The 230,686-nt window shown below is 37.6% G+C and carries 222 protein-coding genes and 4 tRNA genes (2 of these 226 running past the window's edge); 113 read left to right on the top strand and 113 right to left on the bottom strand.

What is annotated here, in order from left to right:
• The 3 genes in view from EHR07_RS09890 to ftsZ are tightly spaced (at most 10 nt apart) and all read left to right on the top strand, a layout consistent with a single transcriptional unit that may run on beyond the window.
• Positions 1-46, top strand: partial view of a cell division protein FtsQ/DivIB gene (locus EHR07_RS09890; RefSeq protein WP_135744939.1) — the 3' end only. The gene continues 686 nt to the left of window position 1, outside the view; 46 of the gene's 732 nt are visible here — the last part of the coding sequence; its start codon lies off the left edge, out of view; its stop codon occupies positions 44-46.
• A gap of 1 nt (position 47) precedes the next feature.
• A complete protein-coding gene (gene ftsA / locus EHR07_RS09885) occupies positions 48-1,286 on the top strand; it encodes a cell division protein FtsA (protein ID WP_135744938.1) in 1,239 nt (412 codons plus the stop codon).
• Positions 1,287-1,296: 10 nt separating this feature from the next.
• Positions 1,297-2,487, top strand: a complete 1,191-nt coding sequence (gene ftsZ / locus EHR07_RS09880; RefSeq protein WP_135744937.1) for a cell division protein FtsZ — start codon at positions 1,297-1,299, stop codon at positions 2,485-2,487.
• Positions 2,488-2,525: 38 nt separating this feature from the next.
• Here the strand turns inward: ftsZ and EHR07_RS09875 are convergent, their stop codons facing one another.
• From EHR07_RS09875 to EHR07_RS09865, 3 genes are read right to left on the bottom strand one after another with little or no spacing between them, the layout of a single operon-like run.
• Positions 2,526-3,932 (bottom strand): COG3014 family protein, encoded by a 1,407-nt coding sequence (locus tag EHR07_RS09875; protein ID WP_135744936.1) that lies wholly within the window; start codon positions 3,930-3,932, stop codon positions 2,526-2,528.
• A gap of 18 nt (positions 3,933-3,950) precedes the next feature.
• Positions 3,951-4,529, bottom strand: coding sequence for a penicillin-binding protein activator LpoB (locus EHR07_RS09870; protein WP_100741693.1), 579 nt, complete (start codon positions 4,527-4,529; stop codon positions 3,951-3,953).
• 35 nt (positions 4,530-4,564) lie between these two features.
• Positions 4,565-5,323 (bottom strand): hypothetical protein, encoded by a 759-nt coding sequence (locus EHR07_RS09865; protein ID WP_135744935.1) that lies wholly within the window; start codon positions 5,321-5,323, stop codon positions 4,565-4,567.
• Between EHR07_RS09865 and EHR07_RS09860 the strand changes: the two genes are divergently transcribed.
• From EHR07_RS09860 to ispF, 3 genes are read left to right on the top strand one after another with little or no spacing between them, the layout of a single operon-like run.
• Positions 5,298-5,798 carry a hypothetical protein gene (locus EHR07_RS09860; RefSeq protein WP_208739833.1) on the top strand — a complete coding sequence of 167 codons (501 nt, stop codon included), beginning with the start codon at positions 5,298-5,300 and terminating at the stop codon, positions 5,796-5,798. The genes EHR07_RS09865 and EHR07_RS09860 overlap by 26 nt on opposite strands.
• Before the next feature lie 19 nt (positions 5,799-5,817).
• Positions 5,818-6,804 carry a quinolinate synthase NadA gene (gene nadA, locus EHR07_RS09855; RefSeq protein WP_135744933.1) on the top strand — a complete coding sequence of 329 codons (987 nt, stop codon included), beginning with the start codon at positions 5,818-5,820 and terminating at the stop codon, positions 6,802-6,804.
• A 5-nt stretch (positions 6,805-6,809) separates the two neighbouring features.
• Positions 6,810-7,295 carry a 2-C-methyl-D-erythritol 2,4-cyclodiphosphate synthase gene (gene ispF, locus EHR07_RS09850; RefSeq protein WP_135744932.1) on the top strand — a complete coding sequence of 162 codons (486 nt, stop codon included), beginning with the start codon at positions 6,810-6,812 and terminating at the stop codon, positions 7,293-7,295.
• A gap of 5 nt (positions 7,296-7,300) precedes the next feature.
• Here ispF and EHR07_RS09845 read toward each other — a convergent pair whose 3' ends face one another.
• Complete coding sequence (locus EHR07_RS09845; protein WP_135744931.1) at positions 7,301-7,756, bottom strand: hypothetical protein; 456 nt, start codon at positions 7,754-7,756, stop codon at positions 7,301-7,303.
• 131 nt (positions 7,757-7,887) lie between these two features.
• Between EHR07_RS09845 and EHR07_RS09840 the strand changes: the two genes are divergently transcribed.
• From EHR07_RS09840 to EHR07_RS09810, 7 genes are read left to right on the top strand one after another with little or no spacing between them, the layout of a single operon-like run.
• A complete protein-coding gene (locus EHR07_RS09840; RefSeq protein ID WP_135746244.1) occupies positions 7,888-9,873 on the top strand; it encodes a SpoIIE family protein phosphatase in 1,986 nt (661 codons plus the stop codon).
• A complete protein-coding gene (locus EHR07_RS09835) occupies positions 9,866-10,912 on the top strand; it encodes a carotenoid 1,2-hydratase (protein ID WP_135744930.1) in 1,047 nt (348 codons plus the stop codon). Before EHR07_RS09840 ends, EHR07_RS09835 begins: the two co-directional genes overlap by 8 nt.
• A gap of 3 nt (positions 10,913-10,915) precedes the next feature.
• Positions 10,916-11,926 carry an ABC transporter permease subunit gene (locus EHR07_RS09830; protein WP_135744929.1) on the top strand — a complete coding sequence of 337 codons (1,011 nt, stop codon included), beginning with the start codon at positions 10,916-10,918 and terminating at the stop codon, positions 11,924-11,926.
• Positions 11,923-12,972, top strand: coding sequence for an ABC transporter permease subunit (locus EHR07_RS09825; protein ID WP_135744928.1), 1,050 nt, complete (start codon positions 11,923-11,925; stop codon positions 12,970-12,972). The genes EHR07_RS09830 and EHR07_RS09825 overlap by 4 nt, the downstream gene beginning before the upstream one ends.
• Positions 12,969-13,958, top strand: a complete 990-nt coding sequence (locus EHR07_RS09820; RefSeq protein WP_135744927.1) for an ABC transporter ATP-binding protein — start codon at positions 12,969-12,971, stop codon at positions 13,956-13,958. The genes EHR07_RS09825 and EHR07_RS09820 overlap by 4 nt, the downstream gene beginning before the upstream one ends.
• Positions 13,951-14,907, top strand: a complete 957-nt coding sequence (locus EHR07_RS09815) for an ABC transporter ATP-binding protein (protein ID WP_135744926.1) — start codon at positions 13,951-13,953, stop codon at positions 14,905-14,907. Before EHR07_RS09820 ends, EHR07_RS09815 begins: the two co-directional genes overlap by 8 nt.
• Before the next feature lie 7 nt (positions 14,908-14,914).
• Positions 14,915-16,996, top strand: a complete 2,082-nt coding sequence (locus tag EHR07_RS09810; RefSeq protein WP_135744925.1) for an AsmA family protein — start codon at positions 14,915-14,917, stop codon at positions 16,994-16,996.
• Positions 16,997-17,044: 48 nt separating this feature from the next.
• Here EHR07_RS09810 and EHR07_RS09805 read toward each other — a convergent pair whose 3' ends face one another.
• Both EHR07_RS09805 and EHR07_RS19180 read right to left on the bottom strand, forming a co-directional pair.
• On the bottom strand, positions 17,045-18,568 hold the full coding sequence (locus EHR07_RS09805; RefSeq protein ID WP_135746243.1) for a MutS-related protein: 1,524 nt from the start codon (positions 18,566-18,568) through the stop codon (positions 17,045-17,047).
• A 229-nt stretch (positions 18,569-18,797) separates the two neighbouring features.
• Positions 18,798-19,028 (bottom strand): hypothetical protein, encoded by a 231-nt coding sequence (locus tag EHR07_RS19180; protein WP_012476097.1) that lies wholly within the window; start codon positions 19,026-19,028, stop codon positions 18,798-18,800.
• A 166-nt stretch (positions 19,029-19,194) separates the two neighbouring features.
• On the opposite strand from EHR07_RS19180, the gene EHR07_RS09795 reads away from it, so the two are divergent.
• From EHR07_RS09795 to EHR07_RS09760, 8 genes are all read left to right on the top strand, one after another.
• Entirely contained in the window at positions 19,195-19,407 is a 213-nt protein-coding gene (locus EHR07_RS09795) for a hypothetical protein (RefSeq protein ID WP_238734641.1), read from the top strand.
• Positions 19,408-19,475: 68 nt separating this feature from the next.
• Positions 19,476-21,524: an AMP-dependent synthetase/ligase gene (locus EHR07_RS09790; RefSeq protein WP_135744924.1), complete on the top strand. Its 2,049-nt coding sequence runs from the start codon at positions 19,476-19,478 to the stop codon at positions 21,522-21,524.
• 1 nt (position 21,525) lies between these two features.
• Positions 21,526-22,302, top strand: coding sequence for an enoyl-CoA hydratase/isomerase family protein (locus EHR07_RS09785; RefSeq protein WP_135744923.1), 777 nt, complete (start codon positions 21,526-21,528; stop codon positions 22,300-22,302).
• Between the two features lie 129 nt (positions 22,303-22,431).
• Positions 22,432-22,770: an arsenosugar biosynthesis-associated peroxidase-like protein gene (locus EHR07_RS09780; protein WP_100725422.1), complete on the top strand. Its 339-nt coding sequence runs from the start codon at positions 22,432-22,434 to the stop codon at positions 22,768-22,770.
• Positions 22,771-22,773: 3 nt separating this feature from the next.
• Positions 22,774-23,748: an arsenosugar biosynthesis radical SAM (seleno)protein ArsS gene (arsS, locus tag EHR07_RS09775; protein ID WP_135744922.1), complete on the top strand. Its 975-nt coding sequence runs from the start codon at positions 22,774-22,776 to the stop codon at positions 23,746-23,748.
• The gene (map, locus tag EHR07_RS09770) at positions 23,749-24,504 is read left to right on the top strand and encodes a type I methionyl aminopeptidase (protein ID WP_135744921.1); all 756 of its coding nucleotides are present in this window, start codon (positions 23,749-23,751) and stop codon (positions 24,502-24,504) included.
• Positions 24,501-25,292, top strand: a complete 792-nt coding sequence (locus tag EHR07_RS09765) for an alpha/beta hydrolase family protein (RefSeq protein WP_135744920.1) — start codon at positions 24,501-24,503, stop codon at positions 25,290-25,292. The genes map and EHR07_RS09765 overlap by 4 nt, the downstream gene beginning before the upstream one ends.
• A 126-nt stretch (positions 25,293-25,418) precedes the next feature.
• Positions 25,419-25,823 (top strand): MAPEG family protein, encoded by a 405-nt coding sequence (locus tag EHR07_RS09760; protein WP_135744919.1) that lies wholly within the window; start codon positions 25,419-25,421, stop codon positions 25,821-25,823.
• On the opposite strand, the gene EHR07_RS09755 is transcribed toward EHR07_RS09760, so the two are convergent.
• A complete protein-coding gene (locus tag EHR07_RS09755; protein WP_135744918.1) occupies positions 25,820-26,821 on the bottom strand; it encodes an NAD(P)H-dependent glycerol-3-phosphate dehydrogenase in 1,002 nt (333 codons plus the stop codon). The genes EHR07_RS09760 and EHR07_RS09755 overlap by 4 nt on opposite strands.
• A 57-nt stretch (positions 26,822-26,878) precedes the next feature.
• On the opposite strand from EHR07_RS09755, the gene EHR07_RS09750 reads away from it, so the two are divergent.
• The 5 genes from EHR07_RS09750 to EHR07_RS09730 are packed head-to-tail and all read left to right on the top strand — an operon-like array spanning position 26,879 to position 31,844.
• Entirely contained in the window at positions 26,879-27,559 is a 681-nt protein-coding gene (locus EHR07_RS09750) for a hypothetical protein (protein WP_135744917.1), read from the top strand.
• Positions 27,560-28,564, top strand: coding sequence for a metallophosphoesterase family protein (locus EHR07_RS09745; RefSeq protein WP_135744916.1), 1,005 nt, complete (start codon positions 27,560-27,562; stop codon positions 28,562-28,564).
• Complete coding sequence (locus EHR07_RS09740; protein WP_135744915.1) at positions 28,565-28,963, top strand: hypothetical protein; 399 nt, start codon at positions 28,565-28,567, stop codon at positions 28,961-28,963.
• A complete protein-coding gene (gene recG, locus EHR07_RS09735; protein ID WP_135744914.1) occupies positions 28,960-31,029 on the top strand; it encodes an ATP-dependent DNA helicase RecG in 2,070 nt (689 codons plus the stop codon). Before EHR07_RS09740 ends, recG begins: the two co-directional genes overlap by 4 nt.
• Before the next feature lie 26 nt (positions 31,030-31,055).
• Positions 31,056-31,844 carry a M15 family metallopeptidase gene (locus EHR07_RS09730; RefSeq protein WP_135744913.1) on the top strand — a complete coding sequence of 263 codons (789 nt, stop codon included), beginning with the start codon at positions 31,056-31,058 and terminating at the stop codon, positions 31,842-31,844.
• On the opposite strand, the gene galE is transcribed toward EHR07_RS09730, so the two are convergent.
• Positions 31,839-32,807 (bottom strand): UDP-glucose 4-epimerase GalE, encoded by a 969-nt coding sequence (galE, locus tag EHR07_RS09725; RefSeq protein WP_135744912.1) that lies wholly within the window; start codon positions 32,805-32,807, stop codon positions 31,839-31,841. The genes EHR07_RS09730 and galE overlap by 6 nt on opposite strands.
• Positions 32,804-33,610 carry an acyl-ACP--UDP-N-acetylglucosamine O-acyltransferase gene (gene lpxA, locus EHR07_RS09720; protein WP_135744911.1) on the bottom strand — a complete coding sequence of 269 codons (807 nt, stop codon included), beginning with the start codon at positions 33,608-33,610 and terminating at the stop codon, positions 32,804-32,806. The genes galE and lpxA overlap by 4 nt, the downstream gene beginning before the upstream one ends.
• A 143-nt stretch (positions 33,611-33,753) precedes the next feature.
• Between lpxA and EHR07_RS09715 the strand changes: the two genes are divergently transcribed.
• A complete protein-coding gene (locus EHR07_RS09715; RefSeq protein WP_135744910.1) occupies positions 33,754-34,062 on the top strand; it encodes an Hpt domain-containing protein in 309 nt (102 codons plus the stop codon).
• Positions 34,063-34,085: 23 nt separating this feature from the next.
• Here EHR07_RS09715 and EHR07_RS09710 read toward each other — a convergent pair whose 3' ends face one another.
• The gene (locus tag EHR07_RS09710; RefSeq protein ID WP_135744909.1) at positions 34,086-35,483 is read right to left on the bottom strand and encodes a DUF6938 domain-containing protein; all 1,398 of its coding nucleotides are present in this window, start codon (positions 35,481-35,483) and stop codon (positions 34,086-34,088) included.
• An 89-nt stretch (positions 35,484-35,572) separates the two neighbouring features.
• On the opposite strand from EHR07_RS09710, the gene EHR07_RS09705 reads away from it, so the two are divergent.
• The 5 genes from EHR07_RS09705 to EHR07_RS09685 all read left to right on the top strand — a co-directional run bounded on the left by EHR07_RS09705 (position 35,573) and on the right by EHR07_RS09685 (position 45,568).
• Positions 35,573-36,754 (top strand): acetyl-CoA C-acetyltransferase, encoded by a 1,182-nt coding sequence (locus EHR07_RS09705; RefSeq protein ID WP_135744908.1) that lies wholly within the window; start codon positions 35,573-35,575, stop codon positions 36,752-36,754.
• 217 nt (positions 36,755-36,971) lie between these two features.
• Positions 36,972-40,037 (top strand): peptidase domain-containing ABC transporter, encoded by a 3,066-nt coding sequence (locus EHR07_RS09700; protein ID WP_135744907.1) that lies wholly within the window; start codon positions 36,972-36,974, stop codon positions 40,035-40,037.
• Between the two features lie 223 nt (positions 40,038-40,260).
• Positions 40,261-41,133, top strand: a complete 873-nt coding sequence (locus tag EHR07_RS09695; protein WP_244288930.1) for a beta-barrel domain-containing protein — start codon at positions 40,261-40,263, stop codon at positions 41,131-41,133.
• A 2-nt stretch (positions 41,134-41,135) separates the two neighbouring features.
• Positions 41,136-44,201, top strand: a complete 3,066-nt coding sequence (locus tag EHR07_RS09690; RefSeq protein WP_135744905.1) for an ATP-binding cassette domain-containing protein — start codon at positions 41,136-41,138, stop codon at positions 44,199-44,201.
• 8 nt (positions 44,202-44,209) lie between these two features.
• Positions 44,210-45,568, top strand: coding sequence for a TolC family protein (locus tag EHR07_RS09685; RefSeq protein ID WP_135744904.1), 1,359 nt, complete (start codon positions 44,210-44,212; stop codon positions 45,566-45,568).
• Here EHR07_RS09685 and EHR07_RS09680 read toward each other — a convergent pair.
• The 23 genes from EHR07_RS09680 to EHR07_RS09570 form a co-directional block, all read right to left on the bottom strand.
• Positions 45,565-45,927, bottom strand: a complete 363-nt coding sequence (locus tag EHR07_RS09680) for a hypothetical protein (protein ID WP_135744903.1) — start codon at positions 45,925-45,927, stop codon at positions 45,565-45,567. The genes EHR07_RS09685 and EHR07_RS09680 overlap by 4 nt on opposite strands.
• A complete protein-coding gene (locus EHR07_RS09675) occupies positions 45,897-46,472 on the bottom strand; it encodes an LBF_2127 family putative lipoprotein (RefSeq protein ID WP_135744902.1) in 576 nt (191 codons plus the stop codon). Before EHR07_RS09675 ends, EHR07_RS09680 begins: the two co-directional genes overlap by 31 nt.
• 37 nt (positions 46,473-46,509) lie before the next feature.
• A complete protein-coding gene (locus EHR07_RS09670; RefSeq protein WP_135744901.1) occupies positions 46,510-47,811 on the bottom strand; it encodes a DUF2079 domain-containing protein in 1,302 nt (433 codons plus the stop codon).
• A 1-nt stretch (position 47,812) separates the two neighbouring features.
• The gene (locus EHR07_RS09665) at positions 47,813-49,375 is read right to left on the bottom strand and encodes an NAD(P)/FAD-dependent oxidoreductase (RefSeq protein ID WP_135744900.1); all 1,563 of its coding nucleotides are present in this window, start codon (positions 49,373-49,375) and stop codon (positions 47,813-47,815) included.
• Positions 49,376-49,455: 80 nt separating this feature from the next.
• Positions 49,456-50,061, bottom strand: coding sequence for an FMN-binding negative transcriptional regulator (locus EHR07_RS09660; protein ID WP_135744899.1), 606 nt, complete (start codon positions 50,059-50,061; stop codon positions 49,456-49,458).
• A 17-nt stretch (positions 50,062-50,078) separates the two neighbouring features.
• Entirely contained in the window at positions 50,079-50,528 is a 450-nt protein-coding gene (locus EHR07_RS09655) for a GNAT family N-acetyltransferase (RefSeq protein ID WP_135744898.1), read from the bottom strand.
• Positions 50,509-50,925 (bottom strand): hypothetical protein, encoded by a 417-nt coding sequence (locus EHR07_RS09650; protein WP_135744897.1) that lies wholly within the window; start codon positions 50,923-50,925, stop codon positions 50,509-50,511. The genes EHR07_RS09655 and EHR07_RS09650 overlap by 20 nt, the downstream gene beginning before the upstream one ends.
• Position 50,926: 1 nt before the next feature.
• The gene (locus tag EHR07_RS09645; RefSeq protein ID WP_135744896.1) at positions 50,927-51,424 is read right to left on the bottom strand and encodes a DinB family protein; all 498 of its coding nucleotides are present in this window, start codon (positions 51,422-51,424) and stop codon (positions 50,927-50,929) included.
• A gap of 82 nt (positions 51,425-51,506) precedes the next feature.
• The gene (gene chrA, locus EHR07_RS09640; RefSeq protein ID WP_135744895.1) at positions 51,507-52,676 is read right to left on the bottom strand and encodes a chromate efflux transporter; all 1,170 of its coding nucleotides are present in this window, start codon (positions 52,674-52,676) and stop codon (positions 51,507-51,509) included.
• 49 nt (positions 52,677-52,725) lie between these two features.
• Positions 52,726-53,025 carry a PadR family transcriptional regulator gene (locus tag EHR07_RS09635; protein WP_135744894.1) on the bottom strand — a complete coding sequence of 100 codons (300 nt, stop codon included), beginning with the start codon at positions 53,023-53,025 and terminating at the stop codon, positions 52,726-52,728.
• Between the two features lie 301 nt (positions 53,026-53,326).
• A complete protein-coding gene (locus tag EHR07_RS09630) occupies positions 53,327-54,085 on the bottom strand; it encodes a phytanoyl-CoA dioxygenase family protein (protein ID WP_135744893.1) in 759 nt (252 codons plus the stop codon).
• An 11-nt stretch (positions 54,086-54,096) separates the two neighbouring features.
• On the bottom strand, positions 54,097-54,708 hold the full coding sequence (locus tag EHR07_RS09625; RefSeq protein WP_135744892.1) for a GNAT family N-acetyltransferase: 612 nt from the start codon (positions 54,706-54,708) through the stop codon (positions 54,097-54,099).
• A 186-nt stretch (positions 54,709-54,894) separates the two neighbouring features.
• A complete protein-coding gene (locus EHR07_RS09620) occupies positions 54,895-56,511 on the bottom strand; it encodes a copper chaperone PCu(A)C (protein ID WP_135744891.1) in 1,617 nt (538 codons plus the stop codon).
• Positions 56,512-56,588: 77 nt separating this feature from the next.
• A complete protein-coding gene (locus EHR07_RS09615; protein WP_135744890.1) occupies positions 56,589-57,374 on the bottom strand; it encodes a hypothetical protein in 786 nt (261 codons plus the stop codon).
• 105 nt (positions 57,375-57,479) lie between these two features.
• Positions 57,480-57,893 (bottom strand): LIC_11090 family protein, encoded by a 414-nt coding sequence (locus EHR07_RS09610; protein WP_135744889.1) that lies wholly within the window; start codon positions 57,891-57,893, stop codon positions 57,480-57,482.
• A 92-nt stretch (positions 57,894-57,985) separates the two neighbouring features.
• Entirely contained in the window at positions 57,986-58,771 is a 786-nt protein-coding gene (locus tag EHR07_RS09605) for an ABC transporter permease subunit (RefSeq protein WP_135744888.1), read from the bottom strand.
• Positions 58,768-59,475: an ABC transporter ATP-binding protein gene (locus tag EHR07_RS09600; protein WP_135744887.1), complete on the bottom strand. Its 708-nt coding sequence runs from the start codon at positions 59,473-59,475 to the stop codon at positions 58,768-58,770. Before EHR07_RS09600 ends, EHR07_RS09605 begins: the two co-directional genes overlap by 4 nt.
• On the bottom strand, positions 59,472-60,812 hold the full coding sequence (locus EHR07_RS09595) for a nitrous oxide reductase family maturation protein NosD (RefSeq protein ID WP_135744886.1): 1,341 nt from the start codon (positions 60,810-60,812) through the stop codon (positions 59,472-59,474). The genes EHR07_RS09600 and EHR07_RS09595 overlap by 4 nt, the downstream gene beginning before the upstream one ends.
• Positions 60,784-61,170, bottom strand: coding sequence for a nitrous oxide reductase accessory protein NosL (locus EHR07_RS09590; protein ID WP_135744885.1), 387 nt, complete (start codon positions 61,168-61,170; stop codon positions 60,784-60,786). The genes EHR07_RS09595 and EHR07_RS09590 overlap by 29 nt, the downstream gene beginning before the upstream one ends.
• Positions 61,160-61,771, bottom strand: a complete 612-nt coding sequence (locus EHR07_RS09585) for a hypothetical protein (protein WP_135744884.1) — start codon at positions 61,769-61,771, stop codon at positions 61,160-61,162. The genes EHR07_RS09590 and EHR07_RS09585 overlap by 11 nt, the downstream gene beginning before the upstream one ends.
• A 5-nt stretch (positions 61,772-61,776) precedes the next feature.
• Complete coding sequence (gene nosZ / locus EHR07_RS09580) at positions 61,777-63,696, bottom strand: Sec-dependent nitrous-oxide reductase (protein ID WP_135744883.1); 1,920 nt, start codon at positions 63,694-63,696, stop codon at positions 61,777-61,779.
• Positions 63,697-63,704: 8 nt separating this feature from the next.
• On the bottom strand, positions 63,705-64,166 hold the full coding sequence (locus EHR07_RS09575; protein WP_135744882.1) for a c-type cytochrome: 462 nt from the start codon (positions 64,164-64,166) through the stop codon (positions 63,705-63,707).
• Positions 64,167-64,196: 30 nt separating this feature from the next.
• On the bottom strand, positions 64,197-64,793 hold the full coding sequence (locus EHR07_RS09570; protein ID WP_135744881.1) for a fasciclin domain-containing protein: 597 nt from the start codon (positions 64,791-64,793) through the stop codon (positions 64,197-64,199).
• 289 nt (positions 64,794-65,082) lie between these two features.
• On the opposite strand from EHR07_RS09570, the gene EHR07_RS09565 reads away from it, so the two are divergent.
• On the top strand, positions 65,083-65,520 hold the full coding sequence (locus EHR07_RS09565) for a bacteriohemerythrin (RefSeq protein WP_135744880.1): 438 nt from the start codon (positions 65,083-65,085) through the stop codon (positions 65,518-65,520).
• A gap of 20 nt (positions 65,521-65,540) precedes the next feature.
• On the opposite strand, the gene EHR07_RS09560 is transcribed toward EHR07_RS09565, so the two are convergent.
• The 6 genes from EHR07_RS09560 to EHR07_RS09535 all read right to left on the bottom strand — a co-directional run bounded on the left by EHR07_RS09560 (position 65,541) and on the right by EHR07_RS09535 (position 69,330).
• Entirely contained in the window at positions 65,541-65,954 is a 414-nt protein-coding gene (locus EHR07_RS09560; RefSeq protein ID WP_135744879.1) for a hypothetical protein, read from the bottom strand.
• 86 nt (positions 65,955-66,040) lie between these two features.
• On the bottom strand, positions 66,041-66,451 hold the full coding sequence (locus EHR07_RS09555) for a hypothetical protein (RefSeq protein ID WP_135744878.1): 411 nt from the start codon (positions 66,449-66,451) through the stop codon (positions 66,041-66,043).
• On the bottom strand, positions 66,452-66,865 hold the full coding sequence (locus EHR07_RS09550) for a hypothetical protein (protein WP_135744877.1): 414 nt from the start codon (positions 66,863-66,865) through the stop codon (positions 66,452-66,454).
• Between the two features lie 24 nt (positions 66,866-66,889).
• Complete coding sequence (locus EHR07_RS09545; RefSeq protein ID WP_135744876.1) at positions 66,890-67,372, bottom strand: hypothetical protein; 483 nt, start codon at positions 67,370-67,372, stop codon at positions 66,890-66,892.
• A gap of 11 nt (positions 67,373-67,383) precedes the next feature.
• The gene (locus tag EHR07_RS09540) at positions 67,384-68,781 is read right to left on the bottom strand and encodes an OmpP1/FadL family transporter (protein WP_135744875.1); all 1,398 of its coding nucleotides are present in this window, start codon (positions 68,779-68,781) and stop codon (positions 67,384-67,386) included.
• Positions 68,782-68,829: 48 nt separating this feature from the next.
• Entirely contained in the window at positions 68,830-69,330 is a 501-nt protein-coding gene (locus EHR07_RS09535) for a hypothetical protein (protein ID WP_135744874.1), read from the bottom strand.
• 127 nt (positions 69,331-69,457) lie between these two features.
• Between EHR07_RS09535 and EHR07_RS09530 the strand changes: the two genes are divergently transcribed.
• Both EHR07_RS09530 and EHR07_RS09525 read left to right on the top strand, forming a co-directional pair.
• Complete coding sequence (locus EHR07_RS09530) at positions 69,458-70,711, top strand: U32 family peptidase C-terminal domain-containing protein (protein ID WP_135744873.1); 1,254 nt, start codon at positions 69,458-69,460, stop codon at positions 70,709-70,711.
• Between the two features lie 244 nt (positions 70,712-70,955).
• Positions 70,956-71,801: a DUF4349 domain-containing protein gene (locus tag EHR07_RS09525; protein WP_135746242.1), complete on the top strand. Its 846-nt coding sequence runs from the start codon at positions 70,956-70,958 to the stop codon at positions 71,799-71,801.
• A 71-nt stretch (positions 71,802-71,872) separates the two neighbouring features.
• Here the strand turns inward: EHR07_RS09525 and EHR07_RS09520 are convergent, their stop codons facing one another.
• On the bottom strand, positions 71,873-72,304 hold the full coding sequence (locus tag EHR07_RS09520) for a hypothetical protein (RefSeq protein WP_135744872.1): 432 nt from the start codon (positions 72,302-72,304) through the stop codon (positions 71,873-71,875).
• Between the two features lie 131 nt (positions 72,305-72,435).
• Entirely contained in the window at positions 72,436-72,888 is a 453-nt protein-coding gene (locus EHR07_RS09515; RefSeq protein ID WP_135744871.1) for a hypothetical protein, read from the bottom strand.
• 181 nt (positions 72,889-73,069) lie between these two features.
• Here EHR07_RS09515 and EHR07_RS09510 point away from each other — a divergent pair, with 181 nt between their 5' ends.
• From EHR07_RS09510 to creD, 5 genes are all read left to right on the top strand, one after another.
• On the top strand, positions 73,070-75,064 hold the full coding sequence (locus EHR07_RS09510) for a methyl-accepting chemotaxis protein (protein WP_135744870.1): 1,995 nt from the start codon (positions 73,070-73,072) through the stop codon (positions 75,062-75,064).
• 64 nt (positions 75,065-75,128) lie between these two features.
• Positions 75,129-76,985: a gamma-glutamyltransferase family protein gene (locus EHR07_RS09505; protein ID WP_135744869.1), complete on the top strand. Its 1,857-nt coding sequence runs from the start codon at positions 75,129-75,131 to the stop codon at positions 76,983-76,985.
• A gap of 10 nt (positions 76,986-76,995) precedes the next feature.
• Complete coding sequence (locus tag EHR07_RS09500) at positions 76,996-77,664, top strand: response regulator (protein WP_135744868.1); 669 nt, start codon at positions 76,996-76,998, stop codon at positions 77,662-77,664.
• A 61-nt stretch (positions 77,665-77,725) separates the two neighbouring features.
• Positions 77,726-79,108, top strand: a complete 1,383-nt coding sequence (creC, locus tag EHR07_RS09495) for a two-component system sensor histidine kinase CreC (RefSeq protein ID WP_420871227.1) — start codon at positions 77,726-77,728, stop codon at positions 79,106-79,108.
• A gap of 74 nt (positions 79,109-79,182) precedes the next feature.
• The gene (gene creD / locus EHR07_RS09490) at positions 79,183-80,511 is read left to right on the top strand and encodes a cell envelope integrity protein CreD (RefSeq protein ID WP_135744866.1); all 1,329 of its coding nucleotides are present in this window, start codon (positions 79,183-79,185) and stop codon (positions 80,509-80,511) included.
• Positions 80,512-80,647: 136 nt separating this feature from the next.
• On the opposite strand, the gene EHR07_RS09485 is transcribed toward creD, so the two are convergent.
• Genes EHR07_RS09485 through lsa14 form a run of 3 tightly spaced genes read right to left on the bottom strand, consistent with a single transcriptional unit; the run spans position 80,648 to position 81,702 of the window.
• Positions 80,648-80,980 (bottom strand): TRL domain-containing protein, encoded by a 333-nt coding sequence (locus EHR07_RS09485; RefSeq protein WP_135744865.1) that lies wholly within the window; start codon positions 80,978-80,980, stop codon positions 80,648-80,650.
• A 2-nt stretch (positions 80,981-80,982) separates the two neighbouring features.
• A complete protein-coding gene (locus tag EHR07_RS09480) occupies positions 80,983-81,300 on the bottom strand; it encodes a TRL-like family protein (protein WP_135744864.1) in 318 nt (105 codons plus the stop codon).
• A 12-nt stretch (positions 81,301-81,312) separates the two neighbouring features.
• Complete coding sequence (lsa14, locus tag EHR07_RS09475) at positions 81,313-81,702, bottom strand: adhesin Lsa14 (protein ID WP_135744863.1); 390 nt, start codon at positions 81,700-81,702, stop codon at positions 81,313-81,315.
• A gap of 524 nt (positions 81,703-82,226) precedes the next feature.
• On the opposite strand from lsa14, the gene EHR07_RS09470 reads away from it, so the two are divergent.
• Both EHR07_RS09470 and omp85 (EHR07_RS09465) read left to right on the top strand, forming a co-directional pair.
• Complete coding sequence (locus EHR07_RS09470) at positions 82,227-83,780, top strand: methyl-accepting chemotaxis protein (RefSeq protein WP_135744862.1); 1,554 nt, start codon at positions 82,227-82,229, stop codon at positions 83,778-83,780.
• 145 nt (positions 83,781-83,925) lie between these two features.
• Entirely contained in the window at positions 83,926-85,449 is a 1,524-nt protein-coding gene (omp85, locus tag EHR07_RS09465; protein ID WP_135744861.1) for an Omp85 family outer membrane protein, read from the top strand.
• Position 85,450: 1 nt separating this feature from the next.
• On the opposite strand, the gene EHR07_RS09460 is transcribed toward omp85 (EHR07_RS09465), so the two are convergent.
• On the bottom strand, positions 85,451-86,254 hold the full coding sequence (locus tag EHR07_RS09460; RefSeq protein ID WP_135744860.1) for a DUF6597 domain-containing transcriptional factor: 804 nt from the start codon (positions 86,252-86,254) through the stop codon (positions 85,451-85,453).
• 83 nt (positions 86,255-86,337) lie between these two features.
• Here EHR07_RS09460 and EHR07_RS09455 point away from each other — a divergent pair, with 83 nt between their 5' ends.
• Together EHR07_RS09455 and EHR07_RS09450 are read left to right on the top strand one after the other, a co-directional pair.
• Entirely contained in the window at positions 86,338-86,790 is a 453-nt protein-coding gene (locus EHR07_RS09455) for an SRPBCC family protein (protein WP_135744859.1), read from the top strand.
• 103 nt (positions 86,791-86,893) lie between these two features.
• Entirely contained in the window at positions 86,894-89,632 is a 2,739-nt protein-coding gene (locus EHR07_RS09450) for an MASE1 domain-containing protein (RefSeq protein ID WP_135744858.1), read from the top strand.
• Between the two features lie 53 nt (positions 89,633-89,685).
• Here EHR07_RS09450 and EHR07_RS09445 read toward each other — a convergent pair whose 3' ends face one another.
• Positions 89,686-90,771 carry a calcium:cation antiporter gene (locus tag EHR07_RS09445; RefSeq protein ID WP_135744857.1) on the bottom strand — a complete coding sequence of 362 codons (1,086 nt, stop codon included), beginning with the start codon at positions 90,769-90,771 and terminating at the stop codon, positions 89,686-89,688.
• A gap of 300 nt (positions 90,772-91,071) precedes the next feature.
• Between EHR07_RS09445 and EHR07_RS09440 the strand changes: the two genes are divergently transcribed.
• Positions 91,072-92,478, top strand: a complete 1,407-nt coding sequence (locus EHR07_RS09440) for a beta-propeller fold lactonase family protein (RefSeq protein ID WP_135744856.1) — start codon at positions 91,072-91,074, stop codon at positions 92,476-92,478.
• A 54-nt stretch (positions 92,479-92,532) separates the two neighbouring features.
• Here the strand turns inward: EHR07_RS09440 and EHR07_RS09435 are convergent, their stop codons facing one another.
• The 9 genes from EHR07_RS09435 to EHR07_RS09395 all read right to left on the bottom strand — a co-directional run bounded on the left by EHR07_RS09435 (position 92,533) and on the right by EHR07_RS09395 (position 101,531).
• Positions 92,533-93,288, bottom strand: coding sequence for an oxygen-binding di-iron domain-containing protein (locus EHR07_RS09435; RefSeq protein WP_135744855.1), 756 nt, complete (start codon positions 93,286-93,288; stop codon positions 92,533-92,535).
• 3 nt (positions 93,289-93,291) lie between these two features.
• Positions 93,292-93,897 carry a hypothetical protein gene (locus tag EHR07_RS09430; protein ID WP_135744854.1) on the bottom strand — a complete coding sequence of 202 codons (606 nt, stop codon included), beginning with the start codon at positions 93,895-93,897 and terminating at the stop codon, positions 93,292-93,294.
• A gap of 93 nt (positions 93,898-93,990) precedes the next feature.
• A complete protein-coding gene (locus EHR07_RS09425; protein WP_135744853.1) occupies positions 93,991-94,356 on the bottom strand; it encodes a DUF2200 domain-containing protein in 366 nt (121 codons plus the stop codon).
• A gap of 307 nt (positions 94,357-94,663) precedes the next feature.
• Entirely contained in the window at positions 94,664-95,101 is a 438-nt protein-coding gene (locus EHR07_RS09420) for a DUF3995 domain-containing protein (RefSeq protein WP_135744852.1), read from the bottom strand.
• Entirely contained in the window at positions 95,091-95,882 is a 792-nt protein-coding gene (locus tag EHR07_RS09415; RefSeq protein ID WP_238777217.1) for a helix-turn-helix domain-containing protein, read from the bottom strand. The genes EHR07_RS09420 and EHR07_RS09415 overlap by 11 nt, the downstream gene beginning before the upstream one ends.
• A gap of 295 nt (positions 95,883-96,177) precedes the next feature.
• A complete protein-coding gene (locus EHR07_RS09410; protein WP_135744851.1) occupies positions 96,178-96,831 on the bottom strand; it encodes a lysoplasmalogenase in 654 nt (217 codons plus the stop codon).
• A 219-nt stretch (positions 96,832-97,050) separates the two neighbouring features.
• On the bottom strand, positions 97,051-99,330 hold the full coding sequence (locus EHR07_RS09405; RefSeq protein WP_135744850.1) for a cyclic nucleotide-binding domain-containing protein: 2,280 nt from the start codon (positions 99,328-99,330) through the stop codon (positions 97,051-97,053).
• 390 nt (positions 99,331-99,720) lie between these two features.
• The gene (locus EHR07_RS09400; RefSeq protein WP_135744849.1) at positions 99,721-100,005 is read right to left on the bottom strand and encodes a GIY-YIG nuclease family protein; all 285 of its coding nucleotides are present in this window, start codon (positions 100,003-100,005) and stop codon (positions 99,721-99,723) included.
• A gap of 503 nt (positions 100,006-100,508) precedes the next feature.
• Positions 100,509-101,531 carry a rod shape-determining protein gene (locus EHR07_RS09395; protein WP_002972591.1) on the bottom strand — a complete coding sequence of 341 codons (1,023 nt, stop codon included), beginning with the start codon at positions 101,529-101,531 and terminating at the stop codon, positions 100,509-100,511.
• A 144-nt stretch (positions 101,532-101,675) separates the two neighbouring features.
• On the opposite strand from EHR07_RS09395, the gene EHR07_RS09390 reads away from it, so the two are divergent.
• The 3 genes from EHR07_RS09390 to EHR07_RS09380 all read left to right on the top strand — a co-directional run bounded on the left by EHR07_RS09390 (position 101,676) and on the right by EHR07_RS09380 (position 107,186).
• The gene (locus tag EHR07_RS09390; RefSeq protein WP_135744848.1) at positions 101,676-103,277 is read left to right on the top strand and encodes a Ppx/GppA phosphatase family protein; all 1,602 of its coding nucleotides are present in this window, start codon (positions 101,676-101,678) and stop codon (positions 103,275-103,277) included.
• On the top strand, positions 103,274-105,835 hold the full coding sequence (locus EHR07_RS09385) for a SpoIIE family protein phosphatase (protein WP_135744847.1): 2,562 nt from the start codon (positions 103,274-103,276) through the stop codon (positions 105,833-105,835). The genes EHR07_RS09390 and EHR07_RS09385 overlap by 4 nt, the downstream gene beginning before the upstream one ends.
• Before the next feature lie 133 nt (positions 105,836-105,968).
• A complete protein-coding gene (locus EHR07_RS09380; RefSeq protein WP_135744846.1) occupies positions 105,969-107,186 on the top strand; it encodes an MFS transporter in 1,218 nt (405 codons plus the stop codon).
• A gap of 97 nt (positions 107,187-107,283) precedes the next feature.
• Here the strand turns inward: EHR07_RS09380 and EHR07_RS09375 are convergent, their stop codons facing one another.
• Both EHR07_RS09375 and bcp read right to left on the bottom strand, forming a co-directional pair.
• On the bottom strand, positions 107,284-108,762 hold the full coding sequence (locus EHR07_RS09375) for a leucyl aminopeptidase (protein ID WP_135744845.1): 1,479 nt from the start codon (positions 108,760-108,762) through the stop codon (positions 107,284-107,286).
• Entirely contained in the window at positions 108,759-109,232 is a 474-nt protein-coding gene (gene bcp, locus EHR07_RS09370; protein WP_135746240.1) for a thioredoxin-dependent thiol peroxidase, read from the bottom strand. Before bcp ends, EHR07_RS09375 begins: the two co-directional genes overlap by 4 nt.
• 78 nt (positions 109,233-109,310) lie before the next feature.
• On the opposite strand from bcp, the gene EHR07_RS09365 reads away from it, so the two are divergent.
• A complete protein-coding gene (locus tag EHR07_RS09365) occupies positions 109,311-109,706 on the top strand; it encodes a hypothetical protein (protein ID WP_135744844.1) in 396 nt (131 codons plus the stop codon).
• Between the two features lie 27 nt (positions 109,707-109,733).
• Positions 109,734-111,206, top strand: a complete 1,473-nt coding sequence (locus EHR07_RS09360; protein ID WP_135744843.1) for a potassium/proton antiporter — start codon at positions 109,734-109,736, stop codon at positions 111,204-111,206.
• A 24-nt stretch (positions 111,207-111,230) separates the two neighbouring features.
• On the opposite strand, the gene EHR07_RS09355 is transcribed toward EHR07_RS09360, so the two are convergent.
• Positions 111,231-112,601 carry an APC family permease gene (locus EHR07_RS09355; protein WP_135744842.1) on the bottom strand — a complete coding sequence of 457 codons (1,371 nt, stop codon included), beginning with the start codon at positions 112,599-112,601 and terminating at the stop codon, positions 111,231-111,233.
• A complete protein-coding gene (locus EHR07_RS09350; protein WP_135635419.1) occupies positions 112,602-113,117 on the bottom strand; it encodes an LIC10415 family protein in 516 nt (171 codons plus the stop codon). It lies immediately after the preceding gene.
• A gap of 174 nt (positions 113,118-113,291) precedes the next feature.
• Between EHR07_RS09350 and sppA the strand changes: the two genes are divergently transcribed.
• The 7 genes from sppA (at position 113,292) to EHR07_RS09315 (ending at position 116,592) form a co-directional block, all read left to right on the top strand.
• Positions 113,292-114,257 (top strand): signal peptide peptidase SppA, encoded by a 966-nt coding sequence (gene sppA / locus EHR07_RS09345; protein WP_135744841.1) that lies wholly within the window; start codon positions 113,292-113,294, stop codon positions 114,255-114,257.
• Positions 114,254-114,862 carry a hypothetical protein gene (locus EHR07_RS09340; RefSeq protein WP_135744840.1) on the top strand — a complete coding sequence of 203 codons (609 nt, stop codon included), beginning with the start codon at positions 114,254-114,256 and terminating at the stop codon, positions 114,860-114,862. Before sppA ends, EHR07_RS09340 begins: the two co-directional genes overlap by 4 nt.
• Before the next feature lies 1 nt (position 114,863).
• Positions 114,864-115,604 carry a 5'/3'-nucleotidase SurE gene (surE, locus tag EHR07_RS09335; protein WP_135744839.1) on the top strand — a complete coding sequence of 247 codons (741 nt, stop codon included), beginning with the start codon at positions 114,864-114,866 and terminating at the stop codon, positions 115,602-115,604.
• A gap of 4 nt (positions 115,605-115,608) precedes the next feature.
• Entirely contained in the window at positions 115,609-116,280 is a 672-nt protein-coding gene (locus EHR07_RS09330; protein ID WP_135744838.1) for a tetratricopeptide repeat protein, read from the top strand.
• A 59-nt stretch (positions 116,281-116,339) separates the two neighbouring features.
• Positions 116,340-116,411, top strand: a tRNA-Pro gene (locus tag EHR07_RS09325).
• Positions 116,412-116,428: 17 nt separating this feature from the next.
• Positions 116,429-116,502, top strand: a tRNA-Arg gene (locus tag EHR07_RS09320).
• Positions 116,503-116,520: 18 nt separating this feature from the next.
• A tRNA-His gene (locus tag EHR07_RS09315) sits at positions 116,521-116,592 on the top strand.
• Between the two features lie 568 nt (positions 116,593-117,160).
• Here EHR07_RS09315 and EHR07_RS09310 read toward each other — a convergent pair.
• A complete protein-coding gene (locus tag EHR07_RS09310) occupies positions 117,161-117,628 on the bottom strand; it encodes a DUF2798 domain-containing protein (protein WP_135744837.1) in 468 nt (155 codons plus the stop codon).
• 203 nt (positions 117,629-117,831) lie between these two features.
• Positions 117,832-118,431 carry a DJ-1/PfpI family protein gene (locus EHR07_RS09305; RefSeq protein ID WP_135744836.1) on the bottom strand — a complete coding sequence of 200 codons (600 nt, stop codon included), beginning with the start codon at positions 118,429-118,431 and terminating at the stop codon, positions 117,832-117,834.
• 103 nt (positions 118,432-118,534) lie between these two features.
• Here EHR07_RS09305 and EHR07_RS09300 point away from each other — a divergent pair, with 103 nt between their 5' ends.
• The gene (locus tag EHR07_RS09300; protein ID WP_135744835.1) at positions 118,535-118,834 is read left to right on the top strand and encodes a DUF805 domain-containing protein; all 300 of its coding nucleotides are present in this window, start codon (positions 118,535-118,537) and stop codon (positions 118,832-118,834) included.
• Between the two features lie 155 nt (positions 118,835-118,989).
• Here the strand turns inward: EHR07_RS09300 and EHR07_RS09295 are convergent, their stop codons facing one another.
• The gene (locus tag EHR07_RS09295; protein ID WP_135744834.1) at positions 118,990-119,370 is read right to left on the bottom strand and encodes a DUF1801 domain-containing protein; all 381 of its coding nucleotides are present in this window, start codon (positions 119,368-119,370) and stop codon (positions 118,990-118,992) included.
• 147 nt (positions 119,371-119,517) lie between these two features.
• Positions 119,518-120,648, bottom strand: coding sequence for a tyrosine-type recombinase/integrase (locus tag EHR07_RS09290; RefSeq protein WP_135744833.1), 1,131 nt, complete (start codon positions 120,646-120,648; stop codon positions 119,518-119,520).
• A 300-nt stretch (positions 120,649-120,948) separates the two neighbouring features.
• Between EHR07_RS09290 and EHR07_RS09285 the strand changes: the two genes are divergently transcribed.
• Entirely contained in the window at positions 120,949-121,164 is a 216-nt protein-coding gene (locus EHR07_RS09285) for a hypothetical protein (protein WP_135744832.1), read from the top strand.
• A 188-nt stretch (positions 121,165-121,352) separates the two neighbouring features.
• On the opposite strand, the gene nadB is transcribed toward EHR07_RS09285, so the two are convergent.
• Both nadB and EHR07_RS09275 read right to left on the bottom strand, forming a co-directional pair.
• Positions 121,353-122,954, bottom strand: a complete 1,602-nt coding sequence (nadB, locus tag EHR07_RS09280) for an L-aspartate oxidase (RefSeq protein ID WP_135744831.1) — start codon at positions 122,952-122,954, stop codon at positions 121,353-121,355.
• A 51-nt stretch (positions 122,955-123,005) separates the two neighbouring features.
• Entirely contained in the window at positions 123,006-124,844 is a 1,839-nt protein-coding gene (locus EHR07_RS09275) for a S41 family peptidase (protein WP_135744830.1), read from the bottom strand.
• 112 nt (positions 124,845-124,956) lie between these two features.
• Between EHR07_RS09275 and EHR07_RS09270 the strand changes: the two genes are divergently transcribed.
• On the top strand, positions 124,957-125,964 hold the full coding sequence (locus tag EHR07_RS09270) for a tetratricopeptide repeat protein (RefSeq protein ID WP_135744829.1): 1,008 nt from the start codon (positions 124,957-124,959) through the stop codon (positions 125,962-125,964).
• Here the strand turns inward: EHR07_RS09270 and EHR07_RS09265 are convergent.
• Positions 125,933-126,712 carry a pyridoxine 5'-phosphate synthase gene (locus EHR07_RS09265; RefSeq protein WP_208739741.1) on the bottom strand — a complete coding sequence of 260 codons (780 nt, stop codon included), beginning with the start codon at positions 126,710-126,712 and terminating at the stop codon, positions 125,933-125,935. The two genes, EHR07_RS09270 and EHR07_RS09265, sit on opposite strands and share 32 nt — an antisense overlap.
• 104 nt (positions 126,713-126,816) lie before the next feature.
• Here EHR07_RS09265 and EHR07_RS09260 point away from each other — a divergent pair, with 104 nt between their 5' ends.
• The 10 genes from EHR07_RS09260 (at position 126,817) to EHR07_RS09220 (ending at position 133,875) form a co-directional block, all read left to right on the top strand.
• Positions 126,817-127,281, top strand: coding sequence for an FYDLN acid domain-containing protein (locus tag EHR07_RS09260; protein ID WP_135744827.1), 465 nt, complete (start codon positions 126,817-126,819; stop codon positions 127,279-127,281).
• Positions 127,278-128,168: a tRNA (adenosine(37)-N6)-dimethylallyltransferase MiaA gene (miaA, locus tag EHR07_RS09255; protein WP_135744826.1), complete on the top strand. Its 891-nt coding sequence runs from the start codon at positions 127,278-127,280 to the stop codon at positions 128,166-128,168. Before EHR07_RS09260 ends, miaA begins: the two co-directional genes overlap by 4 nt.
• A gap of 21 nt (positions 128,169-128,189) precedes the next feature.
• Positions 128,190-128,441: an RNA chaperone Hfq gene (gene hfq, locus EHR07_RS09250; RefSeq protein ID WP_135571899.1), complete on the top strand. Its 252-nt coding sequence runs from the start codon at positions 128,190-128,192 to the stop codon at positions 128,439-128,441.
• Positions 128,442-128,493: 52 nt separating this feature from the next.
• Complete coding sequence (locus EHR07_RS09245) at positions 128,494-129,564, top strand: mannose-1-phosphate guanylyltransferase (RefSeq protein WP_135744825.1); 1,071 nt, start codon at positions 128,494-128,496, stop codon at positions 129,562-129,564.
• 171 nt (positions 129,565-129,735) lie between these two features.
• A complete protein-coding gene (locus EHR07_RS09240) occupies positions 129,736-130,473 on the top strand; it encodes a hypothetical protein (RefSeq protein WP_135744824.1) in 738 nt (245 codons plus the stop codon).
• A gap of 29 nt (positions 130,474-130,502) precedes the next feature.
• Positions 130,503-130,982: a chemotaxis protein CheW gene (locus EHR07_RS09235; protein WP_135571893.1), complete on the top strand. Its 480-nt coding sequence runs from the start codon at positions 130,503-130,505 to the stop codon at positions 130,980-130,982.
• A gap of 31 nt (positions 130,983-131,013) precedes the next feature.
• Positions 131,014-131,730, top strand: coding sequence for a phosphate signaling complex PhoU family protein (locus EHR07_RS09230; RefSeq protein ID WP_208739831.1), 717 nt, complete (start codon positions 131,014-131,016; stop codon positions 131,728-131,730).
• A gap of 44 nt (positions 131,731-131,774) precedes the next feature.
• Entirely contained in the window at positions 131,775-132,815 is a 1,041-nt protein-coding gene (locus tag EHR07_RS19175; protein ID WP_244288928.1) for a methyl-accepting chemotaxis protein, read from the top strand.
• Positions 132,816-132,865: 50 nt separating this feature from the next.
• Entirely contained in the window at positions 132,866-133,549 is a 684-nt protein-coding gene (locus EHR07_RS19170) for a methyl-accepting chemotaxis protein (RefSeq protein WP_244288927.1), read from the top strand.
• Positions 133,546-133,875 carry a hypothetical protein gene (locus tag EHR07_RS09220; RefSeq protein ID WP_135744822.1) on the top strand — a complete coding sequence of 110 codons (330 nt, stop codon included), beginning with the start codon at positions 133,546-133,548 and terminating at the stop codon, positions 133,873-133,875. The genes EHR07_RS19170 and EHR07_RS09220 overlap by 4 nt, the downstream gene beginning before the upstream one ends.
• A 32-nt stretch (positions 133,876-133,907) precedes the next feature.
• On the opposite strand, the gene EHR07_RS09215 is transcribed toward EHR07_RS09220, so the two are convergent.
• Both EHR07_RS09215 and EHR07_RS09210 read right to left on the bottom strand, forming a co-directional pair.
• Complete coding sequence (locus EHR07_RS09215; protein WP_135744821.1) at positions 133,908-136,367, bottom strand: PAS domain-containing hybrid sensor histidine kinase/response regulator; 2,460 nt, start codon at positions 136,365-136,367, stop codon at positions 133,908-133,910.
• A 54-nt stretch (positions 136,368-136,421) separates the two neighbouring features.
• Positions 136,422-137,096, bottom strand: a complete 675-nt coding sequence (locus tag EHR07_RS09210) for a hypothetical protein (RefSeq protein WP_135744820.1) — start codon at positions 137,094-137,096, stop codon at positions 136,422-136,424.
• A gap of 125 nt (positions 137,097-137,221) precedes the next feature.
• Between EHR07_RS09210 and EHR07_RS09205 the strand changes: the two genes are divergently transcribed.
• Positions 137,222-139,369 carry a tetratricopeptide repeat protein gene (locus EHR07_RS09205; RefSeq protein WP_135744819.1) on the top strand — a complete coding sequence of 716 codons (2,148 nt, stop codon included), beginning with the start codon at positions 137,222-137,224 and terminating at the stop codon, positions 139,367-139,369.
• Here EHR07_RS09205 and EHR07_RS09200 read toward each other — a convergent pair.
• From EHR07_RS09200 to pgsB, 5 genes are read right to left on the bottom strand one after another with little or no spacing between them, the layout of a single operon-like run.
• Entirely contained in the window at positions 139,353-139,895 is a 543-nt protein-coding gene (locus EHR07_RS09200) for an LIC_12238 family plasminogen-binding lipoprotein (RefSeq protein WP_135744818.1), read from the bottom strand. The two genes, EHR07_RS09205 and EHR07_RS09200, sit on opposite strands and share 17 nt — an antisense overlap.
• A 53-nt stretch (positions 139,896-139,948) precedes the next feature.
• Positions 139,949-140,137, bottom strand: a complete 189-nt coding sequence (locus tag EHR07_RS09195) for a hypothetical protein (RefSeq protein ID WP_135744817.1) — start codon at positions 140,135-140,137, stop codon at positions 139,949-139,951.
• Positions 140,138-140,143: 6 nt separating this feature from the next.
• The gene (gene pgsW, locus EHR07_RS09190; protein WP_135746239.1) at positions 140,144-141,274 is read right to left on the bottom strand and encodes a poly-gamma-glutamate system protein; all 1,131 of its coding nucleotides are present in this window, start codon (positions 141,272-141,274) and stop codon (positions 140,144-140,146) included.
• Positions 141,274-141,738, bottom strand: a complete 465-nt coding sequence (gene pgsC / locus EHR07_RS09185; RefSeq protein ID WP_135744816.1) for a poly-gamma-glutamate biosynthesis protein PgsC — start codon at positions 141,736-141,738, stop codon at positions 141,274-141,276. The genes pgsW and pgsC overlap by 1 nt, the downstream gene beginning before the upstream one ends.
• Positions 141,731-142,927: a poly-gamma-glutamate synthase PgsB gene (gene pgsB, locus EHR07_RS09180; RefSeq protein ID WP_135744815.1), complete on the bottom strand. Its 1,197-nt coding sequence runs from the start codon at positions 142,925-142,927 to the stop codon at positions 141,731-141,733. The genes pgsC and pgsB overlap by 8 nt, the downstream gene beginning before the upstream one ends.
• Before the next feature lie 84 nt (positions 142,928-143,011).
• On the opposite strand from pgsB, the gene EHR07_RS09175 reads away from it, so the two are divergent.
• Positions 143,012-145,408 (top strand): SpoIIE family protein phosphatase, encoded by a 2,397-nt coding sequence (locus tag EHR07_RS09175; RefSeq protein WP_135744814.1) that lies wholly within the window; start codon positions 143,012-143,014, stop codon positions 145,406-145,408.
• 1 nt (position 145,409) lies between these two features.
• Here the strand turns inward: EHR07_RS09175 and EHR07_RS09170 are convergent, their stop codons facing one another.
• Genes EHR07_RS09170 through EHR07_RS09150 form a run of 5 tightly spaced genes read right to left on the bottom strand, consistent with a single transcriptional unit; the run spans position 145,410 to position 153,028 of the window.
• Positions 145,410-145,745 (bottom strand): STAS domain-containing protein, encoded by a 336-nt coding sequence (locus EHR07_RS09170; RefSeq protein WP_135571874.1) that lies wholly within the window; start codon positions 145,743-145,745, stop codon positions 145,410-145,412.
• 44 nt (positions 145,746-145,789) lie between these two features.
• Positions 145,790-147,838 carry a serine hydrolase domain-containing protein gene (locus tag EHR07_RS09165; protein WP_135744813.1) on the bottom strand — a complete coding sequence of 683 codons (2,049 nt, stop codon included), beginning with the start codon at positions 147,836-147,838 and terminating at the stop codon, positions 145,790-145,792.
• Positions 147,839-147,852: 14 nt separating this feature from the next.
• On the bottom strand, positions 147,853-149,505 hold the full coding sequence (gene gpmI / locus EHR07_RS09160) for a 2,3-bisphosphoglycerate-independent phosphoglycerate mutase (protein WP_135744812.1): 1,653 nt from the start codon (positions 149,503-149,505) through the stop codon (positions 147,853-147,855).
• 35 nt (positions 149,506-149,540) lie between these two features.
• Positions 149,541-150,959, bottom strand: a complete 1,419-nt coding sequence (locus tag EHR07_RS09155) for a hypothetical protein (RefSeq protein ID WP_238777228.1) — start codon at positions 150,957-150,959, stop codon at positions 149,541-149,543.
• Positions 150,959-153,028 (bottom strand): TonB-dependent receptor, encoded by a 2,070-nt coding sequence (locus tag EHR07_RS09150; RefSeq protein WP_135744811.1) that lies wholly within the window; start codon positions 153,026-153,028, stop codon positions 150,959-150,961. The genes EHR07_RS09155 and EHR07_RS09150 overlap by 1 nt, the downstream gene beginning before the upstream one ends.
• Positions 153,029-153,110: 82 nt before the next feature.
• Here EHR07_RS09150 and EHR07_RS09145 point away from each other — a divergent pair, with 82 nt between their 5' ends.
• Entirely contained in the window at positions 153,111-154,112 is a 1,002-nt protein-coding gene (locus tag EHR07_RS09145; protein WP_167483368.1) for an adenosine kinase, read from the top strand.
• A 2-nt stretch (positions 154,113-154,114) separates the two neighbouring features.
• On the opposite strand, the gene EHR07_RS09140 is transcribed toward EHR07_RS09145, so the two are convergent.
• Together EHR07_RS09140 and EHR07_RS09135 are read right to left on the bottom strand one after the other, a co-directional pair.
• The gene (locus EHR07_RS09140; RefSeq protein WP_135744810.1) at positions 154,115-154,513 is read right to left on the bottom strand and encodes a response regulator; all 399 of its coding nucleotides are present in this window, start codon (positions 154,511-154,513) and stop codon (positions 154,115-154,117) included.
• Positions 154,510-156,021 (bottom strand): PAS domain-containing sensor histidine kinase, encoded by a 1,512-nt coding sequence (locus tag EHR07_RS09135; protein WP_135744809.1) that lies wholly within the window; start codon positions 156,019-156,021, stop codon positions 154,510-154,512. The genes EHR07_RS09140 and EHR07_RS09135 overlap by 4 nt, the downstream gene beginning before the upstream one ends.
• Before the next feature lie 32 nt (positions 156,022-156,053).
• Here EHR07_RS09135 and EHR07_RS09130 point away from each other — a divergent pair, with 32 nt between their 5' ends.
• Genes EHR07_RS09130 through pheS form a run of 7 tightly spaced genes read left to right on the top strand, consistent with a single transcriptional unit; the run spans position 156,054 to position 163,685 of the window.
• Positions 156,054-156,983, top strand: a complete 930-nt coding sequence (locus EHR07_RS09130; RefSeq protein WP_135744808.1) for an ABC transporter ATP-binding protein — start codon at positions 156,054-156,056, stop codon at positions 156,981-156,983.
• The gene (locus EHR07_RS09125) at positions 156,980-157,711 is read left to right on the top strand and encodes an ABC transporter permease (protein ID WP_135744807.1); all 732 of its coding nucleotides are present in this window, start codon (positions 156,980-156,982) and stop codon (positions 157,709-157,711) included. Before EHR07_RS09130 ends, EHR07_RS09125 begins: the two co-directional genes overlap by 4 nt.
• A 3-nt stretch (positions 157,712-157,714) precedes the next feature.
• Entirely contained in the window at positions 157,715-159,586 is a 1,872-nt protein-coding gene (locus EHR07_RS09120) for a motility-associated ABC transporter substrate-binding family protein (RefSeq protein WP_135744806.1), read from the top strand.
• A complete protein-coding gene (locus EHR07_RS09115) occupies positions 159,583-160,656 on the top strand; it encodes a hypothetical protein (protein ID WP_135744805.1) in 1,074 nt (357 codons plus the stop codon). The genes EHR07_RS09120 and EHR07_RS09115 overlap by 4 nt, the downstream gene beginning before the upstream one ends.
• Position 160,657: 1 nt before the next feature.
• On the top strand, positions 160,658-161,272 hold the full coding sequence (locus tag EHR07_RS09110; RefSeq protein WP_135744804.1) for a hypothetical protein: 615 nt from the start codon (positions 160,658-160,660) through the stop codon (positions 161,270-161,272).
• Positions 161,269-162,663 (top strand): UDP-N-acetylmuramate--L-alanine ligase, encoded by a 1,395-nt coding sequence (locus EHR07_RS09105; protein WP_135744803.1) that lies wholly within the window; start codon positions 161,269-161,271, stop codon positions 162,661-162,663. Before EHR07_RS09110 ends, EHR07_RS09105 begins: the two co-directional genes overlap by 4 nt.
• Entirely contained in the window at positions 162,660-163,685 is a 1,026-nt protein-coding gene (gene pheS / locus EHR07_RS09100; protein WP_135744802.1) for a phenylalanine--tRNA ligase subunit alpha, read from the top strand. Before EHR07_RS09105 ends, pheS begins: the two co-directional genes overlap by 4 nt.
• 63 nt (positions 163,686-163,748) lie before the next feature.
• Here the strand turns inward: pheS and EHR07_RS09095 are convergent, their stop codons facing one another.
• The 4 genes from EHR07_RS09095 to EHR07_RS09080 are packed head-to-tail and all read right to left on the bottom strand — an operon-like array spanning position 163,749 to position 167,493.
• Positions 163,749-165,275 (bottom strand): thiolase family protein, encoded by a 1,527-nt coding sequence (locus EHR07_RS09095; protein ID WP_135744801.1) that lies wholly within the window; start codon positions 165,273-165,275, stop codon positions 163,749-163,751.
• A 15-nt stretch (positions 165,276-165,290) separates the two neighbouring features.
• Positions 165,291-166,085: a hypothetical protein gene (locus tag EHR07_RS09090; RefSeq protein WP_135744800.1), complete on the bottom strand. Its 795-nt coding sequence runs from the start codon at positions 166,083-166,085 to the stop codon at positions 165,291-165,293.
• Positions 166,082-167,212, bottom strand: a complete 1,131-nt coding sequence (locus tag EHR07_RS09085) for an LIC_10450 family protein (RefSeq protein ID WP_135744799.1) — start codon at positions 167,210-167,212, stop codon at positions 166,082-166,084. Before EHR07_RS09085 ends, EHR07_RS09090 begins: the two co-directional genes overlap by 4 nt.
• The gene (locus EHR07_RS09080; RefSeq protein WP_135744798.1) at positions 167,209-167,493 is read right to left on the bottom strand and encodes a hypothetical protein; all 285 of its coding nucleotides are present in this window, start codon (positions 167,491-167,493) and stop codon (positions 167,209-167,211) included. The genes EHR07_RS09085 and EHR07_RS09080 overlap by 4 nt, the downstream gene beginning before the upstream one ends.
• A 120-nt stretch (positions 167,494-167,613) precedes the next feature.
• Between EHR07_RS09080 and rpsT the strand changes: the two genes are divergently transcribed.
• The 8 genes from rpsT to EHR07_RS09040 all read left to right on the top strand — a co-directional run bounded on the left by rpsT (position 167,614) and on the right by EHR07_RS09040 (position 175,312).
• Complete coding sequence (gene rpsT / locus EHR07_RS09075; protein ID WP_100741859.1) at positions 167,614-167,889, top strand: 30S ribosomal protein S20; 276 nt, start codon at positions 167,614-167,616, stop codon at positions 167,887-167,889.
• Between the two features lie 103 nt (positions 167,890-167,992).
• Positions 167,993-168,065: transfer RNA gene (locus EHR07_RS09070), tRNA-Val, on the top strand.
• Between the two features lie 104 nt (positions 168,066-168,169).
• A complete protein-coding gene (glmM, locus tag EHR07_RS09065) occupies positions 168,170-169,546 on the top strand; it encodes a phosphoglucosamine mutase (protein WP_167483367.1) in 1,377 nt (458 codons plus the stop codon).
• Positions 169,531-171,366, top strand: coding sequence for a glutamine--fructose-6-phosphate transaminase (isomerizing) (gene glmS / locus EHR07_RS09060; protein WP_135744797.1), 1,836 nt, complete (start codon positions 169,531-169,533; stop codon positions 171,364-171,366). Before glmM ends, glmS begins: the two co-directional genes overlap by 16 nt.
• Before the next feature lie 3 nt (positions 171,367-171,369).
• Positions 171,370-172,401, top strand: coding sequence for a GlmU family protein (locus EHR07_RS09055; RefSeq protein WP_135744796.1), 1,032 nt, complete (start codon positions 171,370-171,372; stop codon positions 172,399-172,401).
• Positions 172,402-172,403: 2 nt separating this feature from the next.
• Positions 172,404-173,309 carry an alpha/beta fold hydrolase gene (locus EHR07_RS09050; protein ID WP_135744795.1) on the top strand — a complete coding sequence of 302 codons (906 nt, stop codon included), beginning with the start codon at positions 172,404-172,406 and terminating at the stop codon, positions 173,307-173,309.
• Between the two features lies 1 nt (position 173,310).
• Positions 173,311-174,912, top strand: coding sequence for a carboxyl transferase domain-containing protein (locus EHR07_RS09045; RefSeq protein ID WP_135744794.1), 1,602 nt, complete (start codon positions 173,311-173,313; stop codon positions 174,910-174,912).
• A gap of 43 nt (positions 174,913-174,955) precedes the next feature.
• Positions 174,956-175,312: an STAS domain-containing protein gene (locus EHR07_RS09040; RefSeq protein ID WP_135744793.1), complete on the top strand. Its 357-nt coding sequence runs from the start codon at positions 174,956-174,958 to the stop codon at positions 175,310-175,312.
• 51 nt (positions 175,313-175,363) lie between these two features.
• On the opposite strand, the gene EHR07_RS09035 is transcribed toward EHR07_RS09040, so the two are convergent.
• Positions 175,364-175,921, bottom strand: a complete 558-nt coding sequence (locus EHR07_RS09035) for a DJ-1 family glyoxalase III (protein ID WP_135744792.1) — start codon at positions 175,919-175,921, stop codon at positions 175,364-175,366.
• A 123-nt stretch (positions 175,922-176,044) separates the two neighbouring features.
• On the opposite strand from EHR07_RS09035, the gene EHR07_RS09030 reads away from it, so the two are divergent.
• From EHR07_RS09030 to EHR07_RS09020, 3 genes are read left to right on the top strand one after another with little or no spacing between them, the layout of a single operon-like run.
• Positions 176,045-177,214 (top strand): trypsin-like peptidase domain-containing protein, encoded by a 1,170-nt coding sequence (locus tag EHR07_RS09030; RefSeq protein WP_208739739.1) that lies wholly within the window; start codon positions 176,045-176,047, stop codon positions 177,212-177,214.
• A gap of 1 nt (position 177,215) precedes the next feature.
• The gene (gene ruvB, locus EHR07_RS09025; RefSeq protein ID WP_135744790.1) at positions 177,216-178,241 is read left to right on the top strand and encodes a Holliday junction branch migration DNA helicase RuvB; all 1,026 of its coding nucleotides are present in this window, start codon (positions 177,216-177,218) and stop codon (positions 178,239-178,241) included.
• Positions 178,222-179,139 carry an energy transducer TonB gene (locus EHR07_RS09020; protein WP_135744789.1) on the top strand — a complete coding sequence of 306 codons (918 nt, stop codon included), beginning with the start codon at positions 178,222-178,224 and terminating at the stop codon, positions 179,137-179,139. The genes ruvB and EHR07_RS09020 overlap by 20 nt, the downstream gene beginning before the upstream one ends.
• Before the next feature lie 8 nt (positions 179,140-179,147).
• On the opposite strand, the gene EHR07_RS09015 is transcribed toward EHR07_RS09020, so the two are convergent.
• From EHR07_RS09015 to EHR07_RS08995, 5 genes are all read right to left on the bottom strand, one after another.
• Positions 179,148-179,459, bottom strand: a complete 312-nt coding sequence (locus EHR07_RS09015; RefSeq protein ID WP_135744788.1) for a hypothetical protein — start codon at positions 179,457-179,459, stop codon at positions 179,148-179,150.
• Between the two features lie 4 nt (positions 179,460-179,463).
• Positions 179,464-180,645, bottom strand: a complete 1,182-nt coding sequence (locus EHR07_RS09010) for a serine hydrolase domain-containing protein (protein WP_135744787.1) — start codon at positions 180,643-180,645, stop codon at positions 179,464-179,466.
• Between the two features lie 73 nt (positions 180,646-180,718).
• Positions 180,719-181,132 carry a SufE family protein gene (locus EHR07_RS09005; protein ID WP_135571820.1) on the bottom strand — a complete coding sequence of 138 codons (414 nt, stop codon included), beginning with the start codon at positions 181,130-181,132 and terminating at the stop codon, positions 180,719-180,721.
• Entirely contained in the window at positions 181,125-181,541 is a 417-nt protein-coding gene (locus EHR07_RS09000; protein WP_135744786.1) for a hypothetical protein, read from the bottom strand. The genes EHR07_RS09005 and EHR07_RS09000 overlap by 8 nt, the downstream gene beginning before the upstream one ends.
• Entirely contained in the window at positions 181,538-182,467 is a 930-nt protein-coding gene (locus EHR07_RS08995; RefSeq protein WP_135744785.1) for a hypothetical protein, read from the bottom strand. Before EHR07_RS08995 ends, EHR07_RS09000 begins: the two co-directional genes overlap by 4 nt.
• Positions 182,468-182,624: 157 nt before the next feature.
• On the opposite strand from EHR07_RS08995, the gene EHR07_RS08990 reads away from it, so the two are divergent.
• The 7 genes from EHR07_RS08990 to EHR07_RS08960 are packed head-to-tail and all read left to right on the top strand — an operon-like array spanning position 182,625 to position 188,912.
• Positions 182,625-182,804, top strand: a complete 180-nt coding sequence (locus EHR07_RS08990; RefSeq protein ID WP_004787310.1) for a hypothetical protein — start codon at positions 182,625-182,627, stop codon at positions 182,802-182,804.
• A 1-nt stretch (position 182,805) separates the two neighbouring features.
• Positions 182,806-183,333 (top strand): hypothetical protein, encoded by a 528-nt coding sequence (locus tag EHR07_RS08985; protein WP_135744784.1) that lies wholly within the window; start codon positions 182,806-182,808, stop codon positions 183,331-183,333.
• The gene (locus EHR07_RS08980) at positions 183,334-183,948 is read left to right on the top strand and encodes an RsmD family RNA methyltransferase (protein ID WP_135744783.1); all 615 of its coding nucleotides are present in this window, start codon (positions 183,334-183,336) and stop codon (positions 183,946-183,948) included.
• The gene (gene pbpC / locus EHR07_RS08975) at positions 183,926-186,067 is read left to right on the top strand and encodes a penicillin-binding protein 1C (RefSeq protein WP_135744782.1); all 2,142 of its coding nucleotides are present in this window, start codon (positions 183,926-183,928) and stop codon (positions 186,065-186,067) included. The genes EHR07_RS08980 and pbpC overlap by 23 nt, the downstream gene beginning before the upstream one ends.
• Before the next feature lie 6 nt (positions 186,068-186,073).
• Positions 186,074-186,499: an acyl-CoA thioesterase gene (locus EHR07_RS08970; RefSeq protein ID WP_135744781.1), complete on the top strand. Its 426-nt coding sequence runs from the start codon at positions 186,074-186,076 to the stop codon at positions 186,497-186,499.
• Positions 186,496-187,779 (top strand): PP2C family protein-serine/threonine phosphatase, encoded by a 1,284-nt coding sequence (locus tag EHR07_RS08965; protein WP_135744780.1) that lies wholly within the window; start codon positions 186,496-186,498, stop codon positions 187,777-187,779. Before EHR07_RS08970 ends, EHR07_RS08965 begins: the two co-directional genes overlap by 4 nt.
• Positions 187,776-188,912, top strand: a complete 1,137-nt coding sequence (locus EHR07_RS08960; RefSeq protein WP_135744779.1) for an LptF/LptG family permease — start codon at positions 187,776-187,778, stop codon at positions 188,910-188,912. Before EHR07_RS08965 ends, EHR07_RS08960 begins: the two co-directional genes overlap by 4 nt.
• Before the next feature lie 121 nt (positions 188,913-189,033).
• Here EHR07_RS08960 and EHR07_RS08955 read toward each other — a convergent pair whose 3' ends face one another.
• On the bottom strand, positions 189,034-190,479 hold the full coding sequence (locus EHR07_RS08955; protein WP_135744778.1) for an FAD-binding oxidoreductase: 1,446 nt from the start codon (positions 190,477-190,479) through the stop codon (positions 189,034-189,036).
• A 1-nt stretch (position 190,480) separates the two neighbouring features.
• Entirely contained in the window at positions 190,481-191,233 is a 753-nt protein-coding gene (locus EHR07_RS08950) for an SDR family NAD(P)-dependent oxidoreductase (protein ID WP_135744777.1), read from the bottom strand.
• Between the two features lie 51 nt (positions 191,234-191,284).
• Between EHR07_RS08950 and EHR07_RS08945 the strand changes: the two genes are divergently transcribed.
• The 3 genes from EHR07_RS08945 to EHR07_RS08935 are packed head-to-tail and all read left to right on the top strand — an operon-like array spanning position 191,285 to position 194,371.
• Entirely contained in the window at positions 191,285-191,785 is a 501-nt protein-coding gene (locus EHR07_RS08945; protein ID WP_279633204.1) for an NYN domain-containing protein, read from the top strand.
• Between the two features lies 1 nt (position 191,786).
• Entirely contained in the window at positions 191,787-193,265 is a 1,479-nt protein-coding gene (locus tag EHR07_RS08940) for an MBOAT family O-acyltransferase (protein WP_135744775.1), read from the top strand.
• 8 nt (positions 193,266-193,273) lie between these two features.
• A complete protein-coding gene (locus tag EHR07_RS08935; protein ID WP_135744774.1) occupies positions 193,274-194,371 on the top strand; it encodes a DUF1574 domain-containing protein in 1,098 nt (365 codons plus the stop codon).
• Here EHR07_RS08935 and EHR07_RS08930 read toward each other — a convergent pair.
• The 8 genes from EHR07_RS08930 to EHR07_RS08895 form a co-directional block, all read right to left on the bottom strand.
• Positions 194,344-194,940, bottom strand: a complete 597-nt coding sequence (locus EHR07_RS08930; RefSeq protein WP_238734339.1) for a hypothetical protein — start codon at positions 194,938-194,940, stop codon at positions 194,344-194,346. The genes EHR07_RS08935 and EHR07_RS08930 overlap by 28 nt on opposite strands.
• Before the next feature lie 52 nt (positions 194,941-194,992).
• Positions 194,993-195,997 (bottom strand): hypothetical protein, encoded by a 1,005-nt coding sequence (locus EHR07_RS08925; protein WP_135744773.1) that lies wholly within the window; start codon positions 195,995-195,997, stop codon positions 194,993-194,995.
• Positions 195,994-197,895 carry a FecR domain-containing protein gene (locus tag EHR07_RS08920; RefSeq protein ID WP_135744772.1) on the bottom strand — a complete coding sequence of 634 codons (1,902 nt, stop codon included), beginning with the start codon at positions 197,893-197,895 and terminating at the stop codon, positions 195,994-195,996. Before EHR07_RS08920 ends, EHR07_RS08925 begins: the two co-directional genes overlap by 4 nt.
• On the bottom strand, positions 197,892-199,742 hold the full coding sequence (locus tag EHR07_RS08915) for an adenylate/guanylate cyclase domain-containing protein (protein WP_135744771.1): 1,851 nt from the start codon (positions 199,740-199,742) through the stop codon (positions 197,892-197,894). The genes EHR07_RS08920 and EHR07_RS08915 overlap by 4 nt, the downstream gene beginning before the upstream one ends.
• Positions 199,743-199,820: 78 nt before the next feature.
• The gene (locus EHR07_RS08910) at positions 199,821-201,128 is read right to left on the bottom strand and encodes an LIC11270 family surface protein (protein WP_135744770.1); all 1,308 of its coding nucleotides are present in this window, start codon (positions 201,126-201,128) and stop codon (positions 199,821-199,823) included.
• Position 201,129: 1 nt separating this feature from the next.
• Positions 201,130-201,768 carry a hypothetical protein gene (locus tag EHR07_RS08905; protein ID WP_135744769.1) on the bottom strand — a complete coding sequence of 213 codons (639 nt, stop codon included), beginning with the start codon at positions 201,766-201,768 and terminating at the stop codon, positions 201,130-201,132.
• Complete coding sequence (truA, locus tag EHR07_RS08900; RefSeq protein WP_135744768.1) at positions 201,740-202,534, bottom strand: tRNA pseudouridine(38-40) synthase TruA; 795 nt, start codon at positions 202,532-202,534, stop codon at positions 201,740-201,742. Before truA ends, EHR07_RS08905 begins: the two co-directional genes overlap by 29 nt.
• A gap of 4 nt (positions 202,535-202,538) precedes the next feature.
• Positions 202,539-203,417: a DUF2225 domain-containing protein gene (locus EHR07_RS08895; protein ID WP_135744767.1), complete on the bottom strand. Its 879-nt coding sequence runs from the start codon at positions 203,415-203,417 to the stop codon at positions 202,539-202,541.
• Between the two features lie 136 nt (positions 203,418-203,553).
• Here EHR07_RS08895 and EHR07_RS08890 point away from each other — a divergent pair, with 136 nt between their 5' ends.
• From EHR07_RS08890 to EHR07_RS08880, 3 genes are all read left to right on the top strand, one after another.
• Complete coding sequence (locus EHR07_RS08890) at positions 203,554-204,672, top strand: LIC11274 family protein (RefSeq protein ID WP_135744766.1); 1,119 nt, start codon at positions 203,554-203,556, stop codon at positions 204,670-204,672.
• A 176-nt stretch (positions 204,673-204,848) separates the two neighbouring features.
• On the top strand, positions 204,849-205,568 hold the full coding sequence (locus EHR07_RS08885; protein WP_238752935.1) for a lysophospholipid acyltransferase family protein: 720 nt from the start codon (positions 204,849-204,851) through the stop codon (positions 205,566-205,568).
• Between the two features lie 115 nt (positions 205,569-205,683).
• Positions 205,684-205,998 (top strand): 7(1) septoil knot domain-containing protein, encoded by a 315-nt coding sequence (locus EHR07_RS08880; RefSeq protein ID WP_135744764.1) that lies wholly within the window; start codon positions 205,684-205,686, stop codon positions 205,996-205,998.
• Here EHR07_RS08880 and EHR07_RS08875 read toward each other — a convergent pair.
• Positions 205,978-207,978, bottom strand: coding sequence for an LTA synthase family protein (locus EHR07_RS08875; protein ID WP_135744763.1), 2,001 nt, complete (start codon positions 207,976-207,978; stop codon positions 205,978-205,980). The two genes, EHR07_RS08880 and EHR07_RS08875, sit on opposite strands and share 21 nt — an antisense overlap.
• 94 nt (positions 207,979-208,072) lie before the next feature.
• Here EHR07_RS08875 and EHR07_RS08870 point away from each other — a divergent pair, with 94 nt between their 5' ends.
• The 5 genes from EHR07_RS08870 to EHR07_RS08850 all read left to right on the top strand — a co-directional run bounded on the left by EHR07_RS08870 (position 208,073) and on the right by EHR07_RS08850 (position 213,132).
• Positions 208,073-209,518 carry an acetyl-CoA carboxylase biotin carboxylase subunit gene (locus EHR07_RS08870; RefSeq protein WP_135744762.1) on the top strand — a complete coding sequence of 482 codons (1,446 nt, stop codon included), beginning with the start codon at positions 208,073-208,075 and terminating at the stop codon, positions 209,516-209,518.
• A gap of 1 nt (position 209,519) precedes the next feature.
• Positions 209,520-210,035: an acyl-CoA carboxylase biotin carboxyl carrier protein subunit gene (locus EHR07_RS08865; protein ID WP_135744761.1), complete on the top strand. Its 516-nt coding sequence runs from the start codon at positions 209,520-209,522 to the stop codon at positions 210,033-210,035.
• A gap of 72 nt (positions 210,036-210,107) precedes the next feature.
• Entirely contained in the window at positions 210,108-211,595 is a 1,488-nt protein-coding gene (gene omp85, locus EHR07_RS08860; RefSeq protein ID WP_135744760.1) for an Omp85 family outer membrane protein, read from the top strand.
• A 73-nt stretch (positions 211,596-211,668) separates the two neighbouring features.
• The gene (gene lsa25, locus EHR07_RS08855) at positions 211,669-212,289 is read left to right on the top strand and encodes a surface adhesin Lsa25 (RefSeq protein ID WP_238777247.1); all 621 of its coding nucleotides are present in this window, start codon (positions 211,669-211,671) and stop codon (positions 212,287-212,289) included.
• Between the two features lie 129 nt (positions 212,290-212,418).
• Positions 212,419-213,132 carry a hypothetical protein gene (locus EHR07_RS08850; RefSeq protein ID WP_135744758.1) on the top strand — a complete coding sequence of 238 codons (714 nt, stop codon included), beginning with the start codon at positions 212,419-212,421 and terminating at the stop codon, positions 213,130-213,132.
• Here EHR07_RS08850 and yihA read toward each other — a convergent pair.
• Genes yihA through EHR07_RS08830 form a run of 4 tightly spaced genes read right to left on the bottom strand, consistent with a single transcriptional unit; the run spans position 213,111 to position 216,974 of the window.
• The gene (gene yihA / locus EHR07_RS08845) at positions 213,111-213,743 is read right to left on the bottom strand and encodes a ribosome biogenesis GTP-binding protein YihA/YsxC (RefSeq protein WP_135744757.1); all 633 of its coding nucleotides are present in this window, start codon (positions 213,741-213,743) and stop codon (positions 213,111-213,113) included. The genes EHR07_RS08850 and yihA overlap by 22 nt on opposite strands.
• 5 nt (positions 213,744-213,748) lie before the next feature.
• Entirely contained in the window at positions 213,749-214,750 is a 1,002-nt protein-coding gene (locus tag EHR07_RS08840; protein ID WP_279633224.1) for a tRNA lysidine(34) synthetase, read from the bottom strand.
• Positions 214,726-215,049 carry a PP-loop family protein gene (locus tag EHR07_RS19255; protein ID WP_135744755.1) on the bottom strand — a complete coding sequence of 108 codons (324 nt, stop codon included), beginning with the start codon at positions 215,047-215,049 and terminating at the stop codon, positions 214,726-214,728. The genes EHR07_RS08840 and EHR07_RS19255 overlap by 25 nt, the downstream gene beginning before the upstream one ends.
• A complete protein-coding gene (locus tag EHR07_RS08830) occupies positions 215,046-216,974 on the bottom strand; it encodes a GAF domain-containing SpoIIE family protein phosphatase (protein WP_135744754.1) in 1,929 nt (642 codons plus the stop codon). Before EHR07_RS08830 ends, EHR07_RS19255 begins: the two co-directional genes overlap by 4 nt.
• Positions 216,975-217,220: 246 nt before the next feature.
• On the opposite strand from EHR07_RS08830, the gene EHR07_RS08825 reads away from it, so the two are divergent.
• Complete coding sequence (locus tag EHR07_RS08825; RefSeq protein WP_409035719.1) at positions 217,221-219,338, top strand: sigma-54-dependent Fis family transcriptional regulator; 2,118 nt, start codon at positions 217,221-217,223, stop codon at positions 219,336-219,338.
• A 6-nt stretch (positions 219,339-219,344) separates the two neighbouring features.
• Here EHR07_RS08825 and thiD read toward each other — a convergent pair whose 3' ends face one another.
• Entirely contained in the window at positions 219,345-220,145 is an 801-nt protein-coding gene (thiD, locus tag EHR07_RS08820) for a bifunctional hydroxymethylpyrimidine kinase/phosphomethylpyrimidine kinase (protein WP_135744753.1), read from the bottom strand.
• 1 nt (position 220,146) lies between these two features.
• A complete protein-coding gene (locus tag EHR07_RS08815; RefSeq protein ID WP_135744752.1) occupies positions 220,147-220,485 on the bottom strand; it encodes an MGMT family protein in 339 nt (112 codons plus the stop codon).
• Positions 220,486-220,560: 75 nt separating this feature from the next.
• Here EHR07_RS08815 and EHR07_RS08810 point away from each other — a divergent pair, with 75 nt between their 5' ends.
• From EHR07_RS08810 to EHR07_RS08800, 3 genes are read left to right on the top strand one after another with little or no spacing between them, the layout of a single operon-like run.
• Positions 220,561-221,424 carry a DUF455 family protein gene (locus tag EHR07_RS08810; protein ID WP_135744751.1) on the top strand — a complete coding sequence of 288 codons (864 nt, stop codon included), beginning with the start codon at positions 220,561-220,563 and terminating at the stop codon, positions 221,422-221,424.
• 35 nt (positions 221,425-221,459) lie between these two features.
• On the top strand, positions 221,460-221,861 hold the full coding sequence (locus EHR07_RS08805; RefSeq protein WP_135744750.1) for a hypothetical protein: 402 nt from the start codon (positions 221,460-221,462) through the stop codon (positions 221,859-221,861).
• A 39-nt stretch (positions 221,862-221,900) separates the two neighbouring features.
• Positions 221,901-223,109 carry a porin gene (locus tag EHR07_RS08800; RefSeq protein ID WP_135744749.1) on the top strand — a complete coding sequence of 403 codons (1,209 nt, stop codon included), beginning with the start codon at positions 221,901-221,903 and terminating at the stop codon, positions 223,107-223,109.
• Between the two features lie 86 nt (positions 223,110-223,195).
• On the opposite strand, the gene EHR07_RS08795 is transcribed toward EHR07_RS08800, so the two are convergent.
• The 6 genes from EHR07_RS08795 to EHR07_RS08770 form a co-directional block, all read right to left on the bottom strand.
• The gene (locus EHR07_RS08795) at positions 223,196-226,504 is read right to left on the bottom strand and encodes an efflux RND transporter permease subunit (RefSeq protein WP_135744748.1); all 3,309 of its coding nucleotides are present in this window, start codon (positions 226,502-226,504) and stop codon (positions 223,196-223,198) included.
• Entirely contained in the window at positions 226,497-227,246 is a 750-nt protein-coding gene (locus tag EHR07_RS08790) for a hypothetical protein (RefSeq protein ID WP_135744747.1), read from the bottom strand. The genes EHR07_RS08795 and EHR07_RS08790 overlap by 8 nt, the downstream gene beginning before the upstream one ends.
• 1 nt (position 227,247) lies before the next feature.
• Complete coding sequence (locus EHR07_RS08785; RefSeq protein ID WP_135744746.1) at positions 227,248-228,255, bottom strand: efflux RND transporter periplasmic adaptor subunit; 1,008 nt, start codon at positions 228,253-228,255, stop codon at positions 227,248-227,250.
• Position 228,256: 1 nt separating this feature from the next.
• Complete coding sequence (locus tag EHR07_RS08780; protein ID WP_135744745.1) at positions 228,257-229,675, bottom strand: TolC family protein; 1,419 nt, start codon at positions 229,673-229,675, stop codon at positions 228,257-228,259.
• A 100-nt stretch (positions 229,676-229,775) separates the two neighbouring features.
• Positions 229,776-230,153, bottom strand: a complete 378-nt coding sequence (locus EHR07_RS08775; RefSeq protein WP_135744744.1) for a hypothetical protein — start codon at positions 230,151-230,153, stop codon at positions 229,776-229,778.
• A 264-nt stretch (positions 230,154-230,417) separates the two neighbouring features.
• On the bottom strand, positions 230,418-230,686 hold the 3' portion of the coding sequence (locus EHR07_RS08770; RefSeq protein WP_135744743.1) for a hypothetical protein. 61 nt of this gene lie beyond the right edge of the window; the window shows 269 of its 330 coding nt (coding positions 62-330); its start codon lies off the right edge, out of view; it ends in the stop codon at positions 230,418-230,420.

The raw sequence follows: 230,686 nt of genomic DNA, 5'->3' as shown, positions 1-230,686 counted from the left end.
AGCTGTTTCTATAGATTTACGAGGTGAGGACGCCGTTTACCATTAATATGAGTTATGATGACGCACCAATTATAACAGCTTTGGATTTAGGATCCTCACTTGTAAAAGTTGTCATTGGGCGGCTTCTCGGGGAACATGAAATCGAAATTATTGGTACCGGAGTGTATCCATCTGCTGGTATCAAAAATGGTTCTATCGTCAATATAGAAACTACCACAAAGTCCATCATAGAAGCGTTTGGTGATGCCGAACTTATGGCCGGCCAAGAAGTAAATACGGTTGTAGTGAATGTTTCCGGAAAATCCGTACATGGATTTAATGAAAAAGGAATTATTGCTGTGACTAACCGTGAACGGATTGTATCGGAAACAGATATTATGCGAGTCGTGGAAGCAGCACAAGCAGTTCATGTACCAAACGACCAACAAGTTATCCATGTCTTAACAAAAGAATTCAAAGTAGATGACCAAGTAAACATCAAAGATCCTATTGGGATGACGGGAGTTCGTTTAGAAGCAGAAGTACATATTGTATCTTGCGGAAACACTGCACTCAATAATATTGATCGTTGTGTAGAACAAGCAGGTCTTTTGCAAATGGATCGCGTTTTATCTAGCCTTGCTTCATCAGAAGCCATACTCACATCAGGTGAAAAAGATTTAGGAACCGCTGTTGTTGATATTGGGGCAGGAATCTGCGATATCATCATTTATGTGGATGGAGGAATCGCTTTTTCTTCCGTAGTTCCTTTTGGTGGGTTCCATATCACAAGTGATATTTCTATTGGTTTAAAAACCACGGTGGAAACGGCCGAAGTTATCAAAAAACGTTATGGCCACACAAGAATTGATATGGTAGATCCTACCGAAAAATTCGAAATTCCATCCATTTCAGGAAGACCATCCCGATCTGTTTTTCGTCAGGAACTCGTAGAAATTTTAGAGCCTAGGGTTCGCGAAATTTTAGAAATGATTGATCATGAACTGGTGCGATCAGGATTTAAGTCTAGTTTGGCGGGAGGAGTCATCCTTACCGGTGGTACTTCGTTGTTACAAGGGATTGAAGCTACTGCTGAAGAAGTATTACGCCTGTCAGTGGGTCGTGCCAAACCTGCAGGGCTCAGTGGACTTGTCGATAAAATCTCTTCCCCTGAATATGCAACTGCTGTTGGTCTTATTAAATATAGTTCAAAAATACAAAACTTAGAACAAAGAAACATGCACTCCGGATCTGATTCAGACGGTTGGATGAAGAAGGTTCGTCGTTGGATGGAGAATAATCTCTGAGGATATGTCCATGTTATACCTAGAAGAAGAAAAAACAAGCCCTGCCATTATCAAAGTTGTGGGTGTAGGTGGAGGCGGAATGAATGCCGTCACCCGTATGGTTCATTCCAAAATGACAGGTGTTGACTTTATCGTCATGAACACCGACGAACAAGTATTATTAAAATCTCCTGTAGATGTAAAAATCCAATTAGGTAACAAAGTCACTCGTGGGATGGGTGCTGGTGGAGATCCAGAACTAGGAGAAAAGGCCGCTTTAGAAGACAAAGATCGGATTGTCTCTGCCTTAAAAGGTGCAGATATGGTTTTTGTTACTGCTGGTATGGGTGGGGGAACTGGAACAGGTGCTGCTCCCATTATTGCAGCCATTGCCAAAGAAATGAAATGTTTGGTAGTGGGTGTCGTTACTGTACCTTTTTCCTTTGAAGGGAAACGTAGAGCAGAACTTGCAAAACTTGGTATTGACCAACTCCGTGCAAATGTAGACACACTCATCACCATTCGCAACGACTCTATCTTTCAAGTTGTGGATAAAAATACTCCTGTGGATATGGCGTTTCGAGTAATCGACGATATTCTGTTAAACGGTGTTCGTGGAATTAGTGATATCATCAACCATCCTGGTATCATCAATGTGGATTTTGCTGATGTAAAAACCATTATGAAGGACACTGGGGATGCGATTTTGGGAGTAGGGGAAGGTCGCGGCGAAACCCGGGTGAGTGAAGCTGTGGAACAAGCCATCAACAATACCTTGTTAGAAGATTCCAGCATCCAAGGGGCAAAATCTCTTCTGATCAACGTCACTGGGGGAAATGATCTTACCATTCATGAATGGAATGAAGTTTCTCAAATCATTACGGCCCAAGCAGATCCTGATGCGAATATCATCATTGGACTGAACGAAGACCAGTCTCTATCTGACCAAATCCGAGTCACTGTGATTGCGACTGGATTTAATAAAAAAGGAAAACAATACCAAAGAGAACAAAAGGCTGTAGGTTCAGAAGAATCTGTTTCTCCTATGGTATACATCCGAAAGTCGGAAGAAAAAGATTCTGGATTTGGAAAAGAACAAGATTCGGTTAGAAGCATTCGCCAATCCAATCGCGGATTTTCATCTCAGAAACAATCTTCCCCGTTTCAAAACTACGGAGAAGACTACGACATCCCTGCTTTTTTAAGAAGAAAGAACGACTAAACCAAGTTTTTTAAATTCCTAAACTTGGTTTTTGTTCGTTAGTTTGTATAGGAGCGCACGGAAACAAACAATGGTTTGTCGGCTTCGACAAGTAGTTTTTTAGGTGCTGCCGTGACCACAGAACCAGGAGATTCGACCTTAAAGTCATATTCTCCTGGGGCCAAAAGGATTCGTTTGATTTGGAAGTTTGCGGGGATGGTTCTCCAACAACGTAGGTCCGGAGCAATGGTTTGTGAAACCGCAAGGCCTGCAGCGGCACCCGCAGCCACTCGAATGAGTCCTGAAACTAAATCGTTATTTTTGTTTTTCCCACCAGATTCAATGGCACGGGCCATCGCTTCCGAGGCAATCACTGCTGCCACAACTTTTAAAGCCAAAGAGGATAAGTTCTTGGTAATGAGAGTTTTATAACTTTCATTAAAGTTATTCATGGCTGTTTCAGAATAGTTATTCATGATATCCGAATAACCAACATCTACACCATTGATATAATATTTTTTAGGAAGAGAACCATTCGGATCTCTTTCTTTGTAAATAGGAATAGGATTTTCTGCAATGGAAAGTGCAGCAATAGCTCCCGCGAGAGAAGCACCTGCACCTTTTGCAGTTAAACCAATTTCAACGGCACCTCGTAAAGCAACAGCAAAGTATTCATCTTCCATGAGTTTTCCTCTGGACATTTTGATTGCTGACTTACCTGCTTCGTGGATGATGATTACCTCAGAGAGTTTTTCATTCTCTGGAGATGTTTTTTGCATAGAACGATTGTATGCTTGTAAACTAGATCTACCTGCTGCATACCTTGATTGATCACCGGAATCTCCTTCTCTAACAGCTAACAAATATCTGTCGGCAATTAGGTTTTGGCTTTTTCCAATGATTTGTTCCATATTTTTATATTGAACCCTTGCGTCATTGTAACGGCCCAATTTTTCGGAAACATAGGCATCAATTAGGCGAGCCGCATTGTTTTGTCTATACTCTGGTGCTAAAAAACGCATTTCTTTTAATTCAAAGTCTAATCTTCGAAAATAAATTTTAGCGTTATTCATGTCGCCTTGGAGAAGGTAATTGTTCGCAATATAGAACTTAATCATTACCCTTTCAAAGTCTTCTCCGGTATAATTAGATTCGTTATCAGACAAAATAAACGAAAGTCCAGACCGAGTCATACTGACTTTAATGTTGTCTGCAATGTCTTCTGCTTCTTTGAAAACTTTATTGGAAGTTACGTAATCCCCCTTGGTATGGAAAATCATACCGGCTTCCATTAAAAAAAGTAATTTATCTTTATTGGAAGAACCTTCATAAAGTTCTCTAATTTTGGGAATGGCAGAGTCATAATCTTGTCCATAATACGCGGACTCGGTTGCTTTGATGATTTTGTTATAATCACTGGCACAACCGAGAATGAAAAGAGAAAGAAAGAGAAATGTTTTTTTCATGAAATGACGGTTAGGGGGTTACCAACTAACCCCTTTATTTCCTCGAACAGCTAATTTACGATAGGATACTTTTTCAGACCAAACTGCGATTGTAGTTTCTACTTCTACAAGTTCGATGTTGATGGACTGCTCTACAATTTTTTCTCCGTTGGAAGTGAACATGTTTTCATTAATGTCACAACGAACAAAGAAGTTGGGAGACTTAAGTTTTCCAATGGAAAGTCTGTTGGAAGTGAGTCCGGACAAACTGAACTGAATTTCGTTGAGGGATTGTTCTCTTGTTTTGGTTCGAACTGTATAAATTTTACTTTTGATGAGTTTGGAAACAAAGGCATTGTCAAAAAGTTCTGTTTGGATTTGTTCCGAAGTATCGTTACGGGTAGGGAAGTGAGCAACAAAGACACCTTCTTCGTGTGGGTTCTCTTTGAAGTATTCCCCAATTTGACCTGCAAGTTTGTCTGCAGCTTTTACTAATTCCTGGCTAGTTAGCCCACCTGAGTCGGAAATATAATCATCAGCATTGTCGAGTCGTTTGGGACTGCTACTGCATTGGAATAAGAATCCTACTAAGAGAAAGGAGAAAAGAATTTGTTTCATAACCCCATTTATATGGGGGATACAATTAGGTCTTGTCAATTCCAAAAATCGGCTTTCAGTTCCTCTAATTTTGCATTGCGGTAAGAAGTTTTTTCCTCTTCGGACATTTCTAAAATTTCCCTGGAGTAAATTAGTTCTATTACTTGGCGAAGAAACGTAGGGCTTTCCCAAGATTGGATTTCCCATTTTTCACTTTGATAGAGTTCCTTCTTTTTTTTTAGAAAGATTCGTTTTCTTTCCCTGGAATAACTGTAGGGATTTTTCTGAACATAATCTTCCAGATAGGAGAGGAGGAAAACCGGAGGAGTGGTGGGATGTTTGGGAAAAATGAGATTGCGAATCATAAGAGGAAAAATTTGTTCGGACAAACGATTCACGGCTGTTAGTTTTTCGTAGGAAGTTAGATCCTCACTTTGTTCCAACTCCAAACTTTTTTCCTTCCAATTCATAAAAGCAACGTACAAAGCGTAAAGAACATGGGCTCTTTCGTCGGGATAGGTTTCGAGCAAATACTCGTAGGTTCTATCTCTGTCTCCCTTCCAAAGATAGGATTCTTTTCCCCGAAGTGTTTCTAAAAAATCACGTAAATCTTGTGGGTAACCGGGACCAATGAGAACCTCGGGACGATTTTGTAACCTCTGCCAGTAGACCTCAGATCGGGAGTCATAGGAGGATTGTTTGGGGTCCTCGTTGGTTTTTTTCAGAAAAAGGATATAGACAAGTCCACTCAAAAAGAGGGAAAGTAGAATCAGTATGAAAAGGAAAGTAATGGTTTTCTTTTTGTTAACAGGCATTGTCTTTGGGGCAAGCAGTTGTACAAAAAAATCGAAAAAAGATTCTAATGCGGAACTGTTAGCTTCGATCTTATCGCAAGGGACAGCTATTGATTCGGCTTGTCAAAGGTTTATTTCATCAGAAGCAAATTGTGTGGCAGCTCCAGATTCTAGTGCTGCCGTTTGTTCTGGACTTATTTCTAAAGTTAAGGGAGCGATCCTTCCGCAAGAATTAAATACAGACGCCGTAGCGATTTTATACTTCGATTGTTTTACAAAAATAAACTTAACTTATAATATAACAAAGGGCTGTAACAAGAATTCTTTTAATTCCAATTCGGATTATCGCAAAGTCCAAAGAACAGGGAGTTCTCAAGCTGAAATTACATTCAGAGAAAATGTCAACAAATGTGGGTCTTTAGAAAATGAAGTTCCCCCTGCCGATTCCGGACTCAGTGAAACCAATACCATACTTAGTTCTGACCCGTTTCAATAAATTCATTTAGGAGTGCAATATGTCACTAGTAACTAAAGACCAATTGGTCCAAAAATTAAACCCCATTTATCTTCCTCATGAAATTGAAGAACGTATTCTTCCGTTAGCCGAAGAAATCAATAAACTCAAAAAAGAAAAAAATGCTGTAATTTTAGGTCACAACTATATGACTCCCGATGTGTTTTGGGGAGTGTCCGATATCATTGGGGATTCTTTATATCTTTCGAAAATGGCGAAAGAAACAAAGGCGGCCATGATCCTTTTTAATGGAGTTCATTTTATGGCAGAAACTGCCAAAATTTTATCTCCAGAAAAGAAAGTCCTGATTGCAGATCCCAAAGCAGGTTGTTCGTTAGCAGAGTCCATCACTCGAGATGACGTTAAAGCCCTAAAAGCCAAATACCCAGGGGTTCCTGTTGTAACTTATGTTAACTGTTCTGCGGAAGTAAAAGCAGAAACAGATGTTTGTTGTACTTCTGCAAATGCTTTACAAATTGTAAATGCTGTGGAAGGAGATACCGTCATTTTTTTACCAGATGAATATTTGGCAGGAAATGTAAAAAACCAAACTTCCAAAACCATTATCTCACATCCTGGTCGTTGTATGGTGCATGAAATGTACACACCTGAAGATATCAAGTCCGCCAAGCGGTTGTTCAGTGATGGGCTTACTGTAATCACTCATCCAGAGTGTCATGAAGATGTGGTGAAAGAAGCCGATTTTTCAGGATCTACCTCGCAGATGGTTGATTTTATTAGACAAAGCAAAACAAATAAAATTATGCTTGTGACAGAGTGTTCGATGGGAGATAACCTTCGTGCTGAATTTCCTGAAAAGGAATTTGTATCTACATGTCAAACCTGCCCTCACATGAAAAAAATTACTTTGGAAAAAGTAAGAGATGCACTATTAAAGGAACAATTTGAAATCTTTTTAGATGAAGAAGTGATTCGTCTTGCACAAAAATCAGTCAATCGTATGTTAGAATTGAGTTATAAAAAGTAGGATCTATGTTTAGAATTGGAAACGGAATCGATTTTCATAAATTAATCCATGAACCATTTCGGCCTTTAGTTTTGGCTGGTGTTGAGGTAAAGTCGGAGTTTGCACTTCTTGGTCATAGTGATGCCGACGTAGTTTTACATGCTGTGGCTGATGCAATTCTTGGTGCTTTGGCTCTTGGCGACATCGGAGTTCATTTTCCTGATACAGATCCACAGTATCACAACATGAAATCCACACGGATCATCGATAAATGTTTAGAATTAATTGCCGAGAAAAAATTCAAGTTAGTGAACGTAGATTGTACTTATGTGGGAGATCATCCCAAAATCAATCCGATTCGGGCAGAGCTGAATGCGTCTTTGGCAAGTATCACAAAACTACCATTAGATTGTGTTTCCATTAAAGCAACTACCTCCGAAGGAATGGGTTCCTTGGGACGCAGTGAAGGTGTGATGGTGATGGCTTCGGTTTTACTCGAAAGTATGAAGTAAATTTCTTAAAATAGTTTTTGTTTTCCAGAAGCGATATGGTCTAGGTCAGCATCGCTAAAAAATAGAAAAAGAAGTTTGGAAACTAGATTGGGATTGGTTTCGATTTCCCATTTCCCATGGATGCGAACGCCGTTCTGAATCGTTTCCAACCGGTAGGATTCCTTTAGGATCCGGTAGTGTTTGAAACCTTCTGCCGCAATTTGAAACTCTGGTTGTCCTTGTGTATTGGAGGAGATTGTAGTGCATTTTACCATTTCTCCCATAATTTTGGATTCCCAACTTTCACCTACTACAGGCAATCGAGAAACCTTGGGTTGGAAAGAGTCATAAAGAACTTTTTGTACAAGTTCCTGTTTGTTTGTGACGTCCCATGTCCTTTCTACTTGAGTTCCACTTTGTCGCAAGATTGCCACGGCAAAAACTAAAACAAATACACCAAAAACACGAAGATACCAAATCATATCTCCATAGAAAAATCTATTGCCTAGGGATCGATTGAAATTTATTTTTCTCATACCGAAAGGAAACTTGAGGGAGGGTTTTGCCACTGCACGCAGGAAGAGAAATATCATCGAAACGTGTTTCAGGACTTGTGCAGGTATATCAACGTGAATATCATCTACCAAGACATACCAACCCGTTTCCAGAAATTTTAAATGATACCATCTACAATCGAATTCTAAAAGATCCTAACTATTGGATCTCACAAGAATTAGAAGATAAAATCATTCAAACTGTCTCCCAGTCCCTCGATATATCTGGGATTTTATACCATTTAGGCACAGAAAGTCTCATCACCAATGCTTATGAATTGCTTCCTTTAGATGATTCTAGGATTGATTTGGGGGAGATGATCGAAAGACTCCCTATTTTAATTGGTCGCCTAACGAGGGTAGTTTATTTGACTGTAAAACCAACTTCAAATCAAAAAGTAATATTTGTATTTAAGTACCTACCGGAATACCAAGAAAAATGGTATGACGCTGTCTTTTTTCAAGGTATGTTAAACGGCCTTGCCGTACTTTTTGAACTAAAAACTTTTACGATCCGAATGACCAAAACTAGACTTTTTGGAATCCATGTTTCACACAAAGAGTTAGGAGAAGATATTCTTTTCGGAGCTGAGTCCAATGAATATGAAATGGAATGGGAAGAGGATAGTTTGTTTTTATCTCGTTCTCGTTTGACCAAGGATGATGTGAATCATCGGCATAGAGTTATGGTCACCTCCCGTATGGATTCCCAGTTGGAAGAAATTTCGATTGTGGATGTCAAAGATGTTGTTGGAAAGTCCCGTGAGTTAGCGATTGAAAATCGTGATTTGGAAGCTGCTGTAGAAGTATTAAAATCTTTCAAACAAGAGTTGGAGAAAAAACAACTTTCAATGGCAAAGGACTTAAAACTTGCCAAAAACATCCAGAAAGGTCTTATCCCAGAAATCATTCCGGACTGGAATGGAATCCAATTTTGGACTGCCTTTACTCCTATGCAAGAGGTAAGTGGCGATTATTATGATTATTTTCCATATAATATGGATAAGTTGGGAGTTGCGGTTTGCGATGTTTCAGGGCATGGAGTCCCTGCTGCTTTTATCACCGCCTTATCTAAGTTATTATTTTCCAATTTTAAAAAACCAAAACCTTCAGAAACTTTCAAATTAATCAATCGGGAACTTTTGGATTTGGTGAAACAACAAGGGTATACAACTTGTGTTTATGTTTTGATTCACGATGACTATAAGGTTTTGTATTCTGTTGCAGGCCATCCAAGACCTATTCTTTACCGAGCGAAAACCAAACGAGCTGAGATCTGCGAAGGAGATGGAACATTTCTTGGAATGTTTCCCGATGCCGGTGATACGTTCCGAGACCTTCAGATCCAACTAGAACCTGGTGATAAATTATTTTTATACACGGATGGCCTCACGGAAGCAGAAAATGATAAGGGAAAAGCTTTTGGAGAAGAGAAACTCATTCATATCATTGAATCTTGTGCAGAGAAATCCATTCAGGAAACTGTGGAAACCATTCTAACCAATCACAAAGAATTTACAATGGGCACAGACCCAATGGATGATATCACTTTACTTGGACTTCAACTTTCACCTATGCTTCCCGAATTTAATTTGATTAAGGCCAAGGGTGATGAGGCTTACCATAAAAAACAATTCTCGGAAGCTGTCGATTTTTATGAACAAGCTCACCAGATTTTGCCACGAGAATTAGACACACAACTTTCTTACGGGAAAGCTCTTGCGTATAGTGGAAACTTTGAAAAAGCCATTAGTTTGTTGGAATCATACAATAAATTCAAAACCAATCATTTTAAATCACATTCCGTTCTTGGTTATTGTTACTACCAAGTCGAAATGTATGAAAAAGCAGAAATCGAATGGAAAAAAGCACATTCCATTAATGACTCTAACCTATCTAATTTATATAACCTGGCTCAGTTGTATCGAAAGTTAAATCAAAAGAAAAAAATGAAAGATGTAATTGAAAAAATGAAACGAATTGAAGAAACATATCTTCATATCCTACCACTTGAGAAGAAGTGGGAATCTTTACCTGATGAATAGAGTAAAAATTTTAATCCTTTCTTTTTGTTTTTTTCATTTTACCTTCCCAAAAGACCATAGTTTTCATTCTGAATTCGGATTGGAATGGTGTTACTTTGTTGGTTTTCTGGAGTCTGCTACCGGGAATCAATATGGATATGAATTGTCTTTTTTTCGTTTAAAACTTTCTGATGATTCGGATTGGGAAGCCGAAATTTTTCCTGTTCATTTTGCAATTTCTGATTTTTCAAATAAAAAACACAAAACATCGCAGACCATCAAACGAAGTATAGGTGATCTTTCTGGTTATTCAGATCAATTCATTTATAGTGGAGACTATCATTTAAATATTATTTCCAAAGATAAATTTCATTTAACAGCTGGGTCAAAATCAAAAAATTTGAGTATCGATTTGGACTTAAAAGGCAGCGGAAAGATTTTAGTTCATGGTAAAGATGGTATTTCCATTAAGTCGAACAGAAACCCCAATATCTTTTCGTATTATTATAGTTATCCGAGACTTATCACAACAGGACATTTAGTTCTGAACGGAAAACAGGAAACCATTGTTTCTGGAACTTCTTGGATGGACCACGAATGGAGCGAAAAAAAATCAAAGTCCTTACCTACACTTGCTACAGGCGAAACGGGTTGGGATTGGATTTGTCTTTCGGACAGTCTCGGTGGAGATTATGTTTTTTTTCGGTTTCGAGAATCTAACTCAGCTTTTCCTGAAATTTTTGGAACCTATCGAAATCCTGAAGGAAAAACCACTTACTGGAAAGAACCTGGGCAAATCCAAATGGAACCCATTGGACATTACTGGAAAAGTCCTGTTACAAAAATAGAATACCCACTCCACTGGAAAATCAAGTTTCCTGGTGGGGAATGGAAGGTTTCTCCCATTTTCAATGAACAAGAGTTTGATGGAAGTAAAACCACATCCACAATCTATTGGGAAGGTGGAGTGGAGGCCGAAGATCTAAGTCAAAAAAAATCAGCCAAAGGATATTTAGAATTGAAAGGTTACAAAAAGTCAAAAGACTGGTGGGAGTTTTAAGACATGTGGAAATATTTTCTAAAACGTTTTTTGCTTATCTTTCCTACTTTACTTGGAATCACTTTCCTTGTATTTTTGATCTCCCATTTTGCACCGGGTGGCCCACTCAATAGCGAAATTGCAAAACTAAAAGGTTCTGGGAATTTAGCTGGTGCTTCTACCAAACAAATTTCGCAGGAAGAAATTGAACTCATCAAACAAAGACTTCATTTAGACAAACCAGCACCAGTTGCCTATTTACTTTGGCTTAAACAAATTGTTCAATTTGATTTGGGTGAGTCAAGATTACACTCACGTAAAGTATCCGACCTCATAGTAGAAAAACTTCCCATTTCATTATTCTTTGGTTTATCAGGTTTCTTTCTGACTTATTTAATTTGTATTCCTCTTGGAATTCAAAAAGCATTAAAGGAAGGGAGTCGATTTGATTTTATTTCTAGTTTTATAATCTTTTTCACATATTCACTTCCTGTTTTTGCTTTTGCGATGTTACTTTTGTATTTATTTGCATCGGGAGAAGTTTTTTCCTTTTTCCCATTGGGCCACGAAGTTTCAGACTTTTACGAAGAATTGAGTTTTTGGGGAAAGGTAAAAGACCGCTTAATGCATATGTTTTTACCTGTGATTTGTTATGTGGTTGGAAGTTTTGCTGTTCTTACACTACTCATGAAAAACAGTCTACTCGATCAAATTGCTAAAGAATATGTTAGGACTGCGGTTTCGAAGGGACTAAGTTTTTCGGATTCCATTTTTCATCATGCTTTTCGTAATTCACTCATTCCTATCGCCACAGGTTTCGGAAGTAATTTAACTTTAATTTTCTCTGGATCGTTGTTCATTGAGTTGGTTTTTAATATCGATGGGATGGGTCTTTTAAGTTTTGAAGCTGTAAGAGAAAGGGATACAGATCTTATGATGGGTTTACTTTTAACTCAAAGTTTTCTCGGCCTAATTGGAAAGATAGTCTCTGACTTTTGTTATATACTCATTGATCCGAGGATTGACTTCGAATGAACTTTATTTCAAATCCGGCAAACGTTCGTAAGTGGGAGAAGTTTAAAAAAAATAAACGAGCTTATTACTCGATGTTAATACTTTTTTACACTTATATTTTGTCTTTGTTTTCTCCATTACTCATAAACAACAAACCACTTTTTGTGGTATTTGAAGGAAGTGTTTCTTTTCCTATTTTTAGTTTTTATCCAGAAACAAAATTTGGCGGAAATAATTTAACAGAGCCAAATTATAAAAAATTAAACAGACAAGAACAATTTACAAACTCTTCAAACTATATGATATTCCCTCCCATTCCTTTTGGAGTCAATGAAGACAATTTAGATAGTTTAGAAGAAGGAACCAATCCTCCATCAAAACCAAACTTACGCCATTGGATGGGTACAGATGATAGGGGTAGGGATGTTTTTACTCGAATCATCTATGGATATAGAATTGCGATGACATTTAGTTTAATTTTGATCATTGTTGAGATTCTTTTAGCTTCCATTATCGGAGGGATCCAAGGATATTTTATGGGCAGATTGGATTTATTTTTACAACGAATCATCGAAATACTTTCTGCGATTCCATTTTTATATCTGATTCTAATCATGGGTTCTTTTTTTGGAAGAGGGTTTATGGTCCTTATTGTTACCTATGGTTCGTTGAGTTGGATAGGGTTAAGTTATTATATGAGAGGTGAGTTTTTAAAACTTCGCAACCAGCAGTTTGTTGATGCAGCAAAAACTTTAGGTGCCTCTTCGTTTTCCATCATTATGCGACATTTGTTGCCAAATTCGATTACACCACTTGTCACCTTCTTACCTTTTATTCTAATCTCTGCCATTTCCGTTCTTTCTGCTTTGGACTTTTTGGGATATGGTATTCCCGCACCGAATCCTTCCTGGGGTGAGCTGATCGGGCAAGGAAGAGAGAGGTTAACGGCATGGTGGTTGATTACCTTTCCTTCTGTGGCATTATTTTTAACGATTTTGTTTTCAGCATTTGTTGGGGAAGGACTCCGTGATGCATTTGATCCCAAAGACAAGGTGGCTTACGAATGAAAGAAATTGATAAAGCCATCCAAGTAAATGACCTTACCATCCAAATCAAAACTGACGATGGAATTTTACCTATAGTTGATAATGTTAATTTTTATCTGGCAAAGGGCGAAACCTTAGCTCTTGTCGGCGAATCTGGTTGCGGAAAATCGATTACAAGTTTGGCACTCACAAAGTTGTTGCCATCTAATACCACATTGTATCCTACCGGATCAATTTTATTTGAAGAACATGATTTACTCAAAATGTCTTCCGAGCACCTAATGTCTGTCAGAGGAAAAAAGATTTCTTATGTATTTCAGGAACCTTTTTCTGCCTTAAATCCTCTTCATAAAATTGGGGCTCAACTCACTGAAGGTTTTTTATTACATGGTCTTGGTTCCAAAAAAGAGGCAGAAGAAAAGGCAATTTACTTATTGGAAAGAGTAGGGATTACCGATGCCAAACTTAGGTTAGGGCAGTATCCGAATCAATTTTCGGGTGGTATGTTACAAAGAGTTTGTATTGCAATGGCACTTATGTGTGATCCTAAAGTTTTAATCGCAGATGAACCAACAAGCGCCATTGATGTTACCATCCAATTACAATTGATAGAACTTCTAAAAGACTTACGAAAAGAAAATGGGATGTCAGTACTGTTTATTTCCCATGACATTGGACTTGTTAGTCATATAGCAGATCGGATTGCCGTGATGTATGCAGGACGGATCATTGAACAAGGAAGTGTAGGTCAAATCATTGATACCCCAAAACATCCTTATACACAAGCATTAATCGCTGCTTACCCAACACATGAAAACATTGGCAAAAAACTTGTGACCATTGAAGGAATTGTTCCTTCTCCAAAATCTTACCCAACTGGTTGTCGATTCCATACTCGCTGTAATGATAAACTACCTATTTGTAGTGAGTCGATTCCGAAGGTTATTTCTTTATCTGATAACCAGTCAGTAGAATGTTTTTTATATGGAGGAAAGGAAAGTGCTTAATGTAAAAGATTTGGTAGTTTCTTATAAACAATCCCAATCACTTTCTTTTTCTACTAAGCGTCTTGTTGCTGTGGAAGGAGTCAGTTTTACAATCCCAGAAGGAAAAATTCTAGGCCTCGTTGGTGAATCGGGTTGTGGTAAATCTACGATAGGAAGGGCCATTTTGTCCTTATTACCTTTTGATTCAGGATCCATCCAATTTGAGAATCAGGAAATTAAAAACATTCCCAAAGAAAAATTAAAAGCACTAAAAAGGAAAATCCAAGTTGTCTTTCAGGATCCATATTCTTCGCTAAACCCTCGTTTTACGATCGAAGAAATTATTACGGAAGGTCTCCAAATTCATTTTTCCAATCATTCTGCTGCGGATAAAAAAGAAAAAGCAATAAAGGCACTTGCGGAAGTCAATTTGCCTGCAGATATTTTACATCGTTATCCTCATGAGTTTAGTGGTGGGCAGAGACAAAGGATTGCCATTGCTCGCGCTTTAATTTTAGAACCAAGTCTGGTTGTTTGCGATGAAGCAGTTTCTGCTTTAGATATTTCTACCCAAGCACAAGTAATTAATAATATTTTGTTATTACGTGAGAAATTTGGTCTATCTTATTTGTTTATATCTCATGACTTGAACATAGTAAAACATGTATCGGATCGAATCGCTGTCATGTATTTAGGACAAATTGTAGAGGAATGTAGTCGTGACGAGATCTCACAAAAACCATTACATCCTTATACAAAGGCATTGTTCTCAGCTAGTTTTGATCTTAAAGATAGAACCAAAATTTCACATCCTTTAGTTGGTGAAATTCCTAGTTTGATGAACAAACCACGTGGTTGTAGATTCCATACAAGATGTCCTATGGTTCAAGATATTTGTAAAATGGAAGAACCTGTGGAAACATTTCCTACACCAACACGTAGAGTAAAATGCCATTTCCCCTTGTTATAGAATTCTAATGAAATTAAGCATTCGTGACAAAATCAAAGGCGTTGTCGGTAAAATTTTGCTGACTTCTATTTTTGTAGTTTCGATGACTATGTTTTTTATTCTGTATCCACTGATAGCAGATGCAGACTATTATAAAAATTTAATTCTAGAGACAACAAACCAACTAACAGGCCTTGAGGTGAACTACCAAACTTCAGAACCTGTTTTTTTTCCTTTTCCTGGTATTGAACTCTCAGGGGTTACGGTTTCCAAAAATAACGATGAGTTGATTCAAGTCCACAAACTTAGGATCGAAGTTTATTATGGTGTCTTTATTGGTAAACCTCTAGAAATAAAAAAGATTTATCTCAATACAGGGACAGTTGAAATTGTGCGCGAAAAGGACGAATCTTTTCCACTTTTTGAACGAATCCTTTCGCCATCGGAACCACCCAAAATAGAATCCCCAAATCCTACTGAAGAAGTAACAGAATCAGAAACAAAGTATTATTTCTCAAAAGTTTTTGCAAACTTTGTAAACCAAATCGAAATCAAAAACATCACAATCCTCTTTGAAGACAAACTATACTCTCGTAATATCAAATTGTATCTCTGGGAAACTAGTTTTCAATTAGATCGAAAGATTAGAAATTTGGATGTTTATATCTATGGCAAGTTAAATGACGAACCAATTTCATTCAGTACAAATATGACTTTTGTAACTGAAGAAATGAGTTATGAATCATCAAGACTAGAGGGTGAGTTCTCATTTCAAAATTTAAAAGGAATCGATCTTCATGATATATTGATTATATTTACGTATGGGGATTTAAGATTTCTAAAAACAACTGGGAATATTCCCTTTTATAAAAGGGACGATACAAAAATTTATGCAGTTGTCGATCGATTGCATATTCGTGATTTAGCATTGCGAGATGGTAAAACCTTTGCTGATGGTCAAGTTTCAACAATCATGAACTATGATATTCGCGAAGATAAGTTGTCATTTGCTAATATCGTTGTAGATTGGAAAGGAAAATCCAAGTTAAATGGTTCGGGATATGTAAACTTTTTAAAACCTCCATTATCTCCAACAATTTCATTTGAAGGAACTTCCGATTATTTGGATGTTCCAAGCATCATTAAAGTAATAAAAATTTGGATCGATCCAGATTTTGAAAAATCCATTTTAACAAGAGACATTCCTAGCACTGGTTATGTGAATCGAATGAATATGTATTTGAATTTAAATTTAAGAAATCTAAATGCTGGAGACTTTCATGCTGATTCTTTGAAATTAAATGTTCATTATGCAAAAAGAAAATTAAATATCACAAAATATGAATTAAGGGCTTATGAAGGAATGGCTCTTGGAACAGGGCATTATTTATGGGGAAATAACGCTGGCCTCGAAATCAAAGGGAATGTTAAAAATTTAGCGATAGCACCGATTTTATCCGATCTTTTTAAAATTTCTCCCATAACAGGAAAGTTAGATTCTGAATTTGTTTTGAATTCGCCTGCTGATACAGAAGAAACACTTGTTAATAACTTACAAATCACTGGTAATATCAATGCAAAGAATGGTGAATTGTTAAGTTATACAAATATTTTAAAACCAATCAGTTCGATTGGAAGTGTAATCAATTTAAAAAAAGTGGATTTTAGTCGAGCAACACCGTATAACGAACTCAAGTTTGATTTCCGTTACGCAAAAGAAACCATTGAAGTTACAAATTTTAATCTAAAAGCAGATGGAATTGCGGGTTCTGGCGGTGGCAAAATTGCTTTCAATAAGAACATCGATATGAAATTCACTGTAGGTTTTCCTGGAGTTGCCGGAAGAGCCTTAAAACTTCCTATTATTTATCGAGGAACATACGGAGTTTCAACGCCATTTATCGATCCTATTTGGCTTGGTTCTGTTTATGCAGGAACAATTTTTTTAGCAAGTCCTGCTGGTGCTGCAGTTGGTGGAATTGCAGGATCTGCCATGTCTGAATATGTAAACAAAGCCGTGGATAATGTTACAGGCGGAGTACAAAAAGGTTGGAGAGGAATTAAATCTCTGTTTGGTGGAAAAGATGAGGAAGGGAAAACGGACGAATAATCTAGTTTAGTAAAGTTTCTTTGGTTGATAGTTTTTAAACCAAAACCTTTACTCCTCTTCGTTTCGAATCGGAATCCCTTCTTTTTTTAGAATTTTTAGTGCGTTTGTGGAACCGGAGACCCCATTTCGAATTTTGTAATCAAAATCCATTTGGCCACCTACTTCTAATTCAGTGAAATGAAATCTTTTGGCCCAAGAAATTTCTGCCAGTTTCAAATCATGTGTAGTTAAAAATACAATGGTTTGTTTTTCCCTTAAGACAGAAAGTATCTCTCTCGTTGCAATATAACGTTCTTTAGAATTGGTTCCTTTTAGAATTTCATCTAAAAATAAAACGGGGACTTGGTCGGAATGTTCTGCTGTTTGGATGATCGAAGACAATCTTCTTACTTCGCTGTAAAAAAAAGAAACTCCGTCCTCCATTGAATCTTGAGAACGAATCAATGTATGAATTTTAAATTTTGGAAATTTAAAATTAGAGCCGAGCACTGGCGCTCCAGAACCTGCAAGTAACAAAGACATGGCTATAGATCTAAGGTAAGTAGTTTTACCACTCATATTAGACCCAGTAACAATCATTAGATCTCCCGGTTCCATTGGGGTGAGAGGATTAAACACTCGGCTTGACTTTGGAAGGAGAGGATGGACTAAACTATCGGCACTAATAGTTCCTTGTGGAGCGAGTTCTGCAAAACGAGCTTCTGGAAACAAAAAACCAAAATTCACAAAAGGAAGTAAGGAATCTGTTTTTAAAATTTGAATTTGAAGATCATTCCAAAGATTTGCAAATTTATTTTTCCATTTTTCTAGGGATTTTATTTTCCAAAGATCCCACAAACATAAAAGATTTAATATCAGATGGGGTAAGGGAGAAATGAGTAACTCGGAGGAATCACCGAGTGAGGAAATTTGACCTATCATTTGTTTGGTGGTTTTTCTTTCTTTTGCCAAATAAATAAAAGTTTTTTGAAACCGGGTAGCACCAGAAGATAGTGCCTTAATCTCTTTCCATTGTTTTAAGGAATCACGGCGATAACTCACAAACAAAATTCCATTCCCAAGTAGAAAGAGTGGGAGGAGGGGTAAGTCAAATAACAATCCGAGAACCAAATAAATCGGAGAAAATACTCCCCAAATAGGGAAAAAAACCTTTAAAAACCTTCTTTTTTTCCAAAAGGAATCTTCCTTCTGTACTGGCGGTAATGATACTTTTTCGTTAGGTTCTGTATCCGGTACTAAAAACTTACGCAGGAGATGGTAGGCATAAGTGGAATTTTTATTTAGAATGTCTCGAACTTCCTCGGCACGGGATTGGAGTTTTGGATCTTCGATGGGTTCTTGTAAAAAACGTTTGAGGTAGGTCTGAAATCCCACTTCCGTGATGGTAGTATCATAAATCCCCAAAAATCCTTGTTTGGTGCAAAGATCCAAATCAATCGAAAGGGGATGGTTTCTGACACTTTCAGGATACTCCCAAATTTCTCGTGTTTTGATTTTTTTAAACTCACCACGGAGTTTTGCCAGCTCTTCTAAAATCAATGAGTTTGTTTTTTTGGCATATTGGATTTGAATTTTGCGTTTAGAATATAACTGAACTAAATATAGAAAAGGCAAAAGAATGAAAAGTGAATATACATACTCTTTCCAAGTTTGGTGGCTCAGATAACAAAATAGAAGTGCTGCTACAAAAGAGAAAAAAGTGATAAACCTAAATACAGAAACTTTTTTAAGTTTTTGCGAAAGGAATTGGATTTTGTTTTGGTAACGTTTCTCCCTTTGGGTTAGGAACAGATAAGTTGGATTAGTGGAAAAGAGGTCGTTCGTAATTTTCTTCTTCCCTGCGAGAAATCTCAGTGTCAAGAACACGGATGAGACTTCCTAAGTCATTTAATCTCCATTTGTCGATGAGACGACCTTTTTCCCGACCGGAAAATTTGTTTAAATACAGAGTGCCAAATAGGTCTTCCCCGTACTCATAAGCCACGAAACGCCCGCTTCGTCTGCCAGTAGAATTTTCCAATCGAATCGTCATGAACGAATACCAAAAATCAGAGAAAAAAAAATAGTACAAGCAAAATTTTTTACTTCAGGATATTCATTTTCCGGCGATACATATATTGGGGAAAGGCTACTTACCACGGATGGTGAGAAACCTTAAAAGACAGATACCCCGGAAACCGGAAAGCACGGAGGCTTGTATGGATTTCTATCCCGATATGAATTTGGAGTTTAAAAGCTCCTTTACGAAGACCAACCAGTTTTTAGCCAACACACAAGACGAAACCCTGCTCCCACAAATGGGACTTGCAGCTCGCAACCTACTCAATCTCGAACAAATGACCAAACTCCGCGAAATTCGCAAACGCCATTTGAAAAAAGGACACCAACGCGAAGGATTCCACTGGGACTAATTGCCTAAATTTCTCTTGACCATCTGAAAGTAGGGCCTATCATAAAGACCGCTTTTAGATGGAGAGATATGGCAAATAACCTAGCAGAAGTTTATAAGGAATCCGCAGAAAAATTCGGTCCAAGACCCGCATTCTGGTACAAGAATGCCCAAAAGGATTACCAAGCCCTCACTTACAAGGAACTTTACGAAGACGGGCTCGCATTGGCAGAAGCCCTCATTGAATTAGGGGTTAAGGCTAGAGAACACATTGGAGTTCTTGCTGACAACCGTAAGGAATGGATCATCGCCGATTGTGCGGTGTTAACTGCAGGAGCTGCAAACGTTCCACGTGGATCTGATATTACTGATTCTGAAATCGTTTATATTTTGAATCATTCCGAAGCGAAAATTGTTTTCGTAGAAAATGATAAAGTTTATGAAAAATATAAAAATAACAAATCGCAACTCAAATCAGTAAAAACTGTTATCATTATGGATAAAGATACCAAACTCAAATCAGGTTCTGGTATCCTTCATTTTTATGATCTCCTAGAACAAGGGAGAGATTTGCGTGCCAAAGGGAAACGCGAAGCAGAAAAACGAATGGCCGGTATCAAGCCGGACGATTTGTACACCCTCATTTACACTTCAGGAACAACAGGAATGCCGAAAGGGGTTATGCTCATGCATTCCAATATGATCCACCAAATGCATTATGTGGTTCCGCGTGTTGCTAAAGTATCACCTGATGATCGTTTGTTGTCCATCCTTCCTGTTTGGCATATTTTTGAACGAGTTGTGGAATACTTTGCCATCATCAACGGTGGTTCTACTTACTACACAAAAGTAACCGAACTGCGTAACGATATTCAAAAAGCAAGACCAACTTTTATGGCATCCGCACCACGTGTTTGGGAGAGTATTTATAACGGAATTTACACCCGAATCAATGACCCAAAACAAACTCCTCCTGTAAGAAGAGTTTTGTTTAAAGTTGCCTACTTCTTTTCTAAACATTACCATGCGGCAATTCGTTTCTTAAAAGGATGGGAAGTGGATTATGTAGGAAGAAACATCATTCAGTCCCTGGCTTTGTCTGTGGTTTCTATCATAAAGCTTTTGTTAACTGGTCCATTTACGGTAACGATCCTTACCATCCTTGCGGCACAGTTTGGTTTGCCTGAGGAAAGTCCTCTGAAAACTCCATTGTATGTGATTGCAGGGTTAGGGGTTTTATTTAATTCCTTTACTTTGGATCGCATTGTCCTAGCAAAAATTCGCCAAGCAACAGGCGGACATTTGCGTGCGACACTTTCCGGTGGTGGAGCACTTCAAAAACATGTGGATGCTTTCTTTATGGATATCGGAATCACTGTTCTTGAAGGTTACGGTATGACAGAAACTGGTCCTGTGATTTCCGCAAGAACCTTTGACCGTCCGATTATGGGTTCTGTGGGTGATATTGTACCCCTTAGCCAAGTCCAAATTCGCGACGATGCGGGAAATGTCCTTTGCCATATTGATGACAAAAAGAATATCATCTTTGGTAAGTTAGGTGTGAAAGGTGTGGTTCATATCAAAGGACCTCAAGTAATGAAAGGATATTACAAAAATCCTGAAACTACTAAAAAAACCATAGTGGACAATTGGATGAACACCGGTGATATCGGGATGATTAACTTCAAAAAAACACTGACTCTTACTGGTCGTGCGAAGGATACAATCGTTCTACTCGGTGGAGAAAACGTAGAACCGGTTCCAATTGAAAACAAAATTGATGAATCACCTTACATCAAACAGTCGATGATTGTGGGCCAAGACCAAAAAGTTCTCGGAGCTATCATTGTTCCTGACTTTGATGCACTCATTCCTTGGGCGGAAGAAAACGGAATTTCAGAAAAAAATCCTGAGAAACTAATTACTAATCCAAAGGTTGTAGATTTCTACAAAAAGGAAGTTCGTAATTTTAACAGTGTTAAAACTGGATTCAAAAACTTCGAACAAGTGCAGTATGTAACACTCATTACAAAACCATTTGAGGTTGGAGATGAACTTACTAACTTAATGAAGATGAAACGACACGTAATTACGGAAAAATACAAAGACAGAATTTTGGAACTCTACAAAAACAGTTAATATGACTCCTTTTGCAGAGATCTTTCATGGAGACCGCATCTTGGAAATCAAGATGCAGTCGAATGAAAAGAACACTTTCGATTTCGAAGCCTTTGTATTATTCGAACAAATCTTAAACAAACACGCAAAAAATCCCAATTTGCGTGTTTTGCTTTTTACATCCGCACAAACACAGTTTTTTTCCAATGGGATTGAACCCACTCTCATGTATGGAAAAACAGAATCCGATGTTCGTAAATCCGTTGAACAGTTGTTAAGAACCGCGCAAACTTATTTTCACTTTCCTGTTCCTACGATTGCTGTAGTCAACGGACATTGTATGGCGGCGGGAGCAGTGTTTGCATTGTTCTCTGATTACCGGTTCATGGTGGACAAAGGGGCAAGGATTGGTTTTTCCGAAGCTATTGTGGGACTCAACTTTCCATCAATACCTACCATTGTTTTACAAGACTTGGTGGGTGTAAAAGTTACACGTGATCTTTTATTCACAGGCAAACAAATCAAAGGTCCTGAAGCCAAAGAAATTGGTCTAGTGGATGAATTGTTTAGCGCCGAAACATTGTTTGGTGAATCGTTGAAATTTGCCGAATCTCTTTCCAAACTCACAAACAATTCCAGCCGTGGGATGAAAACTGCCTTACGCGAACCGTATAGAAAAACAATGGAATCTTTATTCCAAATTGATGCTGACCTATTTACAAAAGTCATTTTGTCTCCTGATGGACAGGAAGGATTTTTATCACTGATCGAAAAACGCCGGCCTAAGTTCAGTACTTGAATTTAGGTTCGTACTTTGTTTGATTGTTTCGACATTTTGAGTAAAATTCTGTGTTGGACGTAAGTTTCCTAAAACTAGCCCGTTGACTCTATCATCACATTCAAAAGTCTAACGATAAGGAGTTTATTTATGTCAGAAAATCATTATTACAACGCAAAAGATCTAGGAAAGTTTGGAGAAATTGGAAGAACCAATCCTGCTCTTGCGGATAAATTTTTCGGATATTACAATGCAGTGATGGCGGAAGGTGCACTGACCGAAAGAGAAAAAGCCCTGATTGCTCTGGCTGTGGCTCATGCGCTCAAATGCCCGTACTGTATTGATGCCTATACCACCACTTCACTCCAAAAAGGTGCCGATGAAGCACAGATGAATGAAGCCGTTCATGTCGCAGCAGCAATGGCTGCTGGAATCAATTTGGTTCATAGTGTCCAAATGCAAAACAAAATTGATGAACTTTCTTTTTAGTTTATGAATGTAACGGAACAACAGACCACCTTACGTTCGTATAGTGGGAAACCATTTCATGAAACTGTTGGGAAATCCATCCCTGCAAGATCTCTAAAGGTTTTCCAAATCAATGTGGGACGTTGGTGTAACCAGGCCTGTCGACATTGCCATGTGGATGCATCACCTATCCGCACCGAGGTGATGGACCGGGCCACAGTAGATCTATGTTTGGAATTAATTTCAAAAATCCCAGAAATAGAAACCGTTGATATAACAGGTGGTGCACCCGAAGGAAATCCGAATTTTAAATACCTTGTCGAAGAGGTACGTAAATTAGGAAAACGGGTGATGGATCGTTGTAATTTAACGATTTTAGAAGAGCCAGGTTACGAGTGGTTGTATGATTTTTTAGTGACTCATAAGGTTGAACTTGTATCTTCTCTTCCTTCTGTTTTGGAAAATACCACAGACAACCAAAGAGGAAAAGGTGTATTTCAAAAGTCTATCACCGCCTTAAAGAAGTTAAATGCACTCGGTTATGGGACCACACTTCCAATCAACTTAGTGTATAATCCCAATGGACTTTTTTTAAGTTCGGGACAAGTGCAGTTGGAAAAAGAATATAAGGATACTTTATTTAAAAAGTATGGAATTGTTTTTAACAAATTGTTTTGTATCAATAATCTTCCCATCAATCGGTTCCTTGGATCTTTGGTAAGAGCCGGAAAATTTGAAATGTATATGGAAACTTTAGTCAATGCATACAATCCCGCCACTGTGGCAGGGCTTATGTGTTTGGACCAAATTTCCGTAGGATATGATGGTTCTGTGTATGATTGTGACTTCAATCAAATGTTAGATTTGAAATCGAGAGAAGTAAAACATATCAAGGATTTCGATTTGCCAACTTACCTGAGCCGAGAAATCGTAGTAGCAAATCATTGTTACGGATGTACTGCTGGTGCAGGATCTAGTTGTGGTGGGGAGATTGTTTAGATGTCGATTCAAAATGAAAAAGACCTTCAGGGAATTTTAAAAGCAGGTAAGTTTGTCGCAAAGGTTCGCGAACTTTTAAAACTACTCGCTAAACCAGGAGTCTCCACTTTGGAACTAGACAACATTGCCAAACTGGAATTTGAAAAAGCCGGTGCCTTTTCTGCTCCTAAGTATGATTACAAATTTCCCGGATTTACCTGTATCAGTACCAATTTTGAAATTGCCCATGGAATTCCTAAACAAGATACCATCTTAAAAAATGGAGATTTAATCAATATTGACGTTTCTGCCAAACTGGATGGTTATTATGCAGACACAGGAATTTCTTTTGTTGTGGGAAATGCAAACGAAACACTTCATAAGTTGTGTGAAACAGCGATTGAAGGAACGATGCGAGCCACAAAACAGGCGTTTACCGGAAATTATTTGCGAAACATTGGAAGAGAAATTCATTCCGCTGCCGTGGAAAATGGATTTACTGTGATTAAAAATTTAGCAGGTCACGGTACGGGAAAAAAACTCCATGAAGAACCACAAGTTTTGGTTTATGAAGAAAAACGTGACCAAAGAAAATTGGGGAACGGCCTTGTCCTTGCCATCGAATCTTTTATATCTACAGGAAGCCAAACCGCTTACGAAGAAGAAGATGGTTGGACACTCGTGGCAAGTAACCGTCGCGGGGAACTCAGTTATGTGGCACAATGTGAACATACTGTCATTGTCCAAAATGGAAAACCCATCATCGCCACACTTTGACTTTAGAAATCATCGAATCAGGTGCTTCTGAGGAAAATGTTAGAGGTGTCCTTGTCCTTTGGCCGAGTACTGGTGGCAATGCTAGATCTTTTCGGATTCGCGATGGTGAACTGGAGACATTGGGCCTTCGGCTGATCAAGTTCAATCCTCCTTCCCATGGAAATTCCCAAGGGAATTATGACCCCAAAACAGCCATACAATTGTTAGATGCCTATTTAACAAAATCTGGATACAAAAACAAAGAATTGTATGGAATTGGGCATAGTGGGGGCGGGGCAGCCCTGATGATGTATGCCAAAGAAGTTCCTTTTCAAAAATTATTTTTACTATCTCCCATTTTGGATAGTGTTCTTAGCCTTCGATATTTGTACGAATCAGGTTCTATCGAAGAGTTTAGTCGTCTCCTTCTTTTACCGGAACTGTCCGATGATTTGTCTCCCAACAAACAAATATTAGAGACTCTATCAAAATCTGATTGGTTAGATACGGGAGAGGTCGACCATCTGAATGTTCCCGTTCAAAACTCTCGGATCCGATTAGATGATTTATCTCTATTTTTAAAGAATCTTTTTTTACCTGGATTTGTGGTAGATCCAACTCTACTTCAAAAACGAACTAACTACAATATCTTCTTACCGAGAGAGGACAAGTGGTTCCCCAAAGAATTCACAACTTGTTTTGCAAAAGAGAACGGATTAAACTGTTTCGAAATCCCAGAAGCTCCCGACCATTTTTTTTCTACTTCCTGGCTTACCGTCTGGAAACAAATCCAAAAGATTGGATTTTAAAAGAAAGCATTCAGATCCATCCAAGAATTTCATTTAATTCGTTTACAAATGAACTAGAGTCATTTAGAATTTCCACCTGTATCTTTAGAGCTAAGATGATTTGGTTCTGATACAAAAGGAGGATTTGTGGAAACTATTTACTATACACTCATTGGATTTGCGTTATGGACTTTGGGACTTGGTGTCTTTTTGACTACGTATCGAAGTATTTTGGTATTACTTGGAAAAAAGAAATCAAATGAATTTCCAGCTGGGATCCAACATGGTTCCGATTTTAATTGGAGATTGAACCGCGCCCATCTCAACAGTTTGGAAAATCTTCCACTTTTTTTAACGGTTGTATTTTTAACGGCAAGTTTCGGAAAAATTGATAGTTTTGCCAACCAAGCCGGCCTTGTGATTTTAGGAGCAAGGATATTACAATCCCTCACTCATCTAACATCAACTAGCGTATTGGCTGTTAATACCAGATTTACATTTTATATGATTCAAATTGTAACCTATATCGTTCTTCTGGTTCGCCTTGTTTAGACACCTTCCCGTTTGAGGTCGCGACTCATAAGCGCTTTGACTACTTCTTTCGGATCTTTATCTTCGTATAACATTCGATAGACTTCTTGGGTGATGGCCATTTCCACACCCAGTTTGTCAGAAAGATTTTTTGCAGAAAGTGTGGTTTTGACACCTTCTGCAACTTCGTTCATAGAAGCTAAAATATCTTTTAGTTTTTCACCTTTACCCAAACGAAAGCCAACTGTCCGATTTCTGGATCCTTCCCCACAACAGGTGAGAACCAAATCTCCCATTCCCGATGGCCCAAGGAAAGTCATGGGATCAGCTCCCATTTTGATTCCCATCCTTGTGATCTCGTTTAACCCGCGTGTGATGAGAGCAGCTCTTGTATTTTGGCCAAACCCAAGTCCGTCGGCAACACCTGCAGCAATCGCGATGACGTTTTTTAAAGCACCACCCACTTCAACTCCAACCACATCGGGGGTCCAATAAGTTCGGAAGTAAGTAAAACTAAAGATCTCTTGCACTCGTTTGGCGGTGGCTTCGTTTTTGGACGCAATGGAAACAATGGTGGGAACTCGTTTCACCATTTCTTTGGCAAAGCTGGGTCCAGAGAGATAAGAAAGCTGCGAGTGGAATTGTCCAGGAAGTTCGGATTCAAAAATTTCGGAAACAAGCCGTAGGCTTTCGTTTTCGATCCCCTTGGAGGCAGACACAATCGGCACTTTGGGTGGAATATGGTCTTTAATTTCTTTCAGAATCCCCGAGAGTGCATGGCTTGGGGGAGCCGAAACAATCATATCTTTGTCTTTGACAACATGGACAAGATTGGTATCCGCTTTTAATTTCTCTGGGAGTACCAAATCGGGCATATGTTTGGTATTCATATGATTTTCAGTTATGGATCTTGCTTGATCCTTACTTCGAGTCCAAAGGGTCACGTCATAACCCTTGTCCGCTAAAATACTACCTAGTGCAGTGCCAAAACTTCCGGCGCCTATGATACCAATCTTCATGAGGTCTGTATTTTAAATCTGCTTTCCAAAAAGGCAATAGAAAATAAAAATTAAAATATGCTTTTAACGGATCTTCTCCGTTTCAATCCACTGAATCTCTTTTTGCCACCCAAAGTGGTCCCAAAGAGTAATTATAAGGTTACCTTACTTTTAGGTAGCTTACGAAAGGTCATAGCCACCGAGATCATTGCTGAGGATCCAGACTTAGAGAGTTTGGATGTCTCTTCTGCCAAGGGTGAAGTCATACTGACCGGAGTTTACCGAATGGGATGGTTATGGATTGCTCGTTTTTTGAAAGTAGAATCCATTCACTACCGGGTACGTTTGAAACCAGTATCGGTCAAAGACAACAAAGCTCGGTTAAAGATTGTTGGATATCGAGTTTGGGATACAAAACCGAGACGTTTTGACTTTGTTAGGTGGTTTGGAAAAGTAGATCCTTTTCACAAAAAAAAGGTATTTGAATCCATCTTAAATGCTGCCCCTCATATTTTATCAATTACAGGCCTACAATGGGAAATTCTTTTTGATTTGAATTATTTTTTGAATTTGGTTCCTTCCATTGCTGGTAAAATTGATATCCAATACATCATTGGTGACAACAACGAATTGTATATATTTGTAAGATCATCCACCATTCTAAAACCTCTTGTTGATTTTTTTGGACCTGAATATTTAAAGATCGATTATATCGAAGAGGATCGAGATATTCAGATGTTACTATGGGAAAATGAATAAATGAAAATCATTTATCTAACGGATATCCATGATGGACTTCATGGTCTAAAACGAATTCTGCAAACCACTGCGGCAGATTTGTATATGTTTTCCGGAGATATTATTTATAAGGCTTTTTTTTCTTTTGATCGTATCATCGATTTTTGTGGAGTCCAAGAAGAGTTATATTATTTGTTAACGGAACGAAAAGACGATTCCACTCCTTTTGATTTTACAACACATGCCATTCGTTTTCCAGAAAAGTATTCGACGGCCATTGTAGAAAAATCGCAAAAGTATCGTGACTTGTATAAACTCGCTGCCAAAACGATGAAAGAAAAATATGAGATCATCGAAAAACTAATCATTAAATACGCAAAGTCGCCTGTTTACTGTTTGCCGGGAAATTATGATTTAGATTTACAATATACCGAATTATACCAACGCGAAGTTCATAGAAAAAGTTTTGAATTTGCAAATTTAAAAGTGTCAGGTTATGGGGGAGCTCCCATTTGGACTTCTGGAATCCCTGAGAAACTAACTGTTGTTTTTCATGAGTACACAAAGAACGGAAAAAACTATAGTGAACCAGAAGATTTTTTTCGAGAAGAACTCCCCGACATTTGTTGGATTCATAATCCTGCTTATGGTTATTTCGATAACATTCCTGGAGTTGGGAAATGTGGAAGCCAAGGGATTCGTCGTTATTTGGATGATGAGTCTCCTTCTCTTGTGGTTTCCGGTCATGTACACGAAGACCAAGGAATCAAAAAAACAAGAAATACTGTTTTTATCAACCCATCTAACTTTGGTGCTGTGGACTCTTTACATGGATTTCAAGAAGGTGGATATTTTGCCGAAATTCTTATGGAAGGGAAAAAAGTAGTTCAATCTAATCTTTGTCAATTGCGAGGAGAAAATTGGCATACTCTGATTGAAGTGGATTGTTCTGAAAAAGAATTGAAGTTAATTTCACAAAACCCGATTTCCACAGTGAGTTCCGAAGATTATATCCGAGGTAATTAGATGGTCACCTTTCTAACGATCTGTGGTGTCCTATTTACGGTTGCATTTTTTTTGTATGCTCTCTCTGCGGTTGACAACCAAAGTTTAGATAAAAAAGAAAAGGAACGTCTCGCAAGAGAAGGTAACTTACGAGTTGGGGATCCAAGAAAAGTATACGGAAAAGAAAAAGATCCGAATTTACCCAGGCTTCGCCTATGTCCTGTTTGTGGAACAGTACTCAACAAAAACGAATTTTTATACGCTGCTATTTCTGCTTATACAAATAGTGAGGGGAAAAAACAGGCACAAATTTACGGATGTAAATACTGTTATTTGATTTTGGATTCTGAAAAAAATAAAACAGATTCTTCTTCTAGTGACAATGGATTTGGGCCACCGACCCCCACGGATGAATTATGAAACCGGGACTTGATTTATCACAAAGTTTATCTTCTCTTAAAGGAATTGGACCTAAACGAAGAACCATTCTTTTGGAACATGGAATCTCAACTTTTTTTGAACTCCTTACTTATTTTCCACGTCGTTATTTGGATCGTAACTTTACAAAAGATATTATTTTAAAACAAGGGGATGTGGTCACTCTCCTTGGAACCATCGCTGATAGTTATATTGTTCATGGAAAAAAAAGTAGGTTACACGTTGGATTTAGAACCTTAAACAATGAACGTATCAATTTAGTATTTTTTCGTGGTGTGAATTTTTTTCATAAGATCTTTGCCGTTGATAGAAAGGTTGTGATCTCAGGAAAACTAGAATACTTCAAAGGTTACCAAATCGTTCATCCTGAGTATGAATTTTTATCTGATAAAGATGATCCAGAAGATTCCATCCATGCAGGTCGTATCATTCCCCTTTATCCGTCCACAGAAGCACTGAAAGAAGAGGGCCTTGATTCCAAGGGATTACGTAAATTGATACATCAGGTTTTGGAAGGTGGAAGTATCACGGAAAACCTACCACAGAAACTTGTCAAAAAACGAGAGTTACTTGGTCGAGATAAAGCCTTCCATGAAATTCATTTCCCTGAGACAATGGAAGCCGTACAAATTGCACGGAAACGATTTGCTTACGAAGAGTTTTTTTATTTTCAAAGACTCCTTCTTTACAAACAAAGAGAAAGGCAAAAAATTAAACGTATGCTTTGGCCACTTCCAAAATCTCCTTCCAGGGAAAATTTGGAAAAAAATCTTCCCTTCGAATTGACGGAAGATCAAAAAATTGCCGTAAATACCATTTTATCTCAAACTAGTTCGGATTCTCCCTCCGCTTTTTTATTACAAGGGGATGTGGGCTCTGGAAAAACCATAACAGCCTTACTCATTGGTCTTCATTATATCGATAACCATATCCAAGTGGTTTTTTTAGCACCAACGGAAATTTTGGCCCGCCAACATTACCAAACCATTTATAAATTTATGGGGAATATGCCTTTTCTTGGCATTGAACTACTGCTTGGTGGTGAGAATAAAAAAATTCGATTGGAAAAATTGGCAAGAATCAAAGCTGGTGAATCCAATATCATCATTGGAACTCATTCTTTATTACAAGAAGATGTAGTTTTTTCTGATCTTGGACTTGTTGTGATTGATGAACAACATAAGTTCGGTGTCGACCAAAGAGAAACCATTCGATCCAAAGGGAAAAATCCTGATATTTTGGCGATGACGGCCACACCAATTCCTCGAACACTTTGTCTTACTTTGTATGGAGATTTAACTTTAGTTAATATCAAAACTAAACCCAAAGGGCGTAAACCCATTGACACTCGTTGGTACAAGGAAGATCGAAGGACTGGCGTTTACAATTCGATTCGTAAATATGTAAGTTCAGGTAGACAATGTTATATTGTTTATCCGTTAGTGGAAGAATCGGAAAAGGTAGATTTAGAATCTTGTACAGTTGCTTATGAAAACTTAAGAACGAATGTATTTCCTGATTTGAAAATTGGTTTGTTACATGGGAAAATGAAAAGTGCCGAAAAAGAATTGGTGATGGAAAAATTCAAATCGGGAGAAATCCAAATCCTTGTCACAACCACTGTGGTGGAAGTGGGAGTGGATGTTCCCAATGCTACCATTTTAGTAGTCGAACATGCGGATCGGTTTGGAATTTCCCAATTACACCAGTTACGTGGTCGCGTAGGAAGAAGTGATATTGAAAGTTTTTGTATATTGATGACGGGTGATTTTATCAGTGACGAAGGAAGGGATCGTTTGGAAGCACTTGTCACTTCCAATGATGGCTATTATTTAGCCGAAAAGGATTTGGCGATTCGGGGACCAGGGGAACTTCTTGGAGTTAAACAAAGTGGTTTACCTGAGTTTAAAATTGCCGATTTAGTGACCGATCGTAGTTTACTTGATGAAGCCAAAGAAGATGCTTCTTCCTTTCCTTTGGATGATCCGAGTGAAATCGCAGAATTGAGTACAAGATTCAGTGAAGGCAAATTTTTATTTGCGAATTAGTCCTTAATTTTTTAATGAACCTAATTATGTTACGAACTAAATACATAACCTTGTTATTTGTTTCTTTATTTTTAGTTTGCGGTGAAAAACCAGTTAAAACAACCGAACCTGATTTGTATTTGGGTATAGAAAAAAAATCCTACTTAACAGGGAAATTCAATTCTCCAGGGCCACTAGCGCCAGTTATACTGGAAGAAAATGGAAAAGATCATTTCCTTCGACCAGATGTGAAAAAAGCACTTCACCAAATGATTAACGATTTTGAAGATTCAAAACCATCTTCATACAAACAACATATTTTTTTAGTATCTTCTTTTCGTAATTTTAATCATCAAAAAGGAATTTGGGAATCTAAATTCACGGGTAAAAAAGTAATGCGTTCGCCGATTAAAGGAAAAACGCCAGAAGAAATTACCAATTTGATTTTAGAATTTTCTAGTGCACCAGGAACTTCTCGCCACCACTGGGGAACTGATTTTGATATCAATGCTTTGGATAATGCCTATTTTGAAGAAAATGGAAAAGGTAAAATTCTTTATGATTGGCTAAAACAAAATGCTGCAAAATATGGATTCTGTCAACCTTACAGTAGTTTATCGACAAGAAATAATAAAGGTTACCAAGAAGAAAAATGGCACTGGTCTTATGCTCCGGTTTCCAATAAACTCACTAAAGAATGGATCAAAGGATTTACAACCGGAGAAATTCAATTAACTGGAAGTTTTTTAGGGGCTGAGGTTCTCGGAGACCGGGCTTTGGATTATGTAAGTTCCATAAACCCGGATTGCGAAAAAATTAAAATCCCTTCTTTATAAGTTTTTATACAGATTCCACATGCTCGAAAGTAGAGTTTCTGCATCACTATAAACAGGTTTCCAATGGAGAAGTTCTCTAGCTTTTGCGGAAGATGCTAAAAGTTTTGCAGGATCTCCTGCTCGCCTAGGGCCCGTTTTGTGAGGAATGGTTTTTCCAACTACTTTTTCTGAAAGGTCAGCCATTTCTTTCACTGAATATCCAGATTCCGAACCTAAATTTACCGTCAAACTTTCATTTTTCGACATGATGTAGTTTAGTGCCAAAACATGGGCTTTTGCTAAATCAGAAACATGGATGTAATCACGAACACAAGTTCCATCTTCTGTATCATAATCTGTCCCAAAAATTTCGTAACCATTACGAATCCCTGAAGCAACTTCCATGATGATCGGTAACAAATTGGCAGGCGTTTTTTCAATTCCATTGATTCTACCTTTGGGATCATAACCTGCTGCATTGAAATAACGCAATCGAGCTGATTTTAAACCTTTTAGTTTATCAAACCATTCCAAGTTTTCTTCAATACATAACTTTGTATATCCGTAGTAGTTTTCAGGATTTAGTGGATGTTTTTCATCGATAGGAAGGTATTTTGGTGCTCCATAAACGGCCGCAGAAGAGGAAAATACAAAATACTGACATCCGTATTTTACCATTGCATCTAACAAAGTAAAGGTTCCATTTAAGTTATTCATTGTATACTTAAGTGGGTCTGTCATGGATTCACCTGCAGCTTTCCAAGCGGCAAAGTGAAAAACAGCATCTACTTTTTTTGCAAATGCTTGTTTTAAAATATCTGGATTTTGGATTTCCCCTTTGATGAATTCATTTCCAGGAAACAAATTGGCTTCGTTTCCTTTTTGCATGTCATCTACAATAAGAATCTCATGGCCAAGTTCCATGAGCTCTAATACAATATGGCTTCCAATATAACCGGCTCCCCCGGTGACGAGAATTCTCATTCTTCGTCAGATCCACCTGAAACAAATCGGTGATCGACTACTCCACGTTTGCTAGTTTCAAAGAATTCGATAATTTTTTGAACTTCCGGTGCTGGGTTTGGATCTTTTTTAAGTTCGGTAAGCGCTTGTTTGGTGTTGAGCCCACTATGGTAAATGGTTTTATATACCCGTTTAATGGCCAAACGAACGTCCGCTGAAATTCCTGCACGTTTCATTCCCACTACGTTTAAACTCACTACGGCACCTGGGTGTCCATCTACTGTAGCATAAGGAGGGACATCTTTCACAACTTTGGTAAGACCAGCTAACATTGCATAATCAGAAACTCGTACAAATTGGTGAACCCCAACGGATCCGGAAATAAAAACTTTATGACCGATGACCACGTGGCCTGCAAGCATTGTGTTTTGGACCATAATGTTGTGGTCACCTACAATCACATCATGGGCAATATGAACGTTACCCATAAGATAGTTATGGTTACCAATGACTGTAGCTTTTCCTTCTACAGTTCCTCGGTGGAAAATGACGTTTTCACGCATGTGGTTGTGGTCACCAATCTCTAAGTAGGTTTTGGTTTCCGGTTTGAAGGCTAAATCTTGTGGTAATCCGCCGTAACTTCCCCCAGAAGATAGTTTATTGAACTTACCAATGCGAGTTCCAGATAGGATCTTAACGTGGGATTCAATGACGGTTCCTTCGCCGATTTTGACATCTTTTTCAATGATACAAAAAGGTCCAACTTCTACGGACTCATGGAGTTCCGCCTTCGGATCGATGATGGCAGTGGGGTGAATTTTCATAGTGTTTTACAAAAAAAACCGATTCCGAAGACCTGCAAATGATTTTTTAAAATGTAATTTACACGCTTTTCTTAGTCTGTTTACTTTTGATTGGGTGGTGTAACTTGCTTATAGATTGGTCACGTATAGAATCTTTAGTGGATATGAACGATCCGGAGGATCAGGCCTGGTTAAAAGAGATGATCGTATCTCTTTTGGAAAATATGGCAACTCGGGTTGAAAATTTAGGTAGGCTTTTGGTATCAAAAGAACCTAAGGATTTGCAGGCGGAGTTACACCAAATCAAAGGAGTGGCTGCCAATTTTGGTTTGGCCGCACTTTCAGAAGTGGTGATCAAAGCGGAAGGTTTTGCAAAAACCGGCGAAATTGATTCTTCTGTAGAAGAAGGAAAAAAGATCGCTGCCATTTGGGAATCCACCAGACAAGAATTAGAAAAAAAGTTTTCTACTTAAAAACTCTACTTCAGTTCCTTCGTTTAGTTTGCGGCTGACATTTCAACTGCCGCCTTACTTCCATTATAGACTCCTTCGATTGTATTTCGAATCACAGACTCGTTCATTCTGAGTAATAAATCATCTGATTCTGTAAAAATATGGATGAGTTCTTTAGCGTGAGTAACTTCCCTGCATTCCACTGTACCTTCCCCAAGTTCTAAGGAGCGTACCACAGAGGCTGCTTCATGGTCACCCACTCGGCGAATAAAAAGTTTGGGGACTGGATAAAAAGCAAGTTCTGATGGTTTAGTCACAAGGACATCTGTAATACGAATGAGTTTATCGGTAGCAGAAAAAGCTTCTGTATGAGATGGAAAATGAAACAAAACTACAGGTGGATTGTTTTCATGATCTTCAGAACGTAATGGATGACGTTCGATAAAATGAATTAGATCATCCCAATTATCGATCGATAAATAAGGAATTTTTTGAACGATAAGAAATGATTCTATAGATTTTAATACTTTGGGGTGATCACCAGTGTTGATCCAAAACACTGCTTTTTTATTCTGTAGAAGTTTTTTGGAAAGTCGAATTAAATCTAAGATGTAACCTTTCTGAGCACCAGCTCCGCCGATCGGTATCAGATACCTCCTGCATTTTTTCGAATCAATCCTTCGCACACGATTTTCACAATCAGTTACAGCATTGGAAACAACATCTTCCGATACCCAATGACCTGCAACGGCAAGATTTTCTTTAGGAACACCCATCTGGATAAACTTTGTATAGGCGGAAGGCGATTGCACTAAGTTAAGTGCACCTGGTACAAGTAAATAATATTGCGGATAGTTATCACAAATGAGATGGATTGTTTTTTGAAATCCGGAAGCCACTGCTATTTGACCATTTAACGGGTATGTGGTGATGATCGGAGAGTCTTTCGGAATTCCATTCATAAGCCCTTTGTATAATTCTGCTAACTGGCAAGAGAGTTCTAAAGAAGTTAGGTTTCCTTGGGACATAAGTGCACCCCAAAGCCATTCCACAGGCCCACCAATTTCGGCACTCAGTCTAGAAAAATAGCTATAACCAGAATCAATGTCTGCGATTGCTTTTGCTTCTGGAGAGTCTATCGCAAGTAGGTCATGTAAGTACGTAGGAATTTGTTTTTTTAAGGAATGTGAATATACAGCGAGGGCCATGCGGTGGTGGCCGTAACCCATACGAATACTTCCCACAACCAATCGTTTTTGGATGGGATTTGGTCCCTTGTCAGAGATAAGTTCCAAACCTGGATACAGAGGCGATGGGGAGGAAAACAAAGAAACTGAAGTGTTACCGATAGAATACCGTTTTTGAAGGATTCCTCGAATGAGACCTGCGGTTTGTTTCGATAAAAAGCCGGTTTCCAGGCCGAACATGGGTTCTCGATTCATGTGGGAAGTCTATCGATCTTGGAATCTCTTTCAAGTGAAATTTCAATTCTTAGCTGACAGGTGACTAAATTTGCCTATTTCTGGTATCTATGGAACAAGTTTATATATTGGGCGGACTTAGATCTGCATTCGGTAGTTTTGGCGGAACTCTCAAAGATATGAGTGCCGTGGATCTTGGAGTAGAAGTCTCCAAAGCAGCACTTCAAAAAACTGGAGTGGACCCATCTCTCATAGAAGAAAGTATTTTTGGCAATGTCATTCCCACAGGCAAAGATGGAATTTATTTAGCACGACATATTGGTTTAAAATCTGGAGTTCCGATTGCAAGCCCCGCACTCACACTGAATCGACTTTGCGGTTCTGGAATGGAAGCCGTCATCCAAGCTGCCAAAAAAATTATGTTGGGAGAAGCACATACCGTTCTTGCTGGTGGTGTTGAATCCATGAGTAACGCGCCTTATGTGGTTCGTAATGCAAGATTTGGTGTTCGTTATGGAAATTCCGAATTTGAAGATTCATTGGCCACTGGTTTAACAGATATTTATGTAGAACTTCCAATGGGTATGACTGCTGAGAACTTAAGTGACCAATACAAAATCTCAAGAGAAGAACAAGATCTTTGGGCGGCAACTTCTCAAGAAAGAGCAGAAGAAGCAACGAACAAAGGTATCTTAAAAGAAGAGATTCATGCCATTACAATCAATGGGAAAAATCCAATTGTATTTGATAAAGATGAGTTCATCAAAGGAAAAGCTGGTGCTACAAAATTAGCAACATTGAAACCTGCGTTCAAAAAAGATGGAACTGTCACTGCAGGAAACGCATCCGGTATCAATGATGGTGCTTCTGCAATGATCATAGCTTCTGCTTCTCAAGCAAAAAAATTAGGAAAAGAACCTTTGGCGATTGTGAAGTCTTGGGGACATGCAGGTTGTGATCCTGCTAAGATGGGAATTGGTCCTGCCGTTGCGATCCCAGCTGCTTTACAAAAAGCTGGAATTAGTTTGAAAGACGTTGGTCTTGTGGAAGTAAACGAAGCGTTTGCCGCACAGTATTTAGCCGTTCAAAAAGAACTAGGACTAGATCCAAAAATTACCAATGTCAATGGGGGAGCCGTTGCGATCGGACATCCACTCGGAGCTTCTGGAAACCGTGTGACCTTAACACTTGCATTAGAGATGCAAAGACGAGGAGTAAAATACGGAGTAGCTTCCCTTTGTATTGGCGGTGGCCAAGGGATTGCTATTGTTCTAGAAAACCCAAAAGCTTAAATCCACAAGTTTAGAAATCTTTCGAGTTGTCAGTGTCTCACCTTCCCTAATGCGGATTTGCCTTGGGGAGGTTTGAGGACTTCTCGAAAGTAAAAAACCAATATCCGCTTAGGACTCAGTCGATTTACGTCGATGTTAATAGTAGCGCATGGATCCAAATATCTTTTGGATATGGACCTTCCCTGTGCTTCGAATCCTAATGATAGCGGATAAATAAATGCATTCTGAAGTTAGGCGAAATCTTGAAAAAATCCGCACCGTATTTCGCAGTAATTACTTACTTGCGGAATTAGACGAAGCAGAACGGGAAAGCCTACTCCCATTTATCGAAGTACGTTTTGTTCGATTGGGACAACATTTAATCAAAGCCAATGAATTACCTGAATACATACATTTTGTATTAACTGGTCGATTTGGAATGAAACAAAACAAACAAGACCTAAGTTTAGGGAGGTATGCATTTGTTGAAGTTGGCGAATCGATAGGAGAAAGAATTACACTCACCAAAACCCCTTCTAAACATGATTATTATGCACTAGAGCCTTCTATCGTTTTATTACTCCCGGCCTCTCGTTTTTTAAAGTTAGTTGAATCTCATCCAGAAATTGCGGAAAAAGCAAAACATAGAGAAGAAGAACAAGAAAAGTTTCATTATGTTCGTAAACTTAGTTTTTTTGAGGAACTTTCTCCTGAAGAGATTAAACTTATACTTAAGTCCATTCAGTTAGTAAAAGTAACTCAAGGGGATTTTATTTTTGCAGAAGGTGAAGAGGGAGATGCCGCTTATATTGTTCGATCTGGAAAAATTCAGATCAGAACAGAAAATCCAAGGAAAATAATCTCCATTATGCGGTCGGGAGATATTCTAGGTGAAATTGCTATATTCAAACAACAGAAACGATTGGCGAGTGCTGTTGCTTCAGAAGATTCCGATTTATATAAAATTCCTGGTTCTATTTTCCGTAAGGTAATTGGAGTTGAAAAAGGGAACAAGTTAGAAGAAATTGTTCAATCACGTTTACTGCGTTATTCGACATACAAGGCAAAAGAAAAAGAAGAGAACACAATCCGACCCTTTGTTTCGAAGCGATTCGAAATTAGAAAGGGAACTAAAAAAAAATATATTGAACAGGTTACAACTGACCAACTCACCTTAGTGGGACTTGTATGTAGCGAACTTTCCCTTCGAACCTATGATAAATCTCTTCCTAACAATTGGAAAATAAGAATTAAAAATGAATTAAATCGAAATATTGTTCCCGGAATTTTTGAATTAGCAATTGAATTAGAGAAGTTAGGATTCTTAACCAAACAACAACATTTGTCACAAGAACAATTGATCGAATTAGAAAATCCTGTTTTTATTACCGATGACGAAAGTGTTCCTTGTTTGTTGTATTTGTATGACTCGGAATTAGATGCAGTCCTTATCTCGCATCCTATCAAGGGCGTTTACGAACTTCCCATTTCAGAGTTTCTGCAAATATGGGATGGAGTTGTATTACAATTTTCTCCGGCACCGGCAACAATGTCTGCTGATGTCAGTTTGATTAGTTTTTTTAAAGAACTCCGAACTTTGTTTAGCCCGAAACGTACTGAAATTCGTTGGATTTTGGTGGCAACGATACTTTCTGCCATCTTAACTTTATCATTGCCGTATCTGATTCGTCAGGTGGTGGACCAAGTATTGGTTTTTTCAGACAGAAATTTTTTGTTCACCTTAGTGACTGGAGTCGGTATTTCTATCTTTTTTCAAACATTATTCTCTTTATTTAAAAACCTGATTTCAATCGGACTTATGCAAAGTCTGGAGTATAACTATTTTGTTAGATTTTTCCAACATATACTCAATCTTACCTTACCCGAATTTAGAAAATTTGAAACTGGTGATTTTACGCAAAGGTTAAAAGAAAACCAGAAGATCTTAGAAATTACGCAAAGGTCTGGTTTGTTTTTGATTTTAGATTTGGTGACTTTGCCAATTTATCTTTTTATTTTATTTCGTTTAGATAGTAGCTTATCTTTTATAGGCATACTGTTTGTAATCGTTTATTCGTTGTTCGTTGTAAGGTCTGGGGCAAAAATCAAAAAATTACAAAAACATAGTTTTGAATCTAAAAAGAAAACAACTACCTTTTTCTTGTCATTGTTTGCTGGAATGCCACTCATAAAATCGTCAGCAATGGAAAGTCGATATCTTTCTAAAGGACTCAATGAAATTGCAAGAACCATCCTTACCAATCTGCGAGTGGGAAAACGGGTTCATGTTTTGCAATTGATGAGTAAGTTTTTTGAACAAATTGGACTTATCGCCGTGATTACCTTTGGTGTTAGCGATGTTCTGGATGAATCACTTTCACTTGGAAGTTTTTTAGCTTTTTTAGTATTATACTCTCTTCTTATGGAGCCGATTGTTCGGTTTTGTCATTTGTATGAAGATCTAAGTGAACTAAGAGAGTCACGGATGCGGTTAACAGAAATATATTCATTACCAGGGGAAATTGTCAGCCAACGTCCGTTTGGTGAACTACCAAGGTTATCTGGAAAAATTACTTTAGATCATATTAGTTTTAAATATTCAGAAACGAGTCCTGAAATTCTATCAGATATCCATTTAGAAATCGAAGCTGGTGAAAAGATAGCGATTGTAGGGCGAAGTGGTTGCGGTAAATCCACTTTAATGAGAATTATGATGGGAACGTTAACTCCGACCAAAGGAAAAGTATTTTTTGATTCTTTTGATTTATCCACATTGGATCCTGAAGAAGTTAGAATCCAATTTGGTGCGGTAGAACAACACCCAATCCTTTTTTCTGGGAGTATTTCAGAAAATTTATCTAAAAAAAATCCATCCTTGAATAAAGAATCTTTGTTAGCTGGTGCAAAGTTAGCATCGGTTGACCATTTTGTTGAAAGGTTTCCAATGAAATATGAAACAAAAATTGGAGAATCAGGAATAGGACTTTCTGGAGGTCAGAAGCAGCGTTTGGCAATTGCAAGAGCTCTTGTAACAAATCCGAGCATTTTATTTTTGGATGAACCAACTTCTGCTTTAGATTCTGAAACAGAATCACATATCCAATCACAATGGGAAACAGTATTTCAAGATAGAACTGTGATTCAAATCTCACATAGACTACATAGTACAGTCAGTGCTGACAAAATAATAGTGTTGGATGAAGGGCGGATTGTCGAGATGGGAACTCATGCTGAATTAATTACAACAAAAGGATTTTATTATCACTTATTCCCAACTTTAAGTGAAGGGGAAAAAGATGTTTAAAAAATTTAAAAATATAAAAGAGACTGATTCTAATTGGGAATCAAGACATTCTGCATCTTATTATGATGAATTATTAAAACATCCTGCACCAAACTGGGAGAGGAAGGGGATCTATTTAATTTCTGCTTTTTTTGTTTGTTTTGTATTGTTCTTAGTTTTTGGAAAGGTTGATGTTGTTGTACAAGCTACAGGATCAATTCGACCGAAAGGAAACTATCATGTGGTGGAAGCTTTAGAAACTGGAACACTCACAAATTTATATGTAAAATCAGGGGATTTTCTTAAAAAAGGAGATCCCATTATGGAGTTAGAATTTTCAGAACAACAAATTGAGTTATCGAAAGATACGAATAACTTGGATTATGAGGAAAAAAAATTACAACGTTTAGTTAGAAATAAAAAAGAAGCAGAAAAAATTTTAAAAAACTTAGCTTATAATTTAGAAAATAATTCTGGTTCTGCGTTGTCAGGTGGAGTCCTAAACAAATTTGTTAGTTTAAAAAAAGCATATATGGACTTTCAAAATGGAGTTGGAGCCAAGTTTATATATGACCAAAGTTTATTAGAGTTTAATGAAGAGTTTGGAAATTTAAAAGACGAAATTCAAAGAGAAGAAAACACAATCTCTAGTCTTAGAGGTGATACAAAATTAAAAAGAGAAAGAGTAGCAAATGCAATTATTCGAATGCCTTTTTCCGGTATCATTGGTGAACTTTCTGTAAATAACGTAGGGCAAAATATTATTCGTGGACAGACAGTGGCATCTTTAATGGAAGAAGGCCAACCATTAGAAGCGATTGTGGAAGTTAGTAGTAAAGATATTGGTGCGGTTCGAGTAGGTTTATCATCAGTAATTAAAGTAAAAGCATTCCATCAAAACGATTTTGGCGTAGTGGAAGGAACTGTTTCACAAATTATTCCTAATACAAAGGAAAAGGATTCTTTTTCTGTAATTTTAATATTAGGAACACAAGATTTGAATCAAGATGGAAAAGAATTCAAATTGTTTCCTGGTTTGAAGGTCGTTGCAGATATCGTAATAGATAGAAAAAGTATATATCAAATATTATTTCGTTTTGCTGATCCTAGGAATTAGAATTGAAAAATAAGATACAAGAAATACCTAAATCATTTACTGAGGATGAGTTTTTATCCAAACTCAGTTCGAATGATTTAAAAAAAATTCTAAGTTTATTTGAATTTAGATCTCTTGTTGCAAATGATAGAATAGGTGGTAATGAATTCGAACCTACTCCACTCTTAATTGTAGAAACGGGAAGAGTTCAGGTAAAATTAAAGATAAATCAAAAAGAACTTTTAATAAAGACCTTAACGGAAGGGGCATTTTATGGAATCAGTGAGTTCTCTTCGGATTCGTTAAAAAAACAAATTTTTCAAGTAGAAGAAAGTTCTAGAGTTCGGGTATTACCTCAACTTCAATTCTTAAAATTCATTGAGTCGGATTCCATCAGAAAAAAAATATGGAATGAATACAAGGAAAACGTCCAACTTCGTGATGAATTAAGAATTCATCCCTATTTCAGAAAACTTTCTCATTCCGAAATTCAAGAATTATGTAAAATACTTATAAAGCGGAAGATTCCATCGGGTCAAATTTTGATAAAGGAAGGAACTAAAAGTTCTTCATTATTTTTTATTCGTTCTGGAAGATTCAAAGTCACCAAATCTACTTGGCAAAAAGATTATTTTTCATTTGTTGAAGCAGGCTCCGTATTAGGTGAAATGGGGGTATTGGAAAAAAAAGCAAGAAATGCAACTGTTACAGCAGTTGAGGATAGTTTTGTATATGAACTTTCCTCAAAAGATGCAGTGGAATTCTTTGAAAAATCAGAAAGTTTATTGATTACCATTCGTTCGATTATGAGCGAAAGAAAACTAAACTTAGGTGATGGTTCTGAAGAAGATACTATTGAAACTTTATTAATTTATGAAGCAGACAAGTTTCATTTTTTACCGAAACAAAAATTTCAACCACCAATTAGAAATCAGATTCGATTTCCATTTTTGTTTCAAGACGGTAAAGCTCAGTCTGGTGATGCCTGTCGCAAAATGATTCTTCGATATTGGGGATATTCGTTTGCCGATTATGATGCAGATCCTACTTTTCCTGACTTTGATCCGGATATTAGACCAAACCATTGGAAAAGTAGTTTTGGAGAAAATAAAGGAGAATGTTATTTTGTTAACTGGAGAGATCATGAATCTGAACTAAATAATATTCCAACGATTGGGTTTATTGAAAATTCAAGATACGTAATATTAAAATCCTTTGAGAAAAAAAGAGTCCTTATTTTTGATCCAGAATATGGAGAGGTAAATCTTTCCCGTGAGGAATGGGAGCAGAAATCTTCCGATATCGTTATTTATTTTATTCCCAAAATTAAACCTGAATCTAAATGGGAACTTAAAAATCGGTTCTTTTCTGGACTCGCAGAGTATTTTCTACCAGCTAGCAAATATTTAAAAGCAGGTATCGTTGCAAGTTTTGTGATTAAAGGATTAGAAATTTTTATTCCTTTAGTAAATTTATATCTGATCGATGCAGTTTTGTTGCAAGAGAACAAAGAATTTTTTATTCCAGTAATTTTTGCTGTAGTTTTACTTAGTTTTTCTCAATCCTTTCTTGCTTATTTCAGATCGAATGTAATTTTTTTTACAAGCAATCGAGTCAATCAAACCATTGCTATTCGGTTTTTAGTAAAATTAATATCTTTACCTATTTCTTTCTTTGAGAGGAACAGGAAAGGGGAAATTTTAAATCGTTGGGAGGAAATTGAATCTGTTATTTCTTTTTTTTCTGACCAAGGAGCAATGAAATTCTTTGATTTACTTTTTAGCTCTATTGTCTTTGTAATTTTTCTTTTTCTATCTCCATTATTACTTGTGATTATAGTTTTGTTAATTCTTCCAGAGATTTTGGTTTTACGTGCATTAACGCCTAAGATAGTCGAAGAAACAAAGAAAGAATCGTTGAAGAAATCGGAAACGCTAAGTTATTTTATCGAAACTATAAATGGATTTGAGACTATCAAAAATTTGGGTGCAACTTATTCACATCGTTGGGATTTTGAAAAACGACTTACCTCTCAATTGAATTCGGAAGGGAAAAAATTATTTTATTCCAATTTACTTTTTACGAATACAGAATTTTTCAAACAGATAACGGTTGTGATCGTTATGTTAGTTGGTAGTATTTTAATTCTTAAAGATCAAATGACACTTGGCACTTTATATGCGATCGTAGGTTTAGTTGCATATATTCGTAATCCAATTGTTTCTTTGTATGATGACTTTTTGAAATTTCAAAAGGCAAATATATCTTGGAATCGGCTTAGAAGCTTTGAATCTCTGGATAGTGAAATCACCGATAAGGATAATCTATTTAAGGTGGATCTTCCAGAAGTTAAAGGTAACATCGAATTTAAGAATTTGAGTTTTTCTTATGATACTCTTAAACCTGAATCTGGTATCCGTAATTTATCATTAACAATAAAGGCTGGTAAAAAAGTTGCTTTTGTTGGTCGAAGTGGAAGTGGTAAATCCACTATTTTAAAATTAATATTAGGATTGTATCAACCGAAAGATGGTGAGGTTATTATTGATGAAGTCTCATTGAATGAGATTTGGCTTCCCAGTTTGCGAACTAAAATTGGAGTTATCTTTCAAGAGAATCCTTTAATTTCAGGAACGGTTCGTGAAAATATTTCGATCACCAAACCAGATGCAACTCTTAGTGAAGTAGTGGAAGCCGCAAAACTTGCCTGTATACATGATGATATCGTTAAACTCCCGCTTGGTTATGATACCGAAATATCCGAAAAAGGATTCGTATTTTCTGGAGGTCAAAAACAAAGGTTATCGTTGGCTCGGTTATTTTTGCAAAAACCAAGTCTTTTGTTGTTGGACGAACCTACAGCTTCTTTGGATAAGGAAACGGAAGCAAGAATTCTGTCTCATATAAATACTGTTTTTGCTGGTGCGACTATCATCACTGTCGCACATAGATTAGATACAATCCGCAATTACGATCAAATTTTTGTATTGGAACGTGGTAAATTGGAAAGTAAAGGAACTCATCGCGACTTACTTTCTAAGAGAGGAATTTACCAATTACTTCATTCTAAACAGGAAGCGATCCGATAATTGACATAGTGGTTCGTTTTTATCTATATATAATTTTTAATTTTTTATTATGTTCTTTAGTTTCCGGTTTGTATTCGGAAACTGTAGATTTTTACGACTTGCCTAAGTTAGTTGGTGAGAAGTCGTACGAATTAAAATTGAAAGAAATGGAAATTGAACGTAAAAAAGTGGATATTGATTCCAAAAATTTACGTTATTTACCATCTGTTAATTTAGAACATTCTCCTTTTTTTGAAGCTTTGCGTGGAGATGGATATAATAGAAAAGGCTGGAATACTAGTTTAAATTTAAATTGGAACTTTCAAGACCAAGGAAACACAGTCCTTACCAATATGATATTAGAATTGGAGTATGAGCGATTGTTGTTAGAATACCGCGCTTTATACCAAAAAGAAATATTTGATCAAGCATTTCAATATGCTGAAACTTTGAAACTATTGGCATTTTATGATTATGATTTTTCTAATGAATCAGATGCGGACAAACAATTCCAGACGGTGCAAAAACTATATAAACAAGGAATTGAATCTTACTTAGTAACACAAAACTCAAAAGTAGATTATTTTTTCTATAAATACAATGCTATTAAATCAAAATTAGACCAACAAAAGAGCCAATCTATATTCAGAAGAAAGTTTCTATTAAAAGATGTTGCCTTAAAACAAATTCCTGAACGAGACTATAAAATTCTCCCTTTGGAAACAACTCTTGCTGAATACGAGAAAAATCTAACCGATCTAAACTTTGATATTATTTTAACCATAAACCAAGTGAAGATTTTAGAAATCCAAAAGATGGTTCGGTTTAATGAGTTATGGGTACCTGATTTTTTTGTGAATGTATACAATCAAACTAGCCGTGAATCTTTTTCTGGTTTGAGTGGAACTTGGGCAAACTCAATGGAAGTTTACGATTATAGTAGGAATGATTTTAGTCGCTATGCTAGGTCCTCGGATGCGGATTATAATGTGGGTGGAAATTTCGGATTTCGTTTTCCATTATTCAATCGATGGTTGTCAAAAAATGAATTTGATAAATCAAAAATAGAAATCAAGTTAGCCAAATCCCAATCGCAGTTTTTAAGAGAAAACACTGGATTGTATCTTTTTGAATTAATCCAACAACATAACAATTTAGTGGAACTTTATGATATTTCGAGAGAAAGCAAACGTATTGCCGAAGAAAACTATCAAATTATGGAAAAAGCATACAAAACTGGTTCTGCTTCTATTATCGAGCTGCAAACGGTCGATAGGCGACTACGTGATGTAATGCGAAACGAAATCCAAAACCGCTATGACCTAATTCAGCTAAGACTTCAAATAGGTCTGCTTTTGGGAGATACAATGAAATTTTTGAACAACTAAAGATCGGTTGGACGGACTTTAGTTTCTTGGTTTTTCAACTCACCAACCCCACATCTTTCTTTTTTCCATTGGTCTAAAATTTCATCTGCTTTCACTTTATTTTTATAATGTATATAAGGTGTTGTGAGTATCGGTAAAAGAAAAACAGGTGACAATGCGGAATGAATGAGGGAAAGAGTGAGTACTAATCCAAGTGTTAAAACATTTTCATCAAATACTTCGGTTACTTGCCTTTTGGTTTGATAATAATAAGCCAAACAATCTTCTGTATGGTTTGTTGGATTAAAGGGAATACTCACACATCCAACGAAGCTGGTTAAATTTAAAATTATAATGATTCTGATAAATTTTGGATACATGTTCGAACAGCTTCTAAATTTGTTTCTTCAATCATACGGTGGAAATTTCTGACTTTGTAAAGCCCATACAGGAATTCTTCTGTATTCCCTTTTTTGGTAATGGTCTCTTCTTTTATAAGGGATTTATTCTTATACAATTGATACTTAAAATCGACAGTATATTCTCCTTCTCTAAATTGGATGGGCCATATTCCTGTGAGTGGCCACAATGCAGGCCAAGTATACCACCAATTGTATTTGTCTTGGAAATCTGTTTTCATTTCTACATCAATTGTATAATAATCGGTTGTAGTTTTAGGATCAAGTTCGGTGGTTACAGTTTGAAAAATTCCAGAAGATGTTAGGTGACCTTTAAAAGCCATTCTCCATGCATCTGTATAAACTCCTCTATCGGCGGAAAGAATTTCAAACTTACCAATCACTAAAGGCAAGTTCGTTTGTGATCTGCTCATATTTCCATTGGGGGAAGGCGGTGGAACTTGGCGTAAATCTACGGAACAATGAATCAACAATAGAAACGGTATAGTGTAGGTAAGAATTCGCATTTTCAGTTGCTCAGTGTAATGGATTCATAAAAACGAATCAATCAATTTTCTTTTGTTTGTAGATTTGAATATGTTTTTCTATTTCCATATCCCACTCGTAGCCTGCAGGAACGAAAACTGGGGAAGGTTGGTTTTTGAATTTGTAAAATACAAAATATTCTGCCGAATATGTTTTGTTAGATAAAAATAACTGAACTTGGTGTCGGTTAGAGAGGTATTGAGGAATATTCGATACGATGGATTTACCTTTCAATAAGTTACGAAGTGTAATCACATCTTCTGTTGTTAAAACCGGGTTCATAAATTCCCTTTTATAAGAATATGTTTTGGAAAGGGGGCCAAACCAAAGAAATAAAAAAAATGAAACTAATAGAGAAGTGATAAAAACTAAATATTTTGTTTTTATTTTTAAAGTTTCTACAGTTTCAATAAAGCTGATGACTAGGATGGGAACGGCAATAAAGCTGTGATGAGTGAATGGTGTTTTATTTACCTCATAAGAAGAAAGGATAGAATAAAAAAGATAGGGTAACAAACAAAGGATTAGTTTGTTTTTAAATTGTAAAAATAAAAAAGGTAAATTCAAAAACAAAAATAGATATGGAAACAAATGTAAATCTTTTAAGGCAGCAATTGGATTTTTGTAACGTTCCCAATGTGTTGGCATTGCAAAATTTGAAATAGAATCTTGCATTTTACTTAAAAGAAAGATAGAAAACAAAAAATAAAGTAAAGATACAGTTCCAATGAATAAACTTTCTTTTTGGTTTGTTCGAAGTAATACTAAAGAAAACATAATCCAAACCAAAGCACATTCTTCTTTTACTAAAAGACTCAAAATAAAATAGAGAACCCAATATCTTGATTTTTTTATCCAGTAGTAAAAAAATAAGAAAAATAGTGGGATCCATAAAACTTCAGGATGGAAATCAAAAATTTGGATCCAATAGATAGGAAGAAATAGTGAATACAGCAAAGGATAAATCCATTGGTAAGTTTTTTCTTTTTTGTAAAATGGAATAATTAGGATAGGGAGACTCAATACAAAAGCTTGGAATATCAGTAAACTTTCAATAATCGGAAACAAATAGTATAACAGGGATAAGGGGTATATTAACCAATTGATATGATCTGCAAAATAATGGTGAGTGTTACCATCCACACCTAGGGCAGTCACCGCACTTCCCAAATGCACTAAATTATAGAATAAATTTTCAAAAAGACCAATATCCACTCCCGCTCCCATATGTAGGTAACGAAAGATAGATCTTTCCGATAAAAAATAAAATACCACCAACCATATAAAAAAGGAAGGTAAGTGGTACCGAATTGATTTCATTTTATTTGGTAAAACTACCGGTGAGTGCCGCTTCTGCACATTTCATTCCATCGATAGCAGCTGAAACAATTCCTCCAGCGTAACCTGCTCCTTCTCCACAAGGAAACAATCCTTTGATTTGAATGTGTTCCAATGTTTCTGGATTTCTCGGCACTTGAATGGGAGAAGAGGTTCTTGTTTCTGGAGCATGGATGATGGCTTCATTTGTGAAGTATCCTTTCATTGATGATTCAAATTCTTGGAATCCCTTTTTTAAAGAATCGGCAATGAGTGGAGGAAGTAACTCTGATAACGATACAGAAACAAGTCCTGGTGTGTAAGAAGTTTTAGGAAGGTCATCTGAAATTTTATTTTTTGTAAAATCTACCATTCGTTGTGCAGGTGCTTTTTGTGTCCCACCATTCATGACAAAAGCTTTTTGTTCAATTGAAGATTGGTATTGAAGAGCAGAAAAAACACCGTAAGAATCAAATGATTTAAAATCATCGATTCTAAGTTCTACTACGATTCCAGAATTAGCGGTAGGACGAGAACGTTCGGCACTTGACCAACCATTGGTGACAACTTCGCCCGGTTTGGTGGCGCATGGTGCAATCACTCCACCTGGGCACATACAAAAACTATAAACACCTCTGCCGTTGATTTGTTTAACAAGAGAATATTCAGATGCCGGTAAAAGGGGATTTTTGACATCACAGTGGTATTGGATAGAATCAATTAAACTTTGTGGATGTTCTACTCGCACACCGATGGCAAGAGGTTTTGTTTGGATTTGAATTCCTTTTTCATATAGAAGTTGAAACATTTCTCTTCCTGAATGGCCTGTGGCTATGATTACATTTTTTGCCATCCACTTATCACCAGATGCAGATTTTACACCAGTAATGGAATTTCCAGAGAGAATCAAATCTGTGATCCGAGTTTTAAAGTGTATCTCACCTCCTGCGGCAAGAATACACTCTCTGATATTTTGTATAATACGCGGAAGTTTGTTTGTTCCAATGTGAGGATGAGCATCAACTAATATTTGTTTTGTGGCACCAAATGTAACCAAGTATTCTAAAACTTTTCGAACGTTCCCTCGTTTTTTGGATCTAGTATAGAGTTTTCCATCCGAATAAGTTCCAGCTCCTCCTTCTCCAAAACAATAATTGGAATCTTCATTGACGATATGGTGTACGTTGATTCCTCGCAAATCTTCCACTCTTTCTTTGACATTTTTCCCACGTTCGAGGATGATAGGTTTTTTTCCTAACTCTAAGACTCGTAAGGCGGCAAAGAGTCCAGCAGGACCAGCTCCAATGATAATCACTGGTTCTTCTAAACTTACATTGGGAAACTGTGGAATCGGATATTCAAGAGGAATGAATTCTTCTTTTATATAAACATCCAATCGTAATTGGAAAAATACATTTTTTTGTCTGGCATCAATCGACCGAGAAGTACATTCAATATGATTGATATCAGATTTAGGAATTTTGTTCTGTTTAGATACAAATTGCAACAAATGATCTGGATTGGATGCAATCTCTGGTGTGACTCTGACGTTTAGTTCTAGTTTCAAGGTTAAATTCGTAATCTAAATTTCTAAATTATCTAATCATAGAAAAAAACGAGATAAATTACAATCTTTGGATTGTGAGATTATTGATTTAGACTTTTTCTCATTAAAGATGCAATCGCTTTTTCATTTTCGCCTGGCATCAATTCTAAATTTGAGATCACGAGATTTCGCCTTTCTATCGAATGATTTTGGCTTAATTTCTGTTTGCCTTCGATATGTGTGATTTTGATTTCAAAAGGAACAATCCCTTTTTTTAATCCTTCTATATAATTGGTATCTACAGAATTAATTTGATACTTAGAGTCTTTGGATTCGAAACGATTGACTAAGGTAATCAAACTCCTTTGGATTTTTTCGGGATCATCTACGATATTTAAGATTCCCCTTACATGCACTGCGGTAAAATTCCAAGTTGGAACGGATCGGTCTGTTTCATACCAAGTCGGAGAAATATAACAATGTGGACCAGAAAAAATACAAAGAACCTCTTTACCCACACTTTCCTTTTGTGGGTTAGGTTTTGCAAAATGACCCACTAAACTTTGTTTGTCGTCTGAAAGTAGGAGAGGTAAATGTGTTGCTTCCATCACATTTTTTGATTCCGATACCAGGATTGAAAAGGGATTCTCTTCGATGGATTGGTAAATGAATTCTGTTTCCATTAAAAAATGTTCTGGGATGTACACTATGTCCTTCTCCTAAATTAAACAGACTTCCAAAAGTAAGTCAAAAATTCGGTTTCCTGTTCAAATCCTTCCTTGGTATACAAATCACGAGCTTCTTTGTTGTGGGTGGAAGTAGAAAGTTCTAATCCTTTAGCAGAATTTGTTTTGGTAAAGGATTTAGCTTCGGCAATCAGTTGTTTGGCGATACCTTGTTTGCGGAATTTACTTTTCACAAAAAGGTCATTCAGAATATAAGATCTTTGCATGGAAATGGAAGAAAATACAGGATAAAGTTGTGTAAATCCTGCAATTTCTCCAGTGTTCGGATCTTCTGCTAAAAATATAATGGACTGCGCATGTTCCATTCTGTCCTGCAGAAAGCGATTTGCACCTGTTATGTTGGTTGGTTGCCCATAGAATTGTCTATATTCATCGAAAACAGGGGTAATTTTGGATACGTCTTTATAGTTAGCTTGTCTTATTTTCATATTTTGATACTAGTGAGAAACAAATTATTGATATAATGGCTGTGACCGGTGTTGCCAGTAAAGTTTCTAAATCCGTGACGGCAACTAGATTCCCTATTGTGTTTAGTAAAAAAATTGTACCAACAAATCCAAAAACAATTCTAGTCCAAAATGGCACCAAACCTTGGTTTAAGTAACGGGAATATAAAATACTTGAACCTAAAAAGAAAGCAGTCACAAAAAGAGAAACCGATTCCATTAAATACATTTCCTTAACACTACCGAGTCTTCCACCCCAAAGGTATTGGAAAGGGACCACTTGTAAAAGTGCAAAGATATGAAAGATCGTTGTCATGGAAAATAAAATGATTAAGATTTTACATGCGATAGTTCTGAGTTTTTTGGAAGGATTCCACATACTATTTCCCTTTGGTTTGTAAGTAATAAACATAATCAATTTCTGGAGATTCTCCACCTAATTGTGATATGGCGGCAGTAATTTGTCCTCTATGATGGGTCCTGTGGTTAAAATTATGTTGTATCACGTCGCAAAAAATAAGTTCTGCTTCAAACCCTCTCATGGTTTTATAACGAAATTTAGATTCCCAGATGGAATTGTCAAGGCCAGTGAGCCAAGAATTCCATAATTCTAAACTTTGGATCATTCGACCTTTTAGTGTTTGGCGATCTGTTTCAATTTCTTCGGCTAAAGAAGATGGGATGTATATTTCTCCCACCAGACGTGAATACCAAACTTTTTCCACAAGTAACAAATGGTTGAGTGTTCCATGAATGGATTTAAAAAATAGGCCTACATCTTTTTTGTAATCTTCATCCAAAAGAGAATCGATGGAAGCGTACATAAGATTTGTGGCCCAAATATGATAAGCATTGTTTCTTAAGAAAAAATCTTTCATAGTGAATGATTTTTCCATGTTATCTTAGAAATCAATGACTAATTTAAAACCATTGTTGATCCTGTTTGTTCTGATTCTTTTATTAATAAATAAAGAAACTTATCAAAACTGTAGCAAGTACCACCACCCAGGAAGGAGTTTTCCAATATTCTAAAAACAAAAAACAAAAGATTACCAAAGCAAAATCTTTAGGAGAAAAAATAGCATTTGTCCAAACTGGTTGGTAAAGAGCAGCAAGTAATATTCCCACAACAGCCGCATTGATCCCTAACATGGATTTACGAATCTTGGGATTACTTCGGAGTGTTTCCCAAAATGGTAATACACCTACAATCAAAAGAAAAGAAGGTAAAAATGCAGCCACCAAACAAATGATAGCTCCCATCCAGCCATTTGGTTCTACACTTGAAACTGCACCTAAATAACTACTGAATGCAAACAATGGGCCGGGGATTGCATTGGAGATTCCATACCCTGCTAAAAACAGATCGTTATTTACCCATCCGGAAGGAACAACTTCTGCTTGTAATAAAGGAAGAACAACATGTCCACCACCAAATACTAACGCTCCGGCACGGTAAAAACTATCAACTAGCTTGATTGTTTGGTTTGGAAGTAATTCTCTTAAGAAAGGAAGAGATAATAGTAATACAAAAAATAAAACCAAAAATCCTAATCCTATTGATTTATTTCCTTTGTGTAAGGGTTCATGCGGAAGGTCTGAAGAGGATTTAAAAAAGAATATTCCGAAGATACCAAAAAAAATCAGAATAGCAACTTGTAAGAAGGCTGAAGAAAAGAAAAGTAGGATAACGCTTGTTAAAATGGCGATTGTAATTCGTTCTTTATCGGGACAAAGTTTTTTCCCCATTCCTAAGATGGCCTGCGCAACTACCGCCACCGCTACCACTTTTAATCCATGAAGCCAATGATTTTGTTTAGTAACATCTAAGGTTGATATTCCAAGTCCAAAAAGAATTAAGATGATTGTGGAAGGCAAAGTAAATCCAATCCAAGAAAGAATCGAGCCAAGTAGTCCTGCTCTTGAAAGTCCAATGGCCATCCCTACTTGGCTACTAGCAGGTCCAGGTAAAAATTGACAAAGGGCTACCAAATCAGCGTAAGCATGTGCACTAATCCATTTTTTTTTGGTTACATATTCATCATGAAAATAACTTAAGTGTGCAATTGGACCACCAAACGAAGTACAGCCGAGTTTGAGTGCAGTAAAAAATACTTCAAAATATTTCATTTTTTCGATTTCCTTTTAGTATTATATAAAAATTGATTACGGTGCATAATTAATTTAGTATCTCTCCGATTAATTCCTTTAGTTTGGTTTTTGCCGCAGCCAATTCTTTTTTTCCTTTCGGTGTGATTCGATAGAACTTACGTTTTACTTTTCCTAATTGTTCTATGCGATACCTTATGAGTCCTTTTTCTTCTAAGTTTTTTAAAAGAGGGTATAAAGAACCAGGGCTAATTTTGTATCCATGTTCCTTTAGTTCTTCCATCATCCAAACTCCATAAATCTCTTCCTTTTCACAGTGATGTAAAATATGGATTTTGATAAAACTTGAAAAAAACTCATTAATTCGCATTCAAAATCAAATTACGATATCGTAATTTGATAGTCAATTATATAAATTAAATTGTAATTCTAAATTTAATTCCAAATTTATAAATCAATTTGATTTTAGATAAAAATGTCTGCGTGTAAACTTTTGTTCTAGTTTTTTGGGGCGCCTCGAATCTATCTCAGGCAAAAATATCATTTTGCAACCGACCGCGCTCTTCGCTCCAATCTTTCCCAATTGTTTTTTCAATAGAAAATCGATTCAGTAAAGAAAGGATTTCCGCTGCCATCGCTGGCGCAGGATTATTATGTTACCGGAAAAATGTTTAAACCAAATGAAAGAGAGAATGATTTTCTAGGTATTTGCATTCGTCGTTCTTTGGAAAATGATCCCAGTGATCGGCGGTTTCTTTTTTTTCTGGAAAGTTTGTGTATAAGATATCAAAAGAAAATCGGTTCGTATCGTAATTGCCTTTGTGGATGAGATGAGCCGAAAACACAAGTAAATCTCCTGGATTATGAGGGATTAGGATTTGGTTGGTTATTTCTTCATGATTCTTCTTTCCTTCTAATTCCAAACGAATGTTTCGTTCCTCTTTGGTGTCCCAACGTTTGTGAGATCCCGGAACCAACCAAATCCCAGGATCTTTTTCTAAAGGAATTCGAAAGTGCCAAACAAAATCTTTTTGGATTCGTTCCGATTGTTCCCTCTCTGGAATCCCCATGTATTGGATGTCCCGATGCCAATAAGGAAGTTTGTTTGGATCTTCCGGATTAAAAAAGATTTGTGTGTTGAGAAAATACATTGGGCCATCAAAAACTATCTTACCAATTTCTAGTAAGGCGTCAGATCCAATGAATTGAAAAAGTGTCTCTCTATCTTTTTTGTCTTTTGTGAATTTTGTAGAAGTTAGATAAGCGCTATTCACATTTTTTGAATGATAAAATTCTTTGGACCATTCGGCATTGGAACGAAGGAGAATCTCTTTGAGTATTTTAAGTTTGTCCAGTGCTAGGAAATTCGGAAACAAATAAAAACCCAATGTTTCCAATTGGGTTTTTACTTTTGCATCAATGTTTTGCATGCGAAAAAAAATTAAATTTGTTTTTCCATATAATGATGGGAGGGAATGATTCCTTCCCAACCTAAAGGATGTCTTGTATCTTTGATTTCAAAACCTAGTTTTTGATAGAGGGAAATTGCTGGTTTGTTTTCTGCAGAAACATCCAAAGAAATGGTTTTGTATTTTTGATTGTTCGTGATCATAAATTCGATCATTTGTTTTGCGATTCCTTTGTTTCTTTCCGTTTCCAAAACAGCGATATGACCTAAGTACAAACATCCTGATTTCGGAGGTTGGATGATGGTTTCTGTTTTGAGACCTCGTGCCATGACTTTCGGTGCATTCCATTTGTAAACGGACAGGATACGAAGTGCTGTGCCAGCTGTTAAAACTAAAAAACTAGGTTGCGTATAAGAAAGTATAGACCCAACCACTTTGCCACTTAGCTCTGCCACATAATGGTTGGTATACGATACTGTGTTGCCACGTTTGATAAAAGATGAGTTTAAAAAATCAAAGGGAGTTTTATTTCCTTCTCTAAATACATAAGTCCATGCTTTGGGTCCAGAAGCATAGATAAGTGGAACGATGGTTTCTACATCATTGGGAATTGCCTTACGAATGGTTAGGTTTGTATTTGTCATAAGAAAAAAACTAATTGAGTCCCTAAATAAAAATAAGAGTTTAACCAAATTTTTTTAAGATATGTTAGGTTCGTCAATAGAGAATTCAAATCCCGCGCCCCGGATCAAAGCGGAAATCCTTTCCTGAAAGGAAAGATTGCAGCGGCGAGCCGGAGATGTGCGTCCAAAAAAAATAGAAACTATTTTTTAGAAAGTAAACGATGCAAATACATTGATGAGCTCTCTTGTTGCAAGTTGAGGTCCATTTAAGTTTTGATGAAATGGTTTTCCATATTCAAAACCAAATCGGGCACCTTGGAATATTCCATTTGTTATGAGGAAGTTAACGCCGATGAGTAGGTCACTTCGCATTCCCCCTTGGCGAAAGGGATCGTTTTGTGGATCCATCTTTGGATCGAGAGTTGCATCCATTCCTTGGAGGTTCAACCACCTTTGTTTCGCTACACGAACGGAAATAGATGTACTTTCATGAACAAGGAATGATAACCATCCAGAAATTTCGTATCGATTTCCAAATCTGTAGTTATTATCATTTTTACCGATACGTAAACTTGCTTGAGATTGTGCACCCCAAGAAATTCTCTTGTAATTTCCGTTATACGATAGTTGTGGTAATAAACTATAGGTTCCAACACCTGGTTGCATGTTGTAAGGAACTTTTTGTTTTCCCATCATAGGCATATTGTCTCTTTCATCAATAGAACCTGTCGGAAGTGAAATTCCCATCCCTGTAAAAAAGTTCTGATGTTCCGTTTTTATCAATCGATAGGCTGTGCTAAAACTAACATCACCAATCCCCGCAGAACTCATAGGTGCACGATCAAAATTACTAGATAACATTGTCATTTTGTTTTTCACTGCAGGAACCATAAACATGATCATCCATTTGTCTGATATAGAAGTCATAGCACTTACCATGTTCATTTCCATAACCATATCAGTGGGAACAGACATATAGTTATACTTGTTAGCTGATAAAATGGGTAAAGTGGTTCCGATGGGAGAGTTGGTAATCAAACTCCCTGTGGGCATAGCAACCGTAGGATCTGTAAATGGAAAATATAATGTTCCAAGATCACTGAGTCCAGTGCTTCCTGATTGTAGTCCCCACATTTTCATTCCCATATAACGATAATCAATCATCCACTTTCCTTTTTCATGGATGTGTGGATTCATGATTCCTGCCGGTGCTAACATATCGGCACGGTTGTGGTGTTCATGTCCTTCGTGTCCAGAATGATCATGTTCCGAATGGTCATCGTTTGTTTGTGCATTGGGATCAAAATTGGACATCTCAGTTTCATCTGCATTCTGTGTTCCATTATTTACCAAAACAGATTCTTCTTTTTTTAAGGATGAAGTTACCTGTTTATTATTTGTATCTTTGTTTGATAAAGAAGTTGCTACAGAGATATTTGTGAGAATTTCTGTTCCGTCAGAAAAAACAAATCGAAAAGGAAAGGATTCTTTTTGCTTCAGAGGAGATTTGATTCCAAAGAGCATGATATGATATCCTCTGGGAGTGAGTTGTGTTGTACCATTTTTAGGAATGACAATTTCTGAAACAGGAACCATTTTCATTCCCGAATCAGAGGGTAACATTGCGTATAACTCGACTCGATTTGCAATGTCTGATTTGGTTTGGATGAGTTTTTTATCGCTGTTTGTTCCATTGTTTAGGGTGAGATAAACAACGGAAGTTGATGAGGATGTATATTTAATATAAGCATTCTCAACTTTAACCTCTTTAGCAAGAAGAGGAGTGGTGATAAGAAAAAAAATAAGTATATTTTTTAGTTTCATTTGGGTGCTCTGACCTTTTCCAAAAAATCATACTGGCTACTCAATTCACCAGTATGACAAGTGTTTGGAGAGAAAAATTACATTTCTGTATTTGATACAATGGATCCGATTGTGAAAGAAGTAACAGTCACTCCATTCAACACAAAACCCAATCGGTTTCCGCCAGTATAAACAGGAACATTCATCATTTGCATGATCGGATAATAAGCCATAGATCCTCTTTCTGCATCAGAGACTTCCGAACATGGTTTATTGAAACCATTTAAGAATCTAGATCCTCCCATTGTGTATTGAAAGTCTAAACAATATGTATAATTGGTTCCAACAGCAGGAATGGGTGCAGAAACTGACCCACCTTTCCCTGTGTTCCCAAATACATTGGATGCATTTTTATATTGTGTTTGAGCACCAGCAATCAATCGATAAGTGGGACCACTTAAAGGACTGCCTGTACCATAACCAATAACATCTAATGTACTTGAGGCTGAGTTCATAGTGAAAGAAACTTCGATTGAGGTTCCTCCTTTGTTTGTGGCGAGCATCACATCATTGTTTGTGTACAAAACAGATGTGCCACTAGTTCCTGTAGCACCTTTTGTCACTTCGCTTTGCGATAATCCCAAACTGTTAAACCCCGCTTCATCACAAGCAGAAATAGTATATTTTGTACGAGGTTTACTTTCTACTTGAGTCAGATTACTTTTAATCGCCTCTGTGTTGGAGATGGAACAACCTGGATTGGTGTTTGCTGCAACAAGTAGTGCTAAAAGATTCGAAACATTATTTTCATCCGTTTTTTTAGCCATACTACAATTGAAGAAAATAAAACATACGAGAGAGGTGGATAATAAATTTTTAAACATATAATTACCTTTGCATAAAATTCCAAGGACTAAACTTTTTTAATTCGTTTGCCTAGTTGATTTAAATTGTCCCTGATAAAAGGAACAAAACTCGTTCCATTATAATTAGGAATGAATTTGTTTTGGTGGTTTGTAAGGTAATTTTGCGAATCCATTGAGTAAGTGGGGGTCTGAATGGAATGCGATCATTATAGCTTCATAAGTAATGATTGGATTGTATTTGTTCACAGTAGTGAAATTGGGATTCATTGATTGTGATTGAAGAACTTTGGTAGCAGATTTTTTCTTCGCACAGGAACATACATGTGGACCACCATCTCTTTTTAGATGACAAACAATTCGTTGAGAAGGAGGTGAATCCTCTTCTTTATGAATTTCGTTTTTGGAGCCGTGGTTACAATGACAAATCATGGAAAGTTGGTACATGGATTGGGCAAGTAATCCAGTTTCCAGAAATAGGATTTTACCTATAAAAGGAAGTAAGATCAATACCGAGGCAATTTGTAACCAACGTTTCATGATAATTGAATATCATTCTACAAGCCACCTCTTCGTTTTTCAATGATCTAAATCAAGAGTTGTCGAATCACTTGATTGATAAAAGTCATGGTTCAAAAATTTCGTTTTTGGAATCGTTTGAATGATATATATATAGGGATGCTTACCCATAAACTGAGAAACAAAACCGTCACTCCGAACACTCCGTACAAACCTAATTGTTTCAATAATAAGGCACCGGAAAATCCGAGTAAGGCTGAGGAACTCGTTTGCAAAATTAGAAGAATTCTAATTAAGTCAATGGGGTTTAATAAAATGACAATCAGAGAGGGAATCTCGATTGGATAATCACCCAAATACAAACTAAAGATAAAAACAAGGGCATCAAAGAAGATAAAGAAATATAACCAAACTAGTAGGGAAATGGTTAAAACAATCTCACCTCTTCTGATAAAAGAAGAAACTAAAAAGGCAATCGCAACAAAAATTCCTGTTAAAAAGATTCCAAAAATCAGTAATTCAAAAAATAAAAAAAGAAATTTTGGGTCATCCGCAAAAAGGAATAAACCTGGAACTCCAAGACCGAATAACAAACCTAAGGAGAGAGAAATCGTAATTCCCAAATACTTTCCTAAAAAAAGTGAACTTCTACTTACGGATTTAGATAGTAAAACCTCTGCAAATGGCATTGATTCTAAAAATGACATACCAGAGAATGTAATAGAGAATAGAGGAATGACAATGAGTGTTAAATTCATCGTGCTTACAAGCAAACGAATTCCATTTTGATCTCCAAAAAAACTTAAGATCATCATCACAAGGATAAGAATTCCTGAGTAAATAAATACCCAGCGACTTCGTATGTTTTCTTTGATTTCGAAAAATAAAATTTCTTTCATTGTTTTGTTTTGTATTCCTCATTCCAGAAATTCATGAGTGCCTGGTCCAAATCGGTTTTGTTGTTTTTTCTAAGGAAATTTTCGGGAGAATCATCAATAAGAATCGATCCCTCAGATAAAAGCAGGAATCTGTCGGCTAACTCTTGTAATTCTTTTAATATGTGGGTTGAAAATATGACGAGAGATCCTTCTTTTTTCTTTTCTGCCAAAAGAGATTTTAATAAATGCGAAATGTATGGATCTAAACTTGCTGTCGGTTCGTCGATTACATACAGATTTTTTTTGGAGGAAAAACATTGAAGAATGCTGATTTTTTGTTTGGTTCCTCCAGATAAGGAACCAATTTTTTTGTCCATATGATTGTGTAATTCTAGAATAGACAAAAGGTTTTGAAATCTTTCTTCTTCAACGGGTTCTAGTTTTTTAAAAAAGGAAATTAGTTCTGCGACTTTGATATTTGTTGGGAAACGAGGAGTTTGTGGCATATAACCAATGGTATACGGTTCTCCATTTTTGTTTTGGAATAAAATTTGTCCTGCCACGGGTTGTACAAGTCCAAGAATCCCTTTGATCAGAGAACTTTTTCCAGAACCATTGGGACCAATGATGGATATAATTTTACCTGATTCTGTTTGAAAATTTACATCTTTAACAGCAACAGAGTTTCCCCCATAACTGATGGTAAGATTTTTTACTTCTATCATATTCTTTCCTTCATCCTTGGATGTTGGTCTTCAAATTCGATTGGCGTTACTATGGGAAATGCTTTTTCGATTCCATGTAAAAATAGAACTACTGGTGATTCATATAGCACCATAAGGAATGGATACACAGCAATCCAATATCCAAAAAAGTGAATGGTTTTGTGTGGAATATCTCCAATTTGATCTTTGTCTAAATCATAACCTTCATAATGATCCCAATAATTCTTGGAAAAAAGATTGGTTGTTGATTTTGTATTGGTGCTAATATCAAAAACATTTTTTATAAAATTGTTATCTGTGATTTTGTTATAATCTGTATTTCCAAGAATTTTAATTCCCCATCCATTATCGATAAAATCGTTGTTTCGGAAGTTAATATTGGTAATTCCATCGGCAAAGACAGCAATGGTATTTCCTTCAAATCGATTTTTGGATAGTGTACTGTCTGCAATATCTTTGAGTAGAATTCCGTTGGAACTTTCTCCCCAATTGTCTAAAAATTCATTTTCTTCCATAATGATTTCTTTGCTATACATCACCGCAACACCTGCTGAGTTATTTTTGAAAATGTTTTTGTTAAATTGGTTATGATTGGAAAACATAAAATGCATTCCGTAACGAATGTTCTCTTCCGATTCGTTTCTTTCAATTTCCAAATGTTCAGAGAACTCTAAATATATCCCATCACGGTGTTTTTTTAATTTGTTCCCAATGATTTTGTTATGGCTTGCAGACCAAAGGTGGATTCCATTCCCACCTAATACTTCGTTTTCTGCATTTCCTATGGAAGTGTTGTTTTTGAGTGTGCAGTTTGTGGTTTCTGCTAAATAAAATCCATAAACATTGTCTTCTAAAGTTAAATTTTCAAAATAACAATCTTTTACCTTTTCCGTATGAACCCCGGCAAATTCACTTAAATCGGAGATACCACTTCCTATGACTTTTAAATTCTGAATGTGCACACCATTGGCATAAACTCCCAATACATGTTTTTCTTTGAGTCCATCAATCACAACACCTGTCTCTCCGATGATGGAAATGGATTTAGTAATGGGTAAAAATCCTTCCTTGTAAACTCCTGATTGGATTTTAATGGTGTCACCATTTTGTGATAGGGCAATGGCACTCTTTATGGTTTTTATTGTACAATTTGTACATACGGAAATCGTTTTTGAAGATAAAGGACTTATAGGAAAACTCGAGATGAGTATAAAAAAGAAAATTGCGAAAGAGTAGCTCTTGCCAAGTAGGATAACTCGATTTATTAAATTCAGTTTAAAATTCCCATTGGTATTTTGATAAATACATTTACTTTTGGAAAGGGATTGTGTCTTCATGAGTTTTAAAAGCGGCAAGTCCCGCTCCCATTGGAGAACGAATTTTATCAGAGTGGATGATGATGGCTTCGTCTTTAGGGATAAATTCTTTTGTATCTAAATAGTTGGTAACCCAAATATTTTTTATTTTTATATCTTTTTGTTTCTGAAATTGATCCATACATTCAATGGCATCGAAATGGTATCTTTTTCCTTTGTATGTAATGAGTTGGGTATGAAATCGCATATCTACAATCGACATAGAGCAGTGACTACATTTGGTTTCACCAACGGTCAATGGTTCTGGACGAACTTCCCCACAGCCTACGAGTGCGACTGTGAGGAAAATGCAAATTAGTGTTAAACTCTTAAACTGCATTTGTTTTTTTCCTTCGATTTTCATCCCAAAGAATATACACCAAGACAGCGAGACTTAGTCCAAGAATGATACCACCATAAGAAGGATAACTACAAGCAGTAATATTTAACATTACTTTGCAGCCAAGAAGTGGCGGTTGGTAAGCCATTCCTTCCACAATGATTGGTGCTTCTGGATTTAAGTTGTGTCCATAGTTGTATTCCCATCTCCAAAAATCAGAAAGTCCAACAAGACCTACGATGATCAAATTGATAATCCCAAGAATGGCCATCCCTACTTTGGGATAGAGTTCTGTGATAAAGGCACCAAAGATCAGATAACCAAGAACATATGGCATAAAGAGTAGTTCCGGAATGGATTCCGAAACAATTTCCTGCATACCAATGTAATGGTTTAGAAGATTGATGTTTTTGAGATCGTAAGGTGTGGCACCAGTGATTTTGTTAATCCAAATTTGCATTCCGAGTCCTTCTGGATACTGAGGTGCTGCAATCGAAATAGACCAAATAGGGATTAAATAAACCGAGATGAGAACCAAACCGACCCCTAAAATTAGGAGTCGGTTTCTTTTACTTAACGTTTGGAAAAGTAAAGTTTTCATATGGGTTATGGATTCACTCGGATGTACTGTTGCATCTCTTGGTGAAGAGCAGAACAGAAATCAGTGCAATAGAAAGGATACACACCAGGTTTTGGTGCTACCCATTTGAAAGTTCTAGTTTCACCTGGCATGATGAGTAGGTTAGTCATGTTAGGTGCTCCACCGATGGCAAATCCGTGAGGAATATCATAGTCTTGTTCCAAGTTGGTTACATGGAAGTATAAAGTTTCCCCAGTTCTTGCTTCAATGATATCCGGTTTGAAATGGGAACGAATCGCAGTCATGTAGATATGGATTGTACTTCCAAGTCTAACGATTTTTGCATCGTTTTCATTTTTAGTCGCGTATGGATGTTTGTTTTCCTCTAATGGGAAGAGTTTCGCAGTTTTATCCATAATTAACTTTGCTGGAATCATTTGTGAATAGTGTGGTTCCCCTACAGTTGGGAAGTCAGACAACAACTCAGCTTTGCCAGAAGAGATATCATAGAGCTGCGCACTTTGTGGTAACTCCATACCCACTGGAAGATATCTATCTTTAGTGATTTTGTTCATTGCGATTAGATATTTACCATAAGGTTCAGTGGAACTACCACCAACGATGGACAAGTGACCTACACTATAATAAGCAGGTAAATGTTGTACCACTTCCCAAGTTCCTAGTTTCCATTTTACAACCTCTGAACTTACGAAACAAGAAGTATAAGCATACCCTTGACCGTCGAACTCAGTATGTAATGGACCAAGACATGGTTTTTGAACTTCACCAGCAAGTGTGGATTCGTATTTAAGAACTGGAATTCCTTCGATTTCTGTCGAGTGGTGTTCCTTTTTGTCTTTTACTTCCATCATTTTGCTAAAGGAGTGAACTGGAATGACGGATGCTAACTTTCCACCACCAACAATGTATTCTCCTGTGGAGTCTACGTCAGTTCCATGTGGACTTTTAGGTGTTGGCATGTAATACATCATACCTGGACAATCTTTTGGATTTAACATCTTTACACCGCTTAACTTTGTTGAGACGGCAGGTTTGTTTTCATCGTGAAAGTTGTTTACGTATTCACCACCAAAGTTGTAAGCTTTTCCTTGGTCTTTACATTCTTTTGCACGGACCCAGTTAAATGCTAAGATAAAGTCTTTATCTTTTTTAGAAGCACCAACTTCTAACATTTTATGAGCTTGTTCTGAGTTGTAACTACTAAAGAAACACCAGTCATGGGATTTCTTTTTACCACAATGTGATAGGTCATAGTCAAAACCAGGAACAAGAACTTGTAATTCAATAGAAAGTCTTCCTGTGTTTTTATCAACTTTTACCATTGTGACGGTTCCTTTGAACCCACCTTTGGAAAAACTGTCGATCGCCACACTTGCTTGTGGAACAGGAACCGAGAAACGTGTTGCTGCCATCAAATACTCTGTGTTTTCAGTCGCAAATGGGGAAGCATGGTTTCCTGCAGTGTTTGGGATTTCTAAAATCTCTTTTGTTTCAAAAGTTTTTAGGTCTATCCTTGCAAGCCTTGGTGTGTTGTTTGCATTTAGGAACATCCAACGGCCATCTTGTTTACCATCTGTCATAGACGCTTCTACGTGATGGCTATCATCCCACGGCACATAACCATGAGTAGTTTTCAACATGTCTTTGGTTTCTTCGTCAAACCCATATCCGTTTTCAGGAAAAACAGAGAATACGGGAATGATTTTGAATAGTCTCGCAGATGGGATTCCGTAAACGGACATCTGACCACTAAATCCACCAGACAAAAAGGCATACACTTCGTCCTTTTCTCCCGGAGCCACATACACTCTAGAAGCAGCATCAGACGCAAGTGTTGCCGTTGCTGCACCCTTTTTGCAATTCGGAACGAATGCAAAAAGAGCGATTCCGAGTGTAACTAGTATTAAATTTGATTTTTTTAACATATCGTTACCTATTTTAAATCCATCTTACGGAAGTACTCGAGGATCTCTCTCGCTTCTTCTTCCTTTACATTTTGAAATGTCATCTGAGTTAAGTGTTCACCGAGTAACTCTTGTCCAATGGGATCTTTTTGAGTCATCTCAATTGGATTTAGAATCATATTCATAATCCATTCTGGAGTTCTGCGGAGAGTTACATCCTGAAGGGCAGGCCCTACAACCTTTTCTTCAAATTTGTGACAAGCGGAACACTTGGCTTCAAATTGTTTTTTACCACGGTCTGCCATAGCCTGGTCTAATTCACCGATGGTAACAGATTTTACTGGTCCTATTCCCTTTGAACCAGCGTTAGATGTTGGTGTATCCTCAGTTTTTTCTCCTCCACAGGATATGATTGTCAATGATACGAAGAGTCCGATTAGGATACCGAACTTCATTCGGAAAGACACTCCGTTTATTTTTGAAAGGTTCATTTTAAATACTCCTTGGTATTTGATTATTTATCATTTCTTTGCAGGTGGTAATAACACTGAGTCTACCACATGAATGATCCCATTAGCTGCAGGAATGGATGCTACAATGGTGGCTCCATTGATCATAACCTTTCCATTTTTTACGGAAACTTTTGTGTGACCTCCATTTGCCATACCGAGTTCATCATCTTTTCCGGTGTACTCAGATTTCAAAATGGATTCAGATAAATTACCCACTACGACATGATATTCTAATATGTTCTTCAAAGCATCTTTTTGGCTTGGTTTTAGAAGATCATCCACGGTTCCTGCTGGTAACTTTGCAAATGCATCGTTTGTTGGTGCGAACACAGTGAACGGTCCTTGGTTAGCAAGGGAATCCACAAGGCCGGCAGCTTGAACAGCAGCGACTAGGGTTGTATGGTCTTTGGAACCTACAGCAATTTTTAGAACATCTTGTTGTGATTTGTCATCGGCAACCGCTGAAATCCCTTTGCCCGCATCGGAATCATCAGATTTTCCGCAAGAAGCACCGACTAGCGAGAGACAGGTGACAATCGTGATCATTGTGAATTGAAAAAATTTTTTGTTCATTGGATACCGCCCACTTATTGGTTCAACTTCCATTGAATGCTAAAAAGAGAGATTATGAATTGATCTAAATCAATTTGGTTCGAACCAATTGAGTTGATAATTGTCAATTAGGAGAACGAGAAAGAGAAATACTTTTCCTATATTAATGCGAAAAAGCAGCGTATTGGACAGTTATACGGCATTTTAGCCGATCTTTTGTATCAAATTAGAATGATTCTTATTCTAATTTTTGATTTAGTGAAATCGATAGTTTCCAAGTGGTTAGGATTATTCACTTGTCCTTTCGGTGTGCTACAAAAACCTGAAAGAACGAGGTTTTCTCATGGTAACGCAGTGGGATTCGAAATACGAAACGAATATTTCCGAGATTGATTCTCAACATAAAAAACTCTTTCGATTGATCAATAATATTGAAACAGTTTATGATGAAAATAAAGAACATCTGTCTGGAAAATCCAAGATCCTTGTGGATGCGGTTTCCGAGTTAGAGGATTATACACTCAGTCATTTTTTAATTGAAGAACGAGTGATGGAATTAAACCAATATCCTGAACTGGAAGCTCATAAAAAACAACACGACCGTTTTACAGATAAAATTTTAGAACTAAAAAATCGTCTGACTTCAGGGAATCTTCTTTCCAATGACGAGGAACTAAATCAGTTCTTTGGAGACCTTCTTAAGTTTTTACGTGCTTGGCTTACAAACCACATCCTGCAAGAGGATATGGATTATAAACCTTACATAAAATTTAATATTTAGATTTTATCGTTATACTTTGTTCATTCAAAGTATAACGGGTATTTTGATATTTTTTCGATAAGGTTTGATTTTGCTTTTTTAGCTAAATCAATATCATCACCTTTCATTGTATGCACATCTTCCAATAATAAATTAATATATTTGTGTAACTCTTCGTGTCCTTGCCCAGTCATTGTACAAGAAGATAGAATTTCATTGATTATGGAGGTGATTTGATCCGCTTGTTTATGGTATTCTTCTATTGATTCATCAGAATTTGCATGGTGAAATAGTTTGTCCATCTTCTGAAACCCCATCCTTGTAGAATCATCGGCTATCCAAGGTTTACCATTGTTTAGTTCCGGAAGTTTTGAACCAGTGTGTTCATGACATGAGTATGTAACACTAAATAAGAATAAAATAAAACTATAGAGGATCAATTGGGAAAACTTCATAATACAAACTACCATTCTTTTTTCAGGAAGGAATTGATCTAAATCAATTTTATATTATTTTTTAAAATTTCTTGGAAAGAAAAAATCTATTTGTTGTAGGTAATCACACGTGCCCAGGCTAATTTTATAAAAGTGACTAAACCTAAAAAAATGAGAAATTTACCAAAGAGGGCCAAAGGAACAAAGGGAAATATAAACTTTGTGATTAAATATAAAATGAAACCAAAGTTATAACTATAAAATAAAAACCAAATCTGCCAAGTGGACCCTCTCGGATGTTCCGAAAGAAACTTGGGAAACATCCAATAAGCGGTTCCCATAATAAGCTGCAAAAAAAATCCCCAAATTAAAATCGAATAATGAAGTGGAAGGTATTTCCAAATTTCCGGAACCAAGGTAAATGCTTTATTTAACATTAACATGGCACCTAACGAAGATCCAATTACTAAATAAATTAAGGAAACTCGAATGAACCAAACAGAAGGAAGGGGAAACATTTACTTTTTCCCCTGGGGTTCTAACCTTGGCCATATTTCCAAGACAAAACATAAAATTCCTAGTAGTTGGAAAATGATGGAACTAACAAAGGGATAAATAAAAAGGTCTTTGTATAAATATAAAAATGGTTCAGAAACGATTCGAAGGATTAAACCAAAATTTAAAGATAAATAGGTTATCCAACCTATGGTGGATCCATTTTTGGAAGCCGGGTTTTTCCCTTTGGGATACATCCAAAGAGATACACCCATAATGATTTGGGTAATCCAACCGAGAGCGATCATATGCCAATAAACAGGCATTAGATGGATTTCCCATTGCAATCCTGGAAATTCAGAGAGAAAGTAAACAATCACTCCAAAAAACAAATATAACATTCCAGACTTTATAAAGTATCTTGAAAGTTTTGGCATAAGAAATTCGGGGATGTTTTAAGATTATTTTTCTTTTATGTCGACTTCAATTTTGTAACTCGCATGGCAAGCGACACAATTGCGAGTGAGTTCATCCATCTCTTTTAGAAGCGAATGTATTTCTTGTTTTTTACGGATTTTCGCAGCAATTTCATCAAATTTTTCGTGAGTTCCAAATCCCAATTTTTTAAATTCCACGGGAAGTTTGAGAAGGATCGTTTTTTCTTGGTGTTCCAAACTGGCAACAAGTCCCATACCGACGGCATCAGCGGCTTTGGCAGCACCTTCATAATCTTTCTCTGCTAATCCAGAAAGCATTCCATTGACTGCTGTGAGGAGAGCTCTCATTTCGGTAAGAACTAATTGTCTTTCTTCTGGTGTTAGGTGAATCGCAGTTCGATTATCTAAAGAACGACTTGTGCTACCGAAATAAAAAAAATAACCAAGTGTAATTATGGTTAAGACCCAAAGTCCGATTGCTAATTTTCCAATAAATTTTGAATTCATAGAGTTTCCTTTTATAGATTTTGTTCCATTCCTAAATAAATACTAAATACACTCATTTGTTTGTTATAAGAGAATTGAAATGGATGAACTTCTTTATTAGAAAAAACAGCATGAGATAAAGTCCAGTCCGAAGTTTTTCCACCATAGGTTTTTTTAGGAAATCCATATTCACAGGCAAAATGAAACGAAGTATCATTCCAGGAAATACTTCCTCCCATTGCAAGATGGTGTTCAATACTGGCTCCTAACATTGGACTCACGCCACTTGCAGGTATCACATTGTTTCCATAACTGTAACCCATTCGGCTCATAAATCGTTCGTTCCATTTGTATTCCAATCCTACTGCTAAAATGGTTTGGTTTTTCCAATTTAAGTTAAATTGGAATGCATTGGTTTCGACTCCAATCGGTGTTCGCATCCAAACATCTTGCAATTGAAATTTACTGGAATTAAAACTTTCTGACCAAGGAATGTATTTAATGTCAAAATCGATGATAAACTTATCTGTGCGGTAAGAGATACCCGCTACATGTTTGTCGGGCCAAATCATATATCGCGAAACTCTTGTTCCAAAGGACCTTTCTGGTGCATAACCATCTACTTTCATGGTTCCATCCATTGGTAAAAAGTTCCTAGTTGTATAAGAGTAGGCGACTCGTATGTTTTCTGTTAGATCATAAGAGACACCTATTTTTCCACCCATTGTATATGCGGAATCACTTTGGTAACGAATTCCTCCAGGAATGGTAAGGCTTCTTGTTTCGTCTTGGTAGGTTCTTTTTAGTTCCATAAACCCATAAACTAAATCAATTCCTGCTCCCACTGCGAGGTTTCCTTTTTTGTATCCAGCACCAAACGTAGATTTCATGGTCATAAATCTAAAATTTAAATCTTCAATTGCTTTCGTACTTTCTCCAATGATAGGAATATTAATTCCAAAAGTTTCATTCAGAGTTCTTCCATCGGGAGTATGCCGTTTGATATTTTTAAAATGTCCACCACCACCTCCTTGCGCATAGAGTGCAAATCCAATGCTGAGATTATCGGTAACTGGCCTTATGACACCGATGTAGGGAAGGACGGCCCTCGGATGTTCTACGGTAGAATTTTTATAGGAACGATGGGGATTTGGATCTATATATTCATCATTGTATTCGATGGTGGGGAGATGGATGGCAGAACCTAACTCCCATTTGGTTCTTTTTACCCTTGCTAAATGAGAGGGATTGGATTCCAAATCCATAACGGATCCTCCGACCGCTTGGAAGGCTCCTCCCATCCCCGCTTGCCTGGCTCCAAAGGCAGGTTGCATGATTCCATGAAAGGCTTGGAGTTCCGTCTGTGGAAGACCCGGCTCTAAGATTAGAATTAGAATGAAAATAGATATGAAAATGCGACTCGGAATCATTTATTTCAGAGAAAAGGGTGCCACATCGGTGTCAAGGGGAATAAAGAATTAGAAAATCGAAAACCCTCGGGAAACAAAAATCCCAAAGATGGCAATGGTCAGAGAAACTAACAAGTTAAACCTTCCAAAAAAGGATGAGGTTTTTCTATACCGTTCAAACCGTACGGGATCTGTTGTCAGGTAAGTAAAAGTTTTAGGGCCAGTGACAAAATCATGGTACAAAGAAGATAAAAATAATACGGTAAATAAACCAATTTTTGCAATAAACATGAAACCAATGTTAGATGCCCACAGTTTCCAATTGATTCCATTTTGGAAAAATCCCTTTACATACAAAATTCCCGTTCCTGAAAGAATAAATACAGAAAAGATATAATAAGATATGTTTCTAAATTGAATCGCTGTTAGTTGCAATAATCTTAATTTTTGATCTTTTAGTTCTGGGTTACGAATGACAGGAATAAAAACGATCACATAAAATATCATTCCTCCCACCCAAATCATAGCGGAAAGAACATGAAGGATTAAAAGTAGAAAGTAAAGAAACATGATATCTTAAAATTAAAAATATGGATCTCTTTGTCGTTTCCTTTTTTGAATTTAGAAACGATCTAAAAATCTTTTCCTAGATTTTTCCTTTTGGGAAATCGGGATTCTTTTGGGATGGATTTAGGGTGTGTGCCAGATGAGAAAAATTCCAGAATTATTACTTCCTGCCGGAAATTTAGAAAAATTAGAAATTGCTTATCTATATGGTGCGGATGCCGCTTACTGCGGAGTTCCTAGGTTTTCTTTAAGAGCTCGTGAAAATGATTTTACCATGGAAGCTTTAGAAAAGGGAGTCACCCTTGCCAGACAACTTGGTAAAAAAATTTATTTTACAGTAAACAACATTCCAAGAAATTCCAAACTTCCTTCTTATCCAAAGTATTTGGATCAAATGGCTGCATTAAAACCTGATGCTTTGATTATGGCTGATCCTGGATTGATTCTGATCACAAAAGAATCACATCCCGAACTTGACATTCATATTTCTGTCCAAACGAATACGATGAATTATGCGGCTGTTAAATTCTGGAAAAAGTTTGGTGCCACTCGTGTGATCCTTTCTCGTGAAGTATCTATTTCGGAAATTGCTGAAATAAAAAATGAAGTTCCTGATATGGAAATTGAAGTGTTTGTACATGGATCAATTTGTATTGCTCATAGTGGTCGTTGTTTTATGAGTAATTATTTTAAAAAACGAGATGCAAACCAAGGTTCTTGTAACAATGCATGTCGTGATTTGTACAAAGTGTATGTCACAAATCCGAAACAAAATGATGAACCAATGGAACTCATTACCGATGAGGAGGGAACTTTTTTAATGAATTCCAAAGACCTTCGTGCGATCGAGTTTTTACAAGAGTTATGTGATGCTGGTGTTGATTCTTTGAAAGTAGAAGGTCGAACCAAAAATGATTATTATGTAGGAATGGTGGCTCGTAGTTATCGTCATACTTTAGATAACATTGCTCGTGGAGAAGGTTTTGATCGGAAGTGGTTAGAAGAATTGGATAAAGTTTCTTCTAGAAAGTATTTTTCAGGTTTTTTAAGCCGTGGGATGGAAGACAAAATTCCTGAAGAAGAAAGGAACTTTCAAAACAATGAATTTGGAACTAGTTTGCAAATGAGCCAAAAGTATGCAGGTTTTGTAAAAGAATATAAACCGGATACAAAACGGATTGTCATTGAAGTAAAAAATAAAATTCAAAAAGGGGATTTGATGGAAGTCATTACAGCGACAGAACCCAACCCTTCCACTTTCACGGTGGATCAAATTTTTTATAAACAAAATCCGGTAGAAGTGATTAGCGGTGGGATGGGAACTGTGGAGTTGGAAGTTCCTTTTGCCATTCCCTCTCGGTCGTTTTTAAGTAAAAAATTGTAGTATAATGAATTCAAATCCAACGCGAAAGGGATTGTAGCGTAAATCCTGCAATGCAATAGAAGTTAGGTGGAATAAATTGAAATGGAAAAAAAATCCTTCTGTTGCTTTGCAGATTGCAGCGGAAAGCCAGGTCCAACACCTTTAGGTGTTGGATTCGCACGAAAACTTGAGAAACTTTACGCTGAGAACTGTTAAGTCTAAATAGAAACAAGTAGGGTCTTTTGTGAAAAAAAAATATATATTGATGATCTTCATTCTATTTGCCTTCCTTTTGCAGTGTGGCAAAGAATCTAACAACGAATCTACACCGACGGTCGAAGCGGAAATGCGTTCTATGGACATGCCTATGGAAAAAAAAGTGGCGACCTCTACCTCGCGCACGGATGACGCCATCGAACCGCCGTCAGTTGAAAGCCAACTTGGACAAGTATTTGTTCCTATCCAAACAACATCAGAAAGATTACTTGAATACCAAGTCCAATTGAGTTACCAAACGCAAGACCTAATTAAAACGAGAAAAGATATCCTCGGTTTTATTACAAAGTATGGTTACATTGAAAGTAGTTCTGCTGTGAATACGGACTCACCTTACATGAGTTTACGAATTCATATTCGATCTGAAAAATTATATGAAGCTTTGATAGAATTGGATACGTATGGTGTATTACTTAATGAAGATATATCGACTGTAGATCATACAGAAGGTATGGTTTGGCAAAAGATAAAATCAAACCGAGAAAAAATTCGTTTAGTGAGACGATCAATTGCAAACAACCAAACTTCGGCAAATTCCAAAAATTGGCAGGCAATCGAGGAAGCAGTCACTGATAGCGAAAATAATTTAGATAGTTCGGAACATGAAATTTGGAAAATAAAAGATAGAGTTAAATGGGCAACATTAAACATAAATTTTTCCACTCCAATCCCTGCTGATAAAGTTCAAATTCCAACTTATAAAAATGCCTTTGTTGGAATTTTGAATTTATTTTTAGAGTTAACCTACTATTTGATTTGGATGATTCCATTTTTACTATTAGCAGGTATCTTGTATTTTCCTTTGAAAAAAATATATTTTTACTTTAAAAAATAAAGTAAAGAAAGGATGGAACAGAAGGGACTTATTCTTTTAAAGAGGAATGTCCTTTCTATATTTTGATTTAACTATTCACAACTTCCAGAAGAAAGATTAAATTCTTTTTTTTCTTCTGGGTCTGAGATGGTTTTTCCATAATCACTTTGGAGTTTAAAACATCCCATTCTGCTTTGTTTATTTGATTTTTGAAAACAATCACAAACGGCAGAAATTTTTTCTTTTGTATTTAGATTGGAATTTATTTCGGGAGTTCCGGCTAATGATTGTTCGCATTTTTGAACGGACAAAAGATAGGATTCGTATGATTTAGATCCTTTTTTTAAATCCGAAACATGTTTTTCCCTTAATGATAAACATGATTTTTTATCTGCCGCGTTCTCGGTTGTTTTGCCTTTTTTTAAACATTCACAAAGTTCGTTTGCTTTGGTTTCTGGGTTTGCAAAGATTCCAAAGTGGATCAATAAAGACAGGGTCAGAGTCAAAAATATTTTTGGTTTCATTCCGGCGATTGTAGCTTTTAAAATGGAATGTCAATTCGGATTCTTATTGTTTATTTAAAGAACAGGATTCTTTTTGAAAAAAGAAAAATTGCTTACCATGAAATTTCATAGTAAGCAAACGATTCTTATTGTTAAATGGTTTGGTAATTTCTGATCCAAGATTCTGATTTTTCTGGATCATCATAAAAATGTTCCGTTTCCTTTCCAAATCTTCTTTCATATTCATTAATTTTGTAACTATCATGATGGCAATGAACGGCTGCGATACATTCGGTTCCGTTTTCAGAGGTTAGTTTTAAATCTTTAGCTTCTTCAAATAAATCTAAATACCCAATGCGCCAATTGTATTTACTAAGAAGCAACGGAATTGTATCTCTGTATGATTTGTGCGCCGAAACTGTCGCTGGATTTAGTCCGTAAAAATTCACAAAGATTTTAAATTTTGTTCCCTTAGGAATTTCTTCAAAAGTTTTTTCTAAACCTTGTTTCCATTTGGTAACTTCTGTCTCTGTGACGGCACCTGAAATGCGTGTAGTGATTAACGCTGTTTCCTTTTCCCATTTTGTATAGATTTCATGATTCATACTATTTTGACTTAAGTAGAAACCCCAGTATCAAAAAAAACATTTTTGTTAGAATGATTCTAGCTATCTTGCCAAAAAAACAGGTTTTAAAACTCTTACCTTATTGGCTAAATCGTGGGCTTCTTAAGAATATTTTGATATTCGTAAGCCATAATTTAAGTAATAACTTCGGGAAATTTTTATGCAGCGTAATTCCATTAAATTCATTTTGTTGTTGAGTGGTGCATCCATTCTTTTTGTTATCAGTTGTTTGGTGGGAACTGTTGCTTATTATTTTGGACAACAAAAGATAAAAGAGGCTTATATAGGACAAATGCATGGAATTGTAGGTGTTGTCGGCCAAGAGATTGATGATTTTTTTCTAAATCATGTCAATGTGATTAAAACAGTAGCCAATGACCAAAGAACTATTGCTTCTCTAAAAACTGGAAAACCAATTGCACAATCATACTATAAAGAAATGAGCGATCGTTATGGAGTGTACGAAAATATTTATACTCATACTTACGACAATGATCCTAGAGTTGTGGCCGATGCGACTGGAATTGCAATTGGATGGAAAATGAAACCAGAAGATATGGATCCAGAAGAATTAAAAGCAGGAAAAGAAAAACGATATTTTATTGGAAAACCGATTCTAAATCCTCTCACTAACTATCCAGTCGTTACGATTACTTATCCAGTTTACGATAATGGAAAACTAATTGGAAATGCAGGGATTGCACTTTCATTAATGGGTTTAACTGATAAGATAATCACTAAAATTAAAATTGGACGTGATGGGTATGTTCTTATTGCAGAAAAATCAGGATCTCTCATTGCAATAAAAGATAAAAGTCAAATTCTTAAATATGATTTTTCAAAAGATGAATCAGGTCTACGTATGTTGAACTTGAAAACGAATGAGGTTTTAGAGTTTGATTATTTAGAAAAGGATCATCTGGCAGTGAGTTACCGCTTAGATAATTGGAATCTTGTTATCCTTGCCATCCAACCAAAAGATGAAATCAAAGAAGCACTTTTTGAATTACTAATAATCATCGCTATTTCTTCCTTAGTCATTGCATTCGTATCAATTTGGTTGTTATATATTTTATTAAGTAAAAGATTAAACCCTTTAGAAGATGTAAGTCATATTTTTAAAGAAATGTCTGAAGGGAATTTAACATCTTCCATCAAGGTTGTATATGATGATGAGATTGGAAGAATGGGAAAAGGCCTTAATACTTTTATATCTAGTTTAAGAAAATCATTTGAAGAAATTCAAAGAATTACAATGGAACTTGCCTCGGCATCAGAGCAGCTTACTTCCTCTTCCAATAACTTTGCAACTGGAGCGCAGTCAACGGCAGCTTCTTCCGAGGAGATGTCGGCCACTGTTGAGGAAATGTCTGCTGGTATGGATTATATCGCTGCTTCCACCGAAAGACAGTTTGGAAATTTTACAAACTTTCATTCCAAAATTCGCGAATTATCGGAAAGTATCCGTAAAATTGGATCAGAGATAGAAAGCACTTTGAAATTAGCTGAATCGATTTCCAACCAAGCCAAAAAAGGGGAAGAGTCAATTCAAGGTATGAGTCAAATGATCGAGAATATTCTTCATTCCTCAGGTGAGATGACCGCTATCATTCAAATCATCAATGAAATTTCTGACCAAACTCAACTACTTGCTTTGAACGCTGCAATTGAAGCAGCAAGAGCAGGGGAAGCAGGAAGGGGGTTTGCTGTGGTCGCAGATGAAATCTCCAAACTTTCCGAAAAAACAGCATCATCCATAAAATCCATTGGAACGATGATTACTAGGAACAATCGAGAATTGGATTCTGGTGCAAATGCCATCCGATCTTCTGCTGAAACATTACGTAATATCATTCAGAATGTGGAAACAGTTAACTCAGCTATGAATAAATTGTATTCAATTACTTCTGCCCAAGAGTCCATCAAACGAGAAGTTGATGAAGGTGCAGAACAAATGGGATTAGATGCGGAGACAATCCAACTTTCCACAAATGAACAGAAAAAAGCAGTCAGAGAAATCTCAGAAGTTATTATACAAATCAACGAACATACGTTAAGTACTGCTTCTGGATCAGAAGAGATGTCATCTTCGGCGCAAAATTTAGCGTCCACTGCAGAAATCTTAAAAGGGATTACCGACCGATTTAAGTTATAAAAATGGTTCGACATAGAATCAAAATTTGCCATAGTTTTTACCAAATCATTGTTTTGAGGGTTCTATGGCCAATTTCCTTAGAGGTTTATGTTTTTTCCTTACGTTACTTTTTTTGTTTCAATGTTTAGGAAGTCGTAGACCACTCGTTCCATCTTACGTCGACCCGCAAGGTAGTTTACGTGATTCAGCCATTGGAAAAAAATATATGGTGGCTACTGGGAATCCACTGGCTACAAAAGTCGCTATCAAAGTTTTGGAAAGTGGTGGCAATGCAGTTGATGCAGCAGTTGCCGCATTGCTTGTGTTAAACGTTACTAATGGTGAAGCTGCCAGTTTCCCATCGGTAGCACCTACCTTAGTTTATGATCAAAAAACAGGCCAAGTAAAAAGTTATATAGGTGCTGGGACTGCACCAAAAAAGGCAAACATCGAATGGTTTAAAGAAAACGGATACGATGTGATGCCTAAAAATTCGATTTTAAGTCAATTATTGCCAGCTTCCCCAGATGTTATCGTACGTTTGTTACAAGATCATGGAACCAAATCTTTTTCTGAATTAGTGCAACCGGCAATCGAAGTAGCGGAAGAGGGATTTCCTGCCAATCGTATCCTTGTTAAAAACTTAGATTTACCTTTATACAAACGTTTAGGTTTTACAATCATCATGCCTTATAATTCTGAAGTGTATTTGGAAAAAAAATGGTGGTATGGAATTCGGGAAGGGGAACTAACCAAACGATCAGATCTTGCTAAAACTTGGCGATCTATGGCAAATGAAGAAGTTGTATCTCTTAAAAAAGGAAAAACTAGAAAGCAAGCCTTAGAGTCTGTAAGAGATTATTTTTACAAAGGACCTGTGGCAGATGCTATCGTAAAATTACATACAGATAAAAATGGACTTTTTACTAAAGATGATTTAGCAAATTATTCAGGCGGTTGGGAAAAACCAGTTTCTGGGGAATTTGGAGAATATAAAATTTTATCTAACCAAACATGGACACAAGGGCCTGTAGTTCCAATGGTTTTGCAACTGTTAGATGGTATTAACTTAAAAGCTATGGGTCACAACTCACCAGAATACATTCACACAGTATCACAGGCAATTGAACTTGTTGTCGCAGATAGAGAAAAATACTTTGGAGATCCAAAATTTTTAGATGTTCCTTTAGAAGGTTTACTCTCAAAAAAGTATGCTAGTTTAAGACGCCAATTAATTCAAAAGGAAGCCTTTGGTAAAACTCCTCCTTTTGGGAATCCTTGGATCTTTGATTCCAAAAAAACTACCTCTTCGAATCTACAATTTAATGAAACCAAAGACCAAACTGTGAGTGAAATCAAATATGGAAAAGATACAACTTATTTAAGTATCATTGATGCAGCGGGTAATGCAGTTTCTCTGACTCCAAGTGATTTTCCTCAATCACCAATGGTTCCAGATACTGGATTAACATTGGGTATACGAATGACTCAGTTCCGATTGGATCCAAACCATCCCTCTTCTCTGGCACCAGGAAAACGACCACGAATCACTCCAAACCCTGGTATGGTTTTAAAAAAGGGAAAGTTATGGATGAGTTTTGGAACTCCTGGGGGAGATGTACAGAGCCAAGCGATGATCCAATTTTTTTTGAATGTCATTGTTTTCGGAATGGACCCACAAAAAGCAGTGGAAGCACCTAGATTTCGTTCGGTGAACTGGCCTGATAGTTTTTCACCACATACTTACCGTCCAGGTGGAATTGAATTAGAAGAGTCTCTTTATGTTTCAGTATCTGATTCCCTAAAAGAAAAAGGCTACAAGGTTTATAAAAAAGGTCATTTAGATAATGATTTTGGTGCCGTATGTGCTGTGTTAAATGAAGGAAAAAAATTAATAGGTGTAGCTGACCCTAGAGAAGAATCTTGGGCAGAAGGAAAATAGATTTTATATAATGACAAAAATACTTCTGATTGAAGATGAACCGGGAATTCAGGAAACCATTCAAATTACATTAGAGTCAGAAGGATTTTTTGTTTTTCTCGCTTCCACAGGGAAAGATGGAATCCAATTAGTCTCAAAGGATATATCTTTAATAATACTCGATATTGGATTACCTGACCAAAATGGATTTGAGGTATTAAAAGAAATTCGTAAATCCTTTCAAACACCTGTTATATTTCTAACTGCTAGAAATACTGAGATTGATAAAGTATTAGGCTTGGAAATTGGGGCAGATGATTATATAGTTAAACCTTTTAGTCCTAGAGAACTTTTGGCAAGGATACGTGCTATATTACGAAGGACAATACCAACTCAATTTGTTGAAGAATCAAAATTTAGAATTTCATTGGATAAGAAGTTAGTATATTTCAATGGAAAAACATTAAATCTTTCTCCATACGAATACAAAACGATGGAGTTGTTCTTTAGGTGGCCAGGTAGAATTTTCACTAGAGAAGAAATTATGGACAGTGTTTGGACAGAACCAGAAGATAGTTTCGACCGCGCAGTGGATACTGTGATCAAAAACATCCGTGCCAGGTTTAAAGAATTGGACCCAGATTTTGATCCCATTGAAACAAGAAGGGGACAAGGATATGGATTAAAGGAAAAGATATGAACCTTTGGATTCGAATCATCATTAGTTTTTTTTTATCCTAAGTATTGGTTTTTATTATTTAATCGATAAAACAGAAGATTCAATACGACCTCGCTATATGGAAACTGTCGAGGAATCTTTAAACGATACAGCTCATATTTTGTCCGCAGTGGTAGAGGAACAATTAAAACAAAATCCTCGTGCTTTTGCAAAGTTTCAAAACACCCTACATTCCCTTTTTTCTCCTGTTTTCGAAAATACCAACAAACGATCTTTTAATGCAAAAATATATTCTCTTTTAAAAACCAATACTGATATTCAAGTTTATATTACAGATGAAAAAGGAATTGTCATATTTGATTCGGAGGTATACCGAAAAGGTCTCGACTATTCAAAGTTTAATGATGTATATTTGACTCTGCAAGGTAAGTATGGAGCAAGATCTAGCAAACTTTTGGATAAGGAAGGAGAGGGAGCTTTATTTGTAGCTTCACCCATTCGATTCAAAAACCGAATTGTTGGAGTGCTTACTGTGATTAAACCCAAAACAGGTGTAATTCCTTTCATAGAGGAAGCAAAACGAAAGTTTTGGCGTATTTCACTTCTTGTAGCATCTGCGATTGCTATTTTATTTAGTTTGTTAGCGTATTTATTTTTTCGACCCATTCTAAGTCTGTCTCAATATGTAACTTCCCTTCGAAAGAAAGAAAAGGCGGTTTTTCCCAAAATTGGAATTCGTGAGTTGAATGAATTGGGGAAAGAAGTGGATTTACTTGTAGAGGAAATTGAAGGAAAAAAATATATAGAATCGTATGTACAAACCTTAACACATGAAATTAAAAGTCCACTTTCTTCCATATTAGCGTCTGTCGAACTTTTACAATCTCATCCAAACGAATCTATCCGGCTTACCAAAAATATTCACGAGGAAGCAAAACGAATTCAAAATCTCATTGAACAAATGTTAGAGCTTTCTTCTTTAGAAGGTAAAAAATCTATTTCTTTAGATGATAGTATTCTTTTGTATGATTTGGTTCAGGAAGTATTAGTAAATTTCCAATCAGAAATGGAATGGAAGTCGGTTCAAATTTTTGTTCATTGCGAAAATAGAAAGTGGGAGCTAAAAGGAAATCGTAATTATTTATATTTGGCTATCGAAAACTTAATTAGAAACTCAATCGATTTTGCAAATAAAAACGATGTCATCAATATCGAAATCAAGGAAGGATCGGAAGGTTTCCTAAGATTTTCTGTTTTAGACGAAGGCCAAAAGATCCCTGACTATGCGTTAGAGCGGGTAACTGAAAAATTTTATTCTTTGCCAAGACCAACAAATAACCGTAAAAGTTCTGGTTTAGGTCTTAGTATTGTAAGCCAAATTGTGGATTTGCATGGAGGTACATTAGAGATCCAAAATCGGGAACCTCGTGGAGTCTCCGTATCGATAGGGTTTCCAAAAAACTAGATCCTCACAGAATCCTCACATTTAGAACATAAAAGACTCACGAAAAGATTCTATCCTAAGGATAGGAGATTTTTATGAGTAAATTACAAACATCTGTCAACCTTCGGCTAGCCATACTTGGTGGTATGGTTTTATTATTTATCATTCCATTGGCAATGATAGGTTCCTTGATCGAAGAAAGAAATTCCGCTAGAAACGAGGCTGTAATCGAAGTTGGCGAAAAATGGGGAACAAACCAAACGATTCTTGGCCCTATTTTGATGATTCCATATAACGTGAGGATTCCCAAATCAGGTTCCACAAAAGAAAAAGATAAATGGGATTATATGACAGAGTATGCTTATTTTTTACCCGACGAATTGGATTCTGTTGTAGATATGAAAACGGAACTTCGTAAAAGAAGTATCTATGAAATTCCATTATACACAAGTAAGGTGAAGATAACTGGAAAATTTTCATCAATTTCATCTTCTGATTTTCCAAATGACACAACATATATCTATTGGGATGATTCACGATTGATTCTTTCTGTTTCCGATTTGAAAGGACTTGGCGGAGAAATGAAACTATCTTGGTCAGGAAAAGAGAAAAAGTTTTTGCCAGGAACTAGGTCCTCTCATTTACCATCGGGACTGAATGTTCCTATCATTTTGACAGATTCCGGAAATTCGCATCCATTTGAAATCCAGTTAGAAGTAAAAGGATCTGATTCGTTTTCTATGATTCCCATTGGAAAAAAATCTAAATTATTTATGAGTTCTGATTGGAAAGATCCATCCTTTAATGGAAATCTTTTGCCAAAAGATAGAAGCATTCAAGAGGATGGATTCTCTGCTGTATGGGAGTCATCATACTTTGCCAGATCCTATCCGCAAGTGATCCATTCTATGGATGATTCCATTTTGAATACAATTTTGAATTCAGGTTATGGAGTGAGTCTTGTGATTCCTGTAGATCATTATCTAAAGATGGAAAGGTCTGTAAAATACGGACTTCTTTTGATTGTTACAAGTTTTGCATTATTTTTCCTAATGGAGGTGTTTGGTGGAGTTTTGTTACACCCTATCCAATACATTTTAATTGGTTCGGCAATGGTTTTGTTTTACATTCTGAATTTATCTTTTTCCGAACACTTTGGTTTTTTACCTGCATACATTGTGTCAAGCGCTGCAGTGACTGGACTCATTGGGTATTATGCAATCCATGTTCTACGAAACAAAAAAAAGGGACTGATCACTGCCTCTTATTATTTAGTTCTGTATTCGTTTTTATATGTGATTTTAGCTTCCGAAGAACAAGCGTTAATTTTGGGATCTTTGGCACTGTTTTCGATTCTAGCTTTTGTGATGCATTTTACTCGTAAGGTGGACTGGTATCAGTTTGGTTTGAAAAAGGAAGTCTAAGGAAAATAAATAAGAAAACGATTATCTAAATTAGATATAATGTTTAAATAAAAAAACCTAACAGAGAAATACATCTCTGTTAGGTTTTAACAATTTCTACTCGAAATTATTATATGTTTTTGTTAAAAGAAGAGAATTACTCTCCCCAAACAACCACACACTCACGGTAGAAAAGGCCAGTAAGGATTGATAAAGATTCTCTATCAACCACAGCAATTTTTTTGATACCACCATCTTTCGCAGCTTGATCAATAGAATGACCTGCTCCGTAAAATAAATAGTTGGCAAGAACAAATGAAAAACTGCAGGACTTACCTGATTTTTCTACTTTCGCAGATGTTAAAGTATTTCCAGTTGCATCTGCCAAAACATGTTGGCTTGTAACATTGATTAAAGCTCCAGGGATAGGGGTAGTTAGACAGTTCGCAAAAAAAGCCAAACTAAAAATGGCAAGTAAAATGTATTTCATAATTATTCTCCTGATACAATTGTGCAGTAGTTACGGAATAAACTGGTTAGAATGGAAAGGGATGAATGGTCAATCGTTGCAATTTTATTAATTCCGTTTTTGTTTGCAATAGATCCAGCACCTGCATCACCCACGCTAAAAATATAAAGAACTGTGAATTGGCATCCTTTTGCTTCTTTAGTTGCCTTTACATTGTTTTCTGGGTTGAAAGTTCCAGCAAATTTTGTAGAAGAAAAAATATGCCCGTGAGTTGGGCCAATCGCACAATTTGCGAATAAAAACACAGAAAGTAAAGAAATAAATACTAGTTTCATTTTCATTGGTAACTCCGATTAAGACCCTTTAACAATTGTACATACTCTATGGTATAAAAAACCACCTAAAACTCCAAGTTGTTCGAAATCTACGAAAGCAACTTTTGTGATGTTTGCTGATTTTTTAGCAGATTCAATGGAGGAATCGCCAAAAGAAAACAAATAAAGGATGGCATGGTTGCAACCACGGCCTTCTAGAGATGGTTCTGCATTGATTCCAATTGGGCCAGGTACATTTGACTTATGGAATACTGCTCCACCCTTAAACTGTACGCCTTGGGTCGCATATTCTCTAGTTGGGTTAGTATTTGTATTAGGTGAATACTGCGTCATCATCGAAGCACCTGTACAATTTTGGGTTAGTAGTATGATTGTGAGTGAGATTGCAAAAAAAATGCTCTTTTTCACATGATCCTCCTGATTAATTTTTTAGCTACACTAGCAATTGTCATGTTAAGTGTCAATCGTCTTGAAAATTTTATTAAAAATATAACAGGACGTTTGTGGTCTTGTAGCGGAAAAGCTGGTTTTTAAATTATAATATACTATGTTAGGTTTGTGGAACCTAATAGATGTATTGTGGATTGTGAATTATTGCATCAATTTCCTATTTTTTTTAAAAAAAACGAAAATTCTCTCCCATCAGAATCATTGCACTTCCATATCGAATTTGTTTGGATCTGATTTCCGCAGGTTCGTGCAAATGGGTGGGAAAGATGCGGTCCGAGAGTTCTAGATTTTTGGAAAAGTTCTAACGAATTCTTTTGATTTCCAATAAAAAAAGCTTTTTCCTTCCCTTTTCCTTTCGTCTCATTCAAATAGTGAACTGGGTTCAGTAGCCATCTTTGGGCAGAGAGGGACGTTTCTTGCCAAACTACCCATTTTTTGCAAGATGGCATTAAAATGAAACTAGGTGACTAAGAAGGTACTGTTTGTTCGCTAAAATTTTTTCCCCCAATAAGGTAATGACCATTTCCGACGACCTTTTCACGGAAGTGATGTTAAGAAACAACAAACGTATGTTCATGTCGTTTCTTTCGATCCTCGCTCTTGCGAACGTAGCGACATTATCCATTAAAATAGCAGGGAAAGGGTCGGATTACTTAACCTATCAGAGCATCTTGGTGGAATTCGTTTTAGCCACCACCATATTGGTTGTCGGATATTTACTTTCTAGTCGATTAAAAACACATTGGTCTTCGAGTTATATCTCTATCACTGGTGTGACTTTATGTTTGCTCGTGTTTCAGTATGTGATTTATGGCGCAACCGAACTTGCAGCTACTTTCTATATTTCTTTTGTTCTCAGTGTTTTATATTTTAATCGAAATGCCTCCATTTATAATTTTATCTTAATTATCGTTTCTGAGATCCTATTGTTTACCTTAAGACCAGAACTAATTCCAGGTGGACCGAAAAGTAATATCATTGTTAGGTTTCTTATTTTTGTTTGGGTAGGAATTGGAGCGACTGTTGGAGCCACTGCCACTAGAAATCTTCTGAACTTAGCTGTGGAAAAACAAAAAGAAGCTAAGAAGGCTTTAGACAATTTAATGAATATGGCGAAAACCATTCGCCAAACCATTGATCTTATGAAAGAACAGATTAAAAATCAGGACACCATATCGGATGAACTGAAACATATATCTGAACACCAAGCTTCCTCGCTTTCTGAAATTTCTACATCTTTATTGGAACTATCATCAAAAGCAGATTCGAACAATAAAATTGCCAAATCTCTCTATAACGAATCAGAAGTTTCGATTCAATCCGTAAATGATTTAAAAGCAATCAATGAAACTGTTCAAACTGGAACAGGGAGAATTTATAAAAATTTAGATGTAGTTATGAGTTATTCGAATGATACATCGGAACATATCCATCTCTCCATCAATAAGTTCAATATTTTACAAGAGAAAAGTACAGAAATTTCAGAGTTTGTTTCCGTGATTAATGATATTGCTGACAAAGTAAATTTATTATCTTTGAATGCGGCCATTGAAGCAGCAAGAGCTGGTGAACATGGTCGGGGATTTGCAGTCGTCGCGGAAGAGATTTCAAAGTTAGCTGAGGCGACAACTCGTAATTCCAAAGAAATTTCAAATATCATCCAAGAAAATCTTTCTCTCATTGGTGAAAGTAGCGAACTCATCAATCGATCCTCTGATCTTATGGGAAAATTGGATTCTGCCATTGGAATCATCAAAAATGAAATCACAGGTGTTGGATCCAAAATTGTAGAAATTGATAAGGCGATTGAAACCATCGATAACCTAAACACGAGGATTTACGAAACTAGTAAAACGATCGAAAATTCTACAAATTTCCAGAAGATTGCAACAGAAGAGTCTACGAAAATAACAGCAGATATATCCGAATACGCTGCCAACATAGTCGAAATTTCCAAACAAATTTCAGATAGTAGCAAATCGACCGGAGGAATCATTGTTCAGCTTGATTCTTTGGCCAAAGAAATGACAAATTAACAATGGATTTGCGGAAAAATGAGCTCCTCTACCAATAAGGCCGGCTAAGGTTGGACTCAGATAAAAAGTGAGTAGAAACTCATTTCCTAGTTGACCGATTTTTTTTAGTACGTAATGTCCATGAGTTGTGTACTTTCCCAGGTCTATGAATCGATATTGTTGCCTTGTTCTTTTTTCCTTTTTGGTATTGCTTTCTGTGGTGACGCCGAGTTATCTTTTGGCTCAGGAATATGCTCCCAGCGCGGGCTGTGAAAAAGATCCCCCACCTAAAAACCTTCCCTTTCCCATGGATGTAAGCAAACAACTCTGTAAAAAAGACATCGAGGACAAAAGAGAAAGTTGGTATCTCACCGGGTTGCCATTGATTAATTCTGATCCGAACGAAGGGATTGGTTACGGGGCACGAGCCTATGTCTATGAAAATGGAAAAAAATCTGACCCACTTTTTTATTACACACCATATCGCATGCGTGTGTTTGCCCAATATTTTAATACCAATAAAAATGCACAGTATCACCAAGTCAGTTTGGATATGCCATTTATCGCTGATACACAGTGGAGGCTTCGAGCTGACCTCTTTTTGACGATTACACCAACCACACTATATTTTGGTATTGGTGAAGACACAATGAAACCTTTATCTTATTTGGATCGAAACCAACAAGATGGAAGGCATATCATCAATGCAAGTTATATCGATCAGGAAAATAACCTAACTTACTATCGACCAGGGACTAGGTCCGATCCAATTAGTTTTGGAGGTAAAACCTACTCTGGGTTTCCACCAGCTCCTGGATATGTAGTCACAGATAAAATGTACAATCGTTATACGATAGAAACACCGATGGCTACTACGAGTACGGAACGTTCGTTTGTGGGTGGAACGGTTAGACTTGTTGCTGGTTTAAAATTTTCTAACAATATAGTTAGAACCTATGACGGTAGGTTGGCACGAGGTGTAGATCCTATCCTTGGTGGTGAACATACAGCTGACGTTCCTAATGGAAAAACACGTCTTACAGAAGATTATGAGGCCAAAAAAATAATTGGATATAACGGTGGTTATGTAAACGCTCTACGTGTTGGTCTTGTTTATGACACAAGAGATTTTGAACCAGATCCTAACTCTGGAATTTTTGCAGAAGCAACCTATGAGAAACATACGAAGGCCATTGGATCTGATTATAGTTATCAAAAATACTTTGCTCAAACAAAATTGTTTTGGAGTCCATTCCCAAAGGTATTTGATAAATTAGTCATTGCTAATCGATTTGGTTTGGGTGTCACCGATGGAGAGGCTCCCTTTTATGAATATAGAAATATGTGGGGAACAGAAGGACTTGTGGGGGGACTTGGAGGTTTAAGAACCATTCGAGGTTTCAAACAGGATCGATTTGTGGGCCGGGCAATGGGTTGGGGGAATACGGAAGTTCGTTGGAAATTTGCAGAAGCCAAATTTGGAGATGAATTTTTTGCCTTTAACTTAGTGCCTTTTTTTGATTATGGTCGTGTTTGGGACGACGAACATAAATTAGGTTGGAAAGGGTATGCCTATTCACGAGGGATCGGCTTACGTATCGCCTGGAACCAAGCCACCATCATCATGATTGATTACGCAAAATCCAGGGAAGATGAGCAGTTGTTTGTCAACTTTAGCCATGTATTTTAAGTTAAATTATGGTTTTCAAATATTCTTCAGGGCTTAATCCAATGGTATTTTTAAAATCTTTTATGAAATGTGCCTGATCATAATATCCAAGGTCTAAAGCCATTTCTGCATAGTGGATGGTTTTGTCCTTTTCCATTCGTTCCGCCACTTCTTGGATTCGAAATCGTTGGATGACCCATTTGGGACTGACACCTACATACTCTCGAAAAAGTCTTTGTAAACCACGAAGACTGATTGAAAAGAGTTTTGTGATTTGATTTACGGATTGGATAGTCCTATCTTCTTTGATTTTATCTATTATGTTATTGATTAATAATATTTTTGGATCCTGTTCTGGTAGTATATTTTCTAACCAAGTTTCTATGATTTTAATTCTATTTTCCTCTGCTTCCGTTTCAAAGATTTTTGTTTCGAGAGAATCAATATTTTCTAAGGTAAGATCTGAAACGGGAATGGTTTTATCTGTGAGAGTGGATATGTTTTTTTGGAAGAAAGGATAAAAACCTCCCGGCCTAAATTTGATTCCGAATACGGATCCTTTTCCTTGTAATAAAGTAGAAAATCTACCTTTGGTGACTCCAAATAATTTTGAATTCCCTTTTTCGAATACAATGTGTACGCTTGGGTAGGGAAGAGTTTCTGCAAGATAAGGTTCTTCGTTTCCCAAATCCCAGCTAACAGTCCAATAGTGTTCAATGAAAAAATCTAATCTTCCATTGGCAAAAAAACGATTGTGTTTAGTGATTCGGTTGGCTTTGGTTTGACGTAGTACTCCCCGAGTAGGTTTTCCTTTTTCCTTCACCATAGTACTTATTTATCGTTTTGTCGCATTTTTACAATCCAAATCCTAGTTTATTTGTTATCTTTCTCTTAGGAGTAAAGAAAACAATGCAGACCACAAATCAAATGAATCATAATCTAACATTGAGTCTTACAAAAACCATTCCATCGAGTTTAGAACGTATTTGGGAGATACTTACAACCCCTAAGTACATTAAAGAGTTTTTATATGATACGGATGCGATTTCCGATTGGAAAGAGGGAAGTTCACTTATTTTTAAAGGTGTTTGGGAAGGAACTCCTTATGAGGAAAAAGGAAAAATTCTAACTTTCCAACCTCCTCATACATTTAGGTATTCCTATTTCAGTGATTTTTTTGGATTACCAGATCTACAAGAAAACTACTCTATTATAGAAAATAAGTTAACATACGCAGACGGATTGGTTACGATTCACTTAACTCAAACAGGGTTTACCTCAGTAGAAAGAAGAGACCATTCCATAGAAAGTTGGAAACAGTGTTTAGACATAATCGAAAAAATGGTAAAAACCTTGCATTGAGAACCACAGTCCTGGTTTTGTTTTCCTTGGGAAAAAAATATTTTCTCAAATTGTGGTTACCAATTTTCCTTTATTTTAGGGATTTTTTCGTCTTTATTTATGTATGTTTTCTGCGAATGCATCCATTAGAAATTACATTCGAGAATTTTCGCTCCAGGTTACTGTATTTCTACTTTATTTCATCGCAGGAAAACTAAGTCTAAATCTTTCTTCCATAGATGGATACAGCACACCCGTATGGCCTCCAGCGGGTTTTGGACTTGGCTTTGTATTATTATTCGGCAATCGCGTTTGGTTTGCACTATTTCTTGGTGCCTACTTCACCAACACAACACATCTCCCCACTTTAGAAACTTTGATAGAGTTTTTAACTTCTGACCCACAAAATATAACAATTTCATTGGGAAACGCAACTTCAGCTGTAATCGGATCCTATCTATTAAAAAAATATTCGAATTCAAATTTGAATATTTTTCAAGCAAATGAGATTTCACATTTTTTTGTTTTTGCGGGGCCAGTTACTGCATTGGTTTCTTCCGTGATTGGAAGTTTATCTCTATTATATTATAAAATTATCTACTTTGAATTCCTTTTTCAAACATGGTTCACTTGGTGGATGGGGGATACGATTGGAATTATCATTTTTACTCCGCTGATGATTCTAATTTATAAATGGTACAAGGGTGAAGAAAAACTTTTAAGATTAATTATTTTTGCCTCTGCAACAATGAGTACTTTTATTTTTACCTTATCGATATTCTTTTTAACTCGTAATTGGGAAAAAGAATTCATAAAATATCGAATCAAATCCGATGGACAAATCACTTCTGCGGGTATTGAGAATCGATTATTAGATAATATAAAAGTTGTGAAAGGACTTGGTTCGTTTATTTCATTAACAGATAATTTAAATCGTAAAAATTTTGATGCGTTTTCTAAAGGTGTTCTTGAAGAAACTGACAGTGTTACCACATTGTCTTGGAATCCTTGGCTTAAACATTCTGAACGTAATAAAGCAGAAGCAAAATTAAAAATCGATTATCCTGATACGATTGGAATTTCGATACAAAAAACTCAAACTCTAATTTCTTCTCCGAAATATGATGATTATGTATATATTAAATATATTTTCCCATATTTAGAAAACAAAGATGCAATAGGATACAATTTGCTTTCTGACTTAAGGAGGAAGGAGGCTCTTTTTCGCGCAAAAGAAAAACAAGGTTTTGATATGACTGGTAAAATCAGTTTTGTACAAAGTAAGGATAAAGACTCTGGTTTTTTAGTTTTTTATCCAGTTTTGCGATCTAATGGTGAGTATGGATTTGCCACTGCAGTGATCCGTATTTCATCAATCGTAGAAAAAGCACTCATCGGAAATGACCAGAATCATCTCTGTGTCAAAATGGAAGAGGTAAACAGTCCTTATCACCAAGAAATAATTTCAAAAAATTGTTCTGACATGGAAGAGAAAATATTTTCTGATTATTACCATGAACATCAGTTAACCATTGGTTCCCATATTCTAAATATCAAAATAGTGGCAACAAAGGAATATTTTGAGAGGAATCTTTCCAATGCATCTCAATTTTTGTTAATCATCTCCTCTTTATTAACAGGTTTACTTGGAATATTACTTCTTATCATTATGGGTAAGGAGAAAAGTATTCAGGAGATAGTTGAAAAAAGAACATTCGAACTTGAAAAAGCAAATCGGGTTAAGTCTGAATTTTTAGCAAATATGAGCCATGAAATCCGCACTCCAATGAATGGTGTGTTGGGTATGTTGACTCTTCTCGAACAAACAAACATTGATGCAGAACAAAAGGACTACTTAGATAACGCTGAAAAATCAGTATTATCTCTTTTAACTATCATCAATGATATATTAGATGTATCAAAATTAGAAAACAAAAAATTAGAAATTATTCCAAGACCTACTAATATAAATAAGTTATGTAAAGATGTAACAAACATATTTTTAGCTGATGCAAAGAAAAAGAATTTAAATTTAACTATGAATGTAAGTGGTTTGGAACCAAATTTATTCATTCTTGTGGATGGGAATCGACTTCGACAAGTATTAATTAATCTAATTGCTAATGCTTTAAAATTTACAATTACTGGGTCTGTCAGTTTGTATGTTCACTTAAGTGACGATAAAAAGTATATAATTTTTTATGTCAAAGATACTGGGATTGGAATTTCAGAAGAAAATATCGAAAGGTTATTTAATCGATTTGTTCAATTGGAAGATTCTAGAACCAAAAAATTTGAAGGTTCTGGACTAGGACTTTATATTTCAAAACAACTTATCAATTTGATGGGTGGGGAAATTAAGGTATTTAGTGTTTTAAATGAAGGATCCACATTCCAATTTTCTATCCCTTTCCAAGAAACTGACCAAAAGGAAGAAACTTTGGGTAACATCGACCCCATGTTGGTTAGTTCTGGAAAAAATTTTCATATTTTGATCGCAGACGATAATTTATTGAATCAAAAGTTTATGGTGAAAATTTTTCAAAAAGAAAATATTAAAGTGAGTGTTGCATCCAATGGACTTGAAGTTATCCATCTTTTGGATGATTCACTGGCTCATTTGAATGACCGGTTTGATATGATACTTATGGACATTCAAATGCCAGTACTTGATGGATTGGAGGCAACCAAACTCATTCGAAAAAGAAATGATTCCTATCGTGATATTCCGATAATTGCGATCACTGCGAATAGTATGGAATCTCAATTGAATGAATATTTGGAAAACGGTATGAATGATTGTGTTAAAAAACCAATTATACTTTCAGAACTTCTCTCCGCTGTTTACAAAAATAGGGTTTAATCATTCTTAGGTGGTATGGTTTCCAAAGAACTAAAAAAACTAATGCCAAAATATTACGGCATTAGTGAAATTGCCAAAAAGGATGCCATGATCACTAAGTGGATGAGTCCATGAAGTGATGTGGTTCTTCCTGATCCAAAGGTAAAACTTCCGGCCAAAAATGTGACCATCAGAAACACAATTCCTTTTGTATCCAATCCTAAGGTGAGCGGTTTATCAAATAACAACGAATAAAGGCTCACTGCAGGAATTGTTAACGCAATACTTGCCGCTCCAGATCCTAATGCTAAATTCAAACTGGTTTGTAGTTCATTGATTTTTGCAGCATTCATGGCAGCCAATGTTTCCGGTGCAAGGACTAGTATCGCAATTACAATTCCAACAACTGCTTTCGGAGCACCTAATGCGGAAATTGTGCTTTCGATGGTAGGACTTAAAATTTTTGATAAACCGACAACAGCAACTAGTGAAAAGATAAGTGATATAAAACTAGTCACTGCTCTTTTTTTTGTAGGTCTGTTCGTAATTTCTTCCACAGAAGTTTCATTCTCTCCTGCCGAAAAAAAATTCTTATGCGATTTAGTTTGTGACCAAACAAGTGATCCATATAAAACAAGAGAGGCTAAAGAAACAAAAATCAATTGTCCTGCGCTATATGTTCCTTTGTTTGTAGTTGTAGTATAGATTGGTAAAATTAATGTGAGAGTGGAAAGTACGGCCAAAACTCCAAGCAAAGCAGTTGTTCCCACCGATTGAAATCCCAATTCTTTATGTTTTAACCCACCTAACAGAATACAGATTCCAATAATTCCATTGGTTACAATCATCAAAGCTGCAAAGACGGTATCTCTAGCGATTTGCGGTGAATCGGCAGTATCATTGCTCATTAAGCTAACAATCAATGCCACTTCAATGACAGTCACTGAAATTGCCAAAATCAAAGTTCCGAGTGAAGGGCCTACTCGTTCTGCAATGACTTCAGCGTTATGAACGGCGCTAGAAATTCCAACGGCTAAAAATACCACTGCGAATGCAATGAGAAGACCTTCGCCTATGGGTACTAACATGGTAAAAATCAAAACGATAAAGGAAGAAATGGAAAGCCAATCATTCGATGTGAATGTTTTTGAATTTAACATAAAGTTTTTTAGTTTATTAAAATCCTTTCCTAGGCTCAAGACTTTTGCAAATACTTTAATGTGCAATCAAATCCACTCTTTTGCCATCTTTTAAGGAACTTAGGGCGCCTCGAATTTTTTGTAATATCCCGATTCTTACAAGACACGACCGGGCTTTTCGTTCCAATCTCCGCTTCGCTTCGATTTCCACTGCAATCCCTGGCGCGGGGATTGTTTTGAAATTCCTTCACTTTGCCATCTCTTCTTAATTTTAGGAATGACAATTTCTAGTATCCGCTTTACTTATGTTTGTTGCTTTCTATGAAAACAAATGGTTCAAATCGAAAAAAATTTCCAACGTTCAAAGACCTTCGGAAAGCTTTTTCCCTCTTGGTTTGTCTTTTTTCATTTAATGCCTGTCTTCTCAATCCTATCGTTCATAATCTTCTTTTTCCAGAAAAAGATTCCTCTTCGAAATCATTACTGGCCCTTTGGGCTTTACTAGCAAATGCGGAATCCACTGTAGAGTTAAATCACACTTGGGCCGGAATTCGCAAAGGGGATAGTTTACAGTTAGAAGCAAAATATTATATGTTCGGATCAAAAGTCGATACATCATTTCAATGGTCTAGTAACAACAACTCTGTAGCGACAGTAGATGCCAATGGATTTGTACAAGGTATCGGCAATGGAAAGGTAATCATCACTGCTACCACCGCTGATGGCAGGGCAAAAGCTGATTGTGATATTACAGTTTTTACAGGTTACGTTTATACAAGTTTAGATCTAAACGACTCAGTTGCTTTTCTCACTATGAATCATAACACAGGTATGTTGTCCCATTATGGTTCTTTTTCAACTGGAAATGGACCGACTGGGATTGGAGTGGAGCCATCAGGTAAATTTTTGTATACTGGTGATTTTTACGGCAACACGATCTCGCAACATTTAATTAACCAAACGACAGGGGCTTTGACTCAGAATTCTCCAACCACAGCAGCAGCTGGAAATAGTCCTCGCAACCTTGTGATCACGCCAGATGGAAGGTATTTGTATTTGGCTTCTGAAGGCACTCAATCCATCCACGCCTTTGCAATTAACGGAGATGGTACTCTTAGCTTTCTTAATTTTTATAACACTTCCATTGTACATTCACAAATTCAAATTTCAAGAAATGGAAATTTTATTTTTTTTATGAATCCTTCTGTAACAGAGGTTACTTCATATCGAATCGACTATGCTAATGGAAGTCTATCACAAGTTAGCATAAGTCAATCTTTTCCCAATGATGGATCCGGTCATATATCAACTCACCCCAATGGCAAATATATATATGTTGGATCCTTTCCTGCAGTTACAGTCCTAAGTTTTGATAAAAATACGGGCAACATGAGTATCGTGGATTCTGTTTTTCATGGTAAAAGTATCAACAGTACTGCAATTCATCCCAGTGGAAGTTTTCTTTATTTAGTTCATATCAATGAAGATACAATTTCTTGTTATACAGTAGATTCCAAAAGTGGTAAAATTTCCTATTCTTCTAATGTATCTACTTATGCTTATAGTAGCATTCGATTTATGATCATTGATCCAACGGGACGATTTGCATATGTCGCTGCAAACGGCGGAAATTTAATTCAATATAGTATCAACCAAACTACTGGGGAACTGATTCTTTTGGGAACAGTCGATATAGGTGCGGTTCAGTGGAATTTAACTTTTCTATAGATGTTCCAATCTGAAAAAAGGAAAGGGCAAGGGGTCAATTACCATATTCCCAATTTATGGTTTCGGAAGCTCCAAAGCATCCATACCAATTTTTAGTTCCGAAAACCAGTTGATAAACCGTTCCACATCGGGACCTTGAAACACAGATCCATGTTGTGGACAAAGCATATCTGGTTTGAGATGGGAAATTCGTTCACACCATGCTACTTTTGCTTGTTCAGAAGCCATCCAACGTTTATGAAATTTTTCCATATATCGAATGTGTTTATCAAAATCTTTTACAACCAAATCTGTTTCGTCTTCAGGAAGTAAGGCGGCCCCCACATCCCCGCTGAAAAGAATTTTTGCTTTTGGGTCCCAAAGATTTAAATTTCCGGCACTATGTAAAAAATGCGCAGGAATGGATCTCAGTTTGATGTTTTGGTGTATGATTTCCATACCTTCGTCGGGCATAGGAATGAATGTATCTGCATTTCCACCAAAGTGAGGTAAAAATCCTGTCCATAGCCAGCTCACATAACAACGAATTGATGGGTTGACTTCAAGCCATAGGGAAATAGACGAAACAATATCCGGATCTTGGTGAGATGCAAAAATATTCTGAATCTGGGATGCAGGAAATACTTCTACAAGAGCAGAAAATACTTCAGGAAAAATCTCACTACCACCCGGGTCTGTGAGTAGACCCATACCATCTGACTCAATTAAATATTCGTTGGTATCAATGAGCCAATTGGGTTTGGATGGATCTCTTGCAATCACTGACCATTTGTGATCTTTGTCTGTAAAGATGGTTTGAATTTTTTTCATGATTTACCAGAGTTTTGCAAGATAACGATAGGAAGCTTCGATGATATTGAGTGCTCCATCAAAACTTTCTGCTACTGCTAAAAAAAGTTTTTGGTTTTCTACTATGGTTGCTGACTCAATACGAGTTTGTAAAGAAACGGTTCTTCCTTCCAAACATAACTTAGTTGAACTTTTCACTAAGTTGTGTATGGCATTAAATTCTTTTTTCAACTGCGAATCTAACATTTCTTTTTCTTCGGATCGAAAACGTAAACTCGATTCAATATTCTTATAATGGCTGGGGTTTACTTTTCTTGTTTGGCAAGTTTCCACTGCTTCATGCAAAAGATGATAAACTTTGTTAACTTTTTGCATTTCGCTTGCCATCTTTATAACGATGGTTATGGCCTTTGTAAGTCTTTCATTTACTTCTTGGATTTTGTGATTAAAATGAATGATTTCTGCAGAAACAACACCATAACTGGCGGCAAAAGATCCCGAGTTTGCCGAAAGAATTTGGGCATTTAAGGCACGAATTTTTAAACTATAAAGTAAGATTCTAAGTTTTAAAATCTCTTCATTGGTAAAAATGATCTTTCGAAAAAAATCTTTTGTCTCTTCGCCAGCCATAGGGAACCTAACAGGAATTTAAATACTAGAACTTAATCAAGAGATCATCCTTATTTCGAATTGTCAAGAAGAGATATAATTAAAGGAGTTAATTTACGCATTTCGCAATATTTTTTCGATCGCCTTTCCTTTTGCTAATTCATCTACTAGTTTGTCCAGGTATCTTACTTTCTGGGTTAAAGGGTTTTGTATTTCTTCCACTCGGTATCCACAAATCATACCTGTAATAAGATGTGCATTTTTATTTAATTTAGCTTTCTCAAAGAAAGTTTGGAAGGTCACTTTCTTTTCTATTAGTTCTTTTATTTTGTTTGCATCAAAGGAAGTTAACCATTCAATCACTAAATCTAATTCCTTTTTGGTCCTTCCTTTTTTTTCAATCTTACTTAGATACAGTGGATAAACTGTGGCAAAAGTCATTTGAGCCATTTTTTCATTATGTTTTTCTGTTGGTTCCATAGTTTAAGAAATAAAAATCAATCTAGAACCAATTTTATAAGATAGCAAGAATAATTTGACCATAAAAATTTATACTTTTTCATTTTGATTAATCCAAATTCTAATTTATAAATTCTAAAAATTGCCTTTTTGGGAAGTGTTTTTAAAGAAGATAGCACTTGTTTAGTTTATATCTAAATATCGGAACCATGAATTTATTGTAGGGAATTCCATTATCGGCACCATCTAACACTGTGCTGATTATCGATCCAAAATCTAAGGGCACATTTTGCCCTTAGATTTTAGAATCGTCCTATTCAAATAAATTTTAATTCAAAATTTGCAATAGTAGAAAAAGTCCAATGATTAAACATAGGGGATTGTAAATTCGTTTTGTGTAATAAATAAATATTGGTTTCCACTGTTTGGTGATAAAAGAAAAATAACCAAAAATTCCTCTTAAGAAAAAAATCATAGATACCATTGTTAAAAGAATTCTTAATGCAAAAATCTTTTTGTCATCTAAGCTAAGTTCTTCCTTCAATATCCAGACAATGGGTAATATAGAGAAAAAAAATAGAAAGACTGCAACTAACAAACAAATGAAAGGTGATGGAAACTTGTTTCCTTTTCCGAAAACTAAATCAATTAACTCTTGTTTTGTTTTGCCAGGCCAAAGTCCCCCAAAACCCCAATAGACATGGATGGCGGCGATGGATAACAGTAAGAACGAAGAAGTGAAGGCCAGATGATGGTTATTGAGCATTTAGGATTTTTTCGATTTCTTCATGTTGAATGTACCAACGAATTGATTCTCCTTTTTGAAACACTACGGAAGGAGGTATACCAAAAATATCTCGAAATTCATTGGTGAATTCTGTTTGGTCGTAAAAACCAGCATTAAGTGCTGCGTCAGTGAAACTCCTTCCTTCTTTGATTGCGATCACTGCATTTTTGATTTGAAACCACTTGTGAAAAGTGCTAAGGGGGAAACCAAGTGCATTTTTAAACTCGTGTTGGAGCCAAGATGCTGGCATTCCAATTTCTAAAGCAAGTTCTTCTATCTTGAGGGATTCTTTTGGATTTTTGATAAGTTTTCGTAAAACATAGATTATGTGTTCATTGTCTTCTATTTTTTGGGCAGGTTCTAATCGGTTAAACGGAAACGAACGATTAAGAATTTCAGAATATTTTTCCGGATTGGCTGTTTGAATTTCATAACAAGTTGCAATCAATTCCGGAGTCCAAATAGGATTGGGGGAGAGCCCAGTAGGTCCTGCTTCCTTTTTGAGAATTTCTCCAATTTCACTTTCTGGATCTGCAAACAAAATTCCGACAGATCCGTTAAGGAATGTCTCGTGGTTCAAAGTTCCATCAAAAACAAAACAACGAGAGCTCATCCATTCTTTGTTTCCTTTGACCCGTTTTTTGATTTCGGTATCGAGACCCACCACCGCAGCAGAGGTTACGGTAGAATGAAACGCAAAATACGGCAATTTCCCGATGAACAATACAGCACCCCGTAGAGCACAGATTACATTCTGCATCTGCTCACGTTAAACGATAGGATAACAATGACAATCTAAAACTTAAATAAATCCCATTTCAAAGGAAAAAAAGGAGATGTATTTTATACGGATGGATGGATTAAAATCACCACCTAATATGCGTATCCTGTGGTATAAATTTGACGGATTTGAGTCGCATTCAATGCCTTATTAAAAGTTTGTACATCATCAAAGGCAACTCAGACAAACAAGAATCACCATTGGTAATTTCCAAATTGGAATTTTCTGCCTTTCCAATTGGAACTAGATATTTCATGTTTAATTTAATAAGATATCAAAGATATCCTGTTGAAAATGCGATCATAAATTGTGCTGTGTAATACAGAGGTAGTCCAATGGCACGATTCAGAAATTCTTTTTGAACAAAACGGTGGCGTGCTACAAATATATCGGACGCATAAAATAAAATTCCGCCAACTAACACTAGACTACGACCTGTAATGTCGAGTGCTGAATGATTCCAAAGGGAACCGGCACCGACAACCATTGCTGTAATAAAAATGATATAGGCTAAAATTGGTCCTTTCATATTACCAAGATGGGAATTTAGTCGCATAAAAATGATGATACTGATGAGGATAAAGATAACTCCCACAGTGATCATCAGCTCTCCCACCTCACCCAAGCCAGAAAATGCCATTGTATACATGACATGACCAGCAAGAAAGGCGACAAGACCAGCTGTAAAAACTTTTTTATGGAAGAAAAAAATCAGGCAAATATCTCCTACTAAACTTAAAATCAAACCAGTTAGTATAAGATGATTGTAAGTAGAATTTTCCTGTATTTGCAAAAACGCTAATACAACAAAAAGGGATGATAAAAGTGGTTTTACACTTAATAGGCCTTTTACGGATTCTTTTTTTTCAAAGTAGAGTAAACCTATAAGAAGTGGGAGTGCTAAAGATAAAATGATAGATTGAAACATTTAGATAGCTCCTTTAGAAATTGATGGGTGTAAGCTACTCATCATTGTAACATTCCCTACCAAATTGACAGATTGTCTATGTTAAGTAGGATGTGTCCTCGTAGGCGAGTGTAATTTTAAATTCTTTGATTCAAAATTTATAATATTCACTGCTGTGATCCAGGAACCACTCAAGGTTAAGGAAAAAAATCTTTCGCAAGTAGACTTATTATTAACTCGTCATTCTCGAAGTTTGAGTTGTTTTTTCCAAGTTTTCGCATGTGTTTTGCCATAACGATATCCTATTTCAACCAGTTCGTAGAACTTTTTCCAATCAAACAGTCCATATTGTTCGACTGGCAACTCGGCAAATATATCAGATTCAGCTTTTGCTTGTGCCATTGCTGCATCCGAAGCAACGAAGGTCGCACGCATGAGAAGGCTTAGAAGGTTCGGTGCTTCTTTTAGATTCTGGGCTTTACTGAATATCCGTTTGAAAAACAAACGAAGAGCGGATGGTAATGCTCCCGAATTATTTTTGGGATAAATACTGCCAAATCGTTCATCAGCTGCGGAATCCCCGTCTGAGGCAAGTGCCACGGATATCACAAAATCGGCTCCTTTTTCTCGCATCACAGCACCTGGAATATTATCCAACATGGCACCGTCGACTAACAGTTCACCCTTCTCAAAGAAAGGAGGTAGGATTCCTGGTATCGAGGCGGAGGCACGGAGTGCTTTCCATACAGGACCTCGATCTATAATCACTTTTTGTGCTTTTGTAAGGCTTGTAGCGACGGCAAAATAAGGAAGCCAGAGGTCTTCGATCATTGTTTCACCGACAAAACTTTTAATCACAGTATTGAATTTTTTACCACGAATGAGTGATACAACGGGAACGGTATAATCGTTTAACGTCTTTTTGTCGCTCATGAGTGCCTTGGCGATACGTTCCAAATTAGGTGCATCGTTTCCCATAGCATAGATGCTAGCCATAAGGGCACCGGCACTTGTTCCACCGATCATGTCGATGGGAATGTTTTCTTCTTGCATGGCTTTGATAAGCCCAATATGGGCAAAACCTTTCGCGCCTCCTCCTCCAAGAGCAAGTCCGATGGACCGACCAGTGATGAAACGGGTTAGACTTTCAAATCCATGTTGACTATAAGTACGGATATGTCTGACGACATCTATTTTCCTAACTCGAGTTAGGTTAGAAGTATTTTGTGGTTTTGCGTTTGCATCAGAGTAGAGTAGAACGAGCTCTCGTATGGGGCCAAAGGTTTCTTCCGCATCTCCAAGAAAACGGATTTCTTCTGGAGAAAGCACATCTGCTTTTTTAGCATCGCTTAACAGTAAAATACGGTTTGTATGATGGAGAATTGTTTCTGTCCAGAGTTTGTCTTCAAAATCGGGGCATAGGATCAGGAAGTCGTGGGAGTCCTGCAAATGATATAGTGATTCGAGGATGTCTGATACTGCGTGTTCGCGGTCTCCCTTATTTTTTTTTAAGTCTTTGCTCTCAACTATGGTCGTCCGTCCGATTTTTTTTAGAGCGCCGGCAAGGTTATGGGCAAATTCGCGAACCGAAAGATCTTTCTGGAGTGGAAAAAGAGTAATGATGCTTCTTGTTTTTTTGATCGTTCTTTTTCCCATTCGATCCTTGGTAAAACGATCTGCAATGAGTTTGGTGATCGCAAGCATACTTGGCGGATGTTTGGAAAACACGGTTTCGAATGCGACAGTGCTGATTTTTACAATCTCACAGGAAAGAGTTGCCACTACAGTGGCGGTCCTCGGTTCCCCTGTTAAAAGTGCCATCTCACCAATGATATCACCTTTAGAAAAAGTTCCTGTTGATACCACTAGGCCTTGGTCATTTCTCACTTCATACACCAAACTGCCGTTAACGACCACATACATTCCGTCGGCTTTGTCACCTTGCCGCATCAGAGTTTCGCCACCTGGCAGAAAGATCCATTCCATCTGGTGTTCCAACTCAGAGATGAGTTTTGCTCCCACACCTTGGAACATTGGTACTGAAGAAATGAGTTCTTTGATACGCCGAGGTTCTGGACGAAACACACTTCTATGAAGGGCACGCGACCTTCGGCTAATAAGCCTGACAAATGCTTTCAGCTCCTCCGAACGATCCTTAAAGGCTTTATTGAATTCATTTCGATCAATCCGGTAAACGATGCCAGATTGGTCGCAGACAACTGTAGCATTTCGCGGTTCGTCCGTCACAAGGGCTCCTTCTCCGAAACAACTGCCTGGTTTCACCTCACCTAATTTCTGCTTTTTTCCGTCATTTGTCGCGTAAACACTGAAACTACCTGTCGCCACAAGATAGAGTGCATGTCCAGGTTCCCCTTGTTTGATTACAACTTTGTTCTTAACAAATTTTACTTTATGGAACGATCGCTCCAAGTGTTCTTTTGTTTCCGTGGAGAGGTTTAAGAATAAATCAGTACTGGAGATGATTTGTTTTAGAGTTGGTGTAGTAGTTTTTGACCGCATAGCAGATGAATAAAAGCCTTATTGCGACTTCGTTCCCCATACAAAAAGGTGGGTGTACAGAAAATCGCGACACAATGTCGATCATGGGAATTGAATGAGTCTGAAAGCGACTCTATTTTTTTAGGCGAAGGAAAAATTATGGCATCGATCCAACTTGGGAACCAAACATAAACAAGTCGGAGATTTGATTTCCCGTTCCTTTTTGAAAAGGGGAGTGAGGTTTCTGGAGTGAGTCCTTGTCGACTTCCTAATCGATTTAGCGGCACCTCGCAATCGTTAGTATGATCTGGAATTTTTGTTTTAGGCGACCGGGCTTTCCGTTCCAATCTTTTCACTGACGTGAAAAGGATTTCCACTGCAATCCCTGGTGCGGGGAAAACTTAATGTCCTTTAAATTGTTGATTTCTTTTTATCCAAAATCTTAAGTCCATCGAAGTCCTGACGCATCAAAGCCTCTTTTTTTTTCCTAGACCAACCTTGTATTTGTTTCTCTCGGTAAAAAGCATGATCGATTCTTTTGTATTCTTCGTAATAGAGTAACTTAACTGGTAATCGTTTCTTTGTGAAATTGGCTCCTTTGCCACTTTGATGTTGTTTGAGTCTCTTCTCTAGATATTTCGTACTACCAGTGTAATACGACCCATCAGCACAAATTAAAATATACATATAACTCATATGATTTTCATTCCTAGGGTTTGGTCGTCTCGTCGTTTCGATACGCTTCGCTACTCAACGACCTCGACGACGACAACCGACCTTCACCCAATGCCGAACACCGAATAACAGATAACAGATGAAAAAAAAGGTGGAGCCTTGAGTAGGCCGAAGGCCGTATCGAAAGGCGGAATCCCAATACCTAACAAGGTAAAAAGTAATGATTCTGGTTCTATATTATTGAATCTAAACCAATCCCCCTGCGCCCCGGATCGAAGCGGAAATCCTTTGCGCACGCAAAGATTGGAGCGGAGAGCCGGAAATGTGCGCCCAAAAAAAAAGGAACCATCGCTTGGTTCCCTTTGGGTTTTATATAAAATGATTTTAATACTTGTCGTTTCGATACGCTTCGCTACTCAACGACCTCGGCATCATCGATTGACTACTCAACGACCGAAACGATGACGACCCTAAAAGCGGAGCATTGAGTAGGCCGAAGGCCGTATCGAAATGCGAACTACTCCTTATCTTATCCCTGGTTTGATATATTTCAATTCATCCAAGTAACGACCCGTTCCAAGCACCACACAAGTCAGTGGGTTTTCGGCACGGAAGACAGGAACTCCAGTTTCTTTGGTGAGGTAGTGTTCGAGACCACGAAGGAGGCAACCACCACCTGTGAGAACGATTCCTCGTTCTACGATGTCGGCGGCAAGTTCTGGAGGAGTTCTTTCCAATACGGATTTGATTCCGTCTAGGATTTCGTCTGTTGGTTCTTTGAGGGCTTTACGGATTTCGTTAGAATCAAGTTCGAGGGTACGTGGGAGACCAGAGATGGCATCACGACCTTTGACTTCCATAGTGTCCACACGTTTGTCAGCGAAGGCGTTTCCGATTGTGAGTTTGATATCCTCTGCCGTTCTTTCCCCGACGACTAGGTTGTATTGGTTACGGAGGTATTTCACAATGGCTTCATCAAATTCGTCCCCACCTGTTCGGATGGATTCGGCAATTACCATACCACCCAGAGAGATCACAGCGATTTCTGTGGTTCCCCCGCCGATATCTACAATCATGTTCCCTGCTGGTTCATGGATCGGGATGTTGGCACCGATGGCAGCAGCAAGTGCTTCTTCGATGAGGAAGATTTCGCGAGCTCCGGCTTGTTCAGCGGACTCACGTACGGCACGTCTTTCTACTTCGGTAATTCCAGAAGGAACTCCGATGACGATGCGCGGTTTTACAAATGTAGTGCGGTTGTGAACTTTAGCGATGAAGTAACGAATCATCTTTTCCACAGTTTCGAAGTCGGCGATCACCCCGTCTTTCATGGGGCGGATGGCAACGATGTCACCAGGAGTTCTTCCTAGCATTCGTTTTGCTTCTTGTCCCACTGCAAGGACTCGACCAGTAGAGGCCTGGACTGCCACGACCGACGGTTCTGATAAGACAATCCCTTGTCCTTTCACATGCACGAGGGTGTTCGCGGTTCCCAAATCGATTCCCATATCGTTCGAGAAAAGTCCATAAAGGTTATCAAATATCATATCAGATCCTGGTGAAAGAAGTACGAAAGGGGGAATTTACGGTGGGTTCACACCAAAACAATAGAATTCTACCCGTTCCCCATAATTTTCGGCTGGTTTTTGCTTTCAACCGTAAAAATTTTCGATAGGCTAGTAAGATACAAAATGCTTCCTTTCTCACAAATCTTAAGAAAACCAAACCAGGCATTTCGCACGGAAAAGATCCTTGCTGCCATTGATTTGGGCACCAATTCCTTCCATATCGTTGTCGTGAAACTAAGACCGGATGGTACACTCGAATACCTAACCAAAGAAAAAGAATCGGTGAGACTTGGGAGCGGTAGCAGTGATTATGCGGTCATAACAGACGAGGCGATGGACCGAGGACTTGCTTGCCTCAAACGATTTCGTAGCCTTGCCGATAGTTACAAAGCGGAAATCCGAGCTGTTGCCACCAGTGCTCTCCGCGAAGCAGAGAATCGCCAGGTATTTCTTGACCGAGCCGAAAAGGAAACGGGAATCCAAATCCAAGTGGTCTCAGGAAATGAAGAGGCGCGCCTTATTTATTTAGGGATTTTGCAAGGCCTACCGGTTTATGACAAAAGAATCCTACTCATCGACATTGGAGGAGGGAGTACAGAACTTCTTGTGGGAGAAAAGGGAGAGATCCTTTTTTCCACTAGTTTGAAACTGGGAGCCATCCGGTTAACAGAAAAGTATTTAAAAAAAGATCCACTAAGTGCCACCGACGTTCAAAAATGTAGGATTCATATTGAATCGGTGTTATCTGCTTTTTTACCTCAGATCGAAACTTGGAAACCCTTTATGGTTGTGGGAAGTTCAGGGACGATCACTTCTGTGACCTCCATCGTTTTGGAAAAAAAGATGGAAAAAAGGGACAGATTGAACGGAACAGAAATTTCAATCGATCAGTTTAAGGATGTACGAAAACAGATTTTAGATGCGGATAGTTTGAAAAAACGTCTTAAAATTCCAGGCCTTGATGCCAAAAGAGGGGATATCATTGTTGGTGGAGTTTTGGTTTTGGATGAAGTATTACAAAGGATCAAAGCCCCTTCATTTACTGTGAGTGAGTTTGCCCTTAGAGAAGGAATTGTTTATGATACAATCGAATCTTGGTTTCGACAGAAAGATTCTTCTTTACCGCCTCTAGATAATATTCGTGAAAAAGCCATCAAAACCGTTGCCAATCTTTATCCTGCTGGAAAAAAACATGCGGCGTCCGTAGTTAAGACCACCTTGCAGATGTTTGATGATTTGAAGGATTTACATGGACTTGGCAATTTAGAAAGAGATTATTTAGAAACAGCTTGTTATTTGCACCAAGTGGGACTATGTATTTCTCATCATAATTACCATAAACATAGTTATTATATCATCAAAAACTCAGAGGCGATGGTGGGTTTTTCCAATGCCGAAATAGAAATCATCGCTCTTATCGCTCGTTATCATAGAAAGGGTGGGCCTAAAGGAAAACATGAAGAGTTCAAAGCTCTAAGGCCTGATGACCAACTCCTAGTGAAAAAATTAGCAGCCTTCCTTCGCATTGGGGACGGGCTTGACCGGTCGGAAAAATCCATCATTGAAAGATTGGATGCTATCTATGAAAAAGGAAAAGTTCTTTGTCGGTTGTATCACCAAAAGGGAACCGATCCCAATTTAGAAATTTGGTCTGTGGCCGAAAAAAAAGATCTTTTTGAAGAAACCTATGGTGTATCCTTAGAGTTTCAAACCTTTACTATATGAAATTTCCTTTAAGATTATACTGTTTTCTTTTTCTAATATTTCCTATTTCAATTTTGGCTTTGCCAGTAGATTTGACAAAGAACTGGAATGTCAAAAAAGGTTGGTCGGAGTCGGAACTTCCGTTGGGTCCCGGTTGGATCCCTTTGGAAACGTTACCACTCGTTTCTATCAAATCTCAATTAGTATTCCCTGATGGGAAGTTACAACAGGTGACAATGGTAAAACCATTTTTGTTGTCTGAAATTGATTTTAAAGAAACAGAAGCAGATATTTTTTCCTTTCATATACCTTGTATTTCGAATGTGTACAAAGTGTATGTAAATGGAGAGTTGGTCGACAAGGGAGGTGCATTAGAAAATGGACATATTGTCCGGAATGGATTCAAAAGAAATATTCTTATCAGACTTTCTCGAAATTTGTTACAGATTGGTAAAAATGAAATCCGAGTTCTTTTAGCCTCGGAATCAGGAGAAGAATTAAACTATTGTAATGTTTTTAATGATTTTAATTCATCTATTGATCGTTATACGGTATTAAAAAAAGTTGAAGAAGAATATGCAACTTTCATGTTGCTTTTTTTATACTTTTTTGTTGGGATTTATCATGGTTTGTTTTATTGGAAACGCCGTAATGAAACATACAATCTTTACTTTGCTTTGTTTGCCGTATTTTTGTCGGCTTATCTCTATTTTAGATCCCAAGCCATCTATCGATGGGATGTGGATTCATTTATCACTACAAAATTAGAATATTTTATCGTTTTTTTGACTCCCACATGGCTTTTGTTATTTGTTGATACTTTTTTTCGCAAACGTATCAGTATTATCACAAAAGGTTATTTTGTTTTCAGCTTAACACTTGCTATTCTTCAGTTTTTTGTCAATCGTGCCAGTTCTATTGTTTTTTTGCGAGTTTGGCAAGGTTCGGTTTTAGCATTCAGTGTGGTTTTGTTTTACATCACTGCGAGAGCCGTGATGAAAAACAATAAAGACGCCAAAAGATTGTTAGTTGGTATTCTGTTTTTGATGTTCACGGCGATTTGGGATATTTTGGGTGCTTCGGGTTTGATCCCCATCCAAAACTTGAATTTATCTCGGTTTGGATTTTTGTTTTTTGTTTTAGGAATTGCTGTTGTATTGGCTAATCGGTTTTTGCGAGTTCATAAACAAGTAGAAGAGCTAAACGCCAACCTAGAACGAAAGGTTGTGGAAAGAACAAACGAATTACAAGAAACTCTCACTCGTGTTCAGGAATTAAAAGTCCAACAAGATGGAGATTATTTTTTAACCTCTCTGCTTTTGGATCCACTGAATGATTCCAAAAAATCTCACTCAGAAATGATTGGAATTCAATCCTATACTAAACAAAAAAAAGAATTTGAATTTAAAGGAAAAACCAAAGAGATCGGTGGAGACCTGATTATTTGTGATGATATAATTCTTAACGGTAAAAAATACTTCGTTTTTATAAATGGAGACGCGATGGGTAAGTCCATCCAAGGTGCTGGCGGCGCACTTGTGTTAGGTGTAGTATTTTTATCTTTTATAAAACGTACACAACTTTTGTTGGAAAGCCAGTCTAAATCTCCGGAACGATGGATCAAAGAATGTTTTTACGAACTCCAAACTATATTTGAATCTTTTGATGGGTCTATGCTTGTTTCCGTTGTTCTTGGGCTTGTGGAAGAAGAAACTGGGGTTTTGTATTATCTCAATGCAGAACATCCTTGGACTGTATTGTATAGAGATGGGATTGCCTCTTTTATTGAAGACGAGTTGGAACTTCGAAAAATTGGAACCAAAGGAATGGCCGGACATGTGCGTGTTCGAGTTTTTGTATTAGAACAAGGAGATGTGCTTTTTATAGGTTCGGATGGACGCGACGATTTAATTTTAGAAACGGGATCTGACGGTTCCCGTGTGATGAACGAAGACGAAACCAAGTTTTTGCAAGTGGTGAATGATTCGAATGGGGAATTGGAACAGATTGTCTATAATCTCCAATCCATTGGAAGTTTTTCTGATGATCTAACTCTTCTTAGGTTGGAATGGATGGGTTCTGCTAAACGAATGAATTCAAATTCGCTAAACTCTTTAGGTTCAGATCATTTTTTATATTCCGAACTCCAGTCGGTATTAGAGTCGGGAAACGCAGAAGAAGCCTATCAAACCATTGAACGAATGTTAGCGAATGATAACATTGAGGATGATATTCGAATCAATTTGCTAAGGGAAAAGTCAAGAATTTCCCTTTTATTAAAACGATTTGATTCGGCAGTTGCTTCTTTGGAATCTATCTTTCCCTATTTTGTCACTGACAATGAAATATTATTACAATTGAGTTATGCGTACAGAAAGTCAAAAAATCTAAGTAAGGCGATCGAAATTGGGGAAAGACTCCGGGCAAGGGAGCCCAAACACATCCGAAATCTTATTAATTTGATTGAATGTTATCGATTACAGAAAAATGAAGATCGGGCCAAAAAGATTCTTTCCAGACTTGGATCCATTGCTCCTGAGAATCCGCAATACTTGAAACTAAAGGAAAGTTTCAGCTAAAGAAAGTTTGCTGCCATTACACTTTTTACTTTTTTCGGAAAACTAATATTTTTCTTCCTTGGCATCCTTAAAATGTCCGCGTGGAGTAGTAGAATCAGCGGTATATTTGTTATATTACAGAAAAGGAATTCGAATGGATTTTAAGTTCACTCCGTATCATATTTTTGTCGTAGGTTTACTTGCTTTTTTGCAATTTACCGTAGTTCTCGATTTTATGATTCTTTCTCCCTTGGGAGTTCTGGTCATGGAAAAATTACAAATTTCTACCCAACAGTTTGGATTTGTAGTTTCTGCTTATGCATTTAGTGCCGGGATTTCTGGTATTTTGGCGGCCGGGTTTGCCGATCGATTTGATCGCAAAAAATTATTGTTATTCTTTTATGTTGGGTTTGTGCTCGCCACTTTTCTCTGCGGTATAGCTACAAATTATTTCTTTTTATTTGGTGCTCGTATCTTAACCGGACTCTTTGCAGGTGTTTTATCATCGATATCTTTTGCCATTGTTGCGGATTTGTTCCCGTTACAAGTGAGAGGAAGGGTGATGGGGTTTATTATGACTGCTTTTGCTGCAAGCCAAGTGTTTGGACTTCCCATCGGTATATATATTTCTAATTTATGGGGATGGCAATCTCCGTTTTTGATGATCGCTAGTATCAGTGGAGCTGTTGGATTTGTGATTTTCTTCTTTTTGAAACCAGTGATTACCCATCTTGATAACAAAACAGATATACATGCATTCCATCACTTAGCAAAAACCATTTCTCATCCGAAGTATTTACCTGCTTTTGTTGCGACCACCTTACTTGCTACAGGTGGATTTATGTTGATGCCTTTTGGCTCTGCTTTTTCTGTCCACAACCTAGGTGTAAAATTGGAAGATTTACCATTGGTTTATATGGTAACAGGTGTCGTTTCTATGTTAGGTGGCCCATTGATGGGTAGACTGAGTGATGCGATTGGAAAATACAATATGTTTGTGATTGCCTCCATCCTTGCGGCAGGAATCATCATTTATTACACAAAAATGGAAATCACCCCATTGCCGATTGTGATTTTTGTAAATTCAATTCTTTTTGTTTTTGTAGCAGCACGGATGATTTCTGCCAATGCTTTAACCTCTGCCGTTCCCGACTTACACGATAGAGGTGCCTTTATGGCCATCAGTTCTTCGATCCAACAAATTTCTGGTGGAATTGCGGCTTCTGTTGCGGGACTGATTGTCATCCAGACTACCAGTGGTTATATGGAAAGGTATGAAATTTTAGGTTATGTAGTTGCTTGTGCCATCCTACTTACCGTAATACTCATGTACAGTGTGAATCAAATTGTTTTGAAAAAACACACAAAATGAGAACACAATAGTTTTGTATTAAAAAGGAAATTTTAGATTTGGTTTGCAAGGCGGGAAACTATCTCCCGCCTTTTTAATCTACTCAATTGGGAATTGGTTATTTTTTAGATAGTTCGTTTGCAAGATCGACTAACAAACGTACTCCATAACCAGTTGGTCCGTGGAATTGGGTTCCTGATTTTTTCTTCCTCCAAGCGGCACCGGCAATATCGATGTGAGCCCAATTGATGGACTCATCCACAAACTTAGAAAGAAAAATTCCAGCAGAAATGGTTCCTGCCCCTTTTCCTCCACCAGTGATGTTTTTTAAATCTGCAATGTCTGATTTTAAATCTTCTCCATATTCTTCCCAAAGCGGAAGTTCCCAAACACGGTCATCTGAAGTTTCAGAAGCAGTGAAGAGGGCTTCTCGGAGTGGACCCGAATTGGTAAGGATGGCGGCCGCTTCATGGCCCAGAGCAATGATCACAGCGCCTGTGAGTGTTGCTAAATCCACCATATAGTCTGGTTTGTAATTTTTGGAAACATAGGACAATACATCACCGAGCACAAGTCTTCCTTCTGCATCCGTGTTTTGTACTTCCACCGTAGTACCATTGTATGCGGTATACACATCGCCTGGTTTGATGGCTTTTCCATCTGGCATGTTTTCTGCCACACCAATGGCTGCGACTATATGAATGGGAATTTCTAGTGCGGCAATGGCACCAATCGCGTGTATGGTGGCTGCTGCCCCACACATATCATATTTCATTTCATGCATTTCGCCTGGTGGTTTGAGTGAAATTCCACCGGTATCAAAGGTTAATCCCTTTCCTACAATGGCGAATTTTTTTTTGGCTTTGGCCGGTTTGTATTCTAAAATTACCATCTTACCGTTGAGCTCTGATCCACGAGCCACTGCCAATATCCCACCAAGACCTTCTTTTTTCAATTGTGGTTCATCCCAAACTTTAACAGAGAGTTTGTATTCCTTTGCAATTTCTTTGGAACGAGAAACAAAATCATCAGGTGTAAAATAGTTTGCAGGAAGATGAGCAATATGACGAGCACCATTCACGTGTTTGGCGACTATTTTACTTTTAGATAATCCCGATTCCGCAAGACTAGTCACAGATTTGTCTTCGAACTTTAAGTAAACTGCTCCCACTTTCTTTTTTTCTTTTTTCGTTGTTTGTAAAACAGAAACAGGATAACTTCCGATAAAAAGTGTATTGGCAATTTGATATGCGATACGATCGGCAGAAAACTTTTTAGAAAGGGATTTAGAGATGATAATCTCAAGACCCATTCCGTCATAGTTTAGAATTTTTTCTCCATACTTAAAAAAATGGGAAATAAACTTTCTAAAGTTGAGTTTTTCCTTTTCACCTAATCCAAGATAGATGGTTTGTTCTGCTTCATCACGAAATTCTTTTCCGAGTTCTCCAGAAAAAACTTTGGTTTCGATTTGCACTGGGAATTTTTTTCCCAGTTCTTCTTTGACATCCTCTTGGAAGATGGGGATGAGTTTGTAAAATGTTCCAGATTTAGGGGAACCGATTTGGATTTGGAGTGGAGAGGTTTCTATTTTCATTTCCCTTGGATTTCCTGAATGTCTTTGATGATTTCTTCAACGTGTCCTTTGACCTTCACGCTGTCATAGATTTTTTTGATTTTGAGAGAGTTATCTAAAAGAAAGGTAGATCTAACAATTCCCATACCTTTACGGCCCATAAAAACTTTTTCTCTCCAAACACCATAAGCTTCACAAATTTCGCCTGATTCATCAGAGATGAGATCAAAATTGAGGTTTTGTTTTTCAATGAACTTGGTATGGGACTTGGGATTGTCTTTGGAGATTCCCACCACATTGTATCCGAATTTTTTCAGACGTGCAAAATTGTCACGGAAGTCACAAGCTTCAGTTGTACATCCCGGAGTCATATCCCGCGGATAAAAATAAACTACGACTCCATTTTTTCCTGTTAGGTCAGCGAGTTTTACTTTTTCGCCGTTTTGGTTGACACTTGTAAAATTGGGGGCTTTTTTCCCTACTTCCAACATAATTTTCTCTCCTGGTATTTGCATACTTTTAGACATTTTTCAGTTGTCAATTTCGGAATTTGGTTCGATACTCTTTGTATGGACTCCAAGGAAAGAGCAGCGCTAATTCGTGAAGCCAATACCGCTTTTAACGCAGGCGATATTCGTAAGGCACGTGAACTCTTTCTCAAAACTGATTACAAAGATGGTCTCATTCGTTTAGGTGATCATTTTATGTACGACCGGAAACTTCCTATGTTGGCCTTTGGTTATTATAAAAAAGCAGGTAGGCAGGACAAAGTGGACGAAATTTTCCAACGTATGATTTATGGCCTCTCTGTTTGGCTCGGTCGTGATAAATGGAAACTCCCCACATCTGCCAATCAGGCGGAATCCACTGAAACCAAAACTTCTACACCACTGAATCCAGATGATTTTGTAGTACATCCCATTCTAAAGGCAAAGGCTTTAGAGATACTTTCTTCAAATCGATAATCCATTCGGATCGTCTAAGGAATAAACATGATAGACAGTTTTACCTTACAAGCTCTAGTTATTTCTACACTTATTTTATTTTCAATTTTATCGAGTAAACTATTCTTCCGATTTGGGTTTCCCATTTTACTTATTTTTTTAACCTTCGGTATGTTAGCTGGTGCAGATGGCCCAGGAAGAATCGATTTTAGTGATTATGGATTAGCTCAATCGATTGGTATATTTGCTCTTATTTATATTTTATTTTTGGGTGGTCTCGAAAGTGAATGGGATAGTTTAAAAAACTTCTTATCTGTCGGGATTCGGTTGTCGATTGTGGGAACCATTTTGACTGCACTGATTTTAGGAGTGCTGATCCACTATTTATTCCCAGTTCTTGGGTTTATGGAATCGTTTTTACTCGGTTCCATTGTGAGCGCCACAGATGCGGCCTCCGTATTTAATATTTTTAAAACTGGGTCATCCGATTTACCAATCCATTTAAAGAAGATCATTGAATTTGAATCTGGTTCTAACGATGCAGTGGGTGTATTATTAACAACCATCTTTATGAACCTCATCACGGCAGATTCTAGTTTTAGTGGGTTCCAATTCTTTCGGTTTTTTGTGATGCAAGTTCTTGTTGGAACCATGATGGGATATAGTTTGGGGATCCTCATTCTGTATTTAATGAACTCCGTCAAACTGGGGTATGATGGTCTTTATTTAGTTTTTATTACTGCTTCTGTTCCTTTTATTTATGCAGTCACCACTGTGTTTCAAGGGAATGGATTTTTGGCAGTCTACATTGCAGGGATCATTGTTGGCCGAAACAAATTCATACATAAAAAATCCATCTTTCGTTTTTTAAACGGATATGTTTGGATTTTGCAAATTGGTATGTTCCTTTGTTTTGGACTTCTTGTCTATCCTTCACGGATGGCCAATATTTGGGTTCCCGGACTTCTCATTGGGGTATTACTCATACTTTTTGCAAGACCAGTAGCGGTGTTTATTTCACTTCTACGTGTGAAGTTACCAGTCAAAGAAAAGTTATTTATTTCTTGGGTGGGCTTACGCGGTGCTTCCCCTATCATCCTGGCTACGTTTCCCATTGCCCAAGGATTGGTCTGGGGAGATTTACTTTTTCATATCGTATTTTTTGTGGTTCTTGTATCCCTTCTCGTGCAAGGTTCTCTTATCCCTCGGGTGGCACAGTGGTTAGGAATTTTGAAAAAGGATCCTGATCGTAAAATTTATCATCCAACTGACTTTGATAACATTGAGTTTCCAGGGATGACATTACAAGAGTTGATTGTTCCATATAACTCAAGTGTGGTGGACAAAGCTTTGTTTGAAATCAAACTCCCAGAGCAGTCTCATATCCTACTCATTGCCCGTGGAGAACAATTTTTGATTCCCTCTGGAAATACACAGGTAAGAGGTGGGGATGTGATTTGGGTGTTAGCAAAAGACGAAGTGATGCCAATCATTGGTAAAACGTTTATGGCTGTTGCATAAATGACAGCTTAGTAGTTTAAGTGATTACTTTTTAGCTTCGGCCATTTTTTTATCCAATCGAAATCCGTAATAAACAGGAAGGGCAATGAGAGTAATCATCAGTCCCCAAGTAGCAGTTACGGGTTTTTCGATGAATAGAATCATCATCACCGCAATATTGGCAAAAATATAAAGAAAAATGGGCAAAGGATAAAAAGGAATTTTATAATCCGATTTCATTCCCATCTTTTCAAACCGAAAGGGTGTGGCTGCCGTAAGACATGACAAAATCAAAATTGAACAAGTGATCATGTAAAGTAGGGCTTCGATTTCTTTGACAAACAAAAAGAGAATGGCTACGAAACCTTGGAAAAAAATAGAAACATAAGGACTATGCCATTTGGGATGAATCTTGGAAAAAGAAGGAAGGAACACTCCATCTCTTGCCATCGCAAAATACACTCGACTTCCCCCAATCAGAATAGCCGACATGGAACCCAAAATCACCCAAGCAATAAAACTAGTAGTAAGGATAGAGTAATTTACACCAAATAACTTTTGAAAGGCGATGGCACCAATCCCATCTTGGCCAGCTAACTCATCAATGGGAGCCGAAATCACAAAAAGTAAATTGATCGCAAAATAGAGTCCGGCCACAAGAAAACACGCAGTGATGGCAGAACGTACAATGGTTTTCTCCGGGTTTTTTACCTCTTCCGCAATATAGGTAATCATATTCCATCCCAGGTAAGAGAATGATACGGGAACAATCCCAATCAAAACCTTGGAGTAAAAAGAAAGTTCCATTAGATTGGGAAAGGGAGAGTTGAATAAATAAGACCAATTGGTGTTTCCCATCGAAAACCCAAGTGCCAAAAAGAGAAGGAGTCCGGTAATCTTTAGAACAGCAAAAACATTTTGAACACGCACTGCCGACTTAATTCCAAAGTAGTTGAGAATACTAAAAAAAAGAATGGGTAAAACACCAATAAAGGTGATGGAGCTAACTTGTAAATCCAAACCTAACAAAGTGTATGTGGGAGATTCCCAAACCGGAAGTTCTGGAAATAAAATCTGAACATACTTTCCAAAGGCGAGTGCGAGTACCGAAACACAAGCAGAGAAATTAGTCAGTAGGGAAGACCAACCACTCATAAAAGCAATGGCTGGTGAATAAGCAACTTTTAGATAAACATAATCTCCTCCAGCAAATGGGAGGAGGCGGGCTGCATAAGCATAGGTGATGGAACCAGAGAGAGCTAAAATTCCGCCGACAATCCAACAAAATAGGACAATCCAAAGATTTCCGGTTTCTTTGATCAAATACCCAGAGGTGAAAAAAATTCCCGACCCCACCATAGAGGAGAAGAGAACGGAGATGGAATCAAAAGTATTGAGGCTACGTTTTAATTCCAATTAATTGCCGAGAAGTCGTTTCACCATGGTTTCAGAAATTGGTTTCATAGAAGAAGCAGACAAAGTTCCGATTTTACCTTTGAACTCTTCTGGGTTTAACATCATTCCAAGAGAAAAGATATTTTCGCTCTCAACTTCCTTCTTCTTTAGTTCCGCAAGAAGGCTTGAGATATTCCCTTTGCTATTTTCTAAAATTTCTGGTTTGGTTACTTTTCCTTCACCTAACTCTGGGAATAGTGGTTCTCCTTCAAAAAGAAGTTCTTTGAGTTTGTCTTCTTCTTGTGAGTTATCTTCCAAAAGACCAATCCGAGATTGTTCCTTGGAAAGTTGTTTTTGCAATTCCGTGAGCCTTGATTGGATATTGTGGTACTGAACAGGAAGGCTGACAACAAAGTCGGATTTTTCTTCTGACTTTTGTACAGGAACTCCTGATTTTCCAGAGACATCTTTACTGTCCTTTTTGTCCTGGATTAGTTTTTCGGCTGAATTGAGGAGACGATTGAGACGAACATCCATGTCCTACCTTCCTTGGTAAAGGCCTTATGTCTCGGCGGTGCCTGGACATAAATCCTGTGACTACCTGTCTAATTTTCGGTTAGCCCGTACAAGGAAAATAAACTTTTTCTAAAAAAAAGTAAAGAATTATTAAAGTTGACTCGAGTTTTTGCAAGGTTTTGCTTGTGGGAGTTTATGGAAAGAAACCAATTTCTTCTCTTTCTCTCCTTTTTGTTCTCCACCATTGCCACAATTCTCGGAATTGCCATCTTGGTATCTGGATCAAGCCTTGCCCGTTTCTCTAGTGGGACCGGCGGTGGTCTTTTCCAAGCCAGTGAAATTGGAGCTGTCGTCATACCGATCGTAGGTGAGATTCACTCAGGGGTTTCCACATTTGATTCCACGGGTGCTGAGACCGTGTTACGCCAATTACGTGATTTGGAAGAAGATGCAAATATCAAAGGAATCCTAGTCGAAATCAATTCCCCTGGTGGAACAGTTGCTGCTTCCCAAGAAATTTTCAATGAACTCCTGCATCTGCGTAAAACTAAAAAGATTGTGGTGAGTATGAAAGATGTGGCAGCCTCCGGTGGGTATTACATCGCCGCAGCTTCCGATTATATTTTTGCACAAAACGGAACCATTACAGGCTCCATTGGAGTCATCTCCTTTGCACCTAATGTGAAAGGACTTTTGGATCGTTATGGGGTAGGAGTTCGCACCTACAAAGCAGGGAAATACAAAGATATGTATTCTCCATTTCGTGACTCAACAAACGAAGAAGATGATATGATTGGAAAACAGTTGCAAGACACCTATCGTAAGTTTGTGGAAGATGTTGCCAAAGGAAGAAACAAAACGGTTAAATCCATTGAAGAGTTAGCAGAAGGAAAAATCTATTCCGGAGAAGATGCATTCCGTAACAAACTTGTGGATGATATTGGTGGGCGAAGAGAAGCTCATAAAAAACTTTCTGAACTTTGCCAATATGATGGCCTCATTCCACTTTTTGAACAAGAGGTCTCACCCTTTGATCGATTTTTGCAATCCATTGGTGTGCGCTTTTTGGGAGACAATTCTCATATATCCAAAATTAGGTCTCTCCTCCAATCTCAAGTTTTGGTCATCTTACCAACAGCACTTGGAAAATTAATGTTATGAGAGATTTTTTCTTTGATTTAGTGGATGTATTGGAATTGGTATTTTTGGATCCTCTTCGTTATTCTGAGGAGGTCCAAGAAATCCCATTTGCGGCAAGTCCTGTGTCCAGTTGGATGTTTTCCATACTATCCGCCTTATCTTTGTCAGTGGGAATGAGTATCCTTTCTGCTCCATACACCATTTCTACTTTGTCGTTTTTGTTTTTTGGTTTTATCGCCAATTTGTTTTTGTTTCGATTTTTTCCTTTTTTTTATACTTTGGTGGCAGATTATTATGTGCAAAAAAAAGGAAGGACACCGAAACTTTTGTTTTTGATTCTATTTGCGAGACATTCAGTCGTATTGTTTCTGTTATTTGCGCCTGTTTGTCTTGTGTTTCATTCTGTAGGAATTTCTGGAATTGGAACGGGATTTTTTCTACTCCTCAGTTTTATTTTACTCTACAGTTTGGTTCTTTCTCGTGGGCTCAAATCCATTTATGAGTTAAGAAATCGTGATTCCCTAAAGTTTTCTTTTTATGCACTTGGGCTTACCATTTTATTTCCTTTCCTTATGAATTTATATACGGCAACCAGTATTCTCCAATCGATTTCGGGTGGTTTTTAAATTGAATTTACTCATTACTAATGACGATGGAATTTCATCCGCTGGAATTAAAGCCTTAGAACGTGTTCTTGGTAAATCCTATAACACTTATCTCATCGCACCATTGAAAGAACGTTCTGTGACATCCATGGCACTCACCATCTTCCAAGGGATGCGAGTCGAAAGAATCAATGACAACCATTTTATTGCCGACGGTTTTCCAGCTGATTGTGTGAACATTGGATTGTATGCTGAGATTTTTCCGAAAATTGACTTTGTCATCTCAGGAATCAACCGTGGTGTGAATATGGGATATGATGTCCATTATTCGGGAACTGTTGGCGCAGCCAAACATGGAGCCCTCCATGGGATTCCCTCTCTTGCCGTGAGTTCAGGTAGGATCGATCCTGACGATGGTTATGAGAAAGAAGCCGAACTAGTTTTATCTTTTTTGGAGAAATACAAATCGCAGATTCAGTCCGGCGAAGTATGGAATTTAAATTTCCCTCCCGAAATTTCTGGTTCAGGCACATTAAACGAAGTTGTGTTTACTCGTCTTGGTCGTCGTCGTTACTCCGAAAAGTATGAAAAAAAACAAATCATAGAAGGTGTCAGCGAATTTCAGTTAAACGGAAGTTTGCTTGGACATGATGAAGAAACAGGAACTGACTTTGAAGCCTATTACCAAGGAAAACTTCCTGTCACACCGATTCAATTGGATCTAACGGAAAAGATTCGATTAAAGGAACTACAATCTAAGTAAACCAATGGCTGAAGAAACAGACTACCTCGGTTACATGAATAAAGGCAATTATGCTATGGCACTAAACCTTTTGGACCAGGCCTTACTCCAAAATCCAGAAGACCCAATCCTTTTGTATAATTTTGCATTATGTTGTTTTCAGACTAAAAACTTTAAAAAATCAATTCAGGTTTTGGACCGGATCCTCAGCGAATACCCTGGATTCATTGAACTGGACAATGTGTACCGCCTAAAAGTATTTGCCCTTGTGGAATTAAAGGATTGGGAAACAGCCGAATCCATTATCAAAGAAAGATTGCAAGTCGCAGTGGATGATGCCAAACTCCTTTCTTTTTTAGCCCATGTTTATGAATACACACATCGTTTGGAAGAAGCCATCGATATCCATAGAAGGATTTTAAGGCATACTCCCGATTACAAAAACAGTTTAAATTCCCTTGGTTACCTCCTTGCTTTGAAAAAAAAGCTAAATACGGAAGAACGTTCGGAAGCCATCCGGTCTTTAAAAAAAGCTCTGGAACTCGATCCCAACAACCCAGCCTATTTGGATTCCTTTGGTTATTTTTTGCAAACCATTGGAAAACCAGAGGAAGCTTGGAAAGCCTATCGCAAAGCCCTACAAAAGAACCCAAACCATCCCATCCTCTTAGAAAGATTGAAGAACCTAAAGAAATAAATCTCCGTTTTGTTGACACAGTCCTCAAGCCAAAAACACTGGTGTTTCAAGGACTTTCTCGGGATGTAGCGCAGTGGTAGCGCATCTGTTTTGGGTACAGAGGGTCGCAGGTTCAAATCCTGTCATCCCGAATCAGTTGGTTCTATCTGACCCGGTAGCTCAGCTGGATAGAGCAACTGCCTTCTAAGCAGTTGGTCGGGGGTTCGAATCCCTCTCGGGTCGATGATTGTTCTAGAAACGGTGGATGTAGTTCAGCGGTAGAGCCCCGGTTTGTGGTACCGGTCGTCGCGGGTTCGAATCCCGTCATCCACCCATTGTAATTCCCCCTTCAACGATAAAATTTTTCCTCAAAAGTCCACGGCCGCCTCGCGTTCGCCTGGCCCTCCGTGGCCATAGCTCACGCACGCATACATCCGTGTATGCTGTTCGGCGCCCGTGGACTTTTGAGGAAAAAGCTTCGATTTCATTGGGAAATTGCGTACAAGTATAGATTTTACTTAAGACTAAAGTTTATTGGGATTCGAACGATTTTGCGATAGAGTTCGAGTAGGTAATTTGGTTAGACACCTTGCCTAATTGGCGTTAAGCGAGAACGACCGAGCACATGGATGTGCGAGGGCTCGCAAAAGACGGCCTGGAACGAGTTCGACCTGGATGGGAGAACCGTGGAAGGCGAATCCCGTCATCCACCCAATTTGTAATTTCCCCTTTAGCGAATATACTTTCTTAAAAAATGGCATGGGCGCCTCGCGTTCGCCTGGCCCTCCATGGCCAGAGCTCCCGCTCGCATACATCCGTGTATGCTGTTCGGCTCCCATGCCATTTTTTAAGAAAGGCTTCGAATTCATTAGGGAAATTTGGTATAAGTAGAGAGAGTTACTTAAGAAACAAGTTTTGGTTTGCTAAATAGTTTTACTTGGATAGAGCGGACGATGGGGCCGACGACGATTAGCTGCGCAAGAAGTGCTACTGGATAATTTTTAATGACTGAACTGATGTAATGTTTGAGAAAATGATTTTCTGTTCCTATATTGATCAGGGTTGTGATGAGGGTCATGAGTAAACACATTGATGTAACCATAAGTAAAACCATGATTAATATATGTTTAAACTTGGGATCACTTGGAGAGACAAAAATTTTATGTAATTTCTTTACATTATGACTTACCACTAATTGTTCTACCGCAAAGGCAATTAAAAAAATGGGAATAAACTGTTTTAAAATCATTAGTAAGGTATTGGAATGAAATCCAAAAATTAAAATCATGTTATATGATAACATAACCGTTACCATACCAATTGGCATCATTGTAGAAAAAACTAATTCTTCTTTAAGAATTCGATTCAAGAAATCTTCTTTTCATTTTTTAGGAAAATGAAATCAGGAGCACTTTTATTTTTATGGTTCATTCTGGCAATAGATTTCATCGGAAAAGATACTAAGTATCCTTGTGTAAACATTTGCCATAAAAGAAACATAAGTGAATTTTTTTTAAAGATGAATTGGTGAAAATACATCGGATTACACCGTAACTCATCGAACGAATATTCTTACAACCTATCTTGGTCCGAACTCCAATCATATTCCATCCGTTTTGCGGTTCGAGTGGCTACCTCTAATCCAAATAGTTTTTGAAGAAGATAAAAACTCAAATGGATACCGGAGGAGATTCCTCCCGATGTAAGGATTTTTCCATTATCTGTATATCTTAATTTCTCTTTCACGTTTAACAGAGGGTAATTGTTTTTGAGAGTATTTATATCCATCCAATGAGTGGTCACATCTAATCCCTTTAAAAGTCCTAATTCTGCTAATAAAAAAGCTCCTGTACAAATGGAAGCTAAATGTTTAACTGCTAAGTATTTTGTTTTGATCCAACTAAGGGTTGTTTGATTTTTAATCTCTATCTCTTCGGCACCGTATCCTCCAGGGACTATCAAAATGTCCATTGGCGGGCAATTTTTGTATTCAAAGTTAGGCAAAACTATAAGTCCGTTTCTTGCTTTAACGGGAGAAAGGTTTTCTGAGACTAAAAATACATTACATAATTTTTTCTGATCGTTGTTTTCTGCGATAGAAAATACTTCAAAGGGACCGGCAAAGTCCAATACTTCCACTTCAGGGAATATGAGAATTCCTATATGTAACATATATACATCCCTCTTTTTTTACTTTACATGATTAAAAATTAATTTCTAATATGGCTCGTTTGTAATGAAACAAAATAAGTGATTCAGTGGAAGGTAAAACAATATGTCATTCCAAGATGCGATAAAGGTATGTTTTCAAAAATATGCTGATTTTAGTGGCACAGCAAAAAGGCCAGAGTTCTGGTGGTGGGTTGTCTTTTGTATCATCATTAGTGCGATACTTAACATGGTTCTTCCTATCATTGGTGCCGTTTTTTCTTTAGCCGTTTTGTTGCCAAGTTTGAGTGTAGGTTCTCGTCGTCTTCATGATGTGGGAATGAGTGGGTGGTGGCAATTGATTGGTCTAACAGGAATTGGAGTGCTTGTTTTAATTTATTTCTGGGCACAAAAGGGAAAAGGCTAATTTTTTTTTAAGTTTAGTTTCCGCTCGCGTTAGGGGGACGTAGGGCTTGGTCACCTGCCATCGTTAGATGGTTGGTGACGGGAGCGTTAGCGCACCCCGAAGTGACCCGGCCCTTTTTGATAAGGATTGGAGGTTACATAACCATTGGGAACGCACTACTTTTTCTTTTTAAAAATACTTTGGTCCACTTCTAAAGCATTTTTTATAAAATTATTAAGTTCATATTCGTTGATTTCAGTGACTGAATGAAATGTGAGACAATAAACTTGTTTGCGGTTTTCTTTTTCAAGTTTTTGATTTGGATCGTATAACAGATAACCGTTACAAAATCCAAACTGGACTCCCGATTTTGGTCCAGGTTTGATCGAAGCTGGCCAAATAAAACAAACACGACTATTTTGAAAGTAGTAGAGGACAGAATAAGAAATCCTTTCTTCGAGAGTTTCAAATGGTTTCAAAATTTCTTTAAGTCGCATAACAATTGAAATTTCAGTTTCTGTTAAAGAAGAATAAAATTGTTCGAATTTGTCTCTCATTGTTTTGTGTTGGTTTCGTCCATTCTATTTGGAAAAGAATGAATAGAAGAGTGTGGGCGATTTGGTTTTCGTCAACTAAATGTTAAAGTAAGAGTAAATGGTTTGTGGATAAAAAATAATTTGGATGGGTCACCGAAAAAATGATGATTAGTCTTTTTGTTTGTTTTCTGGCAAAAGGATCGTTTTTTCTTTTTGGTTTGGAATTCGGTCCAAAGGACTGACGATATTTTCTAACCGGCTTCTTGCCACTTTTGTATAAATTTGTGTGGTTCGGACACTTGCGTGTCCGAGTAAAGTTTGGATCATTCGTAGATCTGTTCCCAATTCTAAAAGATGTGTGGCAAATGCATGCCGCAAACTATGAAAACTAACCTTCTTTTGGATTTTTGCTTTTTGCGCCGCATTTGTGAAAATACTTTCCGCAGTACGAATATTAAGTGGTCTATTTTTCATTCCTGGAAATAACCAAGGGTTGGCTCGCATTTCGTTATAACTTTGTCGTAATAATAAATTGTATTCCCTGACTTTTAAATATTCTTTAAGTTCTTCCACAAGGGAACTCGCAAGTATGGTATACCTATCTTTTTTACCTTTCCCTTGGGTGACACGAACCATATTTCGTTTAAAATCTATATCCGTTATTTTTAAATGAATCACTTCACTTACACGTAATCCGGAAGAGTAACTGATGAGTAGTAACAATTTATGTTTTTGATTTGGCAAAGCGTTAAAAATGGCTCTTGTTTCTTCCGCTGACAAAACTTCTGGTAGTTTAGATTCTACTTTCATTTTAGGAAATTTTAGATCAGTGAACTGCTTTCTTACTTCACGAAAATAGAAGATAAACGCCTGTCTTGCTGAACGAACACTTGAAGCTTTTGCGCCGCGCTCTATTACAAAATGGTCTAAATAATTTTCAATATCCATCATTTTTATGTTAGATGGAAGTTTTTCTGTAAACATCAGTAATCGAAACAAATGAGAAAAGTAAGTTTTTGTTGTGCAGAAAGTGAAATTTCTATCCCTTGTTGCTTTTAGAAAATCATCTAAAAGTCCGCATTTTTTGGGAATTTCTTTTGGAGAGATTCGAATGTCATAAGGTTCAAATTCATTTAATACTTGTTTTATGGTTTTTGGATCATTGGGATAAGACCATGACTTGGTAGGGTAATGGTAAAGTGCGTTGGGAATCGATTTTGCCATAGAGAAATAAGTAGTCGAATATCCAAATCGTAAATGGAACCGATTGTCATCGAGGGAATAACGAAGTTTTATCATTTTGTACCTAACCTTATATTGTTATTTTAGTTAGGTGGGATCTTATTGTTTTGGTTCTTGAATTTGTATGTTTTCGCAGTATTATTTGATATTCGTGTATTTCTTTGTGGGGTTGGGGGCAAGAAAGAATGTGCGAATATAGTATCCCCGCCCTGAGTTTGGGAGGGGTTCTAGACCCGCCACCCAATGTTTCCCCTTTATCACGGCCTTTCCCATTCCGATAGCGAAAACCAATTTCATCACTTTTTTTTCTTGGAAAGTTCGCATTCTCACATAAGTTAGAGAATATCAAGGAGACTTATGAACCTATTCACTGTCGGACTCGGCGTATTTTTTATTCTTTATGGAACCACCACCTATATCCTCCGCATTTACAAACCGAGTTTTTTTTGGAAATTAGAACCGATGAAACAAAAATGGGGCGAAAAACGTGGATACTTCATCCATGTGTTTAGTTATTCCATCCTACCCATCATTTTAGGAATTGTTTATACCATTCTTGGATTCAGAGGTTAATATTTATTTGGTGGAATTTTTTGGATTCGTAATTTCTTAATTGTTTTAGTTAATGTTAGGTGGGCGCCTCCAATTTTTTCTCTAAATAGTAATTCAAAACGAAAAAGGACCGGGCCCTCCGCTCCAATCTTTCTCTTACGAGAAAGGATTTCCGCTAGGGTCCCTGGCGCTTAACCTTTGTTTGTCTTTTATAGTTTGTGAGAAAGGATGGTATCTTGTCTGGAAGGGGTTCTATCTTCTGGATAGTCCGTACTAAAATGAAGACCGCGACTTTCTTTTCGTAAAAGTGCAGAGCGAACTATGAGTTCAGCGACTTTTACTAAATTTCGAAGTTCTAGTAAACCCAGAGAGACAGTGGTCCTATTGTAATAGTCTTTTACTTCTTCCGAGATCAGTTTTATCCTGCGAAGGGCTCTTTCGAGTCGCATATCTGAACGCACAATCCCAACGTAATTACTCATAATGGTTTTGATTTCGATCAAATCATGGGAGATAAGAACCCATTCTTCTGTATTGGTAGTTCCTTCTTTGTTCCAATCAGGGATAAGATCTGTTTCAGCGGAATAACTTAGTTTTCCTTGGGACTGGATATCTCCAGCAATTCTATGGGAGAAAACAAGGCATTCGAGTAAACTATTGGATGCCAATCGGTTTCCACCGTGGACTCCTGTGCAAGTGGTTTCCCCACAAGCATATAAGTCAGCAATATTAGTTCGTCCGAGAAGATCGGTTGCCACACCACCACACATATAATGTGCTGCTGGCACCACAGGAATAGGATCGGTTGTGATATCGATTCCTAGTTTTTTACAACGTTCATAAATCGATGGAAAGTGATTGATGATGTCGTTGGCAGGTCTGTGAGTGATATCGAGAAGGACATGAGGTTCTCCTCTTTTTTTCATCGTATCATCGATGGCACGAGCCACAATATCACGAGGTGCAAGTTCCCCTAACGTATGATAGTCTTTCATGAAAGGTCTACCACCTATCTCTCGTAAGATGCCACCATGGCCTCGCACTGCTTCTGAAATTAAAAAACTATTTCCTTGTTCGTGAAAAAGAGAAGTGGGATGGAACTGATAAAATTCCATATTTTTGACGATGGCCCCTGCACGGTAGGCACTGGCCACACCATCACCAGTGGCAATGTTCGGATTGGTTGTGTGTAAATACACCTGACCGGCACCACCCGTGGCTAAAATTGTTTTTTTAGCGAGAACTGGAAATACCTCACCTGTTTCTGTATCGACTATATAAGCACCATAACACCTTAAAGGAAGATTTCCTTTATCCTTTAAATGGTGTTTGGTGATGAGATCCACACAGGCATGGTTTTCCAAAATTTGGATATTTTTATTGGCATGAACATGGTCAAGTAACGACTGTTCTACGGCACTTCCGGTTCTATCGAGTGAATGGATGATCCTATTTTTGCTATGACCACCTTCGCGGGCAAGGTCCAATTCCCCCGTTTGGTTTCTGGTAAAAGGAACACCAAGGTCTAGAAGTTCCCTGACCCTTGTGGGTCCTTCTTCCACTAACACTCGCACAGCATCTAAATCACAAAGTCCCGCTCCTGATTCTAAGGTATCTTGGATGTGTTCCTCGAACTTATCCTTATCATCGAAAACAGAGGCAATTCCCCCTTGTGCATAATTGGTATTGGATTCGTAGTCTGCTTTTTTAGTGACAACGACTACGGATCCAAGCGGAGCCAACTTCAATGCGGTAAAGAGGCCACTCACTCCGCTTCCGATGATTAAAAAATCTGTTTTAATTCGAGTCACATGGTTTCCAATTTATATTAATCTAATATCCTTATCTTTTGGACTTCTGTATTATTTTGAATTTAACATTCCTTCAATGTAATCCAAACTTCTGATTAACATGTAGTCTGGTTTGATGGCATCGTTTGCATGTGATTTTAAGAAAGCATCTGCTTTCCCATTTTTCTTTGCATATTCTTTGATGGCATTGACATTGAATTTGGATTTTACGACTCCTTCGTGTGGGATAAGAGGGAGATGGTTCCACATATCCTCTTCACGATAACGGAAAGGGAAACTGCCGTCTGGTTCTTCTGAAACTTCAATGTCAGGAGATACTCCCACAACTTGGATGGTTTTTCCAGATGGAGAATAGTATCTTGCATTTGTAATTTTCAGTAAGTAATCCGGATTGTTTTCTAAGTTATTTAAACTTTGAACAGTGGCTTTACCAAAAGTTCTTTCCCCAAGTAAAATCCCACGGCCGTGGTGTTGGATCGCACTTGCTACAATTTCCGAAGCTGAAGCGGATTTGGAATTGATTAAAACAACTAGCGGAAGTTTGGTGATATCCTTGTTTTTAGCATATTTTTCTTCATCGCTACGAAATGGAGTTCTTGTGAATACAATCATTCCTTTTTCGATAAACATATCAGCAATATCAATCGCAAGATCTAAATACCCACCAGAGTTACCACGTAAGTCAAGGATAAGTGCTTTTAAAGGTTTTCCACTTTCTTTGGCTTCTTGTTCCATCTCTACCACTGCATTGGCAATTTGTGTATCAATCGGAGCTTCGCCAGGACCTGGTTTTACAAATCCTGTGAGTTTGATATAACCAACTTGTGGATTTTCTTTTACGATATGATGGGTTACGTTTTTAATCGTAATTTTATCACGAATCACTTCGATATCGGTTTTTCCGGTATTTCCTTTTCTAGTGATAGTCAGAACCACTTTTGTTGCTTTTGGTCCTTTGATTTTTTTTACCACTTTATCGAGTGTTAGGTTCTTGATAACTTTACCGTCTACGGCAACGATTGTGTCTCCACTTCGGATTCCTGCTTTCACAGCAGGGCTTCCTTCTAGTGGGTTTTCCACCACAACTTCTCGGCTTCCACCGCCAGATAAAATCGCTCCAATTCCTTCAAAGGAACCATCGCTGATTTTTGCCATTGATTCTTCCCACATCTCTTTCAAAAAAACATTAGAATGTGGATCTAAAGAATTTAGGTAACCGTTGGCAGCAGCAAGAAACACTTGTTCCATGCTAAATTCTTTTTTATCTTCCTCTTCTTCCGGAAGTTCCCCATCAAGTTCTACAAGTCCCTTGAGGACAGGGGTTTTGTAGGTTTCTAAATTGTCTTGGATGTAAGTAATGACTCGGTCAAATTCTTTGCGTGAGAAATTAATTTCTTCCCATTTGGCTGCGATGACAGATTTTTTTAATTTTTCTTTTTCGATGAGTTTTTTGACTTCTGCATCGGAAAGTTTTCTATTTTCGTTTTTCTTTAGTTTCTCTTTTTGAATTTTTTCTACAAGAGTGTAGTCCGGATCAAATAACACGAATTTGTCGGATGGTGAAATTTTAAAAGTTTTTCCAGGCCAAAGATCTTCTTTGTCGTCATATTTTTCCCTTTCATTGAAATAACTTTCTGGGTAAATATAAAGTGGATGGGGCATACTGAGAACAGCAAAAGAAGCCGCATCGGTGAATGCCCTGTTTTTATTGATATTTTTATCAATGTAGAACTTATCTACAGATTTGACCACGGTTTCGAAGTCTTGGTAGGTAAAATTGGTTACACGGTTAGGAGCTTTTTTGGCTTCCGGTTCGCAGGAAATAAAGCCTACAGGAAGGGCAAAACTAAGTAGGGTGAAAAAGGAAAGTAGGTAAACAATTCGTTTCAAGGGATCGCTCGTAAAGTGGATAGATTATCCTAAGAATTTCCGATTTTCCAGTCCATGCAACTCAAAAAAATTCGGGACAAATCTAGGACACAACTATATCATAGACGGTGCCATGCGTCCATTCGTTGTCCTGATTTTCACTCTTTCCCTTGGGTTTTGTACTTCAGAGCCTCAGAAAAACCCTACCCGGGACCCGTACAGTTTGGAAACTCTCATTTTTTTGGAAGAGGTGCTTTTGGATGTTTGGGAGTCCGCCGAAACGAGGGAAGAGGCAATGTCTCGACTAAGATATGTTTGCCGAACTCGGGATACAGATGATGGATATTTGTGTTATACTTGGGGACTCCTGGAATATCATCGGGGCAATTATTCGGAAAGTTATACGGCATTCCGAAAGGCTCTAGAAAAAAATCCCAATGACAGCCTTTATAAAAATATGTTAAGGATTTCTGCCGAAAAATCGGGAAACTTAGCCGACCTCAAAGCCCATTCTAAAGATGGCGAGGTGTTAGCGGTATTTACAGAAACACAAAAACATTGTAAGGAAAACAAAACACCAGAAGTAACATCCTTTTTATTTTTATCACAACGTGGGATCCTTACCAAAGAATCTTTACGACGGGGAGTTCTTGCGGATTGTTTCCAACGTTTGAGTGAAAATGACAAATCCAATATTCAAAAAGAAATTCGTCTTTCCGCATTATCTTATAAAGAACGTCTTTATGCTGATCAAATGAAATCAGATCCTTTTTCCAAGATTTGGGACACAGCAGGTTATCACCGAGGGGAATCGGGAAAAGAAGCGATTGGTGCCAGTGCGGGAGTGGTTTCCGTGAGTTCCTCCCTTGGTACAGAAGCGGGTGTACCCATGCAAGGGACAACATGGAAACCAGGGACTGCCATCACTGACGCTTGGAAAAAAGTGAAACAGGCATCTGCCTCTGGAAATGAATCACAAGCGAGAGACGCCCTTCGTAGTTTTATTTCCGAAATCCAAATTACAAAAAGAAAAGGAAAACTCGAAGGACAATTGGCACTTGCACTGGAAAGAGCAGCCAAATTACTATTAGAACAAGACCCTCAGTATTCTAAGTTACGTTTCCTTGCGAAAGAACTTTAAGATATTCTTTGATTGTTTTCTCCATTCCGTCCACTAGGCTTTGGCTCACTAACCTATGGCCGATGGATACTTCTTTCAAATAGGGAAGTTTTGCAAATAGTTTAAGATTATTTGTATCCAAATCATGTCCTGCATTTACACCTAACCCTAGTTTGTTTGCTTCTGTTGCCGCTATTTCATATTCTTTAAAACTCGATAAACCTTCCTCTTTGGAACTTTCATAAGCCGAAGCAAAAGGTCCTGTATAGAGTTCGATTCGATCCGCTTCTAATTCCTTCACTAGCGAATACTGTTCAAAATCGGTTTCCATAAACAAAGAAACACGAATTCCTGCTTCGTGGAAACGTCCTATCATCGATTTTAAAGTTTGGAACACTGTTTTGTCATTTAAGTCGAATCCGTGATCAGAGGTGATTTCTCCAGGTTTTACCGGTACTAAGGTGGCCTGGTCCGGTTTGGCTGCAAGGACTAGGTCTAAAAAACGTGCACTTGGTTCGCCTTCGATATTAAATTCTTTTTTGGGAATTCCCTTTTTTAACAATTTTTCGTTGTAAGTTACTAGAAACTCTCTTATTTCGAATACATCCTGTTTGGTGATATGCCTTTCATCCTCTCTGGGATGGATGGTTAAGCCGTAGGCACCTGCATTCAGGATAATTTCTGAAATTTGAATGACGTTAGGAATGGATCCACCACGAGAATTACGCAGAGTGGCGATCTTGTTGACATTGACACTTAATTGGGTCATAGGAAAAAAAAAACTTTTCATTAATTTTCATCCAGGAGAAAACCGTCCAATTTCAAAAAGGTTGTCCCCGAGAGGGGATTTCCAAAACTGTCAAAAGTACGTTTATGGTCGCAAAAAAAGCAGTCAAGAAGCAGGCCCCGCCCAAGAAAAAAGCGGTAGCCAAAGAAAAACCAACCAAGGACGCAAAGTCCGCTTCCCCGAAGGAAGATAAAAAAAAGCCCGTGGCCGGTGCTAAAGTTCCCGCTACGAAGGCCAAGGCTTTGCCAGCTCCAAAAGCAACACCCGCTGTAAAAATCGATCCCAATAACCCTTTGGGAAAAAAGTTCAGCTGTTACTCTTGCGGAACAAAGTTTTATGATTTGAACAAACCTGAAAAAAAATGCCCCAAATGTGGTGCAGACCAATTGGCCAAACCTGCCATCAAATCTCGGATGGCTGCCATTCGCAGTTCCGAATACGAAGTGGAAGAAGAGGAAGAGCCAGTTTTGGAAGATGATGAACTTTTAGAAGAAACGGAAGAATTGGAAGAGACCGAAGAAGAGGAGGTCGTAGCCGAGGAAGAGGTTTGATCCTTCCTGTCCTTGGTGGACCAACAGGTTCTGGAAAAACCGCACTTTCCCAAACCCTTGACCCTAAACGTTTCGAAATTGTTTCTTTTGACTCACGCCAAGTCTACCGGGACTTACCGGTAGGCACAACGGCCCCTACTCACGAAGAGTCCACTTACATCCGCCATTGGCTTGTTGGATTTTTAAATGCCAACGAGTCAGTCAATGCCAGCCAATTTTCTATTTGGGCCGGGGAGGCTATCCAAGATATTACCGCGCGAGGAAAAATTCCATTCCTGATTGGTGGAACCGGATTCTACCTCAGAGCATTTCTATTGGGAATGTACCCCGTACCAAATGTACCCAAGGAAACTAAAGATTATGTTTTAGAACTTTCTTTAGAGGAAGCAAGGACACAACTTTTTTCCAAAGATCCCAAAGCCCTAACTTCCTTGTCCCCACAAGATGGATATAGAATCAAAAGGGCATTGGAAGTTGTGCTTACTGGAGTTTTATGGTCCGATGTTTCGAGAGATACTGTTGGAGGATACTTAAGAGAACATCCTGACGTACAAATCATTGGACATTGGTTGGATTGGCCCCGTGATATCCTTTACCAAAGGATTAATACAAGGGTAAAACAGATCGCCACAGGAATGTTAGCGGAGACGAAAGAAGTAATTTCTAGATACGGGGCGGATTGTCCGGGTCTACGAACCTTAGGTTACAATTTTGCGCTTGCTTTCTTAAATGGAACCATAGACATTAATACATTCATTGAGCAGTTGGCACAAAGTCATAGAAATTATGCGAAACGACAGATCACTTGGTTCAAAAAAGATCCATTACTTTCGCCCATTTCTTTCGAAGCAGCTGTCCAATTGTTTACAAATATAGATAAAATATAGAGAAAACACTCGGGATTTCCAATGTCGGCAAAAAATAATATCCAAGACCAACTTCTAAATACAGCAAGAAAGGAGAAAATTGATCTCACCATCTACTTGTTAAACGGAGTTCCGCTGAAAGGAAAGGTTGTCAGTTTTGACAACTTCACAATCATCCTAGAAAACGATAATAAACAGAATTTGGTGTATAAACACGCCATTTCTACCATCATTCCTGCAAAACCAATCAAACTCCATAGTGAAGAAACACCGAAAGAAGCGGGAGGAGCCTAACTCTTTTCTGGTTTTCCTCTTTCTGCTTTCTTAGATTCTGGTTCCAAACCCTATGGCAAAATTACCTAAAGAATCCCCGGTTGTCCTCATTATGGCTGGCGGAAAGGGAGAGAGGTTTTGGCCTCGCTCCCGCACCAATTCCCCGAAACAACTCCAGAAAGTTTATTCCAATAAAACCTTACTTCGCGAGACCATCGACCGCGCTCTTACCATTACTACACTTGATCGAATTTATATTGGAACCAACGCGAACCTAAAAGCGGAGATTCTTAAAAAAGATCCCAAGTTTCCCTCCACCAATTTCATTTTGGAACCAGAGGGCAAAAACACAGCACCCATCATTGCACTTTCGGCACTTTACTTTCAGAAAAAATTTGGAAACCCAAACTTAATTGTTTTATCAGCCGATGCCTTTATCGATCCCATCAAAGAATTTACAAAGACTATCGAACAAGCATTATACGAGACAGCCAATGGAATGGTACTTTTGGGTGTGAAACCAAACCGTCCGGAAGTGGGTTACGGATACATTAGTACAGGAAAACCAACTGATGTAGGGTATACGGTAAAAGCATTTTTTGAGAAACCTGATTTTAAAACGGCTCTAAAATATATCAAAAAAAAGAATTTTTATTGGAACCCAGGGATTTTTCTTTTCCGCACAGAAACCATTCTTTCGGAACTAGAACGCCATGCTCCTCATATTTTAAATCCCTTAAAAAATGGATTCCCTTTTAAGAGTTTTGGAGATTTAAAAACGGCCTTCCAAATGCTTCCTTCTGAGGCCATCGATACTGCCATTATGGAAAAATCCAATCGAATTCGGATGGTAGAGGCTACTTTCAATTGGGACGACGTTGGATCTTGGATGTCTTTAGAAAGGATTTTGCCTGGTGACAAGGATAAAAACCACCACCAAGGAAAAGAAGTGCTCTATCATAAGGCTTCAGGAAATATTTCTTCGGTGCAAAAAGAACTCATAACCTTCCTTGGTGTGAAGGACCTCATTGTTGTAGAAGAACCAGATGTCCTTCTTGTCACTTCTCGCGAGGGAGTGGGTGATATCAAAGCGATGTTATCCACAATGAGGAAAAATAAAGTTTTACAAAAGTACCTCGACTAGAAATTTGACAGAACAGGCTTGATATAAGGAGGAAGGAATGCCTTCCGGAAAAAAGAGAAAGCGTAGAAAAATCGCAACCCACAAACGTAAGAAAAAACGCAGAGCCAACAGACACAAAAAGAAGAAATAATCTTTCTTCAGTGACTTAATGTTTCCTCCGATAGATTTGTTATGAAACAAGTCTGGAGGAAACAGAAACCCCGCACACCCGGTTTCATCCGAGCATTTATCCTGGAAACACCTCTCGGGGATGTCCTGGAGGCTGAGTTTAATTTTCACGAACGACTCGTTCGGTTAGCTGTAGAAATCAAAGAAGAGAAAGGTCGCATGTATGGTGCCACTGTGAAGAACGGTACTGTACAAGGTGAGAAGGACATCACTTCTGGCCGTGCTTACCCAGTCTTTCGAAAGATTTGGCCCTTTCGCGAATACTTTAGCACCCTTCCTGATAAAGACATGTTAGCATGTATTGGAGGGGCGTACGAAATTTATCCCCCCTTTGTACCAGATACTCCTGAAAAAGGTCGATCTCAAAGATTCCCTTTGGAGTCTGCTTTATTTCCATCCACTCGTTATGATTCCATTTTCGGGATTGTTAGGGAAACTCGTTTCCAACGTTGGAGGAGAGAACGTCGTGAGGCCAGAGAGGCACGAGGATCGCTCTGGGTGCGTTTTAAGAGACGGGTCTGGGGAGATTTGCAAGATATCTGTATGGGCGTCGGATTCGGCTGTTTGGTCTATTATCTCTACTATGATTATGTCGTATTAGGACTGACTTTAGGCATTTTAGGAATGGCCGCAGGACTTTTGGATTTTCTTGTCAGAAAACGTTCTGTCCTAATGACAAAAGTGTTGTCATTTCTTAGTTTCGGTTCATATTTTTTCTATAACGGCTACGTCTACTTTTAGACGTAGGCTGGAAAATTGTAGAAAGTTATATGGCAAAAGAAACATCATCGGCAAACCAATTCATTCATGAGCAGTACATTATATTCAATTTGGGCGATGAAGAATATGCAATTCCCATCACCATAGTCGAAGAGATTGTCAAAATCACTAACCTAATCCGTGTTCCACAGTCCAAAAGTTTCTTCGCAGGAATTATGGACATACGAGGAAAAGTCGTTCGAATGATCGACCTTGCCAAACGTCTCAATATTAAAAATATTACGGATGGTTCGGCCGACCGTGCCATTGTCATCAACGTCTCTGGTAAATCCATTGGTGTGATTGTGGACAAAGTGTCACATGTGGTTCATTTTCCTGCCAACCAAGTGGACCCACCTCCACCTTCGGTCAAAGGAATTTCATCCAGATACATCACAGGTGTAGGTAAAAAAGATAATAGGTTCATCATTTTAATTGATATTGAAAAAATTCTCACAGTCGACGAAATCACCGAGTTGGCAACCGTCTAATAATAGGTAGGTTCTGCTAAAAATGCCTGATATGATTATTTCCAAGTTTTACTACTTAAGAAAGAATTTGTATTCTATGGCTGAATTAGTTTTAGAGCAAGTGATCCTCCTTAGTGAAGCTTTGGAATCGGATGATTATGCCCAAGCAGAACGCATTGTGGAACGGGATGATCTCATTGATGATTTAGAAAAGGAAAACGATAACCTTTCCCAAAATGCCATTTTAGAAGCAGTGAGTAATCGTAACATTCTAGGTATGGGTGATGTGGACAATGATATTGTCTTAAAAAAAGATCCCCTTAGGTTTGCCCTTTCTGCCATCCGGATTACAAGGAATATGGAAAGGATGGGAGACCAGGTGGTGAATTGTGCCGATGTATTTCGCCATAAAACCATTCGCAAAGGTCTTTTTAAAAACGAAGAACCTATGACCTTGATTTTGTCTCGTGTCACAACACTTGCGGGAATGGCCATCGAATCCCTTGTCGAGGAAAAAGAAAGGTTTATGGGAAGTGTGAATTCCTTAGAAGATGAATTGAATGCACTTTGTGACCAAGCATTCCATAAGTATCGTTGTATTCCCGATATGGAAAAACAAGAATTTGCAGATGTATATCGCATAATTCTCGCCTTGGAAAGGTTAGGTGATTATGCTGTGAACGTAGCAGAAGAACTTGTCCGACTTAATACAGGAAAAGACATCCGCCATTTAGAAAACGTCAAAACGAAAGCCTCGCATTTTCCCTAAAATAAATTGACAAACGCAATAGAAAGGAATTAATTTCCTTCTCTATGACTCCAAGCGAACCTCACCAAAACCAGAAAAGATCAGGATTTATGGTTCCTTATCTTCTTATCACAAATTTAGATCCATTTCTTTATTTTGCCGGTATGTTCTTTTTGTTTGGGTTAGAAAATTTTGAGTCAATTCTGAAAATTCTAATTTATTTAGCTCCGCCAATCATCGGTATACATGCTATTTTATTTTTTCTTAAAAACCGGGAATTTCGAAAACAAATGCGAAGACCCGAAGGAATTATATACACACAAAAGGAATTAAACTTCATTCGGGGTTTTTCCAAGGCAGGGGCATTGAACATTTTGTCCACAAACGTAGGTGGGCCAATTTTAACAATGTTACTTGCTTACCAATATAGTTTAGTGAAAACTTATGGGGAAGTTGTATTTTTTATCATCCTCGGGATCATACTCGCTATGGCGATTTCTTCCATTTTTTATGTGACTGTTGAAAAAAAACTGTATGAAGTCTATAACCAGTTACATTTACCTCCCTTAAGTTTATTTGCAAATTTGCTTTTTCCTATATTTTCAACATTTGTCATCGGATACTTTATTTTTTCATTTTATATTTATTATCAATTTCGTTCACAAGTAGACGTACATCATTTAGAAAATATTTGTTACGGATTGAGCTTTTTTATTCTTTCCATGATTGCTCTTTTGTTTTTTGTCATTTGGAATTTAACAGGAAATACTTCTGCAACCATTCGTGATGTTTCTGCTATGTTAAAATCCTTTTCAGACGGAGATTTGCGTTCTGAATTAAAATTAAACCAAACAAGGAATGAAATTGGTCTCATCTCTGTTTACTTGAACGATGCAAAATTAAAGTTAAATCGATTGATCTCATCTATTATCAATCACTCGGTAAAAATAGAGGAAGAAGCAAAAAATTTGGAAATTTTGTCCGCTGATTCCGCTGAACATTCGCAAATCCAAGCGGCATCATTGGAAGAAGTTGCTGCTGCTCTAGAAGAAAATGGTTCTTCTATCAATGGGATTTATTCAGACGCATTAGAACAAAAAAATTAACAGCTTCTACCAATGAATCGATCATCCATTTATTTACTTTATCCTCAAGTTTGAAAGAGGTTTCATTATATGCCAAAGAAAAAGCAGATTCAGTCGAAAATGAAGTAAACAAAAGCGCAAAATCAATTATTACAACAATTGAATCGATCAAAGAGGTAGATAAAAACGCTATCGAAATTGGTAAAATTCTTGAAATCATTAAAGAAATCTCCGAACAGGTCAACTTACTCGCGTTAAATGCATCCATTGAGGCAGCAAGGGCTGGTGATATGGGAAGGGGATTTGCAGTGGTTGCCTCCGAAGTGGGGAAATTAGCAGAAAGAACAGCTTCATCTACAAAAACCATTTCGGAATTGATTAAACGTGTTTCTGTTTCGACCACTCAGTCTGTTGAATCTGTAAAATCTGCCAATGAAACGTTTAAATATCTTTCTGAGAGTGTCCTCGAAATTATCAATAGTATTGATAAAGTGAATGAAGCAAATTTAGAACAGATAGCAGAAGTGGAAGAAATTCGCAAACAATCAGAAAATATCGTGAACCGTTCCACATCGGTATCTTTTGCCACGGAAGAACAAAAAAAAGTGAATGAAGAAATGGGAACATCCGTCCATCATTTAGCAAATGACACAGCGAAGTTATCGTTGATGTCGGAAAAAACTGCTAAATCCTCTGCGGATCTAAATTCTCTAATTGTCGATTTAAACAAAGAATTATCTTTGTTTAAATTGTGATTTCAGCAACATTCATTTTTAAACAAAAAAAAGCAGATGAAGAATTTCAATCCTTGGACCGTTCCATTGAATCCTTTGTCGAAAACCATCCCGAATATTTAGGTAAAGACCAATGGTGGGACCAGGAAAAAGGGACGATGGCCGTGGTGTACTATTTTCAATCGCAGAAAGGTTTGGATGCGCTAAAAACATTTTCAGATCATAAAACAGCAAAGTCTCAATATTCAAAATGGTATGAAGGTTACCAAGTGATCATTGCCGAAATAACAAATAGTTATGGAGATGGAAATTTGGATCACGTAACAAATCGAGAAAAGAAAAATTAATTTTTTCGGATGTACTGGAAAATAAAACTGAATTATGATTTTTGATGTTTTAGAATTTCACTATAGGTGTTTAATAAATTTTCAATGTAAAATGGTTTTCCAATAAATCCATCCATTCCAACGGCATAACATTTTTCTTTGTGTTCGTTTAATACATGAGCGGTAACGGCGATGATGATCGTTTTTTCAGATTTTGTTTTTTCTAATTCTCTTATTTTTAATGTGGCTTCAAAACCATCCATCACGGGCATTTCACAATCCATTAAAATCAAATCATATTTGTTTTGTTGGAAAAGGTTTACCGCAACTTCGCCATTTTCTGCTACATCATATTGTATATTGTATTTTTTTAAGAGTCCTCCAATGACTTTTTGGTTTAGTATATTATCTTCAACAATCAAAAACTTTTGGTTCGTAAATGTTGATTCAATTACCTTGGGTAAAGCAGAATCTGAATCCGATTCCTTTCTTACGTTGGAAGAATTTTCCTTTTCATAAGGTAAGTTACACCAGAATATACTTCCTTTGTTTAATTGACTCTCCACTCCAATGGTTCCACCAAGTAAAGATACTAATCTTTCTGAAATGGCTAGACCTAAACCAGTTCCTCCATACTTGCGAGAAGTGGAAGCATCGACTTGTGAAAATTTATGAAAGATAAACTGCTTTTTTTCATTTGCGATTCCGATTCCAGAATCTTCGACTTCAATACGTATCCATTCTTTTTCTTTTTTAAGACGTAGGATCACATAACCTTTTTCAGTGAATTTAATAGCATTTCCTAATAAATTGAATATAATTTGTCGGATTCTTCCTGGATCGGAATAAATAAATTGTGGAACGTTTGGATCGATTTCTAGTTTTAACTCAATCGATTTTGATTTGGATCCAATGGATAATAAATCAAAAATTTCGGTAACAGTATGGTGGATATCAAACTTAATTTTTTCGATTGTTAACTTTCCTGCCTCCATTTTCGAAAAGTCAAGGATATCATTGAGTATGGTGAGTAGTGAATTTCCTGCTGAGGCTATTGATTTAACTAAGGATTCTTGTTCTAAATCTAAGTTGGTTTTTAAAAGGATTTGCGTTAATCCAATGACTCCATTCAAAGGAGTTCGGATTTCATGACTCATCGAAGCTGAGAATTCTGATTTGGCGCGATTTGCTATTTCTGCGGTGTCTTTCGCGCGTTCTAATTCTTTTTGAATTTCTTTGGTTAAACCGATATCAGTTGAGATACCACAAAGAGCATAAATTTCACCAGATTGGTTTTTTAATGGAATTTTCACAGTGAGAAAGGAATAAGTTTTACCGTCGACGCGACTTGTTATTTCTTCTTCGGCATGTAATGTTTTTCCTTCTAGTAGGACAGATTTATCATTTTTTAGAATTTGTTTTGCTGTTTCTTTATCTAAGAACTTATCGTCTGTTTGATTGAGAATCTCTTCCAGTGGATACCCGAATAAATCGCATACTTCTTTATTTGCAAAAAGATACCTGGCGTTGATATCTTTTAAATAAATACAAGCAGAAACATTATCTAAAATGCTTCTGAGTTTTGATTCACTTTCTATAACACTTTTTTTGCTAGATTCACTTTCTTCGTATAATTGTTGTAATCTTTTTTGCGTAATATTCAAACTATGTAAAATGGAATTTTTAAACATAGCGGGTTTGATATCACCGGAAAAGTTTCCTTCCCCCAAGGAAGATATTTTATGAAATGCTTCATCAACACTTCCACCAATGATAGTTGTTAGTGACCTATGTGTCAGAAATAGACTCATGGCAAAGAATACCGCAGCTGTGACGAGGATGGTCTTAAAAACAAACACTTTTTTTTTCGCATCTTCTATGGCTTTTGTGGTACGATCATTTAACTGATAGTATAAGTCATTAATCGGTTTCAAAATCTCCGCTTTGGCTTGGAGGTAGTGATCATCAAATAATGAATTGATCACATGAGGATCTGTTTTGAATCCATTTTTCATATCCCTTTCTACAAGAGACATTGTTTGAAACTCAATTTTAGTTAACTCGTCTGATTTGATTTTTGATTGTGAAAGTAATAAAAAATCGGATTCGAGAAAATTTGCATTTTTCATTAATTCATATATGCTGATTTTTTCTCCTTCATCCGAAGGGGGTGGAAGTTTGCCGGCAATGACAAAATCCCAATACGCATAACCGTAATTTTTGGGTCTTGGAAAATCCCCATTGCGGATATCCAAAATCATTTGGAAATACTCTTTGTATTTTGTATCCCTTTGGATGACATACAATCGGACTAAGTTTGTAAGTTGGTCCGAAGATTGTCTAAGTTCGTTGGCTATTCGTAAGGAACGGTAACGATTTTCTTCTGCCTCATCGATGTTTCGTTCACTGGCGGTATAAAATAAAAAAGCAATGGTGACAAAAATAAAAAGAATAATGTTCGAAAGTAAGTAGGGATACAACTTACCTCTTTTCGTCCAAATTCCCTTCGGCATGGCAAAAGAATAGGGATTCTGGCGGAATGGTAAACAATAATATTTACGTTGTACTTAAGTTGAAGTTTTTCCTTCCATGTAGGCTTGTAATTCCTGTTGTAAACCCTCAGGAAGACTCAAACCCCTTGCACGAATCCTCTCGTTATACTTATTGAATGACATTCTGTGTTGGTTGGTGTTTAGGTAACCTTCTAGGGCATCGGCCGCCCAGGGAATAATTTCTTTCACGAAGTCATGGTTTTCTTCTAGTTGGTCACAAAAGGGAATGAACAGTGGGCGATTGACAGGCCTACCGATATTTCTATAAAATAATAAACAGTATAATGTCTCATCACCTAAAACAGTTTCGGTTCTGATTTTTTCTTCAACGTATTTTAAATTGATAGAATCCAAATAATCAATGTTAAATGTTTCCGGAGCCAATCTCTTTAAAACAAATTTGGAAATTTCCGTTTTTACAAATGACAAATTGGTGCAGTGAGCAGGACAACAACTTTGGTCTTTATGTAAATCGCATTCTAAAAGCAAAATACAATCGACATCAGAGGTTGGATCTACAATACCAAAGTTAATGGATCCAAGCAGTTCCAAAGCAACTTCATATCCTTTGCGCGACAATTCTTGGGTAGCAAGCCGAAATGCTTGCATTCGTTTTAAGGCGTATTTGGTATCATAATTTCGGTATTTGTTTTTGAGTACGAGATACCGTTCGACGATGTTTTTTGACATAAGAGATCCAGTTCTGCTGGTCGATTGGCTACAATGAACGCCAGTCATTCTAAATATACAACCCCTTTTGGTTGTTAAAATTTGATTTTTCGCCGATAGTAAGACTAGGAAAAATTACGCCATTGATGCAGCAGGATTGGGCTCCAGGTGATCTGGGTAGGGACGAAAAAACTAGGGAAAATGGATTTCTTGGGAAACTGGGGGAAATTTGCCATTCGGTGAAAAAGGAAACTCAGATACCTTTTGCCATTAGTTATACTTTCACCTCTCTCTCCTTTGTGACAGGGTTTCTTTTTTTAGTTCTTTTGGCCTTTTTGGCACCAAGGAATCTTTGGGCAGGAGAAGAGGACAGAAGAAATCCTTTGTCTGGACTTTATTTATCTCCCTTACAAGTCATCTCCACAGAAGAAATCCAAACCTTAGATTCAGAAAAAAGAATTCCTATCGACGAAGATTCTGGAATTGCTCTTAGGGAAGAACCAAAAGCTTTAGATCCCAATGCACAGGATGTTCCTGTGATACCGGGAGCGGACACTCCAGTGGATGCGGGCGTAGAGTCTGGACCTAAAAATATAGAAACTAAGATCCGTGAGGCGGAAGGGCTTCTCAAACGTTATTATAGTCAGTTCATAGAAGAAAAACGAATTTGGGAAGACCGAGAAAAGGGGAATGTATATAATTCCCGAACGGAGATGAATGATATTCGTCTTTTGTTGTGGCAAAGTACTCATAAAAATACAGAAACTTATATTGTTCGGGACTCACCCTTATTATACCAATTGCACATAAGGCTTGCTCGGTTGTATGTTGAGTCCGAAAAGTATGCACCAGCGTTAAGGCATTATCTTGCAGCGTTTCGATACCATCCATTGGAAATGACAGAGGAAGGATTTCGAAACGGTGAATGGCAAAAAGAAGATGTATTAGGATATGATGCAAGTTCTGCAAAGGAACATGACCGTTTTTATAACGAATGGAAACAAGCAGAACAAAAATTAAAAAAAACAAAAGATGATATCCACATCAAAGAAAGTAATTGGATCCGAGAAGGGAAAAGTTTAGCGGATTTGACTCCGCAATCAAAAGTTTGGAAAGAGGATGTCCGCCTCGCAGAAGAAAATCGAAAACAAACGAAACAAAGATATGATGAATCCGTAAACCAACGTTATTTGGCCTATCTTAACAAACGCAAACAAATTGAATCCAACGACTTATACGCATTTGCCAATGTGGTTCGCAAATTAGAGGATGATAACAAAGAACGTCTTAAGATTGTAAATAAACTTGGTACCGCGGGAAAAGGGATTTATGTTTTATTCGATTATAAAAGAAACACAGACTTTTTTGCTTATGAGTTAATTCTCGAACGTGCTTATCGGCTTTGGAATGAAAATCCTTTGGTGTTAACTGATATTGCCGAACAATACAGACAAGATGGTAAAAAAGAAAGGGCCGCTGACTTTTATGAGAAAGGTTTGGTAGAACTTTTAAAAGTAAAGAATCCTACTGCCGAAGAACAAGAAAGAATCATAAAATCAAATTTACGTTTAGCCACTCTCAATGCGGATTTAAAAAGGAATATTCTTGCGGGTCAATACTACGAAAAGTATTTTAATTTATCCCCTGATTCTGTTGATAAAACTAGAGTTTCTTATGAAATTGGAGTGTTTTTCAATTCACAGATTGGGGACCCAGACCGGGCTGCACCATTTTTAGAGTATTGGTTGGAAAGAAATAGTAAGGATTGGAATCCTTCGTTAGATGCAGATACAGGGCTTACCGAACTTGAATCGATCGCTTATTATTATCTGAGTAAAAAAGATAAAAAACACAAACGAAACGAATTAGAACGAAACAAACTAAATCTTTCCTTTTCACAATGGAAACGTTTAGATGAAAAGATGTTAAATGCTGAAAAAGAACTCAAAGATTTAATCGAGAAAAAACATAATTTAAAAAAAGATCTGATGGTCACAACTCTCGATGATATTCTTTCGCAGTATCGATTGATGGATTTAAAAATTGAAGACCAGGAAGCAATCATCCGTGTATTAGAAACCAAAAGAAATAAAATTCCTTTGGTAAAAATATTATTTCGATTAGGAGTGCTCGCTGAAGAATCTAGAGATTTTGTAAAAGCAAAAGAGTATTATGAACTTATCGTTAACAAAGGTGGCGAAACAGATATCCGTGTTGCTTTGAAAGAACTGGAACGAGTCAAAAGAATTTTAGAAACAGGAAATATACAACCGCCGATTAACGAGAGTATTTGATGATTTCATCTGTTTGGTCACCAGCTAACTCTTGTTCAAGATTTTCTTGTGTATAACCTTCGTCTGGTAAAACACGAAACTTTACTTCGTCTACCGTATCACCTTCATGAACAATTTTGATTAAATACTCCCCTGTCCTCAGCAGAGAAAATTCATCTCTTATGGCAAGGGAATCCGGTTCTACACGTTTTTTCTTGATATCAATTTCAACAAAATCTAGTTCATAACGATTGAGTGAAATATAGAAGTCTGTTTCTAAACCAGGACTTCTCGAAAATTGATAAACATAATGAATGGTGTCTGTGGGAGAAAAGATAAGATCATCTCGCATCATTTTATAGTCGGTGATGGTTTGGATGTGTTTTTCTAAAATATCCATCTCTTCCATTTTGGTGGTCGTCCAACCAAACTCACCTTTGGGGACACCACATTGGATGAGGGTGATGGTAAAAAGAATGGGAAGTAGGGGGAAAATATTTTTGGAAAAAATCCGAATGAGGGGACTTGGAACCGAATTCTGTCTCATCTTAGTTTGATTTTCGACAGAATTCCTAATTCTCCTGTTAGGAAATCGGAACTTTAATCGATTATTTTTCCCCGGTCTGAGATATCTTTCTCTTTGGGTTTGGTCCAGTCAGAAGGTTTGGGGTTTCCTTCCTTTGGTCTATTTCCCAATTCTTCTGCAATTTTTGCAGGTAAAATCAGAATCCGACTGACCCAACGTAAAACCAAAAACAGAAGAATGGAAAGGACTATGATTTTTGCCATATCACCTCACTTAGCTCGTAAGGATTTGGGAAGATGGCGATCTTCTTCATTTTCGCCCCAACCGAGCCTCGTTACACCATACAATCCAACCAGGAGAAAAAGGAAAACGGAAAGATAGAGGAGAGGACTGTATTCTTCGGAATAAAACACTCTCCCTTCCCCTGGTTTCGGAACTTTTTTGGGGGTTTGGGGAAGGCCAAATTTCCTTGCGAGTGATTCAATTTGAATGAAATTGATGACGGGAACTTCGCGTTCCAAAAAGGATTTAATGACAGAATTGGGAACATGCACTTCTTCCGGTAAGTTCGTGATGAGTCCATTTTTGAAAACTTGTTTGCCAAGATTGGTTCCAAGAATGGTTGTTCCTCCACCCACATTCACAAACAATTTGATTGGTTTCCCACCTGATAATTCTTCATAGAGTTTCATTCGTTTCTCAATGGAATCATCAAAATGAAGAGGATCTAAGAGTTTTACTTGGTTTCTTTGTAATGCGCGTCCAAGAAGATCTTTCCCCTCTTTGGATATACCCATGGCTTTGTCCTGGATTCCGCCAAGAGACGCATAACTCGACTTAAATGAAAAGATTCCAGATTCGGCCAGTTCTCTTTCCATATCTAACCAAAGCATTTGCGGGTGGTTGGCGCCGAATTGTGATGCAGAGGCACTGGAAATAATGATAGGTTTGAGTTTTAATGTTTCAAGTGCTGCATATAAACAAACATTCAGGGCAGGAAAAGATCCTGATACGGCAACGGCCACCGTGTCACCTTCTTCTAGTTTTGCTTTTTTTAGAAATTGGATCATCACTGCAGCAAAGTTTGGATTGATGGATGTTTGTTTGGCTGACAACGAACCACTATTACTTGTAACTGGTGTTAAAAAGTCTCCGATAAATCCTGAATTGGTTGGATCTAGTTCTTTATAATCAGGTTTTTTATGTTTGAGAAGTTCTGGTTTTAAAATTTGAAATCCACGTTCTGCAAGTTTTGCTGCATGGAGTTTCTTTTTGAAATAGGATTGTTCTTTTTTTACCTTACAAGTCTCAATTAAAAGAAGACCTAGAATTCCTAAAATAGCTAAAAGAAAAAGCGCGATCCGGCTATGTTTCCAAGGCGACCAATAAATTTTAGTCATCATAAAGTTTCTAACTCTGTTCCCAAGATAAAAATGAGGAGAATTTTCACGAAAATAGCAGCCAAAATTAGAACAGATGTCGTTTCTAAAACACCTTGCCTTTCATACCAAACAGCAATGAGACCAGGGATAATAAATCCGATTCCTCTTACTTCTGCAAGATATCCAATATCTATATCAGGAAGGATTTGGTAATTCAGCAAATACCCGAAAAAATAACCAAATAACAAGATAAAGACGATTTTTCTTTTTCCAAAGATTAATAAAAAATTGGATAATACTTCTACACAAATATAAGAAAGTAATGCGATTAAAAAAGTGAGTGCTATGTTTTTGGGATGATTTAAGGATAAAGCCAAATATCCCGGTACGACAAGTCCCGTACCTAGAATTCCGAACAATTCTGAAAATACTAAACTGACAACAAGGCTAAGCCCAATAGAAAGAGGAAGAATTTCATTCATTGATTTGTTCCGACCTGTTTTTCAGATATAAAGATAATTCCATTCCCAGTCCTACTATATTTCCAATTCCAAAAACCAAAGATTGTTTTGGTAGAATCGAAAGTAAAGATTCAAAAATTCCATCTAAACTTAAATGTTCCCAAACAAAGATAGGAATATCTTTTTTGGAATATGTTTTTAAATATTTAAAAGCAAGTGAAGTGGAAGATCCGATTAAAATCACGGCATCATATCCTTCCCAATTTGCAAATTCTTTGGTTAGTTGACGGCTTCGTTCCGGCCTGTCATCTCTTGTATGAAACAAAATAAATCGTTTATTGTATTGCGGATATCTTTCTATTACGGATGACCAAATTAGTTTTGTGCTATTTGGATCGTTGGCAGCCATTGCATTTACATAGATAAATTCTTTTCCAAAAAAATGAATGGGAGAAACCGAAAGTGCTCCTGGGTCTGGATTTACTTTCCACATGGCTTCTAATGCTTTGTTTCGTTCCACTCCCAAGATTTCGCAGACCTTAAGAGCCAAATTCACATTTTCTTTATGTTCCCAATATGAGAACTTTCTCATCTCTTCATCGGAGACGGTCTGCACTGATTCTTCTTGGATGAAAATAGCTTTGGATTTTCGGTCTTCACATACTTCGAGGATTAGAGGTCCAAAATCTGTTGGACCTGCTACAAGAGTTCCTTTTACGGGACAACCAGATAATAATGATTTGGCGACGTCTTCTAATTCAGGTCCCATTACTTCTAGATGGTCCTCTCTGATATTTGTAATGACTCCAATGTCTGATTTTAAAATTTGTCCTTCACTTGCCCACTGGTAACGTGGTTCTAAGGCCATACATTCTAAAACGACAATTTCGGCTCCCATTCGACTTGCTTTTTTTAGAATTTTAATTTGTTCTAAAATAGATGGTTTTCCAAATCGGGAGATAGATTCCTCTGATCCATCAGGAAAAATCATCCTTGCCATTGTGCCCGTAGTTTTTGCGAAAACAGACATCCCGGTAGCGGAAAGACCTGCTCGTATAAGTCTTGTTACGCTTGATTTTCCTCTTGTTCCATTTACGTGAATTCGGTGTTTGAATTTTTTTAAAGTTCTGTTGTGCAAAAAATATTCAATTGTATAATAAAGTAACAATGTGAGGATGATAAGGAAAAAAAGAAAAGCGTTTGGTTTCATCTGAAATTTTTAGGATGATACATTTCCTTCAAGGGAATGTCATTTGATTGTAACTCAAATCTGAGAAGATTCACGTAATTTTCTATGAGCATCCGTTACAAATTCTTATTAATATTGAGTGTGAGTCAAATTCTTCTTGTAATCGCTCTCACCACCAGTTTCGCCTATCTTTTGCAATCGGTAAAAAATATACCACAAACACAGCGGGCTGAAGATCTTTCTCGAAATTTTCAAAGAGAGTTAGAATTTAAAGAAGAAAAACTTAGGTTATTATTAGAGGAAATCACTTTCAACTCGCAAACCAGAAGCATTTTGGAAAGAGGTCTCGCTGACCGATCAGTACTTTCGAAGGAACTCCCTTATTTACAGCAAATTCTAAAAAGATATGGTCTTTCCATTTTTGAAATTGGTGACAAACAAGGTAAGGTTTTGTTTCGTGTGCATCGACCTAAAGACTTTGGGGATGATAAAAAAAACCAACCGATCATTAAAAACGCATTGAATGGAGAGTCCACTGCAGCTCTGGAAGATGGACATAGTGGACTCGGATTTCGTTTGGCGGCTCCACTGTTTGGTCGTGGAACCATTCTTATTGGCCAAGTTGTGGATGATAATTTCACAAAAACAATATCGAAAGACAATCGAATCCATTTAGCAATTTTTCAAGAAGGAAAAGTGAAAACTATTGGTTCGGATACCATTCGTTTGGTGATGAATGAAAAGCCAAATTTGTTAATGGAGGAACAAAGGTTTCATTTTCAAAATAAACCTTATTATCTAGTAAAAATTCCATATGTTGGGAATTCACAATCAGTGAAACAGTTGGTCTTTCATGTGATGATTGATGAAAATGAAGTCGAATCAAAAACATGGAGAATTTGGTCCTTTTTTGTAGTCGCCTCTTTAGTGTTATGTGGTGTTATTTTCCTTATATCATTTTTGTTTTCTAGAGATATGGTGGAAGCGATTAAACTTCTAACCAGTGCAATGGTTGATTTAGACCAATGGAAACCAGAAACTTTGCCAACTCATAGAAGTGACGAAATCGGACAAATGGGAAGAGTTTTTGTGGAGATGAAAGAGGAGTTGTCGGAACACCAAAATCATTTAGAGGAAATGGTAAATCTAAGGACTAGAGAACTAAATGAAACTCTATCTGAGATGCAAAAACTGCAAGACAAACAAGATGGAGATTATTTTTTAACTTCACTTTTAATCAAACCTTTGCGCGGTTCTTTTTCCAAATCAGAAACTGTTTCTGTTAAAATTTTTGAACGTCAAATGAAACAATTCAAATTCAGAAACAAACAATCGGAAATTGGAGGAGACCTTTCCGTTTCAGATTCTATTTATTTGATGGGTAAAAAATATACGGTCTTTTTAAACGCCGATGCCATGGGTAAGTCCATCCAAGGTGCTGGCGGGGCTCTAGTCATGGGAACAGTTTTTAAATCCATTATCACTAGAACTCAAAAATTACGTTATATGCAAGATAGACACCCTGAACGTTGGTTGAAGGAATGTTTTCAGGAAGTTCATAACGTTTTTATTAGTTTTGACGGTCATATGCTACTATCCGCCATACTTGGGTTAGTTGATGAAGAAACAGGAACTTTATATTACATCAATGCGGAACATCCTTGGATTGTTCTTTATCGAGATGGAAATGCTAGTTTTCTTGAAAATGAACATTCTTTAAGAAAAATCGGTTTCACCGAAATGAGTGGGGACGAAGTTGTCATTCAAATTTATCCCTTACGACCCGGCGATGTTTTGATTTTAGGATCGGATGGGCGAGATGATTTATTTGTTGGTCAATCTGGTGGAAACAGAGTGATTAATGATGATGAAACAATCTTCCTAAGACATGTTGCTGAAGGTGCTGGCGACTTGGATCAAATTTGCAAAGTGATGTTACAATTTGGAGATCTCACTGATGACTTAAGTTTGATGCGTATTGCCTTTTTAGAAGAAGTGGCGTATGCAGCAAAAGAATCCACAAAGCCGAAAGTTTATTACCAAATGTTGGGTGAGGGAATTCAATCCTATCGGGACGGGGAATGGAATAATGCAATCTTTGCATTAGAGTTAGCATTAGACTCCGAACCAGATGATCTCTATTGTTTAAGAGAATTATCCAAATTGTATATGAAATCCAAGGATTATGAAAAGGCAATTGAACTTGCCAATCGGTATTTACAATTAAATCCAGGGGATACAGACTTTTTGTTTTATATTGCCTATGCACATAAACAAAGAAGAGATTTTGTTTTGGCTACAGATTTTGCAGAAAGACTTCGATTTAGAGATCCTAAAAACTTCAATAACCTCCTCTTACTTGCAGAAATATTGATGCACAGGCGAGACATTGAACGTTCCAAAGAAGTGCTATTAAATTTACAAGAAATTGCTCCTGAAAATCCCAAAGTTCAAAAGTTAAAAAACTTTTGGAAAAAAATGGTTACTACTTCAGTTAGTTAGTTTATTTGAAGGAATCAATTGCCTCTTCCGTACTTTCAAAGATTTGGATGACGGAAGAAATTTTTGAAATTCGAAAAATTTGCCTGATGGTTTTGGATACGTTAACAATTCGTAATCCCCCACCTAACTCAGATAGTTTGTCATTCAGGGACATGATGAGGCCAAAACCAGAAGAATCTATGAAGCTGACACCTTCCAAATCGAAGATAAAGCGGTGTTCCTTCTGGGAAGCAGATTCTTTGATACGTTCTTTTAGAATACCGGCATTTAACATATCTAAGTTGCCAAATAATTTCAGAACAACAATGCCGTTGAATTTAGATTCTGTATATTCCATTGAACCGATTTGAGAATAGCTAATTTTGAAAATTGGTCAATAGATTAATTCACAAACTTGTCCCATTTTTCTTCGACGGAGATGGACCTAAGAATCCGCCAAATCAGTTTGGAACCATTTTCCGAATTGGTCATGATGACCACCCCATACCCTTTTTCTGTGTTAAACAGAGCAAGTGACTTATGTCCCTTTGTATGCCCTCCGTGGAAAAAATATTCTGTTTTTCCAGTGCGGTTTAGGAAAAATCCGTGGGCCACCAGGGCGTGAACCGTAAGATTGGCGGCACTCATTTTAGGTGAAAGTAAATATTCTGCCGATTCTTTCGTAAGGAAGGTCGATTTACCATGTTTTGCTTTTGCCACTTCTGTAAATAGGAGACCAACTTCCTCAGGGGTTGTCCAAAGTCCTCCAGAGGAAAGTTCTGGTGTAACAAATGTTTTTTGTGGTAATAGATTTCCTTGTTCGTCATACCCATCACAACGGTCATCATCAGTTGTTAGATTTTGTCGAAAAGTGCTGCGGTTCATGTGTAGAGGTTGGAACACAACTTCAGACATAAGGTTTTGAAAAGATTTTCCAGTTCTTTCGGTAAGGATTTCTTGCACAATGCTATATCCACCGCCAGAATACCTCGACTTCGTTCCTGGTTTATAATATAACTTTAACCCATTCCCTTTGGTCGTATTGGTATCTTTTAATTCGCGTAAATGTTTTTTCCCAGAGTTGACCGGATCATCCCAGTTCCCTTTTTCTGTAAGTCCGCTGGTATGTGAAAGTAATAAATCAAGATTTACAATTGATCTTTTTTTACCCTTGGGAACAGAAACTTTGTATTGTTTTAGTTTTCCGATCCAATTGGAATATAAATCTAATTGGTTTTCTTCAACTAATCGAAGTGTTGCGGTCGCAGTCATTGTTTTGGAAAGGGAACCAGCTCGAAACAATGTGTGTTGAGATTTTGTTCCATACATTTTTTTCCAACTTAAGGAATAATTTTTAAACACAGCGATGCCTAATGAAGGAACTTTTTCCTCTTTCATAAGATCTTCTATATAGATTTCGTTTGGAAGATTGGTTTTTTTCTTAAGATTTAATTTTTTAGCTTCAAAAATTATTTCCGTAAGTGCTGATTTTACAGATGATAAATCTCCCTTACTTCTGCCATAGGGACTCACAACCGTGATAAAGATTCTACTTTTTAGATCGTGGTATACGAAATTCGAAATCCCTTTTTCTTTACCGTAAGTCCAATAAAAATAATCGCCAACAAATACACCTTCTCCAAATGCAATGGGGTCTTCTGAGATGGAGTCAGACAAAACGGTTTTTTTGATGATTGAATCGCGTGATAATTTTGAGATTAATTTTGGTTTTTTTAATTCCTTACTAAAAATTACAAGGTCCTCAGGAGTGGAATAAATTCCGCTATTACCGATTAAAACTTCATTAGAATCTACACTTGTGTTTTGAAATTCTAGAGGAGTAAAAATTCTTTCTTTTAAAAATTGCGAATAAGAAATGCCTGATGCTTTTTCAATGATGTAGGATAACAAAAGATAATCGAGTCGGCTATACTTCCAATACTCGCCTGGGGGAAACGCAGGTTTTAGTTTTGAATTTAAAAAAAAACTTTTTATATCCTCCCGGTTTAATTTGCCTTTTTCTAAATCAAAATTGGGTAGAAACTCGATGATTTTTGGTAAGCCAGAAGTGTGACGTAATAAATGCCCTATAGTTACTTTGGTATAAGGAAACCATTTTAAATGTTTTGAAACAGGATCTGTTTGAGAAATTTTTTTCTCTTCTTCTAATATGTGAATGGCATAAGAGGTAAAAGTTTTGGTTGATTCACCTAACGGGAAATTATGTTTTTTATAAAGTTGTGTATTTTTACTTTTTTTTCCTGGGTAAATAGATTCTCGAAAGAGTATGTTTTCATCTTGAGAAATGAGAACAACCCCTTGGAAACCTTCTTGTTTGATTTTTTTTCTGATTTTTTCTTTCGTTTCCTCTGAGAAGGAACCGATTTCGGATTCTCCACAGTAAATGAAAAATAAACTGAATAAAAACCCAAAAATAAGCCGAAAATACATGTTACGTTAGAAACTTAATCTCTTTGGATTAGACTTGGATGATATCCTTCCGGTGCGTCAAATCCTAAAAGATCCATCATAGTTGCCGCAACATTGGCGAGACCTTTTTCGTTTAAGTTTTGATTGAGTTTGATTTTCCCTTTTGGATCATAAAGAACGAATTGTACTGGATTTAATGTGTGACTTGTTTTGGGAACAGGATTTCCATCTTTCGTTGTTTCTGCTGTTCCTTTTTTGTTTAGTTGGTACATTTCGTCTGCATTTCCATGATCTGCTGTTATACATAATACAGTTCCAGTTTCATCGCAGATTTTTTTCACTCGCTCTAAACATACATCTAAATATTCCAATCCGCGAACGGTTGCATCCATATTTCCCGTATGTCCCACCATATCTCCGTTAGCATAATTAACTCTTAAAAATGGGAATTTGTGCGAAGTTAAAGCTAACACCAAATTATCAGTGATTTCTTTTGCTTTCATTTCTGGCTTTTGGTCAAATGGGATGATGTCTGATTTTACTTCCTCGTAAGTTTCCAATGTTTGATTGAAATAACCTGACCGATTTCCATTCCAAAAAAATGTTACGTGACCATACTTTTGTGTTTCAGAAAGAGCATACTGAGCAACACCTTCATTTGCAAAATACTCACCCATAGTTCTGTCAATGGCAGGTGGGGCTACTAAGTATTGTTTGGGGATAAAGAGGTCTCCATCGTATTGCATCATTCCTGCAAATTCAATTTTAGGAAATCTTTTTCGATGAAAGGTAGTTAGCGATTCTTCTGTAAACGCCCTGGAAATTTCAATCGCACGGTCACCACGGAAGTTAAAAAATACAACAGAGTCATTGTCTTCTACTTTGCCTACTGGTTTGCCGTTTGCATCACTAATCACAAATCCAGGCAAATACTGGTCAATGACAGCAGGGTTTTCTTTACGAAAAGTTTCGATTGCTTCTTTTGCAGAAGAAAAAGTTCGACCTTCCCCTTCGACATGATGATTCCAACCTCTCTCTACCATAGACCAATCTGCATCGTAACGGTCCATCGTAAGTTCCATACGTCCGCCGCCAGATGCAATTTGGATATCGATTCCTTTTTTACGATACGTATCTAGATATTCTTCAAATGGATTTAGATAGTCTAACGCTGATTTTTCGGGAACATCTCTTCCATCAAGGAGGATATGTAATCGAATTTTTTTTACATCCTCTTTAATTGCGTTGTTTATGAGTGCTTTTAAATGATCGATATGACTGTGAACGTTTCCATCGGAGAATAATCCCAGGAAATGAAATGTGGATTGGTTGGATTTACAATTGGCAATACATTTTTTCCAAATAGGGCCAACAAACAAACTTCCATTTTCTATCGATTGAGAAACAAGTTTGGCACCTTGGTCAAAAATCCTTCCAGATCCTAAAACATTATGACCAACTTCTGAGTTACCCATATCTTCATCACTTGGCATACCGACAGCAGTTCCATGTGCTTTTAATAAAACAGTAGGTTCTGTTTTCCAAAGTCCTTTTAAGACAGGCATCTTTGCTTTGGCAACGGCATTCCCATTTTCATAACCTTTTTCCGTAAATCCAACACCATCTAAAATGATGAGTAATACTTGTTTGGCCAATGGACCCTTTGGATTTTTCTTTAGAGTTAACATAAATTAGATTCCCCTGTCTTTTTCCACTTTGGGATTTATTGTAGATTTTGCAACTGGAAGATATCAAAAGGTGTAAGTTCTACCGAACTTGGTACTGGATTTAAAAGTACATTTCCTAAATTGGAGTCATAAACATAAATTCCTGGCCTTGTAAAATCGGTAGAGCCTACTAGCAACTTACCTTCATTGGTCAGTAATAATCCCGAGAGACTAATACCAATATTTCCTGGAATCTCTAGTAATGTCGCCAGACGTTCCCCGGTTCTTGGACGAAAGGCTTGGATCGTTTTTGTAAATTTAGAATCAAGCACAGCAGCAAAACCTAATTCATCATTTTTGATTTGGAAGGCAAGGATATCGCCACCAGCAGTTTCTTCAGCAAATAAACGGTTCGGATGAAATTGCCTAGTATTTAAACGGAAAGCTATGATTCCTGCATCAATTTGTGAAAGAAAACCAACTCGGCCAACACATGAAAATACCAAATGAGGTTCTCCAAATAAATTTATTTTTTGGATTTTGGAACTTGGGTTTCTGTAAGGAAGGGTATAAACTGATCTGATTTGGTTTAAATCCATATCGATTTCAACTAAGTAAGAATCGGAGTTAGGTGGTAAATAGCCTGATGCATCGTTTCTATCTAATCGTTGTAACAATACGAATAAACTTGAACCTTCTTGAACCATATACGAAGCTTCCACTGAGTTATCAGGAACCCCTGATGTAGAAAATGTTTCTTTTAGTGAAGCAAAAGAAATACTTCCCACTTTGGTTCCAGAGGATCTCGAATATATAGCCAATTCATCTGAATTATACAAACTAATAAAATATTTATCGTTCCAAACGGAAATGTCTTGTGGATTTTTTCCTTGACCAACACTAAACTCCTGTTCGGTTGTAAATCCAAGTTGTGGGTTTAATACTTGGATATTGTCACGATTCAAACGATTGACTATAAACACTCTATCATTGGAATATCGGCCTACTGCATCAGAGTGAATAGGAATCGAAGTGGGAAAGGTTGTAAATGAGTTCGGTTCAAACGTTTTAAACCTTCCCCCGCTGGCAAAATCAGAAGTCACAACACCTACCGAAGTGGGAGACGCCGATAAAAACAAAAATAGGAAAAGGTTTGGTTTTTCAATTTCCAATTGCGAACATTGGAAATGAAAAAATAAAATGGGAAATATGCGTAATGCGTATAATAGGCGTGCGGGGTTAATCTTGCAATGGGAATACCGCATGATGCGGAATATTCGTAGTTCGTATAACACGCGCGCGGGAGGAATTATGCGTGGTGCGCTTAACACGCTCGAAGGTGTGGATATGCGAAATACGTATAACATCCGCGAGGATTTGAGTTTGTAATATCTTTTGGCGAATAATCGAAATGCGTATAACATCCGCAAAGGGTTACATTGCAATTCTAGATAACGAATGATGGCGGTAAACATTAGAATCGGTAACTCCCTGTAAAATAATAACTGCGACCGGGTAACGGGTAACCGACCAGATCCTCAACTCGTTTGTCCGTTAAATTGCGAACTTCCAATCCCAAAACCAATTCGTTTCCAGTTTCTGAGTTTTTATAAGGTATGTACTGAAGATACAAATTCCAAAATTGCCGTGCTGGAAGATATCCTAAATATTCATTGGTTCTATCCCGAAAGTTAGCACCAATGTACTGGTATTCCAATCCAATTTCGCCAAATTCTTTAAAAAGTGCGAGTAGGGCACTGCCTTGGCTTTTGGAGCGAAGGGGTAGATACTTTCCATTTAATGCCGGTGACTCCGAATAGTTTTTTGCATCTTGGTAAGTATAATTAAAGTTAAATTTAATTCCTTTGTTCCAAACCATATTGTGGCTTGTTTCTAAACCTTGAATGAGGGCTTGGTCTACATTTTCAGGCCTAAGCGTAAATTGGGAATTAGGTAAAAACAAAATCATATCATATATTCGTTTTTGAAAAATGGAGATATCTGATTGGAATTTCCAATTTGTAAATGGTTTTGTGTTAAGATAAAAGCCGAAATCTCCGTTTCTACTTTGTTCTGGCCTTAACTTGGTATTACCTACAATACTTCCTCTTTCTCCAAATAACTCTAAAAAGGTGGGGATACGAAAATCTTTGCTTATGTTTCCGAGTGTTCCAAATTCTAAATTTTCTTTTTTAATCCAGATGATTTTAATTCCGAAACTTGGATTGGTAAAAGCTTGTCTGACATAAAAAACATCTGCGAGTGGATCGAGAAGTTGGTTACGAACACTGGTTTCATCTTTACCAAATCGATCAGTAAATCTTTCAAAACGAACTTGAGGGACTAAAAATAGTCTGTTGGAAAAAAATCTGATTTCATCTTGGAAGGTAGCACTTAAAGTATCACGACGTTTTTTAGGTTCTTTTCTTTCCGTTTCATGGTTGGACCTCTTTTCATATCGAGTAAAAAATTCTTGTTCCGTTTGGAAAGAGGTCCTAAGAATTTGATTGTATTCTAATAAATATAAAGTAGGTGAAAGTTGAAAGCCGTATTGGTTTGTTTTGGTAAATGCATTTGGAGTTCCAAAACTAAATTCCGATTTTGGATCAAAAAAATCATCTTTTGAAAAGTTCCCATACGTTTTTGTTTCTAGAGTTAGATTTTGTATTAGAAATTCATTGGTTTCTGTTGTGATTGCAGAAGAAAGTTTACTGAAAACACGTTCTACTGCAACAGTCTGCCTGTTTCCTGGACCGGGTAACCCCTGTTTTCTGTGGATATAGTCATTTAGTAAATTGATTTTGGTTTTTCCAAATTCTAAAGAAAGATTTCCAGTAAATCCAGTTTTTCGAAATTGAGCATTCCTACGAATGTCAATCGTATCATCATAAGTGTTAAATAAAACAGTACCTTTGTTATTGAGATAACTAAAGTTTTGGTCGGATGTTTCTTGGAGAGCCTGCACAAAATAAGAGCCACTAGCAAATTGATCCATATGAGTGACAGTGGCTTTCGCTGTTTTAAAACTACCTCCCATCAAATTGATTCTTGTGATTGGTTTATCAATTTTTGATTTGGAAATTAAATTAATGGATCCTCCAATGGCTGATCCCGAAAAACCTGCAGGAGTTCCCGATTTATAAATTTCAATTTTTTCCAAATTATCGAAAGGTAAGTCTGCTAAATTAATTTCCCCACCCATTGAATTGTTAATGGGAACACCATTCCAATATATTTTGGATTGGTTGGGGTTAGTTCCACGTAAAGATAATGTTGAATAAGATCCAAGTCCTCCATATTGCCTGATTCGGACTCCGGCTTCTCGGTTCAGAACATCGGGTAGGCTCATATAACGAGTGTTTGCTTGTGTTAAATCAATTTCTTTTTGAAAGCCCGTTGGATTTTTTGCAAAATTAGAATTTTTAGATTGGGCATCGACCCCTGCTCGAATTTCCACTTCTTTCGTATCTTTGTTTTGCGCAAAAATGGTAAGGGGGGGCAGGCTGAAACAAAGCAGAATTAATAATCTGAAATTGGAAACCATTGAAGAGTATTTTCTCGGTACCTGCCAAACTGAAATAGGAAAATTGAGTGTCAATTCCCTAAAGGAAAAAAGCATTGTCCCCATGAAGCATTACGACGTATTCGGCGTAGGGAACGCCTTGGTAGATATCATTGCCTTTATCAGTCCCAATTTTTTAGAAAAACAAAATATCACTAAGGGTGTAATGACTCTTGTCGATGAATCCAGACAAGGTCAAATTCTTGCTGATCTTCATGATGAAAAGAAAGAACTTCGCTCCGGTGGAAGTGCTGCCAACACGATGATTGCCATTGCAAATTCCGGTGGAACTTGTTGTTATACGGGAAAAGTCACCCATGATACTTATGGTGAGTTTTACAAAAAAGATATGGAAGACGCGGGTGTTTTATTTGAAACCAAACCCGATGCCAATGGTCATACTGGTACTTGTGTAGTATTAACTACACCTGATGCAGAAAGAACCATGCTTACTAATCTCGCGATTTCAACATCACTTGGACCAAATGACATTGATATAGATAATCTTAAGAAAAGCAAATTTGTATATGTGGAAGGTTATTTGTGGGACGGTGATTCTACCAAAAAAGCAAGTGAACTCACAATGAAAGTCGCAAAAGAAAATAATGTAAAGGTTTCCTTTACATATAGTGATCCTTTCTGTGTAAATCGGTCCCGTGATGAATTTTTCCACCTAACAAAAGAATATGTGGATGTGATTTTTTGTAACACGGAAGAAGGTTTGGCACTTAGCGGTGCAAAAACTGCGGAAGAAGCTGTGGAGTATATTTCCAAACTTTGTCCTTTGGTTTTTATGACTGCTGGCAAAGAAGGGGCTTATGTTGCTGAAAATGGAAAGATTACCTTAGTTCCCGGTTTTCCTGTAAAACCCATTGATACTACTGGCGCAGGGGACGCCTTTGCTGCTGGAGTTTTGTATGGATTAACCCAAGGGTATTCATCACAAAAATCGGCTCGTTGGGGAAACTATGTTGCCTCTCGCATTGTTTGTGAAGTGGGCCCACGTTTGTCTGTTCGCCTAATGGGTAGACAAGACGAAATTTTGGAAGGGTTCAAAGACAAATAAGCCTAACGAATTTTTTTTGAATCTTCCCAAAGGGTTTGAATTTTATCAGCAATCTCAAGGGGGGCAAATGGTTTTTCTATCACACCAATGCCTCCTCTTTTTTGGTATTCCAAAATTTCATTTTTCAAAACTCGCGAAGTCATAAACGCAACAGGAATCTCTTTGGTTTCTGGAAAAATTTTTAGTTCTTCAATGAGTTCCATTCCGTTCATTCCAGGCATCAATACATCCAATAAGATCAAATCGGGTTGCAAAATAATTGCTTTTTGTAATCCTTCTGGTCCAGTTTTTGCGAAACTCACCTGATAACTTGAGTTAAACTCTAAGGCGATCCTTAGGATTTCTACAATATCTTCTTCGTCTTCAACGATTAACACGTGTTTTAAGTTTGTTTCGGTCATTGATTGTATCCAGCAGGAATAGATCCTGGTTTAACGATCGGAAATTCGATGGTAAAAACCGTTCCGTTGTCATCAGAAGTAAAAAATATCTTTCCTTTCATTGCTTCTACAAATCCTTTCGTGATGGATAGTCCAAGACCAGATCCTCCCACTAATTTATCTTTGGGTGGTGCCCCTTGTGCGAACCTGTGAAATAATCTTGGTGCAAAATTAGGATCAATTCCTGGGCCATTGTCTTTAATTAATATTTGTGCATGTGTATCAGTAGGAACAACTGTGATATACACTTCCGAAAATTTTGGTGTGTATTTGACTGCATTCGAAATTAAATTGGTGATGCAGTGATTTAATCTATCTTCATCCACATAGACAGTAGTGGAAGGAAAGTTCTGATCATAGTTGATTAATACATGATATTGTTCTGCAAAGGTTCTCATCCCATCCACAGAACTTTGTAAAATTTCTTCTAAACGATAAGTTCTAAATTTAAAATTAATATTACCCGAATCCAAAGCTTCAATATCAAGTAAGTCAGTAACAAAACGTACGAGTCTTTGGGTATTTTTGCGGCATATATTTAGAAGGGATTTTGTTTGGTTGGAAAGTTCTCCTGCTACACCAGCAAGTAATAAATCAATGGAACCTTTAATGGAAGTTAAGGGGGTACGCAATTCATGACTTACTAAACTAATAAATTCATTTTTTAAGGCTTCGGCTTTTTTTCGTTCGGTGATATTTCGAACGATTGCAAGAACATCCTCTTCTCCGGTTTTTGTGAATCTGGCTTCATAATATTTTTCGCCATCATAATCTTCAATTGAATATTCATAAGTTTTTGTACCTCCCACTTCTAAAACTTGTTCCAAAAGTGATTCTATTTCGGATAGTTTTCTTGTGGGAAAAAGGTTTTCGAGTCGGTTAAATCTGACTTCGCTTTCATGAGATGAATCCCAACCTTTAAAATCGGGGAATTCTTTGTGGTCGATGACAGTTCCATCTTTACGAATCCCGTACAATTTGTCCGGTAATGCGCTTAGGATTGCTTTGTTTTGGCTTAAAACTTGGCTATAGTTATCTCTAGCATGTTTTTCCGCAGTGATTTCGGTTGCGATAAGAACTGTAAAATTCTCCTGAGGGAAAACTTGAGTCGCAAACCATCCTTTAGATTCTAAAAAGAATTCATCGGATTGGAAGGATTCTCTGTTTTTAATGGCTTCCGATAATTTTTGACCAAATTCGGTTTCATCTAAGTTTGGAAACAGATTCCAAATATTTTGCCCTAACATCTGACTGGTGGTTTTTTCCACCATACTCTCTGCTGCAGCGTTCACGTAGGTATATTTTAGGTCCTTGTCTAAAACGAAAATGGCGTTAGCACGAGTTTCCAGGATTTTGTCGAAATATTGGGGGACAAATTTGTGCCAATTCTGTTGCAGAAGTAACTTTGCATCAAAAAAGCTGTCTTCATCCTTGAAAAAGCTTTTGATTTTTTCCAGAAATTCATTCATAGGTGCAGGTATACGAAAACTAAACCAGAGTTATGATTCAAGTCAGCAATTTATCAAAATTTTACGGCGAAAAACGAGCCATCTCAGGGCTTAATTTCAAATTAGAAAAAGGCGAAATCGTGGGTCTTTTGGGACTCAACGGAGCCGGGAAAACTACGACCATTCGAATCCTGACAGGGTATTTGATCCCCAGCGTGGGAGACGCTTCGATTGATGGAAAATCTATCTTTGATTTCCCATTGGAGGCAAAACAGAAAATCGGATATTTACCGGAAACTCCTCCACTTTATGAAGATATGACCATTACGGAATATCTTCAATTTGTGGGTCGGATCAAAAAAATCGAAGAATCGAAACTTACTTCCGAAGTTGAAAAGGTTCTTTTGAAAACTAACATTACGGCCGTTAAAGATAAGTTAATCGGAACCTTGTCATTGGGATACCGCAAACGTGTGGGTATTGCCCAAGCAATTCTCGGAGATCCTGAAATCGTTATTATGGACGAACCAATTTCGGGACTTGATCCAAAACAAATTGTTGAGATCCGAAATTTAATTCGAAGTCTGGCAGGTGATCATACCGTTTTGATTTCCAGCCATATCTTAACGGAAATTTATAAAACTTGTGATAAGTTTTTATTTTTACACAAAGGAAGTTTGAAACAGGAACTTTCTTTATCACGTTTAGAAGAAGAAATGAATCGCCTCGCGGGATGGGAAGTTGGTTTATCTGGAAAAGAGGCCACCGAACTTCATTCATTCGTAAAATCGGTGATAGGTGGATCAGATACTGTGACTGAACTTGGAACCAACAAAGAAGAAATTCAATTTTTGGTTCGAACTTCAAATCCAAAACAATTCAAAGAATCTTTATTTTCCAAAGCACTAAGTAGTGGAATTCAAATTGAGTCTTTAAAAAAACAAGAAGTGTCTTTAGAACAGATTTTTATGGAGAGAATATGAACTGGCAAACGGCTGTTTGGATCTATAAAAAAGAATTACGATTATTTTTTGGAACTTATATGGGGCCTTTGGTTCTGGGAGGAACTGCATTTTTAAATGCACTCTTCGTGATGATTCTAAATTTTAATGGAACTGCCAATTATGAAATCGCAACTTATATCACTTTCATTTCTTTTATGACAACCATTCTCATTGCAATGGTTATCATATCGATGGGTTCCATTGTGGAAGAAAGAAACAAAGGAACTTTGGAATTACTTTTTACATCTCCAGTCACAGATTTGGAAATTGTTTTTGGTAAATTTATGTTCGGTGTAACTGTTTGTGGAATCATTACCATTTTTATCAATGGTCTCTTCCCATTGTTATTATATTCATTTTGGAAAGCACCGTTTTATATGGTAGCTTCTGGTAGTGTCGGTGTGTTTTTATTAGGTGTCTTTACATTCACAATTGGAATGTTTGGATCAAGTCTTGGCAAAAACCAAATGATTTCACTACTGATTTCAGTATTAATCATTTTGACACTTTGGGTTGTGGGTTATTTTTCTCACCTATTTCAAGCAACAACAAGAAAGGTTCTTTTTCACTTACATATTTTTTCGCACTTTGCTGCTTTTGCCAAAGGGGTTGTTCCTTTGACTGGAATCGTATTTTTCTTAAGTGGAACATTTTTGTTCCTATATCTTACCGTAAAGGTCTTGGAATCCAGGAGATGGAGGGGATAGGCCATGTTTTTAACAGCAGATAGAATTTTACCTTTCGTAAGTTTACTTTCACTTTTCGCCTACTTCTTGTTTGATGGGATGGTCGTAGATCCCAAAAGAAGAATTATTTTTTTAGGAGTGATCTTTTTGTTTTTGGCTTCCGATACCATCGTTCGGGCCTTTTCAAAAGGATTACGAAAAGAAGACCAAAATCGTTATATTGCTGCTAGTTTTGGAATCGGAGCTTTTTTATTATCAGTTTTGCGCGAATTTTTGGATTTAAAGCCGGTAGCAGGATTTAATGAAGAAGTCAGTGCGATTCCAAAAGTTAGGGAGTTTCTCCTACTTTGCGTAGTTTTACTTTCGATCGTATTTCTTCTTCAAATCATACTCCTTGAAATAGGGAAGTCATCGTTAGAAGCGCAAAGTAATTTAGCTAAATCCAAAAGTTCACTATTACAGAACGCAGTACTTGGGTTTTTGTTTGTATTGCCGATTTTGGTTGCTGTAAACTATTTTGCAATCAAACGAAACTATAACTTTGATTTGAGTAGCCAGGGAAAATTTTCTCTTTCCCAAATCTCCAGAAACCTAATCAAACCCATTACAAAAGATGTTACGATCACGGCGTTTTATCCTCGTCCTCTGGAGGCGGATGGACCAGCAAACGGTGATAAGTTGGCGGCTTTTGCGCTCACTCGAGTACGCCCTGATATAGAAATTCTTTTAGACCAAATTAAAGCAGAAAATTCACATATCACCGTTCAGTTCATCAATGCAGATGTGGAAGTGGATTTATTAAAAGAATTTGGTCAGGTTTCGAATGGAACTATCTTTGTTCGTTCGCAGAAACAATCTTTACTCACATCAGGAACTCCTTTTGTAGAAGAACGTGTCATTGCGAAAGATCCTAAAGATTTAGAAGATTTGGAACGGAAGTTAGTTGGTGCACTTCTCAATGTCACAACAGAACAGAAAAAAGTTTATTTTACCGTTTCCAATGGGGAAAGATACGGAATGTCTTTCAAAGCTTTACCGAATGAACAAGTAAACCGATTTGTTTCTTCTTTACAATTTCTCAATTTTAAAGTGGCCGAATTAGGATTTGCACAAGGTTGGCCTTCTAAATTACCAGAGGATGCGGAAATGTTGGTGCTACTTGGCCCAACGGTTCCATTTTCTAAAGAAGCTAGGGAAGAACTCACTAAGTTTGTCCTAGAAAAAAATGGAAAACTTCTTATCACCATGGAACCGAAGGGAAATGAAGACTTCAAGTGGTTACTTTCAAGTGCTGGTCTCAAATATAAATCTACAGTGCTTATCGAAAGAGATGAAAAACCAGGTTTTATTGTAGCAAAACGTTTTCCCGATCACAGGCTCACAGATTTACTCCAGAAAAAGGATATGGGGATTTTATTTCCTTACAGTGGTTATTTGGAATTAGATGCGACAGTTCCATCTCCTCATTCGTTTAAGTCGGAAACATTATTAGAATCAGGTTACGAAGCTTATTCTGATGAAAATAAAAATGGAAAATTAGATCCAAACGAAAAAAGAGAAAGTAAAATTCTCTCCATCGTAATGACTCCCATGTCTTTAACCAATGACAAAACAGGAAAGATTATTTTACACACGGGTACTTCTTGGATTACGGATCAGTTCATTCCTTATGCCATGAACTCTCAGTTTTCCACTGTGTCGATTACTGGTTTATTCCAAGATACGGCTGTTGCTGAAATCCCACTTAAAAAAGAAGAATTAGATACCATTTCTCTTTCCGACAATCAAAAGTTAGTGGCATGGGTGATAGGAGTGTTTTTATTTCCAGGATTTATTTTGGCAGTGGGATCTTACTTTGTGTATTCTAGACGAAAAAGTTCTATGATGGAAATATGAAACAGAAAATTAGTTTAGTCGTCATTGCATTTGTTGGATTGTTTTTGCTGTTTTATTGGATGGAAGATCATCCAGAAAATATTTCTGAAACCAATTTTTGGAAAGAAGATTGGAAATCCATTCGATACATACCACCAAAATCAGATTGGTGTGGTGTTACCGAGCCGAAGTTTGCGGAAGAGGAAATGGTGTTTCGCAAAATCAGTCGCGGATGGAACCTAACACCTATCTACACTGTCAGTTTTACCAAAGATGGGAAAAGTTTTTCTTACGAAGCCAATTACAATGTAAAAAATAGTTTTTCAGAACTAAGTGTTCTTAAGACAAAGTTGATCGAAAAATCTACTCCTGAAATTCAAAAATCTTATTGTTTGGGGATTAGTTCTCCATCCTTATCTTTATCCGAAGAGAACGGAACCGAAATTGAATTTTCAAAAGACAAACAATTGTTTTTCGGCAAAAAGATTGGAGCCGACGAAGGCCGTGTTTCTGTTTTGGTGAATGAGGAAGTCATTGCTCCTTATAACTATTTGATAGAAAAGTTTCGTGCACCAATCACTAGTTTTCGTGAAAAAATGTTTGTGACGTTTAGCGATGGTTATTTGAAAGAACTTTCTTTTTCTGGCCAAGTAATCAATGTAAAAGCCGAAAATCGTGCTAAAAAAAACCAATACAATGTATATGTCAATGATTGGAGCCGAACAACAGGGGAACGAATTGTTCTGCCTCCAGATGTGGGAAACCAATGGGAATCGGTGGTCAAAGGGCTAAAGGTAGAATTTTATAAAGACGAGACGGGTGCCCCAGAGTTTCCAGAACTAACCTCGAATTCAGTTCCCGAAGCCGTTTTGGATGTAACCCAATCGGAAGGAATCAAATTTCGACTTTCCTTTTTTCCACTCTGGGAATCTGAATCGGGGAAATGGAGACCGGTTCGTAGGGAACTTGTTCCTTATTTTTCGGAATCCATTACTTGGATGAAAGAAGAATCCTTCCAAAATTTGGTGAATGCCGTCATGAAAGTGAAAAGTGCTTCCCGATACGAGCGTCCCAACCAGAAAATCCAATAAGGTGCAAAAAGTTTCTACAGTCGCATCTCGGATGGAAATGATCCGAGATTTATTCTATTCCCCAATGTCTGCTTTCGAATCCTATTATCATAAAACGGATTTAGGTGGTCGTGATTTGTGGTTGGCCCATCTCCAACTCATCCTACTTGCACCGATGGCAAAGTTTTTTGGGAATTTAATCCAAATCCTTTTGTTCAAAGTTTCCACAGTCGATGAAGAAACAAAGTTAACCTACACACAAGGGATGTTGACCTTATTCTTTTTTTATTTAGGGTTCTATATTGTAATTCGGTTGGTCGACAGTTTTCGAATGTACCACCAAATGCGAGATCGAACTAAAGATTGGGAAGGTCCAGAACCACATGTGTTTATGATCTCCTATCTTCCTTTTAGTGCCACTGCCATCTTTTGGATTTTCCCTGCACCGATCCCCTTACTTACATTAGGTGTTGGTTTTTTGTATTCCTTACATTTAGCCTATTACTATTTATCACACCGAAGAGAATGGACATCTTTTGATTTTCTATTTTTTCTGATGAAAGTGGTTTTGTTTTTTTTGGTTCTTATTTCAGTTCCTCTATTTATTTACAACCTGGTTAGGACGGTGCTCTTTTGAAAATCTTTTTGGTAGGCATTGGTGGAATTGCTATGGGTAATTTAGCCTATATGCTAAAAAATCAAGGTCATGACGTTTCAGGTTCCGATCAAAATCTTTATCCACCTATGTCGGATAAGTTGGTAGAATGGGGATTGTCACCTAAATCTGGTTATCGTAAAGAAAATGTTAAAGGTGCTGATTTAGTAATCATTGGGAACGCTATCTCACGTGGGAATCCAGAAGTCGAAGAAGTTCTCAATACAGGAATGGAATACATGAGTATGGCCCAGGCCATCGGAACTTTTTTTCTCAAAAATAAAAAACCCATCGTGATCTCTGGAACTCATGGAAAAACAACGACAACCTTTTTAACCCATTGGATTTTAGAGTCCATTGGACTAAAACCCGGTCTTTTTGTGGGTGGGATTCGTAAAGATGGATTCCCAGGATTTGCTCTTGGGGAAGGAGATTATTTTGTCATTGAAGGGGATGAATACGATTCTGCTTTCTTTGATAAAAGTTCTAAGTTTTTACATTACAGACCTTACTATTTAGCGATGAATGCTCTCGACTTTGATCATGCGGATATTTTTGCCGATCTAAATGCAATCAAAACCATGTTCAAACGCCTGTTAAATTTGGTTCCTGGCCGCGGAAAGGTATTCTATTGGAAAGGTTCAAAAAATCTTGTGGAGATCACGAGAGATTACAAACATGCACCTGTAGAATCATTTGAATTAGGAGACAAAAACTCCATTTTTAAATACGAAAAAGGTGTTTTGTCTGAGATTAGAACCAAAAATAAGTTAAAACCCAATCTGATTGGTTCACATAACTACCGCAATGTGGAAGTGGCAGTTCGTATCTGTTTGGAAATTGCTCCTCAAAAAAGAAAAGAAATTTTAGAGGCAGTGGAATCATTCCCTGGCGTCAAACGAAGACAAGAAAATCTTTTTGTTTCTGATAAAAGCCTCCTTGTGGAAGATTTTGCTCACCATCCCGTGGCCATCCAAGAGACTATAAAGGCTCACAAAGAAGCTTACCCTGGATATAAAATCATTTCTCTTTTCGAACCAAGAAGTGCTACTTCGCATAGAAATGTTTTCCAAGATGACTTTGCCAAATGTTTTAAAGGTAGTGATGTGAGTATCGTTACCGAAGTCTACCAAGTAGACAAGGTAAACAAATCTTTACGTTTGAATGTTAAAAAATTGGTAAAAGACATCTCAAAGAATACAAAGAAAGAAGCTTTGTATGCAAAAGAACCAAAAGAAATTCCAACCCTCTTAAAAAAGATTCTGCCAAAGTTCCAAAAAGAAAAAGTAATCATCCTTGCGATGTCGAATGGTGCCTTTGGTGGAATTTATCCTGAATTAAAATCATTAATCGAATTACGAGAATCTGTATGAGCCTATCCCAAGAAATCGAAGCCTTAGTCAAAGAAGCGGAATCTGTTTTATCTTCTGCCACATCCGAACAAGATTTGGATTCTTTAAAAAACCAATTCATAGGTAAAAAAGGAAAACTCACTTCTGTTTTAAAAGGCCTTGCTTCTTTATCTGTAGAAGAGAAAAAAACAGTAGGGAAACAAGCAAACGAAGCGCAAAGCCGGCTCGAAAGTTTTGTTGAAACCAAAAGAACTTCTTTAAAAGAAAGTTTTTATGAAAACAAGTTAGGCCAAGAATTCTTTGATAGTTTACGCCCGCTTGCTTCAAAAGAAAGGGGAAGTCTTCATCCCATTTCTCAAATCCAATACGAAATCGAAGATATTTTTACATCCATGGGTTTTTCTGTGATGGATGGACCGGAAGTGGAAACCGATGAAAACAATTTTGGTGCCCTCAATTTTACCGAAGACCATCCTGCACGTGATATGCAAGATACGTTTTATACAGCCGATGGAAATTTACTGAGAACTCATACCTCTGCTATCCAAGTGCGTGCCCTTCGCAAACTAAAACCGCCCTTTAGGATCATTGCTCCTGGTCGTGTGTTTCGATACGAAGAGGTAGATGCCTCTCACGAAAATACATTTTACCAAGTAGAAGGAATGGTCGTGGGTGAAAACATTTCAGTCGCCCATTTGATTTATACAATGGAAACACTTCTTTCTCGTGTGTTTCGTAAAGAAATCAAAACAAGACTTCGTCCTGGATACTTTCCATTTGTGGAACCAGGTTTTGAACTGGATATCAACTGTTTGGTTTGTGGTGGAGATGGTTGTAGTGTTTGCAAACATTCCGGTTGGTTGGAATTACTTCCTTGTGGTCTTGTACACCCGAATGTATTGGAAGCAGCAGGACTTGATTCAAAAAAATGGACTGGGTTTGCCTTTGGCCTAGGACTTGACCGACTTGTGATGATGCGTTATGGAATCCATGACATCCGGTATTTCCAATCAGGAAATTTAAGGTTTCTCAAACAGTTTTAGTATTGTTAGGCGATTTGTGAACCGAACAAAAGCCAAGGATGGAAGTCCTTGGTTTTTTTAATTTTAACTCAAAAGAACCGCTTGGATTTTTCCTTCTATCTCTTGGAATTCTACTTTTGATTTTCCCAGTTCCAAACCTTCTTTGGATAGAATTTCCACTCCGTCCTTCCCATATAGATTGGTAAGAACCATCTCTCCATTGTCTTTTGTTGAACAAACAATAAGGTATGGTGGTTTTTTTTCGCCACCTGGATTAAAGTAGATGGTGCTAACGGTAAGGATGGTTGCCTTCTCCCCCGTTTTAGGACTGGGGACATTGACATCCAAAGGTTTTAAAGCCAATGGTTCTCTCGAAGGTTTCGGTTTTTCCTTAGAAAATATAACCACAGAATTGATACTATCAATCCCACCATTTCCTCCAAGCAAACTCACGTTAGGTGGTATTTCCAACTTTTCTGGGATGGGATCTACCGCAAGTCCGTATTGGCTCGCAATATCAATGAGACCTGTGGCTCCGGAAAGTGCCATCGCTGCTTGGTAGTTTAAAATTCCCCCACCTAGGTTGATCGGGATTTCTCTTGTACCATTGGAAATTTTTCCTCTTCTCAGAGCGGTGGCAGTTTCTTTTGGCGAAACTCCAAAATACAAACTCGCTTCATGAATGATCATGCCAGTAAAACAATCGTAAATCCACGCATAGTCAATCTCCGAACGACTGAATCCAGAAGAAGCAACAGCTCTTTCACAAGCAAGGGCAGCAGGACTTTTTAAATCCTTTTTTTGGATGAAGTATTCCGCATGGGCACTGTGGCCAGAACCGGCCAAATAAATATGTTCGGAATCTTTTTTGATAATATTATTTTCGATTAACTTCTGTTTCATGATTTCAGAAGTGATGAGTGTGGCAAATCCATGATCGGTGACAATGGCGATCATCGGTGTGCTATAAACTCCAGAAAGAGGTTTCTTTAATTGTTTTTCGGTGAGTGGTTTTTGGAATTGGAAAGCGCGGGGATTGGATTCGGCTAGGGAACGAAAGTGTTTTGTGATTTCTTCTAGATCCTCACTGGTTACACCTGTATCAAACATCATTCGTTCACATAACAATGAATAAAGTCCAATCAGAGTTGCCCCATACGGCATTTCCCAATCTTTATGGCAAACAGTGGCTGTGAGTCGTTTTAAGTCTGAAACTTGTTTGAATACGGATTTGGGAATATCGGCGGCCGCAACAAGGACAACTGCATAGGGATTGGCTTTGACGATGGTATGAGCTTGTCCAATGGCTCCACCGACACTAGCCCCACCCAAATCCACTGTATGGCAGGCAAGCCCACCAAATCCCATATCATTGGCATCTTTCACCGTAAATCCATATCCTTCGCGGCCTAGAGACTGGGCTTCGATGGAAACAAAATCAGTTAAATAAGGGGCAATTTTAGAACGATCTGTCCCTAAAAAACCAAATAGTTTATCAACAGAACGAAACAGTAACGAATGGTATTTTTCTAAAGGAGAGAGATTTTTATAAACTTCCGAATCAAATTCAGATTCGATGGTGTCAGCGACACCTAGTAGAATTGGGTCCATGATGGCACATTAGAATTATCCTTCCATATTCATCAACGCATTCATTCGAAAATCTTGTATGATTTGTTTGCAGCGTTCAGTAATTCGAGTGAGGCTTTCTCCAAATTTTTTACCGCCAAAGGAACTGTAAGCATTTGGATATTCCTTCTCGTTTACTTGGACAATTAGATCTGGATTGATTCTGTTTTTACTTACCAGATCTTGCACCGCTGTGATGATATTTTTTAAGGCGATACATCCGTCTTTCAAAAGGTTTTGGGAAGCTTTTTCGATAACGATATTGTTTCCGTTGGCATCGAGTAAGGTTTTAATGAACTCTTGCATTTTTAAGGAAGGAAGACCACGTCTTGTCATTCCAATTCGTTCCACTTGTAAAACAGCATCTTGTAAAAAAGAATATTCGGGAGTTCCTTTAAAGATATGAATCAGAACAGGAAGTTCTGTTTCTGTAAAATCCAACATGGCTCCATAAAAGTATCTTGTTTCCACTTTGGCGAGAGGATGAAAATCTACCTTTTTATAATTGGCTAACTTCTCGATGGATTCATCCATAATCCTATTTAGAGTTTGTGCTTTGGCTGCTTCTTTTTTGGCAACAAGTTCCTGAAACTTTGCTTTTAGTTGTTCGAGAAAGGTTACTTCTTCCGTTAAAAATTTTGTGACGTTACCACGGAGTTTGAGTATTTGTAAATATCTTTGTTCGAACCCGGATTGGTCGAAGGCTTTGGGATTTAGTTTACCGTGTTCTTTGTATTCTGATCTGATTTTTTCTAATATTGCTTTTGTTTCTGCTTCCGACAGTTCTTTCATTTCGATTGTTTCCAGTTCTCAATATCAAGTATGGTTTTATCCAAATCTTGAGCAAAATAAAGAGATGCATTTTTGGCATCAACATACATCAACTGATTTGCATATTGTAATTGTTTGACCTGAATGTCATTTTTCAGGTTTAAAATATTCAATAATTGCAAACTAAGTTTTTTGAAGTCTTTCACTATTATATCGGAAAGTCTTTGCATTTCAAACAGGTGAAGCCTGTTTAATTTTTCCTTATCCGATTCAATAAATTTCATTTCTTCTCTTTTTTCTGCCGGTGCTTTTGAGATATAATACGTAATAGGACGAGGATACGATGTCATTTCTTTGTGAAGATCCACCATTTTGTCAATGGCTTCAAAAACTTGGGCTTCCATTTCACGAGCAAAGTTCCCAACTATATTTTTATTTTCTGAAGGATCTCCGGTAAGTTCAAAAATTCTGGAGGATTGTAAGTTCCGAATGATGGCTGTGACTCGTTCCCGATAGGTAGTCAGTAATTTGATAAAATCTTCAATTTGTTGGAAGGCGGTTTTTTCGTTTGATTCTTCTCCCAATGCTAAATTTGGTTCCGGGTTTGTTTTTTCCTCCGGCTTTTCTGGTGTTGGTAAATCAGGTGTGTTTAATAAACCTGTATGGGAAAAAGTTTCCTGAATGGAAGGAGGTTCTTCTCCTTCAAAAATGTTTAGATCCACATCTTCATTCATTAAGTTTTCTTCAGGCGGAACATTTATGTTTTCACTATGAACTTCTGCGGGTTTTTCTACTGCATTTGGCTGTGTTTGTTGTTGAATACCAACTAACTTTCCTAATATGGGATTTGATTTTAAACCTTCGGAAATTTGCGTAGGTGGAGAGGGAACGGTAGTACTTTGGTTCTGAGAAGGTTTAGGAGCCTCTGTTGGATGGGGGCTGGAAACATGTGGAATGACTTCAAAATGATTGCCAACGAGTTTTAAAATCTCAATTCTACGTGTGTCTTTGTTGAAACGTAGCGCGTAGCGGTTGTTATCTTTGTCGATATATCTTTGTTGGATTTGGGAAATAGATAATTTAATGGGATCGATGTCTGCAATGGACTCAATTTTGATATAATTATATTTTGATTTTTCGGGAGTCACAGTCGTAAAATTTCCAACAAAGCTTCTGTGAAAGCATACGAGAGTAATAGGTTCGGGTCAACTTCCTTCTCCCTAGAAATTATACTTAAGGTAAAAAAATCATACCGGCTGAGTTCCATTCGTTCATAATGGCCAGATTCACGTTTTTCGAAGGTTCCCGGTTCCATTCCTTCTACTTTTAGGGATAATATAGCCATTTTCGTGACAAGGCCCAAATCCAAATGTCTTTGTTTTAGGATTTCATAAAGTTCGGAATCGATCCAAATGAGAATGGGGAACATAGGTTTCTCCTAAGAAATTGGGTCGAGTCATGGTAAAATTGGTTCTAAATTTTCTCTTTCGCCTTGACCGGCAGGGTGGTACTCAAAAGATAAGTAAAAATTCCTCGTAGGGGACATTCCTTGGCTAATTTAAAATCATCTAAAAAAGACATTCGTAGAACCGCTCGCAGAAAAGAGCGAAATGGTGAAGATCGCACTGAATTGCGTACATACGCACGCCTTCTTCTCAAAGCAATCAAAGCTGGAGACAAAACAGAAGCACTGACTGTATTCTCTAAACTTGCGTCCAAGTTGGACAGAGCAGCAAAAACTAAACTTATTCATAAGAAAAATGCGGATCGTAAAAAATCTCGTATGGCTCTTCGTATCAACTCCATCGAAACAAAAGCCGCCTAACAATCGCTTTTAGCTAGAAGGAATGAGGCCACCGACGGTGGCCTTTTTTATTTCTAAATCTTATTTACAAAAATCACAACTCCGGTTTACTGGTCATTACAACGGGCGATTAGCTCAGCTGGGAGAGCAGCTGCCTTACAAGCAGCGGGTCGGCAGTTCAATCCTGTCATCGCCCAAACCGTTTTTCTTTAATCTTCACTTTAATTCCACTTCGTTGACACATTCCAAAAAGCAAAAAGATAGACTTGCAGTGGGAATCCGCGAGCTTTGATAGTATTGTATGCGATTTACGAAAGAGTATGATCTGTCCTCCCTGATGATTTCTATTTCCGGTGTTCGGGGTAAAATTGGGTTAGGGTTTGGTTTAGACGAAGCACTAGCATTTTCAAAATCATTTGCTTCTATGATGAATGGCGGAACAGCCGTTATTGGACGGGACTCAAGACCAAGTGGTCCTTATCTGGAATCACTTCTCACCTCTGCGTTGTTAGCTTCTGGAAATTCGGTTTTAACATTAGGTTTGGTTCCAACTCCCACTACTAAAGCAGTTGTGAATCTTTCGAAAGCGAATGGCGGGATCATGATCTCTGCTTCACACAATCCAATGGATTGGAATGCATTTAAATTTATTTCTAAAAAAGGTTTTTTCTTTTCTGCCGAAGAAAACAAAAAACTTTTATCCATCATTCAAAATGGAACTTATCCCAAAGAACAAATTTCTCCCGAAGGTTATATCGATTCTGGTGAAGACTATATCGATCTACATTTGTCTTCTGTTTTGAAACGAGTAAATGTAGCCAAAATCAAAAAGAAAAAATTTACCGTATTTGTGGATGCTGTTGGTGGTGCTGGTTCTTATGTTGTTCCAAAATTCTTGCAGATGTTAGGTTGCAGAGTTGTGGCTCATAATTGTAATCCCGATGGAACGTTTCCGAGACCACCAGAACCTACAGCTGCTGCCTTAAAATCAGTAGAACCATATTTCAAAAAATCGAAAGCAGACATTGGTTTTGCCTTAGACCCCGATGCGGATAGACTCGTTTTGTTCTCTCCTAAACGAGGAGCTGTTTCGGAAGAATACACTTTGCCTTTGGCACTGATGAATGTTTTATCAACAGCTAAGAAAAAGGCAAAGGTCGTTGTGAACTTATCTACTTCTTTTTTAAACGAAGAAGTGGGATTTAGGTTTGGGGCCGAAGTCATTCGCAGCAAAGTGGGTGAAGCAAACGTAGTCGAAGAAATGCTAAAGACCAAAGCAGTGTTTGGTGGGGAAGGAAACGGTGGAGTAATTGATCCAACAATTCCTTCGTTTGGTCGGGACACTTTGTCCGGTATTGCCCATATCCTAAACTTGATGGCAGAAACTGGAAAAACAGTAGATGCTCTCCTTGATGAACTTCCTTCGCTTTATATGGACAAACAATCCTTTCCTTTGGCAAAGGGAATGTCTTTAGAAAGTCTTTATGAAAAATTTCAGTCTGAATTTTCTCCGAAAGTTATTTCTGAGAAAGACGGACTTTGGATGTATGTATCGGATTCTTGGATCCACATACGTCCTTCGAATACAGAACCAATTTTTCGAGTGATTACTGAAACTAAATCCAAATCTGATTTGGAAACTACCTTAAAGAGGGTAAAACAATGTGTGGAATCGTAGGTTATTTAGGAAAAAGAGAGGCACTCCCTCTTATCATCAAAGGTCTCAAACGTTTAGAATATCGTGGTTATGATAGTGCCGGCGTTGCTTTGTTAAATGGTGGACTTGAGATTGTAAAAAAGAAAGGAAAAGTTGCTGATTTAGAAAAAGAAATTGGTGACAGGACACTCCTTGCGACATTAGGAATTGGTCATACACGTTGGGCAACACACGGCGAACCCAATGATCGAAATGCTCATCCACACACAAGTTCTGATGGAAAATTAGCCATCATTCATAACGGAATCATTGAAAATTACGGTTCTATCAAAAAAGAATTAGAAGCAAACGGACATAAGTTCAAATCCGATACCGATTCAGAAGTTCTAATCCATTTAATTGAAGAAATTAAAAAACAAAACAATTGCCCTATCGAAGAGGCAGTTCGTCTGGCTTTGAATGAGGTGGTTGGTGCCTATGCCATTGTCATCCTTTCTAAAGACAACGAAAGAACTATGATTGCTGCTAGAAAAGGTTCTCCTCTTGTGATTGGTATTGGTGAAGATGAATACTTTGTTGCTTCCGATGCTACACCTATCATCGAATATACGAACAACGTAACTTATTTAAATGATCAAGAAATGGCTATCATTAAAGACGGAAGTCTTGTGGTAAAAAACTTAGAGAACGTAACAAAAACTCCATTCATTCAAAAACTAGAGTTGGATTTGGAAGACATAGAAAAGGGTGGGTATCCACACTTTATGTTAAAAGAAATCTTTGAACAACCCAAGTCTGTACGTGATGCCATGCGAGGTCGCCTCGTATCTCGGGAACACCATTTGTTCCTGAGTGGGATTGACCAGTATTTGAATCGTTTTTTGAATGCTGACCGTTTAATCCTTGTTGGTTGTGGAACTTCTTGGCATGCAGGTTTGATTGGTGAATACTTATTTGAAGATTTGGCTCGGATTCCTACAGAGGTAGAATACGCATCTGAGTTTCGTTATCGTAATCCCATTGTGACAGAAAGAGATGTGGTCATTGCCGTTTCACAATCGGGGGAAACAGCGGATACCCTTGCTGCGATTGAACTGGCAAAGTCCAAGGGAGCACTGATCTTCGGCGTTTGTAACGTAGTGGGTTCTTCCATCGCACGTGCCTCACATGCAGGTGCTTATCTCCATGCAGGTCCAGAGATTGGTGTGGCTTCCACAAAGGCATTCACATCCCAAGTCAGCATCCTTACCATGATGGCTTTGTATTTAGGTCTTAAAAAAGGTTCTATCTCGTTGTCAGATTACCAAACATTACTTTTAGAATTGGATTCGATTCCAGACAAAGTTTCAAAAATTTTAACTAAAGATGATGACATCCGTAACATTTCAGAACATTTTTATCGTGCATCTAACTTCCTATATTTGGGGCGTGGTTTTAATTTTCCTGTGGCTCTCGAAGGCGCACTGAAACTGAAAGAAATTTCTTACATTCATGCGGAAGGATATCCTGCTGCAGAAATGAAACATGGGCCAATCGCACTCATTGATGAAGATATGCCTGTTGTTTTTATCGCAACGAGAGACGGTTCTTACGAAAAAGTAATTTCCAATATCCAAGAAGTGAAAGCAAGGAAAGGAAAGGTGATTGCGGTTGTAACAGAAGGGGATACAGATATAAAATCTATGGCAGATTATACATTTGAAATTCCAAAAACTGCGGACGCACTGGTTCCATTACTTGCTGTCATTCCTTTGCAGCTTTTATCATACCATATAGCAATCCTTAGGGGATGTAATGTGGACCAACCTAGGAATTTAGCAAAATCTGTGACCGTGGAGTAAACAGTGAATCTCTTATTTGACGATTCGAAAAGAAACCCGTCTCTTGAGCCACTATCAAGATTTCATTCTTTTTTTGAATGGAACCTTGGTGGTGTTAGTTTACTTGAAAAATTAGAACGTAAATATCCAGGTGCCAAAATTTTTTACAAAGGCCCAAATCCGTTCTTTGAGAAACTAATTTTTCAAAGATACCCACATATTTTACCGGCTAACCTTGATGTATACGATTCGATTTATAGTTCTGATTCTTACCTACCTTGGGAACTTTTAGGTACAGTCACTTCTATCATCGAGGACATTCTCAATTTAGAAAAAGATTGGAAACGATTTCGCCAAAAGTACAAAGCAAAACAAGCAGGGTTTCATATTGTAGGAAAGGAAAAACACCTTTATATCCATCCGGGGGCAACTGTTTATCCTGGAGTTGTTTTTGATACCACTCATGGACCCATCCTCATTGAAGATGGTGCCAAAATTTCCTCGTTCAGTTTTCTAGAAGGCCCGCTTTTTGTCGGAAAAAATACTCAAATCGACAATGCTCGTATTACTGGTGGCTGCCTTATTGGAAACCAATGTCGTATTGGCGGGGAAGTAGAAAACTCGATCATTTTAGATTACACCAACAAACACCATGAAGGTTTTCTTGGTCATAGTTTTGTTTCCACATGGGTGAACCTAGGTGCTTTGTCCACTACGAGTGATTTAAAAAACAATTATGGAATCGTGAAGTTAAAGATTGGCGATTCGATAGTCAATACTGGAACCATTAAGTTTGGATCTCTGATTGGTCCCTTTACAAAACTTGCGATTGGAGTGATGTCAAATACCGGAACAGTTTTTGATATTGCAAGCAACGTTGTGGAATCCAGAATCCAAGGGTATGTACCTGCATTTACTTGGATCAAACCTGGTGGTCGTTACCGTTTGGAAGAGTTTCTTTTTGATACAAAAAAAATCATGGCACGTCGCGGTATGAATCTTTTTGAATTTGAAGAAGAGTATTTGCGGAAATTATACGGAAGTTTTGCGGAGTAAACATGACACCCAGTTTGTTGGAACATATCAATTCTGGAAAAACAGTAGAAATTGATGACTTACGTTTTTTTTATCTGGATGAAGGAAAAGGTGAAGAAACAATCCTTCTTTTGCCTGGTTTTTTAACAACATCATATAACTACCGTAAATTGGTGAATTTATTATCCGCACATTACCGAGTGATCGCACTTGATTTTTTGGGAACGGGGTTTAGCACAAGACCGGATGGACCACTTTCACATAGGCTCCAAGCCCATTATTTGGCTCCGTTTTTGGAGAAGGTGGTCGGGGATAAAAAGGTACATGTTGTAGCCTTTGATTATTCACTGCCGATTCTATGTTTTACTTTTAAAGAACATGCAAATCAATATAAGTCCTTATCCATTTTAGGTGGATTTATGAATTTGCCAAAGTTTCGTTTTTATTTTCCCCTTCATTTCTTACGTTTGCCACTACTTGGCGAAGTATTTTCCTTTTTGTTTCGCCCACCGCTCCTTCGGCTGATATATAAATTATTTCTCGTAAATAAAACTCATCAGCTTTCGTATGAATGGGAAAAGACCATGTATCATTTGTTATTTGAAGGAAAGGCACGCAAAAACACATTAGAATTTGTTCGAAACGTGGATCGTTCGACCCATGCCCTTCGCGAGATCGAAGAAGGTGCCAAAAACTTTGTGGGTCTTCGTCAAATTTATATTGGGGAAGAAGATTTTCGTATTTCGCCCAACCAAACCGAGTATATGAAAGAAACTCTTCGGACAAGTAGCCTTGTTTTTTTACCGGCCAAACACCTTCCAATGGAAGAATGTCCTGAAGTGATATTTGAAAAACTCCATTACTTTGTAGATTCCTTCTCACATAAAAAAACAAAAACCTTTCATTTTAACAAACAGAACAAGGATTAATATGGAAAGAATCATCTCCAAAACAAACCCGCAATCCTCTGAATTTATAGCAAACCGTACCGCATATTTAGAAACCATTGTACCAATTCGTAAAATCATCGATAACGTGAAGTTAGGTGGCGGGAAAAAGGCCCTTGAGAAACATAAATCAAGAGGGAAACTCACAGCCAGAGAACGAATTGCAGAACTCATTGATGCGGGAACTGAGTTTATGGAGATCTGTGGTTTAGCAGGAGAAGGGGTTTATTCGGATCCCGTTCCTTCTGCAGGAATCATCACTGGCATTGGTAAAGTGGAAGGTGTGGACTGTATGATTGTTGCCAATGATGCGACAGTCAAGGGCGGAACTTATTATCCTCTCACAGTCAAAAAACATATTCGTGCACAGGAGATTGCAGAAAACAATTCTCTTCCTTGTATCTATTTGGTTGATTCTGGTGGGGCATTTTTACCCATGCAAGATGAAGTGTTTCCAGACAAAGACCATTTCGGTCGTATTTTTTTCAACCAAGCAAGGATGAGTGCTAAAGGAATTTCTCAAATAGCGGTTGTTATGGGGTCTTGTACTGCTGGTGGTGCTTATATTCCCGCTATGTCTGATGAATCTGTCATTGTTAAAGGAAACGGTACAATTTTTCTTGGTGGCCCACCTCTGGTGAAAGCAGCTACAGGCGAAGTTGTCACAGGGGAAGAGTTAGGTGGGGCTGATGTCCATTGCCGAATTTCCGGTGTGACAGACCATTATGCAGAAGATGATTTTCATGCCTTGGAGATTACTCGTTCTATCATTAAAAATATTAACTCAAAGAAAGAATCACAACCCAAAGAAACAGAAGAACCTCTGTATCCCATAGAAGAAATTTACGGGATCATCGAAAGAGATTCAAAAAAGTCTTACGATCCAAGAGAGATTATCGCAAGGATTGTGGATGGATCTAGATTTCATGAATTTAAAAAACTATATGCCACTACCATTGTGACCGGGTTTGCCGAAGTGTATGGATATCCTGTTGGGATCATTGCCAATCATGGCGTTTTATTTTCTGAGTCAGCGCTGAAGGCTTCGCATTTTATTGAACTTTGTGACCAAAGAAGAATTCCACTTTTATTCCTCCAAAACATCACAGGATTTATGGTAGGAAAAAAATACGAAAACAATGGAATTGCTAGGGACGGTGCCAAGATGGTGAATGCCGTCTCTACTACCACAGTGCCTAAACTAACGATTGTTACTGGTGGTTCTTATGGTGCGGGAAATTACGGAATGTGTGGTCGTGCCTTTGCCCCTGAATTTTTATGGATGTGGCCCAATGCTCGAATTTCCGTCATGGGAGGAGAACAAGCTGCCAATGTTCTTTGGACTGTGAAAAAAGACCAAAAAGAAGCGGCAAAAGAAACAGTGTCCGCAGACGAAGAGGCCATATTTAAAAAACCAATTTTAGAAGATTATGAAAACAAATCTTCGGCAGTGTATAGTTCTGCTCGCCTTTGGGATGATGGAATCATTGATCCAGCCGATACAAGGAAAGTTTTAGGAAGGGCATTGTCCATCTTAAGCCAAAGAAAGGAAGAAAGAAAACCATTTGGTGTCTTTCGAATGTAATTTTTGACTTTTCATTCTCCTTCGAAATGCAAACTCATTACAAATGATCATCCACGAGAAGTCATCCAATCAAGTTGCTATCATCATCATTGAAGGTGAGGTTGATTTGTACAATGCAAAAGAATTGAAAGACATTCTGGATGATAAAATGCGGAAACACCAATATGAGATCGTTGTGAATCTGGAAAAAGTTCCGTTTATGGATAGCTCTGGAATCGGGACACTCGTCACTGCTATGTACAAACTAAAAAAATACCACGGAAATTTAAAGGTTTGTAGCGTTCACGGATCGGTAGCTAAAGTATTTAAACTCACAGGAATGGAAAGTCATTTAGAAGTGTTTGATACGGAAGAAAAAGCCGTAATTTCTTTAGTGAATGAAAGGGAATCTATCAACTAATCAGAGTTTTATAACGAAATAGAAATTTTAAAAACAAACAAGTATCTTATTCTAAGGTAAATGTAATCCCAACTTCACTTTTTCCATCACATCTTTTCCTTCTAAACTTTCTAATAAATACAAAGCAAATTCAAAAGCAGAACCCGGGCCGATGCTCGTATGGATATTGTTATGTGATTCGATTCTTTTTCCTGTATACATTCCCCCTTTCCCTTTTGCTAAATCATCGGAAGAAGGAAAGGAAGTATATGGATCATCACCGGAGATGATGTCTAAATTTCTGAGCACACTGGGAGCCGCACAAATGGCGCCAATCATTTTTGATTGTTGGTGGAATGATTTTAGAATCGAACTAATTTCTGGATCTTTCATGAGTTGTTTGGTTCCTTCCAGGCCGCCAGGAAGAAGGATGGCATCGAATTCACTGGGAATGATTTCTGAAAAAGTTTTATCCGCCAAGTGGAGAGTTTTTCTTGCCGCAAGGATGGGATCTTTGGATTTTCCGCCGGATACCACTTCGACATTTCCTCTTCTCAAAACATCAATGAGGATGATGGCTTCCATTTCTTCAAAGCCAGGACAGAGAGGGATAAAAACTCGTTTTGCCATAAAAAGACTAGAGTATCTTGGTACAAAATGTTCAAGTTTTTTTGTAAAAAAACGATCCCAAGAAATGAGAACTTTCCTGGAACTTTTGGGGTCTTATATGATAGGAGAGAGTGTTAATTGTCTATGACTTTAAAAAAATCGAATCCTTTACGTTACTTAGCAGTTGCTTTTAGTTTTTTACTGTTGGGAACATTTTTGTCTCCCATTCTTACTTGCGGAAATTCTACCGAAAATCCTCTGCAATTAAAAGCAGACGGTGGAGAAAAATTATCCCCAGCCCAAACACAAGCAGTGGCTTTGGAAGATGCCTTCCAAGAAGTTTTTGATAAAGTTTCTCCCAGTGTGGTTTCGATTGCCACAGAAAGGACAGTCAATGTCCAACAACACCCGTTTTCGGGAGACCCGTATTTTGATCATTTTTTTGGACGGCCAGGTGGTGGATCTGGCCGTGTGATGAAACAAAAACAATCAGGTCTAGGATCAGGGATTGTTCTGAACGAAGAAGGTTATATTATGACCAACCACCATGTGATCAAAGACATGGACAAACTCACAGTGAAGTTTAAAAATCAAAAAACCTTTGATGCCAAACTCATTGGTTCAGATGAAACCATGGACATCGCCTTACTGAAGATAGATGCACCAAAAGGTACACTTCGTCCGATTGTTCTTGCCGATTCCAATAAAGTCAAAGTTGGAAACTGGGCCATTGCCATTGGAGCCCCACTCGGATTTGAACATTCCTTTACTGTAGGAGTTGTTTCTGCGGTACAACGCGGTGGAATTGATTCTTCCGGACTCTCTTATATCCAAACCGATGCTGCCATCAACCAAGGAAATAGTGGTGGTCCACTTCTCAACATCCGAGGCGAAGTGATTGGAATCAATCGTATGATTGCTTCTCAATCAGGTGGCTCTGTGGGGATTGGATTTACCATACCAATCAACGAAGCGCGGAGAGTGGCAGAAGAAATCAAAACCAATGGGAAAGTCACTCGTCCGTGGATTGGAGTAGGCCTTGATGCCGTCAATGAAGAGGATGTGGAACAACTCAAACTCAAAGACACAAAAGGTGCGATTGTCCGCCAAATCATCAAGGGATCTCCTGCAGACAAAGCGGGATTAAAACTTTTTGATGTGATTGTGGAAATGGGAGGAAAAGAAATCCAAACCCCAGAAGAACTCATTGGTTTTGTGAGGTCTTCTAAAATTGGAAAACGAATTGAGATAAAAATCATTCGAAATAAAAATGAAATCTTGACTTCCATCACTCCAGAGCAGAAACCCAATTGAGGTGAGTTTAAGAGAAGATTGGATCCAACCGGGCGAAGATGAACCGAGCCTTCGCCCTACTAAATTGTCCGAATTTATAGGTCAAAAAGAGGTTCTAGCCAATCTCTCGGTTTATGTGGAAGCGGCTCGGAAACGAAAGAGTCCCCTTGACCATGTTCTGATTTCCGGTCCTCCAGGCCTTGGTAAAACCACCTTGGCCAATATCATTGCCAATGAACTTGCCGTGGCATTCACTCCCACTTCCGCTCCTGCTATCTCTAAGGGTGCGGATCTTGTTCGTTTTTTAACCTTACTCAAAACCAACGAAGTCCTCTTTATCGACGAAATTCACGGTTTTATTAAAAAACAGGAAGAGTTACTCTATCCTGCCATGGAGAACTTCTTTGTGGACCTTGTGGTGGGCGAAGGAGTCACTGCCAATGCCCTCCAGATCCAACTCCAACCCTTTACCCTCGTTGGTGCCACGACACGTTCTGGGCTTGTGAGTGAACCATTGAAAACAAGGTTTGGAATCCACCTCAAACTGGATTTTTATACCGATGGGGAAATGCAAATCATCGTGGATCGTTCGGCAAAACTGCTGGGTGTTTCTCTGGGCGATGGGGTGGCTTTGGAGATTGGAAAACGAAGCCGCAAAACTCCCAGGATTGCCAATCATCTTTTGAAACGTGTTCGGGACTTTGCCGAAGTTCGCAATGAAACCTCTGTGAGTTTAGAAACTTGTAAGTTTGCGTTTGAAAGGATGGGTGTGGATCATTTGGGCCTCGACGCCGTCGATCGCCAAATTTTGGACATCCTCATCCATCGTTATGGTGGTGGGCCTGTGGGAATCAAACCCATCGCTGTGGTTCTCGGGGAAGAAGAACGCACTTTAGAAGATACCTACGAACCATTTCTTGTCCGAGTAGGTCTCATTGACCGGACACCACAAGGGCGTGTGGCCACGAAAAAGGCTTACGAACATTTGGGAATTGTGTATACTGGAAATATCGGGGAAAATCGCGAAAATGGCCCAACTCTCTTTTGATTTCCGGTTACCTGAAAAGGAAGAAGGGGAACGAAGGCTTTTCTTTGCCTTCACCTTTGTTATCCTTATCGCTTCCTTTGTGCTCGCTCATCTCATCACACGAAATATGCTTTGGAAAATGTTGGCGGAAGAACAAGCCGCAGAAATGTTAGGACCCAAAGAACAGGAAAAAATTTACGAAGTTCTTGTAGAACAACAGTTCATCAACCCAGACAAAAAAGATGAATACAAAGCTCTCTCTAACAAGGATTCGTCGGGTGGCGGTGGTCTCACTGAAAAACAAGGATTTCATACTCTCACACAATTTCGTGAATTCATTATGGGAAGTTCTGCTTCCACTCCAAGTAAAGCCCAACCCAAATCAGAACAATCCAAAGAAGAAGAACTTTTTGAAGTAGGGATTTTTAAAGCCGATCCTAAAACTAATTCCAATGCCGAAGAAAGTCCGAACCAGTCAGCAAGTTCCGGACAAATGACAAAAATTCCTTTTAACTATAGGTTCCAACAAGACTTTTTGTTCCGATGGGACGGAGCCAAAGCCCTGACAATTCCCACCAAACAATTAGCAGGTTATTATTATTTCAAAAACATGTTAAAACGAATTGAGGAATCTTTTGCCCCGCCAGGTGGTGGAAACTATGCTTACCGCGATATGGCAGGTGTAGTGGCAAGAGAGGGAATCAAAGAAGGGGAAACCAAAGTTTTATTTATGTTAAGCGAACAAGGTCAAGTTTTGGATGTCCGTTTGGTGACCTCACAAGGCCAAGTGGTGGTAGACCAAGCTTGTATGGATTCGATCCGAGGACAAAATTTTGGTCCCGTTCCAGAAGAAGTCAAAGCCAAAGGACTTATCTTTGGAATCAACTTCATCTTTCCTGGAATGAGATATTATCGTTAGCGTTTACTTTATTCTGTCACAAGAGTACAACCGTATTCTTTAGAATGGAATTTGGCTGTATTGGTTCGTCCTAGTCCCTTCACAGTCACAGACATATTTTCTTTGTCTAATTTGAATTCGCTAATAGGAACCCACTGGCGAGCAAAGTCATGGCACTGTTCTTCGGAAAGTTGCATCACAAAGTAACAACTACAATATTCTTTGGAATAAAAACTAGAGATAATGGATGGGAAACTAGATAGATGTTTCCAGTTCCACTGCGACCAAAACAAAATAAATAAAAACAACAATGATAGGATCACAGAAATTTTTCTTTTCATAAGATTACCGAATTACCGACTCTTTCACAAATTTTAAAAAATCATTTTTGATAAACGCTTTTTCGCGATCATCACCAAACCGAACAATGATTAAATCAAGGCTTGGAATTACATACAACATCTGTCCCCAGTGTCCAAGGCCTGCAAAGGTATCTTTTGGGGCATCGGGCCAAGGTTCGTGAACTCCTCTTTCGGGGACACCTGTATTGGCATACCAGTGGGCTGTATAATTGTCTTGGTCTAAATCCTCGGAATATGGTGTGGTTTTATATCCAGGGGCAGGAGTTCTTGTAAACTGCACCCAACCTTCAGGTAACAAACGTTCGCCGTTCCAAACACCATCGTTTAAATATAAATAACCAATTTTAGCTAAGTCTTTGGCAGTCATATAAAGATAAGAGGAACCAACATAAGTTCCCGATCCATCTCGTTCAAAAGTTACGTTTGTAATCCCAAGAGGTTTGAATATTTTTTCAAAGGGAAGTTTGTCGTATTCTTCGGCACCATATACTTTTTTGAGAATGGCAGAGAGGATATTGGTATCACAACTGGAATAGTAAACTTGGGTTCCTGGTTCTGCACGGAGAGGAAGGCCTGCACAGAAGGCTCCCATGTCTTTACGGCCTCTAGTATACAACATGGCGATCACAGATGATTTTAAGGGGCCACTTTCATATCCTTCTTCGGCAGCAAGACCAGATGACATATTGAGTAGGTGCCTAATCGTAATTTTTTTATGTGCTTCATCGCGACTCAATGGTTCGTAATGGTAATAACCGGGATCGTCTAACTTAACAAGACCCTCTTTGACAGCAATTCCATACATGGTTTGTAAAATACTTTTAGAAACTGACCAAGTTAAATGAATTTTATCTTCGGAAAAGTTTCTCGCATATTTTTCATAAATGAGTTTTCCATTTCTTAAAATCACCAATGCATCGGTTCGCCTTCCTTTGCGATCGGTTTCATCCCCGGTTCTTGTGAAAGCATATTCTTCCACTAATCCAAGTTTGCTGGAAGATACTCCTACGGATTCAGGTGAGACAACTTTCCAGTTGGGGTTTGGCCACTCTGGTTTCAATCGGGGTTTTAATGTGGTTATTTCTGGTTCACCGCCAAAAGGGGAGAGGTCTTTGCCACAATGTACAAAGGTTAATAACAGTAAAAAGATAAAACTTCGTTTCATAGAATTCCTGATTCAGATTCGTTTCAGAATTCTATGCGAGTCTTTATCGTTTGAAAAGGAAAAAAGAAAATGGTTACGCTTTTTCTGCGTATCCTTTTAGTTTTTGTACCATAGAAAAAAGTCCGTTCCTTCGTGAGATAGAAAGAAACTTTGCAAGACCTACTTCTTCAATAAAACCTAGTGAGGCATCCGCTATATCTTTGGGAGATTGTCCTGAAAACACGCGTATTAAAATGGCGATTAGACCTTTTGTGAGAGCTGTGTCACTATCCGCATCGAACTCCAATCTTCCGGCTTCCAATTTTGGTGCTACCCAAACTCGAGATTGGCAACCAGGGACTATATATTCTTCTGTTCGTTTTTCATCGGGATAGGGGGGAAGTTCTTCACCCAACTCGATTAGGTATTGGAATTTTTCTTCCCAGTCGGTTAGATCAGAAAACTCCGCTATGATTTCTTTTTGAATTTCTTCAATCGACTTACTCATGTTTGGCGCCCTGTGCTGGAATTTCTACAAACTTATCTTTTTTTCTCATATAGAATTGATTGAAGTTTTTTGTAGTTAAATTTTTTATTTCCACTCGATTGACAGTGGAAACTGTGAGTTCATACAATTCTCCATTGGATTTAAAAAAATAATCCATCCGGAGTTTTTCTTCTAATATATATTCTACATCTTTCCAAATTAGTTTTTTGGATTCAAATTCTACATACAAACATTCTGGTGGTTTGACGAGCACATAACAGAATTCACCTGCTTTGGGAACTCCTTTATAAAACAATCCGCAGTTGGAAAAGAAAATAGATGAAAGACCAAAAAATAAAATAGCGACCGTTAGCTGCATTGTTTGAGATTTAGAAAAAAAATTGGAAAATGTAAAAAGGGAAACTTTCATTCTATTTTATCCGGTGTTAAATCCAATTTGGTTTTGGTTCCTGGTTTTTCCGAAACCATTTTAGCCACAAGAAGTGGGATCTCTGGATTTTTTTTGCCTGAAGAAAGATAAAACTCTTCTAATAGATCGATACCTTTTTGAGAAAGGTTTTGTAAGTGAAAGATTGTAGCTTCGGTGATGATGGAAGTTTCTGTGATTCTGTCCGGGTTATTGGACTTGGCTTGCCTCAGTAGAGACAATGCACCTACATAATCTTTTTTATAAAACTTTCCAAGTCCTCGTAAAAAATTTTCTTCTCTTGGAGTGAATTGGATTCCCGCTTTGTAAGTTGGGTCTTTCGTTATGGTAATAAGTTTATCAAGGCCTGTGGCATCACCAGCTAACATAGTATTGAAGGTGAGTAACCAAATATAAACAGTTTGGAACTCGGGAGAAAGTTTAGAACGATCCAAATTTCCGTATTCGTTAATCAAAACTTGCGGCCGTTTGACTTGGCGGTGTGTTTCCCCTAAAAACAACAATACTTTGTTATTTTCCCAATCGGAAAATGGGGAAGAGGAAAAAGACTCGGCGGTCCTTGCATTCCAAAAGATCGAATCCAAAGTGGAATCTGCAAGAACAGAAGATCCAATGAAGTCTTTAAACTCGGATCCTAAGTGCAAAATTAAACTATCGTGGTCAAAATAAATTCCGATTCGGTATAGGTTCCAATACAAACTCCTTGCGATCAAATGAAAGGCAACAGGATCGGTTGGATCTTTTTCTGAATAGGTAGTGGCAATGGATTGGAAATCTTCTATATCTTTTTCTTTGAGATTTCCTGATTTCCAGAGTTCGATTGTTTTTTCTTTGGTTTTTTCTGCTCTGACACTTTGGTCTTTTGCAAAAAGAAAATAAATTTCTTTTCTATAGGTAAACCCTAACATGGACAGACCAAGCGCTAAAACCAATAGAAATAGCGGTGTCTTTGATTTCTTTTTTCTGTGCGGTTCGTACCGGGAGTAAATCGCCATCGTTGGTTCCCATTTTTTTTTGCCCTCCCCACTTGACACGGCTTTTTCTTTGTGATTTAGTGGGAAGGGTATGGAAGATGACTTTTTAGATGATGACGAATTCGATGCAGATAGCCTCAACGAAGACGTCGTAACATATGCTTGTGAGGATTGTGACCACCGTTGGGAAGCCGAAGGGGAGGACGAATACCTCGATTCATGGGAATTGATCTGCCCTATGTGCGGATCTTCGAATATCACCGAACTGTAATTTGTCTTATTTTCAGTATATTTTTGGTTTTTTAATTCTGCCTTCGTTCCTTTGGGGAGAAACCTCAGGTTTTTCAACCCTCTATGCCGAATTTAAAAAAGGAAATTACGCTACTGTTTCCAAAGGGTCCCTACAATACTTAAACGGACCTGAGAATGAGAAGGATCCTCGGATTTTTTTCCTTTATGTTTCTACAGAAGAAAATTGGGCACAACTTAAGGCTAAGGTGGTTCGTGATGTTCCACCTAACTTTCGATCATCGGTTCACTATTGGAACGCAATCTATTTGTTTATGGAACGCGCTCTTGTGTTTGGTGAGTCAGATTTACTCATTGAATGGGGAAAAGATTTCCAAAAATTTGGAAAAACAAGCCCCAAGTACAATGATGCGCTTCTTTTATACGGACTTGGTCTTATGAATCTAAAAAATGAATCAGAAGCAAAAAAAGTATTTTCTGAAATTGAATCAAACTCTCCCTCCAAACACGTGTTATCACAGCTAGAAGAGATTAAATCCTCAGGTAAATAAATGAAAGGATTACGTATAACACAAGGAAAGTGGAAAGGAAAAGAAATTCCAACCCCACCCGATGTTTCTGGACATTTAAATTTTACCAATAGCCTCGTCAAAAAAGCTATTTTTTCCCTTATGGATTCTCGCCTGCTTTCTTGGGGTCTTAGTTTTGATTCTGTTTTGTTTTGTGATTATTTTGCTGGCAGTGGACAAATTTCTGCGGAAGCTTATAGCCTTTCAGTAAAAAGACTACTCACCTATGAATTAGACCAAACTCGTTTCCGCCAACTTCATTCTCTTTTTCGTGGCCTCACCAATGTACAATTATTTAGGAAAGATGCAACCAAACACGCATTAAAGTGGGAATTGGGAGAAGAATCAGCTTATATCTTTTATTTGGATCCACCTTACACGTATTGGTCGGAAACTCCTACTCGAATGAAAGAAATGTTAGAAAGTTTATATGCTTTTTGTTTATCTTTACAAAAACCATTCCTAATTTTATGCCAAATCCCAGAACACCAACCAATCGATAAAATTTGGTCAGAAGTTCCTCATAAAGTAAGAGAGTATGGTAGTCATTTTATCATAGAAACTGGTTTCGAAAATGTCGAGACTTCCCAATCATAAAAAAACAAAGTTTAATTTGCCTTTCACTGGTAAGTTTTTCCCCCAATTTATATTTATCATTGGAATCTTTTTTTGTAATTATTCCCTGGGTGCTTTACCAACTTACCAAGAAGTAAAATCACAATACCATCCTTCCGACATACAAGTGTTTGATAGGAGTGGGGAACTCATCCAAAGATACCGAATCCGAAAGGATTACCGGTCAGAAGAATGGACCGATTATGAAAAACTTCCTAAGTTCTTAATCGATTCTGTGATTCATGCAGAAGACAAACGTTTCTTTGAACATACAGGTATCGATTCCAATGCACTTGTTTCTTCTTTCTTAGGGAATTTAAAAGGACAAACGTTACGAGGTGGATCGACGATTACCATGCAACTTGTTTCCCTTTTGGATCCAGAACTAAAATCCTCTGCATCCAAACGAAAAACAATCTTTCAAAAATTAAAACAAATCCAAAGGGCAGTGGAGTTAGAGGAAACTTGGTCTAAAGAAGAAATTTTTGAAGCTTATATCAATTTGATTTATTTCAGAGGAGAGTTAAAAGGAATTACCTCTGCAAGTAAAGGGCTCTTTCGGAAATCTCCTGATGCTCTTACACCTAACGAAGCTTATTTACTCGCGGCCCTCATTCGTTCACCTCAAAGTTCTATTGAAAAAGTCATCAAACGAGTTTGTTTACTTAAAAAAGAAAAAGATGGTGCCAGTGACTGTGAATCTATCTCCCAATTTGTTAGGGAAAGTTTATTTCGAAATTTAGATTATCCCCAATACCCATCCTTTGTTCCGCTTTATACAAAAACCATTTTGGATGTTTCCTTTGCGGAAAAAAATAAAGAGCAGGTTCATTACAATTCACAAGTGAACTCATCATTGTCTTTAACCTTCCAAAGAAAAGTGGAAGAGCTCCTAAAACGAAATGTAAAAACACTGACCGACAAAAATGTAAAAGATGGGGCTGTGATTGTGATCGAGAATCGCACAGGCCAAGTATTGGTTTATGTTCCTAATATTGGGGAAGAAAGTTCAGTCTCCAAACTGGATCTCATTCGCAGTAAAAGACAAGTGGGTTCCACTTTAAAACCATTTGTCTATGCACAAAACTTCGAAGAAAATAAACTTAATCCCGATTCGATTCTTTCCGATTCTCCTGTGGGAATTCCTGTTTACCAAGGAATCTATCGGCCGTTAAACTATGATAAATCCTATAAGGGAAATGTTACGGTTCGCGAAAGCCTTGGTTCGTCCTTAAATATTCCGGCCATCCGTTCATTGTCTTTTCTCGATATTAACGAGTTCATTTTGGTATTAGAAAGACTCGGAATCACTGGTCTCCGTTATTCAGAGTTTTACGGCCCATCTTTGGCTCTCGGAACAGCAGACATCACACTTCTAGAATTGACAAATGCTTACCGAACCTTAGCCAACGGTGGAATGTATTCCGAATTAATATTTGATCTTTCCAGTGAATTGATTAATCCAAGAAGGGTATTTTCGCCTAAAACTAGTTATCTGGTATCAGAAATCCTTTCTGATCGGGAAGCTAGGTCACTCGGATTCGGTTGGGATAATTTTTTATCCACTGCTTATTATACTTCTGTCAAAACCGGAACCAGTCAAGATATGAGAGACAATTGGTGTATCGGTTATTCGGAAATTTATACCGTAGGAGTTTGGGTAGGAAATCCCACAGGAGCGCCGATGTTAGATGTTTCGGGAATTACAGGTGCCGCTCCTGTTTGGCGAGAGACTATGGATTTACTTCATGAATCACTAGGTTCTAAACTAAATCCACCTCAAGAGATAAGTTCAGATGATTCAAATTCCAGTTTTACATCGTCTAAGGAGAGTAGGATAGAGAGGACAAAGACAACAAGGATCCTTACGCCAGTGAATGGAAGTATCTTTGCATTGGATCCAGATATTCCTTTAGGTCGCCAAAAAATCCTCTTTACATTCAGTTCTTACGATGTTTCGTATTCTTATTATTTAAACGATGAAAAGATTGGCTCTGCCGGAGGGCCTTACCTCTGGGAACCAAAGAAGGGAGAATATCGTTTGCAAGTAAAAGATAGAGATGATAAAGTTTTATCTCTTTCTTTATTTGAAGTTCGGTAACAACAAATGCCAAAACCAATCAAATACAAACATAAATTTACACAACAGGTAGTCTGGGGTGAGATGGATGCGTTCGGTCACGTAAACAATGTTACGTATGTTAGATACTTTGAATCTGCTAGGGCCGATTATTTTACTAAAGAAGGATTGTGGGACTCACCATTAAAACCAGTGAAAGCTGGGCCTGTGTTAACACATCTCGATATGGATTATCGCAAACAAGTTGTTTTTCCTGCTACGTTAGAGATTACCTTGGAAGTCGAATCCATATCTTCTAGAGCATTCACTGTGATTTGCTCCATGTGGAATGAAAACGAAGAATGTGTATTAACAGGAAATGCTGCCTTTGTTTGGTTTGATTTTGAATTACAAAAACCTTCGGCCCTTCCTGAACTTTTTAAAACTAAATTTGGATCAAATCATCTGGTATGACAAAATCATCCTTCCAAGAACGATTTAAACTTGATGATGAGGTGATGAAGATTTCAAGAATCTGCCTTATTGTTTTTTTTAGTTTTATCGGTTTTGGAGTGTTTGCTCCTACTGTAGAGTTGGGATTGTATGATCCTAAATGGATTCGCATCCTACATGCCTCTGTCACCTTCGGATTTTTTATAGCTACATATTTTTCAGATTGGGTTCGGAATCAAATCCAATCCATCATGCTTTTTTTCTTTTATACGATGAGTGCACATTCTCTCATTTTACTTTATTGGAATTCACTTTACATCGGTTATCTGGTAGGGATGATTTTGGTTCTTTCTTGTATTGGAGTGAGTTTTGTTGATCGTCGTTCCCTTGTTTCGTATTTAGGAACGATCACTTCTGCGGGAATACTTATTGGCATTTATACAAGAGAACCTCAGGTAGATTTACCACTATATCTTTCTGCAATCATTACTCCGGCGCTCGTTTCTTATTTAACACTTAATATACGATTAAGTTCTGTTGAAAAACTTAGGATCTCTGAATCCCAACTCAAAGGGTTTCAGGATCGAATGTTAAATGAACTTGAATTGGCAAACGAAACCCAATCCAATTTGGTTACGACCGACTGGCCAAAAACAAAAGGTCTTCGCCTACATTCTTTTTTTAGGTCTTTTGGGCAAGTGGGTGGTGATGCCATTAGTTATTTGGAAAGGGAAGATGGAAAGTTGGCGCTTTTTTTTGCGGATGTATCTGGTCATGGAATTGCCTCGGCTATGGTTTCTGCAATGGCAGTCCTTGCATTTAAAATTCATGGAAACCAAAACGAACCTTCTCTTTGTTTAAAATCAATCCATACCGACTTGCAAACGTTAGTGCCAGGTAATCATATTAGCGCTTGTGTACTCTTTGTAGATACGGACACAAAAGAAATTCGATATTCCATCGCAGGCCACCCCCCTCTCATCCGAATGGAAAAGAATTCAGATCCAAAGTTTATGGAAGGGATGGGCACTCTGATTGTTTCTTATTTAAAACCTAATTTAAAAGATTTTACGATCACACCAAATTCTGGAGACCGAATTTTACTCTATTCTGATGGGATTTTGGAAGTTTTTAATGAAGCGGGAGAGATTTATGGAGACGAACATTTACTCTCCTCTATAAAAAATCATTCTGACAAAAAAGGTGAAGATTTTTTAAATGCTCTATATGAGGACTCCATGTCATTTTCGGCAAAACGAATTTCCGACGATATGAGTATGTTATTACTAGAAATTTTATGAATTTGCTGTTAACTCCATTTCTTTGGTTCAAAAGAGAGTTCATTCCTTTTAGAACATTAGATCGTTATTTATTTTTAGATTTTTTCAAAACCTTTATTGGTACTCTCATCATGTTAACATCGATGATTGTGATTTATAAGTTCACCGATGTGATGAAGTATTTGGTTTCTTCTAAAGTTAACCAAACACATGTGTATTTACATGTTTTGTATTCTTTGCCATCGATGGTGGATCAAGTTGTCGCACCAGCACTGATGTTTTCCGTTTGTTTTGTGATCGGCCAATTTAGTGTAAACAAAGAACTAGTGGCGATGATGGTGGCTGGAGTTTCTTTTATTCGGATCATCACACCCATTTTGTTTTTTGGAATTTCGATGTGGCTTATTATGACTTTGTTTGGCCAAACAATTGTGATCCCGGCAAACAAAAAAGCCCAAATCGAATATAGTATCATGGCAAAGGGTTCCAATCGATTGATCGATTTTGTTTACCAATTGCATATCAAAGGGAAAAAAGGATTTTATTACGTCTATTGGATCGATGAAAAAGAAAACACTGTGAAAGGTGGATTCAATTATATCGAAATCACGCCAGATGGTCATCCAACGTACACTGTGTCCTCTCAAAAGGCAAAGTTCATTCCATCCCCTCATAGTTGGGTTTTGTATGATGCAGAAGAAGTTAGATTTAATGAAAACTTAGAATTAGTTTCTCGAACCAAATATGCAGAAAAAACTTATGACTTCCCTGAGGATTTAGCTTACTTTTCTAAACCAATTCGTAATCCTGAAGAGATGAATTTTTTTGAATTGGCCGATGAAATAGAATCGAGGATCACCAAAGGAATTCCTTTCCGAAATGTGATCATCCAACAACATATGGCGTTTGCAATGCCTCTTATGTCTTTTGTTGTAGTGGCTCTTGGTGCACTTGCCGGTGCGATCACCAAACGTTCTGCAGGTGTGGCAAGTCTTGGTTTAACTATCGCAGTTGTATTGTTATATTATATTTTGAATTCGACTGCCAAAACTTTAGCGGAAAATGGTGCTTTGCCGATTTGGATCGGTATGTGGATGACACCAGTGATTTTTACTACCGCTGCCTATTATCTGTATAGAAAAATGAATATTTAATTTGTTCGTATGTTGTGGGTCTGATATAATTGGGTATTCAGTTGCGATGTTTCATATTTTTGAGTATACAAAACCCAAACAAGAATGATTAAACATTTTTGTTTGAGTTTTGGTTAAAAATTTAGTTTTCTGTTAAAAAAACTCGTTTGTAAAGATCTGTTTGTAAAATTCCTTTTGGATCATACTTTTTCTTCAGAGAATAGAAACGTTTAAGATTGTCTTTAGGAAAATAAGATTCCATCACTCGTTTACGAAGGGTGGAGTCTTTTGCAAAATAAAATCTTCCTTTGTGTTTTAGTACAATTTCATCCAGCTCATGACAGAGAGACCATAGTTTTTCTCGGTTCCCTCGGGTAACAGGAAAGTCCATTGCCATAGAAAATCCATCCACAGCATGAGTCAGTAAAAACGGATCTGGTTTGTGTTTTTTGAAAACAGATAGGTAGTTTACAATTCCACGTTCTTGGCATATAGTGAAAATTTCACGGAACGCTTGTTTGGCGTTTTCTTTGGGAATGAACACTTGGTATTGGATCATTGCACCTGGTTTGTAAACAAACTTCCAATTAGGAACATAGTCCAAAAGGAATGCATATTCAGCATGGCCTTGGTAATAGGCTTTATTGTTTACGAGAATGCTCGCAATACATTTTGCCAAATTGATGAGTCGCATCCCCAAAGGAAAACTAAAAGGACGCATAAGGATCCACATCCATTTTTTAGGAATTACATAGAATAGGCGAGAAGGAAGGTGTTGTCTTTCCAGTAAACAATTACCAGGAAAATCAGGATCTTCTCCTTCTTTTAGGTTGGTGGCTTTGTGAATTTGGCCCCTGCCCATAGATTTTCCCGAAGCAAAGGCATCAATCCAACCTACTAAATAATCAGAAGTTTTATAATGTTCTTCAAAATAAGCAAATAGTTCGTCAAAGTTTCTGACATACACGGGATCAATTTTCATTTTTCCAGCATAGATTGGTTTCATTTTGATTTGGACTGTCAAAAAACAACCTAACATTCCAAATCCGGAAATGGCAGAATAAAACAAATCTGTATTTTTTTTAGGAGAACAAACTAAAATATCTCCTTTGGCAGTCAGGAAGGTAAACTCTTTAATGTGTTCGCCAATGGTTCCCACTTTAAAGTTGTTTTTTCCATGAATGTTCATGGAAAGTGCCCCACCCAAGGTTGGCATCATAGTACCCGAAACCACTGGTGGCCAAAAACCATTTTCGATTCCGGTTTCCCAAAGATCTTTGATCCGAGCACCCGATTGTACGGTCATCACACCTGTCTTAAGATTAAAATCTAAAACTTTATTAAAACGAGTGAGATCTAAAACAACTCCTTCAGTATTCGTGGATGCATCACCATAACTGCAACCACCACCACGTAACGCAACTTTGGTGCCAGTTTGGTTGGCCCAAACAAAGAGTTCTTTGATTTCTTCTTCTGTTTCTGGCCGAAACACTGGTGAAAGAGAAAAAGAACTCATTCCCCAGGCTTCCACTTTTTCCTTATTAGGAACTTTAATTTCAGGAGCTGATTTAGTTTTTTTAGCGACCATATTATATACTCAGTTTTTTAAAAATGAAATTGGGAATGTTACGAATGATAAGACCTACAAGAGTCCAAATCCCAGGGACAAAAGCTTCGTCTTTACCACTAGCAACGATTTTACGAATTTTTTCTGCTGCTTCTTCTGCAGTGATAGCTTTCATTAATCCTTTTTCTGGAAGTTTGAGGCCTTTTGTCATTTCCGTTAGAACAAATCCAGGTTTAATCGTTGTTACTTGCACATTTGATTCAGACAAACGATTGCGAAGTGCTTCCAGATATGTATTAAGAGCAGCTTTGGAAGTATTATAAACTGGATTTCCTTTTCTACCACGTTCACCTGCGATGGAAGAAATTCCGATGATTTTGCCGGACTTTTGTTTTGTGAAATATGTGGCGACTGGATTTAAAAAAGCAACGGCACCTAATAAATTAACGTTTAACATTTCCAAATCTTTGGTCGTATTGTATTCGTTAGGAGAAATTTCTGGCATAACACCTGATGCAAAGTACACTTCGTCCACTCCACCAAGTAAACTCACTGCTTTGTCAAATGTCTTCTCTGCTGTGGAAAACTTTGTCACATCAAAGACCAAAGGAAAGGCTCTTTTTTCTTTTCCTGAATTTGCTTTTTTAGATATGGATTCGAGGGACTTTTCCCTTCTGGCTAATAGTGCTACGGAATTTCCTGCGTTCAATTCAGCTTCTGCTATGGCTTTTCCGATCCCGCTCGAGGCACCGACGATGATTATTTTTTTCCCCATGTTTACGTTTTTTTGGTTTAAGCGAATCTGGCAAGTGGTTTCAATAGAGTTGTGCCCGTAATTGAGAGAATCCTGATCGACGGGATGAATCTAATGTATAAATTTCCTGATTTGGCATTTTGTTTGGGTGAATACCGTCTGCAAGATGCCCGGGACGGCTTACTTCAGCACTTAAAACGGTTTTATCAGAAGAATAAACATTCTAAAATTTTAGTGTTTTTTGACGGCAAAAAGGAGATTACCTCTGATTGTTATTCAGAAAATTGGGGTGATTTTTCCATCCATTACAGCCATGAAAAAAAGGCTGACGAACTCATCATCGGATATTTAAACTTATGTCCAATACCTTCACAATGTTTGGTGGTATCATCAGATAAGGAGATTATAAGTTTCGCAAGAAGGCTCCGAGCTAAACGAACGACCTCAGAGGAATTTTACACAGAATGGCTGAAAAGGGAAGCCGAAGAGGACGAATCGGAGTTTAACGACCTGAAAGAAGGATTGACACCAAGTTCGGAAACCGATTACTGGGAGAGACAATTCCTTCCTTGATATGTTGTTCAACTCAATCCCATTTTTAATCTTTTTTTCCGTAGTATACTTGCTCTATTGGGCCATTCCCAGAGAATTTCGAAAGTATTTCCTGTTACTTGCAGGGTTTAGTTTTTATGCCTACTTTTCTTTGGCTTTGACTTTCCACTTTTTGGCAGTCATTAGCATCAACTACCTTCTTTACCGAAAAATTAGATCCACTCCCACAAAGTTTTGGATTGGACTGACTGTATCTCTCAATCTCATCAACTTAGGATTTTTTAAATATATATATTTTTTCAGTAAGGTACTTGCTGACTTAACGAACTATCCGTTCTTTAAACAGGTCCCCGACCTCATCCATATTGCTTTACCACTTGCGATCAGTTTTTATACGTTTCAGGTTATCGCTGCTGCTGTTGATACTTACCGCGATTCATCTAAACCATTGGTAAAGGTGGAAGATTACTTTTTATTTGTCGCATTTTTCCCTGTGCTAATTGCAGGACCGATCATGAGGATGACCGATTTTTTTCCTAACCTGGACAAACTAACTCCTAGTAAAGAAAAGATGTATCGCGCTTCTTATTTGCTTATGTCTGGTCTTGTTAAAAAAGTTTTAGTAGCAGATCCGATGTCACTGACCATCTCACCAGTGTTTGGTTCACCTGCTGAATACGATTCCTTTTCTTTATTTATTGCAGGAGTTTGTTATTCGATTCAAGTCTATAGTGATTTTTCGGGACTCACAGACATGGCACGATCCGTTGCTTTGTATTTGGGATTTGAAACACCAGAAAACTTCAAAGCACCTTTTTTCTCTACATCAGGAAGAGAACTTTGGAAACGTTGGCATATCACCTTATCTTTTTGGTTAAGAGATTATATTTATTTTCCACTCGGTGGTTCTCGCAAAGGAGAACTTCGAACTTACTTAAATCTGATTGTCATTATGACCCTTGGGGGATTTTGGCATGGTGCAGATTATACCTTTATTTGTTGGGGATTTTATTGGGGAGTAATTCTTGCGGGGGAAAGATACTTCGAAGACAATCTTGGATGGAAACTAACACCGCAAAAAAATAAATTCTTAATTGTGTTAAAAGCTTTAATCGTTTTCATTTTGTTTTCGATTTCCGGGTTAATGTTTCGTTCTAACAATGCAACGAATATGGTGGATCATTTTTACGGAATTTTTACTCACTTTTCTCATAGTTTGGAAGTTATGTTTGTCGGTGGGTCTAACGAATGGTTGCTTTCTGCCACATCTTTATTTGGACCAGGTTCTTCTTTTCGATTCCAACATATTGAGAATTTGGAACGAATTTTTTATACATCCATTGCTTTGTTATTTTTCCACCATATACAATATGTTCCAGAGTTTTGGGATCGAATTCGCAAACATGATGTTTGGCTTGTTCCTGTTCTCGGTATTGTTACTATTTTCCTTCTCGCCACGCTTTCGCAAGATGGCGGAGAATTTATCTATTATAAGTTTTAGGAGACATTGTGGAATTCATTCGTAACCGATATTTACTTGTCCCGTTTTTGGTTGTATTCCTTACATTCTGTTTGGACAAACTTTTGCTTTTAGAAAATGTTCATACATATTTTTCAAAATCGCTTTCTGATATAAATTACATACAAAAACGCCAGTTATACGAAGATTTGAAAGTTTATTTATCTAACAAAGACAGGGACAAGGTATTAGTATATTTTGGAAATTCTCGTGCCTTGTTGTTTGATAATGAATACATTCATAAAAAATACCCAGGTTGGGTGATGTTTAATTTTTCTGTTCCGGGTGGAAAACCAGATTATGTATTACAATGGATGGAAGAGTTCCATAAAGACAATGTAAAACCCGATTTCTTTTTGTTTGATCATTCCGTGGAAATGTATAACTCGGCAGCTACTTTAAAGGTAGATGAAACTTTAACAAACGGACTAAATGTATCTTTTGTATTAAAACACTTTTCATTGTTTTCGACAGATGATATTTCTACATTAATCGCAAAACGTATGTTTCGTGCCTACCAATATCGTCCTAAGTTAGAGGTGATCCTTACAAGGGCAAAAAATAAAGAATCGTTTTTATATCCTTATCGCGAATTGCGTAATAGTTTGATGGCCAATTTGAATCGAGGGAAAGGTTCTGCGATGACTCCGGGAACTCACCAGTCTGTACTTCCTCCGGAACTTTTGAAAAAATCTGCCATTGGAGACTTTCATTCATATTTGGTCCCTTTTCGGTTTTCTGAGAATATTTTGAGTTTTACAAACCAATCCTTGGAACTGGCAAAACAGTTAGGAGTGCCTACGGCAGTCATTTGGGTTCGTTTATCTTTGCCTTATATGGATCATATTCGAAATCTAAAAGTGTCTGTGGGTGATGGAAAGGAAGATACCGTGTATCACGATTGGTATCCTAGAATGGTCGCATACCATAAACAAAATGGAGTGCCTTTTTGGAATATGAATGATGATCCAAATTATACCTGCAACAATTTTAGTGATGCAGGTCATATGTCACCGACTTGCTACGATGAATATACGGATTATATTTTTAAGAATTTACTTCATTCCTTTGTAAAAGGCGCACGATAAAACTCAGTCCGATTCTGCACATCGTTAGGTGAAAGTTTTTCAGGGTCTGTTGGATTTGGTTTTGTTGGATTTTGTGGTTGTGGTTTGGTGTTATTTTCCTTATCCATAGAATATCCATAATAGTATCCGTGTACAACTTCCACCACAGTGACTGGAGTTTCTGAATTTAAGTTTTGAATTTCTACTGTGATTTCTTCCGGTGGGGCTAAAAGTTCGAAAACCCATTGTGACTCCCCTTCGATCTTTTCTTTTCTTAAGATGGCTGAATTTTCATTTTGACCATTTCCAGAATAAACAGTTAGTACCCACTCTTTCAATTTTCCATCGGTGGCAATCCCAATCCCAATCGATTGTGGTGAGGATTCACCGGCTCTTAAGTCAAATCGAATGGCACCGCCTTTAGATACGGCACCATAGAGTCTTTTTTTCGATAGAGTAGGGTAGAGAGCCAAATCTTGGATTCTTGTTGTGACTTCTTTCACATTTTGGCTCAGAACGGATGGTTCGGAATGGAGGGCTTGCATCGTGACAAGCGTAATTCCAACCGAGGCAATCAAAGAGTATCTCATTCTCCTAATAGGACTAAAAAATAGGATTCCTTACAAGCAAAAGAAAAAGAATTTATCTAGTACAATTTCGAAATTTCATCAGTTCTTGGAGTAGGGTTTGTCTCTCTTCTGGGTCCAAATTCCTCTGATTTTTCGATTGTAGCTCCATCCGTTCGAAGGCAGGCCTAAATTTAGGAGAGCAGTTTTTTGAAAAGTATTGGTAAGCACTGATTCGATCAGATTGGTTCTCATTGATTAGTTTATAGAATTCGAATACGGATTGATTGTCATCGCTTGTGAAGTTTAATATAACGTAAGTTTTGTGGCACTCGCTTAATGTTAACGCTGGCACTTTTGTGTTTTTACAATTTACCGCAATGTCGGTTTCTAAAAATGCCAACATCTCTTCGTAAGTGAAATCTCTAAAAGGTTTTCCTTTGGGTATTTTAGATTTTTTGGAATCTTCGGATTCATTATGTTTTGGATCTTCTACCTTCACAAAATTTGTAACTACCTTGGGTTTTTGGTAAGGATTCGTGACTGTTAAATCATAGGGACCTGATTTTGCTTCCGTAGTGTCTACTTTCAAATCAATACGTTCCGATGATTTTACTTCCTTACTTAAAATGGGAAGTGTCTCGGTTTTTTTAGTTAAGTCTACTTTCGTAGCATCTAAAAAATGTTCCCCTTCAATCGTGATATTTGCGATTGTTTTTTCTGTTTTGGATTCTGATTTCGGAAGGATAATTGGTTTTTCTTCTTCTGTTACAACCTTTGGTGGTTCGGAAAGAATTACTTCTAAGTCCTTCCAAGCAGACCAAACTGCTGGTTTTTTAAATAGATTTAAAGGAGCAGTTCTTACTAGATACACACCTGATGGGAGGTCTTCGATGGATTGGTAGGGAGTATCTATCTTTTTATCGATAACAATTTTCCCTGTTTTTTCTTTGATTTGGATTTGGTAACCACTGGCTTCTGGAATTGGTTTCCAAGCGATGAGTTTGGTACCATCTTGAGCTCCGATAGAAAAAGAGAGTAATCCAAATATTATAAAAACTCGTTTCAAATTTAGTTTCATCTTTTTTCTTTATACAACCGTTTCGGAGAAATGAATTCAATGTCAGATGGTTTTAAGGATTTCAGTTGATCTAAAGCCAATATAAAACTTCCCTTTCTCGAAAATAATAAACTAGAATCTTTATACACACTGAGGTCCCAAGAAAAAGAACCTTCATCTAGGATACTTAAATCTTTTAAGGTATGTTTGGAATCTTTTGTTGTAATTTTATAAATGGCAGTTTTTTTATCACCTGTATGTTGGTATAAAACTAAATCATATCTTTCGCCTGTCACACCGGATACTTTCCATTGGAAATCTAAACTTGATTTTCCTTTCATTTGTACGATGGTTCCATTGGGAGACATCATTTCCAATTTAGGTTCTAGTTTCGTTGGTTTTGTATCTTTTGGATCCACTTCAGGTTCGGGGATTTTCTTTTTGTCTACTACCGTAAAACTCAATACAGAAGAGGATTCGGTTTCTTTTCCTTCTTTTGATTTACCGATCACAGTAGCGTAAAAAGTTCCTTTTCCTAATAGATTCCAATTGGGCACTAAAAAGTTAGCAAGTGTCTCTTCGGAAAATACTGCGTTTACCATTTTCGGGTCTTTAAAGATTTTTAATTGATAGGACTTTAACTCTGCATTTCCATCCCAAATCAAAATGGCTTGGTTTTGTTTAATCTCATCTGCAGAAATTTCCGAATTAGGAGTTGGTCGTAACCATTTAGGTGCAGGTATTGAATTTTGTTTTTTGATAATAAAGGAAAGGGTCTGGCTTTCTCTATCTTTTGTATCAGGGAAAGATGATTTACCAATTACCTTCCAATAATAGGTACCTTCTTTTAAATCGTCATACGAGATTTGATTTGCAGTAGTTTCTAATTCTTTTACAGGATTAGTTAGTTTAGGGGAGTTGGATATAATTAACCTATATGAGTTAACAGTAGATAGTTTAGACCAAGTAAGTGTGACTAAAGGATAGGTTTGGACGAAAGGAATTACTGTTCCTTGTTCTGGTGATTCACCTTGGAAAGATTCCATTTTTGCCACAAAGAATTTATTGATCTCACTGAATTCATTACCGTTTCCGGTTATACTTTTGACTCTAATTCTCCAGTAAAAAGTACCTTCTTTTAATCGTAGGTCGGCTTGGGTTCCCTCTACCTTTTCATTGATAAACGTCATCTGAAAGTTAGGTGATCTTGAGATTTCTAATACAGGATCTTCGTATCCGGACTCTACTTTCCATTGGAAGTGAACCGTTACATCTTCTGGTTCTGCATAAAATAGTTTTTGAGATGCTGGCGTTATCAAAGCAACTGGAATTTTTTTGATTTCAAGTCCTGTCTTTTTGAATTCAGCTTTTTTCCCTTCTTCTATGGAAACTGATTTTCCATCTTTTTCCTTGATTGTGGTTTTACCTTTCTCTACAAAGAGACTAAGGTCTCTTTCTTTAGAACGTTCAATTTTAACATTCCCTGAATCGACGTTAATTTCACTTCCTGCGCTCGTGATTTTGATTTGGCTTTTTTGCGAATCGTTCTTTTTGACTTCTAAGGAACCTTGTGTGAATTCAAGGTTTGGTTCTTCACCCGTCAAATCCAAGTTAAACATTGAATTTTCGTCGATATTAATTTCGGTTCCATCTTTAAGTCGAATGAGTGCGTCAGAAAATGCTTCAGAGCGAATGGTATCTTTATTAGTCAAGGCACTGTTGTTTTCTAGTTTTTCCCAAATCACTTCATCTTCAAATTTTCTTTGAACAATATTGTTTTTGAAGAAAATGGTTCCGACTACTTCTCGATCCCCAATGCTAATCTTCCGGTTAATATCCAAATAAAATAAAATAGTAAATAGTATCGCAACACTTAAAAGGGTAAACAGAACAAGTCTGTCACGTTTGTCTAAATTCATTTTTTCCCCTTTTTCACTACAGTGATTCCAACTAACTTCTGTAACTCACTTAAGTTTTTAGGATAATTTGGATCTGATTTTCTTCCTAAGATTGCATATACTTTTTGAGGTTTAGATTTACCTTTTAATTCAATCTCTCCCATACTTAAAACATGATAATCTGATTTGACTTCTTGGTAAGTTGTTTCTGTGATAAGAATGTCTGTATGAGTTTCTTTGTTTAAAGACTCTACTCTTGATGCAAGGTTCACTGAATCTCCAATGACAGTGTATTCCATTTTATCCGAACTTCCAATTTGTCCTGCAATCACATAACCAGTATTAATCCCACACCCGATTTGGATGATAGGTTTTTTGGTAGTACCTCTACCTTTATTGAATTCAATGAGTTTATCACGCATCCTAAGTGCTGCTTCCACGGTTAGTTTGGCATGGTTTTTTGTTTCACGGAGTGCCCCCCAAGTGGCCATGATGGCATCACCTATAAACTTATCTACAGTCCCTCCCGTTTCTTGGACGCATTTTACCATTTCCGTCATATACTGATTTAAAAATTCAACCACTTCTTCTGGTTGCAGTTTTTCTGAAATGGCAGTGAAACTCCTAATGTCAGAAAAAAAGATAGTGCAGTATTTTCTTTGTCCACCCAAAGATAATTTCCCTTTGGCAGCCATTTCGGCAATGTCTTGGTTAACAAATCGTCCAAAGGAATCTTTTAGTTTTTCCCGTTCCTCCAATCCTCTTCCCATACTGACGAATGATTTGGTTAACGTTCCAATTTCATCATGCGTAGTTGCATGAAGTTCTATATGATAATTTCCTCTTCTGATTTCTTCAGAGGCATCTACAAGTTTTAAGATGGGTGTTGAAAGAGATTTTGCAAAAATATAAACTACAATAAATGATAGGGCAAGTGAAACAATTAAGATATAGACATTTCGTTTTTGAATATTATTGACTTCTTCGAAAATTTTGGCTTCACGTACTTGTGATATGACACCAACACCACCGAGTCCCAGTTTTTTAAAAGATCCTAAGTAAGAAACTCCGTCTTTTGATTCGTAACGGAACTGCCCATTATCAACTGTTGATTTTTTCATTCGTTCCACAATTGGTAGATCATTTAAATTGATACCTGATAAAACTACTTTTGCATCTGGATGTGCGAGTACACTTCCATCTTCGCTTACAAGAAAAGTTTCTACGGGACCTGAGGTTTGGAATGCATCTAACAAACTATCTAGTTTAACCAAGGTGACAAGAATTGTATGTGTATCTTTTGATTCAGAAAGTGGAAAACTCAAACAAAGGATTGGATGACGGAAACGTGGACTTGCATTCCAAATTACTGTTGTTCCGCTAAAAGATTTTTTTAATTTTGGTTGGATGCTACGAAGTAATTCTTTTACTTCTGATTTTTGGTAATCGTATTTTTGAAGAAACTGATCATTTAATGCTTCAAATTTTGGATTTAGACTCGCATCATAAGCACCAACTAAAAGAAAGTTTTGGTCTTCGTCAAACAACTCTTTTGCGATTGCGTTGGCAGAATTTGGACTTCTTAAAATTGCAGATGCAGTGATATGAACATCTTGTTTCATCGAATGTAGATCCGATTTAACTTTTAATGAAAGAATTTCATTAATTTTGATATTGTTTTCTTTAACTCGCACCTCACTATCCTTTCGGAAAAAGTAAGATGCAAGAAAGATGATTCCTGACATGGAAACTAGAAGTACAACGGAAGTTATCAAAAGGAGTTTGTACCGAATCGGAAACTGCAATTCTCCGTGAGGGAGGGAATCTTTGGACAATAGAGTGCGGAGTTTTAGCAATATCGTTTTCATATGATTGGTACTTTTACCAATTTCACAAAAAACGGTGCTAAAAAAAAAGTAAAATTGAGAGCGGAAACTAATTTTTTACTAGGGACAAGTCAAATCAACGTTATACGTCTGTCGGAACGGATATTCAGGAATATTAAATGTAGTCTCTCGTACTACAGTATCAGGAAAGCCGTCCTGTTTCACAAGGTCTCCCAAACAAACCGCCTTATAAGTACCTGGATTTAGGTATTTGATTTTGGCACCTTGTTTAGCTGGTGTAGCAGCAAGAGGCAGAACGTTTAAAAAATCACTTTCTTGTTCTCTGAAAATTCCATAGTAATGTAACAAAGAGTTTCCGCCACCTGAGATCGTTAAACTAGATGCGGTTTCTGGATATATGATTCTTGCCCTTGTCAATAAATTTCCGCCTGCGTCTCCTTCCCCTTTATGGTCATAAAAGATGTCACTGATACCTACATAAGTGACTGTTGTAGCGCGGCTTGTCACATAAGAATGTAACATTAAGTTCTCTTTTAAGTTGACTCGAACCTCTAGGATATATGGGTCAAAACCATCTCGAACTTGCATATCTGACTGGACAGATTGGCTTGGAAGTTGGGTATAAAGTGCAGGAAAAAGTTTGGGAACAATTGTACTTTTTGCTGAAGTAGAAGTTCCCGCCACATAATTGTTACGTGGAACAATGTTTAGCCCATTGACAATCGGTCTGTTATCAAATCTTCCTGTTACAGGAGCTCCCGCATCCAAAGCATACCCAGTTACGAGAGAACGAAAATAAATGGCTGCGTAGTAGTATTCACGCCCAAACCAAGATCTGCCTGCAGAATAGGAACTTTCCCAACCAATAGTTTCGGAGGATGGATCGTTAGAGGGGAATTGGGCTCCAATCCCATTGAAAAAATCAGATGCCTTTAAAATTCCGTCACTTTCTGTACATGTGTTGTTATCAAAGGAATAGGTGACAGTACAGAATACTTGTCTGTTTGGAGCAATGTAGTCCCAAAATTTATTGGAATCTACAGTATCTCGAATTTGTGTTAAGTCGTTTAATCCTTTCACGTATTTACTGGAGATCCTAACTTCTCCAATATCCAAAAAGATAGGTAAATTTCCAACCTTGGGTCGATTCACCAAAGTCATGGTTGGATCAAGTCCATCCCCTTGGGAATCAATATATAATTCTCCGGTTCCGTTATTTAGCTCATTCCAATCGAGTGGATTGTCTGTGGCATAAGTTCCTTTTAAGAGTAATAACATTCTGTTATTGAATAAAGTGGAGATAACAGGGAGTTTGGATTCATCACCTAAATCTAATTTGGTTTTGCAATCTATGAAAAGAATTATATGCGAAAATATAACTAAAATAGGAATTATTAAAGTTTTCATATTAAAATAAAACTCCTACTGTTAGACCGAAATAGAAAAAATCTACGTTCTGCAAAGTATAATTAGCAGGGTTTTGTAATCTTGGGTCATCATAAGGACTTGAAAGTGGATATCTATATTGACTCGGAATATTCATTTGTGTCTCAAAGATCTTATGATAATCCAATCTAACCCCGATACGAATTCTTCGACCAGCAATAAAACTAGCTTCTAACCCAGCATAGGCGGAGGGATCCCAACGAGCCGTATCAGCAGGACGAGCGACAACATAAGCAGAGCCACCACCACCTTTTACAAAAAACTGAATGGGAAGTTCTACAGGAATTTTATAGGCTAGGGCCGCATAAAGTGGGATCGCAGTGAGGGCTCTTTCTGACCTTGATAAAAACACGGCATACGAGCCGCCTACTTCTGTATAAAAAATCCATGGCCAAGGCATCCTTGCATAGAATCCACCACCCAGAGTGGTTTCTAATACACGAACTGTAGGAGTTCCGGGCATCGGGTTTGCGGCACCCACCCAACCACCGATTTCATACCGGCGTTTGTTGTATTCTTCTAGAGTTTGCGCAGAAAGAAGTCCAGAAAACAGTGTGATTGCTAGGAAAAGGCTAAGGAAGAATGATTTTATACAATTCATGAATTTCCGGATAATCTTCGTAATATGCGCGGACAAAATAGAGTCCATCCGGCGGGAGAGTAATCCCTGCAATCGAACGGTTCTTCTCTTCCAAAATGGAGCCGATGGATCTAGATTTCCAACGTCCCTTTCCAATGTCCAGTAAAGTTCCTACCGTAATTCGCACCATATTGTGCATAAATCCATTGGCACGAATCCGGATTTGGATCCATTCTGGTGTCAAACGTTCCAATCGGATGTCAAAAATTTCCCTAACGGCACGTTTGCCTGCCATTGACTTTGCTTTAGTTAGGGACCGGAAATCTTTCTCACCAATTAGATTTTGGAGTTGGGTTTCCACATAATCCCAATCCACATGGTGTTTTTCCCAGAAGGCTCTTCCCTCAATGAAACTACTTTCATACTTACTGTAATAAATTTTATAAATGTATTCTCGTCCTGTACAACTAAACCTTGCATGAAACTCTGCGGGAACCTCAATTACGTTTTTAACAGAAACACCTTTGGGTGTGAGTGCGTTGATAGAAACAAGTAGTTTGTGAAAGTTAGGAATTGAATTCTCTGTTTTAAAATTACAAACCATTCCCAAAGCATGAACACCTGTATCTGTCCGACCTGCCACTGACAACCGTGAGGCGGGATTTTTTCTTAAGATAACAGAAAGTGCAGATTCGATGGAAGCTTGAACTGTTGGTAAATTTTTTTGTTTTTGCCAACCGTAAAAATGATTTCCGTCATATTCGACGAGGAGAGCATAATTGGGCAAACCCTTACTTCTCGCCGCCCATTGCTTCTAAAATTGCATTGTATTCATCATACAACTCACGTGTCATTTCCACAATCGGACCTGGTTTTCCTTTCGAAGCCTTACCCGATCCGTAGAGCCTTGCTAGCGTTCGTTTGGCGCGTGATAAAAGCAAAACTTGGTCTTCAGGTTTTGGAGCCATCTGGTCTTTGAATTTTTTGGTAAGAAAAGCATTGAGATAAATCACACCATCAAATCCCCAGTTATTGTCCGTGTCGGGTCCAAGCATTCCTGCTGCCTGATCTACAGGTTCGTTACCATTTTGCATGAGTTCTAAGGTGTGACCATAGATCACTGCTGCTTTTTGGTAGAGAAAGTCCCGAATTTTATCATAACCAATATGAGGAAACTCCTCGTGCAAATCAGAGAAATACCAGGCAGCGCGAATGGCACAAACTGCTTTTTTCGGAGTAGGGGCTACACTGGCACCTCTCAGTTGATAACAGTCCATTCCCAGTAAATAAGAGGCAGCACCTAACACAATTTGGCGATCCTGTGTAAAATCTAAGGGACCGAGGATTTTTTCAATATAACTTCTACGTGAATCTGTGGCCATACGAATGGCTTCATTGTCAGCAGGGTTTAGGGAATTCCAATCTTTAGGAAAAGAGGAATATAAACAACGTGGACAAACGGACATGACATAATCCAGAGGACTGACACGGCCAAATTTCCTATTTTTTTCATATAAACGACGTAAATCCTGAGCCAACTTCCCGGCGATTAACCTTCCCCCCCCTTGGAACATTTGTTCCTTTTGGTGATTTTCATCACAAATGGGGCAGGCTGTAGACTCTTTGGCGCGAAAAGATACTTTTTTGGACTGGGCTGCGGCTTGGGACATAGGAAAAATCTAGGAAAAGGCTCAATTTTAAAATACAATCTGTCAATCCAATATCAGAAATCTCCGATAATACTCACAGGGGTCTCCCCGAAATTACTTGTAAGATTCTTTCAAGGAAGGAAAGTACGGAAACGGAATGAATGGCAGCGCAATGAAACAATCCCTTCTTATTCTCATGACGAGTCTTTTGATGCAGGCACCTATGTTTGCAGAATCAGTCTCTAGTAAATCATACCACAAACGCATTGAACTTCTGACTTACTTACGTGAGTTAGAGCCAATTGTAAAAAATTTCCGTGGAGAAGATCCGGAAGGAAAACCGACGGAACTCAATGCTCCTGAAGGAAAAGAAGGCTTCCGCATGAAGAAATACAACGAAGCTAAAAGGATCTACCAAGAAGGTTTACAATACCACTTCGAAGGTAATTATTCTTCGGCTTACCAACGTTTTCTCGAATGCCAATTGGGTATTGAAAAAATGACGGAAGAACTTTCTCAACTCTACATCCTTCGTGCAGAAGAGATGATGAAAACGGCAATGGAAAGAAAAAATCCAAATAACCCAATGGATAAGGCACTACTTGATATTTCCATTGAGTATGGAAAAGGTTCTTACTTTCGCCAAGACGTGATGGACATTCCAAGAGAAGCTCCTTATTCACGCCGTATGTATGACCCAAAAGAAGCTCACTACAGTTATAATAAATACGATATTGAGAAAAACTTGGAGTTGGGATATAAACACCTAGGTCTTGCCAAAGAAGCAAGAGCGACTGCTTTAAAAGTAGAGAAGAATTTGGAAAAACACCAAAAACTCCAACCATCCCACAGAAAGTATCGTATTGATTTATATTTTGGCGCAATCAACCTTGCTCGTGATTCCAAAGCAAATGCAATTAACATCTATAAGTTGAAATATCCTTATGACAACTATTACCTTAACAATGCACAAGCAAAATCAGAATCATCAAAAGATGAAAACGGAGCCACAGTGGAAGGCCAACCTGTTAAAGTTGATGGTGTTACTTATGATTTCTCAAAAAATCCGTATGTAAAGTTTGATCACCGAATACAAGCTATGTTTGATGTTCGTGTGCCAGAAGAGTATCGTGTGGATCATGCTGATGTAAGAGGTCGGGTCTATGATTTGGACTCAAACAATATGGTGTTCATGAAGTATGACCAAGAACGCAAAAAAGCATTAAATGTCCCACCAAAACCTGCTGCAGGAACCACTGCCAACCCACAGCAATAAGAAACGTTAGCTAACACCGTTTCCGAATCTTGAAGCCCAAGGAATTTTCTTGGGCTTTTTTATTTCCATAGAATGGCCTCTTTTGTCTAATTGTTGCTATGGCGAAAATTCCGGTCGTTGATGATCTCATAAAAAAAAATTTACATGGACTGAGTGTCCACTACGGGCGTTTGGTGATGAAGGTTTACCTAAGAATCACCCTTCTTGTTTTTGGTAAAGCAAGCCCATATTTAATCAGAGGGATTTATCGTTCTCTCACAGGAAACAAAGAAGCGCGTATCAAAGAGTTTTTAGAAGGGACTAAAATTTGGGCAGAAGATGCCCTAAAGATTACCAAAACAAAACTTATAGTATTTAATGAAATTAACGTACCCACCAAAGGGCATATGATTTTTTTAAATCACGTGAATGAAATGGATTTTCCTTATGATTGTTATGTGATTCGTAAACCATTTTTGGCAAACCAAGTCATTAAAAAAGCATGGTTTGCTTATTGGTGGATGACTGCAATGGGTTCACAAGTATTTGATAATTCCAAAGCCATGTCAGTTGCCGTTTCTGTAAAAAACTTAATCGAAGGTTTAAAAACTACTTCTTACATTGTATATCCAGAAGGGAAAAATACCTATTCGGAAGAAATTCATCCATTAAAAAAGGGTATGGTTAAAATTGCCTTTGACCAAAAAATTCCTGTGTTTGTGGCTTTAAAATCGGGAATTACAACTTATCAAAATTACCAAAAAGGAAATGTGGTTGGTTATTTGGGGCTAGGTTCTTTTGACCCAACTGAATTTTCATCTTGGGAAGAATTTCAAACCTTTTTATATAATTTGATGCATTCCAAAAAACAAGAGTTAGATGCTATGACGGAAGCGGAAAGGGCCAAAGTCAGTTAAGGATTGGTTACGCATTTTGGTTTCTTCCGGTGATTTGAATTCAAATCATCGGACAAATGAATTGACAAACCCATTTTTAAGTTGAAAATTTATTTCTTAAAAAAGGGGAGAATGTATGAAAAAAATCTTAGGTTCATTATTGTTGGTTCTCTTTTCTTCGAGCTTAGTGGCTGGGGAAGTGGAATCTGATTGTACTTTCAAAGGGAAAAAATTAGCAGGGAAAGTGCAGTTTGTGACTAGTTTTCCCGATTTCAAAGTGCAAATCGTGGATAGTTTTCCTGACTTAAAAGTGCAAAAGGTAAGTAGTTTCCCATCTGACTGCGGTAAGTGGCAAGAAGTGACTTCGTTTCCTGATTTTAAAGTACAGATTGTATCAAGTTTTCCCGATTTTAAAATTAAATACGTAAGTTCATTTCCTGGTATACCGTAAACTACCATCTAAAGGATAAACCGAGTTACGATTCATAAGCTCCAAAGATAAATTGAAAAAGGCCCGTGCTTTGATTGTTTGATTCAAACAGTTTTTTCTATTTGGATTACAAGCCGGGTCTTGTCCATAAGGTGGATTCATTTGGAAGATAAATTGGGTATCACCATCCACACTTTGGTAGAGAATTTTTTCCTCATCGATCCAACCACAGGCGCTACCATAAGCAAAATAAGTGCTTCCAGACTTTACGTTTGGTGCCCGCATATCCTTTCCAAATCCAGCAAAGTAAGTTTCTTTTCCCACCACTCCCAAAATTGTAGGTAACACATCCAATTGAGAGGAGATTCTTTCGTCTAACTTTGGTTTTATGTATTTTGGTGAAAATAATAAAAAGGGAACCATTCTATCTTCATAATAAGATAAATACCTATGATGAGTGTGGTCTCCTACAAAGACGAAAAGAGTATCTTCATAGTATTTCCTTTTTTGTATTTCTTTCATAAATGTTTCTAGAGCTGCATCTGAATAATGGTAAGTATTGAGATAATCAAAATCAGTGATGGAAGAATCATAAATTTCATATTTAGAATTTGGCACCTTATAAGGATAATGTGTCGTCATGGTAAGTATGGTCATTAAAAATGGTTTGTTCTCATTTTGGTAAAGATCCATTTCTTCCAGTGCTTTGGAATAAAGATGTTCATCGTCGTATCCCCAGGCACCAATCGAATATTTTCCAGATTTTCGGAAGTCTTCTTTTCCAATGAGAGTCTGGAAACCAAAGTGAGGTAAGATAGTGGCCAAACTATCGAATTTTAAATCATCACCGGTAATAAAACTGGTTTGGTATCCAAAACCAGAAAATAGATTCCCAATCCCAGAAAAATGGCTAAGGATTTGTGGAGTCCGAATGGCTGTAAGGCCCGGTCTGTCGGGAACACTCGTAAGAACAGAAAGTAACGCATTACTGGTTCTACCTCCATTGGCATAAAATTTTCGAAAACTATGGCCCTTTTTCGCCAAACTATTGTAAAATGGTGTTACCTCTTTTCCTAACCAGATTCCATCAGAAATTGGCCAAACATATTTGCCTGTCCAAGATTCTTGGATGACCAGTACAACATTGATTGGTTTTTTTCCTGGAATTCCCTCAATCTTTCGAACTAAAGGAAACTCCGGATCACCAACAAATTCGGCACCTTCGTAAGAAATTTCTTCCTTTACCACAGCCAACATGTCTTTATCAGTCATTTTTAAATGTTTCGGTATCGATTGGCTTTTGAAATCGTTAATGGTGGTATAAATTCCATTTAATGCTAGTTGGTTGATGAGAGCATCATCCGAAATAATCGCTTCACTAGCTCGTAAGGGAGATTCTTGTGGGCCACCCCGAAGTCCTATAAAGAAAAATAGAATCCATAGAATGGTTTTCAATGCATTAGGTCGAAAGGATTCTTTTTCGTTTCTCTTTTTATAAATATTGGATTTGATAAACCAAAAACGAATCCCTATGATATATAACCCAATACAAATCAGAAATAAAAGAATTTTGAAAGGTGCTTCTTTGAATGCCGAGGAAATTAAAACATCCAAATCACCTAAAAAAACAATCGCTTCGTATCCTATATGTTTGTTTGCATTCTCAAAATATAACAAATCAGCAAATAAATGAATCAAACACAAGGGGTATAATACCAAAGGTGTGATGATCCAAAAATATCTATACCATTTCAATCGTGAGGCTTTGTCCCAAAGAGAAAGTAGATAAAATCCAACTAACAAGATGGAAACGGTAACCCAATCAAATCGGAATCCTAATAAAAATGCTTTTAAAAGAACTAAAAATTGGAATTCCTCCAAACGATACGAATAAACAAAAAAGAATAAAATGCGGTGAAGGAAGAGGGTGAGGAAACCAAAGGAAAAATAGGTAAGGAAAATTCGGTCAGAAAACCTAGGACTAAAAAACTGTTTCACCATAAAAAAAGAATTTGTTAGCTAAGACAACGGTCAATCGACTTCCGATCTTTCTGTTGATTTATTTTCATGGCTCTTTAGTTTTGATCCTACTCACATGAAGCCGATCCAAAAAATACTCATCGCTAATCGCGGAGAAATTGCCGTTCGTGTCATTCGCACCGCAAAAAAAATGGGAATCAAAACGGTTGCGATTTATTCCGATCCAGATGCTCAGAGTTTGTTTGTTCAGTCTGCGGACGAGGCGTTCTCTTTAGGGGGAACAGATGCCAGGTCTTCCTACTTAAATGTAGATAAGGTCATTCAAGCATGTTTAGAAACTGGTGCCGATGCCGTTCATCCAGGTTATGGTTTTTTATCAGAAAATACTGATTTTGCTACAAAATTGGAAAAACATGGAATTCGTTTTATAGGTCCCAAACCTCATTCCATCGAAGCAATGGGTGATAAAATCGGCTCACGTCTGTTAGTTGCAAAAAGTGGAGTTCCTGTGGTTCCAGGTTATGAAGGTGCTTCTCAGGAAATGTCAGTGTTCAAAAAAGAAGCTGATAAAATTGGTTATCCTATCATGGCAAAAGCAAGTGCCGGTGGTGGGGGAAAAGGAATGCGGCGGATCAATACACCAGAAGAACTAGAACCTGGAATTCTTTCTGCAAAACGGGAAGCACTTTCTGCCTTTGGTGATGATCGCATTTTATTAGAAAAATACATTATAAATCCTCGGCACGTGGAGTTTCAAATTTTTGGAGATACCAAAGGAAATATCATCCACTTACACGAAAGGGATTGTTCTTTACAAAGACGACACCAAAAAGTCGTAGAAGAAACTCCAGCTCCCAATTATCCATCAAACTTAAAATCAAAAATGTCAGAAGCGGCAGTAATGGCTGCAAAATCTGTACAATATGAAGGAGCAGGAACCGTCGAATTCATATTAGGTGAAAGTGGAGAGTTTTATTTTTTAGAAATGAATACTCGTTTACAAGTAGAACATCCAGTTACAGAAATGACAACGGGTCTTGATTTGGTGGAATGGCAAATTCGTGTTTGCCAAGGTGAATCATTACCACAAATACAAACTCCTCCGCAAAAAGGACATGCATTAGAAGTACGTATTTATGCAGAAGATCCCAAAGAAGGTTTTTTACCATCTACGGGACGAATCCATCATCTTTCCTTTCCCAAAAGAGATTATTTAAGGATAGACTCCGGTGTTATTTCTGGATCTGAAATTACAATGTATTACGATCCAATGATTGCAAAACTCATTGTATGGGGCGAAGATCGAATCACTGCCATACATCGCCTAATCGAATGTTTGTCAGAAACAATTGTTTTTGGTCCAAAAACCAATTTGCAGTTTTTACAAAAACTAGTTTCCTCAAAAGAATTTGCAGAAGGGAAGGTATCCACTCACTTTATTGCAGACAATGAACAAGAACTTTTATCAGACAAAACTAATGAAGAGTTAAAACTAGCTTTAGCAGGTGCTGTATTTGCATCGAAAGAACCGCGAAACCCTTGGATCAAGGAGACCACCTAATATGGATTATTTATTCGAAACTAAAACTGGTCCAACCTCAGTCCATGTAAGCGGTAGAGAGGTTCGAGTTCGCAAAGGAACCAATTCCATTATTTATCAAATGAATGATTTTATCGCCAAAGAAATTCAGGCATCGAACCCAGAACAGATGGCAACCTTAACCATGAAAGATGGATCTATATTACAATATCTTAAAGTAAGGAATGAAGTATTTTTGCATTGGAAAGGCGAAATCTGGACTGCGAAACTAGCAGAACGATCTTATGAAGGTTCCGGTCAGACAACTCCCGAAATCAAAAGTCCAATGCCTGGAAAAGTAGTGCAAATCTCTACGGAAGTCGGACGGGAACACAAACAAGGGGAGACTCTACTCATTTTGGAAGCCATGAAAATGGAGAACGCCGTTAAGGCACCTTATCCATGCCGAGTGGAAGAGATACGAAAATCGCAAGGTGAACTTGTCCAACAAGACGAGGTGCTGATGATTTTACACAGAATAGATTCGGAAAAAACATAAATTTTCGAATCTATTTGACATATTTTGCAAATTTCCCACCATAAGGCAGTTTCTTTGGCTAACAGGTAGAGAATGTATAATTTTATAGTAAGAAGTTTGACACTTCTTTTGTTTTTTTCCTTTTTTCACGGGGTCTTCGGTCAGGAACGGGCACCTCGTACGGACCTCCCGTTTGAAATCTCTGAAAAAAAGAGACTGAGCGAACGGGATTTTAAGATCAAAAAAGAAGGAGGCTACTTCACAGGTCTTCCTCTGATCAACTCCGACCCGAACGTAGGTATTGGTTACGGGGCGCGTGTTCTCTATTTTTACAATGGTACGAAGTCGTCTCCTTTGTTTGAATACACTCCGTATCGTTATCGTATTTTTGCGCAGTACTTTAATACGACTAAACAAGCTCCTTACCATATGTTGAGTTTGGATGCACCATTTATCTTTGATACAAAATGGAGATTACGTGCCGACTTAGTATATGATCGAAATCCGAACTCCCTTTATTTTGGAATCGGACAGGATACACTCCAACCTCTTTCTTATTTGGAAAGAAACGATCCTAATGGACGTATCAGAAGGAACGCACCTTTTGCTGACTATGAAGACAATTTGAGTTATCGTCGTCCAGGAGATGCAGGATACGGAGAAGCTCCTGTTGTCAGTGATCATCGATACAATCGTTACGATATTGAAAATCCTAACTTTAGTACTTCCGGTGAATATTCCTTTTTCGGAGGAACACTTCGTACAGTAACGGGTGTCCGTCTTTCGAAACAAATCATTCGCAGGTATGATGGAAAGTATAATGACGCACAGTTTGGTTCCGCAGATGGAATTTTAGGTCTTCTTGGTGTTGATCGCACGATTGGTACTCCGCAAGGAGAAACTAAATTAACTCGTGACGATAAAGATGGAAAAATAAACGGTATTAACGGTGGTTATACCAATACAATTCGTGTTGGTGTTGTTTATGATACACGTGACTTCGAACCAGATCCAAATCGTGGAGTGTTTTTAGAATACACTCATGAACGTTCCACTAAGGCCATTGGTTCCACATCGGAATTCAATAAAAACTTAGTATCTGGTCGTGTTTTCATCAGTCCTGTCCAATGGTTCACTAATAAACCTCCTGAAATTTTGGAAAAGTTTGTTCTAGCAGCTCGCGGAACGATGATCCAAACCAATGGAGATGCACCATTTTATGAATACCGGAATATGTGGGGAACAGAAACCAACCAATCTGGTTTAGGTGGTAGAACAACGATTCGTGGTTACAAACAAGATCGTTTTGTGGGACAAACAATGGCTTTTGCCAACTTTGAAATTAGATGGAAGTTCGCAGAAGCAGAGTTCGGTGGCCAACACTTCGACTTTCAATTGGTTCCTTTTTATGATGTTGGGCGAGTTTGGGATCGTACTGAGGATGCAAACTTAAAGAATTACAAACATTCTAGAGGACTTGGTTTAAGAATTCCTTGGAACCAAGCAACTGTTATCTACATCGATCATGCTATTTCGAATGAAGATAGACAAACATTTATTAACTTTAATCATATATTTTAGGAGGGCAGAGCTTATGAAAAGAATTCAATATTGTTTCGCTCTTTTGGTCTTATCGTTTTTCATGAACTGTGAAATGAAGCCTGTAGAAGATACTTTTGGCTTAAGTCCAGAAGAAACCAATTTACTCATTGCAGGTATCTTAACCAACCAGAGTCTTCGAGACAACGGAAATGGAACGATCACAGATCCGGTTGCCAATTTAGTATGGCAAAAGTGTACACACGGACAAATTTATCGTCCGGGAAATAACGACTGTTTAGGGGCACAAGGTTCCGTTTTCAATCCTGGTGACGTAGCTCGTGCCGGAGCGGCTCAAGTGGCTTATTGCGATTCTAAAACGCATGCTTGTAACTCCATCGCATTTCCACAGGTGCTCCAAGGTACTTCCTCGATTTCTATCTCTGGTTCAAGTGAGTTGTATGGTGCCTGCCAAAATAGCAATTTCCTCGGTGCCACGTGGCGAGTTCCGACAGTGGTAGAATACCAAAGGTTAGTAGTTCCAGGAAGGGCAGCAACCTTGCAGTTTTTTCCATCCACTCAGGAAGAAGACTATTGGACTGCATGGTCAAACAACGAGGATATTCCAGGTGAAACGGCCTATGCGATTTCGTTTGATCGGCAATCTTATGGTGTGCAGAGAAATGTTGTAAAAACACAAAGGAATTTTGTCCGTTGTGTTCGCACAGGCCCTTAAACCTCTCCTAGATCTCATTTTCAATGACTCTCCTGTTCTTACGGGAGAGTTTTTGCTTTCCAAAAATCGAATTTCTTACTAATATTTTCTTAAGACAAACCGAAGTACCCATTAGGTGGTGAGGTTTCCATGAGAATCGACGAGTCCCCATTCAATCGTATGAATGTAGATCTATTAAAAGATCGCCGGGTGAACTATGTCGGCCATGGTCAATTGGAAAGTGCCCCAGAATCTCTCTCTGCTTTACATGTAATCTCCCATGAACTGGGACATGCCGCTGAATTCAAAAGGGAAGCCATCCAGGAAGGCCGAGAAGTTCAGTCCGTACAAGTAAAAATCAATTATGAACTCAGAGATGGTCGGATGGTAGCAGTGAGTGGTGAAACTCATGCAGTCACGCGGGCCAAGTCACTTTCAGAAGAAGATCCAAGCCTCACTCCTTATTCCGACGGAAAATCGATAAAAGACTTGTTTCGGTTGAAAGAGGATGAAGAGAAAAAAAATAATTCGAACGAAAAAACAAAATTCAATCCTAAAGAGTTAATGCAAAAAACTCATGAAAAGGAATTAGAATCTAAAATTAAAGAACTCGAAACAAAACTAGAATCAGAGAAAACAAAAAAATCGGAATCTGATATTCATTCGGAAGAACGATTGAAAGAAATTGAGTCAGAAAAAAAGAGATTGGAAGAAGAAGTGAGACTTCTTCGTGTAAAAGAACAATTAAAAGAAACCTTTGCCTTACTGACAGACTTTCGTAAGATGATGACTTCCAATTTATTTGGAATGATGAACCTTCAAACAGATTCCAACTCCGGTAATTATTTAGATACCTTTGTTTGATCTACCATATTCTCAACTATAAACTCTCTTAACTCACCAATACCTCGTCCAGTTGTTGCCGAAAGATAAAAGACCCGAAAGGGAACTCCTATTTCATTCATAGCTGATTCCATATCGGTTCGTACCCGATGTAGTTCGCTTTGGTTGAGTTTGTCTATTTTGGTTCGAATCACTACGGGTTTGATTTTTTTTTCCATAGCTACTTCTATGGTGGAAAGTTCTTCTTCAGGAAATTCTCTTTGTGAATCGCAAAGTATAAATAAAAACTTCAAATGTCTCCAAGTATTTAAGAAACCTTCCAAAAGTTTCATCATATCTTTATGTTCTTTATGAGAGGCTTTTGAATAACCAAACCCTGGTAAGTCGATCAAATTAAAACCTTCTTTGGTTCTAAAAATATTAATCAGTTTCGTTTTTCCTGGTGTTCTAGATACTTTGGCAAGTCCCCTGTGGTTTGAGAGAGCATTTAGTAAACTTGATTTCCCTGAGTTGGATCTTCCCATAAAAGCAACAGAGGGAATGGAATCTAATTCCTCTTTTTCATTTAAGTTGGCAATAGAAGTAAAGAATTTGGTTTCGGGAAAAGGAGTTTCTTTGGAATACTGGTGCATCTAGCTCATCTTTCCAGATAGATTCGTTTCGGATAATTCTTTTCACTTTTTGAAAAGAGAGAAAATAAAATTTGAATGGGTTCTCCGTCAAAATAGAGAATAGGGATAAAAGTTCTCAGAAAAAAAGGAATTCCGTTTTCTCGCATACATTCCGAAATTTCCTTATTTCCGGAACGGATTTGGATTTTTTGACCATGATGCCAAGAACCAAGACTGTATTTTTCCTCTGGATCAGAAAGTTTAAACTTATTTTGATTCCATTCAATACAAAGATTTTCCCCATCCCGGTAGGAGATTGCTTTTTTAAATGCAGGGGATTTTTTATCAATAATGAATAAATCACCAAACTTTGATTTGTATAAAAAACAGTTTTTGTTTTCTAAAAAAGCTCTTTCTCCTTCTGATTGCAATCGGAAATTGTCAAACCCAGATTTGTATAAAGGATAATGTCCAAGTAACTTCAAATGAAAATCAATGAGGTCTTTTTTTGCCGATAAATTAAGACTTGTCCATGTTTCATGAGGGATTCGAAAAATATGAGGACCTTGTTTGGAAGTTGGTTCCATTTTTAAATTAAAATGTAAGTTGAGTTGCGAACGATCGTGGAAATTCCAATAAATTTTATGAAAGTTCCAATTCTCCTTTTCTAATACTGGCAATAAATCCATACGGATCCGATTGCGTTTGTAAATTGGATCTTGGTTCGATTCATCTTCAAACACTTTTATATGATTCGATACATAATCATATAGTATCATTAACTCTTTATCTTCCAAAAAAACCAAAGGCAAAAATCGTTCTCCATCAAAAGGAGGGAGAGTATAAAATGCTTTTTTTCCCCCACCTCTAGTTAAGTGTAAGAAGATGGATTCCGTATAGTCTTTGCAATGGTGGCCAGTAAGAATGATGGATGGGTTTTTATTTGTGATTTTTTTTAGTTCGTGGTAACGAATGAGTCTTCCTGTTTCTTCTAATCCCTTTTTTAGTTTAAGAGAAAGTTTTGGAATTTTTTTTTTACGAAAAAATAAGGAAATCCTGTGGATTGTATGAATTGTAATAACTCTTTTTCCTCTTTTTCGATAGAGCGAATGCCATGAGACAAATAAAAGAGAGTAGGAGTTTGGATATGGTAGGTTTCTTTTAAATATTTAAAAAATAAAACTAAAATAGAAGAATCTTTTCCGCCAGAATATGCGATGAGAAATTTTGTTTTTTGTTCTGCCCAATGTTTGGGTAAATTGGTTCCCATTCTAGACAATGCAGATTCAAAAATTTTAGTGATTGAAGTCGGAATTTCCGCGATCATATCTTTCTCACTGCCACCATTGTGATATCATCATGTTGTTCCTGTTCTTTGACAAATTCTTTTAATTCCGAATAGATCCTCTCAAGTATGTTTTTTGGCTCGAGAGAGATAAAGGAAAAAAAATTAGATTTTAATTCTGATTCTCCAAATTCGAATCCATCGGCATTCCTTGCTTCTGTCACTCCATCGGTGTATAAGAGAATGGTGTCACCCGAATCAAACCGCAACTTAGACTCATTTCGGAATAGCGAAATATCGGGTTGGATTCCTAAAATCACACCTTCCGTTTCTATTACTGAAAGGGAATTTGAATCTGAATGGTAGTGGTAAAAACTTCCATGTCCGGCACCCGAATATTGCACTTCACCAGTTATCAAATTCCATCGGAGTAAAATCATACTCATAAACCTGGGGGTAATCGCTTCTTTATAACTGGCATAAAGATAGTTATTGATGTCGTTTAAAATCTCCCAAGGTGAGTCTTTGACACGAACAAGGGAATGGAGAATGGTTCGAACTGTTGCCATTACAAGTCCTGCAGCAACTCCTTTCCCACTAACATCTCCAATACAGATAAAAAGTTCGTTTCTATTGGGAGATAAAATAAAATCATAGTAGTCACCACCGATACCACGAGCCGGTACCATAAAACCTCCAAACGAAAAACCTTCGGCCTCAGGTGAGTTCCTTGGTAAAAGTGTGCTTTGGATTTCTTTAGCGATTTCTATTTCTTTTTCCAATCTTTCTTTATTCGAAAGGTTTTGGTATAAATTGGCATTTTCCATTGTAATTCTAGCCAAAGAAACAAAAGCATTGAGTGCTTCGATTTCATCATTCGGAAATCGGCTTTCTTGTTTGGTGAGTATAAATATACAATTGGTTCCATTTTCCAAAGTTAGTGGAAATAACATAGACTCCTTTCCTTCAATCCCAAGTGCTTCTAAATTAGCACTTGTGGAAGGATCCATCGTAATGGTTTCTTTGATTTGTAGGAGAGGATTCATTTGTTCCACTTCGATGGTTTTTGTGTCTGTGTGGATTTGGTAGTTTTCTAAATCGCGATAAAGTCTAAATACTTTTGCCTTAGAGGATTCCAAAGTTCTTTCGATAAGACAAGTTAAGGAAGACTCCACAATTCCTGATAGAGTCAATAAAATCATACGGATCATTTCATCATGATTGTTTAAATAAAGTTGGCTTAGTGTTAGAGCCGCCGTATGTAAACTTCGAAAGTTTTTAGATTGGTTTTCCGATTTAGAAAATATAAGAGAATTTCGTAAGGAAACTGCAAATTGACCTACAACTAACTGCAAAATTTCTTGGTCTTCAAAATAGTCAGAGTAATCTTCTAAATCATAATCAATCGATAACATACCGACGGCAGTATTGGCGTAAAGAATGGGAATAACTAGTTGTGATTTGGTTCCTGTGAGTTTTGAATAAAAATCATAAAAAGGATGGCTTTGGTCAGAAAATTTATAAAAGCAAGGTTCACCTTTCGCCATTGTTTCTACTAAGACACCAAAACTTAAATCATAATCTAATGTGATTCGTTTGATTGCTCGCTGTAATGTTTTTTGTCTGCTAGAATAATAAGCTAGTTTAATTTCGCCTAACTCTAGGTTTGTGATAAATATTGCAATTTTATCTCGTTTTAAACGGACCGAAATAAGTTCGGCAAATCTTTGCATCAATTCATCAAGACCCATGGAAGAATTGAAAATCGAAAGATTATCTAAAAGAAATTCAGTTTTCTCTTTTGAGCTAAGAATGTTTTTTCCAATTCGGGCAATTTTTCTTTTTTCTAAAATCCATTCCCGATCGCAGGTTTGGCAGAAGAACCTACCGTTCCTTGTGATCCCATTTGGGAGTTGAGGTTCGGCACAGAGCAAACAGATTCTATCGTCATCTCGCCGAGAGTCCATCCTAGCCAAGTTACTTGATTTCTTTTTTCATAAGCTACAAGAATTTCCTTCCTAGCTGAGAAACCTGGTACGATTCATGCTTAATCTATAAGCAAATGTTGTTTTTTCTGCAGAAAACGGAAGGATGTCGGCAAAAATGATCAAAAAATGGTTTATTTGTTTAATAAATAGGCATATTGTTTTGGTCGTCGACATTTCCTTTCTGCGTTTTTACAAGGCAGAGCGTAATACTTAAGAGCAAGAACTATGACAGTGAAAAAATTTAATCCCATCCAATCCATCCATGAAGTGGCCACTGCCATGAATTCCACCCAAGATCCGGACGGATTACTCGAACTGATTTTGGATCGTTGCATCCAAATCTGTGGGGTAGAATCGGGATCTTTGATGTTAATCGATGAAAAAAACGGGGTTTTGGACGCGGTGACATCCCGGGGGATGAACCAGCAGTTACTCCGTGAAACCAAGCTAAAAATTGGGCAAGGGATCACGGGAATGGCGGCTTCGACTGGAAAGGCGAAACTGGTAAATGATGTTTCAAAAGATCCTGACTACATTCAGGTAAAAGAAGAAATCAAATCAGAGTTAGTTGCACCCATGATTGTCGAGGATGATATCATAGGGGTCATCTCACTTGACTCAAATCGATTGAATGCTTTTACCGCAGAGATGTTAGAAATTGTCAGTGTCCTTGCGAACCAAGCGGGACAAATTTTTAAAAACTTACAAACTATTCGTAGTTTAGAACAAAGAACTAAAATCCAAGCAACACTCATTGAAATTTCAAAAGTTGTAAGTTCCACCTTAGACCAAAATGAAGTTTTTGATTCTATCATGGTTACTATGGAAAAATCTCTTCGTTTAGAGAAAGGTAGCATTGTATTATTTAATAAAGATGAAGGTTTACTTCGAATCGTAGCAGCTTCAGGTCTTTCACCTGAAGAAATTGATAAAGGAACATATCAACCCGGCGAAGGAATTACTGGAAAGGTATATGAATCTGGAGAACCTATCATTATTGAATCTGTGGCGAGTCATCCAGATTTTTTGAACCGCGTTGGATACTTGTCTCATTTTAAACATGATCCACATAACGTAAGTTTGCTCTGTGCGCCAATTTTAAGTGAACAAACTATGTTGGGTGTTGTGAATGCTTTTATAGTTCAAAATAAACATACTGACTTAAAATCTTTTTTAGATTTTTTGCAAGTTGTTGCATCTATCATCTCTCAATCGATTAAAATTCAAAATTTGGTCGAAGAAGCAAAAAAGGAAATTTCTCGTGAAAATATCCAACTAAAAAGAGAATTAAAAAATAAATATAAATTTGGGTCACTCATTGGAAAAGCCGCAAGTATGGAGAAGATGTTTGAAAAAATCCAACTGGTTGCTGATTCCAGAGCTTCTGTTTTGATTACGGGAGAATCGGGTACTGGTAAAGAGATGATAGCCAATGCGATTCATTATAATAGTTCTCGTTCCGAAAATCCATTTATCAAAATCAACTGTGCAGCGATTCCGGAAAATTTACTCGAAAGTGAACTATTTGGACATAAAAAAGGTTCCTTTACGGGTGCTGTTTCGGATAAAAAAGGAAAGTTTGAATTGGCAGATACGGGAACCATTTTTCTAGATGAAATTGGAGAAATGGATCTAAACTTACAGTCGAAATTACTGCGAGTTTTGCAGGAAAGGGAAATTGAAGCCATTGGATCTACAAAAGCAAAAAAAGTAGATGTAAGGATCATTGCCGCAACCAATGCAGAGTTAGAACAACTTGTTGCAGAAAAAAAATTCCGAGCAGACCTTTTTTATCGTTTGAATGTAGTGAAAATCAACACACCACCGTTACGCGATCGAGTGGAGGACATTCCACTTCTAATGAATCACTTTTTAGAAAAGTATACAAAAGATAATAATAAAGTGGTAAAGGGAATCTCTAGAGAAGCTTCAAAACTTTTGTTGAAGTATCGATGGCCAGGTAACGTTCGTGAGCTGGAAAATGTGATCGAACGGGCTGTAGTTCTTGCACAAGACGAAATTTTAAATGAGGAAGATTTCTCAGACATTTTAGCAAGTTTAGAAGATTTACCAGAACATACAACCGAAGTGACACAACTCAATCATGTAGAAACTACTTCTGGCGCTGAACCTTTGGATTTGGGATCAGGACGTCTTACTCCTGGCCAACTAGATGGCCTTGATGGTAGAGCTATGGAAATTGTTGTGAGCGAAGTGGAATCAAGGCTAATTCAATATGCTATGAAAAAGTTTCGTTATACCAAAACTCGCGTTGCTAAATTTTTGGGAATCAATCGAAACACATTAGATAAAAAAATCAAAGAATTGAATATCGAATACTAAATATCTTTAGTTAATTGGTTCGGGAAAGTGGTTAAGATGATAAATTGGACCTGTTTTGATTTCATCTTCTAAAGTTAGGTGAAGGTATTCTTTTGCTGATCCTACGGCTTCAGGAAGACTTTTCCCATGTGCAAGAAACGAAGTAATGGCAGCAGAATAAGTACATCCTGTTCCATGAGTATTTTTTCCCTTTAAAAAAGGTTTCGAAAATACATAGGATGATTTCCCATCAAATAAAACATCTGTAGCTTCCTTTGCATTTGGTAAATGCCCCCCTTTTAATAGAAAGGGAACTTTATACTTCTGAAATAATTTTTCAGCCATCGGGACAAGTTGGTCATATTGATTTATGTTCTCACCTAATAGTAATGACGCTTCGTCAAGATTCGGTGTGATTAATTTTGCAAGTGGTAAAAGATCTTTGGTTAAAGATTGGATTGCATCGTCCTTTAGAAGTTTTGCTCCACTAGTGGCAACCATCACCGGATCAACCACAAGTTGTATATCTGGGTTTTCGTAAAAAAATTCTGAAACTGTTTGTATGATATTTGCGGAATATAACATTCCTGTTTTTGCTGCTTTGACTGGGAAATACCCAGCAACAGCTTTTAATTGAGCAGAAACAAAGTCTGGTGAAATTTCAGAAATCCCACTGACACCATCAGGATTTTGAGCAGTCAAACAGGTGAACACTGTGGTTCCAAAAGTAGCTAATGAAGAAAAAGTTTTGAGGTCTGCCTGTACTCCAGCACCACCGCCAGAATCAGAACCGGCAATTGTTAAGGTAATGGGAAAATCTTTCTTCATATTATGGAAACCATCCGTACTTGTCAAAATTGATGCGATCATCGTTTAAATCAAAGACAACACCTTCGGATTGTAGAATTTTTTTCTGTAAGGAAGCTCGGAAAGTGTCGCCACGAAAGGAGATTTGACCTTGGGCGTTGATGACCCTCTGCCAAGGAATTTTTTGTTCCATTTCTTTTTTCAGTGCATTCAATGCATATCCCACGGCTCTTGCCGCTCTCGGACTTCCCAGAAGAAGGGCAATATGCCCGTAAGTAGTTACCTTTCCTTTGGGGATTTTTTTTACAACAGCATAGACCAAATCGTAAAAATTCGTACTTTTAGTTTTAACCTTACTCATCGAAATTGGATTTATATCCTAACAATTTATTTTATTTGTAAATTCCTTTTTTAAAGTTTTAAAAGTCGCTATAAAATGAAAGTTTCAGAATACGCAAAACATTTGTTACTTGCCGGTAGTTTAGAAGATAAACTATTACCTCCAAGTCGCCAGTGGGAGGAAGAAACTGAATTTACTTCTATCCGTATGGAAGCTCCAGGTCGTTCTCCGAAATTCCAATTCTCTGATAAAAAAGTAAAAATTCCACGTTTGGAACATCTTAACTTGCAATCCAATCGAGGACTTAGCCTTCATCATTTTGCAAATCATGAACTAATGGCGATTGAATTATTTGCCTGGGCTCTTTTGGCATTCCCTGATGCACCAAGATCAGTTCGGAATGGATTTTTAAAGACCATTGAAGAGGAACAAACTCATTTAAAGTTATATTTAAATCGGATGCGAGATTTCGGCATCGATTTTGGTGATATTCCTTTGAATTATATTTTTTGGAAACAATTAGGACAATTTAAAACTTTAGAATCTTTTTCTGCAGTTATGTCAATTTCGTTTGAAGGTGCAAATTTAGATTACGCACAAATATATGCACAAGTTTTTTCTTATTTTGGTGACCACTTAACTTCTGATATAATGATCACTATTTTTGAAGATGAAGTGAAACATGTAAAAAGAGGGCTTCGTGCCTTTGAAAGATCTATCCCAGAAAATGGAAATCATTGGGATCATTATTTATCACTCATTCAATTTCCTTTTACGCCAAGAAGAGCTAAAGGATATCTTTATTTACCGGAAACAAGGTCATTGGCAGGTATGAACTCCGCGTTTATACAGTCACTAGGGGACTACCAAGATGAATATACGGGGCGAGTGAATTTGGAATCGGTAAAAAAATTTGGACTGGGTGAGAGAATCCTTCGAAAAAACAGGCTTGATTCGTAGTTCCCAAGTCGTTAGTATTTATAAGGAAGGTGATTATGAAATTTAAACTTTTATTGAGTTTGTTAATATTTTTATCTGCACTCGGGTTTGTACTGAATGCAGAAAAGAAAACCAATGTATCTACAGAAATGAATCTTCATGATTTTATGGAAGAATATACAAAACCTGCAACGAAGTTATATGACAAAAAGGAAAATGCAGATTATCTCAATAAAATTTTGGAAAAAGTTCCTGACATGGCTCCAGAAGACCAAAAGGCAGAGTGGAAAGAAATTATCGATGCTAAGTTAGCAGTTGGTAAACCTGATGAAACTTGTAAGTCTTGCCATACAAAATTTAAAAAAGAATACAAAGCAAAATTTAGAAAAAAATTAATCCCCATCCCTGAAGAATTACTCGGATTCCCAAAAGAGATCAAAGAGTTATTAAAAAAGTAAACTGGATTTTCCGTTCCTACTTCTGTGGGAACGGATAGTATGGCAAAAATCAACTTTTTCAAAATTCCAATCCTGTTATGTGGATTGTTTTTTTATTTTTCTTTGGATGCCGAAGAAACAAAACCTCAGACAATAGAACCACAAACACATTTACAAAATCCACTTCCCGCTAGTTTGAAGTTAGGTGCATTTGTTGATACTTATTATTCTCATAATACAAATCATCCTATATCAAAAGAACGTCAATATGCAACACAAGCGGTTCGTAACGATGAATTTAATATTAACCTTGGATTTGTTGATGCTAAATGGCAAGAGGAGAAGGTAAGAGGACGAATTGCTTTGCAATTTGGTACATCCGTAAATACAAATTATGCCGCAGAAGCAAATCGAGATGTCAGTTCCAATCAAAATTCGGTAAAACATATCCAAGAAGCTTATGTTGGATTTAAATTAGCAAAAGACACTTGGGTGGATGGAGGAATTTATTTTGGGCATATTGGACATGAATCCTGGATTTCTTCGGATAATTGGAATTATACGAGAGCACTTGCTTTAGATTATGTACCTTATTATTCTTCAGGAGTCAGGCTTACTACAAAGTTTACTGATAAATTCCAATTTCAGTTCCATGTGATGAATGGTTGGCAAAATATCACAGATCGAAATAAAGATAAATCTCTCGGCTCCCAGTTTAAGTTTTTTTTAACTCCTAATTTTACGATTACAGCAAATCAATTTGTTGGAAATGAAGCTCCCGATCATGAACGGAAACAAACCAGATTCTATAACAATACCATTTTAGAATGGAAAGCATTGGATTGGTTGTCCTTTGCAATCTCTGGTGATATTGGGGCCCAAAAAGCAAAAGAATCTTTCCAATACGAACCGTGGTGGAAAGAAATCAATCCAACACTTGGAATTTATACCAATAGAGAATCGAATGTATACAATCAATGGTATCATGGAACCTTTTGGACGAGTTTTCGTTATGATGATTTATATCGTTTGAGTTTGCGAATCGAAAGGTATTATGATCCAAAACAAGTATTGGCAACCACTTATACTCGAAATGGATTTATGACAAACGGTTACACAGTCACCTTTGATTTGTTACAATGGCATCCGGGTTTGATCCGTTTCGAAGTCACTCAGAAAGAATCTATGGATGCTGTTTTTGAAACTGATAAAAATAAACATACTCGTGTTGAGCGATTGTTTATTGTCGCTGCTTCTGTTCGCTATTAGTGAAAAGAAAAAACTCCAAACCACTTATGTAGTTTGGAGTATAAATAGGAGAAATGGGATTATTTTCTTTTAGTTAAGAAAAGACTTTAGGTCCTTTTCTTTTTTTTAGCTGGCTTTTTCTTTTTCTTTGAGGTGTCGTCATCCTCTTCATCATCTTCCAAAGGTTCTTCACTAATTTCACTTACAAAGTCGAGAAAAGGGATATGTTTTTTGTGACTCATCTCTTCAAGTTCTTTTGCATTTGGTTTCCTTTCGCCCACAACCACTAAATATAAGGAAGGGAGGATGGTTAACACAAGGCACATTGCAGAGAATAATCCTCCCACAATCACGGTTGCCAGTGGTCTTTGTACGTCGGATCCAACACCTGTTCCTAACGTTGCAGGAATGAGTCCAAGTAATGCCAGTAACATGGTCATAAGCATTGGTCTAAGCTGGATCACCGCGGCTTTTTTTACGGCAGCTTTTGTTGTGATCTCTGGCTCTTCAATTAACAAGTGATTGGTTCTAGAAACAAACAATACTCCTGCCATCGTAGCAATTCCAAAGAGAGAAATAAAACCCACACCACCGGAAACGTTAAAGTAATATCCTCTCATTAATAAGGCATAAATTCCACCTAATAAGGAAAGCGGTATACATGCCAAGGCAACATAAACATATTTGAGGTTCCTATATAACATATAGAGAACACCAAAAATAATGAGGATAGTAATTGGTATAACAAGTGCTAACTTTTTACCAACACGTGATAAGTTTTCGTATTGTCCTCCAAACCTAATTTCATATCCATCAGGAAGTTTGATTTTTTTCTTTACTCGTTTTTGGAGTTCGGAGACAAAACCTCCTTGGTCACGGCCACGAATGTTAGTTCGAACCGTTACGACCCGACGTCCCTCTTGTCGGAAAATCATGGTAGGACCATCAACCACTTCTATATCTGCTAATTGCGAAAGTGGAATCCTTTCTCCTTTTGGCGAAATGATTGGCATATTTTCAATCGCTTGTTTAGAAGCACGATAATCTTTTGAAAATCGAACTACAATTCCAAATCGAGCCGGAGTTTTTGGTGGAATATCGGAAGGACCTTCGTATAAGGTACTCACTCGTTGCATTCCAATCGCAGCTTCAATCATCTGTTGGATATCTATAACATTAATTCCAAATCGTGCTGCCGCTTCACGATTGATATTAATCGTTAATTGAGGACTTTCCGCTTCTTGCTCAATCCCATATTCACTGGCTCCCTTCATTTCCTTAATCTCTTTAAGAACTTCGTTACCGATTCCGCGCATAATTTTTAGGTCATTTCCGGAAACAAATACGGCAAGGTCGGCAATGGTACCCATAATGGCTTCGGAAAGGTTATCCATAATTGGCTGGGAGAAACTGACTCGGGCACCAGGAAGTGTTGCTTCCAAATCATTTCTCATTCTTAGGAGTAACTCCTGTTTGGTGATTTTTTCCTTCCATTTATTATAATCTTTTAAACCAATTAGAACCTCTAATCGGTTTGGAGGAAGTGGGTCTGTTCCATCATCGTTTCTTCCTAACTGGGAAATGACCACACTCACTTGTTCATTTTTATAAATCGTTTGTCTGATTTTAGGCATGAACTTTCTTGCTTCCGGTAAGGAAATACCTACTGGGAAAAAGATACGAATGTTAAATCCACCTTCATCCATTTCGGGAAGGAATTCTGTTCCAAGAGAGAACATCCCAATGGCAAGGAATATTGTCACAACACTGAAAGTATACTTCACAGCTTTTTTGGATCTATTTACAATGAATTCGATGATTCGTTTGTAACGAACTTCTATCCAATCGTAAACCGGGTTATGCCATTCAATGGGACCTGGATTTTTCGATTCAAAATAAGTTTTGTAAATGATGGACATGAGTACAGGAATCACTGCCATCGCAAAAATTAACGCGCCTAAGATGGCAAAGGAAATTGTAAATGCCATAGGTTTAAACAAACGACCTTCAATTCTTTCAAAAGAAAAAATGGGAAGATAAGCTAAAATAATGATTAAAATTGAAAATAGGATTTCCGTTCCCACTTCTGATGCAGCATCTCGAGTAAATGCTAAAATTCCATGTGATTTTTCTTCTGGAGTTGCGTCCCTATACCGTCTCATGATGTTTTCCACCATGATCACAGCTCCATCTACAATGATACCAAAGTCAATTGCACCTAACGATAGTAAACTGGCCGGAATGCCTGTCATATTCATTAAGAGAAATGCAAATAACATTGCAAATGGAATGGTTGCGACTACTACAAGAGATGCTTTTACACTTCCAATAAAGAATATTAATACTAAACTAACAACGACTACACCTTCCACCAAAGTTTTGCCAATGGTTCGAAGAGTATAGTTTACTAGATCTGTTCTGTCATATGTATTTCGAAGTTGAACACCCTTTGGGAGATAGTTTTCGTTAATTTCTTTTACTTTTTCACGAATTCTTTCTCCCATTTCGTTAGGATCACCCCAACGACGCATGGCGACTAAACCTTGTACAGACGAATCGACATCAATAAGACCTTCCTCATCATTCTGTACGGTATAACCTAAAACACCACTCGGAATAGGATGTGAAATTTCAACGGAACCTAAATCGCGAATAAAAACAGGAACGCCATTGACAGTTTTGACAACAATGTTTTCAATGTGTTTCGGATCCCTAATTGCGCCGAGAGAACGAATGGGAAAACCTTGTTCCCCTTGAAGGAGTAAGTTACCACCTGTGTTTAAGTTGTTTTCCTGAATTGCTTTGATAACATCGCCAATGGTTAATTTATATCGAATTAACTTATCGGGAGAAGTGACCACATGGTATTGTTTTGGTAAACCACCAAATGTGACGACATCGGCAATCCCTGGAATTTGTAACATCTTCGGCATAACAATCCAATCTTGGATGGTTCGAAGTTCCATTGGTGTATGATTTTCTGATGATTCTACAACATACCGATAGATTTCGCCAACGGGTGAACTCATTGGTCCGAGCGCCGGGTGAACATCTTCTGGAATATCTGCATCGGCCACACGTTCCATAAGTCGCATACGAGCAAAGTAATCATCTGTCCCATCTTCAAAGACGAATTGAAATACAACTAATCCATTGATGGTTCTTGATCGCCTTACAGCGACTTTGGGAATTGCATTTAATACCCGTTCAATGGGAAGAGTGACACGTTCTTCTACTTCCACTGCGGCTTTTCCTGGAAATTTTGCAATGAGTCGAACTTGTGTATCAGCAATATCTGAATAAGCTTCTTTTCGTATATCAATCCAGGCCCAAAGTCCAAACAAAACAGCAATTGCTGCTGCAATGAGTGTCGTAATGCGATTTTTTAATGCTGTTTCTATAAAATCTTTAATCATGATATTCCCTCGTATTGAAGAGGTAACCCATTTGAAGTAATAACTGTGGGTTTTTGTAGTCGCCTTGTCCAACTCCACCACCTACTTGCAAAAAGAAGTTTCCAAGTAGGAAGTCGTAAGTCAGGCCTATGTATCTTTGTGAAAGGTGAACTCTTTGTCTTTCGCGGCTTTCATATTCTAAAAAAGTGCCAATATTACTATCAATGGAATTTACATAAGACCGGATGAGGAGGTCTTCTTGGGAAGGATCTCTTCTGTTATATCCGGGTACATTGACACCAGTTGGGTAAGAAGACTGACCTCCGCGACCAACTTCAGGTGCAAATGGGTTTACTTCAAAATATCCACCGACAATAGAAATACTATGAGCGATCACAGGTGTTTTCCAGAATGTATAACCTAAATCTACTTGGCCACCATACCAATGGGGCCCCCAGGCTCCACCTGATCCTCGTAATACGACATCTTTGAAATAGTATCCTAAGTTGAAGTTTAAACTTGCAGGTGATCCAATAGACGCGCCGTAAACCCAAAAATTGGTTGATTTTGGTAGTCTCTTCGCATCTAGACTATCAGGTTTTAGTTTTTCATCTTCGCCAAATGCTGACTGATCAGACTTTGTCGGTGTCCACTCTGGTTTGATTTCATTTCCTTCTTTGTCTTTAGGATATGGAGTCGTTTGCGAAAACAAAGAAGTGGCAAATAAAAAAATGGTAATGTATAGAAGGACAAGCTTTTTCATATTAAAATCCAAAACTTAATCCTTTCAAAAGAATGGATCCTTGTATGGCTACTTTTTCACCGGGTGAAAGACCTTCGATAATATTAACTCGTTCTTTTGTTGAAATTCCCAATACCACTTCTCGTCTTTTGAATGTTAGTGGTTGTTCCTCAACAAAAACATAGTTTTTTCCTTCTACCGTAACAATCGCTGTATAAGGTAATACTACACTATCCCCACCGGTTTGTTCTGGAAATTTTACAACTCCAAACATACCTGGTTTCAATCTGTATTTATCATTTACTACGATGATCCTCATTTTTGCAGTTCTTGTAAGAGGATCTACGTTATCACCAATGGCTTCAGCTGTTCCGATAAACTCTTCATCGGGAAAAGAAGCAAACACAACCTTTACTTTTTTTCCTTTGCGTAATGTGGAAATTTGAGATTCGGGAACATCGGTAATGATCCATGCTTTTAAACTTCCTGCGGTTCCTAACTCACTTGGGTTTAAACCTTGTGCACGCAGTTTTCCTTCAAATTCAGCAAGTTCTGCTGCATCGTTACCAGCATCGGTTTCAGATTCGACCAAATCTTTTTCTGTTGCAACACGATGCACAAACATATCTTTAATCCGGCTTAAGTTCTTGTTGGATCTATGTAGTTTGTTTTTTGCATGAACGTAACCTACATAAAGATCATTCAGTTCGGCTGATTCAAAAAGTATGATACGGGCTCCATTACTCACGGATGGAGAAGTGGATGCAATAAGCCTTGCGGGAGCTTCTAAACTAACAAATTCACCTCCACCACCTATGACAGTTGATTTTACAATATCGAGACCAGGGCTTCCTGGTTTAAAAACAATTCGACGGCCATCATCAAAAACTTCCGCTTTCTCTGGATGTTTATGAGCAGGTTTTGTTGGTTTGGAAAAAATCATAAAAAGGACAGCTATGACTACAAGAGCCACCCCTGAAATTAGGAGGATTTTAGCCTTTTGGTTCAAAGATTTTATAGTAATTAACATTTTATTCCTCAGATTTAGGATTGGTTTGGTTTTCAGTTTTAGGGATAAAGATTCCTTTACCCACAGCATAGTTTACATTTTCAATAGCTTCCATTCGATCAGTTTGGAGTTTTAACATCTCTACAATGCTAGAACGATAGGTTTCAAAGAAATCGGCGAATTCTAAAATGGTTATGTATTTCTTTTCATAACTCATAATCATATCTAAAGATAAACTTCCGTAATCTTTGATATATGCGTTACTAAAACGTTTATAAAGTGCATCTTTGATCCGCGCAGATTGGTAAGCCACAGCAACTTCGTTTTCAACTTCCAGGATGTTGTTCTTTAACTCTTGTTTGCGGACAAGAATTGCTTTTTCGGCTGCTTGGATATTTCCTTGGTTTCTGTCAAAGAGTGGAACACTAAGCTGTGCGGTGACTCCCCAATAGTTTTGGAAAGCAGTACCACCGCGGTTGTAAACAGGACCAAATGATAAATCTGGAATGGCATTGGCATATTGAAGTTCCAAATTGGCTTCTTCAAATCTTAATGTTTGTAATGCCTTTTTTAAATCGGGTCGGTTTTCGCGAGCGATTTCAACTAAATCTTCTAATCGTGCTTGGTTGGGAACAATAGCATCTAAATGTGATTCATTGACGTTCGGATTAAATTCTACTCTTACATCGCGATACAAATCATCATTCAAAAGAACTTTTAATTCCGCTTCCTTTTCATAAACTTTGATCGCCAGATCTTCTCTTTCTTTTTTTAAGAAAAACAAAAGTGCTTTCAAACGTAAATGTTCTGCTTGGAGGAGTGCTCTTCTTTTGTAAGCAAGCTCTGAAGAATCTACAGTTTTTTCTATGGAAGCAATACTTTGGTCGTAGAACACAACAGCCTTTTTGTAAAAGTATATTGTATAAAACGTTCTTCTTAGTTTCGTAATGACCGCACGTGCTAAATCATAAAAATCCTGTTCGGATATCTTTGCATTGAGTTCTGCTACCTTTACACGTTTGTCAATTTTACCACCAAGTAAAAACACTTGTTGGATTTGAACTACAGACTGTCCGGATCTTGTTGTATCAAAATACCTTTGCGTTGGTTCTGCAAAAATACTTTGGTCAATGGCAATGTTCGGATTCGCATAAAGTCCTGCTTGTAAAATCCCTGCTTTTTTTACATCAATTTGAAAGCGAGAAGCAATGAGCAAAAGATTGTTTTTCCAAAGCATTGATTCTGCAGACTCTAAATCAATATCCCGAATCGTTTTTTGGTCATCAGGATAGAGGCTAGATCCTAAGGAAGACCTTGGATTTTCATCCGAAAGTTGCCTTTTAAGCGCTTCACTTGCCTGTGCGACTCTAGCCTCCCCCCATAAGTAGGAGGTAGAAAACACAAGAAAGAGGTAGATACCGATTCTTTTAGAAAAACTCATAAATTACCAAACATTAAAAAATTAAGAAAATGAAAACATGGGTATGGCTCTATCCTTACGAACGAGGGACATACCTTTCCTCAGCAAAAGCTGAAGTGGATTAAACGAAAGAAGTAGGGGGAGGAATATTTAAGAGAAGTGAAGAAAGTAAACTGGGAACATAAGTTCCGTCTGAAATCAAATCAACAAAACTAACCAAAAGCGATTCAGAAAATAAATCGGATTTGCTTTCGTTAAAAAAATCTAAAAAGTCCGCTCTGGAACGACTAAGCGTGGCAGAATCATCAATAGAGGAAATCTTTTGATTATCAATTGCAGTATCTTCTGGTGTTTCAAGAGAAGCGGAGTAAGACTTCTTTATCTGATGGAGATTGGCTTCTAGATATTCGGAAACTGTGTCTGATGTACCGTCTAACGGGAAACCTACGGTCACCGTTAAAAGTAAAGCTATCAGTTTTGCCGACCAGTTTGCCGTCATATTATCCACAAATTCATTTTGCCTTTCGTACTCAATTCTAAAATATTTCTAAAGTTTCAGATAAATCCTAAACATTGAACAGATTGGTTAGAATATAGGAGATAGGACGTAGTAGTTTTCAAAAAAAAGACTGTCCAGAGTCAGGAATTCCCCGGAACAGTCGTAAGAATCTTTGGCAAATGAGAAACTAATCATCGGTAACTTTGAAAAAATAAAAACATCCTGTGTCCCTTACGGGACACAGGTTTAAGCGGTAGAGAGGAGTTAAACGGGTGGAGGCAGATTCAGGTAACGAGGGGCAAGTAACCCTGAAATAAAAGAAGAATGGAGGTTTTTGTTATGTGTTAGTAGAGAGACAGTCAATGAAGACTGTGCTTTCCCACTCCATGTGAGTACATCTTCTAAATCTTTTGTACCTGAAGTTTCTTCGGAAGAGGATTTTTGAACCGCAAGGGAAAGAGAGCCTGAAAGTTGGCATTTTCCACTGACTCGGCTGGATTTGGCTCCACGAGTGCGAACAAGAACATTTTCTT

This window comes from Leptospira bandrabouensis (assembly GCF_004770905.1).
GTDB classification, from domain to species: domain Bacteria; phylum Spirochaetota; class Leptospiria; order Leptospirales; family Leptospiraceae; genus Leptospira_A; species Leptospira_A bandrabouensis.
Note: the sequence above shows the minus strand (reverse complement) of the source record. Positions and strands in the feature narration are given on the sequence as shown.

Excerpts from the sequence above, each read along its gene's own strand:
- EHR07_RS09520 (WP_135744872.1), bottom strand. The coding sequence starts at position 72,304 with ATGAAACCAAAAATATTTTTGACTCTGACCCTGTCTTTATTGATCCAC.
- EHR07_RS09795 (WP_238734641.1), top strand. The coding sequence starts at position 19,195 with ATGGATTTCTATCCCGATATGAATTTGGAGTTTAAAAGCTCCTTTACG.
- EHR07_RS09240 (WP_135744824.1), top strand. The coding sequence starts at position 129,736 with ATGAAACAAGTCTGGAGGAAACAGAAACCCCGCACACCCGGTTTCATC.
- EHR07_RS08960 (WP_135744779.1), top strand. The coding sequence starts at position 187,776 with ATGAATTTGCTGTTAACTCCATTTCTTTGGTTCAAAAGAGAGTTCATT.
- EHR07_RS09540 (WP_135744875.1), bottom strand. The coding sequence starts at position 68,781 with ATGATTCCGAGTCGCATTTTCATATCTATTTTCATTCTAATTCTAATC.
- EHR07_RS09525 (WP_135746242.1), top strand. The coding sequence starts at position 70,956 with ATGATCTTCATTCTATTTGCCTTCCTTTTGCAGTGTGGCAAAGAATCT.
- EHR07_RS09650 (WP_135744897.1), bottom strand. The coding sequence starts at position 50,925 with ATGTGGAATCCTTCCAAAAAACTCAGAACTATCGCATGTAAAATCTTA.
- EHR07_RS09230 (WP_208739831.1), top strand. The coding sequence starts at position 131,014 with ATGATTATTTCCAAGTTTTACTACTTAAGAAAGAATTTGTATTCTATG.
- EHR07_RS08810 (WP_135744751.1), top strand. The coding sequence starts at position 220,561 with ATGAAAGTTTCAGAATACGCAAAACATTTGTTACTTGCCGGTAGTTTA.
- nadA (WP_135744933.1), top strand. The coding sequence starts at position 5,818 with ATGTCACTAGTAACTAAAGACCAATTGGTCCAAAAATTAAACCCCATT.
- EHR07_RS09700 (WP_135744907.1), top strand. The coding sequence starts at position 36,972 with ATGCATTCTGAAGTTAGGCGAAATCTTGAAAAAATCCGCACCGTATTT.
- EHR07_RS09035 (WP_135744792.1), bottom strand. The coding sequence starts at position 175,921 with ATGGCAAAACGAGTTTTTATCCCTCTCTGTCCTGGCTTTGAAGAAATG.
- EHR07_RS09820 (WP_135744927.1), top strand. The coding sequence starts at position 12,969 with ATGAAAGAAATTGATAAAGCCATCCAAGTAAATGACCTTACCATCCAA.
- EHR07_RS08940 (WP_135744775.1), top strand. The coding sequence starts at position 191,787 with ATGTTGTTCAACTCAATCCCATTTTTAATCTTTTTTTCCGTAGTATAC.
- EHR07_RS09175 (WP_135744814.1), top strand. The coding sequence starts at position 143,012 with ATGAGCATCCGTTACAAATTCTTATTAATATTGAGTGTGAGTCAAATT.
- EHR07_RS08800 (WP_135744749.1), top strand. The coding sequence starts at position 221,901 with ATGGCAAAAATCAACTTTTTCAAAATTCCAATCCTGTTATGTGGATTG.
- EHR07_RS08920 (WP_135744772.1), bottom strand. The coding sequence starts at position 197,895 with ATGAATTTAGACAAACGTGACAGACTTGTTCTGTTTACCCTTTTAAGT.
- pgsW (WP_135746239.1), bottom strand. The coding sequence starts at position 141,274 with ATGACTAAAATTTATTGGTCGCCTTGGAAACATAGCCGGATCGCGCTT.
- EHR07_RS08875 (WP_135744763.1), bottom strand. The coding sequence starts at position 207,978 with ATGGTGAAACAGTTTTTTAGTCCTAGGTTTTCTGACCGAATTTTCCTT.
- EHR07_RS09645 (WP_135744896.1), bottom strand. The coding sequence starts at position 51,424 with ATGAAAGATTTTTTCTTAAGAAACAATGCTTATCATATTTGGGCCACA.
- EHR07_RS09515 (WP_135744871.1), bottom strand. The coding sequence starts at position 72,888 with ATGAATCATGAAATCTATACAAAATGGGAAAAGGAAACAGCGTTAATC.
- glmM (WP_167483367.1), top strand. The coding sequence starts at position 168,170 with ATGCGATTTACGAAAGAGTATGATCTGTCCTCCCTGATGATTTCTATT.
- omp85 (WP_135744760.1), top strand. The coding sequence starts at position 210,108 with ATGTATAATTTTATAGTAAGAAGTTTGACACTTCTTTTGTTTTTTTCC.
- EHR07_RS09875 (WP_135744936.1), bottom strand. The coding sequence starts at position 3,932 with ATGAAAAAAACATTTCTCTTTCTTTCTCTTTTCATTCTCGGTTGTGCC.
- pgsC (WP_135744816.1), bottom strand. The coding sequence starts at position 141,738 with ATGAATGAAATTCTTCCTCTTTCTATTGGGCTTAGCCTTGTTGTCAGT.
- EHR07_RS09825 (WP_135744928.1), top strand. The coding sequence starts at position 11,923 with ATGAACTTTATTTCAAATCCGGCAAACGTTCGTAAGTGGGAGAAGTTT.
- thiD (WP_135744753.1), bottom strand. The coding sequence starts at position 220,145 with ATGAAGAAAGATTTTCCCATTACCTTAACAATTGCCGGTTCTGATTCT.
- EHR07_RS09620 (WP_135744891.1), bottom strand. The coding sequence starts at position 56,511 with ATGAAACTAAAAAATATACTTATTTTTTTTCTTATCACCACTCCTCTT.
- lsa25 (WP_238777247.1), top strand. The coding sequence starts at position 211,669 with ATGAAGCCTGTAGAAGATACTTTTGGCTTAAGTCCAGAAGAAACCAAT.
- EHR07_RS09600 (WP_135744887.1), bottom strand. The coding sequence starts at position 59,475 with ATGATAGAAGTAAAAAATCTTACCATCAGTTATGGGGGAAACTCTGTT.
- EHR07_RS09135 (WP_135744809.1), bottom strand. The coding sequence starts at position 156,021 with ATGAATGAATTTCTGGAAAAAATCAAAAGCTTTTTCAAGGATGAAGAC.
- EHR07_RS09675 (WP_135744902.1), bottom strand. The coding sequence starts at position 46,472 with ATGCGAATTCTTACCTACACTATACCGTTTCTATTGTTGATTCATTGT.
- EHR07_RS08775 (WP_135744744.1), bottom strand. The coding sequence starts at position 230,153 with ATGACGGCAAACTGGTCGGCAAAACTGATAGCTTTACTTTTAACGGTG.
- EHR07_RS09405 (WP_135744850.1), bottom strand. The coding sequence starts at position 99,330 with ATGCGGTCAAAAACTACTACACCAACTCTAAAACAAATCATCTCCAGT.
- EHR07_RS08925 (WP_135744773.1), bottom strand. The coding sequence starts at position 195,997 with ATGAAACTAAATTTGAAACGAGTTTTTATAATATTTGGATTACTCTCT.
- ispF (WP_135744932.1), top strand. The coding sequence starts at position 6,810 with ATGTTTAGAATTGGAAACGGAATCGATTTTCATAAATTAATCCATGAA.
- EHR07_RS09835 (WP_135744930.1), top strand. The coding sequence starts at position 9,866 with ATGAATAGAGTAAAAATTTTAATCCTTTCTTTTTGTTTTTTTCATTTT.
- EHR07_RS09635 (WP_135744894.1), bottom strand. The coding sequence starts at position 53,025 with ATGCGAATTAATGAGTTTTTTTCAAGTTTTATCAAAATCCATATTTTA.
- recG (WP_135744914.1), top strand. The coding sequence starts at position 28,960 with ATGAAACCGGGACTTGATTTATCACAAAGTTTATCTTCTCTTAAAGGA.
- EHR07_RS09590 (WP_135744885.1), bottom strand. The coding sequence starts at position 61,170 with ATGCAGTTTAAGAGTTTAACACTAATTTGCATTTTCCTCACAGTCGCA.
- EHR07_RS09420 (WP_135744852.1), bottom strand. The coding sequence starts at position 95,101 with ATGCTCAATAACCATCATCTGGCCTTCACTTCTTCGTTCTTACTGTTA.
- ftsA (WP_135744938.1), top strand. The coding sequence starts at position 48 with ATGAGTTATGATGACGCACCAATTATAACAGCTTTGGATTTAGGATCC.
- EHR07_RS09235 (WP_135571893.1), top strand. The coding sequence starts at position 130,503 with ATGGCAAAAGAAACATCATCGGCAAACCAATTCATTCATGAGCAGTAC.
- EHR07_RS09565 (WP_135744880.1), top strand. The coding sequence starts at position 65,083 with ATGGTAACGCAGTGGGATTCGAAATACGAAACGAATATTTCCGAGATT.
- glmS (WP_135744797.1), top strand. The coding sequence starts at position 169,531 with ATGTGTGGAATCGTAGGTTATTTAGGAAAAAGAGAGGCACTCCCTCTT.
- EHR07_RS09390 (WP_135744848.1), top strand. The coding sequence starts at position 101,676 with ATGCTTCCTTTCTCACAAATCTTAAGAAAACCAAACCAGGCATTTCGC.
- EHR07_RS09575 (WP_135744882.1), bottom strand. The coding sequence starts at position 64,166 with ATGAACCTTTCAAAAATAAACGGAGTGTCTTTCCGAATGAAGTTCGGT.
- EHR07_RS09845 (WP_135744931.1), bottom strand. The coding sequence starts at position 7,756 with ATGATTTGGTATCTTCGTGTTTTTGGTGTATTTGTTTTAGTTTTTGCC.
- sppA (WP_135744841.1), top strand. The coding sequence starts at position 113,292 with ATGGAAAGAAACCAATTTCTTCTCTTTCTCTCCTTTTTGTTCTCCACC.
- EHR07_RS09365 (WP_135744844.1), top strand. The coding sequence starts at position 109,311 with ATGGACTCCAAGGAAAGAGCAGCGCTAATTCGTGAAGCCAATACCGCT.
- EHR07_RS09140 (WP_135744810.1), bottom strand. The coding sequence starts at position 154,513 with ATGACCGAAACAAACTTAAAACACGTGTTAATCGTTGAAGACGAAGAA.
- EHR07_RS09375 (WP_135744845.1), bottom strand. The coding sequence starts at position 108,762 with ATGAAAATAGAAACCTCTCCACTCCAAATCCAAATCGGTTCCCCTAAA.
- EHR07_RS08790 (WP_135744747.1), bottom strand. The coding sequence starts at position 227,246 with ATGAAAAAGCTTGTCCTTCTATACATTACCATTTTTTTATTTGCCACT.
- EHR07_RS09020 (WP_135744789.1), top strand. The coding sequence starts at position 178,222 with ATGGCCCAACTCTCTTTTGATTTCCGGTTACCTGAAAAGGAAGAAGGG.
- EHR07_RS09505 (WP_135744869.1), top strand. The coding sequence starts at position 75,129 with ATGGCCAATTTCCTTAGAGGTTTATGTTTTTTCCTTACGTTACTTTTT.
- EHR07_RS09115 (WP_135744805.1), top strand. The coding sequence starts at position 159,583 with ATGAAACAGAAAATTAGTTTAGTCGTCATTGCATTTGTTGGATTGTTT.
- EHR07_RS09705 (WP_135744908.1), top strand. The coding sequence starts at position 35,573 with ATGGAACAAGTTTATATATTGGGCGGACTTAGATCTGCATTCGGTAGT.
- EHR07_RS09015 (WP_135744788.1), bottom strand. The coding sequence starts at position 179,459 with ATGAAAAGAAAAATTTCTGTGATCCTATCATTGTTGTTTTTATTTATT.
- EHR07_RS09045 (WP_135744794.1), top strand. The coding sequence starts at position 173,311 with ATGGAAAGAATCATCTCCAAAACAAACCCGCAATCCTCTGAATTTATA.
- EHR07_RS09215 (WP_135744821.1), bottom strand. The coding sequence starts at position 136,367 with ATGCCGAAGGGAATTTGGACGAAAAGAGGTAAGTTGTATCCCTACTTA.
- EHR07_RS09715 (WP_135744910.1), top strand. The coding sequence starts at position 33,754 with ATGAACGATCCGGAGGATCAGGCCTGGTTAAAAGAGATGATCGTATCT.
- EHR07_RS09170 (WP_135571874.1), bottom strand. The coding sequence starts at position 145,745 with ATGGAATATACAGAATCTAAATTCAACGGCATTGTTGTTCTGAAATTA.
- EHR07_RS08890 (WP_135744766.1), top strand. The coding sequence starts at position 203,554 with ATGAATGGCAGCGCAATGAAACAATCCCTTCTTATTCTCATGACGAGT.
- EHR07_RS08955 (WP_135744778.1), bottom strand. The coding sequence starts at position 190,479 with ATGGTCGCTAAAAAAACTAAATCAGCTCCTGAAATTAAAGTTCCTAAT.
- lpxA (WP_135744911.1), bottom strand. The coding sequence starts at position 33,610 with ATGAAAATTCACCCCACTGCCATCATCGATCCGAAGGCGGAACTCCAT.
- EHR07_RS09125 (WP_135744807.1), top strand. The coding sequence starts at position 156,980 with ATGAACTGGCAAACGGCTGTTTGGATCTATAAAAAAGAATTACGATTA.
- EHR07_RS08780 (WP_135744745.1), bottom strand. The coding sequence starts at position 229,675 with ATGAGTTTTTCTAAAAGAATCGGTATCTACCTCTTTCTTGTGTTTTCT.
- EHR07_RS09545 (WP_135744876.1), bottom strand. The coding sequence starts at position 67,372 with ATGAATTCAAAATTTATTGGAAAATTAGCAATCGGACTTTGGGTCTTA.
- EHR07_RS09265 (WP_208739741.1), bottom strand. The coding sequence starts at position 126,712 with ATGACCCAATTAAGTGTCAATGTCAACAAGATCGCCACTCTGCGTAAT.
- map (WP_135744921.1), top strand. The coding sequence starts at position 23,749 with ATGTCGATTCAAAATGAAAAAGACCTTCAGGGAATTTTAAAAGCAGGT.
- EHR07_RS09605 (WP_135744888.1), bottom strand. The coding sequence starts at position 58,771 with ATGAAAGAAATTTTATTTTTCGAAATCAAAGAAAACATACGAAGTCGC.
- EHR07_RS09305 (WP_135744836.1), bottom strand. The coding sequence starts at position 118,431 with ATGTTACATATAGGAATTCTCATATTCCCTGAAGTGGAAGTATTGGAC.
- EHR07_RS09340 (WP_135744840.1), top strand. The coding sequence starts at position 114,254 with ATGAGAGATTTTTTCTTTGATTTAGTGGATGTATTGGAATTGGTATTT.
- gpmI (WP_135744812.1), bottom strand. The coding sequence starts at position 149,505 with ATGTTAACTCTAAAGAAAAATCCAAAGGGTCCATTGGCCAAACAAGTA.
- EHR07_RS09555 (WP_135744878.1), bottom strand. The coding sequence starts at position 66,451 with ATGTTTCCCCTTCCTTCTGTTTGGTTCATTCGAGTTTCCTTAATTTAT.
- EHR07_RS09610 (WP_135744889.1), bottom strand. The coding sequence starts at position 57,893 with ATGAAACGTTGGTTACAAATTGCCTCGGTATTGATCTTACTTCCTTTT.
- EHR07_RS09870 (WP_100741693.1), bottom strand. The coding sequence starts at position 4,529 with ATGAAACAAATTCTTTTCTCCTTTCTCTTAGTAGGATTCTTATTCCAA.
- pheS (WP_135744802.1), top strand. The coding sequence starts at position 162,660 with ATGAGCCTATCCCAAGAAATCGAAGCCTTAGTCAAAGAAGCGGAATCT.
- EHR07_RS09360 (WP_135744843.1), top strand. The coding sequence starts at position 109,734 with ATGATAGACAGTTTTACCTTACAAGCTCTAGTTATTTCTACACTTATT.
- EHR07_RS09550 (WP_135744877.1), bottom strand. The coding sequence starts at position 66,865 with ATGCCAAAACTTTCAAGATACTTTATAAAGTCTGGAATGTTATATTTG.
- EHR07_RS09615 (WP_135744890.1), bottom strand. The coding sequence starts at position 57,374 with ATGTTTAAAAATTTATTATCCACCTCTCTCGTATGTTTTATTTTCTTC.
- EHR07_RS09400 (WP_135744849.1), bottom strand. The coding sequence starts at position 100,005 with ATGAGTTATATGTATATTTTAATTTGTGCTGATGGGTCGTATTACACT.
- EHR07_RS09430 (WP_135744854.1), bottom strand. The coding sequence starts at position 93,897 with ATGGCTGGCGAAGAGACAAAAGATTTTTTTCGAAAGATCATTTTTACC.
- EHR07_RS09460 (WP_135744860.1), bottom strand. The coding sequence starts at position 86,254 with ATGGTGAAGGAAAAAGGAAAACCTACTCGGGGAGTACTACGTCAAACC.
- chrA (WP_135744895.1), bottom strand. The coding sequence starts at position 52,676 with ATGAAATATTTTGAAGTATTTTTTACTGCACTCAAACTCGGCTGTACT.
- galE (WP_135744912.1), bottom strand. The coding sequence starts at position 32,807 with ATGAGAATTCTCGTCACCGGGGGAGCCGGTTATATTGGAAGCCATATT.
- EHR07_RS09205 (WP_135744819.1), top strand. The coding sequence starts at position 137,222 with ATGCAGCAGGATTGGGCTCCAGGTGATCTGGGTAGGGACGAAAAAACT.
- EHR07_RS09570 (WP_135744881.1), bottom strand. The coding sequence starts at position 64,793 with ATGGAAGTTGAACCAATAAGTGGGCGGTATCCAATGAACAAAAAATTT.
- arsS (WP_135744922.1), top strand. The coding sequence starts at position 22,774 with ATGAATGTAACGGAACAACAGACCACCTTACGTTCGTATAGTGGGAAA.
- EHR07_RS09210 (WP_135744820.1), bottom strand. The coding sequence starts at position 137,096 with ATGTCAAAAAACATCGTCGAACGGTATCTCGTACTCAAAAACAAATAC.
- EHR07_RS09380 (WP_135744846.1), top strand. The coding sequence starts at position 105,969 with ATGGATTTTAAGTTCACTCCGTATCATATTTTTGTCGTAGGTTTACTT.
- EHR07_RS09585 (WP_135744884.1), bottom strand. The coding sequence starts at position 61,771 with ATGAAAACTTTACTTTTCCAAACGTTAAGTAAAAGAAACCGACTCCTA.
- EHR07_RS09625 (WP_135744892.1), bottom strand. The coding sequence starts at position 54,708 with ATGACAAATACAAACCTAACCATTCGTAAGGCAATTCCCAATGATGTA.
- EHR07_RS09780 (WP_100725422.1), top strand. The coding sequence starts at position 22,432 with ATGTCAGAAAATCATTATTACAACGCAAAAGATCTAGGAAAGTTTGGA.
- EHR07_RS09165 (WP_135744813.1), bottom strand. The coding sequence starts at position 147,838 with ATGTATTTTCGGCTTATTTTTGGGTTTTTATTCAGTTTATTTTTCATT.
- omp85 (WP_135744861.1), top strand. The coding sequence starts at position 83,926 with ATGAATCGATATTGTTGCCTTGTTCTTTTTTCCTTTTTGGTATTGCTT.
- EHR07_RS09415 (WP_238777217.1), bottom strand. The coding sequence starts at position 95,882 with ATGCAGAATGTAATCTGTGCTCTACGGGGTGCTGTATTGTTCATCGGG.
- creD (WP_135744866.1), top strand. The coding sequence starts at position 79,183 with ATGAGTAAATTACAAACATCTGTCAACCTTCGGCTAGCCATACTTGGT.
- EHR07_RS09330 (WP_135744838.1), top strand. The coding sequence starts at position 115,609 with ATGGCTGAAGAAACAGACTACCTCGGTTACATGAATAAAGGCAATTAT.
- EHR07_RS09655 (WP_135744898.1), bottom strand. The coding sequence starts at position 50,528 with ATGAAAATAAGACAAGCTAACTATAAAGACGTATCCAAAATTACCCCT.
- EHR07_RS09670 (WP_135744901.1), bottom strand. The coding sequence starts at position 47,811 with ATGAAATCAATTCGGTACCACTTACCTTCCTTTTTTATATGGTTGGTG.
- EHR07_RS09710 (WP_135744909.1), bottom strand. The coding sequence starts at position 35,483 with ATGAATCGAGAACCCATGTTCGGCCTGGAAACCGGCTTTTTATCGAAA.
- EHR07_RS19255 (WP_135744755.1), bottom strand. The coding sequence starts at position 215,049 with ATGATCGCGGAAATTCCGACTTCAATCACTAAAATTTTTGAATCTGCA.
- EHR07_RS09830 (WP_135744929.1), top strand. The coding sequence starts at position 10,916 with ATGTGGAAATATTTTCTAAAACGTTTTTTGCTTATCTTTCCTACTTTA.
- EHR07_RS09270 (WP_135744829.1), top strand. The coding sequence starts at position 124,957 with ATGCGTCCATTCGTTGTCCTGATTTTCACTCTTTCCCTTGGGTTTTGT.
- EHR07_RS08970 (WP_135744781.1), top strand. The coding sequence starts at position 186,074 with ATGCCAAAACCAATCAAATACAAACATAAATTTACACAACAGGTAGTC.
- EHR07_RS09040 (WP_135744793.1), top strand. The coding sequence starts at position 174,956 with ATGATCATCCACGAGAAGTCATCCAATCAAGTTGCTATCATCATCATT.
- EHR07_RS09130 (WP_135744808.1), top strand. The coding sequence starts at position 156,054 with ATGATTCAAGTCAGCAATTTATCAAAATTTTACGGCGAAAAACGAGCC.
- EHR07_RS09295 (WP_135744834.1), bottom strand. The coding sequence starts at position 119,370 with ATGAGAGACAAATTCGAACAATTTTATTCTTCTTTAACAGAAACTGAA.
- EHR07_RS09010 (WP_135744787.1), bottom strand. The coding sequence starts at position 180,645 with ATGAAACGAAGTTTTATCTTTTTACTGTTATTAACCTTTGTACATTGT.
- EHR07_RS08915 (WP_135744771.1), bottom strand. The coding sequence starts at position 199,742 with ATGAAAACGATATTGCTAAAACTCCGCACTCTATTGTCCAAAGATTCC.
- EHR07_RS09440 (WP_135744856.1), top strand. The coding sequence starts at position 91,072 with ATGAAAACAAATGGTTCAAATCGAAAAAAATTTCCAACGTTCAAAGAC.
- EHR07_RS08980 (WP_135744783.1), top strand. The coding sequence starts at position 183,334 with ATGAAAGGATTACGTATAACACAAGGAAAGTGGAAAGGAAAAGAAATT.
- EHR07_RS09535 (WP_135744874.1), bottom strand. The coding sequence starts at position 69,330 with ATGTTTCTTTACTTTCTACTTTTAATCCTTCATGTTCTTTCCGCTATG.
- EHR07_RS09030 (WP_208739739.1), top strand. The coding sequence starts at position 176,045 with ATGACTTTAAAAAAATCGAATCCTTTACGTTACTTAGCAGTTGCTTTT.
- EHR07_RS09155 (WP_238777228.1), bottom strand. The coding sequence starts at position 150,959 with ATGTTTACCGCCATCATTCGTTATCTAGAATTGCAATGTAACCCTTTG.
- EHR07_RS09120 (WP_135744806.1), top strand. The coding sequence starts at position 157,715 with ATGTTTTTAACAGCAGATAGAATTTTACCTTTCGTAAGTTTACTTTCA.
- EHR07_RS09510 (WP_135744870.1), top strand. The coding sequence starts at position 73,070 with ATGCAGCGTAATTCCATTAAATTCATTTTGTTGTTGAGTGGTGCATCC.
- EHR07_RS09790 (WP_135744924.1), top strand. The coding sequence starts at position 19,476 with ATGGCAAATAACCTAGCAGAAGTTTATAAGGAATCCGCAGAAAAATTC.
- EHR07_RS09385 (WP_135744847.1), top strand. The coding sequence starts at position 103,274 with ATGAAATTTCCTTTAAGATTATACTGTTTTCTTTTTCTAATATTTCCT.
- EHR07_RS09395 (WP_002972591.1), bottom strand. The coding sequence starts at position 101,531 with ATGATATTTGATAACCTTTATGGACTTTTCTCGAACGATATGGGAATC.
- EHR07_RS09425 (WP_135744853.1), bottom strand. The coding sequence starts at position 94,356 with ATGGAACCAACAGAAAAACATAATGAAAAAATGGCTCAAATGACTTTT.
- EHR07_RS08825 (WP_409035719.1), top strand. The coding sequence starts at position 217,221 with ATGACAGTGAAAAAATTTAATCCCATCCAATCCATCCATGAAGTGGCC.
- EHR07_RS09485 (WP_135744865.1), bottom strand. The coding sequence starts at position 80,980 with ATGAAATACATTTTACTTGCCATTTTTAGTTTGGCTTTTTTTGCGAAC.
- EHR07_RS09445 (WP_135744857.1), bottom strand. The coding sequence starts at position 90,771 with ATGTTAAATTCAAAAACATTCACATCGAATGATTGGCTTTCCATTTCT.
- EHR07_RS09290 (WP_135744833.1), bottom strand. The coding sequence starts at position 120,648 with ATGATAAAACTTCGTTATTCCCTCGATGACAATCGGTTCCATTTACGA.
- EHR07_RS08895 (WP_135744767.1), bottom strand. The coding sequence starts at position 203,417 with ATGTCCCAAGCCGCAGCCCAGTCCAAAAAAGTATCTTTTCGCGCCAAA.
- EHR07_RS09750 (WP_135744917.1), top strand. The coding sequence starts at position 26,879 with ATGCTTTTAACGGATCTTCTCCGTTTCAATCCACTGAATCTCTTTTTG.
- EHR07_RS09145 (WP_167483368.1), top strand. The coding sequence starts at position 153,111 with ATGAAGCATTACGACGTATTCGGCGTAGGGAACGCCTTGGTAGATATC.
- EHR07_RS09560 (WP_135744879.1), bottom strand. The coding sequence starts at position 65,954 with ATGAAGTTTTCCCAATTGATCCTCTATAGTTTTATTTTATTCTTATTT.
- EHR07_RS08795 (WP_135744748.1), bottom strand. The coding sequence starts at position 226,504 with ATGATTAAAGATTTTATAGAAACAGCATTAAAAAATCGCATTACGACA.
- EHR07_RS09095 (WP_135744801.1), bottom strand. The coding sequence starts at position 165,275 with ATGGACCCAATTCTACTAGGTGTCGCTGACACCATCGAATCTGAATTT.
- EHR07_RS09080 (WP_135744798.1), bottom strand. The coding sequence starts at position 167,493 with ATGTTCCCCATTCTCATTTGGATCGATTCCGAACTTTATGAAATCCTA.
- EHR07_RS09410 (WP_135744851.1), bottom strand. The coding sequence starts at position 96,831 with ATGTTTCAATCTATCATTTTATCTTTAGCACTCCCACTTCTTATAGGT.
- EHR07_RS08785 (WP_135744746.1), bottom strand. The coding sequence starts at position 228,255 with ATGTTAATTACTATAAAATCTTTGAACCAAAAGGCTAAAATCCTCCTA.
- EHR07_RS09745 (WP_135744916.1), top strand. The coding sequence starts at position 27,560 with ATGAAAATCATTTATCTAACGGATATCCATGATGGACTTCATGGTCTA.
- EHR07_RS08850 (WP_135744758.1), top strand. The coding sequence starts at position 212,419 with ATGAGAATCGACGAGTCCCCATTCAATCGTATGAATGTAGATCTATTA.
- EHR07_RS09630 (WP_135744893.1), bottom strand. The coding sequence starts at position 54,085 with ATGCAAAACATTGATGCAAAAGTAAAAACCCAATTGGAAACATTGGGT.
- EHR07_RS08950 (WP_135744777.1), bottom strand. The coding sequence starts at position 191,233 with ATGGGGAAAAAAATAATCATCGTCGGTGCCTCGAGCGGGATCGGAAAA.
- EHR07_RS19180 (WP_012476097.1), bottom strand. The coding sequence starts at position 19,028 with ATGACGATTCGATTGGAAAATTCTACTGGCAGACGAAGCGGGCGTTTC.
- EHR07_RS09435 (WP_135744855.1), bottom strand. The coding sequence starts at position 93,288 with ATGAAAAAAATTCAAACCATCTTTACAGACAAAGATCACAAATGGTCA.
- EHR07_RS09450 (WP_135744858.1), top strand. The coding sequence starts at position 86,894 with ATGTTTTCTGCGAATGCATCCATTAGAAATTACATTCGAGAATTTTCG.
- EHR07_RS08880 (WP_135744764.1), top strand. The coding sequence starts at position 205,684 with ATGAAAAAAATCTTAGGTTCATTATTGTTGGTTCTCTTTTCTTCGAGC.
- EHR07_RS09285 (WP_135744832.1), top strand. The coding sequence starts at position 120,949 with ATGAACCTATTCACTGTCGGACTCGGCGTATTTTTTATTCTTTATGGA.
- EHR07_RS08930 (WP_238734339.1), bottom strand. The coding sequence starts at position 194,940 with ATGAGATACTCTTTGATTGCCTCGGTTGGAATTACGCTTGTCACGATG.
- EHR07_RS09200 (WP_135744818.1), bottom strand. The coding sequence starts at position 139,895 with ATGAGACAGAATTCGGTTCCAAGTCCCCTCATTCGGATTTTTTCCAAA.
- EHR07_RS08885 (WP_238752935.1), top strand. The coding sequence starts at position 204,849 with ATGAAGGTTTACCTAAGAATCACCCTTCTTGTTTTTGGTAAAGCAAGC.
- EHR07_RS09150 (WP_135744811.1), bottom strand. The coding sequence starts at position 153,028 with ATGGTTTCCAATTTCAGATTATTAATTCTGCTTTGTTTCAGCCTGCCC.
- EHR07_RS09000 (WP_135744786.1), bottom strand. The coding sequence starts at position 181,541 with ATGAAAGTTTCCCTTTTTACATTTTCCAATTTTTTTTCTAAATCTCAA.
- EHR07_RS09300 (WP_135744835.1), top strand. The coding sequence starts at position 118,535 with ATGTCATTCCAAGATGCGATAAAGGTATGTTTTCAAAAATATGCTGAT.
- EHR07_RS09785 (WP_135744923.1), top strand. The coding sequence starts at position 21,526 with ATGACTCCTTTTGCAGAGATCTTTCATGGAGACCGCATCTTGGAAATC.
- nosZ (WP_135744883.1), bottom strand. The coding sequence starts at position 63,696 with ATGTTAAAAAAATCAAATTTAATACTAGTTACACTCGGAATCGCTCTT.
- EHR07_RS08910 (WP_135744770.1), bottom strand. The coding sequence starts at position 201,128 with ATGAAAACTTTAATAATTCCTATTTTAGTTATATTTTCGCATATAATT.
- EHR07_RS09260 (WP_135744827.1), top strand. The coding sequence starts at position 126,817 with ATGGTCGCAAAAAAAGCAGTCAAGAAGCAGGCCCCGCCCAAGAAAAAA.
- EHR07_RS08990 (WP_004787310.1), top strand. The coding sequence starts at position 182,625 with ATGGAAGATGACTTTTTAGATGATGACGAATTCGATGCAGATAGCCTC.
- EHR07_RS09755 (WP_135744918.1), bottom strand. The coding sequence starts at position 26,821 with ATGAAGATTGGTATCATAGGCGCCGGAAGTTTTGGCACTGCACTAGGT.
- EHR07_RS08865 (WP_135744761.1), top strand. The coding sequence starts at position 209,520 with ATGGATTATTTATTCGAAACTAAAACTGGTCCAACCTCAGTCCATGTA.
- EHR07_RS09455 (WP_135744859.1), top strand. The coding sequence starts at position 86,338 with ATGCAGACCACAAATCAAATGAATCATAATCTAACATTGAGTCTTACA.
- EHR07_RS09740 (WP_135744915.1), top strand. The coding sequence starts at position 28,565 with ATGGTCACCTTTCTAACGATCTGTGGTGTCCTATTTACGGTTGCATTT.
- EHR07_RS09860 (WP_208739833.1), top strand. The coding sequence starts at position 5,298 with ATGGTTTTCTTTTTGTTAACAGGCATTGTCTTTGGGGCAAGCAGTTGT.
- EHR07_RS08805 (WP_135744750.1), top strand. The coding sequence starts at position 221,460 with ATGAAATTTAAACTTTTATTGAGTTTGTTAATATTTTTATCTGCACTC.
- EHR07_RS09480 (WP_135744864.1), bottom strand. The coding sequence starts at position 81,300 with ATGAAAATGAAACTAGTATTTATTTCTTTACTTTCTGTGTTTTTATTC.
- EHR07_RS09500 (WP_135744868.1), top strand. The coding sequence starts at position 76,996 with ATGACAAAAATACTTCTGATTGAAGATGAACCGGGAATTCAGGAAACC.
- yihA (WP_135744757.1), bottom strand. The coding sequence starts at position 213,743 with ATGCACCAGTATTCCAAAGAAACTCCTTTTCCCGAAACCAAATTCTTT.
- ftsZ (WP_135744937.1), top strand. The coding sequence starts at position 1,297 with ATGTTATACCTAGAAGAAGAAAAAACAAGCCCTGCCATTATCAAAGTT.
- EHR07_RS08815 (WP_135744752.1), bottom strand. The coding sequence starts at position 220,485 with ATGAGTAAGGTTAAAACTAAAAGTACGAATTTTTACGATTTGGTCTAT.
- EHR07_RS08995 (WP_135744785.1), bottom strand. The coding sequence starts at position 182,467 with ATGTTAGGGTTTACCTATAGAAAAGAAATTTATTTTCTTTTTGCAAAA.
- EHR07_RS09595 (WP_135744886.1), bottom strand. The coding sequence starts at position 60,812 with ATGAAGACACAATCCCTTTCCAAAAGTAAATGTATTTATCAAAATACC.
- hfq (WP_135571899.1), top strand. The coding sequence starts at position 128,190 with ATGTCGGCAAAAAATAATATCCAAGACCAACTTCTAAATACAGCAAGA.
- EHR07_RS09090 (WP_135744800.1), bottom strand. The coding sequence starts at position 166,085 with ATGAAAGAACTGTCGGAAGCAGAAACAAAAGCAATATTAGAAAAAATC.
- bcp (WP_135746240.1), bottom strand. The coding sequence starts at position 109,232 with ATGTTGGAAGTAGGGAAAAAAGCCCCCAATTTTACAAGTGTCAACCAA.
- EHR07_RS09730 (WP_135744913.1), top strand. The coding sequence starts at position 31,056 with ATGTTACGAACTAAATACATAACCTTGTTATTTGTTTCTTTATTTTTA.
- EHR07_RS19175 (WP_244288928.1), top strand. The coding sequence starts at position 131,775 with ATGACTCCAAGCGAACCTCACCAAAACCAGAAAAGATCAGGATTTATG.
- EHR07_RS09680 (WP_135744903.1), bottom strand. The coding sequence starts at position 45,927 with ATGTATCCAAAATTTATCAGAATCATTATAATTTTAAATTTAACCAGC.
- EHR07_RS08870 (WP_135744762.1), top strand. The coding sequence starts at position 208,073 with ATGAAGCCGATCCAAAAAATACTCATCGCTAATCGCGGAGAAATTGCC.
- EHR07_RS09350 (WP_135635419.1), bottom strand. The coding sequence starts at position 113,117 with ATGGATGTTCGTCTCAATCGTCTCCTCAATTCAGCCGAAAAACTAATC.
- EHR07_RS09005 (WP_135571820.1), bottom strand. The coding sequence starts at position 181,132 with ATGAGTAAGTCGATTGAAGAAATTCAAAAAGAAATCATAGCGGAGTTT.
- pgsB (WP_135744815.1), bottom strand. The coding sequence starts at position 142,927 with ATGAAACCAAACGCTTTTCTTTTTTTCCTTATCATCCTCACATTGTTA.
- EHR07_RS08830 (WP_135744754.1), bottom strand. The coding sequence starts at position 216,974 with ATGGACTCTCGGCGAGATGACGATAGAATCTGTTTGCTCTGTGCCGAA.
- pbpC (WP_135744782.1), top strand. The coding sequence starts at position 183,926 with ATGTCGAGACTTCCCAATCATAAAAAAACAAAGTTTAATTTGCCTTTC.
- EHR07_RS09050 (WP_135744795.1), top strand. The coding sequence starts at position 172,404 with ATGACACCCAGTTTGTTGGAACATATCAATTCTGGAAAAACAGTAGAA.
- EHR07_RS08965 (WP_135744780.1), top strand. The coding sequence starts at position 186,496 with ATGACAAAATCATCCTTCCAAGAACGATTTAAACTTGATGATGAGGTG.
- EHR07_RS09245 (WP_135744825.1), top strand. The coding sequence starts at position 128,494 with ATGGCAAAATTACCTAAAGAATCCCCGGTTGTCCTCATTATGGCTGGC.
- EHR07_RS09865 (WP_135744935.1), bottom strand. The coding sequence starts at position 5,323 with ATGCCTGTTAACAAAAAGAAAACCATTACTTTCCTTTTCATACTGATT.
- EHR07_RS09810 (WP_135744925.1), top strand. The coding sequence starts at position 14,915 with ATGAAATTAAGCATTCGTGACAAAATCAAAGGCGTTGTCGGTAAAATT.
- EHR07_RS09195 (WP_135744817.1), bottom strand. The coding sequence starts at position 140,137 with ATGGCAAAAATCATAGTCCTTTCCATTCTTCTGTTTTTGGTTTTACGT.
- EHR07_RS08905 (WP_135744769.1), bottom strand. The coding sequence starts at position 201,768 with ATGAATTGTATAAAATCATTCTTCCTTAGCCTTTTCCTAGCAATCACA.